170 protein-coding genes, 5 tRNA genes, 1 pseudogene and 2 riboswitches (1 of these 178 cut by a window edge) are annotated in these 230,686 nt (G+C 63.1%); of the genes and pseudogenes, 76 read left to right on the top strand and 100 right to left on the bottom strand.

Annotation, left to right across the window (positions count from 1 at the left end; translation table 11 throughout):
* On the bottom strand, positions 1-860 hold the 5' portion of the coding sequence (locus PIN31009_RS16735; protein ID WP_246185721.1) for an AraC family transcriptional regulator. 121 nt of this gene lie to the left of the window's left edge; only the first 860 of its 981 coding nucleotides appear in the window; it begins with the start codon at positions 858-860; its stop codon lies off the left edge, out of view.
* Between PIN31009_RS16735 and PIN31009_RS16730 the strand changes: the two genes are divergently transcribed.
* Positions 853-1,692, top strand: a complete 840-nt coding sequence (locus tag PIN31009_RS16730; RefSeq protein ID WP_246185720.1) for a DMT family transporter — start codon at positions 853-855, stop codon at positions 1,690-1,692. The two genes, PIN31009_RS16735 and PIN31009_RS16730, sit on opposite strands and share 8 nt — an antisense overlap.
* A gap of 46 nt (positions 1,693-1,738) precedes the next feature.
* On the opposite strand, the gene PIN31009_RS16725 is transcribed toward PIN31009_RS16730, so the two are convergent.
* A tRNA-Ile gene (locus PIN31009_RS16725) sits at positions 1,739-1,814 on the bottom strand.
* 28 nt (positions 1,815-1,842) lie between these two features.
* Positions 1,843-3,942, bottom strand: a complete 2,100-nt coding sequence (gene rpoD, locus PIN31009_RS16720) for an RNA polymerase sigma factor RpoD (RefSeq protein ID WP_150791016.1) — start codon at positions 3,940-3,942, stop codon at positions 1,843-1,845.
* 28 nt (positions 3,943-3,970) lie between these two features.
* Between rpoD and PIN31009_RS28470 the strand changes: the two genes are divergently transcribed.
* Entirely contained in the window at positions 3,971-4,534 is a 564-nt protein-coding gene (locus PIN31009_RS28470; RefSeq protein WP_150791015.1) for a hypothetical protein, read from the top strand.
* A gap of 14 nt (positions 4,535-4,548) precedes the next feature.
* Here PIN31009_RS28470 and dnaG read toward each other — a convergent pair whose 3' ends face one another.
* From dnaG to PIN31009_RS16700, 3 genes are all read right to left on the bottom strand, one after another.
* Positions 4,549-6,432 carry a DNA primase gene (dnaG, locus tag PIN31009_RS16710; protein ID WP_150791014.1) on the bottom strand — a complete coding sequence of 628 codons (1,884 nt, stop codon included), beginning with the start codon at positions 6,430-6,432 and terminating at the stop codon, positions 4,549-4,551.
* 69 nt (positions 6,433-6,501) lie between these two features.
* On the bottom strand, positions 6,502-6,948 hold the full coding sequence (locus PIN31009_RS16705; RefSeq protein ID WP_150684713.1) for a GatB/YqeY domain-containing protein: 447 nt from the start codon (positions 6,946-6,948) through the stop codon (positions 6,502-6,504).
* 322 nt (positions 6,949-7,270) lie between these two features.
* On the bottom strand, positions 7,271-8,521 hold the full coding sequence (locus tag PIN31009_RS16700; protein ID WP_150791013.1) for a BaiN/RdsA family NAD(P)/FAD-dependent oxidoreductase: 1,251 nt from the start codon (positions 8,519-8,521) through the stop codon (positions 7,271-7,273).
* 90 nt (positions 8,522-8,611) lie between these two features.
* Between PIN31009_RS16700 and tsaD the strand changes: the two genes are divergently transcribed.
* Complete coding sequence (tsaD, locus tag PIN31009_RS16695) at positions 8,612-9,643, top strand: tRNA (adenosine(37)-N6)-threonylcarbamoyltransferase complex transferase subunit TsaD (RefSeq protein WP_150791012.1); 1,032 nt, start codon at positions 8,612-8,614, stop codon at positions 9,641-9,643.
* A 90-nt stretch (positions 9,644-9,733) separates the two neighbouring features.
* On the opposite strand, the gene folE2 is transcribed toward tsaD, so the two are convergent.
* The 4 genes from folE2 to PIN31009_RS16675 all read right to left on the bottom strand — a co-directional run bounded on the left by folE2 (position 9,734) and on the right by PIN31009_RS16675 (position 14,201).
* Complete coding sequence (gene folE2, locus PIN31009_RS16690) at positions 9,734-10,543, bottom strand: GTP cyclohydrolase FolE2 (protein ID WP_150791011.1); 810 nt, start codon at positions 10,541-10,543, stop codon at positions 9,734-9,736.
* Between the two features lie 202 nt (positions 10,544-10,745).
* Complete coding sequence (dxs, locus tag PIN31009_RS16685; RefSeq protein ID WP_150791010.1) at positions 10,746-12,671, bottom strand: 1-deoxy-D-xylulose-5-phosphate synthase; 1,926 nt, start codon at positions 12,669-12,671, stop codon at positions 10,746-10,748.
* Between the two features lie 258 nt (positions 12,672-12,929).
* Positions 12,930-13,835, bottom strand: coding sequence for a polyprenyl synthetase family protein (locus PIN31009_RS16680; RefSeq protein ID WP_150791009.1), 906 nt, complete (start codon positions 13,833-13,835; stop codon positions 12,930-12,932).
* A gap of 99 nt (positions 13,836-13,934) precedes the next feature.
* Positions 13,935-14,201, bottom strand: coding sequence for an exodeoxyribonuclease VII small subunit (locus PIN31009_RS16675; RefSeq protein WP_150791008.1), 267 nt, complete (start codon positions 14,199-14,201; stop codon positions 13,935-13,937).
* Positions 14,202-14,430: 229 nt separating this feature from the next.
* Here PIN31009_RS16675 and PIN31009_RS16670 point away from each other — a divergent pair, with 229 nt between their 5' ends.
* The 3 genes from PIN31009_RS16670 (at position 14,431) to PIN31009_RS16660 (ending at position 17,678) form a co-directional block, all read left to right on the top strand.
* Positions 14,431-15,546: an aromatic ring-hydroxylating oxygenase subunit alpha gene (locus PIN31009_RS16670; protein WP_150684719.1), complete on the top strand. Its 1,116-nt coding sequence runs from the start codon at positions 14,431-14,433 to the stop codon at positions 15,544-15,546.
* A 340-nt stretch (positions 15,547-15,886) separates the two neighbouring features.
* Positions 15,887-16,741: a DMT family transporter gene (locus PIN31009_RS16665; protein WP_150791007.1), complete on the top strand. Its 855-nt coding sequence runs from the start codon at positions 15,887-15,889 to the stop codon at positions 16,739-16,741.
* A 52-nt stretch (positions 16,742-16,793) separates the two neighbouring features.
* A complete protein-coding gene (locus tag PIN31009_RS16660; RefSeq protein ID WP_150684720.1) occupies positions 16,794-17,678 on the top strand; it encodes a sulfurtransferase in 885 nt (294 codons plus the stop codon).
* Positions 17,679-17,791: 113 nt separating this feature from the next.
* Here PIN31009_RS16660 and PIN31009_RS16655 read toward each other — a convergent pair whose 3' ends face one another.
* From PIN31009_RS16655 to polA, 4 genes are all read right to left on the bottom strand, one after another.
* Positions 17,792-18,655 (bottom strand): ZIP family metal transporter, encoded by an 864-nt coding sequence (locus PIN31009_RS16655; protein ID WP_150791006.1) that lies wholly within the window; start codon positions 18,653-18,655, stop codon positions 17,792-17,794.
* Positions 18,656-18,797: 142 nt separating this feature from the next.
* Entirely contained in the window at positions 18,798-19,673 is an 876-nt protein-coding gene (locus PIN31009_RS16650) for a dienelactone hydrolase family protein (protein WP_150791005.1), read from the bottom strand.
* Positions 19,674-19,960: 287 nt separating this feature from the next.
* Complete coding sequence (locus tag PIN31009_RS16645) at positions 19,961-21,388, bottom strand: NAD(P)/FAD-dependent oxidoreductase (RefSeq protein WP_174997254.1); 1,428 nt, start codon at positions 21,386-21,388, stop codon at positions 19,961-19,963.
* Positions 21,389-21,629: 241 nt separating this feature from the next.
* On the bottom strand, positions 21,630-24,368 hold the full coding sequence (polA, locus tag PIN31009_RS16640) for a DNA polymerase I (RefSeq protein WP_150791003.1): 2,739 nt from the start codon (positions 24,366-24,368) through the stop codon (positions 21,630-21,632).
* Here polA and PIN31009_RS16635 point away from each other — a divergent pair, their 5' ends adjacent.
* Complete coding sequence (locus PIN31009_RS16635; RefSeq protein WP_150684724.1) at positions 24,369-25,103, top strand: LOG family protein; 735 nt, start codon at positions 24,369-24,371, stop codon at positions 25,101-25,103.
* 87 nt (positions 25,104-25,190) lie between these two features.
* Here the strand turns inward: PIN31009_RS16635 and PIN31009_RS16630 are convergent, their stop codons facing one another.
* Complete coding sequence (locus PIN31009_RS16630; RefSeq protein ID WP_150791002.1) at positions 25,191-26,435, bottom strand: YeeE/YedE family protein; 1,245 nt, start codon at positions 26,433-26,435, stop codon at positions 25,191-25,193.
* Positions 26,436-26,794: 359 nt separating this feature from the next.
* On the opposite strand from PIN31009_RS16630, the gene PIN31009_RS16625 reads away from it, so the two are divergent.
* The 3 genes from PIN31009_RS16625 to PIN31009_RS16615 all read left to right on the top strand — a co-directional run bounded on the left by PIN31009_RS16625 (position 26,795) and on the right by PIN31009_RS16615 (position 29,134).
* Positions 26,795-27,163, top strand: a complete 369-nt coding sequence (locus PIN31009_RS16625; RefSeq protein ID WP_058377960.1) for a hypothetical protein — start codon at positions 26,795-26,797, stop codon at positions 27,161-27,163.
* A 158-nt stretch (positions 27,164-27,321) separates the two neighbouring features.
* Positions 27,322-28,293: a homoserine kinase gene (locus tag PIN31009_RS16620; RefSeq protein WP_150791000.1), complete on the top strand. Its 972-nt coding sequence runs from the start codon at positions 27,322-27,324 to the stop codon at positions 28,291-28,293.
* Positions 28,294-28,324: 31 nt separating this feature from the next.
* On the top strand, positions 28,325-29,134 hold the full coding sequence (locus PIN31009_RS16615; RefSeq protein WP_058377958.1) for a BPSS1780 family membrane protein: 810 nt from the start codon (positions 28,325-28,327) through the stop codon (positions 29,132-29,134).
* 97 nt (positions 29,135-29,231) lie between these two features.
* Here PIN31009_RS16615 and PIN31009_RS16610 read toward each other — a convergent pair whose 3' ends face one another.
* The gene (locus PIN31009_RS16610; protein ID WP_150684727.1) at positions 29,232-31,553 is read right to left on the bottom strand and encodes a UvrD-helicase domain-containing protein; all 2,322 of its coding nucleotides are present in this window, start codon (positions 31,551-31,553) and stop codon (positions 29,232-29,234) included.
* A 110-nt stretch (positions 31,554-31,663) separates the two neighbouring features.
* Here PIN31009_RS16610 and PIN31009_RS16605 point away from each other — a divergent pair, with 110 nt between their 5' ends.
* Positions 31,664-34,525 carry a valine--tRNA ligase gene (locus PIN31009_RS16605; RefSeq protein ID WP_150790999.1) on the top strand — a complete coding sequence of 954 codons (2,862 nt, stop codon included), beginning with the start codon at positions 31,664-31,666 and terminating at the stop codon, positions 34,523-34,525.
* A gap of 29 nt (positions 34,526-34,554) precedes the next feature.
* A complete protein-coding gene (gene galU, locus PIN31009_RS16600; RefSeq protein WP_058377955.1) occupies positions 34,555-35,439 on the top strand; it encodes a UTP--glucose-1-phosphate uridylyltransferase GalU in 885 nt (294 codons plus the stop codon).
* A gap of 143 nt (positions 35,440-35,582) precedes the next feature.
* Here the strand turns inward: galU and PIN31009_RS16595 are convergent, their stop codons facing one another.
* Positions 35,583-35,810: a sulfurtransferase TusA family protein gene (locus PIN31009_RS16595; RefSeq protein WP_058380179.1), complete on the bottom strand. Its 228-nt coding sequence runs from the start codon at positions 35,808-35,810 to the stop codon at positions 35,583-35,585.
* Positions 35,811-35,912: 102 nt separating this feature from the next.
* Positions 35,913-36,443, bottom strand: coding sequence for an NUDIX domain-containing protein (locus PIN31009_RS16590; RefSeq protein ID WP_058377954.1), 531 nt, complete (start codon positions 36,441-36,443; stop codon positions 35,913-35,915).
* A 202-nt stretch (positions 36,444-36,645) separates the two neighbouring features.
* On the opposite strand from PIN31009_RS16590, the gene PIN31009_RS16585 reads away from it, so the two are divergent.
* Entirely contained in the window at positions 36,646-37,980 is a 1,335-nt protein-coding gene (locus tag PIN31009_RS16585) for a chloride channel protein (protein ID WP_246185718.1), read from the top strand.
* A gap of 101 nt (positions 37,981-38,081) precedes the next feature.
* Here PIN31009_RS16585 and PIN31009_RS16580 read toward each other — a convergent pair whose 3' ends face one another.
* From PIN31009_RS16580 to alaS, 5 genes are all read right to left on the bottom strand, one after another.
* On the bottom strand, positions 38,082-39,218 hold the full coding sequence (locus PIN31009_RS16580) for a threonine aldolase family protein (RefSeq protein WP_246185717.1): 1,137 nt from the start codon (positions 39,216-39,218) through the stop codon (positions 38,082-38,084).
* 63 nt (positions 39,219-39,281) lie between these two features.
* Positions 39,282-39,494 (bottom strand): 4-oxalocrotonate tautomerase, encoded by a 213-nt coding sequence (locus PIN31009_RS16575; protein ID WP_281355878.1) that lies wholly within the window; start codon positions 39,492-39,494, stop codon positions 39,282-39,284.
* Between the two features lie 62 nt (positions 39,495-39,556).
* The gene (locus tag PIN31009_RS16570) at positions 39,557-40,327 is read right to left on the bottom strand and encodes a class II aldolase/adducin family protein (RefSeq protein WP_150684729.1); all 771 of its coding nucleotides are present in this window, start codon (positions 40,325-40,327) and stop codon (positions 39,557-39,559) included.
* A gap of 59 nt (positions 40,328-40,386) precedes the next feature.
* Positions 40,387-41,625, bottom strand: a complete 1,239-nt coding sequence (locus tag PIN31009_RS16565; protein WP_150790998.1) for a YbfB/YjiJ family MFS transporter — start codon at positions 41,623-41,625, stop codon at positions 40,387-40,389.
* 351 nt (positions 41,626-41,976) lie between these two features.
* Positions 41,977-44,601, bottom strand: coding sequence for an alanine--tRNA ligase (gene alaS, locus PIN31009_RS16560; protein ID WP_150790997.1), 2,625 nt, complete (start codon positions 44,599-44,601; stop codon positions 41,977-41,979).
* A gap of 244 nt (positions 44,602-44,845) precedes the next feature.
* On the opposite strand from alaS, the gene PIN31009_RS16555 reads away from it, so the two are divergent.
* The 4 genes from PIN31009_RS16555 (at position 44,846) to PIN31009_RS16540 (ending at position 47,531) form a co-directional block, all read left to right on the top strand.
* A complete protein-coding gene (locus PIN31009_RS16555) occupies positions 44,846-46,069 on the top strand; it encodes a CaiB/BaiF CoA transferase family protein (RefSeq protein ID WP_150790996.1) in 1,224 nt (407 codons plus the stop codon).
* 28 nt (positions 46,070-46,097) lie between these two features.
* Complete coding sequence (locus tag PIN31009_RS16550; RefSeq protein WP_246185716.1) at positions 46,098-46,667, top strand: helix-turn-helix domain-containing protein; 570 nt, start codon at positions 46,098-46,100, stop codon at positions 46,665-46,667.
* Between the two features lie 123 nt (positions 46,668-46,790).
* Positions 46,791-47,354 (top strand): HD domain-containing protein, encoded by a 564-nt coding sequence (locus tag PIN31009_RS16545; protein ID WP_150791143.1) that lies wholly within the window; start codon positions 46,791-46,793, stop codon positions 47,352-47,354.
* 102 nt (positions 47,355-47,456) lie between these two features.
* Positions 47,457-47,531: transfer RNA gene (locus PIN31009_RS16540), tRNA-Arg, on the top strand.
* A 4-nt stretch (positions 47,532-47,535) separates the two neighbouring features.
* Here PIN31009_RS16540 and PIN31009_RS16535 read toward each other — a convergent pair.
* On the bottom strand, positions 47,536-47,910 hold the full coding sequence (locus PIN31009_RS16535) for a hypothetical protein (protein WP_150790995.1): 375 nt from the start codon (positions 47,908-47,910) through the stop codon (positions 47,536-47,538).
* A 559-nt stretch (positions 47,911-48,469) separates the two neighbouring features.
* Between PIN31009_RS16535 and PIN31009_RS16530 the strand changes: the two genes are divergently transcribed.
* Both PIN31009_RS16530 and PIN31009_RS16525 read left to right on the top strand, forming a co-directional pair.
* Positions 48,470-49,357: a CsgG/HfaB family protein gene (locus PIN31009_RS16530; RefSeq protein ID WP_150684744.1), complete on the top strand. Its 888-nt coding sequence runs from the start codon at positions 48,470-48,472 to the stop codon at positions 49,355-49,357.
* Between the two features lie 293 nt (positions 49,358-49,650).
* Entirely contained in the window at positions 49,651-50,715 is a 1,065-nt protein-coding gene (locus tag PIN31009_RS16525; protein ID WP_150790994.1) for a glycosyltransferase family 9 protein, read from the top strand.
* 72 nt (positions 50,716-50,787) lie between these two features.
* Here the strand turns inward: PIN31009_RS16525 and PIN31009_RS16520 are convergent, their stop codons facing one another.
* From PIN31009_RS16520 to PIN31009_RS16495, 6 genes are all read right to left on the bottom strand, one after another.
* On the bottom strand, positions 50,788-51,261 hold the full coding sequence (locus PIN31009_RS16520) for a WbuC family cupin fold metalloprotein (protein ID WP_150684746.1): 474 nt from the start codon (positions 51,259-51,261) through the stop codon (positions 50,788-50,790).
* A 167-nt stretch (positions 51,262-51,428) separates the two neighbouring features.
* Positions 51,429-51,641 (bottom strand): 30S ribosomal protein S21, encoded by a 213-nt coding sequence (gene rpsU / locus PIN31009_RS16515; RefSeq protein WP_010806331.1) that lies wholly within the window; start codon positions 51,639-51,641, stop codon positions 51,429-51,431.
* 550 nt (positions 51,642-52,191) lie between these two features.
* Complete coding sequence (locus tag PIN31009_RS16510; protein WP_150790993.1) at positions 52,192-53,367, bottom strand: porin; 1,176 nt, start codon at positions 53,365-53,367, stop codon at positions 52,192-52,194.
* A gap of 499 nt (positions 53,368-53,866) precedes the next feature.
* The gene (locus tag PIN31009_RS27945; protein WP_174997228.1) at positions 53,867-54,436 is read right to left on the bottom strand and encodes a hypothetical protein; all 570 of its coding nucleotides are present in this window, start codon (positions 54,434-54,436) and stop codon (positions 53,867-53,869) included.
* A 198-nt stretch (positions 54,437-54,634) separates the two neighbouring features.
* A complete protein-coding gene (locus PIN31009_RS16500) occupies positions 54,635-55,369 on the bottom strand; it encodes a siderophore-interacting protein (RefSeq protein ID WP_174997226.1) in 735 nt (244 codons plus the stop codon).
* A 2-nt stretch (positions 55,370-55,371) separates the two neighbouring features.
* Positions 55,372-56,076 carry an O-methyltransferase gene (locus tag PIN31009_RS16495; protein ID WP_150790990.1) on the bottom strand — a complete coding sequence of 235 codons (705 nt, stop codon included), beginning with the start codon at positions 56,074-56,076 and terminating at the stop codon, positions 55,372-55,374.
* A gap of 150 nt (positions 56,077-56,226) precedes the next feature.
* Here PIN31009_RS16495 and PIN31009_RS16490 point away from each other — a divergent pair, with 150 nt between their 5' ends.
* A complete protein-coding gene (locus PIN31009_RS16490) occupies positions 56,227-57,117 on the top strand; it encodes an AraC family transcriptional regulator (protein ID WP_150790989.1) in 891 nt (296 codons plus the stop codon).
* Between the two features lie 15 nt (positions 57,118-57,132).
* On the opposite strand, the gene PIN31009_RS16485 is transcribed toward PIN31009_RS16490, so the two are convergent.
* The 3 genes from PIN31009_RS16485 to PIN31009_RS16475 all read right to left on the bottom strand — a co-directional run bounded on the left by PIN31009_RS16485 (position 57,133) and on the right by PIN31009_RS16475 (position 63,183).
* Positions 57,133-58,581, bottom strand: coding sequence for a short-chain fatty acid transporter (locus tag PIN31009_RS16485; protein WP_150684752.1), 1,449 nt, complete (start codon positions 58,579-58,581; stop codon positions 57,133-57,135).
* 140 nt (positions 58,582-58,721) lie between these two features.
* Positions 58,722-59,669, bottom strand: coding sequence for a bifunctional Delta(1)-pyrroline-2-carboxylate/Delta(1)-piperideine-2-carboxylate reductase (gene lhpI / locus PIN31009_RS16480; protein ID WP_150790988.1), 948 nt, complete (start codon positions 59,667-59,669; stop codon positions 58,722-58,724).
* Between the two features lie 34 nt (positions 59,670-59,703).
* A complete protein-coding gene (locus tag PIN31009_RS16475) occupies positions 59,704-63,183 on the bottom strand; it encodes a molybdopterin-dependent oxidoreductase (protein WP_150790987.1) in 3,480 nt (1,159 codons plus the stop codon).
* A gap of 98 nt (positions 63,184-63,281) precedes the next feature.
* Here PIN31009_RS16475 and PIN31009_RS16470 point away from each other — a divergent pair, with 98 nt between their 5' ends.
* Entirely contained in the window at positions 63,282-64,208 is a 927-nt protein-coding gene (locus PIN31009_RS16470) for a LysR family transcriptional regulator (RefSeq protein WP_150790986.1), read from the top strand.
* A 72-nt stretch (positions 64,209-64,280) separates the two neighbouring features.
* On the opposite strand, the gene PIN31009_RS16465 is transcribed toward PIN31009_RS16470, so the two are convergent.
* Positions 64,281-64,357, bottom strand: a tRNA-Pro gene (locus tag PIN31009_RS16465).
* 209 nt (positions 64,358-64,566) lie between these two features.
* Between PIN31009_RS16465 and PIN31009_RS16460 the strand changes: the two genes are divergently transcribed.
* Together PIN31009_RS16460 and PIN31009_RS16455 are read left to right on the top strand one after the other, a co-directional pair.
* Positions 64,567-65,043 (top strand): SixA phosphatase family protein, encoded by a 477-nt coding sequence (locus PIN31009_RS16460; RefSeq protein ID WP_150685088.1) that lies wholly within the window; start codon positions 64,567-64,569, stop codon positions 65,041-65,043.
* A 179-nt stretch (positions 65,044-65,222) separates the two neighbouring features.
* Positions 65,223-66,056, top strand: a complete 834-nt coding sequence (locus PIN31009_RS16455) for a GNAT family N-acetyltransferase (protein ID WP_150684758.1) — start codon at positions 65,223-65,225, stop codon at positions 66,054-66,056.
* 154 nt (positions 66,057-66,210) lie between these two features.
* Here PIN31009_RS16455 and ppx read toward each other — a convergent pair whose 3' ends face one another.
* Positions 66,211-67,731 carry an exopolyphosphatase gene (gene ppx, locus PIN31009_RS16450; protein ID WP_150790985.1) on the bottom strand — a complete coding sequence of 507 codons (1,521 nt, stop codon included), beginning with the start codon at positions 67,729-67,731 and terminating at the stop codon, positions 66,211-66,213.
* Positions 67,732-67,883: 152 nt separating this feature from the next.
* On the opposite strand from ppx, the gene ppk1 reads away from it, so the two are divergent.
* Positions 67,884-69,998, top strand: coding sequence for a polyphosphate kinase 1 (ppk1, locus tag PIN31009_RS16445; RefSeq protein WP_150684759.1), 2,115 nt, complete (start codon positions 67,884-67,886; stop codon positions 69,996-69,998).
* Positions 69,999-70,098: 100 nt separating this feature from the next.
* On the opposite strand, the gene phoR is transcribed toward ppk1, so the two are convergent.
* The 11 genes from phoR to PIN31009_RS16390 form a co-directional block, all read right to left on the bottom strand.
* Positions 70,099-71,457, bottom strand: a complete 1,359-nt coding sequence (phoR, locus tag PIN31009_RS16440; protein ID WP_150684760.1) for a phosphate regulon sensor histidine kinase PhoR — start codon at positions 71,455-71,457, stop codon at positions 70,099-70,101.
* A gap of 137 nt (positions 71,458-71,594) precedes the next feature.
* Complete coding sequence (phoB, locus tag PIN31009_RS16435) at positions 71,595-72,296, bottom strand: phosphate regulon transcriptional regulator PhoB (protein WP_058377916.1); 702 nt, start codon at positions 72,294-72,296, stop codon at positions 71,595-71,597.
* A gap of 36 nt (positions 72,297-72,332) precedes the next feature.
* Entirely contained in the window at positions 72,333-73,040 is a 708-nt protein-coding gene (phoU, locus tag PIN31009_RS16430; protein ID WP_058377915.1) for a phosphate signaling complex protein PhoU, read from the bottom strand.
* Between the two features lie 21 nt (positions 73,041-73,061).
* Complete coding sequence (gene pstB / locus PIN31009_RS16425) at positions 73,062-73,844, bottom strand: phosphate ABC transporter ATP-binding protein PstB (protein WP_087686764.1); 783 nt, start codon at positions 73,842-73,844, stop codon at positions 73,062-73,064.
* A gap of 59 nt (positions 73,845-73,903) precedes the next feature.
* Entirely contained in the window at positions 73,904-74,800 is an 897-nt protein-coding gene (pstA, locus tag PIN31009_RS16420; RefSeq protein ID WP_150790984.1) for a phosphate ABC transporter permease PstA, read from the bottom strand.
* The gene (gene pstC / locus PIN31009_RS16415) at positions 74,801-75,781 is read right to left on the bottom strand and encodes a phosphate ABC transporter permease PstC (RefSeq protein WP_150684762.1); all 981 of its coding nucleotides are present in this window, start codon (positions 75,779-75,781) and stop codon (positions 74,801-74,803) included.
* A 137-nt stretch (positions 75,782-75,918) separates the two neighbouring features.
* Positions 75,919-76,953 carry a phosphate ABC transporter substrate-binding protein PstS gene (pstS, locus tag PIN31009_RS16410; protein WP_058377911.1) on the bottom strand — a complete coding sequence of 345 codons (1,035 nt, stop codon included), beginning with the start codon at positions 76,951-76,953 and terminating at the stop codon, positions 75,919-75,921.
* Between the two features lie 429 nt (positions 76,954-77,382).
* On the bottom strand, positions 77,383-78,726 hold the full coding sequence (gene glmM, locus PIN31009_RS16405; RefSeq protein ID WP_150684763.1) for a phosphoglucosamine mutase: 1,344 nt from the start codon (positions 78,724-78,726) through the stop codon (positions 77,383-77,385).
* Positions 78,727-78,926: 200 nt separating this feature from the next.
* Positions 78,927-79,805: a dihydropteroate synthase gene (gene folP / locus PIN31009_RS16400; protein WP_425495496.1), complete on the bottom strand. Its 879-nt coding sequence runs from the start codon at positions 79,803-79,805 to the stop codon at positions 78,927-78,929.
* Between the two features lie 292 nt (positions 79,806-80,097).
* Positions 80,098-81,972, bottom strand: coding sequence for an ATP-dependent zinc metalloprotease FtsH (gene ftsH, locus PIN31009_RS16395; protein ID WP_058377909.1), 1,875 nt, complete (start codon positions 81,970-81,972; stop codon positions 80,098-80,100).
* A gap of 119 nt (positions 81,973-82,091) precedes the next feature.
* Positions 82,092-82,742 (bottom strand): RlmE family RNA methyltransferase, encoded by a 651-nt coding sequence (locus tag PIN31009_RS16390; protein WP_087686760.1) that lies wholly within the window; start codon positions 82,740-82,742, stop codon positions 82,092-82,094.
* 148 nt (positions 82,743-82,890) lie between these two features.
* Here PIN31009_RS16390 and PIN31009_RS16385 point away from each other — a divergent pair, with 148 nt between their 5' ends.
* Positions 82,891-83,391, top strand: a complete 501-nt coding sequence (locus PIN31009_RS16385) for a YhbY family RNA-binding protein (protein WP_150684765.1) — start codon at positions 82,891-82,893, stop codon at positions 83,389-83,391.
* A gap of 181 nt (positions 83,392-83,572) precedes the next feature.
* On the opposite strand, the gene PIN31009_RS16380 is transcribed toward PIN31009_RS16385, so the two are convergent.
* The 8 genes from PIN31009_RS16380 to PIN31009_RS16345 form a co-directional block, all read right to left on the bottom strand.
* Positions 83,573-84,100 (bottom strand): DUF4149 domain-containing protein, encoded by a 528-nt coding sequence (locus PIN31009_RS16380; protein WP_150790983.1) that lies wholly within the window; start codon positions 84,098-84,100, stop codon positions 83,573-83,575.
* Positions 84,084-84,560 (bottom strand): transcription elongation factor GreA, encoded by a 477-nt coding sequence (gene greA / locus PIN31009_RS16375; RefSeq protein WP_058377905.1) that lies wholly within the window; start codon positions 84,558-84,560, stop codon positions 84,084-84,086. The genes PIN31009_RS16380 and greA overlap by 17 nt, the downstream gene beginning before the upstream one ends.
* Before the next feature lie 298 nt (positions 84,561-84,858).
* On the bottom strand, positions 84,859-88,107 hold the full coding sequence (carB, locus tag PIN31009_RS16370) for a carbamoyl-phosphate synthase large subunit (RefSeq protein ID WP_150684767.1): 3,249 nt from the start codon (positions 88,105-88,107) through the stop codon (positions 84,859-84,861).
* An 18-nt stretch (positions 88,108-88,125) separates the two neighbouring features.
* Complete coding sequence (gene leuE / locus PIN31009_RS16365) at positions 88,126-88,794, bottom strand: leucine efflux protein LeuE (RefSeq protein WP_150790982.1); 669 nt, start codon at positions 88,792-88,794, stop codon at positions 88,126-88,128.
* A gap of 30 nt (positions 88,795-88,824) precedes the next feature.
* Positions 88,825-89,970, bottom strand: a complete 1,146-nt coding sequence (carA, locus tag PIN31009_RS16360; protein ID WP_150684769.1) for a glutamine-hydrolyzing carbamoyl-phosphate synthase small subunit — start codon at positions 89,968-89,970, stop codon at positions 88,825-88,827.
* 194 nt (positions 89,971-90,164) lie between these two features.
* Positions 90,165-90,926, bottom strand: coding sequence for a FadR/GntR family transcriptional regulator (locus PIN31009_RS16355; RefSeq protein WP_150790981.1), 762 nt, complete (start codon positions 90,924-90,926; stop codon positions 90,165-90,167).
* Positions 90,927-91,098: 172 nt separating this feature from the next.
* Positions 91,099-92,736 (bottom strand): alpha,alpha-trehalase TreF, encoded by a 1,638-nt coding sequence (treF, locus tag PIN31009_RS16350; protein WP_246185715.1) that lies wholly within the window; start codon positions 92,734-92,736, stop codon positions 91,099-91,101.
* A gap of 2 nt (positions 92,737-92,738) precedes the next feature.
* Positions 92,739-93,506 (bottom strand): SDR family NAD(P)-dependent oxidoreductase, encoded by a 768-nt coding sequence (locus tag PIN31009_RS16345; protein WP_087686751.1) that lies wholly within the window; start codon positions 93,504-93,506, stop codon positions 92,739-92,741.
* Between the two features lie 353 nt (positions 93,507-93,859).
* Here PIN31009_RS16345 and PIN31009_RS16340 point away from each other — a divergent pair, with 353 nt between their 5' ends.
* The 3 genes from PIN31009_RS16340 to PIN31009_RS16330 all read left to right on the top strand — a co-directional run bounded on the left by PIN31009_RS16340 (position 93,860) and on the right by PIN31009_RS16330 (position 96,945).
* Positions 93,860-95,182 carry a C4-dicarboxylate transporter DctA gene (locus PIN31009_RS16340; protein WP_150790979.1) on the top strand — a complete coding sequence of 441 codons (1,323 nt, stop codon included), beginning with the start codon at positions 93,860-93,862 and terminating at the stop codon, positions 95,180-95,182.
* Positions 95,183-95,282: 100 nt separating this feature from the next.
* Positions 95,283-96,302 carry an allantoicase gene (alc, locus tag PIN31009_RS16335; protein WP_150790978.1) on the top strand — a complete coding sequence of 340 codons (1,020 nt, stop codon included), beginning with the start codon at positions 95,283-95,285 and terminating at the stop codon, positions 96,300-96,302.
* Between the two features lie 109 nt (positions 96,303-96,411).
* Complete coding sequence (locus tag PIN31009_RS16330) at positions 96,412-96,945, top strand: ureidoglycolate lyase (RefSeq protein ID WP_150790977.1); 534 nt, start codon at positions 96,412-96,414, stop codon at positions 96,943-96,945.
* A 234-nt stretch (positions 96,946-97,179) separates the two neighbouring features.
* Here the strand turns inward: PIN31009_RS16330 and PIN31009_RS16325 are convergent, their stop codons facing one another.
* From PIN31009_RS16325 to PIN31009_RS16295, 7 genes are all read right to left on the bottom strand, one after another.
* A complete protein-coding gene (locus PIN31009_RS16325; protein ID WP_150791142.1) occupies positions 97,180-97,587 on the bottom strand; it encodes a RidA family protein in 408 nt (135 codons plus the stop codon).
* Between the two features lie 2 nt (positions 97,588-97,589).
* Entirely contained in the window at positions 97,590-98,060 is a 471-nt protein-coding gene (locus PIN31009_RS16320; RefSeq protein ID WP_150790976.1) for an acyl-CoA thioesterase, read from the bottom strand.
* A 14-nt stretch (positions 98,061-98,074) separates the two neighbouring features.
* Positions 98,075-99,718, bottom strand: a complete 1,644-nt coding sequence (locus PIN31009_RS16315) for an AMP-binding protein (protein ID WP_150790975.1) — start codon at positions 99,716-99,718, stop codon at positions 98,075-98,077.
* Positions 99,719-99,800: 82 nt separating this feature from the next.
* On the bottom strand, positions 99,801-101,009 hold the full coding sequence (locus PIN31009_RS16310; protein ID WP_246185714.1) for an acyl-CoA dehydrogenase family protein: 1,209 nt from the start codon (positions 101,007-101,009) through the stop codon (positions 99,801-99,803).
* A 13-nt stretch (positions 101,010-101,022) separates the two neighbouring features.
* Complete coding sequence (locus PIN31009_RS16305; protein WP_150790974.1) at positions 101,023-101,886, bottom strand: enoyl-CoA hydratase family protein; 864 nt, start codon at positions 101,884-101,886, stop codon at positions 101,023-101,025.
* Positions 101,887-101,950: 64 nt separating this feature from the next.
* Positions 101,951-102,784, bottom strand: a complete 834-nt coding sequence (locus tag PIN31009_RS16300) for an SDR family NAD(P)-dependent oxidoreductase (protein WP_150790973.1) — start codon at positions 102,782-102,784, stop codon at positions 101,951-101,953.
* 9 nt (positions 102,785-102,793) lie between these two features.
* Positions 102,794-105,136 carry a bifunctional salicylyl-CoA 5-hydroxylase/oxidoreductase gene (locus tag PIN31009_RS16295; RefSeq protein ID WP_150790972.1) on the bottom strand — a complete coding sequence of 781 codons (2,343 nt, stop codon included), beginning with the start codon at positions 105,134-105,136 and terminating at the stop codon, positions 102,794-102,796.
* A 537-nt stretch (positions 105,137-105,673) separates the two neighbouring features.
* Here PIN31009_RS16295 and PIN31009_RS16290 point away from each other — a divergent pair.
* The 4 genes from PIN31009_RS16290 to PIN31009_RS16275 all read left to right on the top strand — a co-directional run bounded on the left by PIN31009_RS16290 (position 105,674) and on the right by PIN31009_RS16275 (position 120,250).
* Entirely contained in the window at positions 105,674-107,554 is a 1,881-nt protein-coding gene (locus tag PIN31009_RS16290; RefSeq protein ID WP_174997223.1) for a ShlB/FhaC/HecB family hemolysin secretion/activation protein, read from the top strand.
* 8 nt (positions 107,555-107,562) lie between these two features.
* Positions 107,563-118,767, top strand: a complete 11,205-nt coding sequence (locus PIN31009_RS16285) for a two-partner secretion domain-containing protein (protein WP_150790970.1) — start codon at positions 107,563-107,565, stop codon at positions 118,765-118,767.
* The gene (locus PIN31009_RS16280; protein ID WP_150790969.1) at positions 118,764-119,231 is read left to right on the top strand and encodes a hypothetical protein; all 468 of its coding nucleotides are present in this window, start codon (positions 118,764-118,766) and stop codon (positions 119,229-119,231) included. Before PIN31009_RS16285 ends, PIN31009_RS16280 begins: the two co-directional genes overlap by 4 nt.
* 707 nt (positions 119,232-119,938) lie before the next feature.
* Positions 119,939-120,250: a DUF5076 domain-containing protein gene (locus PIN31009_RS16275; protein WP_087686740.1), complete on the top strand. Its 312-nt coding sequence runs from the start codon at positions 119,939-119,941 to the stop codon at positions 120,248-120,250.
* A gap of 92 nt (positions 120,251-120,342) precedes the next feature.
* Here the strand turns inward: PIN31009_RS16275 and PIN31009_RS16270 are convergent, their stop codons facing one another.
* Both PIN31009_RS16270 and PIN31009_RS16265 read right to left on the bottom strand, forming a co-directional pair.
* On the bottom strand, positions 120,343-121,722 hold the full coding sequence (locus PIN31009_RS16270) for an MFS transporter (RefSeq protein ID WP_150790968.1): 1,380 nt from the start codon (positions 121,720-121,722) through the stop codon (positions 120,343-120,345).
* Positions 121,719-123,116, bottom strand: coding sequence for a M20 family metallopeptidase (locus tag PIN31009_RS16265; RefSeq protein ID WP_150790967.1), 1,398 nt, complete (start codon positions 123,114-123,116; stop codon positions 121,719-121,721). Before PIN31009_RS16265 ends, PIN31009_RS16270 begins: the two co-directional genes overlap by 4 nt.
* A 242-nt stretch (positions 123,117-123,358) precedes the next feature.
* Between PIN31009_RS16265 and PIN31009_RS16260 the strand changes: the two genes are divergently transcribed.
* On the top strand, positions 123,359-124,285 hold the full coding sequence (locus PIN31009_RS16260) for a LysR family transcriptional regulator (protein WP_058377885.1): 927 nt from the start codon (positions 123,359-123,361) through the stop codon (positions 124,283-124,285).
* A 61-nt stretch (positions 124,286-124,346) separates the two neighbouring features.
* On the opposite strand, the gene mdtD is transcribed toward PIN31009_RS16260, so the two are convergent.
* The 9 genes from mdtD to gloB all read right to left on the bottom strand — a co-directional run bounded on the left by mdtD (position 124,347) and on the right by gloB (position 136,595).
* A complete protein-coding gene (gene mdtD / locus PIN31009_RS16255) occupies positions 124,347-125,807 on the bottom strand; it encodes a multidrug transporter subunit MdtD (protein ID WP_150790966.1) in 1,461 nt (486 codons plus the stop codon).
* A 180-nt stretch (positions 125,808-125,987) separates the two neighbouring features.
* Positions 125,988-126,560 carry a hypothetical protein gene (locus tag PIN31009_RS16250; protein ID WP_150790965.1) on the bottom strand — a complete coding sequence of 191 codons (573 nt, stop codon included), beginning with the start codon at positions 126,558-126,560 and terminating at the stop codon, positions 125,988-125,990.
* 117 nt (positions 126,561-126,677) lie between these two features.
* Positions 126,678-128,579: a propionate--CoA ligase gene (locus tag PIN31009_RS16245; protein ID WP_150790964.1), complete on the bottom strand. Its 1,902-nt coding sequence runs from the start codon at positions 128,577-128,579 to the stop codon at positions 126,678-126,680.
* 343 nt (positions 128,580-128,922) lie between these two features.
* Entirely contained in the window at positions 128,923-130,746 is a 1,824-nt protein-coding gene (locus PIN31009_RS16240) for an ABC transporter ATP-binding protein (RefSeq protein WP_150790963.1), read from the bottom strand.
* Entirely contained in the window at positions 130,743-132,500 is a 1,758-nt protein-coding gene (locus tag PIN31009_RS16235) for an asparagine synthase-related protein (RefSeq protein WP_150790962.1), read from the bottom strand. The genes PIN31009_RS16240 and PIN31009_RS16235 overlap by 4 nt, the downstream gene beginning before the upstream one ends.
* An 80-nt stretch (positions 132,501-132,580) precedes the next feature.
* Complete coding sequence (locus tag PIN31009_RS16230; protein WP_150790961.1) at positions 132,581-133,342, bottom strand: lasso peptide biosynthesis B2 protein; 762 nt, start codon at positions 133,340-133,342, stop codon at positions 132,581-132,583.
* Positions 133,335-133,517, bottom strand: coding sequence for a hypothetical protein (locus PIN31009_RS16225; protein ID WP_150684790.1), 183 nt, complete (start codon positions 133,515-133,517; stop codon positions 133,335-133,337). Before PIN31009_RS16225 ends, PIN31009_RS16230 begins: the two co-directional genes overlap by 8 nt.
* Before the next feature lie 195 nt (positions 133,518-133,712).
* Positions 133,713-135,416: a transglycosylase SLT domain-containing protein gene (locus tag PIN31009_RS16220; RefSeq protein WP_150790960.1), complete on the bottom strand. Its 1,704-nt coding sequence runs from the start codon at positions 135,414-135,416 to the stop codon at positions 133,713-133,715.
* Positions 135,417-135,767: 351 nt separating this feature from the next.
* Positions 135,768-136,595: a hydroxyacylglutathione hydrolase gene (gene gloB, locus PIN31009_RS16215; protein WP_150790959.1), complete on the bottom strand. Its 828-nt coding sequence runs from the start codon at positions 136,593-136,595 to the stop codon at positions 135,768-135,770.
* 14 nt (positions 136,596-136,609) lie between these two features.
* Here gloB and PIN31009_RS16210 point away from each other — a divergent pair, with 14 nt between their 5' ends.
* From PIN31009_RS16210 to PIN31009_RS16190, 5 genes are all read left to right on the top strand, one after another.
* Positions 136,610-137,467 carry a methyltransferase domain-containing protein gene (locus PIN31009_RS16210; protein WP_150790958.1) on the top strand — a complete coding sequence of 286 codons (858 nt, stop codon included), beginning with the start codon at positions 136,610-136,612 and terminating at the stop codon, positions 137,465-137,467.
* 11 nt (positions 137,468-137,478) lie between these two features.
* On the top strand, positions 137,479-137,925 hold the full coding sequence (gene rnhA / locus PIN31009_RS16205; RefSeq protein ID WP_058377873.1) for a ribonuclease HI: 447 nt from the start codon (positions 137,479-137,481) through the stop codon (positions 137,923-137,925).
* A gap of 66 nt (positions 137,926-137,991) precedes the next feature.
* Positions 137,992-138,729 (top strand): DNA polymerase III subunit epsilon, encoded by a 738-nt coding sequence (dnaQ, locus tag PIN31009_RS16200; RefSeq protein ID WP_150790957.1) that lies wholly within the window; start codon positions 137,992-137,994, stop codon positions 138,727-138,729.
* Between the two features lie 255 nt (positions 138,730-138,984).
* Positions 138,985-139,059: transfer RNA gene (locus PIN31009_RS16195), tRNA-Val, on the top strand.
* 478 nt (positions 139,060-139,537) lie between these two features.
* Positions 139,538-141,778 (top strand): NADP-dependent isocitrate dehydrogenase, encoded by a 2,241-nt coding sequence (locus tag PIN31009_RS16190; protein ID WP_150790956.1) that lies wholly within the window; start codon positions 139,538-139,540, stop codon positions 141,776-141,778.
* Between the two features lie 192 nt (positions 141,779-141,970).
* On the opposite strand, the gene PIN31009_RS16185 is transcribed toward PIN31009_RS16190, so the two are convergent.
* Positions 141,971-143,281 (bottom strand): MFS transporter, encoded by a 1,311-nt coding sequence (locus tag PIN31009_RS16185; protein ID WP_150790955.1) that lies wholly within the window; start codon positions 143,279-143,281, stop codon positions 141,971-141,973.
* Positions 143,282-143,824: 543 nt separating this feature from the next.
* Here PIN31009_RS16185 and PIN31009_RS16180 point away from each other — a divergent pair.
* The gene (locus PIN31009_RS16180) at positions 143,825-144,730 is read left to right on the top strand and encodes a PhzF family phenazine biosynthesis protein (protein WP_150684797.1); all 906 of its coding nucleotides are present in this window, start codon (positions 143,825-143,827) and stop codon (positions 144,728-144,730) included.
* Here PIN31009_RS16180 and PIN31009_RS16175 read toward each other — a convergent pair.
* The 4 genes from PIN31009_RS16175 to PIN31009_RS16160 form a co-directional block, all read right to left on the bottom strand.
* A complete protein-coding gene (locus tag PIN31009_RS16175) occupies positions 144,705-145,910 on the bottom strand; it encodes an arabinose transporter (RefSeq protein ID WP_150790954.1) in 1,206 nt (401 codons plus the stop codon). The two genes, PIN31009_RS16180 and PIN31009_RS16175, sit on opposite strands and share 26 nt — an antisense overlap.
* Positions 145,911-146,321: 411 nt before the next feature.
* Positions 146,322-146,564 (bottom strand): hypothetical protein, encoded by a 243-nt coding sequence (locus PIN31009_RS16170; RefSeq protein ID WP_150790953.1) that lies wholly within the window; start codon positions 146,562-146,564, stop codon positions 146,322-146,324.
* 193 nt (positions 146,565-146,757) lie between these two features.
* Positions 146,758-148,365 (bottom strand): Na/Pi cotransporter family protein, encoded by a 1,608-nt coding sequence (locus tag PIN31009_RS16165; protein ID WP_150790952.1) that lies wholly within the window; start codon positions 148,363-148,365, stop codon positions 146,758-146,760.
* A gap of 92 nt (positions 148,366-148,457) precedes the next feature.
* A complete protein-coding gene (locus PIN31009_RS16160; RefSeq protein ID WP_058377865.1) occupies positions 148,458-149,108 on the bottom strand; it encodes a TetR/AcrR family transcriptional regulator in 651 nt (216 codons plus the stop codon).
* Positions 149,109-149,267: 159 nt separating this feature from the next.
* On the opposite strand from PIN31009_RS16160, the gene PIN31009_RS16155 reads away from it, so the two are divergent.
* From PIN31009_RS16155 to PIN31009_RS16145, 3 genes are all read left to right on the top strand, one after another.
* Positions 149,268-150,107, top strand: a complete 840-nt coding sequence (locus tag PIN31009_RS16155; RefSeq protein ID WP_150790951.1) for a metal-dependent hydrolase — start codon at positions 149,268-149,270, stop codon at positions 150,105-150,107.
* A gap of 1,098 nt (positions 150,108-151,205) precedes the next feature.
* The gene (locus PIN31009_RS16150; RefSeq protein WP_087686718.1) at positions 151,206-152,249 is read left to right on the top strand and encodes a porin; all 1,044 of its coding nucleotides are present in this window, start codon (positions 151,206-151,208) and stop codon (positions 152,247-152,249) included.
* A gap of 90 nt (positions 152,250-152,339) precedes the next feature.
* Positions 152,340-153,632 carry an NCS2 family permease gene (locus PIN31009_RS16145; protein WP_150684803.1) on the top strand — a complete coding sequence of 431 codons (1,293 nt, stop codon included), beginning with the start codon at positions 152,340-152,342 and terminating at the stop codon, positions 153,630-153,632.
* Between the two features lie 114 nt (positions 153,633-153,746).
* Here the strand turns inward: PIN31009_RS16145 and PIN31009_RS16140 are convergent, their stop codons facing one another.
* Complete coding sequence (locus PIN31009_RS16140; protein ID WP_150790950.1) at positions 153,747-154,472, bottom strand: GNAT family N-acetyltransferase; 726 nt, start codon at positions 154,470-154,472, stop codon at positions 153,747-153,749.
* A 108-nt stretch (positions 154,473-154,580) separates the two neighbouring features.
* Between PIN31009_RS16140 and pdxR the strand changes: the two genes are divergently transcribed.
* On the top strand, positions 154,581-156,239 hold the full coding sequence (gene pdxR / locus PIN31009_RS16135) for a MocR-like pyridoxine biosynthesis transcription factor PdxR (RefSeq protein WP_150790949.1): 1,659 nt from the start codon (positions 154,581-154,583) through the stop codon (positions 156,237-156,239).
* A gap of 1 nt (position 156,240) precedes the next feature.
* Here the strand turns inward: pdxR and PIN31009_RS16130 are convergent, their stop codons facing one another.
* The 3 genes from PIN31009_RS16130 to PIN31009_RS16120 form a co-directional block, all read right to left on the bottom strand.
* The gene (locus PIN31009_RS16130) at positions 156,241-156,525 is read right to left on the bottom strand and encodes a hypothetical protein (protein WP_150790948.1); all 285 of its coding nucleotides are present in this window, start codon (positions 156,523-156,525) and stop codon (positions 156,241-156,243) included.
* A 476-nt stretch (positions 156,526-157,001) separates the two neighbouring features.
* Positions 157,002-158,264 carry an MFS transporter gene (locus PIN31009_RS16125; protein ID WP_246185712.1) on the bottom strand — a complete coding sequence of 421 codons (1,263 nt, stop codon included), beginning with the start codon at positions 158,262-158,264 and terminating at the stop codon, positions 157,002-157,004.
* 277 nt (positions 158,265-158,541) lie between these two features.
* Entirely contained in the window at positions 158,542-163,644 is a 5,103-nt protein-coding gene (locus tag PIN31009_RS16120; protein WP_150790947.1) for an NAD-glutamate dehydrogenase, read from the bottom strand.
* A gap of 193 nt (positions 163,645-163,837) precedes the next feature.
* On the opposite strand from PIN31009_RS16120, the gene dbpA reads away from it, so the two are divergent.
* Both dbpA and PIN31009_RS16110 read left to right on the top strand, forming a co-directional pair.
* On the top strand, positions 163,838-165,253 hold the full coding sequence (gene dbpA, locus PIN31009_RS16115; protein WP_058377856.1) for an ATP-dependent RNA helicase DbpA: 1,416 nt from the start codon (positions 163,838-163,840) through the stop codon (positions 165,251-165,253).
* A 39-nt stretch (positions 165,254-165,292) separates the two neighbouring features.
* The gene (locus PIN31009_RS16110) at positions 165,293-165,913 is read left to right on the top strand and encodes a hypothetical protein (protein WP_150790946.1); all 621 of its coding nucleotides are present in this window, start codon (positions 165,293-165,295) and stop codon (positions 165,911-165,913) included.
* A 15-nt stretch (positions 165,914-165,928) separates the two neighbouring features.
* Here PIN31009_RS16110 and PIN31009_RS16105 read toward each other — a convergent pair whose 3' ends face one another.
* Entirely contained in the window at positions 165,929-166,888 is a 960-nt protein-coding gene (locus PIN31009_RS16105) for a LysR family transcriptional regulator (protein WP_150790945.1), read from the bottom strand.
* 214 nt (positions 166,889-167,102) lie between these two features.
* On the opposite strand from PIN31009_RS16105, the gene PIN31009_RS16100 reads away from it, so the two are divergent.
* The 7 genes from PIN31009_RS16100 to PIN31009_RS16070 all read left to right on the top strand — a co-directional run bounded on the left by PIN31009_RS16100 (position 167,103) and on the right by PIN31009_RS16070 (position 175,914).
* The gene (locus PIN31009_RS16100; protein ID WP_150790944.1) at positions 167,103-168,359 is read left to right on the top strand and encodes a D-amino acid dehydrogenase; all 1,257 of its coding nucleotides are present in this window, start codon (positions 167,103-167,105) and stop codon (positions 168,357-168,359) included.
* 169 nt (positions 168,360-168,528) lie between these two features.
* Positions 168,529-169,431 carry a transporter substrate-binding domain-containing protein gene (locus PIN31009_RS16095; RefSeq protein WP_150684810.1) on the top strand — a complete coding sequence of 301 codons (903 nt, stop codon included), beginning with the start codon at positions 168,529-168,531 and terminating at the stop codon, positions 169,429-169,431.
* A gap of 101 nt (positions 169,432-169,532) precedes the next feature.
* The gene (cuyB, locus tag PIN31009_RS16090; protein ID WP_150790943.1) at positions 169,533-170,279 is read left to right on the top strand and encodes a cysteate racemase; all 747 of its coding nucleotides are present in this window, start codon (positions 169,533-169,535) and stop codon (positions 170,277-170,279) included.
* A gap of 303 nt (positions 170,280-170,582) precedes the next feature.
* Positions 170,583-170,780, top strand: a complete 198-nt coding sequence (locus PIN31009_RS16085) for a hypothetical protein (RefSeq protein ID WP_150684812.1) — start codon at positions 170,583-170,585, stop codon at positions 170,778-170,780.
* 57 nt (positions 170,781-170,837) lie between these two features.
* Positions 170,838-172,610 carry a putative bifunctional diguanylate cyclase/phosphodiesterase gene (locus tag PIN31009_RS16080; RefSeq protein ID WP_064675187.1) on the top strand — a complete coding sequence of 591 codons (1,773 nt, stop codon included), beginning with the start codon at positions 170,838-170,840 and terminating at the stop codon, positions 172,608-172,610.
* 17 nt (positions 172,611-172,627) lie between these two features.
* Complete coding sequence (locus tag PIN31009_RS16075; protein WP_150790942.1) at positions 172,628-174,127, top strand: HDOD domain-containing protein; 1,500 nt, start codon at positions 172,628-172,630, stop codon at positions 174,125-174,127.
* 413 nt (positions 174,128-174,540) lie between these two features.
* Positions 174,541-175,914: a nucleobase:cation symporter-2 family protein gene (locus tag PIN31009_RS16070; RefSeq protein ID WP_150684814.1), complete on the top strand. Its 1,374-nt coding sequence runs from the start codon at positions 174,541-174,543 to the stop codon at positions 175,912-175,914.
* A 63-nt stretch (positions 175,915-175,977) separates the two neighbouring features.
* On the opposite strand, the gene PIN31009_RS16065 is transcribed toward PIN31009_RS16070, so the two are convergent.
* From PIN31009_RS16065 to PIN31009_RS27940, 4 genes are all read right to left on the bottom strand, one after another.
* A complete protein-coding gene (locus PIN31009_RS16065; protein ID WP_087686709.1) occupies positions 175,978-176,289 on the bottom strand; it encodes a HigA family addiction module antitoxin in 312 nt (103 codons plus the stop codon).
* 69 nt (positions 176,290-176,358) lie between these two features.
* Positions 176,359-179,685 carry an error-prone DNA polymerase gene (locus PIN31009_RS16060; protein ID WP_150790941.1) on the bottom strand — a complete coding sequence of 1,109 codons (3,327 nt, stop codon included), beginning with the start codon at positions 179,683-179,685 and terminating at the stop codon, positions 176,359-176,361.
* Between the two features lie 51 nt (positions 179,686-179,736).
* Positions 179,737-181,410: a Y-family DNA polymerase gene (locus PIN31009_RS16055; RefSeq protein WP_174997221.1), complete on the bottom strand. Its 1,674-nt coding sequence runs from the start codon at positions 181,408-181,410 to the stop codon at positions 179,737-179,739.
* The gene (locus PIN31009_RS27940; protein WP_174997219.1) at positions 181,340-182,311 is read right to left on the bottom strand and encodes a damage-inducible protein; all 972 of its coding nucleotides are present in this window, start codon (positions 182,309-182,311) and stop codon (positions 181,340-181,342) included. Before PIN31009_RS27940 ends, PIN31009_RS16055 begins: the two co-directional genes overlap by 71 nt.
* Positions 182,312-182,581: 270 nt before the next feature.
* Between PIN31009_RS27940 and PIN31009_RS16050 the strand changes: the two genes are divergently transcribed.
* Positions 182,582-183,892 (top strand): Nramp family divalent metal transporter, encoded by a 1,311-nt coding sequence (locus PIN31009_RS16050; RefSeq protein ID WP_150790939.1) that lies wholly within the window; start codon positions 182,582-182,584, stop codon positions 183,890-183,892.
* A 144-nt stretch (positions 183,893-184,036) separates the two neighbouring features.
* Here PIN31009_RS16050 and PIN31009_RS16045 read toward each other — a convergent pair whose 3' ends face one another.
* Positions 184,037-184,513: a nuclear transport factor 2 family protein gene (locus PIN31009_RS16045; RefSeq protein WP_058377842.1), complete on the bottom strand. Its 477-nt coding sequence runs from the start codon at positions 184,511-184,513 to the stop codon at positions 184,037-184,039.
* 283 nt (positions 184,514-184,796) lie between these two features.
* Between PIN31009_RS16045 and PIN31009_RS16040 the strand changes: the two genes are divergently transcribed.
* From PIN31009_RS16040 to PIN31009_RS16025, 4 genes are all read left to right on the top strand, one after another.
* Positions 184,797-185,456, top strand: a complete 660-nt coding sequence (locus tag PIN31009_RS16040) for a CsgG/HfaB family protein (RefSeq protein WP_150685092.1) — start codon at positions 184,797-184,799, stop codon at positions 185,454-185,456.
* A gap of 128 nt (positions 185,457-185,584) precedes the next feature.
* The gene (locus PIN31009_RS16035; protein ID WP_150684821.1) at positions 185,585-185,983 is read left to right on the top strand and encodes a DUF4810 domain-containing protein; all 399 of its coding nucleotides are present in this window, start codon (positions 185,585-185,587) and stop codon (positions 185,981-185,983) included.
* Complete coding sequence (locus PIN31009_RS16030; protein WP_150684822.1) at positions 185,980-186,642, top strand: DUF799 domain-containing protein; 663 nt, start codon at positions 185,980-185,982, stop codon at positions 186,640-186,642. Before PIN31009_RS16035 ends, PIN31009_RS16030 begins: the two co-directional genes overlap by 4 nt.
* 321 nt (positions 186,643-186,963) lie before the next feature.
* On the top strand, positions 186,964-187,473 hold the full coding sequence (locus tag PIN31009_RS16025; RefSeq protein WP_174997217.1) for a DUF995 domain-containing protein: 510 nt from the start codon (positions 186,964-186,966) through the stop codon (positions 187,471-187,473).
* 117 nt (positions 187,474-187,590) lie between these two features.
* On the opposite strand, the gene PIN31009_RS16020 is transcribed toward PIN31009_RS16025, so the two are convergent.
* The 5 genes and pseudogenes from PIN31009_RS16020 to PIN31009_RS16000 all read right to left on the bottom strand — a co-directional run bounded on the left by PIN31009_RS16020 (position 187,591) and on the right by PIN31009_RS16000 (position 195,066).
* Positions 187,591-189,843: a TonB-dependent receptor gene (locus PIN31009_RS16020; RefSeq protein ID WP_150790937.1), complete on the bottom strand. Its 2,253-nt coding sequence runs from the start codon at positions 189,841-189,843 to the stop codon at positions 187,591-187,593.
* A gap of 604 nt (positions 189,844-190,447) precedes the next feature.
* Entirely contained in the window at positions 190,448-190,588 is a 141-nt protein-coding gene (locus PIN31009_RS16015) for a DUF3563 family protein (protein ID WP_072617503.1), read from the bottom strand.
* A 520-nt stretch (positions 190,589-191,108) separates the two neighbouring features.
* Positions 191,109-191,489 (bottom strand): annotated as a pseudogene (gene cueR, locus PIN31009_RS16010) (Cu(I)-responsive transcriptional regulator); the annotation flags it as partial.
* Between the two features lie 7 nt (positions 191,490-191,496).
* On the bottom strand, positions 191,497-192,231 hold the full coding sequence (locus PIN31009_RS16005) for an endonuclease/exonuclease/phosphatase family protein (protein ID WP_246185711.1): 735 nt from the start codon (positions 192,229-192,231) through the stop codon (positions 191,497-191,499).
* Between the two features lie 213 nt (positions 192,232-192,444).
* Positions 192,445-195,066 carry a heavy metal translocating P-type ATPase gene (locus PIN31009_RS16000; protein ID WP_150790934.1) on the bottom strand — a complete coding sequence of 874 codons (2,622 nt, stop codon included), beginning with the start codon at positions 195,064-195,066 and terminating at the stop codon, positions 192,445-192,447.
* 386 nt (positions 195,067-195,452) lie between these two features.
* On the opposite strand from PIN31009_RS16000, the gene PIN31009_RS15995 reads away from it, so the two are divergent.
* The 3 genes from PIN31009_RS15995 to PIN31009_RS15985 all read left to right on the top strand — a co-directional run bounded on the left by PIN31009_RS15995 (position 195,453) and on the right by PIN31009_RS15985 (position 197,710).
* Positions 195,453-195,650, top strand: a complete 198-nt coding sequence (locus PIN31009_RS15995; protein WP_087686699.1) for a heavy-metal-associated domain-containing protein — start codon at positions 195,453-195,455, stop codon at positions 195,648-195,650.
* Between the two features lie 249 nt (positions 195,651-195,899).
* Positions 195,900-196,077, top strand: a riboswitch (FMN riboswitch).
* Positions 196,078-196,173: 96 nt separating this feature from the next.
* The gene (gene ribB / locus PIN31009_RS15990; RefSeq protein WP_150790933.1) at positions 196,174-196,911 is read left to right on the top strand and encodes a 3,4-dihydroxy-2-butanone-4-phosphate synthase; all 738 of its coding nucleotides are present in this window, start codon (positions 196,174-196,176) and stop codon (positions 196,909-196,911) included.
* 208 nt (positions 196,912-197,119) lie between these two features.
* Complete coding sequence (locus PIN31009_RS15985; RefSeq protein WP_150790932.1) at positions 197,120-197,710, top strand: PaaI family thioesterase; 591 nt, start codon at positions 197,120-197,122, stop codon at positions 197,708-197,710.
* Positions 197,711-197,888: 178 nt separating this feature from the next.
* Here PIN31009_RS15985 and PIN31009_RS15980 read toward each other — a convergent pair whose 3' ends face one another.
* Positions 197,889-199,685, bottom strand: coding sequence for a cation:proton antiporter (locus PIN31009_RS15980; RefSeq protein WP_087686696.1), 1,797 nt, complete (start codon positions 199,683-199,685; stop codon positions 197,889-197,891).
* A 479-nt stretch (positions 199,686-200,164) separates the two neighbouring features.
* On the opposite strand from PIN31009_RS15980, the gene PIN31009_RS15975 reads away from it, so the two are divergent.
* The 4 genes from PIN31009_RS15975 to PIN31009_RS15960 all read left to right on the top strand — a co-directional run bounded on the left by PIN31009_RS15975 (position 200,165) and on the right by PIN31009_RS15960 (position 203,765).
* Positions 200,165-200,884 carry a DUF2848 domain-containing protein gene (locus tag PIN31009_RS15975; protein ID WP_150790931.1) on the top strand — a complete coding sequence of 240 codons (720 nt, stop codon included), beginning with the start codon at positions 200,165-200,167 and terminating at the stop codon, positions 200,882-200,884.
* A 14-nt stretch (positions 200,885-200,898) separates the two neighbouring features.
* Positions 200,899-201,603 carry a GntR family transcriptional regulator gene (locus PIN31009_RS15970; RefSeq protein WP_150790930.1) on the top strand — a complete coding sequence of 235 codons (705 nt, stop codon included), beginning with the start codon at positions 200,899-200,901 and terminating at the stop codon, positions 201,601-201,603.
* 2 nt (positions 201,604-201,605) lie between these two features.
* Positions 201,606-202,991 carry an amidase gene (locus PIN31009_RS15965; RefSeq protein ID WP_150790929.1) on the top strand — a complete coding sequence of 462 codons (1,386 nt, stop codon included), beginning with the start codon at positions 201,606-201,608 and terminating at the stop codon, positions 202,989-202,991.
* A 261-nt stretch (positions 202,992-203,252) separates the two neighbouring features.
* On the top strand, positions 203,253-203,765 hold the full coding sequence (locus tag PIN31009_RS15960; RefSeq protein ID WP_058377834.1) for a disulfide bond formation protein B: 513 nt from the start codon (positions 203,253-203,255) through the stop codon (positions 203,763-203,765).
* Positions 203,766-203,866: 101 nt separating this feature from the next.
* Here PIN31009_RS15960 and PIN31009_RS15955 read toward each other — a convergent pair whose 3' ends face one another.
* Positions 203,867-204,859 carry a LysR substrate-binding domain-containing protein gene (locus PIN31009_RS15955; RefSeq protein WP_246185710.1) on the bottom strand — a complete coding sequence of 331 codons (993 nt, stop codon included), beginning with the start codon at positions 204,857-204,859 and terminating at the stop codon, positions 203,867-203,869.
* A gap of 209 nt (positions 204,860-205,068) precedes the next feature.
* On the opposite strand from PIN31009_RS15955, the gene xdhA reads away from it, so the two are divergent.
* From xdhA to PIN31009_RS15920, 7 genes are all read left to right on the top strand, one after another.
* Positions 205,069-206,541, top strand: a complete 1,473-nt coding sequence (gene xdhA, locus PIN31009_RS15950) for a xanthine dehydrogenase small subunit (protein ID WP_150790928.1) — start codon at positions 205,069-205,071, stop codon at positions 206,539-206,541.
* 12 nt (positions 206,542-206,553) lie between these two features.
* Positions 206,554-208,902 carry a xanthine dehydrogenase molybdopterin binding subunit gene (xdhB, locus tag PIN31009_RS15945; RefSeq protein WP_150790927.1) on the top strand — a complete coding sequence of 783 codons (2,349 nt, stop codon included), beginning with the start codon at positions 206,554-206,556 and terminating at the stop codon, positions 208,900-208,902.
* Positions 208,902-210,047 carry a xanthine dehydrogenase accessory protein XdhC gene (xdhC, locus tag PIN31009_RS15940; RefSeq protein WP_246185709.1) on the top strand — a complete coding sequence of 382 codons (1,146 nt, stop codon included), beginning with the start codon at positions 208,902-208,904 and terminating at the stop codon, positions 210,045-210,047. The genes xdhB and xdhC overlap by 1 nt, the downstream gene beginning before the upstream one ends.
* Positions 210,048-210,200: 153 nt before the next feature.
* Positions 210,201-211,241, top strand: a complete 1,041-nt coding sequence (locus PIN31009_RS15935; protein ID WP_150790926.1) for an adenosine deaminase — start codon at positions 210,201-210,203, stop codon at positions 211,239-211,241.
* Positions 211,242-211,585: 344 nt separating this feature from the next.
* Positions 211,586-213,010 carry an NCS2 family permease gene (locus PIN31009_RS15930; RefSeq protein ID WP_246185708.1) on the top strand — a complete coding sequence of 475 codons (1,425 nt, stop codon included), beginning with the start codon at positions 211,586-211,588 and terminating at the stop codon, positions 213,008-213,010.
* A gap of 19 nt (positions 213,011-213,029) precedes the next feature.
* Positions 213,030-214,358, top strand: coding sequence for a guanine deaminase (guaD, locus tag PIN31009_RS15925; RefSeq protein ID WP_087686690.1), 1,329 nt, complete (start codon positions 213,030-213,032; stop codon positions 214,356-214,358).
* Positions 214,359-214,620: 262 nt separating this feature from the next.
* Positions 214,621-214,821: riboswitch (yybP-ykoY riboswitch) on the top strand.
* A 16-nt stretch (positions 214,822-214,837) separates the two neighbouring features.
* A complete protein-coding gene (locus PIN31009_RS15920; protein WP_058377826.1) occupies positions 214,838-215,395 on the top strand; it encodes a TMEM165/GDT1 family protein in 558 nt (185 codons plus the stop codon).
* 128 nt (positions 215,396-215,523) lie between these two features.
* Here PIN31009_RS15920 and PIN31009_RS15915 read toward each other — a convergent pair whose 3' ends face one another.
* Positions 215,524-216,135, bottom strand: a complete 612-nt coding sequence (locus PIN31009_RS15915) for a DUF4136 domain-containing protein (protein ID WP_150684837.1) — start codon at positions 216,133-216,135, stop codon at positions 215,524-215,526.
* Positions 216,136-216,347: 212 nt separating this feature from the next.
* Here PIN31009_RS15915 and pepN point away from each other — a divergent pair, with 212 nt between their 5' ends.
* Complete coding sequence (gene pepN / locus PIN31009_RS15910) at positions 216,348-219,059, top strand: aminopeptidase N (protein WP_150790925.1); 2,712 nt, start codon at positions 216,348-216,350, stop codon at positions 219,057-219,059.
* Between the two features lie 118 nt (positions 219,060-219,177).
* Here the strand turns inward: pepN and metE are convergent, their stop codons facing one another.
* On the bottom strand, positions 219,178-221,481 hold the full coding sequence (gene metE / locus PIN31009_RS15905) for a 5-methyltetrahydropteroyltriglutamate--homocysteine S-methyltransferase (RefSeq protein ID WP_150790924.1): 2,304 nt from the start codon (positions 221,479-221,481) through the stop codon (positions 219,178-219,180).
* A gap of 128 nt (positions 221,482-221,609) precedes the next feature.
* On the opposite strand from metE, the gene PIN31009_RS15900 reads away from it, so the two are divergent.
* Positions 221,610-222,533 carry a LysR family transcriptional regulator gene (locus PIN31009_RS15900; RefSeq protein WP_150790923.1) on the top strand — a complete coding sequence of 308 codons (924 nt, stop codon included), beginning with the start codon at positions 221,610-221,612 and terminating at the stop codon, positions 222,531-222,533.
* An 11-nt stretch (positions 222,534-222,544) separates the two neighbouring features.
* Here the strand turns inward: PIN31009_RS15900 and PIN31009_RS15895 are convergent, their stop codons facing one another.
* The 4 genes from PIN31009_RS15895 to PIN31009_RS15880 all read right to left on the bottom strand — a co-directional run bounded on the left by PIN31009_RS15895 (position 222,545) and on the right by PIN31009_RS15880 (position 227,825).
* On the bottom strand, positions 222,545-223,138 hold the full coding sequence (locus tag PIN31009_RS15895) for a class I SAM-dependent methyltransferase (protein ID WP_150790922.1): 594 nt from the start codon (positions 223,136-223,138) through the stop codon (positions 222,545-222,547).
* Between the two features lie 26 nt (positions 223,139-223,164).
* A complete protein-coding gene (locus tag PIN31009_RS15890; RefSeq protein ID WP_150791140.1) occupies positions 223,165-224,589 on the bottom strand; it encodes an MFS transporter in 1,425 nt (474 codons plus the stop codon).
* 197 nt (positions 224,590-224,786) lie between these two features.
* Entirely contained in the window at positions 224,787-226,751 is a 1,965-nt protein-coding gene (locus PIN31009_RS15885) for an aconitase family protein (RefSeq protein WP_150790921.1), read from the bottom strand.
* A 147-nt stretch (positions 226,752-226,898) separates the two neighbouring features.
* The gene (locus PIN31009_RS15880; protein ID WP_150684843.1) at positions 226,899-227,825 is read right to left on the bottom strand and encodes a LysR family transcriptional regulator; all 927 of its coding nucleotides are present in this window, start codon (positions 227,823-227,825) and stop codon (positions 226,899-226,901) included.
* 136 nt (positions 227,826-227,961) lie between these two features.
* On the opposite strand from PIN31009_RS15880, the gene PIN31009_RS15875 reads away from it, so the two are divergent.
* From PIN31009_RS15875 to PIN31009_RS15865, 3 genes are all read left to right on the top strand, one after another.
* Complete coding sequence (locus PIN31009_RS15875; protein ID WP_058377817.1) at positions 227,962-229,245, top strand: aspartate carbamoyltransferase; 1,284 nt, start codon at positions 227,962-227,964, stop codon at positions 229,243-229,245.
* Between the two features lie 106 nt (positions 229,246-229,351).
* The gene (locus PIN31009_RS15870; RefSeq protein ID WP_150684844.1) at positions 229,352-230,365 is read left to right on the top strand and encodes a class 1 fructose-bisphosphatase; all 1,014 of its coding nucleotides are present in this window, start codon (positions 229,352-229,354) and stop codon (positions 230,363-230,365) included.
* 186 nt (positions 230,366-230,551) lie between these two features.
* Positions 230,552-230,627: transfer RNA gene (locus tag PIN31009_RS15865), tRNA-Thr, on the top strand.
* Positions 230,628-230,686: the final 59 nt, after the last annotated feature.

Below are 230,686 nucleotides of genomic sequence, written 5' to 3'. Positions count from 1 at the left end.
ATGCGCTGCACGGACTTGCCCTCTTCAATTTGTGTCAGCGCCGCCACCAGCTTCAGGCGTTGGCGCCACTCGTTGAACGAGATGCCGAGCCCCGTCTGAAAGCGCCTGGACACCGTTCGTTCGGTGGTGCCGAGCGATTCGGCCCAGTCGGCCAGCGAGCGCCGATCGCTCGGGTTCAACTGCAATGCATCGATGATCGGCTGCAACAGCGGATCGTCCGAGAGCGGCAGATAGCTGTCCCGCCGCGGTGCTTTCTTCAACTGATCCATCAACACGCGCACGAGCCGCAAATCGTCTTCGGTCACCGGCACCATGACTTCGCGCGCCAAAAAGTCCGAAAAAATGGCGCGAATCAGCGGGCTGAGCACCAACGTGCACGCGGTGTCTGGCATGTCTGAACACCATGCCTGATCGATGTAAATCGTGACGAATCTGACGCTGTTGCGGTTGTGACAGTGGTGATGCGCGTTGACGGGTATCCACGTGGCGTAATGCGGCGGGGACAAGAACCGCTTTCCCTCGACGCTGACCTCCATCACGCCGGTCAGCGCAAAGCCGATCTTCCCCCAAGGCTGACGCCGGGGCAGATAAGCCGCGCCGCCTTCGTAGGTCGCCGATCGGAACGTCATCGGTGCCGGTGCTAACGCTGTCAGCGCTGCCAGCGTCTCTGCATCGGCCTTGGCCTTGGCACTCGCCTGTCCGCTTCGCTTCATGATTGTCTGAAAATCGCTATATATCGATAAACGGATAGTGGCTATTCTAGCCCCATTGTGTTGATGGAGCTTCTGCATGCCCCCGAAATACCTATTCCTCAGTTTGCTCGCCGTGTGCATTTGGGCGGGCAATGCGATCGTGAACAAGCTTGCCGCCGGCGCCATTCCGCCGGGCGTCATCGCTTTTGATCGCTGGTTCGTCGCCTTTATGGTCCTGACGCCGTTTGTCGCCAGAAGCGTGGTGCAGCATCGCGCCGTGATACGCGCCAATCTTCCGAGACTCGCGGGGCTCGGGCTGCTCGGCATGGCGCTATGCCAAGGTGTCGGGTACTACGCGGCGAGCTTCACGAGCGCGACGAACATGGGCATTTTGCTGTCCTTGGTTCCGCTGCTTACTGTGCTTCTCAACACGGCGTTTTTCCGTGACGTGCCTTCGCGCCGAGCCATGTTCGGCGTTGCCTTGTCGTTCGTCGGCATTCTGCTAGTGGTCACCAAGGGCGACGCGCACGCATTGCTTTCGCAAGGCGTCGGGCGAGGCGATGCGCTGATGCTGGTGGTCGCTTTGACGTTCGCCGCTTACGGCATCTTGCTGAGGCGCTGGGCCATGCCGATGCCTGCGTTCACGTCGCTGTATGTGCAAATGGCGTGGGCCTTGGTGTTCCTGCTGCCCAGCTTTCTGCTTGAGCCACCCATGGTCTTCTCATCGTCGAACATCGCGATGGTGCTGTACGCCGCGATTCCGGGGTCGATCGTTGCGCCCTTCGTCTGGATGTTGTCGGTGCAACGCCTCGGCGCGAATCGGGTGGCCGTGTTCATGAACCTCATCCCCATCCTGACGGCCATCGTCGCAGCCGCTTTCCTTGGCGAAGCGCTGCATGCGTATCACCTGTGGGGCGGCGGGTTGACGATTTGCGGGGTTGTGCTGAGTCAGGCACGGCGACAGGAGAAAACGAGGTGGTTTGAAAAACAAAAAGCATAAAAACAAAAAGCCCCTGACGTCACCGTCAGGGGCTTTCTTACTTCTTTGGTAGGCCGTGCTGGGTTCGAACCAGCGACCAAGGGATTATGAGTCCCCTGCTCTAACCGCTGAGCTAACGGCCCTTAACTACCGGCGCTCGCTCAGCAGCAATCAATTGCCTTCGAGGAACGACTTGAGCTTGTCGGAGCGGCTCGGGTGACGCAGCTTACGCAGCGCCTTGGCTTCAATCTGACGAATACGCTCACGCGTCACGTCGAACTGCTTGCCCACTTCCTCGAGCGTGTGATCCGTGCTCATCTCGATACCGAAGCGCATGCGCAGCACCTTGGCCTCGCGCGGTGTCAACGAATCGAGCACGTCCTTCACGACGTCGCGCATACTACCATGCAATGCCGCATCCGCAGGCGCCACCGTGCCGGTATCTTCGATGAAATCGCCCAAGTGCGAATCGTCGTCGTCACCGATCGGCGTCTCCATGGAGATCGGCTCTTTCGCGATCTTCATGATCTTGCGGATCTTGTCTTCCGGCATTTCCATCTTCTCGGCCAGCGTTGCCGGATCCGGCTCAACACCGGTTTCCTGCAAGATCTGACGCGAAATCCGGTTCATCTTGTTGATCGTTTCGATCATGTGCACCGGAATACGGATGGTACGGGCCTGGTCAGCAATCGAACGCGTAATGGCCTGACGAATCCACCACGTGGCATACGTCGAGAACTTGTAACCGCGACGGTATTCGAACTTGTCCACCGCCTTCATCAGGCCGATGTTGCCTTCCTGAATCAGATCCAGGAATTGCAGACCACGGTTCGTGTACTTCTTCGCGATCGAAATCACCAGACGCAAGTTTGCCTCGGTCATTTCACGCTTGGCCTTGCGCGCACGACGCTCGCCTTCCGACATCTTGCGGTTGACGTCCTTCAACTCCGCCAACGGCAACACCACTCGCGCCTGAAGGTCGATCAGCTTTTGCTGAAGTTCCTGCACGGCCGGCACGTTACGCTCGACCACAGTGCTGTACGCCTTGTTGTCGGCCACGACCGTGTAAATCCAGTCGAGATTCGTTTCGTTGCCCGGGAAACGAGCCACGAAATCGGCGCGCGGCATGCCGCACTTGTCGACCACGATGTACAAAATCGCGCGCTCGACGTTGCGCACTTCGTCCACTTGCGAACGCAGCGTGTCGCACAGACGCTCGACCGTACGCGCCGTGAAGCGAATCGTCATCAGTTCGGCCTGGATGGCTTCGCCAGCCTTCACGTACGGCTTCGACTGATAACCTTCCTTCTCGAACGCACGGCGCATCTTGCCGAACCAATCGGCAATCGCGGCGAACTTGGCCAGCGAGTCACGCTTGAGCTGCTCGACCTGCGCTGCCGAAGCACCGCCGCCGCTGCTGCTGTCGTCTTCCTCGTCGGCTTCTTCCTCGGCTTCCTCTTCTTCTTCCGCGTCAGCGTCGAAGTCTTCGTCGTCGGAAGCCGCAGCCGCCGCCGCAACGGCGTCTGCATTCGGATCGATCAGGCCATCGACCACTTCGTCAATGCGCATTTCTTCACGCTCGACTTTTTCGGCCATCGCCAGAATTTCGGCAATCGTCGTCGGGCACGCAGAAATGGCCTGCACCATGTGCTTCAGGCCTTCTTCAATACGCTTGGCGATCTCGATTTCGCCCTCGCGCGTCAGCAGCTCGACCGTACCCATTTCGCGCATGTACATGCGAACAGGGTCCGTCGTACGGCCAAACTCGGAGTCAACGGTCGACAGGGCTGCCTCAGCCTCTTCCTCGACTTCGTCGTCCGAAGCAGCGTTCGGTGCATTGTCGTTGAGCAACAGCGTTTCGGCATCAGGCGCTTGCTCATACACAGCAATGCCCATGTCGTTGAACGTGCCGATCACGCCCTCAAGCGCCTCGCTCTCAACCAGCTCGTCCGGCAAGTGGTCGTTGATTTCGGCGAAGGTCAGGAAGCCACGCTCCTTACCCAGCTTGATCAGCGCCTTCAGTTTGCCGCGACGTTCCTCAAGTTCCTCCGCCGTACCGGGCTGGTGCGAGGAAAATGCGTCCTTGAGCAGTGCTTTCTCTTTTGCCCGGCGATCTCGCGCCTTCTGCTTTTCCACTTTGGTCTGATCTTCGTTCACGGGTTGATCGTTAGTATTCGCTGCGACGTTCTGCTCATCCGGAGCGGGAGTCTTCGCGGCTCTGCCACGCGTCTTGGGGACGCGCAACGCAACTTCTGCCGTCGTGACTTCCACAACTTCGGGTTTGCGGGAGGCACCGGTCTTGCTGGGTGCCTGCGTCGCAGGTGTACTGCGGCCCGCCGAGGTCGCTGCCTTGGCGGTGGTTGCGCTCTTCGCGCTTTTTTCAGCGGGTTGTCGGGCCTGCGGTTTCTCGCCGGCCGTCGCCTTCGGGTTCGTCGCCGCCTTCGTCGCCTTGACGGGCGGCGCTGACTTCACCGTGGGCCTGGCTGCTGGCTTAGCCAATTTCGCAGCCCCCACCCCTGCGGCGGTCGCACTCTTTCGCGTGGTGACATCGGCCACCTTCGCAGCCGTCTTGCCGGTCGTCTTTGGTTTTGCGCCGGCGGCTGCCTTATCTTGCGTAGTACGTTTCGCCGAACTTGCCTGGCTGGCTGTCTTCTTCGTGGCTTGCGATACCTTTTTGGCCTTTACTGCAACGCCAGCCTCCGCAGAGCGAGACGCCCCCTTCCCACCGGATGCCGCCGCCGCGCTTGTCGCGCGCTTTGCCTTCGTGGCAGGGATAACCGTCTTTTTTCCGCTGGTCGTTGTCATCTTTGCCATAGCGATCTCGCTTGCCAGAAAACAGCCCACTGAAAACCTTCTATTGTAGCACGCTGACTTACCTCAACTTCGCGTGCCCCCTGTGCCGACCGGAGCCAGCAGCCGCTTCAGTTCGTCGCGTTGCCGCGACACCGCCTGAGCGTGGCGGATTTCATCGGGCGTCAGGGACGTCCGCTTGAAAATCGTTTCGAGCTCGCTGCACAGACTCTCGTACTGCATGCGCCGGATCGCGCTACGCAGTTCGGCCAAGCGCAACGACACTTGCTCCTCCCGGCGCTCGACCTGCTCCTCATCGGCAGGGTCGAACAGCATCAGATCGCGGGCATTTTCCTCGAACGCGAGAATTTCCCGGATGATGTCGTCAAAACTGGCCCAATTCGGCGAAGCTCGCAGGCGATCGTGCAGATACCGGAATTCGGCCTGTGCACCCAACTCATGGCAGTGTCCGAGCACTTCCGCGAAGATCTCCGCGTGCTGGGTGACATCCGCCAATATCTTGGTCTCTTCCTCGGTCAATTCGTTTCCAAGCGCCGGAAACATCAGCAGATTCTGCAAGGCCCGGTGTTCGGTGCCGACCACGCGTCGTTTTTCGCGCTTGGCAGGCGTCTTGTCCCACGCATTCGCGCGGCGCGCAGCACTCAACTGCAATTCGCACAATTCCGCCACCTCTTCGACAGAATTACCGACGCGCTCGGCCAGCGCATGCAGAATCTGTCCGCGCAGGGCATTTGCAGGAAGTTGCTGCAACAGGGGCTTCGCCTCGAACAGCGCCCGCGCACGGCCTTCCGGCTGCTGCATGTCCTTGCCCGAAGTGACTTCACCGATCAGGAACTGCGATAACGGCATGGCGCGCGAGACTTCGCCCGCAAACGCATCTGCCCCGTATTCGCGCACATAGCTGTCCGGATCGTGTTCGGTCGGCAAGAACAAAAACTTGAAACTCCGGTTGTCGTCGGCATGCGGCAGGCACGCTTCGAGCGCACGTCGCGCCGCACGGCGGCCGGCGGCATCGCCGTCGAAGCTGAACACCACCGTCTCGGTCTGGCGCAGCAGCTTCTGCACGTGCATGGGCGTACACGCCGTTCCCAGCGTCGCCACCGCCTGCGGGAAGCCCAGTTGCGCCAGCGCTACCACGTCCATATACCCTTCGACCACGAGCACGTAGCCTGCGTCGCGAATACCCACGCGCGCCTCGAACAGGCCGTACAACTCGCTGCCCTTGCTGAAGAGCGGCGTCTCCGGTGAATTCAGATACTTCGGCTCGCCCTTGTCCAAGACGCGTCCGCCAAAAGCGATGACCTGACCTTTCGTGTTCCGGATCGGGAACATGATCCGATCGCGAAAACGGTCGTAACGGCGCTTCGTGCTGCCCGGCTCGCCCTTGTCGCTCTCAATCACCAGCCCGGCTTCGAGCAACTGATCGTCGCGGTAATCCTGAAACGCCGCCTCAAGGTTCTGCCAGCCTTCTGGGGCATACCCCAGACCGAAATGGGCGGCAATTTCACCCGTCAGACCGCGTCCCTTCAAATAGTCGATCGCGGTACGTGCGCCCCGCAATTGCTTACGGTAGTAGTCGCACGCGCGCGTCATGACATCCACCAGACCGAGGGTCTGGGCCCGCTGCTGCGCCGCAGGGGGTGCACCCGGCAGCGGCGTTTCACGGGGTACATCCAGCCCGACGTTGCGGGCCAACTCTTCGACCGCCTCGACGAAACCAAGGCCGGCATGCTCCATCAGGAAGCTGATCGCGCTGCCGTGCGCGCCGCACCCGAAGCAGTGATAGAACTGCTTGGTCGGACTGACTGTAAATGAGGGCGACTTCTCATTATGAAAGGGACAAAGTCCCATGAAGTTCGCCCCACCCTTCTTCAACTGCACGTAACGACCCACCACCTCGACAATATCGACGCGGTTGAGCAAGTCCTGCAAGAACGACTGGGGAATCACTGGATAGATGCCATCGCAACGCGGCCACCTGCCATCGCAAACGCGACAGCCTCAGACCGCATATCCGGATTACGCGGCCAGCGCGGCCTTGACCTGCGCGGACACGGCCGTCATGTCGGCGCGTCCGGCCAGTTGGCCCTTGAGCACGCCCATCACTTTGCCCATGTCCTGCGGACCCGCTGCGCCCGTCTGCGCCACGGCAGCCTTAACGGCCTGCGCGACTTCATCCGCCGAGAGTTGCTGCGGCATGTAGACCTGAAGCACCTCGACTTCGGCGGCCTCCTTGTCGGACAAATCAGTCCGTCCGGCAGCCTGGAACTGGCTGATGGAATCCTTGCGTTGCTTGATGAGTTTGTCGATCACGGTCACGATCGCCGCATCGTCGAGCGAGATTCGCTCGTCGACTTCCTTCTGTTTGATCGCGGCGAGCAGCAAGCGGATGGTCCCCAGTTTTTCGGCGGCTTTGGCACGCATGGCCGTCTTCATGTCTTCGGTAATGCGTTCTTTCAGACTCATGAGCTGGGATTCCGGAATTCGAATACGTTTCAGTGTAGTGCATGCCGCCCCAAAGAAAAGGACGGCCGGCAAGGCTTGGCACACACCGCCTGCGGCCGCAGCCGATAGGCTGGCGCTGGCCACAAACAGTGGTAGAGAACTCAAATAAAAAACACAACTAAAGAACACAAAAACCCGCTTGGAAGACAATTCACAAGCGGGCTCGATGGAGACGCAGATGCCGCACGTCGGCGGCATCGGAACGGGTTCGACGGACGATCTGGCTGTCGAAAAGCGCCGTCTCCACGAAGGAGAGAGCGTATCACGGCGACCCAGGGGCCGTCTACGACAGGGCGTCACCTCCGGGCATGGCGGCCCGCACACTCTCGGACATCGCCTGCGCACAGGCCACCGCCGACGCCCACGCCCACTGGAAGTTGTACCCACCCAGCCAGCCGGTCACGTCGACGACTTCGCCGATGAAATGCAAGCCCGGCTGCGCGCGCGCCTCAAGGGTGGCCGACGACAGCGCCCGCGTATCCACGCCGCCGCGCGTAACCTCCGCCTTGCGCCAGCCCTCTGAGCCGCACGGCTTCAGCGTCCAGCCGGAAAACGCCTGCGCGAGCGAGCGCAACGCTTTGTCCGACAACTCCTGCACCCGCGCCTGCGGCGAAAGCCCGCTATTGGCCACCCACGCGTCGGCCAGCCGCGCCGGCACCCACTGGGCGAGCAAGTTGGCGAGTTGACGCTTCGACGTGGCCTTCGCCTCGAAAAGCGCGGCCTCGATGTCCGTCGCGGGCGCCAGATTCAGGGCAATCGGTTGCCCCGGCGTCCAAAAACTGGAGATTTGCAGAATCGCTGGTCCGGACAGCCCACGGTGCGTAAAGAGCAGATCTTCCACGAAACTGCCCGCTTCTTTACCCTTTCCCGTGCTGACATCCACTTCCAGCGAAAGCCCGGACAGGCCGGCAAACGGCGCCCACGTGGCGGCGTCGAACACCAGCGGCACCAGCGCCGGGCGCGGCTCGATCACGTCCAGACCGAACTGACGGGCAATGCGATAGCCCCAATCGGTTGCCCCGATCTTGGGGATCGAGAGGCCACCCGTGGCGATCACGAGCCGTTTTGCTGCGATATGACCCGCATCTGTCGTCAAGTGATACGGATGAGCACCGCCCGCATCGGTATACGCGACGGTATGCACCGCGCAAGGCATGCGCCAGTGCACGTGCCCCGCCGCACACTCCTTGCGAAGCATTTCGATGATGTCTTCGGCACTTTCATCGCAAAACAGCTGCCCGCGATGTTTCTCGTGCCACGCGATCTTGTGGCGCTTGAGCAGATCCAGAAAATCGCGCGGCGTGTAACGTGCCAGCGCCGAACGGCAGAAACGCGGATTCTCCGACAGGTAATTGGCCGGCCCCGCGTTGATATTGGTGAAATTGCAGCGCCCGCCGCCCGAGATACGGATCTTCTCCGCCAGACGCGTCGCATGATCGATGAGGACGACGCGCAGCCCGAGTTGCCCGGCCGCAGCCGCGCACATCAGGCCGGCAGCACCGGCACCCACAATCGCTACATCGAACTTTTCCATGGCGCGCATTGTAACCGGCGGGCGTCGGGGGTGACTGGTATACTTCTCGGTTCCCCTTTTTGACAGACGCCGCGCGCCTCTCCTCCCGCCATGCTGGTTCTAGGCATTGAAAGCTCCTGCGACGAAACCGGACTCGCCCTCTACGACACCGAGGCCGGTCTGTTGTCGCACGCCCTGCATTCGCAGATCGCCATGCATCGCGAATACGGCGGCGTCGTGCCCGAACTGGCCTCGCGCGACCACATCCGGCGCGCGCTGCCGCTAGCCGAAGAAGTGCTCGCCCAAGCTGGCAAGCCGCTCAGCGCGGTCGACGCGATCGCCTATACCCAAGGCCCCGGCCTCGCGGGCGCGCTGCTAGTCGGCGCGAGCGTGGCAAATGCGCTGGCGTTTGCGCTCGATCGGCCGGTCGTCGGCGTCCACCATCTGGAAGGCCACCTGCTCTCGCCGCTGCTGGCACCCGATGCACCCGGCTTCCCGTTCGTCGCGCTGCTCGTCTCGGGCGGTCACACGCAATTGATGGAAGTGCGCGCGTTTGGCCAATACGCCATGCTCGGCGAGACGCTCGACGACGCCGCCGGCGAAGCCTTCGACAAGACGGCCAAACTGCTCGGCCTCGGCTATCCGGGCGGCCCCGCTGTTTCGCGTCTGGCCGAATTCGGTACGCCCGGGCGTTTTGACCTGCCGCGCCCGATGAAACACTCGGGCAATCTCGACTTCAGCTTCAGCGGCCTGAAAACTGCCGTGCTCACGCAAGTGCGCAACCTCGGCGGCAACGTCTGCGAGCAAGAGAAGTCGGACCTCGCACGCGGTTTCGTCGATGCCATTGTGGATGTGCTCGTCGCCAAATCGATGGCCGCCCTCAAGCAAACCGGCATGAAAACGCTGGTGGTCGCCGGCGGTGTCGGCGCGAACAAACAGTTGCGCGAGGGGCTCAACGAAGCCGCCAAGCGTCGCGGCTATCGCGTGCACTACCCCGATCTGGCGTTCTGCACCGATAACGGCGCGATGATCGCGTTTGCCGGGGCGATGCGCCTCAAGCACTGGCCAGACGAAGCCGACAGCGAATATGCCTACACCGTGCGCCCTCGCTGGGATCTGGCCGATATCGTGCGCAGCGCCTGAGTTCGCTTCAGCGCCACTCAGGCGCCCGCAAGCGCCCAAAGAAAAACCGCTCCGAAGAGCGGTTTTTTTATGGCTGTCGACCGGAGCCGCTTACGCTGTCGCGCGCTTATCGCGCTCGATCACAGCATAAGCGCTGTGATTGTGGATCGATTCGAAGTTCTCCGCCTGAAGCACATACGCCACGACGCGCGGCTCGTTGTTCAGACGCGTCGCCACGTCACGCACGAGATCTTCCACGAACTTCGGGTTTTCGTACGCGCGCTCGGTCACGAACTTCTCGTCCGGACGCTTGAGCAGGCCCCACAGTTCGCAAGAGGCTTCTTCTTCGGCCATGCGCACCAGTTCTTCCACGGCGATGTCGCCGGAGAGTTCGGCGTCGATCGTGATGTGCGAGCGCTGGTTGTGCGCGCCGTATTGCGAAATCTTCTTCGAGCACGGGCACAGGCTCGTGACCGGCACCAACACCTTGAGCCAAATACGCGACACGCCGTTGCGCACGTCGCCCGTGAGCGTCACCTCGTAGTCCATCAGACTCTGCACGCCGGACACCGGCGCCGTCTTGTTGATGAAATACGGGAACGTCACCTCGATGCGACCGGCTTCGGCTTCCAGCTTGACGAGCATGCTGTCGAGCATCGTGCGGAATGCCGCCAGATCGAGCGGCGCACGATTTTCTTCGAGCAACGCGACAAAGCGCGACATGTGCGTGCCCTTCTGATCGGCAGGCAAATGCACATCGAGATTGAACAGGCCGACGCTTGCCTGCACGTCACCGCCGGCCAGACGCACCGACAGCGGGTGACGCACACCGCGCACACCGACGCGCTGAATCGGGATCTGCCGGGTATCGACGCTGCTCTGCACGTCCGGCATTACGAAAGCGGGGTTCATCTGGTTCATCTATTCATCCTTCTGTGCCGGCAAGCCGACTTGGGGGGAGGCAATGGGCAAACGCATTCCGATGCCGGGCTCGCGAGCCGCTGGCGAGAGTCATCGGGAACGTGCCGGAGAGCCCCGGCACGGGATGTGGGAAGCGCTTCTCAAAAACAAAACGATCCGGCGCGAAAGCCGGATCGTTCAGGTATAGCTAACGACCGACCAATCAGGCGACGAGCTTTGTCGTCACTTTGTCCGATGTCTTCGATGCCTCGGCCGCGCCTTGCGACTTGAGGTCGAATCGCTCGTTGATCGACTTCGCGATACCCGCAGCGTCGAGGCCGACCGAAGCCAGCAGCAGCGCGGGGTCGCCATGATCGATGAAGCGATCGGGCAGGCCCAATTGTAGTACGGGGCGAGTAACCCCACCGGCCAGCAGGGATTCCGCGACGGCCGAGCCGGCGCCACCCATGATGCTGCCCTCTTCCACGGTCACGAGATAGTCGTGCGTTTGCGCCAGACGGGCGATCAACTCGTCGTCGATCGGCTTGACGAAGCGCATGTCAGCCACCGTCGCATCGAGTTGTTCCGCCGCAGCCAGTGCAGGGGCAACCATGCTGCCGAACGCGAGAATCGCGACGCGGCGGCCGGCTTCGGCCTGACCTTCACGACGCACCACGCCCTTGCCGATCGGCAGGGCCGTCATCGTCTGCTCGATCGCGGCACCCGTGCCTGCACCACGCGGATAGCGCACTGCCGACGGACCGTCGATCTGCACCCCCGTGTACAGCATCTGGCGGCACTCGTTCTCATCGGACGGCGCCATCACCACCATGTTCGGGATACAGCGCATGAAGGCGATGTCGTACGCACCTGCGTGCGTCGCCCCGTCAGCGCCCACCAGACCGGAGCGGTCCAGCGCGAACACCACCGGCAGGTTTTGCAGCGCGACGTCGTGAATCAGCTGATCGTAGCCGCGTTGCAAGAACGTAGAGTAGATGGCGACCACCGGCTTGAGGCCTTCGGTGGCCATGCCGCCCGCGAACGTCACCGCGTGCTGCTCAGCAATGCCGACGTCGTAATAACGCTCCGGGAAGCGCTTTTCGAACTCGACCATGCCCGAGCCTTCGCGCATGGCCGGCGTGATACCGACGACGCGCTTGTCCGCAGCAGCCATATCGCACAGCCAGTCGCCGAACACTTGCGTGTACGTCTTCTTGCTGCTCGTGCTCGGCTTGATGCCTTCGGCCGGATTGAACTTGCCCGGGCCGTGATACAGCACCGGATCGGCTTCCGCCAGCTTGTAGCCATAGCCCTTGCGCGTAACCACGTGCAGGAACTGCGGCCCCTTCAGATTCTTGATGTTTTCGAGCGTCGGGATCAGCGAATCGAGGTCGTGACCGTCGATCGGGCCGATGTAGTTGAAGCCGAACTCCTCGAACATCGTGGCCGGCACGACCATGCCCTTGGCATGCTCTTCGAACTTGCGCGCCAGCTCCAGCACCGGCGGTGCAACGCTCAGCACTTTCTCCACGCCCTTCTTCGCGGCCGCATAAAAACGGCCCGACATGAGGCGGGCGAGATAGCGGTTGAGCGCGCCGACCGGCGGCGAGATCGACATGTCGTTGTCATTCAGGATGACCAGCAGCGGCACGTCTTCGTGCACGCCGGCATTGTTCATCGCTTCGAACGCCATGCCGGCCGTCATCGCGCCGTCGCCGATCACAGCGATGCCAAAACGGTGCTCACCCTTGGTGCGTGCGCCGAGCGCCATACCGAGTGCGGCCGAAATCGACGTGCTCGAGTGCGCCGTGCCGAACGTGTCGTAAGGCGATTCGTCACGCTTCGGGAAACCGGAGATGCCGCCCAACTGGCGCAGCGTGCCCATGTCCCCACGGCGACCGGTCAGGATCTTGTGCGGGTAGCTCTGATGGCCCACGTCCCAGACGATGCGATCTTCCGGCGTGTTGAACACGTAGTGCAACGCAATCGTCAACTCGACCGTGCCGAGGTTGGACGACAGGTGCCCGCCCGTGCGCGACACGCTCTCGAGCACGAAAGCGCGCAGCTCTTCGGCCAACGGTGCCAGTTGGCGACGCTCCAGACGCCGCAGTGCGGCCGGGTCATCGATGGTATTTAGCAGTTCGTACATCGTCGTTCCATATATAGGCGTATTGTCGGGCAGCACCCCCTGAGCGCTGTCGCCGATGTCCTGCCGGTGCGTTCTGTGGGGAGACCGCGCCGACCCTCCTTGCCCTTGCTTGTCACTACCGCAGGCGGTGCCGGGTCCCGTAATCCTCAGCCGAAACCGCCTCTAAATCTGTTCACTTCTTTCTTGAGCAGCATTTCGCCGCTCCTGAGGGTTCGCGGGCGTTACCGTCCGAAGACGGAAGATCCGCCCCACTCACCATCAGTTGATACGATCGACCACGTAATCGGCCAGCGCGCGAAGGCGCTCGGCGTTACCCAGCGATTCACTGGCCTTGTGAGCATCGGCACGCAACTTCTCTGCGTAGCCACGTGCCCCGTCCAGCCCCATCAGCGACACGTAGGTCGGCTTGTCGTTGGCGGCATCCTTGCCCGCCGTCTTGCCGAGCGTCGCCGAGTCGGCCGTCGCGTCGAGAATGTCGTCCACCACCTGGAATGCCAGCCCGACCGCCGCGGCGTAAGCGTCGAGTGCGGCGCTTTCGTCGTCCGACAACGCGCGGCCGCAGATCGCGCCCATACGCAGCGAAGCCCGCAGCAATGCGCCGGTCTTCAGGCGATGCATGTTTTCGAGTTGCGATTGCGTGAGCTTGATGCCGACGCTTTCCAGATCGATCGCCTGACCGCCGGCCATGCCGAGCGCACCGGAGGCCACCGCCAACTCACGGACCAGCGCGAGCGATTGTGCCGCACTCAGGTCCGAAGTGGCTTCACCGAGCAACGCGAACGCCTGCGTTTGCAGCCCGTCGCCGGCCAGCAAGCCGGTGGCTTCGTCATATTGCACGTGTACGGTCGGCTTACCGCGACGCAGATCGTCGTCGTCCATGCACGGCAGATCGTCGTGCACGAGCGAGTAAGCGTGAATCATTTCCACCGCGCTGGCCGCCCGGTCGAGCGCCGCTTCGCTGGCCTGCGTCACTTCGCCAGCGGCGAAGCAAAGCAGCGGGCGCACGCGCTTGCCGCCACCGAGTACTGCGTAACGCATCGCGTCGTTGAGTCGTGCCGAGCCGCCATCGGCGGCCTTGGGCAACGCGGCGTCGAGCGCCTGTTCTACACGAGCCTGCACAGCCTGCATCCAGGCCTTGATATTCTGATCCGCCATCGTCTTCATCCTGCACGTACCGGTTCGGCCGTGCGTGTTTTGGGTCGCCATGCGGCGTAATTCTGACGTCTCGAACGTCTCGGACACCTCGAGCGTCGAGAACGCCTTTTATTCGTCGCGGTCTGCGTCGAGCGGCTTCAATGTTTCGCCCTCGAGCACCTTGACCTGCTGCTCCACCTTTTCGAGCAAACCTTGGCAGTATTTCACCAAGGCCGCGCCGCGCCGGTATGCCCCCAGCGATTCCTCCAGACCCAGCTCGCCCCCTTCCATCCGGCCGACGAGCTGTTCTAGCTCGGCGAGTGCGGCTTCATAGGTTTCGGGCAGGTCTTGCAGCACCTCAGGTGCCGCGTCTTGCGACTTTGCAGTCTTGGCCATAAACGCAAAATTCGGGTCGAATGTTCCATTTTACGGCAAAAGCGTCTCGGCTCGCAGAGCGCGAATCGCTTCAAAAGCGCAAGTGACGACATTTTTCGGACAATATTTAACGCAAATCATGGACTTAGCGGCCGCTTGACGCGCATACCGGGTATAATCATCGGTTCCCCTAAATCGATTTTTCGATGGTTGGGTTGTTCACTGCTTTCCAAGCTCGACGGGAGTGGGAATGTCCAATCTAAGCAGCGCATTGCAATTGAAACCGGCCTCGAGCCAACTGCCGGTCTACACGTACTTCGACGAGGCCCTGCTGGCCCGCGAGCGTGAAGTCCTTTTCCAGCATGGTCCGCGCTACGTGGGCCATGAATTGATGATCCCGGAAGCCGGCGATTATTTTGCCCTTCCGGCCGAGCAGGAAGGCCGCATGCTGGTCCGCAACGGTGCGGGCGAGCACGGCGGCATCGAACTGCTTTCCAACGTCTGCCGCCACCGCCAGGCGGTCATGCTCAATGGCCGTGGCAACGCGCGCAACATCGTGTGCCCGCTTCACCGCTGGACTTACGACACGAAGGGCGAACTGCTCGGCGCGCCGCATTTCCCGGAAAAGCCCTGCCTGAATCTCAGCAAGTTCCCGCTGCAACGCTGGAATGGCTTGCTGTTCGAGGCAGAAGGCCGCGACGTGCAGGCCGATCTCTCGCGCCTCGGCGTGAAGCACCATCTCGACTTCTCGAATTTCATGTTCGATCACGTCGAAGTGCACGAATGTAACTACAACTGGAAGACGTTCATCGAGGTTTATCTCGAGGACTATCACGTCGTGCCGTTCCACCCCGGCCTCGGCAGCTTCGTCTCGTGCGAAGACCTGAGCTGGGAGTTCGGCGACTGGTACAGCGTGCAGACGGTTGGCGTGCATGAAGGTCTCGGCAAGCCGGGCAGCCCGATTTACCGCCAGTGGCACGACGTGCTGCTGCGTTACCGCGAAGGCGTCCCGCCCGATTTCGGCGCGATCTGGATGGTGTACTACCCCCATCTGATGATCGAGTGGTATCCGCATGTGCTGGTCGTGTCGTGGCTGATTCCGCGTGGCCCGCAGAAGACGACGAACATCGTCGAATTCTATTACCCCGAGGAAATCGCCCTCTTCGAGCGCGAATTCATCGAGGCGGAACGGGCGGCGTACATGGAAACGGCACGCGAAGACGACGAGATCGCCGAGCGTATGGACGCCGGACGCCGCGCGTTGTACGAACGTGGCGTATCCGAAGTCGGCCCGTACCAAAGTCCGATGGAAGACGGCATGCAGCACTTCCATGAGTTTCTGCGACGCCAGATGGGCGATTTTTGAGCCATTGCCCACAAAATCTCATCTGGTGAGACAGCCATGTCGCGCACGAGAGACTGAATTAAATATTTGCCGAAATAAGTGAATACGGCGGGCCACGTGCCCGCCGTTTTCGTTAGAATCGTCGCCATGCTTTCGACAAATACCGGGCGACGAAAGCATCAGGAGACGCAGAGCTCTGAGGAGACAACCGCACGCCAGCACGGCCACCATTATGGCCGCATGACTTCTGCATCGCTCCCCTCGATCTCGCCTGCCTGTCTCTCCCTGCGCCATCTGGTCAGTTACGCGCAGATACGCTCCCGATAGCTTCTCATTGCCGACTCGTCGGCCACAATTCGCCATGCAATCGCTCTGGATGTTGGTCTCCGCCTTCATGTTCACGTTGATGGGGCTCTGCATCAAGCTGGCGGCAAACGAATACAACACCGGCGAAATCGTCCTTTACCGCAGCCTGATCGGCGTCATCGTGCTGCTGGTGATTGCAGGGATGCGCGGCCAGACGATCCGCACGCGCCACTTCGGCTCCCACGTCAAACGCAGTACCGCCGGCGTAATCTCGCTCGGGCTCTGGTTCTACTCGCTCACCCAGTTGCCGCTCTCGACGGCCATGACGCTCAACTACATGTCGCCGATCTGGATCTCGCTGATCGTGATGGCGACGGCGGCCATGCGCGGCAGCCTGCGCACCGATTTCCGGCTGGTGGCGGCCATCTTTGCGGGGTTTGTCGGCGTCGCGCTGTTGTTGCAGCCCACGGTCGACAGTCAGGCATGGGGCGGCGGGGGCGCCGGTGTGATCTCCGGCATGTTCTCCGCCATCGCCTATATGCAGGTGAAGGATTTAGGCGCGGCCGGCGAACCGGACTGGCGCATCGTCTTTTACTTCTCTGCCGGGGGCGTCCTGCTGGGGTTGGGCTGGGTGGCCATCGAAGGCTTGCACCCGCTGACTTGGCGCGGCACCGGCCTGATGCTGGCCATCGGCATCGCCGCACTCATTGCACAAACCGCACTCACACGGGCGTTCAGCCTCGGCAATACACTGGTCACCGCGAATCTGCAATATTCCGGCGTAATCTTCGCTACACTGATCAGCATGCTTGTCTGGGACGATTGGCCCGCGCTGGCTGGCTGGATCGGCATGCTGCTCATCGTGGCGAGTGGCATGACCGCCCTGCGCCGGCCCACGACCACTTCCTGAGTGGCCGTCGCGGCTTCGCCCGCCTTCCCCCACGCCCGCCTGCGGAGACGTCATGGTTCACACCCACTTCACCACGCTCATCAGCCCGCAAAATCTTGACGCACTGATGCAAACGGCCGCCGGTGGCGGCGCCCCCGTGATCATCTTCGATTGCCGCTTCGATCTCGCCAATCCGGCGGCCGGTGAAGCCGCTTACGTCGAGGGACATATCTTCGGTGCCTTTTACGCGCATCTCGAGCGTGACCTGTCCGGAAAGCCGACGGGCAAGAACGGCCGTCACCCCTTACCCGATCGCGACACGCTGATACGCCATCTGGCCGCGTGCGGCCTGTCGAAGGGTCAGCAGGTCGTGGCGTATGACGCACAGGGCGGCATGTACGCCGCCCGCCTGTGGTGGCTGCTGCGTTGGCTGGGGCACGAGTCGGTGGCCGTGCTCGATGGCGGTTTGCAAGCATGGGAAAGCGCTGGCTTCAAGCTCGACGCTGCCCCGCCTGAAGCCCCGCCCGAAGGCGACTTCACGCCGGGTGAGCCATTGGCCACGACCGCTGACGCGGCCGCGATCGAGCGCAACCTCAGCTCGCATGAGCGTCTGGTGATCGATGCCCGCGCACCGGATCGTTATCGCGGCGAGAACGAAACGATCGATCCGATCGGCGGACATATCCCGGGCGCGGCGAATCGATTCTTCAAAGACAACCTTGGCGCGGACGGCCGGTTCAAGTCTGCCGCGACCCTGCGTGAGGAATTCATTCAGGTCATCGGCAAGGACCGCCAGCCCGAGCGCGTGATTTCGCAGTGCGGCTCAGGTGTGACTGCCTGCCATAACTTGCTCGCGATGGAAGTCGCCGGTCTGCACGGCGCCAGCCTGTATCCGGGATCGTGGAGCGAGTGGTGCGCCGATAAGCGCCGCCCCGTATCGACAGGCGCGCAACCCTGAGCCGGGTGATGTCGATACCGGTTCGGCCTTGCTGAACGTATGAATGAAAAGAGCATCCCTCGGGATGCTCTTTTTACTTTGCGGCACACCGGCGCCGCGAAAGGATCATTCGACTACTGCCCCGCCGACTTCCCGGCATCGTGCCCGCCGACCAATGCCAGCGCACTGCCACCGCCGTCGTGATCATGCCCGTGACCATGCTCATGGTCGTGACCGTTCAGCCAGACCACCAACGCAAGCCCGACAGCGATCAGCAGGATCTGCGGCAGAGCGTCCCGTGGCGAAGTGCGGCGTTGCATCTGCGGCATCAGGTCCGATACGGCGATGTAGATGAAGCTGCTTGCCGCCAAGGCCAGCAAGTACGGAATCAGGCTCTGCAAGCGGTCGAGCATGAAGTAGCCGAGCACGCCGCCCGCCAATGCCGTCAGGCTCGACGCCAACGTGAGCACGAGCGCCTTGCGACGTTTGAACCCCGCGTTGAGCAGCACCATGAAATCGCCCAGCTTGTGTGCCACCTCATGCACCGTGATCGACACGGTGGCGGCCACGCCCAGCCGCGGATCGGTCAGAAACGCCGCCGCGATCACCACGCCATCGGCGAAATTGTGGATCGCACTGCCCACAAGGATCATCCAGCCACCTTTGCCGGCCTCATGCGCGTCGTGGCCGTGCTCGTGATGATGCCCGTCGCCCTCGTGATGATGGCTGTGACGCAGCAGCGCCAGTTTCTCCAGCAAGAAGAAGCCAAGCAGACCGCCGAGCAGCCAGCGCGTGATGACGTGCGCATCGACGTGCGACTCCAGACTCTCCGGCAGCAGATGCAGCAACGCCGTGCCGAGTAATACACCCGCCGAGAAGCTGACCATCTTGTCGATAAGCCGCGACAGCAGGCCCAGCGAGAGCGAGGCCGCACCGGCGAGACTCAGCACGCCCGAGGCAAGCGTGGCGATGAAAATGAAAACAAGCGTGGCGTCGATGGTGGTTCTCCCGCAGGCAAGCCGGCGATTTAACCAGCTTTTCCGCTGGCAGGCAAACCATCGTCGCTACGCGCCCCGATGGCTTGCCCCGCCCGATGCATGGTGCACGGTGTGGCCGGATGTCGCCCGATGCGCAGGCGGATCAGGCTACGCCATGCTTACGGAACCATTCCAGCGCCTTGGCCCAACCTGCCTTGGCATCGGCTTCCACATAGCTGGCACGGTAGTCGGCGAAGAACGCGTGGCCCGAGTTCGGGAACACCACCAGTTCCGAGGCCTTCGATGCCGCGTTGCCCTTAGCAAGGGCCGCACGCGCCTGTTCGACGCTGGCCACCGGAATGCCGGTGTCCTTGCCGCCGTACATGCCGAGCAGCGGCGCATGAAGCTGGCCGGCAATGTCGATCGGGTTGCGCGGAAAGCTGGCGCTCGGTTCGCCCACGATACGCCCGTACCACGCGACAGCGGCTTTCACGTTCGGGTTGTAGGCGTCGTACAACCAAGTAATACGGCCGCCCCAGCAGAAGCCCGTAATCCCCAGACGCTTCTCGTCGCCGCCATTGGCCATCGCCCACTTCACCGTGGCGTCGATGTCGGTCAGCACTTGCTGATCAGGCGTCTTAGAGACGATCTGCGACTGGATTTCGGCGATGGTGCCCAGCGATTGCGGATCGCCGGCGCGCGCGAACAATTCCGGGGCCAGTGCGAGGTAGCCCAGCTTGGCAAAGCGGCGGCAGATGTCGGCAATGTGCTGATGCACCCCGAAGATCTCCGAGACCACGATGATCGTCGGCAGATGCGTCTTGCCCGCCGGCTTGGCGTAGTACACCGGCATCTTGATGCCGGGCACGTCCAGCATGACCTCGCCCGCGTCGAGCCCTTGCGTGTCGGTGGTAATGGTTTCAGCCGCCACCGGCAGCACCGCCAGTGCGAATGCCGACCCGACGGCCGTCTTCAGAAAATCGCGCCGGTTACGGGGCGCCACTTCGGGCACGAGACTATCCAGATCTGCTTGCGACATGTCGCACTCCACGAGAAGAGCCGTAGGTAATGGAAACGGAGGAAAACGAGGGGAAACGAAGAAAAACGACGGAACGGACCCGAGCAGTCCTGAACCGTCGCTACGCGCCACTGATTCCGGGCGCGACAGTACGTTCGGATATTACTAGAAAGCGTGCAGAACTTGCACTCGGAGAGAACCCCGCCAGCACTCGGAAGTGTCTGAATTTTGATCCGAATCTGGCGAGGCCGCGGCGACGATACGGCCAGACAAGGCCGCATCTGCCGCATCCGCCATGTTGAACAACGTTAGTGGAGTTTCACGCGCGGCACGGTCGATCGACGCAGGCGGTTTGCCACGGTGTCGAGCATCATGCGCCACACGCCGTGCAGCGCCGCCACGTGCATGCGATAGAGCGACGTGTACATCACCCGCGCGAACAGGCCCTCGATGAACATGCTGCCGCCGATGAGCCCGCCCATCAGGTTGCCCACCGCGCTGAACTTGCCCAGCGAGACGAGCGAACCGAAGTCACGGTAGGTGAACGTCGGCAGGGTCTGCCCCTTCAAGCGCGCGTCGATCGCCTTGACCAGAAAGCTCGCCTGCTGGTGAGCAGCCTGCGCGCGCGGCGGGACGAACCCGTGATCGGGCCACGCGCAGCTGGCGCAGTCGCCAAACGCGAAGATGTCCGGATCGGTCACGCTTTGCAGCGTCGGCTGCACTTCGATCTGATTCAGGCGGTTGACTGCGAGCCCCAGCGTGCCAAGCACGGCGGGTGCCGTAATGCCCGCCGACCACACGGTGATATCGGCCGGCAACACTTTGCCCGCCGTGGTCGTCACCTCGTTCGGGCGCACTTCCGCGACCGAATCGCCACACAGAATGTCGACATCGAGCTTGCCGAGCAGGCCGGCCACTGCGCTCGACACCCGCTCCGGCAACGCCTTGAGAATGCGCGGACTCGATTCGATGATCGTGATGCGCACGTCCTTGCGCGGGTCGAGCTTCAGACCGTACGAGCGCAACACTTCAGCGGTGTTGCGCAGTTCCGCCGACAGCTCCACGCCCGTCGCACCCGCGCCAACGATCACCAGATTGACCTTGCGGCGATCCTCGGCGCTGATGGTATTGCTCGCAGTCACCGGCGTACTCAACAACGCCCCCGCAGCCGCCTCTGGCGACACCGCATCGGCAGGCGGCGTAACCACCACAGACGCGGCAGACTCGGCAGCCACCGGCGCCTGCGCCGCATTCTGAGCACGCACGCAGGCCGCCATCAAGCGACGGCGGAAGCGCTCCGCCTGTTCGACGGTATCGAGTGCGATGGTGTTTTCCTGCGCGCCCTTCACGCCAAAGAAGTTGGTCGTGCTGCCGATGGCGAGCACCAGCGTGTCGTAGGGCAGCGTCCGCTCGGGCAGCAAATCGCCCTCCCCTTCGTCGGCCGCTGCCGGGAGCGCAGCGAGCCGGATCGTTTTCGCCGCGCGATCGAGACCAATCATCTCGCCGGCAGCGAATTCGAAGTGATGCCAGTTGGCTTGCGCAACGTACGAGAGCTGATGCGTCGCCGTGTCCATCACGCCGGCTGCGACTTCATGCAGCAGGGGTTTCCAAATGTGCGACATCGAACGATCGACCAACGTAATCTGAACGTCCTTGCCACGCCCGTACTTGTCGCCCAACCGGGTAACAAGCTCCAGACCGCCGGCACCACCGCCGACCACCACAATACGATGCACACTCACGATAACTCCCCGTGCTTGGAAAACCGTCCGGCCGGTCGGCACTTGTCCGCCCGGCAATAGCGATCACCTTACCGCAGAGTGCGGTCATAGGGTATGGCTCAATCCCTATTTCCGCTATTGCGCAACCGTTGCAAACCCCTACCGGCCCATTGCTGGGCTCATGTTGAGCCCATACAAACGCCTTCAAACGCCATGTAAAACCGATTCAAAAGCCGCTTAAAACTGATTCAGAAAATCAGTGCGCCTGTTCCCAGTTCTCACCCACGCCCACCTCGGCCACCAGCGGCACACGCAGCTTCGCCACGCCGCACATCAGCTCCGGCAAGCGCTTTTTGACTTCTGCCAGTTCGTGGTCGGGCACTTCGAGCACCAGTTCATCGTGCACCTGCATGATCTGACGCGTCTGCAAACCGCTGTCGTCGAGCCAGCGCTGCACGGCAATCATCGACAGCTTGATCAGATCGGCGGCCGTGCCTTGCATCGGCGCGTTAATGGCCGCCCGCTCGGCCGCCTGACGGCGCGGCCCGTTGCCGCCGTTGATATCCGGCAGCCACAAGCGGCGGCCGAATACCGTCTCGACAAAACCGCGCGCCTTGGCGCTCTTACGCGTCTCGTCCATGTAGCGCGCCACACCCGGATAGCGCATGAAATAGCGGTCGATGTATTGCTTGGCCGCGTCGCGCTCGATACCGAGGTTGGCCGCCAGACCGAACGCGCTCATCCCATAGATCAGGCCGAAATTGATCACCTTGGCGTAGCGGCGCTGCTCCGACGACACTTCGAGCGGCGTCACCGCGAAGATTTCGGCCGCCGTAGCACGGTGGATGTCCTCGCCATTGGCGAATGCGCGCAGCAGGCTCTCGTCGCCCGAGATATGCGCCATGATGCGCAACTCGATCTGCGAATAGTCTGCCGACACCAGTTGGCTGCCCGGCGGCGCAATGAACGCCTCGCGAATACGGCGCCCCTCGGCCGTGCGCACCGGAATGTTCTGCAAATTCGGATCGTTCGACGCAAGACGTCCGGTGATGGCCACCGCCTGCGCGTAGTTCGTATGCACGCGCCCAGTGTTCGGGTTCACCATCTTCGGCAGCTTGTCGGTGTAAGTCGACTTGAGCTTGGCGAGGCCGCGGTTTTCCAGCAGCACCTTCGGCAGCGGATAGTCTTCGGCGAGCTTCTGCAAAACCTCTTCGTCGGTCGACGGCGCGCCGCTGGCGGTCTTCTTGACGACAGGCAGTTGCAGTTGCGTGAAGAAGATGTCGGCGATCTGCTTGGGCGAATTCAGATTGAACGTCTGGCCGGCCAGCGCGTAGGCCTCGGCTTCAAGCGTGACCAGTCGTCGACCGATTTCGTCGCTCTGTGCCGCGAGCCGTGCCGTATCCACCAGCACGCCGTTGCGCTCGATGCGTTGCAGCACGCGTGCGGTCGGCATTTCGATATCGGCGTAGACGAATTCAAGCGTCGATTCGCGCGCCAGATCCGGGTACAAGGCGCGGTGCAAACGCAGGGTGATGTCGGCGTCTTCGGCGGCATACTGCGTTGCCTGCTCCACGCTGACTTCGTCGAAGCCGATCTGCTTCGCGCCCTTGCCGCACACGTCTTCGTACTTGATCGTCGTCACACCCAGATGGCGCGACGCGAGGCTATCCATATCGTGGCTGCGGTGCGATTCCAGCACGTACGATTCGAGCAACGTGTCGTGCGCAATCCCATTCAGATGGATGCCGTAGTTTTCGAGCACATGGGCGTCGTACTTGAGGTTCTGCCCGACCTTCTTGTGGGCAGGATCTTCGAGCCAGCCCTTGAGGCGCGCGAGCACTTCGTCGCGCGGCAGTTGTTCGACTTCGCCCGGTGCGCGGTGAGCGACGGGAATATAGGCGGCACGGCCCGGCTCGGTCGAGAACGACAGGCCCACCAACTGCGCCTGCATGGCGTCGAGCGACGTGGTCTCCGTATCGAACGCAGTGAGTTCGGCAGCTTCGATGATCTTCATCCACGCGTCGAACTGTTCCCACGTGAGCACCGCTTCGTAGTGGCGCTCAAGGGTGTCGGCCTGAGGCGCGGGGGCGTCCTCGCCGGCCTTCACGGCGACGGCTGCCTCGGCCTCGCGCAGCAGCGTCTTGAAACCATGGCGTGCGAAGAAATCGCGCAGCGTTGCCGTGTCTTCCGGCTGGGTTTGCAAGCTGGCTTCGATGGAAGTCACTTGCGGCGTGAGATCGCAATCGAGAGCGACGGTCACGAGTTTGCGGCCCATCGGCAGCCAGTCGAGCGCGCGGCGCAGGTTCTCGCCGACAGCGCCCTTCACTTCCGCCGCGTTCGCCACCAGATTGTCGAGGTCGCCGTATTGCGTGAGCCACTTCACGGCCGTTTTCGGGCCGCACTTGTCGACACCCGGCACGTTATCGACGGTATCGCCGACCAGCGTCAGGTAGTCGACGATGCGCGCGGGCGGCACGCCGAACTTGGCTTCGACCGCCGGGGCGTCGAGCGTCTCGTTCGTCATCGTGTTCACGAGCGTGACGCGATCGTTCACCAACTGCGCGAGATCCTTGTCGCCAGTCGACACGACCACGCGCATGCCAAGCTCGGAGGCGCGTTTGGCCAGTGTGCCGATCACGTCATCGGCTTCCACGCCGTCGATCATGAGCAGCGGCCAGCCCATGGCACGCACCGCTTCGTGAATCGGTTCGATCTGCACGCGCAGGTCGTCGGGCATCGACGGACGGTTCGCCTTGTACTCGGGGTACCAGTCGTCGCGAAACGTCTTGCCCTTGGCGTCGAAAACGCAGGCGCTATACTCTGCATGTACATCTTTACGCATGCGACGCAGCATGTTGACGATGCCGTGGAGCGCGCCCGTGGGCTCGCCATTGGGGCCGCGCAAATCCGGCAGGGCGTGATAGGCTCGATAAAGATAACTCGAACCATCGACCAATAAGAGCGTCTTACCTTCCAGACTTTGCTGTTCCGACATATGACCAAGAGAAGAAAAGTGATACCGAGTCTGCGCATGCTGGCAGACCATGAGCGCGCCACAGCCAAGAAGGCGCGCGCGTCGTGGCAGATGTTCACGATTATGGCAGAGTTCATTGAGGCGACCGAGTACCTGTCCGAGATCCGGCCGGCCGTGAGCATCTACGGCAGCGCGCGCATCAAACCCAAGTCGCCGTTCTACAAACAGACGATGACCATCGCCCGGAAGTTCTCCGACAGCGGCTTTGCGGTGATCTCCGGCGGCGGCCCCGGCATCATGGAAGCGGCCAACAAGGGGGCGCACGGCGGTGCCTCGCCGACGGTGGGCCTGAATATCGAGCTGCCGCACGAACAGAAGGGCAATCAGTATCAGGACATCTCGCTGCGTTTCCGGCACTTCTTCACGCGTAAAGTGACGTTCGTGAAGAACTCGGACGCCTTCATCATCATGCCGGGCGGCTTTGGCACGCTTGACGAGTTGTCCGAAGTGCTCACGCTCATCCAGACGCAGAAATCGCGCCACGTGCCGGTGATTTTGGTCGGCACGGAGTTCTGGAAAGGGTTGCTCGACTGGGTGCGCTCGACGATGCTGCCGATGGGACTGATCGGCGAGAAGGATCTCGATCTGGTGCAGGTCATCGATGATCCCGACGAGATTCTCAAGGCCGTGTTCGACTTTTACGACGGACACATCGAGCCCGAGACCGAGACGAGCGAGAAGATGTTCTACCTGTAACGCTCCCCCGGAAGCTTCGATACTTCAAAAGAAAACGGCGCCGAAAGGCGCCGATTCTCGTTCTGCCGATCTAATCGGACCGCTGCCTCAGCAGCTAGTCTCGCGCGGCGTGGCCTCGACTTCCAGCCCGAAGAACGGACGCAGACGCGTGCCGAACACGTTGCCGAAGAACGCCGCCACCAGCCACAGCCAGCCGTGCAGACTGCCCGAGATGATGCCGCTGAAGTACGCGCCGATATTGCAACCGTACGCCAGACGCGCGCCATAGCCGAGCAGCAAACCGCCCACGACCGCCGCGAGCAGCGAGCGAACGGGAATCTTCCAGATCGGGGCGAACTTGCCGGCAATCGAGGCGGCAGCCAGCGCGCCGAGGATGATGCCGATGTCCATCACCGTGGTGACGTCCTGCGCGACCGGCGCATTCAGCACAGCCGTCTGTTTGGCCCAGTACGGCCACGACGCCACATCCACGCCCATCGCCATGAACGCCTTGGCGCCCCACAGCGCGAACGCCGACGTCACCCCCCAAGGACGACCGGCCAAGGCCAGCGTTGCAAAATTCAACAGCACGAGCGCCAGCGCACCCCACAGCAGCGGCCACGGACCGCGCAACAGCGCCGGACGGCCCTTGGCGCTTTGCGTCATCGGCACACCGACCACACGCCCATGACGGCGCTTCTCGGCCCACAACGTGAACGCGCCGATCGCCGCGAACAAGGCGAGATTGGCGATCAGTGCCGGCCACAGGCCCCACACCTTCACCAGCGACACCGGCTTGATGTGCGGCAGCGATTCCCACCACGGCAGGTGCGCCGTTGCCACCACCGAGCCGACGATGAACGCCGCGAGCGTGACGATCATGCGCGTGCTGCCACCGCCCACGGTATAGAGCGTGCCCGATGCACACCCGCCGCCGAGCTGCATGCCCACGCCGAAGATAAACGCCCCGAAGGCCACCGAGACGCCTACCGGCGAGACCAGCCCCACGACCTTGTTGCCGAACAACGTCCCGTCGGCCAGCGCCGGGAAGAAGAGCACGACGCCGACGGCGAGCATGACCATCTGCGCGCGCAACCCGGCGCCGCGACGGTCGGCGATGAATACGCGCCAAGCCGACGTGAAACCGAATGCGGCGTGATAAAGCGCAACGCCCAGCAACGCACCCACACCGGCAAGGGCAGCCTGTTTCGGGCCAACCGTGGCTTGCAGATAGGCGATGCCGATGGCAATCAGCACCAGCGCGATGGCGAGCGGACGTGCGTTATACGACGTAGGGGACGACGGCGAAGGGGGCGCCGTTTTGACGGCGGCCGAGGCGGCGGAAGACGACATGGCTTGCAAACTCCGAAAATGCAGATGGGTGGCACCGGGCCACCCATTAAGACAACTTCGCAGCATGCCAGAACCCTTCGCCCCGGAAAACGAACGAATCGTGATTCCCTTATAAGCTCAGGTAATAAGCAAATCGTCGCAAGGCACTTCGGTTTCACGGCGCGGTACGGGCACCGGTGTGATTAATTGTGAAGAAACACGCCGAAACTGCCTGAACGCAAGCAACCACGGTGCTTGGCGCCATATTTCACGATGCGGAGTAAGGCACGTTTGATAGAATGCACATATTGGAACCCATGGCGTCGGCACGCTGCACAGCCGCCTCGACGCGGATGCGTTCCCGCCCTCGGAGAATAATGATGAAAACGCTCTTGTCACGCGCCCTCCCCCTGGCCCTTGGCGCCAGTCTGCTGTTCGCTGGTCAGGTTTTCGCGCAGGACGCCAACGAGACTTCCGCGCAAGCCGCCAAACGCGAAGCCGACGCGCGCGCTGCGGCCACCAGCACGTCGACGGTCGACGTCAATCAGGAACGCAAGCCGAGCTTTTACGTCGACGACAAGGGCACCACCGTGACCGAGTACCGCGATCGCGGCAAGCCCACCGAAATCGATGTGCATTCGCGCTTCGGCACGAATTACCAGCTAACCACGCCGCAGGACAATGCGCCGAAGATCCGCGATAACACGTCGCAAACCGATCGTCTGCCGTCTGTCGGCCTGAAGTTCTGACACCTGCGCAGGGGCCTCTGCCGAGACCTCTGTTATCCTGCCCCACTCACCGCTGCCACGCGGGCGCCAACGTTTTTCGCCCGCGCCGCAGCTTTCGCCAAGCGGCCCGTTGCACGTGCGCGGGCCGTTTGTTTGAGTCTTATCCACCCGACGCACGCATGGCCGTTTTCACTTCCGTCTCGCCCGAGCAGCTCGATCAGTGGCTGCAACGCTACGATTTGGGGAAAGTTCTCGACTTTCGGGGCATCAGCTCCGGCATCGAGAACACCAATTACTTCCTGACGACCGAGCGTGGCGAGTTCGTCCTGACGCTGTTCGAGAAGCTCACCGCCACGCAATTGCCGTTCTATCTGCAATTGATGGGGCATCTGGCCCACCACAGCGTGCCGGTGCCCGACCCGATTCCGAATCGCACGGGTGAGATTCTCGGTGAACTGAACGGCAAGCCCGCCACCATCGTGACCAAGCTGGCAGGCCGTTCGGAATTGGCGCCTACGCCCGCGCACTGTGCCCACGTCGGCGCCATGCTCGCGCGCATGCATCTGGCCGGGCGCGACTACACGCTGGAGCAGGCCAATCTGCGCAGCCTGCCTTGGTGGCGCGAAGCGGCCCCGGCGGTCAAGCCGTATCTGAGCGCCGCAGAACTCGCGCTGCTGGAAAGCGAGATGGCGCATCAGGAAGCGTTTTTCGCCAGCGACAACTATCGCGGCATGCAGGCGGGCCCGTGCCATTGCGACCTGTTCCGCGACAATGTGTTGTTCGACAAAGACGAAGATGGCGCACCGCGTCTGGGCGGCTTCTTCGACTTTTACTTTGCCGGCTGCGACAAGTGGTTGTTCGATCTTGCCGTGACCGTCAACGACTGGTGCTGCGATCTGACGACGGGTGTGCTCGACGACGCCCGCGTGCACGCGATGCTGCGTGCGTATGAGACCGTGCGCCCGCTCACCGACATCGAGGCGTCGCACTGGCGCGACATGCTCAGAGCAGGTGCGCTGCGCTTCTGGCTCTCGCGCCTGTATGATTTTCATCTGCCGCGCGCGGCCGAGATGCTGAAACCGCATGATCCGGGGCATTTCGAACGAATCCTGCGCGAACGCATCGAAGCCGTTTCCATTCCCTGGCTGTGACCCGACGCCCAATCGGAGCAAATCGAACCCTATGCAATTGCTTGAAGTCCCGCCGAAGAGTGGTTATGTGTGGCTGCGCCAGGGTATCTGGCTATTCCGCAAGAACCCGCTCGCCATTCTGACGCTGCTCTTCGCCTATCTGTTCGGCGTGATGCTGCTCTCGATCCTGCCGGTCGTGGGCGCGTTTTTGCCGCTACTGTTTATTCCCGGCCTGTCGGTCGGTTTTATGGCGGCGTGTCGCGACATCATCAAAAACAAGCCCGTCCTGCCGCCCGTGCTGCTCGACGGATTCCGCGGCCACGGCAAGGACGTGGCGCGCCGGTTGCTCGCACTCGGTGGTTACTACATCGCCGCGATGATCGTGGTGTTTCTGTTCTCGGCGCTCTTCGACGACGGCGACCTGCTGGGCAAGATGCTGTTCGGCACCCGCATCGACGAAGATTCGCTCGTGGGTGGCTCGATGCCACAGGCCATGCTGGCGGCAGCCGTCGCTTATGTGCCGGTCGCGATGGCGTTCTGGTTCGCGCCGGTGCTCGTGGCATGGCATGACGTTTCGCCCGTCAAGGCGCTGTTTTTCAGCTGGACCGCGTGCGTGCGCAACATCCGCGCGTTTGTCGTCTACGGTATCTGCACGGCGCTCGTCGCCACGGTGCTGCCGGTGATCATCGCGCTGGTCATGACGGTGATCGGCGCAGGCAAGTACGCCATGATCGTGCTGATGCCTTACTCGATCCTGTTCACCGCCGTGCTGTATTGCTCGTTCTATGCGAGCTACCGCGGCTGTTTCGGCGTGCAGGAAATCGGCGCGATCGATCCGAACGTGGCACCGCCCGAGGCGTAAGCCGCCGGCGCAAGTCAGTACAAAACAAAGGGCACCCTCGGGTGCCCTTTGTTCATCTGCGGTCATCTGCGGGAATGCCGGCAAGACCGGCAAACGATCATTCGATCGGCTGAAGCTTCGCCACGGCCAACGCCAGCCACTTCTCACCGTGACGGCCGAACTTCACATGCGCACGCGCTTCATCGCCCGCGCCTTCCAGCCCGATGATCTTGCCTTCGCCGAACTTGGTATGGAACACGCCCTGCCCGACCTTGAAGCCCGTCCCGGCCGAGCGGGAACGGTCCGCCAGCGCCTGCTCCGACTTCGTGGCCGCCCATTCTTCCTGACGCGGCGCACTCGACTGCGGACGCGAGAACCAGTCACGCCCCCACGCCGGTTCGGTTTGGGCCGCACGCGCGCCCGGCTGGGCACGCGGCGTCAGAAACTTCAGCACTTCCTCGGGAATTTCTTCGAAGAAGCGCGAGCGCACGTTGTAGCGTGTCTGGCCATGCAACATGCGGCTTTGCGTGAACGACAGATACAGACGCTCCTTGGCCCGCGTGATCGCCACATACATCAGGCGACGCTCTTCTTCGAGCCCATCGAGCTCCTGCGCGCTGTTTTCGTGCGGGAACAGCCCTTCTTCAAGCCCCGTGACGAACACTGCCGTGAACTCCAGCCCCTTGGCGGCGTGCACGGTCATCAGTTGCACGGCGTCCTGCCCGGCTTCGGCCTGATTGTCACCGGCCTCGAGCGAGGCGTGCGACAGGAAGCCCGCCAGCGGCGTCATCTCCACCGGCGTATCGGCATCGACCACGCCATCGGGCGAAGCCAGCACATCGGGCGCGCCCGGCAACGCGGGGCGCATGGCGATCAGGCGGGCCGGGGCGTCCAGCCCATAACCCTCCTCCGCGATGAATGCCGTGGCGGCGTGTACCAGTTCCTGCAAGTTCTCGATGCGGTCCTGACCTTCCTTCTCCGACTGGTAGTGCGTAATCAGCCCGCTGGCATCGACCACATGCGTCACCACCTCCGGCAACGTCAGACGCCCTGTCTCATGGCGCATCTGCTCGATCAGACGCACGAACGCCGTCAGATTGGTGCCCGCCTTGCCCGTCATATAGGGCACGGCGGCGTACATCGAGCAGTTGTACAAACGCGCCGCGTCGGCCAGTTGCTCGAGCGAACGAGCGCCGATACCGCGCGTCGGGAAGTTGACCACGCGCGCGAACGCCGTGTCGTCGTTCGGATTCTCGATGAGGCGCAGATAGGCCAGCGCGTGCTTCACTTCCTGACGCTCGAAGAAGCGCAGGCCGCCATACACGCGATACGCAATGCCCGCGCCCACGAGCGCGTGCTCCATCACCCGCGACTGGGCGTTGCTGCGATAGAGAATGGCGACGTCCTGCCGCGACAGCCCTTGCGCCACGAGCGCCTTGATTTCCTCGACCAGCCAGCTCGCTTCCTGAAGATCGGTCGCGGCCTCATAAACGCGAATCGGCTCGCCATGCCCCGCATCGGTGCGCAGATTCTTGCCCAGTCGGCGGGCGTTGTTCGAAATCAGCGCGTTGGCGGCGTCGAGAATATTGCCGTGCGAGCGGTAGTTCTGCTCCAGCTTGATCATGTGCCGAACGCGGAATTCGCGCTCGAAGTCGGCCATATTGCCGACGTTAGCGCCACGAAACGCGTAGATGCTCTGGTCATCGTCGCCCACGGCGAACACCGCGCTGTTGCCGCCCGCGAGCATCTTGAGCCAAGCGTATTGCAGCTTGTTCGTATCCTGAAACTCGTCGACGAGAATGTGGCGGAAGCGCGTCTGGTAATGCACGCGCAGCGGTTCGTTGTGCTTGAGCAGCTCGAAACAGCGCAGCAGCAGTTCGGCGAAATCGACCACGCCCTCGCGCTGGCATTGCTCCTGATACGACGCGTACAGCTCGACAAACTTCTGATTGAAGGCGTCGTTGGCCTCGACCTCGTGCGGGCGCAGCCCCTGCTCTTTGGCGTTATTGATGAAATACTGGAGATTCTTGGGCGGAAACTTCTCGTCGTCGACATTGGCGGCCTTCATCATCCGCTTGATGGCGGAGAGCTGGTCGGCCTGATCGAGGATCTGGAAGCTCTGCGGCAGCCCGGCGTCGCGAAAATGCGCGCGCAGCATCCGGTTGCACAGCCCGTGGAAGGTGCCGATCCACATGGCGCGGGGGCTGATCGGGAGCATGGCGCCGAGGCGCGCCTGCATTTCCTTGGCGGCTTTGTTCGTGAAAGTCACCGCCAGAATGCCGGCGGGGCCCACGTGGCCTTGCTGGATCAACCACGCGATACGGGTGGTCAGCACGCGCGTTTTGCCGGAACCCGCACCCGCGAGAATCAGGGCAGGCTCGTCGGGCAGGGTCACGGCGGCCAGTTGTTCCGGGTTCAGATTAGCTAGCAAATCGGGCATGTCGGGAATGTTTTTCGAGTGAAGCCCGATTATAAATCCTGCTGCGGCGCGGAAACGGCACCGAATCTTTTATAATTCAAGGTTTCACGCATTACACGGTCATCCAATCCATGAGCGACAGCGACAATACGCTTGCCAAGAGCTTCGAGCCGCAGGACGTCGAAGCCCACTGGGGCCCCGAATGGGAACGCCGGGGCTATGCCCGGCCGACGTTCGACGACGCCCGCGAAGATTTCAGCATCCAGTTGCCGCCGCCGAACGTTACCGGCACGCTGCACATGGGGCACGCGTTCAACCAGACGATCATGGATGGTCTGACGCGTTATCACCGCATGAAAGGCGCCAATACCCTCTGGGTACCGGGCACCGACCATGCGGGCATTGCCACGCAGATCGTCGTCGAGCGCCAGCTCGACGCCCAGAAAGTCTCGCGCCACGACCTCGGCCGAGAGAAGTTCGTCGAACGCGTGTGGGAATGGAAAGAGAAGTCCGGCAACACGATCACCGGTCAGGTTCGCCGTCTGGGCGCCTCGATCGACTGGAGCCGCGAATACTTCACGATGGACGACAAGATGTCCCAGGCCGTGCGCGACGTCTTCGTCACGCTGCACGAGCAGGGGCTGATCTATCGCGGCAAGCGTCTCGTGAACTGGGAATCGACCCTGCTCACGGCCGTGTCCGATCTGGAAGTGGTGAGCGAAGAGGAAGAAGGCTCGCTGTGGCATATCCGCTACCCGCTGGCTGACGGCTCGGGCTCGCTCACGGTCGCGACCACGCGCCCGGAAACGATGCTGGGCGACGTCGCGCTGATGGTTCACCCGGAAGACGAGCGCTACAAGCACCTGATCGGCCAGATGGCCAAGCTGCCGCTCTCGGACCGCGAAATCCCGATCATCGCCGACGACTACGTCGATCTCGAATTCGGCACGGGCGTGGTGAAAGTCACGCCGGCGCACGACTTCAACGACTATGCAGTCGGTCAGCGTCACAACCTGCCGCAGATCAGCATTCTCACGCTCGACGCGAAGATCAACGAGAACGGCCCGGAAAAGTACCGTGGCCTCGACCGTTTCGACGCACGCAAGCAGATCGTTGCCGATCTGGACGCGCAAGGTCTGCTCGAATCCGTCAAGGCGCACAAGCTGATGGTGCCGCGCAGCGACCGCACGGGCACGGTCATCGAGCCGATGCTCACCGACCAGTGGTTCGTCGCGATGAGCAAGCCGGCACCGGAAGGCACGTTCCATCCGGGCAAGTCGATCACCGACACCGCGCTCGACGTCGTGCGCAGCGGTGAAATCAAGTTCGTGCCCGAGAACTGGACGACCACGTACAACCAGTGGCTCGAAAACATTCAGGACTGGTGCATCTCGCGTCAGCTCTGGTGGGGCCACCAGATTCCGGCGTGGTACGACGATGCGGGCAACGTCTACGTTGCGCGCTCGGAAGAAGAGGCCATCGCCAAGGCGAGCGCCGCCGGCTACACCGGCGCACTCAAGCGCGACGAAGACGTGCTCGACACGTGGTTCTCGTCGGCGCTGGTGCCGTTCTCGTCGCTGGGCTGGCCGCAGGAAACGCCGGAACTCAAGCACTTCCTGCCGTCGTCGGTGCTCGTGACCGGCTTCGACATCATCTTCTTCTGGGTGGCGCGCATGGTCATGATGACCACGCACTTCACCGGCAAGGTGCCGTTCAAGACCGTGTATGTGCACGGGCTCGTGCGCGACGCCGAAGGCCAGAAGATGTCCAAGTCGAAGGGCAACACGCTCGATCCGATCGACATCGTCGACGGCGTGACGCTCGACACCTTGCTGGCCAAGCGCACCACCGGGCTGATGAACCCGAAGCAGGCCGCGACTATCGAGAAGAAGACGCGCAAGGAATTCCCGGAAGGCATCGCGCCGTTCGGCACCGACGCGCTGCGCTTCACGTTCGCGTCGATGGCTACGCTGGGTCGCAACATCAACTTCGATCTGGCCCGCTGCGAAGGCTATCGCAACTTCTGCAACAAGCTCTGGAACGCCACGCGTTTCGTGCTGATGAACTGCGAAGGTCAGGACTGCGGCATGGCCCCGTGCGTGGGCGACTGCGGCCCGGACGGTCAGCTCGATTTCTCGCGCGCCGACCGCTGGATCGTGTCGCTCTTGCAGCGCGCGGAAGCCGACGTCGCAAAGGGCTTTGCCGACTACCGTTTCGACAACATCGCCACCACGATCTACAAGTTCGTGTGGGACGAGTATTGCGACTGGTACGTCGAACTGGCCAAGTGGCAGATTCAGAACGGCACGCCGGCGCAGCAACGCGCCACGCGCCGTACCCTGCTGCGCGTGCTCGAGACTGTGCTGCGTCTGGCGCATCCGGTGATTCCGTTCATCACCGAGGCGCTGTGGCAGAAGGTGGCACCGCTCGCCGGCCGCTACCCCGCCGACAAGGCACCGGGCGAAGCCAGCATCATGGTCCAGCCGTATCCGGTGGCCGATGCCAGCAAGATCGACGAGAGCGACGAAGCGTGGATGCAGCAGTTGAAGGCCGCAGTCGACGCGTGCCGTAACCTGCGCGGCGAGATGAATCTGTCGCCGGCGATGCGCGTGCCGCTGCTGGTCGCGGGCGACGTCGACTTCCTCAAGTCGATTGCCCCGTACCTGCAAACGCTGGCCAAGCTTTCCGAAGTGCAGGTGCTGGCCGACGAGGCCTCGCTCGACGCGCAAGCCGCTGGTGCACCGCTGGCCATCGTGGGTGCCAACAAGCTGGCGCTGAAGGTGGAAATCGATGTCGCTGCGGAACGCGAACGCCTCGGCAAGGAAGTCAAACGCCTTGAAGGCGAGATCGCGAAGTGCCACGGCAAGCTGTCCAACGAGAGCTTCGTGGCACGCGCCCCGGCGAACGTGGTGGAACTTGAGAAGCAACGATTGGTCGACTTTGAAGCGGTTCTCGGCAAATTGCAGGCCCAGCTCGCCCGCCTGCCCGCCTGAGATCTGCGCTATCCAAGAGGGAGATACCAATGAAAACAGTTGTCACCAAAGCCGTTTTCCCCGTTGCGGGCCTCGGCACCCGATTCCTCCCGGCGACCAAGGCGAGCCCGAAGGAAATGTTGCCGGTCGTCGACAAGCCACTGATTCAGTACGCGGTCGAAGAAGCGGCAGCGGCCGGCATCACCGAGATGATTTTCGTCACGGGTCGTAACAAGCGCGCGATCGAAGATCACTTCGACACCGCGTTCGAACTCGAATACGAACTCGAAACGAAGCAGAAGCTTGCGCTGCTCGACGCCGTGCGCTCGATCAAGCCTGCGAACGTCGACTGCTTCTTCGTGCGCCAGCCCAAAGCACTGGGTCTGGGACACGCGGTGCTGTGTGCAGAAAAGCTCGTGGGCGACGAGCCGTTCGCGGTCATCCTCGCCGACGACTTGCTCGACGGCGAACCGCCCGTGCTCAAGCAGATGGTCGATTTGTACAACCAGTATCACAACTCGATCATCGGCGTTGAAGAAATCCCCATCGAGCAAAGCCGCTCATACGGCATTGTCGAAGGCAAGGAATGGGGTGAGACGGACATCGTCAAGCTGACCAACATCGTCGAGAAGCCGGCACCGGAAGTGGCGCCGTCGAACCTCGGCGTGGTGGGCCGCTACGTGCTGCGTCCGCGCATCTTCGATTGCATCCGCGAAATCGATCCGGGCGCCGGCGGTGAAATTCAGCTGACCGATGCCATTCAGAAGTTGCTGCACGACGAAGTCGTACTGGCCTATCGCTACAAGGGCACGCGCTTCGATTGCGGCAGCAAGCTGGGTTACCTGAAGGCGACGGTGGAATTTGCACTGCGCCACCCGGAACTGAAGGACGCCTTCCGCGAGTACCTGCGCGATACGCACGGCGATCTCAAGTGAGGTGTGTGCAGGGTCTGAGCCGGTGAGGCGCTATCAGCAAGGTCACCGGCAGGATCAGCACCAATGAAAAAGCCGACGGCATGTCCGTCGGCTTTTTTGTGCCTGCTGCGCCTGAGATTGCTGGATGGCGCGGCGGTTGCCGCTTAACGGCGGCGCATCAGGAAGTAGAAGGTCTTTTCTTCTTCACGCGATTCGAGCAACTCGTTGCCGGTTTGTTTCGCGAAGGCAGCGAAGTCACGCGCCGAACCCGGGTCGGTCGCCACGATGCGCAGGACTTCACCGCTCTGCATGTCGGCGAGTGCCTTCTTGGCGCGCAAAATCGGCAGCGGGCAATTCAGGCCGCGTGCGTCGACTTCTTTCTGGAATTCCATGCTCATGTCCCTCTTGTCGGTCTCATTCGTATTTTCTGCCGGGCGTGGCCCGGAAACGTCGATTCTACCGTAGTCGCCGTGCGCAGACTGTGATGCGCAATCTCAGCCGGCAATCGACAAGCGTGCCGACTCCACGTATTCGACCGGCAGATTACGCCGCCGCAGCCATTCCGCCACCGCGTGCCCCGTGCCTGCGGGCCACGGCCGCACTTGCTCCGGCGCGACCAGACGGAATTCCGCGAGCTCTTCCGAGAGAAGAATGTCGCCATCGCACACCGCGTGATAGGCGATGATCAGCTCGTTCTTGCGCATGAATTCGTAGACGCCGAGCAGCGAAATCGCATCGGTTTCGAGATTGGTCTCTTCCTTGATCTCGCGGCGGATACCGTCTTCGGGCGTTTCATCGCGCTCGAGAAACCCGGTGATCAGCGCGAACATGCCCTCCGTCCACGCGGCATTGCGGGCCAGCAGAATCTGTCCGCGATACTCGACGAGACCGGCCACGACCGGCAGCGGGTTATCCCAGTGGACGAAGGCACAAGCCGTATCGGGACATGCCCGGCGAATGCGCCCGGCAACATCACGTGAGTCGAGCGGGGAGGCACAGCGGGGACAAAAAGTGAGTTCGTTCATGATCGTTCTTCAGCGAATCCGAATATCTTAAATGAACTCATGACGCGCTGCACATTCGCTAATTTCCGGGACGTAGCGGGCCGTTGTCCCGAAATCCGAAGCGTATAATCGGCCGACGTCTTTCAATATTTACCCCCGCCCCGTGTCAGACACTCCCCCCGCTTCCGAGGCGTCGTCACCGCCCCCCAGCGCGCCATCCAGCGTGCCACCTGCGGCCTCGCTGCCGGTGAGAATCGCACGCACCGGCGCCCATCGGTCGCGCCGTCTGTGGCACAACTACGGCGTGTTCTGGCTGGGCGCGGTGCTCGTCGGTCTGGTGTCGGTGGCCTATGCGAAGCTGGTCGATTTCGGCTTCGAGTTGTTTCAACGCATGTTGGCGCACGGCTTCTGGCTGCCACTCATCGTGACGCCCTTGGGCGCGGCGCTCGCCATCTGGCTGACGCAGAAGTTCTTCAAAGGCTCGGAAGGCAGCGGCATTCCGCAGGTCATCGCCACGCTTCAGGACGGCCGCCTCTCCCGGTCGCTGCTGACGCTGCGCATCATGTTCGGCAAGATCGCGATCTCGTTTCTCGGCATCCTGTGCGGCTTCACGATCGGACGCGAAGGCCCGACGGTGCAGATCGGCGCCTCGCTCATGTATGCGATGCGACGCGGCTACCGCCGCAGCAGCGCCCATATTGAACGGCAGTTGACGCTGGCAGGCGCGGCGGCCGGGCTCGCGGCAGCCTTCAACACGCCGCTCGCCGGGGTGGTCTTCGCCATCGAGGAATTGAGCCGCAGTTTTGTCGCGCGCAACAGCGGCACGTTGATCACCGCGATCATCTTCTCCGGGGTGGTGGCGCTGGGCTTGCAGGGCAACTATCTCTATTTCGGCCAAATCAAGGCGATCAGCGAATTCCATTGGACGCTGATCCCGGTGCTGATCGGTGCGAGCCTGCTGACCGGTGTTGCAGGCGGCGCGTTCTGCTGGCTGATGCTCAACGTGCCTCGCTGGATGCCTGCGTCGCTGGTCGGCATGCGCCGCGCGCATCCGGTGCGATTTGCCTTCCTGTGCGGCGTCGTGATCGCCGTGATCGGCATCGTCTCCGGCGGCACCACGTTCGGCAGCGGCTATGCCGAAGCACGCGGGCTGCTCGAATCGCACGAAGCGCTCTCGCCGCTCTACGCGCTGCTGAAATTCGGCGCGTTGTCGGTGTCGTATCTGTCGGGAATTCCGGGCGGTATCTTTGCCCCGTCGCTCGCGATCGGCGCGGGACTGGGCAACGTGATGTCGCACGTCACGGCGGTGGTGCCATTGCCCGCGATGGCTGCGCTGTGCATGGTGGGTTATCTGGCGGCAGTGACGCAATCGCCGATCACGTCGTTCGTGATCGTCATGGAGATGATCGACGGCCACCAGATGGTCATCCCGCTGATGGCCGTTGCGTTGCTCGCCACGCAAGTCTCGAAGGCGTTCTCGCCATCGTTCTATCACACGCTCGCGCACCGGTTTCTCACGCCGGAGATGCCCGCGACGCCGGCGACACCGAAGGCTTGAACAACCGGGCCGGGGCGCACACCCCGGTCCAGCCGCCTTTCCCGGTTATCCCTCAGCAGCTATCCCTCAGCAGCTATCCCGCCGCAGTTATCTCGCCGCAGTTATCTCGTCGCACTCAGCGCCCGAATATCGGCCGCCAAACGCTCGACCGTCTCCGCACGCGTATCCCATGCGCACATGAAGCGGCAACCGCCTGCACCGATGAACGTGTAGAACTTCCACCTCTTGGCGCGCAGCGCTTCGATCACGTGCAGCGGCAGCTCGGCAAACACCGCGTTGGCCTGCGTCTCGAACATGATCGAGACGCCCGGCACGTCGCGAATGCGCTCGGCGAGCAACTGCGCCATCGCGTTCGCGTGCCGCGCGTTGCGCAACCAGACATCGTTTTCGAGCATGCCCAGCCACGGCGCGGAAATAAAGCGCATCTTCGACGCCAACTGACCGGCCTGTTTCACCCGATAGGCGAAATCTTCCGCCAGCGCGCGGTTGAAGAACACCACCGCTTCGCCGACCGGCAACCCGTTCTTGGTACCGCCAAAGCACAGCACGTCGACCCCGGCGCGCCATGTCACATCGCCCGGATGGCAGCCCAGCGTTGCGACAGCATTCGCGAACCGCGCACCGTCCATATGCACGCGCAGGTTGCGCCGCTTCGCGACCGCTGCAATCGCTTTGACTTCATCGACCGAATACACCGTGCCGACTTCCGTAGCCTGCGTGAGCGTGACCACCTTGGGCTTCGGGAAGTGAATATCCGAGCGCCGGTTGATCACCGACTCGACCGCTTCCGGCGTGAGCTTGCCGTCGTTCTCGCGCCCGCGCGCCGTCAGCAGCTTGGCGCCGTTGGAGAAGAATTCCGGGCCCCCGCACTCATCCGTCTCGACGTGCGCCAGTTCATGGCAGATGACCGAGTGATACGACTGCGAGAGCGATGCCAGCGCCAGTGAATTGGCTGCTGTGCCGTTGAAGACGAAGAACACCTCGCAATCGGTATCGAACAGCGTGCGCACACCGTCGCAGACGCGTTGCGTCCACGTGTCGTCGCCGTAGGCCACTTCGTGACCGCTGGCGTTGGCTTCGGTGAGATAGTGCAGCGCCTCTGGGCAGATGCCCGCGTAGTTATCCGAGGCGAAGTGCTGCGGCACGTCCTGCGATGCGTGGGTAGCGTGCGCTGCGGCAGGCGTTGCGGCGCTGGCGGAAAGTGAGGAATTCGTGGAATTGGCGGGGTGTTGCGACATGACGACCTCTTCAATACAACGGGGATCGCCGGTCGACCCCCGACCTTGGGCGCTACGGCCGGCTTACTCGGGACGCGGGTCCGACCAGAGCGTGCCGCCCGTGGCCCAGTTCTCGCGTTTGGTGTCGGTAATGATGATGTCGACCGATTCCGGCGAGCAACCGAGGGTCTCGACCGCGGCGGCGGTCACGGCCTTCACGAATGCGCGCTTTTGATCGACCGTACGGCCTTCGAACAACTCGACGTGAAACGTAGGCATTGCTATCTCTCTCCTGATGTTGTTGTCGTGACTCGCTCAGATCCGAGGCGACTCGCTGCAACCGCAGCAATACGTTGCCATCAGTCTCGAAACGAGCTGTCCATTCTATCGAGTTTGCGCAGCAATGCGGGCCACTCCATCTCGCCTTCGATGGCACCGCCGTCTTCGAGCTGCACGGCCGTCTTGTCCTGCACCGCGGCGCTCGGCAAATAGGGCGGCGCACCACCCACGAGCGCCTGCAACTGAATCTCGCAGGCTTTGATCAGGGTGGCCATCAATACGAACGCCTCCGCGACCGTGCGCCCGACCGTGAGCGTGCCGTGATTGCGCAGCAGCATCGCCGGATACGCCCCGAGCGATGCCACCAGACGCTCGCCCTCCGACGGCGAAAACGCCAGACCCTCGTAGTCGTGATAGCCGATCCGCTCATGAAAACGCAGCGCGTGCTGCGAGATCGGCAGCAGGCCGTGCGGCTGAATCGAGACCGCGATGCCCGCCGTGTTGTGCAGATGCATGACGCAAACCGCATCCGGGCGCGCCGCATGCACCGCGCCGTGCAGCGCAAAGCCGGTGACATTTACGGGATGCTCGCTGTCGCCGACAATCTCGCCGTCCATCGTGATCTTCACGAGATTCGACGCCGTCACTTCATCGAACGCCAGTCCGAACGGATTGATCAGAAAATGCCCGGGCTCGCCGGGCACCATGGCCGAGATATGGGTGTAGATGAGATCGTCCCAGCCGTGCATCGCCACGAGCCGGTAGCATGCCGCGAGGTCGACACGCATGCGCTGCTCGGCGTCGCTCATGCCCGTGGCGGCCTTGCGGCCCGCCTGCAATGTAAAAGCCATGTGAAATGCTCCTGCACAAAGAGGGATGCGCCGCTCAAGAGGCGGACTCAAGAGCGAACTCAGGGGGCGCGTTCGAGCGAGCGCCGCCAGTCCCAGACGAAGCCGACGGCGCCGAGCGCGAGCACGGCGGTCGCGCACAACAGCGCTGCCGTGAAGCTGCCGGTCGTCTCGACCAGCGGTGCCGCCACCAGCGGCCCGACGATCTGCCCGATGCCGTAGGATGCCGTCACGAGTCCGATCAGACCATTGGCATTGTCCCCACGCAGCCGGCGGCATTCGCGCACGGTATAGACCGTGATCGCCGTGAACGGCAGGCCCACGAGCACGCTGCCCAACGCGAAGCCCACCACGTTCGGCAAGACGATCCCGATGCCCACGCCCAGCCCCTGCATGACGTAGCAGGCGGCGAGCAACAGACGGTTATCCCACGACACAGGCGCACGCGCGCCGATAATCGCCCCGGGGATCACCATCAATCCGAGCAGCGGGAAAAACAGATCGGGCCACGGCGAACCGGGCAGCGCGTGACGCGCAATCACCGGCAGGAAGGTCGCGGTAATGATGTAGCCGAACCCGGCAAAGCTGTAGAACACCGTGATCGGAATCACGTTCTCGCCACTGCCGTGATTCACGGCATGCGGCGCTGCGTGAGCGGCGGCATCGCCCTCCGGCTTGGTGGCGGCGGGCGCATCGGCGACAAACGTGCGCCAGATCACCGCCAGTAACACCAGCGCGAGCACACCGCACAGCAACCATCCACCGCGTGCGGGCCAGCCGAATGCGCTGTTCACATTCGCCAGCAAGCCGGTCACCACGATGCCCGCCCCCGGCCCCGCGAAGATCACCCCGCCCAAGCTCGGCATGCGCAACTCGCCCAGCTTGCGGAAGCCCCAGCCTGCCGAGAACACCATCGCCCACGCGCTCATCACACCCGCCAGTGTGCGCACGATCGCCCACACCACAAACGATTCCAGCAGCCCCATGGCGAGTGTGAGCACGACCGTGGCCGCAAGGGCAAAACGAATCAGGAACGTCGGCGTGAAGCGCAGCCACATGCACGAGAGTGCGCCGATGAAATAGCCGGCGTAATTGAGCGATGCGAGCCAACTGCCGTGCTGAATGTCGACGAGGTGCTCGTGCAGCATGAGCGGCAGCATCGGCGTGAAGGCAAAGCGGCCGATGCCCATCGCGATCGACAACGCGAGCATGCATGACAGCGCGATGCGCCAAGCCGCGCGTTCCGGCGACGGTTGATGCGACGAGGCAGGTCGGGCGGAATCGGCGAGTGTGGCTGACATGGCGTTGGCTAACCCGCGAACGGGCGTATCAGGGGGCTCGGAAGATGTGCAGTCCGAAAAGCGCGAATCGGTGCACGCAGGCTCAGTCAGCGCTATCCGCTCACATCGATGCCCACTATCGTGCCGAATACTTTACATGGAAAACATCACGGGAAGCGATTGTTCCCCTAAGCCATCAGGGGCAATCGATATGCACTCGATATGCAATTGCTGTGCAATCGACACCCCCATGCAAAACGCGCGCCGAAGCGCGCGTTTGCGAAAACCACCTGCCGGGCGAATGACAGCCGGGGCGTACGTGGCGGCAACTGTACTGCCAGCGCCGCCGCACGCCTCGATGTCACACCGGCATTACAGCTTGCCGGCCACCCAGCCCTGCACGCCGGCAAGCGCCTGCGGCAGTTGCGACGGGTCGGTACCGCCCGCCTGTGCCATGTCGGGACGGCCACCGCCCTTGCCGCCCACCTGCTGGGCCACAAAGTTGACCAGCTCGCCCGCCTTGACCTTGCCCGTGGCATCCGCCGTCACGCCCGCGATCAGGCTGACCTTCCCGCCTTCGACGGCAGCCAGCACGATGGCTGCGCTCTTGAGCTTGTCCTTGAGCTTGTCCATCGTCTCGCGCAGCGTCTTGGCGTCAGCGCCTTCGAGTTGCGCGGCCAGCACCTTCAGGCCATTGACGTCCACCGCCTGCTCGACCAGTTCGTCGCCTTGGCTCGAAGCAAGCTTCGACTTGAGCGCGGCGAGTTCCTTCTCGAGCGACTTCACCTGTTCCTGCACCTGCGCGATACGCGGCGTCAGTTCGGCCGGCTGCGTCTTGAGTGCCGCAGCGGCTTCATTCACCTGATCGTCGAGCTTCTGCACGAAGCGCACCGAGTTGTCGCCGGTGATCGCTTCCACGCGGCGGATACCGGCAGCAACACCGCCTTCCATCACGATCTTGAACAGGCCGATATCGCCCGTACGCGCCACGTGCGTACCACCGCACAGTTCGCGCGACGAACCGATGTCGAGCACGCGCACTTCGTCGCCGTACTTCTCGCCGAACAGGGCCATCGCCCCGCCCTTGACCGCGTCGTCGAACGACATCAGCGCAGCCTGCACCGGCGCATTGGCCAGCACTTCCGCGTTGACGATGTCTTCCACGCGACGAATGTCGTCGGCGGTCATCGCTGCGTTATGGGCGAAGTCGAAACGCGTCTTGTCGGCGTCGACCAGCGAGCCCTTCTGCTGCACGTGGCCGCCGAGCACTTCACGCAGGGCCTTGTGCATCAGGTGAGTCGCCGAGTGGTTGCGCACGGTGCGCGCGCGGCGCACGGCGTCGACTTGCGCCGTCACCGTCTCGCCCACCTTCAACTCGCCCGATTCGAGCTTGCCATAGTGACCGAACACGTCGGCCTGAATCTTCTGCGTGTCAGACACTCCGAAACGTGCACCGGCCGTGGTGATCAACCCTTGATCGCCCACCTGACCGCCCGACTCGGCGTAGAACGGCGTGGTATCGAGCACCACGATGCCCTGCTGGCCGGCCTTGAGCGACGTCACGCTCGTGCCGTCGACATACAGCGCCGTGACCTTCGCGCCTTCGAGGGCGAGGCGGTCGTAACCTTGGAAGCGCGTCTTGTCGCCGTCGTACTCCAGCGCCGTGGCCATCTTGAACTTGCCGGCCGCACGGGCCTGCTCGCGCTGGCGCGCCATGGCGGCGTCGAATGCGGCCTCGTCGACCGAGATGCTGCGCTCGCGGCAGACGTCTGCCGTCAGATCGAGCGGGAAGCCATACGTGTCGTGCAGCTTGAATGCGAGTTCGCCGTCGAGCGTCGTCACGCCGCGCTTGGCCAGATCGGCCAGCGCGCCCTCGAGAATCTCCATGCCGTTCTCGATGGTTTCGCCAAAGCGCTCTTCTTCCTGCTTGAGCACGTCGGTCACGCGCTGCTGCGCCTGCGCGAGTTCCGGATAGGCCACGCCCATCTCGGCCACCAGATCCGGCACCAGCTTGTAGAAGAACGGTTGCTTGCGGCCGAGCTTGTAGCCGTGGCGGATCGCGCGGCGGATGATACGGCGCAGCACGTAGCCGCGGCCTTCGTTGCCCGGAATCACGCCGTCGACGATCAGGAACGAGCACGCGCGAATGTGATCGGCGATCACCTTGAGCGAGTTGGCGCTCAGGTCGGTCACGCCGGTCTCGCGGCCAGCGGCCTTGATCAGGTGCTGGAACAGATCGATTTCGTAGTTGCTGTGCACGTGTTGCAGCACAGCGGCGATGCGCTCCAGCCCCATGCCGGTGTCAACGCACGGCTTGGGCAGCGGCGTCATATTGCCCTGCTCGTCGCGGTTGAACTGCATGAACACGAGATTCCAGATCTCGATGTAGCGGTCGCCGTCTTCTTCCGGCGATCCCGGCGGGCCACCCCACACATCGGCACCGTGGTCGAAGAAGATTTCCGAGCACGGACCGCACGGGCCGGTGTCGGCCATCTGCCAGAAGTTGTCCGACGCGTAGCGCGCGCCCTTGTTGTCGCCGATGCGGATGATGCGCTCGGTCGGCACGCCGACTTCCTTCGCCCAGATGTCGTAGGCTTCGTCGTCTTCCTGATAGACGGTGACCCAGAGCTTGTCCTTGGGGAGCTGGTAGACCGTGGTCAGCAATTCCCACGCGTACTGGATCGCTTCGCGCTTGAAGTAGTCGCCGAACGAGAAGTTGCCCAGCATCTCGAAGAACGTATGGTGACGGGCGGTGTAGCCCACGTTCTCCAGATCGTTGTGCTTGCCGCCGGCGCGCACGCTGCGCTGTGCCGTGGTCGCTCGCTTGTAGGGGCGCGTCTCAAGCCCGAGGAAGACGTCCTTGAACTGCACCATGCCGGAGTTCGTGAACAGCAGCGTGGGGTCATTGGACGGCACGAGGCTCGACGAGCGCACGATCGTGTGGCCCTTCGACTCGAAGAAGTTAAGAAATTTTTCCCGAATGTCTGCGACTTTCATAGCGTGCTTGAGAGCGTGGGGGCCGGGCTGGCTGCGCCTGGCGGGATATTTTGCAAACTTTTGATTATACGGGAAATCGGCACCCACACAGCGTCGGCGCGCCAACCGCAGTGCGAAACGGCGCTGGTCAGACGCCGGAACTCCGCCATAGACTCTTCGCCATAAGTTCCGCATTGCAAAACAATGTTTCGCACATGACGTGCAACGCCGTCACTGTCCGAAGCGATCGAGGAGAGAGATAACGATGGGCGCGCTGAGTCATATCCGGGTGCTGGACCTTTCACGTGTGCTGGCCGGTCCGTGGGCCACGCAGAATCTGGCCGATCTGGGCGCAGACGTGATCAAGGTCGAGCGTCCCGGCGTGGGCGACGACACGCGCAGCTGGGGGCCGCCCTACCAGCGCGATGCCGACGGCCGCGATACCGCCGAGGCCGCCTACTACCTCGCGGCAAACCGCAACAAACGCTCGCTCACGCTGGATATCTCGCGCCCCGAGGGGCAGGCCATCGTCCGCGCGCTCGCTGCGCAAAGCGATGTCGTCGTCGAGAACTACAAGGTCGGCCAACTCGCAAAGTACGGTCTGGACTACGCCTCGCTCAAAGCGGTCAAACCCGATCTCGTCTACTGCTCGGTCACGGGCTTCGGTCAGAACGGGCCGCACGCCACACGCGCCGGCTACGACTTCATCATTCAGGGGATTGGCGGCTTCATGAGCATCACAGGCGAGCGTGACGGCCTGCCCGGCGGCGGCCCGCAGAAGGCCGGCGTGGCGATTGCCGACCTGATGACCGGCATGTACGCGAGTCTGGCCATCATGGCCGCCCTCACCCATCGCGACCGCACCGGCGTGGGCCAGTACATCGACATGGCGCTGCTCGACACGCAGGTCGCCATGCTCGCCAATATGAACACCAACTACCTCGCCAGCGAAAAGGCGCCGGTACGCTGGGGCAACGCGCATCCGAACATCGTGCCGTATCAGACGTTCCAGACGGGCGACGACGGTTGGATCATCGTCGCCGTGGGCAACGACGGCCAGTTCCGCAAGTTCGTGGAAGCCGGCGGCGAAGCGGCGCTCGCCGACGACGCACGCTTTGCCACCAACCCGTCGCGCGTGCGCCATCGTGAAGTGCTCGTGCCGATGCTCGCCGAGATGGTTCGCAAGTTCGGCAAAGACGCGTGGATCGATAAGCTCGAAGCCGCAGGCGTGCCGTGCGGGCCGATCAATACGCTGCCGGAAGTGTTTGCCCACCCGCAGGTGGTCGCACGGGAAATGGCCATCGAATTGCCGCACCCGTCGGGCGGTGTGGCGCGCCTCGTGGCCAGCCCGATGAAGATGAGCGAAACCCCGCCGGTCGCACGCACCGCACCGCCCACGCTCGGGCAGCACAGCGACGACATCCTGCGTGAACGTCTGGGCTTCGACGAAGCGAAGATTGCGGCACTGCGTGAGACTGGCATCGTCTGACACGAATCTGCGTTGCAGGAGAATCCATATGGCAAATCGCATGAATCCACCCGTCATCGCAACGCCCGGCGCGACGTTGCGGCGGTGGCGCGTCCTACGCCGGATCAAGCAGGCGCATGCGGCCGAGTGGCTCGGCGTGTCGCAATCGACGATATCGCGCTGGGAGGCGGGCACGCTGCCGATCACAGGCGATGCGCTCGCACGTATCGAAGCGCTGTTTGCAGCGCGACTCGACTCGGCGGCCGATCATGCGTTACAGCGTCTGGTGACGCACGACGCGCGCGCCGTGCATCTCGTGTGCGATCACACGCATCGTCTGCTCGCGTGTTCCGCATCACGCGCGGCGGAGTTTTCGCAGCCGCTGCCGGCATTGATGGGGGTGTCATTGTGGCCCTTCGCCACCGAGGCGATCGTGACGCGCGAAGCCTCGTTGCGTGACGCGGGATGGTATGAGCAACGCACGCCGTCGATCGAGTTCGATACCGGCAGCAACGACTCGTTGGCGATACCGATTCGCGAAAGCCGTTGTCGCTGGACACGCCTGACACTCTCCGACGGCACCGTCGCGCGTCTGGTCGAGACATTGCAGACGCGGTGACCGATGTCGGGATTGACGGCCTCTGCCACGCATAATTTATGCGTAGCGGCGAAGAGGGCCCCGAACTATGCTGATGCGTTGAAATGGCATAGATAGGCACAGGAGGCGATTCACATGTCGCACATGACGCACGAACAGATCGAAGGCAGGTTGAATTTCCTGCGCACATGCGAGCGGCTGAAGGACGTGCTCAGAAGTGGTTACACGTCGTCCGGGCGCCGGGAAAGCACCGCCGAGCACAGTTGGCGGCTCAGTCTGATGGCGATGTTGTTCATGGATCAGTTGGGCGACGTCGACAGCACGAAGGTGCTGGCGTTATGCCTTGTGCACGATCTTGGCGAGGCGTTGGGCGGCGATGTGCCCGCGCCGGAACAACTGGCGGGCGGTGGCAAGGACGACATCGAGCGACGCGACCTGTTGAAGATATGCGAACCGCTAGACGCCTCGATGCGCGCGCAAATCGTCGGCTGGCGGGAGGAGTACGCACAAGCCGCGACGCCCGAAGCGCGGGCAGTGAAAGCGCTCGACAAGCTCGAAACCCTGCTGCAACACACGCAGGGCCTTAACCCGCCGGACTTCGATTACGCGTTCAATCTGTCCTACGGACGGCAATACACGGATGCGATTCCACTGCTGCGGGCCGTGCGAGAACAAATCGACGAGGCAACCCGAGCGCGCCTCGCCTAGACGGAATCCCGGGCTGTGAAATGTCGCCGCGCCCGGAAATGGCTTTTTGATATACTCTTGCGCTCGCGAGACCCACGATCACGTATCGGCAGTCCTCGCGCCCTCCCTGTAGTTCAATGGATAGAACGAGTGCCTCCTAAGCGCTAGATACAGGTTCGATTCCTGTCGGGGGGACCAAGCACTAGTTGCTCAACGTCCGGTACGCCTGCGTTTTCGGACTTCCCGCATCCACGGGCTCGGCGCATCCGGCCATTTCGGGTCGCGCACAACGCCCCGTCCCGCACGCTTCCTGATAGCTGACGCTCTTCGCACTCAGGTCCGGGCCCTCCAGCACATAAGCGCCCTTGTCTGTCCACGCACCTGCGCGCACTTTGTCGCTGCCCCACAGCAGACACGTCCCCGACTTGCCATTCTCCGTGCATGGCCACGCCGTAATGATCGCGGAACGGCCATTACAGATACCCCCCGCGGCATGGGCCGGCACCGCGCCGAAAGCCATCGTCAGAACCCCTGCCATCCCCGCCAATGCGATCGCGCCATTCATGCTTGCTGCCATTGCGTCGTTCTCCTGATTACAGTTTTACCAATAACCCCCGGAGGACCTGGGTGCGATTTGAACCGCACTCCTTTGACTTCATCGCAACCTTAATGGCCGTCTGATCGCACGTTCGCAACGACTTGGCGAACTATCGAAATTTCCAACGATGCATGCCCGGGCAACCTCACCGATATATGCATCGCCGTAATAATAACGTCACACAGACGACTCGCAAACCCCCGCCGCCATTGGCGTTGCCGGAAGATAGTTAACATACGTATGGATAACCCCTAATCCTTTCCTAATACGCAGGGATTCAGTGCCCTAATCCATTCGTAATCCCCGTGATTTTTGATAGGATTGCCACCCATTTCCGACGTGCTAGCATGCGGCGCGGGATGTTCTTACGGAGCATTTCAGCGTAGGAGTCCTAGCGTAGATCGCTTATCAATACTGATCTCTCCCGCTTTTCGGACTCCTGGCATGCGGCAGCGACACCGACTCGGCCGGCTCGACATTTCATCGAACCCGGCAACGCTGCCCATCTTCCAGAACAACATTCTAAAGAACTAGGAAAATGGCACACCAACTCGTAAAAGTCACCGCCCTGCTTCTCGCAGCAGGCATCACGGCGGGTTGCTCCACCATGAACATGGGCAGCAGCAGCGCGAAGACGGCTGCCACTGGCTCGGCTGGCGGCGCGAACTCGGAAAACGCCAATCAGCAGCTCGAAAAGTGCGACCGCCCGCTCGGCACGATCGCCGTCATCGAAGACACCACCGCCCCGTGGTACGGCGTGCTGACCGGTCAATACAAGCTGGGCTCCACGGTGCCCGTGCTCAAGCTCCTGGTGCAACAGTCGAACTGCTTCGTCGTGGTCGATCGCGGCCGCGGCATGAACACCATCATGGGCGAGCGCGCCCTTCAGGATTCGGGCGAACTGCGTAACAAGTCGAACTTCGGCAAGGGCAAGATGGTCGCCGCCGATTACGCCATCAGCCCGTCGATCACGTTCACCAACAACAACGCAGGCGGTGCCGGCGCCAGCGTCGCCGGCCTTCTGCCGGGCGGTATCGGCGCCGCCATCGGCGCGCTCGCCGGCAGCATGAACTCGAAGGAAGCCAGCACGCTGCTGACCGTCATCGACAATCGCTCCAGCGTGCAGATCGCCGCCGCAGAAGGCAGCGCCAGCAGCATGGACTTCGGCGCACTCGGCCGCATCATCGGCAGCTCGGCCGGCGGCTCGCTGGGCGGCTATTCGAACACGGCGGAAGGCAAGGTCATCGTCGCAGCGTTCACCGACTCGTACAACAACGTCGTGCGCGCCGTGAAGAACTATAAGCAACAGAACGTTGCCGGTGGTCTGGGCACGGGCGGCCAACTGACGGTTCAGGGCGACGATGCGCCCGCACCGAAGAAAGTCGTGAAAAAGAAGAAGACGACGTCGCAAGCGCAATCGCAGTAATTTCAACCGAGCGCCAACCGCCGCGTTGGCATCGGACAGCTATCGGGCTGTATCGGGTATTAAGCGCCGGATGACGTCTTCCCCGACGTCGTCCGGCGACAAATATTTTGCCCGCCGGCAAACGAATCCGGCCCGGTGGCAAAAGCCACACACCGCTGCCGGCCGCCCCCTCCCCTATCATTTCTCACGAGCCTGCCAGACCTTGCGCAGGCGCACGTTGCCGCCCTAGGCCCCTATCGGGCGCCCGGCGCGGTCTCTTCGCCGCATTGCCCATTCTCGATGCCGGGATTCGCATGACGAAGCCTTCCTCACGCACGCCCACGCCCTGCCCGCCAGCCTCGGGCGACACCTCGCTCCCTGACACCACCGAAGCCATCGCCCATGCCTGGGCGCAAGTCGGCGCGGCATTGAGTCCGCATCCCGATTGCCCGTTGCCGACGTGGACCGGCGGGGGCGACACGTTGCATCAGCACCTGATCGTGATCGGCAGCGGGCACGAGGGCGACATCGTGGGTCAACTGCGTCATCTGGAGACAGCCGCGGCGCGATTCGGCAAGGTGGGATTCGTTGGCCCTGCCAACGTGCGACGACTCGTGGAATGGTCGCTGGGAGATCGTGTGGTGGTGCTCTCGCGCATGCCGCGCGATGTCTCCGACTGGGATCTTCGCTGCGCGCTGGGCGCGCTGGCCCGGACCCTCGGCCCGCACGCGGCCGCCGCACACGCCGGCATGCCCCATCTGCGCGTCGCCGCTACGTCTGCGCGTCATTGGCGCGACCGGCTGGCCGCATCGGCGCAACACGGGCTTTGCGTCGGGATTGCGTGGCCCGGCATCACCGCTGGCGGTCAACGTCCGGGCGCGGCACCCGCGCCAGACGACACGGCGGCTCGTGGCCGCCCGCTCGCCAACGTGCCCATGGCTGATCGGTCAACGGAACTCGCCGGACTCGCGCGGCTGACCGCGCTGACACCACTGATTCCCCTGCTCGCCGTGCCCGGCGTTTCGTGGGTACCGCTTGGCACCCACGGTCACGCGACCACGGACGCAACGCCGCCGTCGCGCGTCGACTGGATCGATTGGCGCGCCGACTGCGACGATCTCGCGGACGAAGCCGCGCTCATCGACAATCTGGATCTCGTGATTTCTCTGGATGTTGCCCGCACCCACCTCGCCGGGGGGCTAGGGGTGCCGGTCTGGCACGTGGATGCTTCGGCTCAGTCCTCGGTCGCCGGGTACTCACAGATGCGGCGCTTCGGCGCACTGTCGGGGAATGTCGAGAACGACTGGCGCGATGCGGTCGAGGCGGCGGCGCAAGCCTTGCACTCGCTCGCCGCCGAATTTCAGGGCTGGACCCGCTGATCCGGCAAACCATCGGAGGTTTGCCGGCATTTCCGGCAGATTAGCCCAGTCGGGAAATCAACCGGCTGCCGCTCACGCAGCCCAGCGATCCCCAACCTGTGCCGTCTTCACCCACGCCATGAATGCAGCGGCTTCCGGCGTATCTGCCGGGGCCGACCAGCTCGCGTAATCGGCTTCGACAAACGGGCGATACGGGCCATGCTTCGCTTCGAAGATGACAGCGCCCGGGTCGAGCGAGAGCACCGTGTGATGCACGTTGACCGGTGACTCAATGACCAGCGTGTCTTCACCAAGCACCTTGCGATCCGTCACCACACCGGCCTCGTCGAACGTCAACACCACAAAACGGCCACGCAACGCGGTGAGCAACTCCCAAGTGTGACGATGCAGGTGCGGACGAATGTAGGTCGCCGGTTCCATGGCAATCGCCAGACGCTGAATCGGATCGTCCAGCGCGTCGTGCAGATTCTGGTTCATGCGCAGACGCGGCGACTGCTCGGCTTGCTGGGTCAGCGCGTCGAGCGCTTCGTGAGTCAACGTTTTCATATCGGAATCGTGGGGAAATATCGCGCTTGATGGGTATTGGGCATTGCTGGGCGCTGTGGTCGAGAGTGTAGCAAACCGCGGCCGGGGCCCGCCCATGAAAAAACCCGCCTCTCGGCGGGTTTTCTCGACTTCGCAAATCATTGCGCCATGGTGGCGCAACGGCATGCTTAGTACATCTTCTTCTTCAGGGTCTGGCTGCGCAGACGCTTACGCAGACGGGCCACGGCAGCAGCCTTCTTGCGCTTGCGCTCAGCCGTCGGCTTTTCGTAAGCCGCACGTGCCTTAACTTCCTTGATCAGGCCCGTGCCATCGATGGCGCGGCGGAAACGACGCAGTGCGACTTCAACGGGTTCACCGTCTTTGATAACGATCTTGGTCATGCAATAACTCGTATAGTGAATCGGCTCAGAAAGCCGGAATATTAACTACCGCGCAAAGATACCCTTCACCGCCCTGCCGGAGATTCCTCCTGCCAGGCGCGACGAACGGACTTGCCACGGACTGCACTACACCACATCTGGCGGGACCGCGACTCACCTCCTCGGCGATCTCCCGATTGGCTTTTAATGTCCGCTCTCGCTACCTGCGCTTTTACGCTGGCCCCGAAGCGTACATCCCGCCTTCCAGACTGGCTGAATGGGTTGACTGATGGTGAAACCGCGCTCTTCGTTCGTCACTGAGCACAATTCCCCCGCGATGCCCAAGTTTTGGACAAGGTCGGGATTATACACACAAAGCGCGTGAATTGCACACGATTTGCAGTCCCAGCGAGGCAAACGGGCTCCGCGGTCAGCTGCGGAGCCCGTTTGGACCGGGAAAAGCAGGAAAGACGCGGGAAATCAGCGCGAAATTGCACCATCGCACCGCGCCTCCCCGCCTCTCCGCTGCCCCGGGATCGGGTCGAGGCCGTCGGCCGTCGACCCGCAATACTTAGAACTTGTGACGCAGGCCAGCGATCACGGCGATTTGCGACTGTGCGCCGGTGCCCGTCGGGCCGCCCACGTTGTCGATCGCTGCCACAATCGCGTCACCCGTGGCGCGTTGATAGACGCCCGTCAGGTACGATTCCGTGCGCTTGCTGAAGGCGTACACGCCACCGGCGTTGACTTGGAACCAGCGCGGCTTCGTGCCCTTGGTGATACCCGACAGGGCCGTCGCACCGCTCACGCTGCCGTCGCTGTAGACGAATGCCAGACCGCCCAGCAGGTTCGGGGTGATCTGGTACTTGCCGTTCAGTTCGAACGTGTTCACGCGAATCGACGACTGATTGACGTAGTTGATCTTCGCGTAGCTGTACACGAAGCCGATCGTGGCGGCCTGAATCTGGTACGACACACCGGCGGCGGCGATGTCGTGCTTGTCGACGGCGCTCGTGTAGAAGATGTCGGTGGCGCTCGAGTAGTCGTTGGTCACAGCGCCGTTGGCGTTAGCTGCGCCCGGGCCGGCCAGATGCATGTAGCCGGCGGCAGCCATCAACGGGCCGTTGGCGTACGAAGCGCCAACGCTCCATGCGTTATTGTTCGAGAAGCCCGTGCCGTTACCGGTGTTCGGTTGATTGCTGAAGCCGTACAGTGCGCCGAACGAGAACCCGTTGTAGTTCACGCTCGTGTACTTGACCGAGTTGTTCACGCGGAACGAGTTGTACAAGTTGTCGATATCGCCGACGTGTGCGCCGTACTGCGTGGCCCACTGCTTGGCCGACGTGAGCGGGCTCACGAAGTCGACCACGGAGTCGTATTGACGACCGATCGTGACCGTACCGGCTTGTGCGCTTTGCAGGCCGACGTAGGCCTGACGACCGAACATGCGGCCGTTCTGCGACATCGTGCCGTTGGTCAGGGCGAAGCCGTTTTCCAACACGAACACGGCCTTCAGGCCGCTACCCAGATCTTCCGAGCCCTTCAGGCCCCAACGGTTGCCTTGGCCGATACCGCTCACGGCCTGGATGTTGTGGGCCCCCTTGGCGTTCAGGCCGGAGGCAACGTTATTCACATAGCCAATGCCAGCGTCGATCACGCCGTAGAGCGTCACATTGCTTTGAGCCATGGCCGGAGCGGCCACTGCGAAGCTGGCGAGGGCCAGTGCGGTACGTTGGATGCGCTTCATTCTTATCCTCTTTGGTAGTGATTTTTTGAATTCTTGTCCGCTGAGCGGATCTCTCCAGACGATGCCGGCTGCCACGTGCCCCGTGACACGGATTGCTGCAACCGCATATGCAATGGAGTACTCACCAAATGATCAGCGGTGCTTTCCTTATGAGGGAAAAGCACCGCCGGTCATTCGTAAGCGGGTGCATTCTGACACGAGAAATGGCCATTTCGCACAGCAGTGGTGCGATTGCAACACTCGTAATTCGCAACATATGCAGCCACGTTCGCATTGCTTCGGTGAGCGTGATATTCGCTATTCGAGTAGCAGAATGAAACGGTGTGACGTGATGCAAATTTCCCCGCGACTCACTCGATGCCGGGGGCACACAAAAAGAAAACGGCGCGTTGCCCATGAGGCACGCGCCGTATTTTTTCAGCAGTATCAGATGGCGTTGCGAACTACATTTCCTGCGCGTTGCAGGTTGTCGAACGCCCTGACGTCAACGCGGCCGTTCTCAGGCCGCGCCGCTCGCCGGGACCGTTTTCAAGGGTTTTGCCGCGGGTGTGCCGACCGGTGCCTGCTTGGCCGGCTTGACGACTTTACTCAGCTTGCCGGATTGGGGGGACGTCGGCTTGGCGGGTTTAGCCGGCTTAGTCGCTTTCGCGGGTTTAGCGGATTTGGCTGGCGTCGCCGCTTTGGCGGGCTTCGCGGGTTTTACGGACTTAGTGGCTTTGATGGCCTTGGTGGGCTTAGCAGGCTTAGCAAGCTTAGCCGCCTTGGCAGGTTTTGCCGGCTTGGCGGTATCGGCCGATACCTTCGCTTTCGCGGCGGCCGTACGTGCTGCTGCAGCCAGTTCGAGGTCGATGGTGTGCTTGAGGCCGGCGATGACGGGGTCTGCCAGATCGTCGGCGAAATGATCGAACCAGCGCTTGGCTTGCAGCAGCTTCTTGCCGCCGAGCCGCTGCTTGTGGCCTTCGTCATTCGCCAGCACTTTGGCGGAGAGTCGCGCGCGGCCTTTAGAGAGCCGCTCGAGAACGGTGATGATGGTGAACCCGCGATGCGACGTCTTCTGCTCGGCAGACATACTGGCCTCCTGATGTGTTCGCCCAATGGCGAGCCCGGATCGGATAAATGCCACGACTACGTTCACGTGGATGAAGCGATCCTATCACGACGAAAACGGAATGCTCTCGCACGCGACATCAAGCCCCCGGCCAGCAACGACGGGGAACACCGGCATCACGGCCGCCGTTCCACGCCGCTGTTCGAGAGAAACACCGACTCAGTCCATCCCCGTCTTGCCGGGCGCCCAATACGCTTTGGCCATGATTCTCGCGGCCGGCACGCCGAGTGCGCTCAGTTCCCGGCGCCAGCGCTGAATCGAGGACGCCTTGCCCGTCAGGACAAACGTCGCCCCCGCCATCGCAGGCGCCGACAACCGACTCGCCATGTCTTCGAGATGTTCATCGCTCGCCGAACGACTGAACAATTCAACGCCATCGAGCCCCAGCCGCCCCAGCACTTCGTGCGTATCCACCAAATCGCCGACTTCAAGCAAACACCTGACGGCGCTTTCGGTAAGGCGTTGGCGAAACGCATAAGTCAACGCAATCGACGTCTCGTCGCCGAGCATCACGCACGCGCCTGACACGCGCCCCACATCGAGCGACGCGCGCGGGCCAAAGACGGTGCACTCGTCGCCCGGCATCACGTTACGTACCCACGTACTGCCCGGCCCGCTACCGTGCGCATAGGACACGATGCGAGTTCGGCCCGCCACGGCATCCCATTCGATCGGGGTGTAAGTTCGCGCGACAAAGGCCGAGCCCATGGTCAGTTGAATCTTTTGGCCGGGCACCCAATCGACACCTCGGAACGCCGGGCTCTCCATCGTCAGCAGACGAACATCATCGGCGAGCGCTTCCGCGTGAACGATGCGCGCCTGCTTCATAAACATGCGAATCAGGGCGCGGCTGACGGGCCCCGGCTGGGGCAGCACAGCGTCGGGAGCTCTCATGTTCATCGCGTCACCACCGTAAATTCGTTGCCCCGGCCCTCGTTGATGGGGATCGGTTGCGAGAGATACCCATTCGCCGGGTTGCGGACGTACGCCAGATACTCGTTGTCGTGATCGAAAGCGTTTTCAGCAAGAATTGGCGTGCCGGGTTTCAGGTGCGGCTCCAGCAACTTGAGTATCGGCAGATAGAGACTGAACGCGCCGTCGAGCAACACCATGTCGATCTCTCCGCCCACATCGGCGAGCGTCTCGCGAGCGTCGCCAACACGGATGTCGACCAGATCGGCAAGCCCCGCTTCTTCGAGATGCGCGCGTGCCCGTGCTGCTTTCTCCGGCTCAAGTTCCGTCCCGATCAAATGACCGCCGCCCATGTCGCGAAGCGCCGCCGCCAGATGGATCGTCGAGATGCCCATCGACGTGCCGAATTCGACGATGCGCGTCGCTTTGCAAATGCGGGCGCACTCATAGAGAAATCGGCCGTACGCCGGCGTGACGTTGAGAAAATTCTTTGCGTAGCCCCGATACACGCCACGCAGATCGCGTCGCTCGGCCGCCATCATCTCGTCGACGGCTTCCGCGAGGGTTTGCTCCGCGTGCGCCGGTGAGTCGGCGTCGAACTGCGCCATCAGTTGGCCATCGGCCTGCGCCGCCTCAAGGAAAAGCCGCTGCAAGGTTTGCTCGACACGCCCGACACTCAATGAATCCATGATTCGCTTCCTATGCGCCATGGCGGACGGAGAATCCGCTCGCCGTGGATGCATGGTAAAAAGGCGAGGACTTGGCGACATTGGGAAATTCCGCCAATATGTTTGGAATTCTTGCCAATCGTCTGAAAACCGCGCCCGAGCGCTCATGCCATGCCTTTGCTGACCTCTTTGACCGATCCCTTCGAATGGGAGGACCCGGACCTCGTCCCGCGTCCGGTGGTGACGATCGGTGCGGCGGGTATCGATGTCGCGACCACCGGCGATGGCGAGCATCGGCATGAGAAGGACTTTCACACGCACAAGAAGGCGCAGTTCATGCTGCTGTTGCGCGGCGCGCTCACCTGCGAAATCGAGGGCAGTTTGTGGATGGTGCCGCCCCAGAGTGCGCTCTGGGTGCCCGGCAGCGTGCTGCACAAAGTGACGGCGGCGGGCACGGTCGAGGTGTATGTCGCGTTCATCGATCCAGCCGTCGCATCGCATCTGCCGTCGACGTGCTGTGCGATCTCGACGACGCCGCTGCTACGCGAACTGGTGATTCGCTCGGCCTCGTTTCCCATGCGCTATCCCGAGGGCGGTGCGGAGACGCACTTGGCGGTGCTGCTGCTCGACGAACTCGCCGCCGCGCCGATCGGCGAGCTCCATCTGCCGATGCCGTCCGATTCGCGCCTTCGTAAAATTGCCGAGGCCATCATGGAGACGCCCGCCGAGCGGGGCACGATACAAACGTGGGCGCGGCACGTGGGTGTCAGCGAGCGAACGCTCTCGCGTCTGCTGACCGAGCAAACCGGAATGAGCTTCGGTCGCTGGCGGCAGCAACTCAACCTGATGCTGGCGGTGAAATGGCTGAGTAGCGGTGCGTCCGTTCAGCAAGTGGCTGACGATCTCGGCTACGAGAGCGCCGGCAGTTTCGTAACGATGTTTCGCACCGCACTCGGCACGTCGCCCGGGCGCTACATGGCGGAGCGGCTGCCGGACAAGCGCACGTCGACCGCTGCCGATCTGAAGGACGCCGGATACACAGAGGCGGTATCCGGCGAATGACATCCTGCTACATCGTCACGGCATGACCGGCGGATGGTAAGTCAACGTTTGCGCCAGCAGCCACAACATGACGATCACCACCGGGAAGTGCACCAGTAGTTGCGTGAACGTATAACCCACCACGTCGCGCGCACGCAGACCAAGCACGCCGAGCAGCGGCAGCATCCAGAACGGATTGATCAGATTCGGCAGCGCTTCGGCCGCGTTGTAGACCGTCACCGCCCATCCCAGATGCACGTGCAGATCGTTGGCGGCCTGCATGACGTAAGGCGCTTCGATGATCCACTTGCCCCCGCCCGACGGCACGAAGAAGCCCAGCACCGCCGAATACACGCCCATGACGCCGGGGAAGGACGACTGCGACGAGATCGCCACGAAGAAGCTCGACAGATGATGCGAGAGCGTCTGCCCGTCGATGCCCGGCGCTTTGGTCAGCAGATACGCGATGCCGCCATACAGCGGGAACTGGATCAACACACCTGCCACCGACGGGACCGACTTCGCAATCGCGTCGAGAAAGCGGCGCGGACGCCAGTTGAGCAGCATGCCTAGCATCAGGAACACGAAGTTGTACGTGTTCAGGTTCGAGATCGCCAGCAAGGGGTCTTTCGTGGTGAACTCGTGCCCGATCCAGAGCACACCGAGTGCCACGATCAGCACCGTGACGATCGGGCTGTACTCGAGCCAATCGCCCGGGCGTTGCGGCTTCGCATAGGTCTTCGTCGTATCGTCGAGCGACACGCCGAGGTCGGCGGCCAACGTCGCACGCGCGTCACGCGGTGCCGAGAAATAGGCCAGCACGACAGACACCACCGTCAGCACGCCGGCGATTGCCATCGACTGCGGCAGAAAGATCGTGTCCGAGAACGGAATCACGCCCGTGATCTCGACCAGCGCCTTCGGCAGACTCGCCGGATTGGCCTGCAACTGGGCCGCGGATGAGCTCAGCCCCAGCGCCCACGTCGCGCCCATGCCCAGATACGCCGCTGCCCCACCGGCACGGTAATCCATGCGAATGTCCTCGCGCCGTGCGATCGCCCGCACCAGCAGGCCACTGAACACCAGACTGATCGCCCAGTTGAACAACGACAGCACGATGCTGACGAACGCCACGTACGCCACCGCGCTGCGACCGCTGCGCGGCAATGCCGCCATCTTGCGGATGAGCAGCGCGGCCGGCGGCGAGACCGCCACCACGTAGCCGGAGATGGCCACGATGGCCATTTGCATCGTGAACGGAATCAGGCTCCAGAAGCCGTCGCCGAACGCCACCCCCACCTTGACGGCCGGCACGCCGATCGCCAACGCCCCGCCTGCGCAGACGATGACCGCCAGCGCCGCAAACAGATAGGCGTCGGGAAACCAGCGTTCCGACCAACGTGTGACCGACGCCGCCAGACGCTCCAGAGGGCCGCCGTCTTGCGGCGCATCCATCGTGCTCGATAGTGAAGTTCCCGGTTTCATTTCCTGCGTTCCCTTATGTGTGTATTGATCGGCCATGCCGTACCGCGCACTGCCCGCCCCGTGTTTCCGTCTAGTCCCCTGCCCCTCGGTTGCGGCACGCCGTCGCCTGCCACTTCTTGCCGTCGCGTTCGACGTCAGTCTTATTGCGTTGCCTGCCAGACGAGCTTGGCCGCTGCCAGATCTTCCAGCGCCGTGCCGACCGCCTTAAACACCGTGCACACCGTTCGCTCTCCGGCTGCTTCGCGACGCAGGCGTCCCGCGCGGCACAGATCGGCAAGCGTGCCGCGCACGTCCTGCGCCGAGAACACCCCGCGCGACATCGGGCCGAGCAACTCACCCGATTTCGCCAGCGCTTCCTCGGTGTCGACAAACAACGATGCCCCCGCGAAACACGAGTCGCTGGCCTCGCGCATCTGCGGCGTGAAGCTGCCGATCAGATCCAGATGCACGCCCGGGGCAAGCCACTCGCCTTGCACCACCGGCTCGGTGGCGAGGGTCGCGCAGGTGACGATGTCGGCACCGTCGACAGCCGCTTGGGCGCTCTTGCAGACGACGGCATCGAGCCCCTGTTCCTGCAAGCGCTCGACCAGACGCCCGGCCGCCTGCGCATCGCGATCCCACACGCTGACACGCGTGATCGAACGCACGGCACGGTACGCCAGCGGCACCAGCGAACCGACGCGCCCTGCACCGAGCAGTGCAAGGTGCGAAGCGTCTTCGCGCGCCAGATACGAGGCAGCCAGCGCCGAGGCGGCCGCCGTGCGGCGCGACGTGATTTCGTTGCCGTCCATCTGCGCGAGCGGCACACCGGTACTCGCGTCGTAGAGCAGATAGGTCGAATGCAGCCCCGGCACGCCACGCTGCGCGTTGGCCGGCGCAATGTTCACCGTCTTGATGCCCATCAGGCCGCCCGGCTGCCACGCCGGCATGATCAGCACGGTCATGCCGGCCTGCATCCCCGGCTCGGGAATGACGTGCGTGTGGCGCAACGGCACTTCGCAACCCTCGATGAACATGGTGCGCAATGCGTCCAGCAACGGACCGAACGCCAGTGCATCGCGAGTGGCTTGGGCGTCGATGATTTTCATGAACAAGATTCCTCTTCGAAATGGGATGGAAAATTCAGGCGTCGATCACGACGGCTTCGCGCGGCACGGCCTGACAGGCCAGACACATGCCGGGCTCGTCGAGCGCCACGTCGCTCATGTGATCGACTTCGCCGGACAGCACGCGCACGGCACAACTCTCGCATTGCCCGACGCGGCAACCGCTCGGCAACGTCAGCCCCAACGACTCGGCAAACGACAGCAGGCTGCCGTGCGAGGGGGTCCAGACGGCTTCGCGCCCCGACCGGGCGAACGTGACCGGCCATGCGGCGTCGGCATCGACACGCGGTGCGCTCGGTGAGCGGAACGCCTCCTTGAACATGTCGAACGCAGGCACGTCACGCGCGGCCAGACCACCCATCACGGCCGCCATCATCGGCTCGGGACCGCACAGGTAGAAGCGTGCGCGGCGTGCGATCAGGTCGTCGGAGACCACGGCGGCAGACAGCCGTTCGGCGGTGGCGTAGTCGCGGCCAAGCACGTCGGCTTCGCGCGGTGCGTCGTAGTAATTGACAATGTGAATGCCGGGCAGACGCTCCGCGAGCGCGGCCAGTCTCGCCCGAAATGCGTGCGTGGCACCGTTTCGGTTCGCGTAATGCAGCCAAACCTCGGGGGGCGGCACCGTCGCTTGCTCAACTTGCTCAACTTGCTCAACTTGCTCTGCGAGCGACTCGAGATAACAGAGAAACGGCGTGATGCCGATACCGCCCGCGAAGCACACGACCGGTTGCCGGGTTTGCAGTGGCAGAACAAAGCGTCCCGACGGCGCACCCAGTTCGATGACATCGCCCACACGTGCGCCAGTGTTGAGCCAACTCGACACCACGCCCTCGAACGCCTCGCCTTCGCGCGTGCGCCCCTGCTGATGGCGCACGGCAATGCGATAGCCGCGACGCTCGCGCTCGTTGGCCGGTCCGGTGAGCGAATAGGCACGCGTCAGCGGTTGCGCGTGGCCCGGAATCGGTACGCGCACCGTCACATGCTGTCCCGCCAGATAGTCAGGCAGCCCAACATCGTCGAGCGGCTCGAACGCGATGCCGCGAACGCCGTCGGCCGCAGGGGTAAGGCTGGCAATGCGAAATCGCGCCATGCCTTGCCACGGCCGATGCGCCGGATCGCTCGCCGCATCGCGTGAAATGTCGCAGCGCAGGGACCGCAACGGCGACGATCCGCTGATGGGATCGATGTCCTGCGCCGTTGCCAACGCGTTGTAATTGCTCGACTGCTCACCGGCCATGGTGAAGCCGCGACGGCCCACGCTGTCGCATGCCTGCCACCAGCCATACTCCGCGAGCACCACATCGGCTGCGAGTCCCTCGTCGAACGCGGCGCGAAAACGTGCGACACCGACGGGAGTCGTCACCCTCACCCAGTCGCCCGCTGCAATTTGCTTCTGTGCTGCCAACGACGGGTGCAAATGCATCACCGGATCGGGGGCACGCATGCGCAAACTCGCGAGTCCGCGATGCTGGCTGTGGCAGTAGTAGCCGTTCTTGGTTGAACCGAGTACGAGCGGGAAATGTGTCGTGTCGCCTTCGGCGGTGCCACGCGCGGCCACATGCACCGGCACCGGCGGATAGCCGTGACGCAGCAGCCGCTCGGAATACAGTTCGACGCGCCGGGTTTCGGTGGCAAACCCGCGCACACTGCCGGCCTCGGTGCGGGCGTACTTGCGCTCGTACTGCGGCTGCGGACGTGAGATGCCTTCGGGATGCGCGCGCAGCGTCTGAACGTCGAGTCCGGTTGGCGCGAGCTGGTGGTTCCAGCCAGCCTCGAGACTGCCGCCGAAGAAGGCGTCGCCCATCCCCAGACGCACGGCGAGATCGAACACGATGTCGTTGTCGCTGCGCGATTCGCCGCGCGGCGACACCATGCGCTGGCGCAGTTGAATCAAGGCGTCGGCCCGGTCGTCGATTTCGAAACCCGGGCGCAGCCCTTCGCGCTCCCACGGCGTATTCACCGGCAGCAGGATGTCGGCGTAGCGCGCCGAGGGCGTCTCGAACAGATCGCAGTGGACGTGGAATTCGAGCGCTTCTAGCGCGTCGCGCGCCATCTCGTAGTCGGCCTGCGAAGCCAGCACATTGGTGCCGAAGCAGAACAGCGCTCGCACGCGGTAGGGATCGCCGTCGAGAATCGCGCGGTAGGTGTCGCGTGCCGTCACCCAGCCGCGCGCAGGCGGCCCCAGCGGACGCTCATCGATGCCCAGCGCCTTCGCCTGTTGCTCGGGACTCAGCAGATCGTGCTGGCTGACGGCATTCACCGGTTGACGCGTCATCACGCGGTTGCCGCCGCGCCGGTCGAAACTGCCTGTGAGCGCATACAGCACGGCGACGGCACGCTCGATTTGCGTCGCGTTTGCATGCTGCGCCACGCCGGACCACGCGTGATAGGCCACCCGTTCGGCGCCGGTGAAAAGGTTGGCGGCGGCTTCGAGTTGTTCAGGCGAGACGCCGCACAATTCACTCACCGCCGCCGGATCGTAATCTGCCAGCCCTTCGCAAAGATGATCGAATGCCGGCCGGCAACTGATGTGCGAGCCATCGTTGGCGCTCAGGATAAATTCGCCACGCAGGGCCGCGCGATTGGCGGCGTCGCGACTTAGTGCGTGCGTTGTGTCGTAGGCCTGCGGTGCGCCGTTGGTCTCGTCCCAGATCACGAAGGCGTCGGGCAACGCGCGGTTGTCCGGCATCTTCACATCCTGCGCTCGCAGGAAGCGGCCGTTGTCGTTGCGCACGAGCAAGGGAGCGTTGGTCCACCGGCGCACGAACGTCTCGTCATAGCGCCCGGTGTCGATCAACCGGCGTGCGAGACCGAGCGCCAAGGCGGCATCGGTGCCGGGACGCACCGGCAGCCACGCATCGGCGTCGGCGGCAAGCGGCGTCTTGCGCGGGTCGACAACGAGCAGCTTCGCGCCGCGGACACGCCCGCGCCCGATGGCGTTGGCCTGACTCAGCCATGTACTCGTTGGATTGTGACCCCAGAGCATGATCACGTCCGCCTGCGCGTAGTCGGCGGTCGGCATGCCGCAACCGAACGTGAAGGCGTGCGCGAAGTCTTTGTGCCAGTTGCAGATTTCTGTCGCGTAGACGGTGTTCGGGCTGCCGAAGACCTGGATGAAGCGCTCGATCCAGTCGATGCTGTCGGACAGCGGCGTCCCGCTCGGGGTCGTCACGCCGAAGGCCACGGCATGGGCGCCGCTTTCGCGGCGGATGTCGCCGAGCCGCGTTGCGATCTCGGTCAGGGCTTCGTCCCACGAGATGCGCTGCCAACCGGGATCGTCTGCGCCCTTCGGCGCGGTCCGGCGCAACGGTGTCGTCAGCCGGTCAGGGTGATGCACGAGCTCGGGCGCAGCCTTCCCCTTGCGGCACATGGCAGCGCCGTTCGGATGCGAGGGATCGGGTTCGACCGCAATCAGTGCATCGTTTTCCACGCGATTGAGCGTGCCGCAGCGGGATCTGCACAGCGTACAGAACCCGGGCTTGACCTCCTGAACCATGTCCCGTCCGTCTCTATAGGAATCGATGTTCCGATGCTATACAGCGGCTCTTTTTATTACTAATATAAAAAATATACTTTGCAATATTGATTTTTTAAATGAAGCCAACTCTGCGTCAGATCGAGTATTTCGTGGCTGTGGCCGAGACCGGGCAGGTCATGCGGGCGGCCGAACGGTGCAGTGCGTCGCAGTCGTCGCTGACGATTGCTTTGCAGAATCTGGAAGTGATCGTGGGTGCGCAGTTGTTCGTCCGGCATGCGAAGGGGTTGCGGCCAACCGAGGCGGGAGAACGGTTTCTACGGCATGCGTATCGCATTCTGAACGCCACCGACGACGCCCTTCACGAAGCGCGCACCTTGCCCGACGATGCCGGCGGGCGCCTGCGGCTTGCCGTCACCGAGACGATTTCGGCGTATCTGTTGCCGTCGGTGGCGAGCATGTTGTCCAAGCGGTTTCCAAATGTCGAACTCACGCTGATCGAGGGCGATCGCGAAGCGGTGGAAGCGGCGGTGCTCGCAGGCGACATCGATCTGGCGTTGCTGCTGGTGTCCAATGTGGTGGCCGATGGACTAGTCTTGCAGACCATGTTGCGCTCCACGCGCCGGCTCTGGACGAGCCCCGGGCACCCGTTGCTCGACAAGGCGAGCGTCACGCTCGATGACGTTCGAGGTCAGCGCTTTCTGTTACTGGATATGGATGAACACGTGCAGACGGTCGAGCGTTATTGGCATGCGGCGCATGTCGAACCGGTCGTGCATTTCCGCACGCGGTCTATCGAGTCGATCCGAAGTCTGGTCGCACAGGGCTACGGCGTGTCGATCCTGTCGGATCTGGTCTATCGCCCGTGGTCGATCGATGGCGGACGAATCTTGCGGCGGGATCTGAGCACGAGCGTGCCGTCGATGGATGTGGGACTGGTGTGGGCGAAGCAACGTCCACCCGAAGGCTTAACCGAGCGTATCGTCAGCGCGCTGCGCTCACTCATCCGCGAAATCAATGATCGCGGGCAAATGGGGGTGGAGTGATGGGGTGAGGGATTCGCCCGCACAAAAACAAAAGGGGTTAGCCGAAGCTAACCCCTTCACCTTCAATCCTGCTGGTCGGAGCGATAGGATTCGAACCTACGACCCTCTGATCCCAAATCAGATGCGCTACCAGGCTGCGCTACGCTCCGACGAAGAGGGCGAATTGTAGAGGGTTCTCGGCGCTGCGTCAAATAGACGCGCCAATTCTGCGTGAATTCCTGTCGATGGCTGGCACAATGGCCATGCACTCGCTTGCGATTACGTAGTTGCCGCACACCGCAAAAGTCTCGCCGACGGTCACGCCGCCGCCACGAAAACCCGCCATAGTGGGAGGTTCAACATGCTCGAACCCGTGTCGATGAACCTGATTCTCTGGCGTCACGCCGACGCCGAAAACCTGCCCGCCACCCTCGCCCTCAGCGCGCAAGCCGATCTGGCCCGCGAACTCACCGATCGCGGCCGCAAACAAGCCGAAAAAGCCGCCCTCTGGCTGCGCGCCCGCCTCCCCGAAGACACCATCATCCTCTCAAGCCCCGCCGTACGCGCCGTCCAGACCGCTCACGCGCTCACCCCCAGCCCCCGCATCGTGCGCGATCTCGCCCCCGGGGCAAACGCCATGACCCTGCTCGGCGCCATCGATTGGCCCGGCACCGCCCAGAATGTCGTCATCGTCGGCCACCAACCCGCCCTCGGCCAACTCGCCAGCCTGCTCCTGAGCGGCCAAGAATCCTACTGGACCATCAAGAAAGCCGGCATCTGGTGGCTCGCCTCGCGTCGCAGGGAAGACGAAAGTCAGGTCGTCGTGCGCGCCGTCATCAATCCCGATCTCCTTTGATTTCTACCCCGCTTGAAAGCGCCGGAAAGCCGGTGGAACGGTGCTTTCAAGACATTCGCCTTGGGACCTGCCGCGTGAGATCCCAAGTTTTGTCATAGAATTGTCGCCTCCCGTTCACGGAATCGACATTGATGCTTTTTAAAGTACGTCGCAACGCGACCGTCACAAAAAGGGCCTTTATGCGCGACCTGCCGAACCCCACCATGCCGCTCTCTTCGCTGACCCCCACGTCGCGGAGGCGTCTTCCTCGTCCTGAAACGCCTGTCAAACCGAATCTGGCTGTGGCGTGGGCACGCGACGAAAGCGAGCTTCGTGAAGCCCAACGCCTGAGATATCAGGTCTTCGCCGAAGAAATGGGCGCTTCGGTCAAAGGCCCGGCAGGCCTGGACGTCGACGAATACGACCAATACTGCGATCACCTGCTCGTTCGCGATCAGGACTCGCTCAAGGTTGTCGGCACCTACCGCGTATTACCCCCCGATCAGGCCAAACGCCTCGGCCGTCTGTACTCCGAGGGCGAATTCGACCTCTCTCGCCTCGACCATCTGCGCCCCAAGATGCTCGAGACCGGCCGCTCGTGCGTGCACCCCGACTACCGCAACGGCGCCGTCATCATGGCCCTCTGGAGCGGTCTGGCGGAGTACATGGTACGTAACGGTCTGGAGACCATGCTCGGCTGCGCCAGCGTGCCCATGGCCGACGGTGGCCACTACGCCGCCAGCCTGTATCGCAAGCTGCAAGACAGCGATAGCGCCATGGCCCCGGCCGAGTATCACGCCGTCCCGCGCATCGCGCTGCCGATCAACGAACTGCAATCGGGCCTCGACGTCGAGCCGCCCGCGCTGGTCAAGGGCTACCTGCGCCTCGGTGCCCGCATCTGCGGCGCCCCGGCCTGGGACCCCGATTTCAATACGGCCGACTTCCTGACGATGTTCCGCCTGTCCGACATGAACCCGCGTTACGCGCGTCACTTCCTCGGACCGGAACTGCTCAGCAAGCTGCAAAACGCCTGAGTCAGGCCACGCTCCCCCCAACCCAATCCGTCCATTTCATAAGGACAAAAAAAGCCCGGCAAATTGCCGGGCTTTTTATTATCTGCAACACCAAGTCGAATGATTTGAGTCTTGAGTCACTGAGCAACCGAGAAGCGCGGGGAAATTCCCCCTTTCAGGCGTACACCACCTTATAACGCTGCCCAATCTTCTCCCACTCCTGCGCCTCGCGCTGCAAGCTGTAATCGGTCAGCGGGTTCGCGTCGATCCACGCGCGCGGCACCGTTACCTCAAAGCCGTCGTCAAGACGATTCACCTCGATGCTCTCGGGCAACGCGTCGATGCGGCGGCGACAAAACAATACCGCCAGCCGCAGGCAGAACAGCAATTGCCAGTCGACCTGCTGCGCCTGCGACGCCAGCTTGCCGAGCTTGCCGACGTGCCCCAGCAGCAACTCCGCCAAGCGCGCCTGATCGGGGCGCGAGAAGCCGGGCATGTCCGCGTTGCTGCCGATGTAAGCCGAATGCTTGTGATAGGCGCTGTGCGAGATCGACAACCCCATTTCGTGCAGCGACGATGCCCAGCCGAGCAGCGCTTCGTCCTCTTCACGACCGTCGTCGGCGTCCGCTTCGTCGCCAGCCACCGGCAATTGCCGATACAGCGCAATCGCCAGACGCCCGACACGCTCAGTCTGCGCACGGTCCACGCCGTAGCGGCGCACGAACTGCTCGACGGTCACGGCACGCATGTCCTGATGCTGCGTACGGCCCAGTAAGTCGTACATCACGCCCAGACGCAGTGCGGCGTCCGTCGTTTCCATATGATCGACTTCAAGCTCGTTGAACACCGAGAGCATGATCGACAGGCCGCCCGGCAACACCGGAATACGGTCCTGCTTCAACCCGGCCAGCTTCAGACGATTGGCGTTCTCTGCCTTGATGAGCGCTCGTTTGAGCCGCTCGAGACCACCGCGCGTGAGGCCGTGCACCCCGCCGTCGTTGAAGCCGTTGGCCTCCAGCAATTCGGCCAGCGCGCGGGCCGTGCCCGATGAACCGATGGCCTGCGACCACCCGGCCTCGCGAAACGCAGAGGAAATAATCTGGATTTCACGACGCGCCGCCAACTCGGCCTGCTTCATCGCATAGTCGTCGACGTTGCCGCTGGGAAAGAACAAACGGCTGTGACTCACGCAGCCGATGTACAGACTCTCCATGATCAACGGTTCGTAATCCTGACCGATAATGAATTCCGTCGAACCGCCGCCGATATCCACGACGAGTCGATTTCCCGGACAAGTGGGCACCGAATGCGCTGCGCCGGCATAAATCAGCCGCGCTTCTTCGCGTCCGGCAATCACTTCGATGGGAAACCCGAGCGCGCGCTGCGCTTCACCGAGGAAATCCTGTGCGTTCTTCGCCACACGCAACGTGTTAGTCGCGACCGCGCGCACCTGATCGGGATGAAAACCCCGCAGCCGCTCGCCAAAGCGCTTGAGCACATCCCAGCCGCGTTGCTGCGACGGGTGATCGAGATACTTTTCCGCGTTCAGGCCAGCGGCAAGCCTGACCGGTTCGCGCAGCGCATCCACCTGATAAATCTGCGTGCCCGCGGAGGTTTCCTCCACCCGGCCGATGATCAGGCGAAAACTGTTCGAGCCGAGATCGACGGCCGCTAATAAAGGCGAAGGGGTACTCATGTGGGGGTGCGCCTGGGCGATGAGTGTCGAAATACGCTTTGTTGCACACGAAAAGCGTGACGCGCACTCGACAGATAAATGACGAATACGTTACAAAGTGAATATGACACGTCGTTGACAAATGTGAATGTCATATAACTGTAACAATACGGATGAAGAATTCACGCCAATCCCATGTCTTTCGCACGTTCAATATGAATTATCCGCTGCTCAATCGCGAGCTTGGCATCCTTGCGTTCAATGAACGCGTGCTCGCACAGGCAGCCGACCCGGCCACGCCACTGCTCGAACGCCTGCGTTTTGTCTGTATCGTCAGTAGCAATCTGGATGAATTCTTCGAAATCCGCGTCGCCGGACTCAAGGAGCAGATGCGCGAAAATCCGGGCATGCTCACGCCCGACGGCATGACTTTTCAGCAAGTTTACACGCAAGTCTGTTCCCGGGCACAAGCGCTCGTGGAAAAGCAGTACGCCATGTTCGGCAGCCTGATGCCCGCGCTCGAGGCCGAGGGCATCGCGTTTCACCCCTCCGGCCAGTGGAACGATGCCCAAGTCGAATGGGCACGCGACTACTTCATGCGCGAACTGGTGCCGGTGCTCACGCCCATCGGGCTCGACCCAGCTCACCCGTTCCCGCGCGTTCTCAACAAAAGCCTGAACTTCGCCGTCGAACTCGAAGGTAAAGACGCGTTCGGACGCGACGCGGAACTCGCCATCGTGCAAGCCCCGCGCGCCCTGCCCCGTCTGGTGCCGATGCCCGCCCCGCTCGCGCCGTTGCCCAACAGCTTCGTGCTGCTCAGCTCGCTCATGCTTCGATTTTCGAGCGAACTGTTCCCGGGCCTCACGGCCAAGGGCTGCCACCAGTTCCGTGTCACGCGTAACAGCGACCTGTTCGTCGACGAAGACGAAATCACGAACCTGCGCACCGCCCTGCAAGGCGAATTGCCGGCCCGCCACCTCGGCGATGCCGTCCGCCTCGAAGTCGATTCCGGCGCGCCCGCGCGGCTCGTGCGCCGCCTGCAAACGGAATGCGGCCTGACCGACTCCGATTGCTACCGCGTGAAAGGCCCCGTCAACCTCGTGCGCCTGATGCCGTTGCCCGAGATGGTCGACCGCCCCGATCTGAAATTCGCACCGTTCGTCCCGGCCCTGCCCAAGCGCATGATCGCCTCGCCGGCCATGTTCGATCTCATCGATCAGGGCGACGTGCTGCTGCACCACCCCTACGACAGCTTCCAGCCGGTGCTGGAGCTGCTGTTGCAGGCCGCCCGCGACCCTGACGTCGTCGCCATCAAGCAGACCATCTACCGCACCGGTAACGAGTCGTCGCTGATGGACGCGCTCATGGAAGCCGCGCGCAACGGCAAGGAAGTCACGGTGGTCGTCGAGTTGCTCGCCCGCTTCGACGAGGAAACGAACATCAACTGGGCGGCACGGCTCGAAGCGGTCGGCGCGCACGTCGTGTACGGCGTGGTCGGCCACAAGTGCCACGCGAAGATGCTGCTGGTGGTGCGCCGCACGCACGAGGGCAAGAAGACGTACCTCAAGCGCTACGTGCACCTCGGCACGGGCAATTACCACCCGCGCACGGCACGCCTGTACACCGACTTCGGCCTAATGACGGCCGACGAAAAGCTCTGCGCCGACGTGCACGTCGTCTTCCAGCAGCTCACCGGTATCGGCCGGCAGACGCAGTTGCACGGTCTCTGGCAGTCGCCGTTCACCATGCACACGCATCTGCTCGAAGCGATCCGGCGCGAAACGGAAGCGGCCGCCGCCGGCAAAAAGGCCCGCATCATCGCGAAGATGAACGCGCTGCTCGATCCGACCATCATTGCCGAGCTTTACAAGGCATCGCGTGCCGGCGTGAAGATCGACCTCATCGTGCGCGGCGTCTGCTCGCTGCGCGCAGGCGTGCCGGGGCTCTCGGAGAACATCACCGTGCGCTCGATCGTGGGGCGTTTTCTCGAACACCATCGCATTTACTACTTCTATGCGCATGGCGACGAGAAGGTGATGCTCTCAAGCGCCGACTGGATGGAACGCAACTTCTTCCGCCGCGTGGAAGTGGCCTTCCCCGTGCATGACAAGCGCCTGAAGGCCCGCGTGATTCGCGAAGGGCTGATGGTGCATCTGCGCGACAACACGTCCGCGTGGCTCATGCGCCCGGATGGCAGCTACCTGCGCCGTCGCGCGGGCAAGAAGCCCTTCAACAGCCAACTGGCGCTGATGCAGGACCTGACCCAGTACGTGCAGACGGGTAACTAACCGCGCGAACGACAAACACGCGGACACAAAAAAGGCGTCTGACCGTTAAGTCAGACGCCTTTTTTACGTTTGGGTCGCGCCAGCCCGCGTTGCGAGCCGATCAACCGTTGGCGGCCACGTTCGACGGCGCAGCGGCCGGTGCCGGCAGATCCGCCGGGGCACGGTGAACCACCCGTGACGGCGGGAAATGGATACTGAACGTACTGCCGTGCCCTTCCTCGCTCGTGACCCGCAAGTCTGCCTGATGACGCGTAAGCACGTGCTTGACGATGGCCAGTCCCAGCCCGGTCCCGCCCGTATCACGCGAACGGCTGCGATCGATGCGATAGAACCGCTCGGTCAGACGCGGGATATGTTCCGCCGGAATGCCCAGCCCCGAGTCGATGACGGTAAAGCGCGCGCCACCATCGTCGGTCGCGCTCCAGTCGATGCAGATCTTGCCACCCTGCGGCGTATAACGCACCGCGTTGCTGACCAGATTGCTGAACGCACTGTGCAATTCGCCTTCAGCGCCGCGCACGTCCAGCCCGTCGACACCGGTGACCTCGATCGCATGCTGGCCTTGCGAGAGCCCTTCAGCGTCGCTGCGCAGCGTGCGCATCTGCACGCCCATGTCGATCCGCTCGTCCGAAGGCGGCTTGCCGCTGCCTTCGAGCTTGGCGAGCGTCAGCAGGTCGTTCACGATGCTCTGCATGCGCGATGCCTGCTGGCGCATGATTTCGACGTAACGCTGAATCTCATCGGCGGACAGCGGCAGTTCGCCCACCGTTTCCAGAAAGCCGGAGAGCACCGTCAGCGGCGTCTTCAACTCGTGCGAGACGTTGGCCACGAAGTCGCGGCGCATGGCGTCCGTGCGCTCCAGATCAGTCACATCGAGCGAGATGATCAGCTTGCGGTTGTCGCCATACGGAAACACCTGCATCGAGAGCACATTGTTCCGCTTCACGCCCATGTGCTGCATGATCAGCGCCTCGTCATAACGCTCGGACGAGAGGTAGTGCACGAACGCGGGGGTGCGCAGCAAATGGGTGATCTGTTGACGCAGATCGCGCTTGGCATCGATACCGAAGTGCGTCTCGGCAATCGCATTGCACCACTCGATCTGGTTATGCTCGTCGAGCATGATCACGCCGTTGGGCGAAGCCTGAATGGCCTGAATGAAGCGCGCGTGCTGCTGCTCGACCTGCTTGACCTGGTTATGCCAGCGCTTCGCGAGTTTGTGCAGCCGGTAGTAGATTTCGCCCCACAGGCCGAGCGCGCTCGGCACTTCCCCGTAGACCGGGGCATCGAGCAGACGCCAGAGGCGTTGCGCGTGGTAGACGTTGAAGAAAAGCTGCACCACCAGCAGGAAAATCGCGGTGACGTAGCCTGCGCGCGCGCCGAGAAGCCAGCCCACGGCCACCGAAATGGCCGCTTGCAGGATCAGGAACGCCAGCGCACGGGCCCAAATGATATTCATAGACGATGCACAGGGGTTTGCCGCCGCTACCCGGGGCTGACGAGACGGCGAAAAGCCATCGTCGGTCGCAGGGGGAACGGCGGCTGACGGCGCCGACGGCGCACGTCAGGGTTCAGCCTCGGAGCGCCCAGAGCGCCTTAGACCGACTTCGTCAGGCGGTAGCCGCTGCCGCGTACGGTCTCGATCATAGCATCGTGCCCGGCAGGCTTGAGTGCAGCGCGAAGACGCTTGATGTGCACGTCCACGGTGCGCTCTTCCACGAACACGTGATCGCCCCACACCTGATCGAGCAACTGCGAGCGGCTGTGCACGCGCTCCGGATGCGTCATGAAGAAATGCAGCAGACGGAATTCCGTCGGGCCCAGATCGAGCTTGATGTCGCCGCTCGTCTGATGGCTCGTCACGCGGTGCGTTGCCGGGTCGAGCTTCAGACCGTTCACGCTGACCACATCTTCGGTCAACTGCGGCGCACGGCGGCGCAACACCGCCTTGATGCGCGCCATCAGTTCCTTCGGCGAGAACGGCTTGGTGACATAGTCGTCCGCACCGATCTCCAGCCCCATCACCTTGTCCTGCTCTTCGCTGCGCGCGGTGAGCATGATGATGGGCACGTGCTTGGTACGCTCGTTCGCCCGCAGTTCGCGCGCGAAGGTCACGCCCGACTTGCCGGGCAGCATCCAGTCGAGCAGAACGAGATCCGGCAGGACGTCGCTAATCAGCGTGAGCGCCTGCTCGGCGTTGTACGCCCGGATCGGATAGTGACCCGCATGTTGCAGATTAACGGAGATCAGCTCGGAAATCGCCGGCTCGTCTTCTACGATCAGAATGCTGCTGGGCATCGGTTGCCTCTCAAACCTTCAGTAATGTCGAGCTTGTTATTCGCCTTGCACTTTGCGCTGCAAATCTTCGCGCGAAATGTGCCGGACGTCGGTGCCCTTGACGATGTAAATGATGAATTCGGCGATGTTCTTCGCATGGTCGCCGATACGCTCGATGGCCTTGGCGATGAACAGGAAATCCAGGCCGGCCGAGATGGTGCGCGGGTCTTCCATCATGTACGTGACCAATTTTCGCACGAAGCCACGGAATTCATTGTCGATGGCCTTATCGTCGCGCACGATTTCGGCCGCCGCCACGATGTCCAGACGCGCGAACGCGTCCAGCGTGCGACGCAGCAACTGCGCTGCCATTTCGCCCGAGAGCTTGATCTCGGCGAAATTCACGCTCTGTGCCGCACCGTCTTCAAGCAGGTGACGCGTGCGCTTGGCGATCTTCTCGGCCTCGTCGCCTGCGCGCTCGAGGTTGGTGATCGTCTTCGAAATCGAGAGCAGCAGGCGCAGATCGCGCGCGGTCGGCTGGCGGCGCGCAATGATTTTGCTGCACTCTTCGTCGATCTCGACTTCCAGCGTGTTGAGACGGTGCTCGTTGGCGATCACTTCGTCGACCAATGCACGGTCGAACCCGATGAGGCCCTGCATGGCGGTGACGATCTGCGATTCGACCAGGCCGCCCATCTCGAGGACGCGCGAGCAAACCTGATTCAGGTCGGAATCGAACTGGCTGGAAAGGTGTTTATCGTTCATGTCGCAGGTTTCCTCGTGGGATCAACCAAAACGGCCGGTGATGTAGTCTTCGGTTTCTTTACGGTCCGGCTTGATGAAGATCTTCTCGGTTTCGCCGAATTCGATCAGTTCGCCCAGATACATGTAAGCCGTGTAGTCAGAACAACGTGCCGCCTGCTGCATGTTGTGCGTGACGATCACCACGGTGTAGTCGTCTTTGAGTTCGGCAATCAGCTCTTCGATGCGGCCCGTGGAAATCGGGTCCAGCGCCGAACACGGCTCGTCGAGCAGCAGCACTTCCGGGCGAATCGCGATACCGCGCGCAATGCACAGACGCTGTTGCTGACCGCCCGACAGGCCGTAGCCCGACTGTTGCAGCTTGTCCTTCACTTCGCTCCACAGCGCCGCCTTGGTCAGCGCCCACTCCACGCGGTCGTCCATCTCCGAGCGCGAGAGCTTCTCGAACAGTCGCACGCCGAACGAGATGTTGTCGTAGATCGACATCGGGAACGGCGTCGGCTTCTGGAACACCATGCCGACCTTGGCGCGCAGCAGTGCGATGTCCTGCTTCGAAGTCAGCAGGTTTTCGCCGTCCATGTTGATTTCGCCCTCGGCGCGTTGCTCCGGATACAGGGCGTACATCTTGTTGAACGTGCGCAGCAGCGTGGACTTGCCGCAACCCGACGGGCCGATGAAGGCCGTGACCTTACGGTCGGGAATGCGCAGGTTGATGTTCTTGAGCGCGTGGTATTTCTCGTAGAAGAAGTTCAGGTTCTTAACTTCGATCTTCGAGGGCAGCTTAATTTCTTGTGTCGGATTCGTCATGGTCTGTCTCGGCCGTCAGGTATGCGTTATGTCGTCGCGTCGTTTGTTGTCGCGTTCGGTTACTTCTTCGCGAACAGCGTGCGCGCCAGAATGTTCAGGAACAGCACACCAAGGGTGATGATGAACACGCCCGCCCAAGCAAGCGCCTGCCACTCCGCAAACGGGCTCATGGCAAATTTGAAGATGGTGACCGGCAGGTTGGCCATCGGCTGGTTCAGGTTCATCGACCAGAACTGGTTCGAGAGCGCCGTGAACAGCAGCGGTGCCGTCTCGCCGGCGATACGCGCCACGGCCAGCAACACGCCCGTCACGATACCGGCCATCGACGCCTTCAACGTGATCTTCACGATAATGCGCCACTTCGGCGTGCCCAGCGCGAATGCCGCTTCACGCAGGTTGTTCGGCACCAGCTTGAGCATGTTCTCGGTCGTGCGGATCACGATCGGCACTTGCAGCAGCGCCAGCGCGATGATGCCGGCCCATGCCGAGAAGTGGCCCATCTGCGCGACCACCAGTGCGTAGACGAACAAGCCGATCACGATCGACGGCGCCGACAACAGAATGTCGTTGATGAAGCGCGTGATGCTTGCCAGCCACGACTTCTGGCCGTATTCCGCCAGATACACGCCGGCGAGAATGCCCAGCGGCGTACCGATGAGCGTGGCCACACCGACCATGATCAGGCTGCCGGCGATGGCGTTGGCGAGCCCCCCGCCGGCCGTATTCGGCGGCGGCGTCATTTCGGTGAACAGCGACAGCGACAGGCCGCCGATGCCCAGCGAGAGCGTGGTGTAGAGAATCCACAGCAGCCAGAGCAGGCCGAAAGCCATCGCCGCGAGCGACATCGCGATCGCGAAGACATTCTTGCGGCGGCGGTAGGCTTGCAGCCGCACGCGGGTAAAGGCGTCGGTGGGCTTCACGTCGGGCGTTTCCAATTCGAGCGCTTGTTGGGTCATTTATTTACCTTCGCCCTTTTCGAGGCGCAGCAGCATGAGCTTGGACAGCGCCAGCACCACAAAGGTGATGAAGAACAGAATCAGGCCGAGTTCCATCAAGGCCGCGGTGTGCAGACCCGGGCCGGCTTCGGCGAATTCGTTGGCGAGTGCCGAGGTAATGCTGTTCCCCGGCGAGTACAGCGAAACGTTGTCGAGCAGGTTCGTGTTACCGATCACGAAGGTGACGGCCATGGTCTCGCCGAGCGCGCGGCCCAGACCGAGCATGACGCCGCCGATGACACCCGTCTTCGTGAAGGGCAGCACCACGCGCCACATCACTTCCCACGTGGTGCAGCCGATACCGTAGGCCGATTCCTTGAGCAGCACGGGCGTCACTTCGAACACGTCGCGCATGACCGAGGCGACGTACGGAATGATCATGATCGCGAGGATCACGCCGGCCGGCAGAATACCGATGCCCAGCGGCGGGCCCTGAAACAGCGCGCCGATCACCGGTACGTTGCCGAGCAGGCCTTGCAGCGGCTTCTGGAAGTACTGGCTGAAGATCGGGGCGAAAACCAGCAGACCCCACATCCCGTAGACGATGCTCGGAATGGCGGCCAGCAGCTCGATGGCGGTGCCCAGCGGGCGACGCAGCCATACGGGCGAGAGTTCAGTGAGAAACAGCGCAATGCCGAAGCTGACCGGCACAGCGATAAAGAGCGCGATGATCGACGTCACGATCGTGCCGTAGATCGGCACCAGTGCCCCGAACTGTTCTGCGGGAGGATCCCATTCCTTTGTCCACAGGAACGCGAAGCCGAACTTCTGAATCGACGGCAATGCGCTCACGATGAGCGACACGATGATCCCACCAAGCAGGAGCAGCGTGATGAATGCGGCGGCGCGGGCGAGCAGTGCGAAAAGAATGTCGCCAGCGGAAGACGGAGCCCGCTGCGTAGCGGCGCCCGGCGTTGCGAGGGGGCTGGTGGCTTCTGCCATGATGTCGTCTCTTTCGTGAGACGCGCCGCCAGCCGTTGCCGGATCAACCATCAGGCGGCGGCGCGGGCGGCGCGGATAAAGCAGGTCTGGAGCACCGCGCTACGCCACAGAGCGTGGCACGGTGCCGGGCAGGCGTCTTAGATGCCAGCCTTGTTGGCCGAATCGGCCACCTTCGCCTTCCAGCCGGCGCGGATTTGCTTCAGGACATCTTCCGGCAGCGGAATGTAGTCCAGTTCCGTCGCGGTCTGGTTGCCGTTCTTGAACGACCAGTCGAAGAACTTCAGCACTTCGGCGCTTTGCGCTTCCTTGCCGGCGTCAGCCTTCTGGTGCAGCAGCACGAACGTGGCAGCCACGATCGGCCACGACTTTTCGCCCGGCTCGTTCGTCAGGATCTGGTAGAACGTCTTCGACCATTCGGCGTGACCGGCAGCCGTCTTGAACGTTTCGGCGTTCGGCTCGACAACCTTGCCAGCGGCGTTGGTCAGGGCCGTGTACGTCAGCTTGTTCTGCTTGGCGTAGGCCGATTCCACGTAGCCGATAGCGCCCGGCAGACGTTGCACGAAGGCGGCGACGCCGTCGTTGCCCTTACCGCCCGTACCCGTCGGCCAGTTCACCGTCGTGCCTTCGCCAACCTTGCTCTTCCATTCGGCGTTGACCTTCGACAGGTAGTTCGTGAACACGAAGCTCGTGCCCGAACCGTCGGCGCGGCGAACCACGGCGATGTCGGTATCCGGCAGCTTGACCTTCGGGTTCAGCTTGGCGATGGCCGGGTCGTTCCACTTCTTGATCTTGCCCAGATAGATGTCGCCGAGCAGTTCACCCGACAACACCAGTTCGCCCGGCTTCACGCCCGGAACGTTGATCACCGGCACGATGCCGCCGACCACCGTCGGGAACTGGAACAGGCCCTGCTTGGCCAGTTCTTCGTCCGTCAGCGGGGCGTCCGAACCGGCGAAATCGACGGTCTTGGCCTGAATTTGCTTGATGCCGCCCGAGGAGCCGATACCTTGGTAGTTGACCTTGTTCGAGGTCGCCTTTTGGTACGAATCGGCCCACTTCGTGTAGATGGGGGCCGCAAACGTGCTACCGGCGCCGGTAATTTCGCCCGCAATCGCGCCAGCGGCGAACAGTGCGCCAGCCAGGCCGGCAATCGCAGTCTTCATCAGCTTCATGGATTTCTCCGAGTGGTGTGTACAGCGTGTGGATGGCTCGAAGAATAGAGTCCGAATGTGACAATCATGTGTCATTTCCGGATATTCACCATCTGACTGTCATATCACCGCCCCGGGAATGTCACATTTGACACACTGCGCAGCGTCGATGACGTTTTCATGAAACCCAATACCAGCAAGGGTTTCGGAGCTTTCCTACGACGGAACGACGCGCTTAACGAGGAGATCGAGGGGATGTGTCATTACCGTGACACTGTCGGAATTGGTCTTACGACGGACGGCAGGCTGTCACAAATGTGACAGTGCACATGGAGGCATCCCGGCTTGGGAAGGTTTGTGCTGCCGCCGCCGGTGCCGATGATTTGGCGCCGGCGGCGGTGACAGTAACGCTGATTTCGGAACGGCGAGTGTCGCCGTTCAACGGCGGACTTAGGTCGCCGACTTCACGATGTTGGCCAGTTGTTGAGCGAACGACGTCGCCTGCGACTCGTCGCGGGCTTCGACCATCACGCGCAACACCGGCTCGGTGCCCGACGCACGAATCAGGACACGGCCCGAATCGCCCAGCTTCGCCTCGATGGCGTCGCGCTCGGCGGCCAGACGCGTATCGGCCAGCCAGTCGTAGCCGACCGGTGTGCGGACATTGATCATGTGCTGCGGGAACAGGCGCACGCCTTCGAGCAGCTTCGCCAGCGGTTTGTTGTCGGCACGGCGAATGGCCGCGAGGACTTGCAGTGCCGAGACGATACCGTCACCGGTCGTGTGCTTGTCGAGGCAAAGAATGTGGCCCGAGCCTTCCGCACCGATTTGCCAGCCGTGCTTGTAGAGTTGCTCCAGCACGTAGCGATCGCCGACCTTGGCCCGTACGAACGGCACGCCCAGTTCCTTGAGCGCCACTTCCACGGCCATGTTGGTCATCAAGGTGCCCACAGCGCCCGGGACAGTCCCGTGTTCCAGACGATCCTTGACCAGCAGATAGAGCAACTCGTCGCCGTTATAGAGGCGGCCAGCGCCGTCAACGATCTGCACGCGGTCGGCGTCGCCGTCCAGCGCCACACCGATATCGGCATGATTGGCACGCACCGCACGCATGAGCGCGTCGGGCGAGGTAGCGCCGCAGTCTTCGTTGATGTTGAAGCCATTCGGCTGATTGCCGATGGCAATGACTTCCGCGCCCAGTTCATGGAACACGTGCGGGGCGATGTGATACGCCGCGCCGTTCGCGCAATCGACCACGATCTTCACGCCACGCAGGTCGAACTCGTTCGGGAACGTACTTTTGCAGAATTCGATGTAACGCCCGGCGGCGTCGTCCAGACGGCGGGCCTTGCCCAACTGCTCGGAGCGCACGCAGCTCATCGGGTTATCGAGCTCGGCCTCGATTTGCAGTTCGGTCTCGTCCGGCAGCTTGTTGCCGTTGGCCGAGAAGAACTTGATGCCGTTGTCGTGATATGGGTTGTGCGAGGCACTGATCACCACGCCGGCGGCCAGACGCAGCGCGCGGGTCAGGTACGCTACGGCGGGCGTGGGCATCGGGCCGGCCATCATCGTGTCGACACCGGCGGCGGCAAAACCCGCTTCGAGCGCGGCTTCGAGCATGTAGCCCGAAACACGCGTGTCCTTGCCGATCAGCACAGTGGGGCGGCCCAGTAACTGGTTACCGGCCAGCACGCGGCCCGCCGCGTACCCCAATCGAAGCACGAACTCCGGCGTAATGGGCCCTTCGCCCACCGTGCCGCGAATCCCGTCGGTGCCAAAATAGCGTCGTTTCATCGTTGCATCATTCCCTGTTGACGCGTCACGACCATCGATGGCCCTGACGCGCGCTTCTTTTCTATGGCTTTCGCTATGTCCGATTTTCGTCGGCGGGCGACGTTTGCGCTAGCTGACATTTTCGACCAGTGACGTCCCCGTCGCGTCCCCTGACGGCAGCTTCCACCAACGGCAACGGGATCGCCAGCAAGTCCGCGATATTACTCGGCGTCGCGCACGGCGTGCCACACTTTGAGCGCGTCGACCGTTTCCGCCACGTCGTGGACCCGCACGATTGCTGCGCCGCGATCGGCGGCGCACATCGCGGCGGCCACGCTCGCCACCTGACGCTCCATCGGCGTCTGCCGGCCGGTGATTTCCCCCAGCATGCGCTTGCGCGACATACCGACCAGCAAGGGCAAACCGTCGCGAGAGAGCACACGCAGGTGTTTGAGCAAGGCGAGATTATGCGCAAGATTCTTGCCAAAGCCGAATCCCGGATCGAGATAGAGACGTTCCGGCGCAACACCTGCGGACATCATGGCATCGACGCGGCCGTCGAGAAACGCCGCCACCTCGGTCACGACATCGGTGTAAATCGGCGCATCCTGCATGGTTTTCGGGTCGTGCAGCATGTGCATGATGCACAGTGCCGCCTCGCTGTCGCGTACGGCGTCGACAGCACCCGGCTGCTGGAAGCCCCAGATGTCGTTGATCATGTCGGCGCCCGCAGCCAGCACCGCGCGCATCACCCCGGGCTTATAGGTGTCGACGGAAAGCGGCACGCCGCAGTCGCGCAGCGCTTCAATAATTGGGACGACACGGTCGAGTTCGGCGGCTTCGGGCAGCGCCTCGGCGCCCGGGCGCGTGGACTCTCCACCGATATCGAGAATGTCTGCGCCGTCGGCGATCAGTTGCTCGGCATGACGCAACGCGGCATCACGGCCCGCAAATTTACCGCCGTCGGAGAACGAGTCGGGTGTGACATTGAGAATGCCCATGACATGCACACGCCGTGCATCAAGTCGAAAACGCGGCCCCAACGCCAGCGTGTCGGGCTTCGCGGGCGGCACGGCATCACCGGCAGCGGCGAGAGGCATGTCGTCGGACGGGGAAACGGGGGAAGGCAGCGGCTCGGTGGACATTCGAAACTCTTGGTTCGGTAAGAACTTATCGTGTATGGCCGTAATGTTACCGGATTCACTTTGCGTATCGATCACGGAAACACTCGGTAACACGGAATTTCAGAATTCCTGACATCCGTTCATCGGACGCCGCATCAGAGGATATTCACGGGTGTCAAAGCAAAAAGGCCGGCAATTTGCCGGCCTTTCTGCTGGGTACTTCTGAACTGCTTATCGGTCAAGGTCAACGCACCGAATGGCCACTGTCTCAGACGGTTGCCGGCGTGTTGCTCGGCTTGAGCGGCGGATTGCCACCCGACGCGCCACCGCTCGACGGACCATTCTTCGGGGGACGCGGCGGGCGCCCTTCCATGATGTCCTTGACCTGTTCGGCGTCGATCGTTTCCCAGTCCATCAGGGCTTGGGTCATCGTTTCGACCTTGTCGCGGTTGTCTTCCAGCAGCTTGCGGGCCAGTGCGTATTGTTCGTCCAGAATGCGGCGAACTTCCGCGTCGACCTTTTGCTGCGTGGCTTCCGACACCGACTTGGCCGACATCCGGCCAAACATCGAGTCCTGCTCGGTATCGACGTAGACCATCGGGCCCAGTGCGTCGGACATACCGTAACGGGTCACCATGTCGCGAGCCAGCTTGGTGGCGCGCTCGAAGTCGTTCGAAGCGCCCGTCGACATCTTGTTCAGGAACACTTCTTCCGCTGCACGGCCGCCAAACAGCATGGCGATCTGCACGAGCATCGTGTCGCGATACTCCGAGTACTTGTCGTGCTCCGGCAACTGCATCGTCACGCCCAGCGCCCAGCCGCGCGGAATGATCGTCACCTTGTGCACCGGATCGGCGCCCGGTAGCGACATCGCCACCACGGCGTGACCCGACTCGTGGTACGCGGTCGCCTTGCGCTCTTCATCACGCATGACAGCCGACTTGCGCTCCGGACCCATGAAAATCTTGTCCTTCGCGTCTTCGAAGTCGAGCATCTCGACGATGCGCTTGTTACGGCGTGCGGCAAACAGCGCGGCTTCGTTCACGAGGTTCGCCAGATCGGCGCCCGACATACCCGGCGTGCCACGTGCGATCACCGAAGCGTCGACGTCGTTCGAAATCGGCACCTTGCGCAGGTGCACCTTCAGGATCTGCTCACGGCCGCGGATATCCGGCAGACCGACGTAGACCTGACGGTCGAAACGGCCCGGACGCAGCAATGCCTTGTCCAGCACGTCCGAACGGTTCGTCGCGGCAATCACGATGACGCCCGAGTTGGCTTCGAAGCCGTCCATTTCGACGAGCATCTGGTTCAACGTCTGTTCGCGTTCGTCGTTACCGCCGCCCATACCGGCGCCACGATGACGGCCGACCGCGTCGATTTCGTCGATGAACACGATACACGGCGACTGCTTCTTGGCGTTTTCGAACATGTCGCGAACACGGGCAGCGCCCACGCCAACGAACATTTCAACGAAGTCCGAACCAGAAATGCTGAAGAACGGCACCTTCGCTTCGCCGGCAATGGCGCGCGCGAGCAACGTCTTACCGGTCCCCGGCGGGCCGACCAGCAGCACGCCGCGCGGGATACGACCGCCCAACTTCTGGAATTTCTGAGGATCTTTCAGGAAGTCGACCAGTTCGCCGACTTCATATTTGGCTTCGTCGCAACCGGCGACGTCCGCAAATGTGACCGGATTGGCATTTTCATCGATGAGACGCGCGCGGGATTTGCCGAAGGAGAAGGCACCGCCCTTACCGCCGCCCTGCATCTGTCGCATCATGAAGAACCAGAAGCCGATGATCAGCAGCGTTGGTCCGAGGTAATACAGCGCGGACATGAGCACGTTCGGCTCGTCGTCGGCTTTACCCGAGACTTGCACGCCGTATTTCATGAGATCGCCCACCATCCAGATGTCGCCCGGCGACACGATGGTGTATTTCTGGCCGTCGCTCGGCGTCACCTGAAGGCTACGCCCTTGCACTATCACGTTCTTGATCTTGCCGTTCTTGGCATCGTCCATGAACTGGGAGTACGTCACGCCCTCCTGGACGTGCGGCTTGTCGAACTGTTTAAAAACAGTAAACAAGACCAGCGCGATGACTAACCACACCGCCGCTTTGGAAAACATATTATTGTTCAAAGCGTTGCTCCTTCATGAAATCGCTTCGCGCCAGGAATTCATTCTAATCCACTCGCAGGCGCACCGCCATAGTGATTCTTTACCGCCACCATAGCGCCAAAGCGCTGGTTTGACGGGCATCAAGCCGGATTTTTCAAACCCCGACCCAGAATGAAAGTTTCGGAAGATTTGTCGCGAGACGCCTTGGGCTTGCGCGGCGCCACGGTTTTGAACTGGCGTTTGAATTTTTCGACAATCTGGCTATAGCCGCTGCCGTGGAAACATTTGACCAGTAACGCCCCTTCCGGTTTCAAGTGCCGTTGAGAGAAATCCAGCGCGAGATCGCAAAGATGCTCGATCCGCGCCGCATCTGCCACCGCGACACCTGACAAATTGGGGGCCATGTCGGAAAGTACAAGGTCCACTTTCCGGCCCCCGACGATTTCTTCGAGCTGTTCGAGCACGCTGTCCTCGCGGAAGTCGCCTTGCAGGAAGGTCACATCGGCAATCGGCTCCATCGGGAGGATGTCCAGCGCGACGATCGTGCCGTCGATACCGCCGTCGGCCCGCTTACCTGCTGCGAGCTTATTGCGGGCGTACTGGCTCCAGCTGCCAGGGGTTGCGCCAAGGTCGACAATCACGTGGCCCGGCTTGATCAGCCGGTCCTGTTCATCGATTTCCTTGAGTTTGTACGCTGCGCGGGCCCGATAGCCCTCTCGCTGCGCCATTTTGACGTAGGGATCGTTGATGTGATCGTGCAGCCAGGCGTGGCTGAAACGGTTTTTTGCCATAATTCTTCAAAAACACTGCGAATTTGCAGGATAATACGCCCTTGCGCGCCCAAAATGCTGAGTCGGACTTGCCAGTGGCAGGTGCTCCGGTGATCGCTCCCAGGCGCATTCCTCTTCGTTTGTCTCGTTTGTCTCTCGTCTGTCTTCTATGTCTGCTTTGACCCTGACCCCGGCGCAACGCGCCGACCTGCGCTCCGCCGCCCATGCGCTGAACCCTGTCGTTCTGATCGGCGCCGACGGCTTGACGCCAGCGGTGCTCAAGGAAATCGACGGCGCCCTGAAGGCCCACGAACTGATCAAGGTGCGTGTCTTCGGTGACGAACGCGACGCACGCATCGCCATTTACGAAACCATCTGCGACCAACTCGGTGCAGCGCCGGTACAACACATCGGCAAACTGCTCGTGGTGTATCGCCCGACCCCGGACGAAGATGAAACGCCGGTTCGCGCACGCTCCGGCGGTACCGGCACCACCGTCAAGGGTCGCGCACCGCGTACCGTGACGGTCGTCAAGAACAGCCCGCACTCCGGGCGCCGCCCCGCCGTCAAGAAGATGACCGTGCGCGGTAACGAGCGCATGACGGCCGGCGGTATCGTCAAGAAAGCCAAGAAGCGTCAGACGAGCGTCAAGCGTCAACGCAACGACTGATCCGGATCATTCCGGATCGAAGCGGATTTCAGCCCGCTTCGCGTCTGACCGGGACGGTGGTTCGTTTTCGCGATTCCACCTGCCCCTAAAACAACGCGCCCGCACAATGTCGGGCGCGTTTTTTATTGGGCAACGACGACGAACAATCGATGAAATCGTCCGCCCTCGCCGCCTGCGGCATTTAGCCGCGCACCGGTTGGCGCCAGATCAGCGCCACACCCAGCAAACTTTGCAACAGATAGATGGCGCTCGAAATGCCGTGCAGCATGCCAAAGCGCGCGGCATACGGCGATTGCCCGATCTCGACGCCCGTGGCTTCGGCTGCCGCCCGCAGTTGCGCCATGAACGGCTGTAACGCAAACGAGCTGATCAGCACGCAGACCATCATCGCCACGGCCAGCCAGCGCAGGCCGCGATAACGGCGCGCCGCCTGTTCGTCGGCTGTGCGGGCCACGAGTGCCGTCGCCAGCCAGACCAGCAACACGCCGCAAACGAGGCTCAGCCATGCCTGCGTGTGGAACAGTCGACCTGCTACCGTGCCGGCCACCATGCGTGACTCAAGCACCGTGAACAGTGTGGGCGCGACAATGTAGCCGATCGCCCATTGGCTGCCGCACCAGACAGTCGCCACCAACCGGAACAGCCGTTCCAGTCGCGGCGCACCGCTGGCCGACGCCACGCTGGTCGTCATATCAGACGTAGCGGACATCGATGATCTCGTACTCACGCACGCCACTCGGGGCCTGCACTTCGGCCACGTCGCCTGCATGCTTGCCAATGAGCGCACGCGCGATCGGCGAACTCACCGAAATCTTGCCGTGCTCGAGGTCAGCCTCGTCGTCGCCGACGATTTGATACAGCACCGTGCCGCCGTTATCGAGATCTTCGAGTTCGACCGTTGCGGCGAAGACCACACGGCCTTCGGCATCAAGTGCCGCCGGATCGATGATCTGCGCGGCAGACAGCTTCGATTCGAGGTCCTGAATACGGCCTTCGATGAAACCCTGCTTTTCCTTGGCGGCGTCGTATTCGGCATTTTCCGACAGATCGCCTTGCGCACGGGCTTCCGAGATCGCAATGATCACGGCCGGACGTTCGATGGTCTTCAGGCGGTGCAGCTCATCCTTGAGCAGCTCGGCGCCCCGCTTGGTCAGAGGAATGGTACTCATGCGCGTTGTTCCGAAAGACAAAAAAATTGCCGCAGCAAAGCCGCATTCGCACTTTTTGCGAACGCCGCTTGACCGCGGCTGTGACACCTATATGGCGTTAGTGTAGCAGACTTGCCGTAGCTGCCAATCCAGTCACGCGTCGAAGTTCGACAGGTGACGAATCGCGCGGCAATCCGCACCACATAATGCATTTGGCGCGTAGGCCGGGGATGGGTTCCCCGGCCTACGCGCCATTTTTGCGACTTTCCCCGGCGCAGCCTGAACCGCGCCGGAGATCCGCCCTGTTACCTTGCCCCGATCAGACCTGGGCCGGCAGCAGTGCGTGCAGGCTTTGCAGGTCGTAGACCTCCAGATTCTGCAAGTACTTCAGGCCTTCCACGGCAGCACGGGCACCCGAGATCGTCGTGTAATACGTGACCTTGTGCGCCTGTGCCGACATACGGATCGAGCGCGAATCGGCAATGGCCGTGCGGGTTTCGTCCACCGTGGTGAACACCAGCGCGATCTCGCCGTTCTTGATCATGTCGACAATGTGCGGACGGCCGTCCTTCACCTTGTTGACCACGCGCACCGGGATACCGGCGGCTTCGATCGCCGCAGCCGTACCGCGCGTTGCCACGATCGGGTAGCCGAGTGCGTGCAGCATGCGGGCCACTTCGACGGCACGCGGCTTGTCCGCATCCTTCACCGTGAGCAGCACCGTGCCCGAGGCCGGCAGGCGCGAGCCCGCTGCCAGTTGCGACTTGAAGAGCGCTTCGCCGAACGTGCGGCCCACGCCCATCACTTCACCCGTCGAGCGCATTTCCGGTCCAAGCACCGGGTCGACGCCCGGGAACTTCACGAACGGGAACACCGCTTCCTTCACGCTGAAGTACGGCGGCGAGACTTCGCTCGTCACACGTTGCTCCTTGAGCGTCTGACCGACCATCGCACGTGCGGCGATCTTGGCCAGCTGGCGGCCGGTTGCCTTCGAGACATACGGCACCGTACGCGAGGCACGCGGGTTCACTTCGAGCACGTAGATCGTGTCGACGCCGTTGCCCTGCTGAATCGCGAACTGCACGTTCATCAGGCCGACCACATTCAGCGCGCGGGCCATCGCAGCCGTCTGACGCTTGAGTTCGGCGACCGTTTCGGCCGACAGCGAGTACGGCGGCAGCGAGCAAGCCGAGTCGCCCGAGTGCACGCCGGCTTGTTCGATGTGCTCCATCACGCCGCCGATGTAGACGTCCGTGCCGTCGGAGATGCAGTCGACGTCGCATTCGATGGCGTCGTCGAGGAAGCGGTCGAGCAGCACCGGGCTGTCGTGGCTCACCTTGACGGCTTCGCGCATGTAGCGCTCGAGATCACGCGGCTCGTGGACGATTTCCATCGCGCGGCCACCCAGCACGTACGACGGGCGCACCACCAGCGGGTAGCCGATTTCGGCGGCCAGCTTGAGCGCTTCGTCTTCCGCACGTGCGGTGCGGTTCGGCGGCTGACGCAGGCCCAGATCGTGCAGCAGCTTCTGGAAGCGCTCACGGTCTTCGGCCGCGTCGATCATGTCGGGGCTGGTGCCGACGATGGGCACGCCGTTCGCTTCGAGATCGAGGGCGAGCTTGAGCGGGGTCTGACCACCGTACTGCACGATCACGCCGACCGGCTTTTCGAGGTCGACGATTTCGAGCACATCTTCGAGCGTCACCGGTTCGAAGTACAGACGATCCGACGTGTCGTAGTCCGTCGACACCGTTTCCGGGTTGCAGTTGACCATGATGGTTTCGTAACCATCGTCGCGCAACGCCAGCGCTGCGTGCACGCAGCAGTAGTCGAACTCGATACCCTGACCGATACGGTTCGGGCCGCCGCCGAGCACCATGACCTTCTTCTTGTTGGTCGGCTGGGCTTCGCACTCTTCCTCGTAGGTCGAGTACATGTAGGCGGTGTCGGTCGAGAATTCAGCCGCGCAGGTGTCCACGCGCTTGTAGACCGGACGCACGTTCTGAGCGATACGGGCCTTGCGCACAGCGGTCTGGTCGGTGCCGAGCAGCTTGGCCAGACGGCGATCCGAGAAGCCGCTTTGCTTCAGGAAGCGCAGTTCTTCGGTGGTCAGGCTCTCGAGCGTACGGCCGCCGAGTGCCTTTTCCTTCTTGATGATGGCTTCGAGTTGCGCGAGGAACCACGGGTCGATGGCGGTCTCGGCGTACACCTCTTCGAGGCTCATGCCCAGACGGAACGCGTCGCCCACGTACCAGATACGGTCCGGGCCCGGCTCGCCGATCTCGGCCACGATCTCGTCGCGGTCGGTCGACTTTTCGTCCAGACCGTCCACGCCGACTTCCAGACCGCGCATGGCTTTCTGGAACGATTCCTGGAACGTCCGGCCAATCGCCATCACTTCACCGACCGACTTCATCTGCGTCGTCAGGCGGGCATCGGCTTCGCGGAATTTCTCGAACGCGAAACGCGGCACCTTCGTCACGACGTAGTCGATCGTCGGTTCGAACGAGGCCGGCGTGGCGCCGCCCGTGATTTCGTTGCGCAGTTCATCGAGCGTGTAGCCGACCGCCAGCTTGGCGGCGATCTTGGCGATCGGGAAACCGGTGGCCTTCGAGGCGAGGGCCGACGAGCGCGACACGCGCGGGTTCATTTCGATGACGACCATGCGGCCGTCCTTCGGGTTGATCGAGAACTGGACGTTCGAGCCGCCCGTCTCCACGCCGATTTCGCGCAGCACTGCCAGCGATGCGTTACGCAGCAGCTGGTATTCCTTGTCGGTCAGCGTCTGGGCCGGTGCGACCGTGATCGAGTCACCGGTGTGCACGCCCATCGGGTCGAGGTTTTCGATCGAGCAGACGATGATGCAGTTGTCGGCGCGGTCGCGCACGACTTCCATCTCGTATTCCTTCCAGCCGAGCAGCGACTCTTCGATGAGCAGTTCGCGCGTGGGCGAGAGGTCGAGACCGCGCTTGCAGATCTCTTCGAATTCTTCGCGGTTGTAGGCGATACCGCCGCCCGAGCCGCCCAGCGTGAACGACGGGCGAATCACCATCGGGTAGCCGCTGCCACCGATTTCGGCGGTGATCTGCGCCTGCACGGCGAGCGCGTCTTCCATCGAGTGGGCGATGCCCGACTTGGCAGAACCGAGACCGATCTTGGTCATCGCGTCCTTGAACTTCAGACGGTCTTCCGCCTTGTCGATGGCTTCCGGCGAGGCGCCGATCAGCTCGACCTTGTACTTGTCGAGCACGCCATGCTTGTGCAGGTCGAGCGCGCAGTTCAGCGCGGTCTGGCCGCCCATGGTCGGCAGAATGGCATCCGGGCGCTCCTTGGCGATGATGCGCTCGACGACTTCCCAGGTGATCGGTTCGATGTAGGTCACATCGGCCGTATCCGGGTCGGTCATGATCGTCGCCGGGTTGCTGTTGATCAGGATGACCTTGTAGCCTTCCTCGCGCAGCGCCTTGCAGGCCTGTGCGCCGGAATAATCGAACTCGCATGCCTGACCGATGATGATCGGGCCGGCGCCGATGATGAGGATGCTCTTAATGTCTGTGCGCTTTGGCATAACGTTCTCAACAAAAATTTAACTCAGCGTCGCGGTCGCGAGCTTCACACCGAAGCCGACGAACAGCGCGCCCACGCCGCCGGTCGCCCCGGCGCTCAACCGGCGACGTCGCCGGAAGTGCTCGGCCAGACGGGAACCGGCCAGGATCAGCGTGCTCAGGTACAGGAAACTACACGTCTGCACGATCACGCCCAGCACGGCAAACGACAGCGCCGGCCAGGCGTAGCCCGGATCGACAAACTGGATGAAAAACGACACGCAGAACAGGATCGCCTTCGGATTGAGCAGGCTGATGACCAGTGCCCGCCGGAACGGCCGGTCGGCATCCACCTGCATCGGGGGCAACGCCGGTGCGGCGGGATTCGCGCGCGCGGCACGCACGTTCTTCACGGCGCCGCGCAGCATGTTGAACCCCATCCAGCACAGGTAGGCGGCGCCGAAGTACTTCACCACGAAGAACAGTGCCGGCTGGGCGTGCAGCAGCGACGCGACGCCGGCGGCCGCGAGGGCCATCAGGATCGTGTCGCCGAGGAACACCCCGCAGGCGCCCGCGTAGCCTTGCCGAACGCCGCGCTGGGCGGCGACCGAGAGGACATAGATCGAATTCGGCCCCGGCAGCAGAATGACCACCACCACTCCGGCCAGATAGGTCCAGAGGTTGACGATGCCGAGTGAGTTTCCGAGCATGGTGCGTGTTTCCTGATCCGTTCGTCGCGCTCAGGCGGTCTGTTTCGCGTCGGCCATCGACTGCACGAAGCGGTCGAACAGATAGCCGATGTCGTGCGGGCCCGGCGAGGCTTCCGGGTGACCCTGGAAGCAGAATGCCGGGCGGTCCGTCAGCTCGAAGCCTTGCAGCGTGCCGTCGAACAGCGACACGTGCGAGACGCGTGCGTTGTCCGGCAGGCTGTTTGCGTCGACTGCGAAACCGTGGTTCTGCGAGGTGATCACCACGCGGCCCGAGGCCAGATCCTTCACCGGATGGTTCGCGCCGTGGTGGCCGGTCTTCATCTTGAGGGTCTTCGCACCGACGGCCAGCCCCATGATCTGGTGGCCGAGGCAGATGCCGAACGTCGGGATGCGGCGCTCGAGGAACGTCTTCGTGGCGGCGATGGCGTAATCGCACGGTTCCGGATCGCCGGGGCCGTTCGAGAGGAACACGCCGTCCGGGTTCAGGGCGAACACGTCGTCAGCCGTGCTTTGGGCCGGCAGCACCGTGACCTTGCAGCCGCGCTCGGCGAGCATGCGCAGAATGTTGCGCTTGACGCCGTAGTCGAGGGCGACCACGTGGAACTGCGGGTCCTTCTGCTCGCCGTAGCCTTCGCCCAGACGCCATTCCGTCTGCGTCCAGGAGTAGCGCTCGGTCGTCGAGACGACCTTGGCGAGATCCATCCCGGCGAGACCCGGGAACGACTGGGCGAGCGCGATGGCCTTGCCTTCGTCGGCTTCTTCACCGGCGAGGATGCAGCCGTTCTGCGCGCCCTTCTCACGCAGAATGCGCGTGAGTCGGCGCGTGTCGAGGCCGGCGATGGCAACGACGCCTTCGTCTTTCAGATATTGCGACAGGGTTTTGTCGGCGCGGAAATTCGATTCGAGGATCGGAAGATCCTTGATGATCAGGCCGGCGGCATGGACTTTCGTGGCTTCGACGTCTTCACTGTTGACGCCCGTGTTGCCGATGTGCGGATACGTCAACGTGACGATCTGGCGCGCATAGCTGGGGTCGGTGAGGATTTCCTGATAGCCGGTGATGGCCGTGTTGAACACGACTTCGCCGATGGTGTGACCGGCAGCGCCAATGGCGTACCCACGAAAGACCGTGCCGTCAGCGAGCGCGAGAATAGCGGGTGGGAATGACGGCAGCACGGGAAACTCCTGAAGGGTTCACCCCGGCTGCCAGCCCCATCGTCCGCCGCGATGACATCAGCGCGGGCCCCGGAATTGCGCGGAATATGCGCACAGCGGATGCTCGGACTGCGGACGAGATGTCAGGCGGGTAGGCGCTAGGGTGAGGGTTAAATGACCAAAACCCTCAAAGTATAGCGCAAATCCCTTTCATCTCAAAGCTGAACGTGTGGAGTACCAGTACGCTCTGCGTTCTCTCTGGGGCCGGGGCCGCTGACGGACGAATACGCAGAGGGGATAGGGAAGTGAATGCCCGCCCGCTGGGCCGCCAGCACGATATGGCGCTCCATCGCAGCCCCTGCGGCGGCACCATCGCGGCGGCGCAGGGCGTCGAGGATCTCCATATGTTCATGATAGGTAGAAAGCACGAGCTCACGCTGATAGAACGGCAGACGCTGGCTTTCCATCACGATTTCGGTGCTGCCGCGCAGGATGTCGGCAATGGCGCCGTTCCCGGCGAGCCCGACGATACGCAGATGGAAAGCGAAATCGAGCTGTGCGGCGGTATCCACGTCCCCTTCGATGAGGGCGGCTTTCATTTCGTCGACGTTATCCGTCAGCCATGCCATTTCGTCGGCGCTGGCGGCGTGGGCGGCCAGCCGGGCGGCGAAGCCTTCCAGCGCGTAGCGAAGTTGATACGTATCGGCGAGCGAGATCTGGTCGGCGAAGCGCCACGCCACGCCGACGCGGGCCGAGGCGTCGCTCACGTACACGCCCTTGCCGGGGCGGATCGAGACCATGCCGAGGGCTTCGAGTGTCGAGAGGGCTTCGCGCAGCGAGGCGCGGCTGATCGACAATTCTTCGGCGAGTTGGCGTTGCGACGGCAGCATCGCGCCGGTCGGGTAGACCTGACGCTCGATGCGCTCGCGGATGATGGCGACGGCAGCGTCGGTTACGGCGTGTGCCGAATGCTTCATGAGGCCTCACAAGTCGTGCGGGTCGTGCGGGAATTCCGCGAAATACGCGCGGATCAGTATGGCGCATTGTACGACGCCAAATATCGGCTGACGCAGCGTCCTCCCAAGGGCGGCAAGCGCCGCCTGCCGGGCGACTGACGCCCCTGCCAAATCCGCCACCCCGCCACCCCAGCTACCCCCGCGGCCGGCCGCGTGCCTGCGCCTTGTGCGCGTGGTGTTCCGGATGATCGCCGAGCAGGCGCCGCACCACGCCGTTCGTCCAGCCGAAGCCATCCTGCAACGGATACTCCCCGCCCCCGCCGCCACAGGCGCACATCGCGTCGCTGGTGTGCAGCGAGTACTTTTCCACCAGCTTGCTCTCCCGCGTGTAAAGCGCCCCGACCGTTGCGAGCCAGCGATGGGCGATATCCGTCGCCAGCCGATTCTCGCCATATTTGCGCAGGCCATGAATGGCGATCCATTGCAGCGGCGCCCAGCCGTTAGGCGGGTCCCATTGCTGAAGGCTCGAGGTTTGCATTGATGCCTCTGAAGTGCGGAGCCCGCCCGCCGCGATCAGGCGATCGGCCATCGCGCGTGCGGTGCGATGGGCCTCTTCACGCGAAGCCATGCCGACAAACAATGGCGCGGCGATCGCCGCCGTCATTTGGCGTCGAATCTCCCCGAGTTGCCAGTCGTAGTCCATAAACGCACCGTCGTCCTCACTCCAGAGATAGCGTGTCATGGCCTGCCGACGCGCGTCGGCGCGCGCCGCGAATGCTTGCGCTTGCTCCGTATCACCGGCCGCTTCGCTAAGGCGTGCGATCTGGCGCTCCGTGGCAAACAGAAAGCTATTCAAGTCGACCGGCAGAATCGCCGTCGTGCGAATCGTCGAGAGATCGTTCGCGTCGCCGAGCCAGCGCGAGCTGAAATCCCAGCCCGACGCCGCCCCGGCGCGCAGATCGCGATACACCTCCCCAGCATTGCGCGCGGGCGCATGCAGTGCCGTATTCACGTCTTCCAGATAGCCCTCCTCGCGCGGCGTATCGCGTTCGTCCCAATAGCGATTGAGCAGCGCGCCGTCGGGCAGGCGCACCAGATGACGGAACGCGTCACCGGCGGCGAGCGAGTCCTCCCCTTCCATCCAGTAGGCGTACTCACGTCGCAGATGCGGCAAATAGCGGACCGCACGCGCCACGCCGTGCGACTCGAAGAGCTCGATCATCAGCCCATACATCGCGGGCTGCGAACGGCTCAGGTAGTACGTGCGGTTGCCGTTCGGCACGTGGCCATACGTATCGATGAGAAACGAGAAGTTGTCGGCCATATTCACGAGCAGGTCGTGGCGTCCGCTTTGCGCGAGGCCGAGCATCGTGAAATAGGAATCCCAGTAATAGAGTTCGTGAAAGCGTCCACCGGGCACCACGTAGGGCTGCGGCAACGGCAGCAGCGAACTGTCGGCCGGGTGCGCTTGCGGCAGCCGGGTCAGCACGTCCCAGAGACCATCGATATGGGCGACCAGTCCTTGCCAGGGGTCCGACACATAGTGACTGTCGGGAATGCGCTCCATCGTGAAATGACCGGAAACGAACGCTGAGAGATCGAAGCCCGGGCGGCCCACGTCATCGCGATAACGCCGGAGAACCTCCTCTGGCGCCAGTCTCGGCACGCAGTCCACGAACGTCTTGCTGTCGGGGAAGATGCGCTGCGTCTGCACGGCGACGAACAGCTCCTGATACCGGTCGGCCGGCGTGAGCACATCCGAGGGCGCGACATGCGCGACTTCCGGCGTCATGCCCCCTTGCGAGAGCGTGCGTTGCGCGGTGTCGGTCATGGTCATTGCTCCGAATAGTTCCAGAGCAGACCGCCATCGACGAACACCGTCGTCCCCGTCACATAACTGGCTTCCGGCGACGCGAGAAACAGCACCGCGTTAGCCACTTCACTCGGATCGGCGAGACGGCCCAGCGGAATGTTAGCGAGCAGCGCGTCGAGTTCCGATTTGTTCTTGAGCAGTTGCTGATTGATCGCCGTGCCGACCGCGCCGGGTGCGACGTTATTCACCGTAATACCGAGCGGCGCGAGTTCGATGGCGAGGTTGCGCATCATCATCTTCATGCCGCCTTTGCTGGCGCAGTAGCTGGTGAAGTGGGGAAACGGCAACTCCTCGTGCACCGAGCTGACGTTCACGATACGCCCGCCGCGCTTCGTATCGCGCAGGTGCTTAACAAACGCCTGCGTCAGAAAGAACGCGCCTTTCAGGTTGATGTCCAGCACGAGGTCGTAGTCGGCTTCCGTCACATCCAGAAAGGCTGCGCGCCGCTCCACCCCGGCGTTATTGACCAGCACGTCCAGCCGCCCCATCTGCTCGACCGCCTTCGCCACCACCGCCTGAACATCCGCTACGCGCCCGACGTCACCGGCGATCACACAACCATCGCTACCGGCCTTGCGCACCGCATCCAGCGTCTGCTCCGCCATCGCGCTGTCCTGCCGGTCTTCCACCACAATGCGCGCGCCTTCCTGCGCCAGCCGGATGGCAATCGCGCGTCCGATACCCTGCGCGCTGCCCGTGACGAGTACCACCGTGTCTTTCATTCGCATGGCGTCTCCCTGACCTGTGTTTGCGACTTGTTGGGGATACCCAGTGCGACCCCATGCCGGAAACCGAAGTTCCGGCCGTCATCCCCGAGAAACCGCGCGGGTTCAGCCTGCGAAACCTACGTGCCCCGGGCCGGACACGCCCCTAGGGTATCCCCTCAGCGCGTGCGCCTTGACCGCCACATATTGACTTTCTAATATTCGCCATAACACCACTGGTCAGACCGGTATGACTTGTAACGATAAACTGGCTGATGGTGAGGAAAGCGCCGTACCGCAGAGCCCCCGAAAGAGCAATCCGTCGAAGTAGAGATCAACAACATCCGCAAGATCTACGCAGGCAGAGGAGACACACCATGCCCAGGCTGTTCCGTTCGTTGTTTGGCCGAGTCGTCATCGCGTTGGTAGTAGGCGTGGCACTTGGCATTTGGTTTCCGCAGTTGGGCGAGTCCTTGCGTCCGTTGGGCGATGGCTTCCTCAAGCTCATCAAGATGGTCATTGGCCCCATCGTCTTTTGCGTGGTCGTCAGCGGTATGGCGAGCGCCGGCGATTTGCGCAAAGTGGGCCGCGTCGGCGTGAAGGCCGTCGTGTACTTCGAGATCATCACCACTTTTGCGCTGGTGATCGGTGCCGTGCTGGCGTGGGTGACGCGTCCGGGTGTCGGCATGAACATCGACATTCGCAGCCTCGACCCGAGCGCGATGGCGACGTACACCGAGAACGCCAAGAGTCTCAAAGACACCGCCGGTTTCCTGTTGAACATCATCCCCAACACGATTACCGACTCGTTCGCCAAGGGCGACATCCTGCAAATTCTCGTCTTCTCCGTGATGTTCGGCTGTGCGCTGGCGGCACTGGGCGAGCGGGGTAAGCCGGTCGCGCGTTTCATTGAAGACCTGAGCCACGTGTTCTTCCGCGTGATGGCGTTCATCATCCGTCTGGCGCCGTTGGGCGTGTTGGGTGCCGTGGCATTCACCACCGGCAAATACGGTGCGTCGTCGCTCAAGCAACTGGGCATGCTCGTCTTCGTGTTCTATTTGAGCTGCGCCGTATTCGTGACCGTGGTGCTGGGTGGCGTGCTGCGTCTGGCGGGTTTCAACATCTTCAAGTTCATCAAATACTTCCGCGAAGAGTTGTCCATCGTGCTGGGCACGGCGTCGTCCGATGCCGTGTTGCCGACCGTGATGCGCAAGCTCGAGTGGATGGGCATCAAGAAGTCCACCGTGGGTCTCGTCGTGCCGACCGGGTACTCCTTCAACCTCGACGGGTTCTCCATTTACCTGACGCTCGCGGTCATCTTCATTGCGCAGGCCACCAACACCCCTCTGTCGATCCACGACCTGATCCTCGTTGTGCTCGTATCGTTGCTGACCTCCAAGGGCGCGCACGGCATTCCGGGCTCTGCCATCGTGATTCTGGCTGCGACGCTGGCGGCGATTCCGGCCATTCCGGTGATTGGTCTCGTGCTGATTCTGCCGGTCGACTGGTTCGTGGGCATTGCGCGTGCGATCACCAATTTGCTGGGCAACTGCGTGGCGACGCTCGTCGTGGCCGCGTGGGAGAAAGACGTCGACTTTGCGAGAGCGCATCAGGTGCTCAACGGCAAGCTGCCGTACGAGCCCGTGACGCAAGCGGCAGAAGCCGACGCCGCAGAAGTTGCGCCGGTCATGCAGCACTGATGCCACTGACGCATTAAGAAGTCGCTCAAGCGCGACTCACACCACTTTCGCCGACGCCACCCCCACGGCGTCGGCCACTTCATCAGGAGTTCAACGCAACATGGCCCTCGCCCCGCAAGACCCGAACGCACCGGAATTTGTGCGCCGTTACGTCAATCTGGCTGACCCGCGTCTGGGTGCACAGGCACTGGTGGCCAGCGACGAATTCTTCGCGGCCAAAGAGCGCATGCTCAACCCCGACCCTGCCGTGTTCATCCCCGGCAAGTACGACGACAACGGCAAGTGGATGGACGGTTGGGAGACGCGTCGTAAGCGCGTCAACGGATACGACTGGTGCATCGTCAAGCTGGCGCGCCCGGGCGTGTTGTTCGGTGTCGATCTCGACACCAGCCACTTCACCGGCAACTTCCCGCCGGCCGCCTCGTTGGAAGGCTGCTACAGCCCAGACGGTGCCCCGGCCGACAACGCCGAGTGGTTCGAACTGCTCGCCTCGACCACGCTGCAAGGCAACTCGCACCATTACCACGACATCACCAGCCAGCGCCCGGCCACGCACGTGCGTGTGAACCTGTATCCGGACGGTGGTCTGGCGCGCCTGCGCCTGTACGGCTTGCCGCAGAGCGACTGGAACAATCGCTCGCGCGACGAGTTGATCGACCTGATCGCGATGGAAAACGGCGGCTATGTCGTCGCGGCCAACAACCAGCACTTCGGCTTGGCCTCGAACCTGTTGATGCCCGGCCGTGGCGTCAACATGGGCGATGGCTGGGAGACGCGCCGTCGCCGTGAGCCGGGTAACGACTGGGCCATCATCGCGTTGGCGCAGCCGGGTGAGATCGGCAAGATCGAAGTCGATACTGCGCACTTCAAGGGCAACTTCCCTGACCGCTGCTCCATTCAGGGCGCGTACGTCACGGGCGGCACCGAGCAGTCGCTGATCACGCAGTCCATGTTCTGGCCCGTGTTGTTGCCCGAGCAAAAGTTGGCGATGGACAAGCAGTTCTTCTTTGAAGAGCAGATTCAGAAGCTGGGTGCGATCACGCACATCCGGTTCAACATCATCCCGGACGGGGGCGTGTCGCGCCTGCGTCTGTGGGGCCGGTTGGGCGAAAAGCAGTAAGCGAGCTTAACAACGAACAAAGCGACAAACAAAGCGACGAACAAAGTGGCTCACCGTCCAGCAGCAAGCGGGCGGTGAGTCAGTGAAAAAACAAGAAGGAGAGAGTGATATGGCGGGCCCGGCATTGAAGATAGAGCGATTGACGCGAGAGTCGTTTGCGGCGTTTGGCGACGTGATCGAGTTGGCGGGGGCGAAGCATTTCGCGATCAATGGCGGGACGACTGAGCGGTATCACGATTTGGCGACGGTGGATCTGGGCCCAGAAGGTGGCCGCACCTTGGTGAACGTGTTCCGTGGTCAGCCGCGCACGTTGCCGTACGAGGTGAAGATGTTGGAGCGTCATCCGTTGGGCAGTCAGGCGTTTATTCCGTTGAAGACCTTGCCGTATTTGGTGGTGGTAGCACCGGCGGGCGAGTTGGATGTGAGCAAGATGCGGGCGTTCGTCTCGGATGGTTGGCAGGGCGTGAATTACGCACGTGGCGTCTGGCATCACCCGTTGTTGGCGTTGCATGAGGTGAGTGACTTCATCGTGGTGGACCGAGGTGGAGAGGATCACAACTGCGACGAGCAGGATTTACCGATGACGTACTGGTTGACGCAGGCCGAGTTGGACAAAGTGCAGGCCGAGCAGAAAGCTGCATAACAGGCGGCCGGACAGGGAATCAAATAAGAACGCCAGACGATGTCTGGCGTTTTTGTTTGGCGGGAGGCGGGAGCAGGAAGCGGAGGGGGCGGTGTCGCTGGAGGGACCAGCGAGGTGGGTGAGGATAGACCGGAGCCCCTTCCCGAGGCGAGTTGAACTTGTCTGAGCAGCGGGAAGGGGCTTCGGTCTGTCCAGCGGGGAGGTTCTCGGCCCCTTCCCCACTAGCGAAAAAAATCAGGCCACCGGAACGACCGCCGTCACTTCGATTTCCACCTTAGCTTCGTCCTCCACCAAATCGGCCACTTCCACCGCCGTCATTGCCGGAAAATGGCGCCCGATGACCGCGCGATAGTGCTCGCCGATCGCCGGATAGTTCGCCACATACTCCGCTTTATTCTTCACGTACCAAGTCATGCGCACGATATGTTCCGGCTTCGCGTTACCTTCCGCCAGAATCGCCACGATGTTTTCCAGCGTCTGACGCACTTGCAGTGCGAAATCGTCCGTCTCGAAGCGTTGCTGCGCATTCCAGCCGATCTGACCGCCGACAAACACGATGCGGCTGCCTACCGACATCTCGAACGCCATGCCGTTCGCGTAGCCGCGCGGTTTCGCCCACTCGGGCGGTTGCAGAACTTGCAGCATCAGGTCACTCCTTCAATTACAGAATCGGGTGCGGCAAAGCGCACAATTGCCGCGCGCTGGGCCGGGGGTACGGCGATGGGTGCGGGCTTGCCGCCCTCGCCTTTCGCGACCCAGACCAACACCAGCGTGGCTTGCAAACGCGTCTCGTCGTTTGCGCCTGCGAAGCGGATGCGCAGCGTCATCGACGAGCGTCCGAGACGCGTCACTTCCAGCGAACGCGACAGCGTATCGCCTAAAAAACTCGGTGCACTGAACCGGCATTCGACATTCGCCGTCGGTACGCCCAGTCCGTCGCGCAGGTGCATTTCGCCGAACGACAACCCCAGTCCTTCGGCGCACCAGTCTTCGACCAGATCGTTGATCATTTCGAAGTAGCGCGGGTAAAACACGATACCTGCCGGATCGCAATGCTTGAAGCGCACCAGCAGCGGCTTCACGAATGCATGCGCGGCCACGTCAGTCCCCGACATAATTCACTCCTCCCTTACTGCGCCATCTGCCGCAACTTGAAGCGCTGCAATTTACCCGTTTCCGTGCGTGGCAGCGCGTCCACGAATTCAATGGCACGCGGATATTTATAAGGCGCGATGTTAGCCTTCACATACTCCTGAAGCGCCTTCACCATGGCCTCGTCGCTCGGTTGCCCCGGCTTGAGTACCACATACGCCTTCACGATCTGACCGCGCGCGTCGTCGTTCGCCCCCACCACGCCGCACTCTGCGACCGCGGGGTGCTGCAACAGTGCCGACTCCACTTCCGGGCCTGCGATGTTATAGCCCGCCGAGACGATCATGTCGTCCGAGCGCGCCTGATAGTAGTAATTGCCCGCTTCGTCGCACATGAACGTGTCGCCCGGCAGATTCCAGCCTTGCTTCACATAGTTCTTCTGGCGAGAATCCGCGAGATAACGGCACCCTGTCGGGCCCTTCACCGCGAGCTTGCCCACCTTGCCCGGGGGCAGCGGCTGCATGTTCTCGTCAACGATCATCGCGATGTAGCCCGGCACCGGCTTGCCGATGGCGCCCGGCACCACGTCGCCGTTCGCGGCCGAAATGAAGATGTGGATCATCTCCGTGCCGCCGATCCCGTCGATCATCTCGATGCCCGACGCCTGCTTCCACAGCTGGCGCGTCGCATCCGGCAACGCTTCGCCCGCCGAGACCGTCTTCTTCAGACTCGTTAGCGTGTACTTACCCACCAAACCCGCCATCTGACGGTAAAACGTCGGCGCCGTGAAGCAGATCGTCGCGCGATAGTCCTGAATCGCTTGCAACAGCGAGTCCGGCGTGAGTTTTTCGAGCAGCACCGTCGCCGCCCCCACACGCAACGGGAACGTGAGCAAGCCGCCTGTACCGAAAGTGAACGCTAACGGGGGAGTGCCGCAGAAGATATCGTCCGGGCCCGGCTTCAGCACGTGGCGCGGGAACAGATCACACATCGCGAGCACGTCGCGATGAAAGTGCATCGTGCCCTTCGGCTGCCCCGTCGTGCCGCTCGTGAACGCAATCAGACAGACGTCATCCACCGCCGTGTCGCACGCCTCGAAGCTCGCCGGCTGACGTGCCATGCGGGCCTCCAGTGAGTGCTCACCTGCATCGTGGAAGTACACCACCTGCGTCAGCGCTGGACAGAAATAATCGTGCCCCGTCTGGCGATTGAATTCCAGCTCGTCCTTCAGACGGCCGTCGCACAGCGCGGCGCTGACTTCCGCCTTGTCGATGATTTGCTTGAGTTCCTTCGCGCGCAACAGCGGCATCGTCGGCACACCGACCAGACCCGCCTTGATCACCGCGAGCCATGCCGCCGCCATGAACAGATTGTTCGGGCCGCGCAACAACACGCGATTCCCCGGCACCAGTGCCATGTCGTTGCGCAACACATGAGCAATCCGGTCGACCATCTCGCGCAGGCCGCGATACGACGTGGTCGTCGGCTGGCCGTTCTCCACCGAGTAAATCGCCGGGGCATCGCCGCGCCCTTGCGCAATCGTGCGATCGAGCAATTCCGCTGCGCAATTGATACGCGCCGAATACGCCACGTCGGGATTGTCGAGCAGAAACTCGGGCCACTGATCTGCGGGCGGCAGATTGTCGCGCGCGAAAGTGTCGAGATGTCCAGATCGTTCCATGTGCTTCTCCTTGCCCCCGGTAATCCAGCAATGCAGCATGAGCCCGGCCCGCGGCCGGCGGTCAACGTTCGGTCTTCAGCGTTCAGCCGTCTTTGAGCAGTTCGCGCGCGATGATCAGTTTTTGCACTTCCGTAGCCCCTTCGTAAATTCGCAGCGAGCGAATTTCGCGATAGAGCCGTTCCACGATGGCGCCCGACACCACCCCGGCACCACCAAACATTTGCAGCGCCCGGTCGATCACCTGCTGTGCCGATTCCGTCGCATACATCTTCGCCATCGCGGCCTCGCGCGTGGTGCGCTGCTCCAGCACATCGCGCTGCCATGCCGCGCGGTACGTCAGCAGCGCCGCCGCGTCCACGGACGTCGCCATGTCACCCAGCGCTGCCTGCGTCAGTTGAAAGTCGGCAAGCGTCTGACCGAACATCTGACGCGACTTGGCACGAGCCAGCCCTTCGTCCAGTGCTCGGCGCGCGAAACCCAGCGCCGCCGCTGCCACCGATGCGCGGAAAATGTCGAGCGTCATCATCGCGACCTTGAAGCCCTGCCCCGCCTCTCCCAGTCGTTGCGACGCCGCCACCCGGCAGTTGTCGAACTTGAGCCGCGCGAGCGGATGCGGCGCGCTCACGTCGATGCGCTCAGCAATCGTCAGCCCCGGCGTGTCCGCGTCGACCACAAAGGCGCTGATGCCACGCGCGCCCGGCGCTTCCCCAGTACGCACGAACACGCAATAGAAATCCGCGATGCCGCCGTTCGAGATCCACGTCTTCTCGCCGTCGAGCACGTAGTGATCGCCGTCGAGTGTCGCCGTACAAGCCATAGCGGCGACGTCCGAGCCGGCCTCGGGTTCCGACAGGGCGAATGCCGCGATCGCCTCACCCGCCGCGACACGCGGCAGATAGCGCTGTTTCAGATCGTCGCTGCCAGCGAGCGTGATGGCGCCACTGCCCAGCCCTTGCATCGCGAAGGCGAAGTCGGCCAGCCCATCGTGACGGGCCAGCGTCTCGCGCAGCACGCACAGCGCGCGCGAATCCAGTTTGTCGAGCGCGCCGCCGTGGCTGGCCGGCACGCAGTACTTCAGCCAACCCGCGCGACCCAACTGGCGCACCAGCGACACGCAGGTCGCATCGGTGTCGGCGTGATGATCGACATGCAGCTCTTGCGTGCACCACGCGTCGAGTCGCGTGCCGAGCTGGCGATGCGCATCGTCAAAGAACGGCCACGCGAGGAAGTCGCCATTGCGGGCGTTCTGCGGGGTGCTGGCGTGCACGTTGTGCGTCGTGTTCTGGCTCATCGTTTCGCTCGCCTCAGTCGCCCTTGAATACCGGCTTCTGCTTCGCGACGAAAGCGTCGTAAGCGCGGCGGAAGTCCTGCGTCTGCATGCAGATGGCCTGCGCTTCGGCTTCGGCCTCGATGGCCTCGTCCACGCCCATGTTCCACTCCTGATGCAGCAGCTTCTTGGTCACGCCGTGTGCGAACGTCGGGCCGCAGGCGATCTGGTCGGCCAGCGTTTGCGCTGCCGAGAGCACCGCGCCGCCATCGTGCAACGCGTTGAAGAAGCCCCATTGCAGCCCCTCCTCCGCCGTCATCACGCGACCGGTGTACAGCAGTTCCGATGCGCGGCCCTGACCGATCATGCGCGGCAACAGCGTGCAGGCGCCCATATCGGCACCGGCCAGCCCCACACGCACAAAGAGGAATGCCGTCTTCGTCTGCGGCGTGCCAAAACGCATGTCCGAAGCCAACGCCATCATCGCGCCCGCACCGGCGCAAATGCCGTCGATTGCGCTGATGATCGGTTGCGGACACGCACGCATCGCCTTGACGAGATCGCCCGTCATGCGCGTGAAGTCGAGCAGTTCCGGCATGCGCATCTGCGTGAGCGGGCCGATGATTTCGTGCACATCGCCGCCCGAGCAGTAGTTGCCGCCCGCGCCCGTCACGACGACCGTCTTAATGTCCGTCGCGTAGACCAGACCACGGAACAGATCGCGCAGCTCGGCGTACGAGTCGAACGTGAGCGGGTTCTTCTTGTCGGGCCGGTTCAGCGTGATCGTGCCGATGCTCGGACGCCCTTGCGCGTCGTTCGACACCGACCACAGAAAATGCTTGGCCTCGAAGTTCGCGAACGGGCGCTTGTGGTGCGCCATGGTCAGTTTCACGTCACTCATTACCTTTGCCTCCTTGGCTGTCATCGGCACCGTGCCCGGGCCATCCGACGCCATTCGATTGTTATCAGCCTGTCAGGACTTCGCCACCCGCGACCGCGACCGATTGGCCGGTGAGCGCAGCCGCGCCGGGCTGACACAGCCACAGCACCGTGTCGGCGACTTCATCCGGTTGCACCAGACGTCCTTGGGGATTGTGTTTAGCCAGCTCGGCGCGCGCCTCTGCTTCGCTGCGGCCCGTTTTGGCGACGATGTTGGCAATCGTGTCGCGCAGAATGTCGGTCTCGGTGTAGCCCGGGCAGACGGCATTGACCGTCACGCCTTTCTTGGCGACTTCGAGCGCCAGTGCGCGCGTGAGGCCGATCACCCCATGCTTCGCTGCGCAATAAGCGGTGACGTACGGATAGCCGACCAGCCCGGCCGTGCTCGCCACATTGACGATGCGGCCCCAACCGCTGGCCACCATCGCGGGCAACGCCGCCTGAATGCAGTGGAACGTACCGGTCAAATTCACACCGATCATCTGCTGCCAGAGCACGCTGTCGGTCTTGCCGAACGGTGCGCTCACCGCCTGCCCTGCGTTATTCACCAACACCTGTACCGGGCCGAAGCGCTCCGCGGCGCGCGCGAAAGCGGCTTCGACAGCGGCGGCGTCGGCGATATCGGCGCTCACCCAATCCACCTCACCGTGGGAGGCCAGCGTTTTCACGCCCGCCTGAAGCGCAGCCTCGCTGCGTCCGAGCAGCGTCACGCGGGCCCCCTGCACGAGCAGCGAGCGCGCCACCGCTTCGCCAATGCCGCGCGCCCCGCCCGTTACGAGGGCGTGCACGCCTTTCAGCGAAGTGGGTACCTCGGCAGTGGCGGCATTAGCGGAATTAGCCGGCGTCGTCTGTTGCGTCATCACGCGTCCTTATTTACCGATCTGTTGTGCGTAGGCGGCAGCACGTTCCAGATTGGTTTCGTACTGACGTTTGCCGGCATAGTACTGCGCCGGCCACGCGAGATCCTTGTAGCCGATCTTCGCGGCTTCGTGCAGCGTCCAGAACGGGTCGGCCAGATGCGGGCGTGCCAGTGCGCACAGGTCGGCACGGCCCGACGCGATGATGCTGTTCACGTGATCCGCCTCGAAGATGGCGCCCACGGCAATCGTCGGAATGCCGGCGTCGTTGCGCACGCGATCGGCGAACGGCGTCTGGAACATGCGGCCATAAACCGGCTTTTCTTCCTTGCTCACCTGCCCCGACGAACAATCGATGAGGTCGGCACCTGCGGCCTTGAAGGCACGGGCGATGAGCACCGCGTCGTCCGGCGTAATGCCGCCTTCGACCCAGTCGCTGGCGGAAATACGCACCGACATCGGCTTGTTCTCCGGCCATACCGCACGCACGGCGTGGAACACTTCGAGCGGATAGCGCAGGCGGTTCTCCAGCGAGCCGCCATATTCATCGCTGCGCTGATTGGTCAGCGGCGAGATAAAGCTCGACAGCAGATAGCCGTGCGCACAGTGCAATTCCAGCCAGTCGAAACCGGCCTCGGCGGCGCGGCGCGTGGCTTGCACGAAGTCGTCTTTCACGCGGTCCATGTCGGCGCGCGTCATCTCGCGCGGCGTCTGCGAGACGCCGTCGATATAGGGCAGCGGCGAGGCGGAGATCAGCGGCCAGTTGCCGTCGTCGAGCGGCTGGTCGATGCCGTCCCAAGCGAGACGTGTCGAGCCCTTACGCCCGGCGTGGCCGATCTGCATGGCGATTTTCGCGTCGCCACCGGCGTGCACGAAGTCGACGATGCGTTTCCACGCGTCGCGTTGCGTGTCGTTCCACAGCCCCGGGCATCCCGGCGTGATACGCGCGTCCGGCGACACGCAGGTCATTTCGGCGACGATCATGCCCGCGCCGCCCAGTGCGCGGCTGCCAAGGTGCACCAGATGGAAGTCGCCCGGCACGCCGTCAACGGCTGAATACATGGCCATCGGCGACATCACGATGCGATTCTTGAGCGTGAGCCCACGCGCCTTGAACGGCGTGAACATCGGCGGAATCGCGTGCTGACCGGCAGCACGTTCCACCCCGGCGTGCGATGCAAGCCAGTCTTCGAACCCTTCGACATAAGCCGCGTCGCGCACGCGCAGATTCTCATGCGAGATGCGCTGCGAGCGGGTCAGCAGCGAGTAGGCGAATTGTTCCGGCGAGAAATTGGCGTAGCGATCGACGGTTTCGAACCATTCCGTGGAATTGCGTGCGGCGTTCTGAATCTTGAGCACTTCGATGCTGCGCGCCGCCTCGTAATCGTTGAGGACGCGCGGCAACGCATCGACGCCGTCGGTCCCCAGACCGTCGGCCAGTGCAATGGAATCTTCGAGCGCGAGCTTGGTGCCCGAGCCGATGGAGAAGTGTGCCGTGTGCGCGGCGTCGCCCATCAGCACTACCGGCACGCGCTTGCCGTCCATGTCGTTCCAGTGCACCCAGCGCTCGCAGATCACGCGCGGGAACTGAATCCAGATCGCCGAGCCGCGCAGGTGCTTGGCGTTGCTCAGCAGTTCGTTGCCGCCGAGATACTTGGCAAACAGTTGCTCGCAGAACTTCACGCCCTCTTCCTGGCTCATCTGATCGATGCCGTGGGCGCGCCAGACTTCCTCGGGGGTCTCGACGATGAACGTCGACGTATCGGCATCGAACTGGTAGGCGTGGGCCTGAAACCAGCCGTGCTCGGTTTTCTCGAAAGCGAAGGTGAAGGCGTCGAAGCGTTGATGCGTGCCGAGCCAGACGAAGCGATTCTTGCGCGTGTCGATGTCGGGGCGGAACGAGGCGGCGTAACGGGTGCGAATGCGGCTGTTCAGGCCGTCGGACGCGATCACCAGATCGGCCTGATAACGGCGGGCGATCTCCTGATCGTCGGCAACATCCGTCTCGAAGACGAGTTCCACGCCGAGCGCTTCGCAACGTGCCTGAAGGATATTGAGCAGCTTCTTGCGGCCGATGCCGATGAAGCCGTGGCCGCCCGACGTGATGGTGCGGCCTTCGAAGTGGATATCGATGTCGTCCCAGTGATTGAAGGCCTCGTTGATCTGTGCGGCGCTCACCGGATCGGCAACCTGAAGGTTATCCATGGTGGCATCAGAGAACACCACGCCCCAGCCGAAGGTGTCGTACGGGCGATTGCGCTCGACCACCACCACACGGTGCGACGGCTGGCGCAGCTTCATCAACAACCCGAAATACAGGCCGGCAGGACCGCCACCGATACAGACGATATTCATCTCCACCCTCCGGAAAACACAGACCACGCACCGTTCACGTCGATCTTTGTTAAATCGTAAATAGTTTATGCCTAAAATACTAGCGAAAAATATTCCCTGCTACAAGCTCGGATTTCAAGGCCGGGGGTGGGGAAAACGCGAAGTATCGATGTGCGATTGATGAGGCATTGGCGGGTGATTGATCAGCGATGTCCGAATGCTGAAATCATGCGCATGAATGCCAAAAATGGCTTGGGATATCACGTAACACCGTATCGGACGATTCCGATTCTCGTCATTTGAGCGATTTTTACAATTACAAGTCACCGCCAGACTGACAGAATCGATGTCTGTTTCGCCATCTGTGGTTCTCACTGCAAACCCCGGCCTAACGCGTAGGTGTAAGCCCCCCCGGCTGTAGCACGCCCGGCGTGCTCACTGTTGCGCCCTCCTCCCGCACCTGCGTGCGCACACGAAATGACACGTACCGACGACTCCGGCCGACGGGTGTCTTGTCGCGCGCTGCGTTTTTCGAACTCATCATCGGGCAATGCATTCGTGAAACTCCCTGACCGTCCTGATTCTTTCCTGTCCCGCGTTGCCGCAGCGTTTGTCCTCGCCCTCCCGCTTGCGGCGAACGCTGCCGCCTCGGCGGGCGCAGCGGTCGTGGCGCAACCCATGCAACCGGTTGCCCTCCCCGAGCTTCGAGGCCTTCGCGACGCGACTCGACAAGGTGTGCAAGACCAGCGGCTCGAACAGCAACGGCGTGAGACCGAAGAACGCGAGCGACGTAGCGACGCCCCCGATGTCCGCCTGTCGCCCGACGCACCTGTCACCCCCGACACACCCCCAGCGCCTGACGCCGCGCAACTGACCACGCTGCCGGCGGAAGCGCCCTGTGTGGTGCTGCGCGACATCGACGTCACCAGCGTAGACGGCACGCCCGTCCCGGCGTCATTCACTTTCTTACGAAGCGCCCTGACGCCGTTCATCTCGCAGTGTGCAGGGGCTGCCGGGGTCGCCCAGATCGCAACCTTCGCCACGGATGCCGTGCTGTCCCGCGGCTGGCTGACGACACGCGTGGTGGTGCCCGAACAAGATCTGACGGGTGGTCGCCTGACGCTGCGGCTAATCCCGGGAGTGATCTCGGCCGTCAGGTTCAGCGACCCGGATACCCGCACCTTATGGCGTGCCGCGCTGCCCGTGAGCGAGGGCGACGTCCTGTCGCTCGCCGCGCTCGAGCAGGGCCTCGAACAGCTCAAGCGCATGCCGAGTCAGGACGCCGACATTCGCATCGAGCCGGGTGAACTGCCGGGCACCAGCGTGCTGGTCATCGATACCCAGCGCCGTCGTGCGTGGCGTCTGCTCGCCTCCGTCGACAACAGCGGTACCCGGGACACGGGGCGACTGCAAGGGCAACTCGCGCTGGGCATCGACAACGTGTTGGGGCTGAACGATCTGCTCGACGTCGCGGTACAGCACGACCTTTCCACCGGCGACGATCGTTTCGGCGCGAAAGGCGGGAGTCTGAGCTACTCGTTCCCGTGGGGCTACAACACGGTTTCCCTCTTCGGCAGTACGCGTGCGTACTTCCAACGCATTGCCGGGGCAAATCAAACGTTTGTGTCGAGCGGGCGCAATCAGATCGCCGAGTTGAAGATCGAACGCGTGGTGCAACGCGACCGAAACGGCAAGACCGCACTCGACGTACGGTTGGGCCGCCGGTTCGGCAAGAGCTTCATCGAAGACTTCGAAATCTCGCAGCAGTACCGGAACAACACCTATTTGCAGATCGGCGTCGCGCGCCGTCAGTACCTTGGCGCGGCACAGGCCGACATCATGCTGGGCTACCGGCAAGGCATGCCATGGTTCGGCGCGCAAGACGATTTGCGTGACCCCGTCACCCAACGCCCTACGCCGCAAACCTACCGCTACCACGTCGTCTTGCTGGACGCACAGTGGTCGGTTCCGCTGCCCGCATTACCGGCATTACCGGCATTTCCTGCGCTATCCCTCGGCCCGACACCGTTGCGCTACGTCGGCGTATTCCACGCGCAGACCACCGCCAACGCCCTATGGGCCGTCGACCAGATCGCCATCGGTGGTCGATACAGCTTGCGCGGCTTCACGGGCGACTACACGTTGAGTGCGTCGCGCGGCTTCTTTCTTCGCAACGAAATCCATCTGCCGATAGGCACAAGCGCACACGCGCTCTACGTCGGCATCGACTACGGGCAGGTCTTCGGCCCGGGCACGCGCGACCTGCCCGGCACGCAGCTCGCGGGAGCCGTCATCGGCGCACGCGGTCAGTTCGGCGCCAACGCCGGCGCGTTCGTCAATGCCAGTTACGACGTCTTTCTCGCCAAGCCGCTCTATCGCCCGGCCGGTTTCCCGGTCAGTTCCGTCGTCGCCGGCTTCTCCCTCGCCCTGCGCTACTGAGACTTCTCATGAATCAACGCTGCTTCCGTCTTGTCTTCAGTCACGTCCGGCGCCAATGGATTGCCGTCGGTGAACATGTCCGCCGTGGCCGCACGCCCGGGGCGTCCCGCAGCTTGCGTCGCCGGGCCGCTTGTGGTCGAGAGGGTGCCTCCGCCATCGTCGCCACCACCGTCACTGCCGGGTATCGCCAACGCACCGTTGCGACGCTACTTGCGTTCACTGTTCTGGGATTCAGCGCGCAAGCCCACGCACAAATCGTTGCCGCCCCGGGACCCCACGCGCCCGGCGTCAGCGTCACGCCCAACGGCTTGCCGCTGGTGAACATCACCGCGCCGACGGCGGGTGGTGTCTCGCATAACCAGTACCAGCAGTTCGACGTGCCGACGCAGGGGGCCATTCTCAACAACGCCCGCACGATCGTGCAGACGCAAACAGGCGGATGGGTGCCGGGCAACCCCAATCTGACCGGCGATCCGGCGCGAATCATCCTGAATCAGGTGACGAACGCACTGCCGTCGAATCTGGCGGGGTATCTCGAGGTCGCCGGCAGCCGCGCCGAAGTCATCGTCAGTAACCCGAATGGCATCACCTGTAACGGGTGCGGCTTCATCAACACGTCGCGCGGGGTATTGACGACCGGCTTCCCCGTGTTTGGTGGCAGCGGGTCGTTGGAAGCGTTTCGTGTCACCGAGGGTGCAATTCGTGTGACCGGCAACGGTCTGAATGCGGGCAACCTCACGCATGCTGCGTTGCTTGCACGGGCCATCGAAGTTAACGCGGCGATTCACGCACCGACGTTGGACGTCGTGACCGGTCGCAACGAGATCGACGCGACGACGTTTGACGTGCGCTCGACCGAAGGCGCTGCCAGCGGCGCGCCCGCCTTTGCACTAGACGTCTCCCGTCTGGGCGGCATGTACGCCGGCAAGATCCGGCTCATCGGCACCGAAGCGGGTGTCGGCGTGAACATCGATGGCGACATCTCGGCAAACGGCAGCACGCTGACGCTGACCAGCGCTGGCGAGCTACGCATCGACGGCAAAGTCCATGCGGGCGAGGTGCTCGATGCTACTGCCGCCGACACCATCCGTATTGGTGGCGGCGTTCTCGCGAAGGGTGCGCTGAATGTACGCACGACGCGCGACCTGATCAGCACAGGACAACTTCGCGGCGGGCAGGATGGGAAGCTCCTTGTTGGCGGAACGTGGCAGCACGACGGCATCGCGTCTGCCGCACGCCACTGGCAAGTCGACGCAGGCAACGTAGTGTCGAGGGGCACGATTGCCGCCGGTGCCAGCCCGGACGGGACGCCCGGCCCAACGTCGGACATCACGCTCATCGTCGCTCGCTCATTGCGCGCCACCGGTACGCACGTGACGACGGGGAACATTCGCTTCACGGCGAACGCTATCGACCTGACCGGTGCGTCGACGACGACGCCGCAGAATCTGTTACTTCACGCACTCGGCGGCCCCCTCACCTTGGCCGGCGCCACGACCCGCGTCGGTGGCACATCGGATTTAAGCAGTTTCGGCGCCATGAATCACGACGGTGCCTCGCTGACAACGCAACACCTGTCGGTTGCCGCTGCCGGTTTAAGCAACCATCGCGGCAGCATCTCACAGTGGGGAACATCCCCCACGGAACTCGCCCTTCATGGCGCGCTGGATAACCGCAACGGCCAAATCACCACGAACGGCGAGGGCCTGTCCGTCACGTCGACGGCGCTGGACAACTCATCAGGCAAGATCGAGCACGCGGGCGCGGGCGCATTGCGTCTGACGACGGGGCGATTCGATAACGCCGACGGCACACTCGTCACCAACGGCACGATGCACGTGAGCGCAGATAGCGGGCGCAACGACCGGGGCGCCGTCTCCGCGAAGCAAGCGCTGTACTTGCTGACGCAGGGGTTGTTGAGCAATCAAGTCGGTCTGATCCAATCGGGCGGCCTCTTCTCGCTCGACGCTGGGGCGCTGCACAACGACGGCGGACGCTTACTGGCGTTGAGCGATGCGGCGATGCGAATCAACGTGTCCCGCGAATTGTTCAACACGTCGCAAAACGACACCCAAGGCGAGATCGCCGGTAAGGGCGATGTGGCCATGACGGCCGGTAATGCCGTCAATAGCGGGAGATGGGCGTCCGACGGTGCGTTCCGGTTCGAGACGGTGGGCAGCCTTCTGAACACCGGCGGTCAGATTCTCGCCCGGCAACACGTCGTGCTTGCCGTAGGCGATATTCTGGACAATTCCGGCGGCAAGTTGGATACGGCGGGCCATCTGGATACGTTGGCCAACACCATCCGCAACGTTCGCGGGCAGATGTCCTCGGCCCGGTTGACGATGAACGCGGTGCGGCTCGACAACGACACGGGCGAGATTGTGCAATCCGCCCCGCAGGGCGATGCCCCCGCACGCCTGATTATCACGGCAGCCCTGAGCAATCGCGAGGGTGCCATCAAGCTTGCCGCGCACGATGCACGGATCGACACGCTGGCGCTCGACAATACCGGCGGCACGCTGGCGCATGCGGGTGACGGCACGTTGTCGATTCTTGCCACGGCCATCGAGAGCACCAGCGGCCAGATCGGCACGAACGGCGACCTGCAACTCACGGCCGAATCGCTTTCCAACAATCACGGCCGCATAACGGCATTGCGGACGTTGTCAGCAGATGCCGAGACGTTCATCGAGAACGCATCCGGGGTCATCGCCGGTGAGTCCGTCTCGCTGACTGCGAAGACGATGCTGGGCAACACACAAGGCGCGATCGAGTCGGCAGACAACCTGAAAGTCTTCGCCCGGGAACTCGACAACGACGGCGGCGCACTGCGCAACAGCGGCCACGGTCAGACACGGATCGTCGCGACGGACGCCATCCGCAACCGAAACGGCGCACAGATCGAGGCAAACGCTGACGTTTCTCTGACCACCGGCACGCTGGACAACACCGGCGGCGCGATTCGGACAGGCAAGTCGCTCGCGCTGGAAACCGCCACGGATCTGATCAACGAGGATGGCGAGCTCCGCGCGGCCGAAGCGCTCGATGCCACGATTGGCGGCGCATTCGTCAATCGGTCGGGCCGCACAGCAGCGCAAGACAGCATGCGTCTCGCGGTGACGGAATCGGTCGATAACACCGACGGCCGCATCGAAACCGGCGGGACCACAGCACAGCTGTCGCTTTCGGCACGCGCCCTTACCAACGACAACGGCACCGTCGTCAACGCAGGAAATCAGGCGCTCGACGTTGTCGTATCCGGACACCTCCTGAACCGTGCGTCTCCCCGTATTGAAGGCACCGACGTGGGCGGCTTCATCGCGGGCAATGGCGCCGTCAACGTGTCGGCGAACCGCATCGAGAACCTCGACGGCGCCCGTCTCGAAGCCGGCCAATCGCTCGCCGTCACGAGCGGCACTGACTTCGTCAATCGGCAGGGCCATGTGCGCACGAACGGACGGTTGTCGTTGACGACCAATGACGATCTCGACAACACGGATGGCGAGATCCACGCCGGCGGTGCCATGCAGGTGAATAGCCGCAACGCCGTCAACCGGCACGGCAGTATCCGGACAAACGACACGCTGTCGCTCACGACGCGCGGCAATCTCGACAACACGAGCGGCGAGATCCACTCGCGCGGGGCCATGCAGATGAGTGGTGAGCACTTCATCAACCGGCAAGGTCGCATCCAGACGAACGACACGTTGTCGCTCGCGGCGCACGGCAATCTCGATAACGCTGACGGCGAGATTTTTTCGACTGGCGCAATGGGGGTGCGCGCCGGTGGCGACATTCAAAACGTTCGCGGGAGTATCGAAGTTACGGGCAAGCGCTCCTCCGAAGTGGCCAACGATGACGCGCCTCGTCATGAACGCAATGACACCTCCGATACTGCTAGCGAAGGCGCACTCGCCACGTCTGACGAAACCATCACCGTGGCAGCCGCCACGCTGGACAACACCGACGGACGCATCGTCAACGCCACGCGAGGTGAACTGACGCTCACCGCCGACGCCGTCCGCAACCACACCACGCTCCCCGCGTCGACGTTCCGGCCGACAGGGTTCATCGCCGGAAACGGTGACGTCTCACTGCTGGCGCTGACCTTGGCCAACGGTCCGGGCGCCAACATCAGCGCTGGCAACGACCTTCGGCTCGGCATCCGCGATCGCGCAGAAAATGCAGGCACGCTGTTCGCCGGTCAGGACCTGCACCTCGCCGGGCAGAACGGCATCAGCACGGCCACGCTCGACAATCTCGGCCAGCTTCAGGCCCGCCGTGACGCGACGCTTCTCGCAGCCGAGGTCAATCACAGTGGCGGCGAAATCGCCGTCAACCGTGACCTGACACTGACCGCAACGCACCTCATCGGCACCGGACAGCTTCGCGCGGGCAACAACCTGCACGTCACCCTGCCGGGCGATTTCACTTACAGCCCCGCGCATCTCTGGCGCGCCAACAGCGATCTCAACCTGACGATTGGCGGCCTGCTGACGATCACCGGCGAACTGGAAGCGGTGCAACGACTGACAATCCATGCGGCGCAGGTACGCAACCATGGCGGCGGACTCATCAGGGGGAAGGCCGTCTACGCCAACGCCACCGACCGGATCGACAACGAAACGCGAATCGACGGCGACGAGGTCTGGCTGCGCACGCCGACCTTCGTCAACACAGGTGCCGTCATCGGTGGGCGCGTGAGATTCGAGGGCACGCACCTGACGAACGCCGGGGCGCAAGCCGTCATGGCGGCGACGCAGCAACTCGATGTCTTCGCGCAAGGTCAGGTGTTGAACGAAAGCGGTGCGACGTTGTACAGCCTGAACGGCTTACGCATCGGCGCGGCGGAAACGCGCGACGCTGACGGATTTCTTGCCCGGCAGTCGGAAGGACTGACCAATCGGTCGGCCACGATCGAAGCCGGTGGCGACATCGATGTCGCGGTCAAGACGTTCGTGAACGAGCGCGGACAGGTCACGATCGAGCGCGGCGTCGACGCGGGTACGACCACGGCGGTTCGACACATTTGGATTGCGGGTTACCTCACGTTTCCCGGTCCATCAGACTTCGAACGATGCCAAGCGGTGAGCGGTGCCCCGTGTGAGAGATTGCCCACAACGCATTGGAGCCATAGTCTCCAGATCGACGGTGGGCCCGCCATGGTCAATGAGGTCATCTATGAATTGAATGACCACGGGCAACCGAGCTACGACATCAAGGAAGTCAATAAAGTCCCGAACCCGGCCAACATTCCGTTCACGCAATGGCAGTGGGGACGAGAGGCCAGAGCCGAGCTTTCGGCCGAAAAGTTATACGTGGCCGGCACGCCGATTACCGTCACGCTGCCCAAAGGGCATCTCACGACACTCGATACCGAGAAGAAGACCTTCTCGTTAGTGAATCCGATCATTGAGGTCTACAAGGGGTCGGGGTTCGACGTCAACTATAGCTCGCGCAATATCACCAAGCGTTCGACTCAGCACTTCGAATCCATTCAGGACGACGGAAAAGGCAACTGGATCATCGGCTTCTGGCCGGATTACGACCCAGCCGAGCACCTCCGTCCGACGTATGTCGACGAGGGGCGAAATAGCGTCATCACCGGCGCACCGGACGAGGGCGTACGGATATTCCGTTACGGCCACGGAATTGAGGATGGCCGCGACACGAACGAGTACCGACGGGACATCACCACCCGCAGTACCGTCGACCGAATCATCCATGCGTCTGCGCCGGGCACATTGACTTCGCAAGGGTCGTTCCGGCTCAACGTTGACGGTGGCAGCGCGATCAATAACGCGTCGTCGATCAGCGCAGGCGGAAATATCGGCATTCGCGGCAATGGCGGCCAGATCACGAATCGCAGCCTCGGGCTGGAGCGAATCGATCGGACCCGCCAGACGTCGTATCTCTACTGGCACGAAAAGAGCGGCAACAGCGATTTCTGGTTCCCTCAAGTCGAACTGGGAGCGACAGAGCACCGGTCCATCGTCGGCGGGCTTGACGCCTTGATTTCGTCGAACCAATCGACGCGTATCAACGCGCGAGACATCGTGATCGACACGGCATCGACCGATGGTCGTCTCATTGACGCGAGGTGGGTCGACAGCCAAATCGCACCGGAGGTCCCCGATGTCGGGCAGCCCCGCATTGCAATCGATGGCAACGATTCGCATCACGCCACGGTTTCCACCACCGCACAATCCGCCATCGACGCACCGCAACATGAGCGCACGTCAACCGGAGTTTCGGGCGCAATTCAGACGCTCGACGCTGTCTCAGGCGGCATTCCCGATCTGACGTTGCCGCGCAGCGGCCTGTTCAGCATTGTCACGTCGCCGTCGCAGCCCTATCTCGTGGTCACCGACGCGCGCTTTACCGACTACGGCACGTTTGTCTCCAGCAACTACATGCTGGCCCTGCTGAACATCGACCCGGCGGGTATCGAACGACGCATTGGCGACGGGTTCTATGAGGCGAAGCTGGTACGCGAGCAGATTCTTCGTCTCACCGGACGCGCCCGCCTGCGGGGTTACGACAGCAACGACGCCGCGAGTGCAACAGATGCGGATGCCGAGTACCGGGCATTACTGACGCAAGGTGCACGCGCGGGTCGCGACCTGACGTTACGGGTGGGCATTCGCCTCACTGAAGATCAGATGCAGGCATTGACCGACGACATCGTGTGGCTGGTGCGGCAAGACGTAAAGCTGCCCGACGGGACGACGCAAACGGTACTGGTCCCGACGTTGTATCTCGCCCACGGCAAGCGTGTGAGCCTGCAACCCGGCGGCGCACTGGTGACCGGTCGCGATGTGCTCGTGCAAGCCAGCCAGCAGGTAAGCAACCGCGGGCGGATCGTGGGCGATTCGAATACACAGATTCGCGCCGTCGATATCGAGAATTACGGCGTCATCGGGCGTCGTGACACGCAAGGCGATGGCAGCACTGCCGAAGTCGATGGCGCGACGCGCGGCAAGGTCGAAGTCGTCGCCTCGCGCGACATCCTGAACATCGGCGGCGATATCGCCGGTAAGCAGGTGCAAGTGGAGGCTGGCCGAGACGTTGTCGTGACGAGCCGGACCCGCAGCATCGATTGGGAAAATCGCGGCGGCAGCGGACGGAGTACCACTCTCGAATCGGGGGGACGCATCAGCGCGCAAGACTCGGTCAACGTCACCGCCGGACGCGACCTGAGCGTTACCGGTGCGCAGATTCAGGCGGGCGGTGATGCCGGTTTGGTCGCCGGCCGTGACATCTCGATCAATGCCATCGAACTGGAGCGGCGCTTTGGTGACGGCAGCATTAGCGGCGACAACCGTAGCCTTACGAAAATCACCGAGCATGCTGTATCGGTCATCGATGCAGGGGGCAACACCGCAGTCGCCGCTGGCCGCGATGCGGTGGCCGAAGGCGCGAAGGTAACCACGGCCGGAAATCTCATCATCGCTGCGGGGCGCGACGTTGAAATCACCGCCGTCACCGACAAGCTCGACTTCACGGGCCGGGTGCGCAATGACGACTACGCCGCGAGCGCCGACACTCATGTGGAAACCGTTCGGGGCAGCGAGATTCGTGCGGGCGGCGACATCGGGATAGGTGCGGGGCAAGTTGAAGCCATCCAACGCGTGCTCGACGAGCGCGGCGTACGGGCTTACGTCACCGACGATGAATCGCGTAAGGGCAACGCAACGATCCTTGGCTCGTACGTCAGCGCGGGGGATCGCGACGTCAGCGCCGGGCGTGGCAACCGAACCGGCACTGGAACTGACGTTGGCGTTGTAGGAGCCACTGAAGACAAGACCAGCGCGGCACAGAAGGGAGCGGTCCAAATCGTCGCCACGGGCGACGTGACCATCGGCGGCGTCACCACGGAGCAGGACGACGTGCGGTGGTCACGTGACACCAAACGCGGCCTGCTCTCTACTACGACGGAAGAACGCCTGCGGGAGTTACACGGCACGCAAACCATCGGCAGCACCGTGTCGGGGGACACGGTCACGATTGCCTCGGGACAGGACGTTGCGATCATCGGCTCAAACGTTGTCGCCGATGGCGACGTGAACATCTCAGCGAAGCACGACGTCACGATCACGTCCGCCGAAGACCGTCAGCGATCGCTGAACACCTCCGAGACCACAACGAGCGGCATATTCGGCAGCGGCACGAGCATCACTATCGGCCAACGCAGCGAGAAGGATAAGCAGCGGCGAGAGAGCACGTCGCAAACGGGGAGCGTCATTGGCGCCGTCAACGGCGATATCTCCGTGCGGGCGGGCAACGATTACCGGCAGGAAGGCAGCACGGTGATGGCGAGGGAAGGCGACATCGATATCTCTGCCAAGCGCGTGGCCATTGTCGAGAGCGTCGAGACGGATGCCAGTGTGCGCGAGACGGAAGTGCGTCAATCCGGCATCACCGTTGCGATATCCAACCCGGTGATGGCTGCGGCCGAGACCGTCGGACAGATGGGCAACGCTGTGAGCAATGTCGACGATGTCCGCATGAAAGCGCTGGGCGCTGCTGCCGGTGCACTGGCCGTCAAGAACGCCCTCGACAACATCAAGAGTCTGAGCGATGTCGCCAGCGTCAACATCTCGGTCACTGCCGGCGGCTCGAAACAGGAAAGCCGGCAAACGCAGGAAAGCACCACGTCGATCGGCTCGACGGTAAGCGCCGGCGGAAGCGTGTCGGTGCGGGCCGAGGGCGATGGTAGGGACTCGTCCCTGCTCGTCCGTGGCAGTGAGATCAACGCCAAGCAGGACGTGACGCTTAAGTCAGATGGCGATCTCGACATTCTTGCTGCCACCCATACCGCAGAGCAGCACAGCAAGAGCAGCGGCGTGTCGGGCGGTGTTGGCGTCGGAATTTCGTTAAGCCCCAAGGGCGCTTCGATGGGGGTGACGGCAAACGCCAGCGCGTCACGCGGCAAAGCTGACGGTCGTGATGTGACGCACAAGAACAGCCACGTCACGGCCGGTGGTGAGGCGAAAGTTGCCTCGGGCGGCGATACGAACGTGAAAGGCGGAGTGATTGTTGGCGAGCGTGTCGTGGCGGACGTCGGCGGCGACCTGAACATCGAAAGCCTGCAAGACACGAGCGTCTACAAGTCGAAAGACCAGTCCATCAGTGCCAGCGGCACCGTGGGTATGGGCGGCGCGTCCGGCAGCCTGAACGTCAGCCATCAGCAGATCAACAGCGATTTCGCGAGCGTGGTTGAACAGACCGGAATCAAAGCCGGTGACAAGGGCTTTGACGTAACGGTTGGCGGGAACACCGATCTCGTGGGCGCCGTCATTGCGTCGACCGACAAGGCTGCCGAAGCGGGTAGGAATCGTCTGAAAACCGGGTCTTTGACCGAGCGGGACATCGAGAACCACGCCGAGTTCGATGCGTTCGGCGTCAGTCTGGGGGGTGGCTTCGCCACGGGCGGCGGCGACAGCGCGAAAGTCGGCACCGATCAGAAAGGCAAAGCCGAGACAGGCGCCAACGCTACCCCGGGCAGCGAGTTACCGAAGACCGGGTCGATCAGCGTGGCGCCACCGGTTGTCGTCGGGGCCAGCGGTAGCGAGACGAGCGTCACGCGCAGCGGGATCAGTGCGGGCGTGATCGAGATTACCGATGACGCGGCGCAGCGCGAAAAAACGGGTAAGACAGCGGAAGAAACCATCGCCTCCGTGAACCGGGATGTGTCCTCCGACAAGGACGGCGCCAACGCCCTCACCAACAAATTCGACAAGGAACAGATCGAGACCGGCTTCGAGATCATGCACGCAGTGCAGCGGGAGTTGGGGACGTTTGTCAACAATCGCGCCAAGAAAGCTGACGAGATTGAAGCGCAACTCAAGAACACCAGCGACCCCGAGCAGCGCGCGGCACTCGGCGAGCAACTTGCCGAGGCGAAGAAATGGGGGCCGGGAGGCGATTACCGATTGATCGTAAGCGCTGTCACCGCAGGCATTGGCGGCAATATCGCCGGCGCCGCTGGCGAGATGGCAACTCGTGTGACGGTCACCTACCTGCAAGGACTTGCGGCGAAAGAGATCAAGACGCTTGGCGAAAACCTTGACCCGGCATCGAAGGCCGCACTACACGCCATCGCAGGCTGTGCTGGCGGCGCAGCTTCGGGTGGAGGTTGCGATGCTGGGGCGATGGGCTCAGCGGCAGGTTCACTGCTTGGCAGCCTACTGGCATCCACAGACAAACCGGGGCAGTCACTCACACAGTCAGAGCGGGAGGCGCGCGTCAACCTGATCACCTCGATTGTGGCGGGTGTAACAGCCGGTACTGGTGGGGATGTAGTTACGGCATCGACGGGTGCAAAGACCGAGGCTGAGAACAACACGCTTGGCATCGCCATACCGATGCCTCCTCCAATTCATCCAACCGGACGGTCGGTGCCGACAAGCGGCAATCGAGGTGCGAACGCCGTAGACGCATTGGATCCGAACGGCAAAGGCCGCAACGAAACGGAATCCGCCGTCGGAAAACTCGCCGAAACTTTACGCGAAGCCTTGATGGATGCCGCGTGCAAGGTTTCAGCCTTGGCTTGTGCAAGTCATCACTCCGTAGAACAGGCTATCGGGCGGGTGGGCTCAGACGTATCCGATAACCCGACTATCACGTCCACGCCAAACAACGGCCCATCGGGCGCGACGATCACCTCCACACCAGACTCGGGAGAGAAAGGCCCGACGCTGACCGGCACCCCAGACCAAGGCGAGCGCGGCGCTACAATCACCACAACCCCGGATCAAGGCCCGAAAGGCCCGACCATTACCGCCACACCCAATGACGGGCCGGTGGTGTTTGATCCGATGTTGATTTCGAGACGAGATGAGGCGTCTTCCGAGTCGGGGAAAGCGCCAAAGCACGCCCCCGATACGGCAACGTTGGCAAAAAACGGACAATCACTCAATGCCAACGGTGATAACTATTCAATGCTTGGCGCGGACGGAGCACAGTTCGCCAGCAAAACTATTTGGAAGGGTGACGGTAAAGAGCGCATCGATGTGGAAAATCCGAATCCGGGAAAACGCCCCGGACAGATCCACTATCAGGACAATCAAGGAAACAAATACCTGTACGATCCACGTACAGGTACGTTCCCGGATGCGCCGAACTCTGTCAACAGACTCTTGAACGATCCCGGTTTCAACTCGGCGATTCAAAAGGGACTCAGCAAATACTTGGGAGTAACACCATGAAATTTAATTTGACCATGAGGACTATTTTGGATGGACTTCAAATTAGTCGCACGCTTACTCCCTCTCTAAAGTCGATCGCAGACAGTGGATTTCTTCAGCATGATGGATGCAACATACTTCGAGGCTTGATGGTTAGCACTAACACGTCAACATCGACGTTCGGAGACTGTACGGATTACGAATGCTTCGTCAACTCATTGCACATTGAAGATTATGATGAAAAACAACCAATTTTACAGGCCATCCTTTTCATAGAGCGTGTCTTCGAAATCTGGAATTCCGCAAAACAAACCATTATTATTACCGCAATATTAAGCGCCGATGATTTTAGCGTGGTTGTTAAATTTCATACAAATCGACTAGGAGAGCAATGGCTAAGCGACAACATAAATGGATATGAAGACGCTGTCCTATCAATCAATTCGAACGAAGACATCATTTCACTAGTTCATACGACCGACTGAGAGCAATACATCGAACAAGGTGCCGAGGAAAAATATCGATAACAAAAGGTGCGCCATTGGCGGAGACATCTGAAAATAGATCTCTCGTTGAATGGCTCACCAACAAAACCCCCTCCCACCGCTCGAGAAAATTTCCCACATATCCAAGTACCAATGGCCATTGCCAACGTTAGGCTTTCACAAACAGATGCGGATGAGGAACACGTTCACATCTATTCAAATACTTGGACATAAAACCCTTACCACTTCCCGTGGTCACGTATCAGTCCAACTCCCGCCTAGGTACACCGCGACGCCCTAGTTATGCGTTGCCCCGCTACCAGCAGCCTCACTGACGAGGACATCCTTAACCACTCAGGCCGCAACCAAAATCGTCTTCACACCAACTCCCCTCCGCAACTTCCGTCCCCCCCACCGCCACACCCTGTGAATAGTCTGCAAAAAATCTCGCCAAGAGTGATCCAAATTGCAGTCAACTGTTGTCAACACCCCCCCCCGCAGCCCTCGCGATACGGGCGCTTGAGGTTCTTTTCGAAGCTTCGTATTCATCCAAACCGTATCTGGCGTACCACGACATTTCGCAAATCGGCGCGGTACGGTTGCCCCAGCCGATCAACGGCGACAGACGGAGGAATCGCAAACGACCGCGTTCCCGCGGCACTTACGACTCCTCCACTCCGTACCTACATCGAGAAGCGAGGTGAATCATGAATGAATGCCCGATACCGGAAGCCGCACTGCTGGACGACAGCGCCGTCGAAATGCTTCGCGTATGGATCACCGAGGGGGATTTGCACTGCTCCATGAAAGTCGGGCGATACGCCGAGGTCATGGACATCACGGAAGAGTCCGTCTGGGGAACGATTCTCGCCGACGTCGCCCGCACGCTGTCGAAAGCCCTGCAAGTCGGATACGCCTGCGATCCGGCCGACACGCTCGCGAAAATCGGCGACGCCTTCTTTGAGGGATTGTTCGCGCCACTCACCGAGGGCAGCGGCGGCTTTGTCCAACATCACTGACCGAGGCCCGGCAGGCGATTGAACCTCAACCGCCCGCCAGTCAGCCCCAACCCTGTAGCAAGGGCGCAAATTTCCACTGCACCCGCACTACCCTACCGCGCGCCCATCTTCACTCGCGCAATCAGCAACGTCGTCAGACTGATGACGGCGCCGACCATCAGATACAGCCCCGGTGCAAGCTTGTTGCCCGTTGAGGCAATCAGCCACGCGACGGCAAGCGGTGTAAAACCGCCGAAGATCGTCGTACCGAGGTTGTAACCCACCGCCATCCCAGTCGCCCGCGTCCGCGTCGGAAACAACGACGACATCAACGCCGGAATCGGGGCGAAGTACACCGCCTTCAACGTACCCACCCACAACATCACCAACATCATCGTCGCCAGTGACGCGTGTGCATTCATAAACGCAAACGCCGGATACACCGTGCACAAGAACAACACCCCGGCCACCGCCATGATGCGAATACGCCCGACACGATCCGACCAATGTCCGACGAATGGCGTCAACGTCATGATCACGAAACCCGTCACCAGCGTCGCGATAAAGCCCTGCTGCGGCGGTAGCCCCAACTGCTTGGTCGCATACGTCGGCATGTACAAGATCATGTAGTTCGCCGTCGTCGTCAGAATCAACGCGCCAATGCACACCAACAACCGCGCCTTTTGCGTCGCCAGCACTTCCCGAATCGGTGACGGTCCTGCGTCCTTGTCGTCAGCCGCCTTCCGGCTCGCTTCGCGCGCGGCCAACGCTTCCTTCTGAAACGCCGGTGTCTCGTCCACATACTTGCGGATATACAAGCCGATCGGCCCGACAAGCATCCCGAAGATGAACGGAATACGCCATCCCCACGACTCGAGTTGTGGCTGCGTGAGTGCCCCCGTCAGCACCGCGCCGAAGGCCGACGCCAACAACGTGCTCGCGCCCTGACTCGCAAACTGCCAGCTCGACATAAAGCCCGGACGGTTCGGCACGTGCTCGACGAGAAACGCCGTCGAACTGCCAAACTCGCCGCCCGCCGAGAAGCCCTGCATCAAGCGCGACAGGAAAATGCCGATGGGCGCCCACACGCCAATCACGGCATACGTCGGCATGAACGCAATGATCCCCGTGCCGACGGTCATCATTGCGATCGACAGCATCAGCGACGCCCTTCGGCCGTGACGATCGGCATACGCGCCCAACACAAACGCGCCCAACGGCCGCGCCAGATACGACAGCGCAAACGTGCCCAACGCCATCAGCAACGACACGGTCTCGTCGTGCGCCGGGAAGAACAACTTCGAAATCGTCACGGCGAAGTAGCCATAGACGATCAGGTCATACCATTCGAGCGCATTGCCGATCGACGTCGCAACGATCAACTTGTAGACGGGCACGTGGGCGGTCGTCCGCGCGTCGGCAGAAGCTTCCGCGCCGACATCCGGAAGACTCCCCGTGTGCCCCGCCCCGGAGGCGGTTGCAGATGTGTTCATCGCGGTTTTCCCTCTTTCAGGTCGACGTCGCCCAGATCCCAGAACAATCCCGCCATGATTTGCAGTGCTTCACGCGCCACCGAGCCGAGCAAGTGCTCGTCGGGTGCATGCTGCGAGCAGGCCGGGTACGAGTGCGGCACCCACAGCGTTGGCAGACCCAACACGTCGGCAAAAACGTCGTTCGGCAGCGTGCCGCCGAGGTTGGGCAGCAGCACCGGCGGCTTGCCGGTGGTCTCACGCATCGACGCCAGCGCCCACAACACCCACGGGTCCTCCGGATCGAGACGCGTAGCCATCACGCCACGCTCGACTTCCACATCGACCATCGTGAAGCCATGCGCGTCGAGATGCTGGCGCACGATCTCGCCCAACCGCTCCCAGTCGGTGCCGACCACGAAGCGGATCTGCATGTGGGCATAGGCGTACGGGGGAATCGCGTTGACCGGCTTTTCGGGGTTGCCCGTCTTGAACGCCAGCACTTCGATGTTGTTCCAGCCGATCACGCGTTCGGTCGGCGTCAGGCCCGGCTCGCCGTAGTCGGCATCGACTTCAGGATCGTTCGGACCGCCGCCGACTTCGAGACCGGCAAGCGCGCGGCGTACCGACGCAGGCAGTTCCGGCGGACGGAGCCCTTCGACCAAAATCTTGCCGTTGCCATCGACCATCGACGCAATCGCGTTGGCCAGCACCACACCCGGGTTACGCAACAGGCCGCCCCAGTTGCCCGAGTGGTGCCCGCCTTCGCGCAGATTCAGACTCAGCTTGAAATTGACGAGACCGCGCGAGCCCAGAAAGACCGTGGGGTGCGTGGCGGCCAAGCGCGGGCCGTCGGAAGCAATCAGGACATCCGCACGCAACTCCTCGCGGAGTTGTTCGCAGACGGCGTGCAGGCCGGGCGAACCCATTTCCTCGCCCATCTCCACGATCATCTTCACGTTGTAGCCAAGCTTGCCGCCGCGTGCGGCGAGCACTTCGGCGAGCGCCGCGAGGTTGATCGTGTGCTGCCCCTTGTTGTCTGCGGTGCCGCGTCCGTACCAACGGTCACCCTCGACGACGATCTCCCACGGCTTCAGACCGCTGCGCCATTGCGCGTCGTAGCCACGTACCACGTCGCCGTGCCCGTAAGTGAGTACCGTAGGCAGGTCGTCACCTTCGCGGCGCTCGGCAATCAGGAACGGACCGCCGCCCGGCGCAGGGTTCGGCACGATACGCGAGGTGAAGCCCAGCGCGGCGAGCGCGGGGGTCATTTCGTCTGAAAGATACGCGTGGAGGATGTCGCCGCTATCGGCTTCCTGACTCTCCGTCTTGAACGCCACACGGCGGTTGAGGGTATCGAGAAATGCGCCCGAATCGTATTGGGCGGTGGCTTGAGCAATTGCGGCATTACGGGTCACTGCATGTCTCCAGATGGCTTATGGGGACGGCGGCCGGGGCTCGCACAAGCGCTGCGACGCGTGTCGGTAGCACGCTCTGGCACAACCGTTCAGGCCATTCTAGAAGTCGGTTTTTTTGACAACAATGATAATATTTCGAACGTTTCTTTGCCGTTTCGGCAAAGCAGAAAGTCGGCATTCCGCGCGCGTCGGCGCCTTTGCCCATCGTCGTTTCCGCCCTTGATCATGGCCTCGTCTCGCCCATGCAAACTCATGCCCTGCGTTACTTTCTCGAAGTGGCCCGGACCGGGTCGCTCAGCCGCGCGTCGGAGCGTCTGCACGTCGCGGTATCGGCCCTAAGCCGGCAGATTGCCAAGCTGGAAGAGGATCTGGGTACGCCGCTGTTCGAGCGACGCCCGCGGGGCATGGTGCTTAGCGAAGCGGGAGAAATGCTGGCCGATCATGCCCGGCGCGTTTTGCTCGATGCGGAGCGGGTGACGTCGGAAATTCGCGGGTTGACGGAAGTCGGGCGCGCGACGATTCGCGTAGCAAGCGCCGAAGGCGTTGCGCGAGATTTCCTGCCGCAGGTTTTCGCGCGCTTTCGAGAGGCTTACCCCGGCGCGCATTTCCTGCTCGATGTCGTCTCGCCATTTGTGGCGACTGAGCGGGTGCGCGATGGTGAGGCAGACATTGCGGTTTGTTTCAGCGTGGCGCCGGAAAAAGGTGTGCAGGTCGTTCACACGCAGCCTGCGCCGATCTACGCGTTGATGGCGCGCGCGCATCCGCTGGCGAAGCGTCGCGACGTGGCGCTGGCTGACCTGCTGCCCTACCCGCTCGCGTTGTCGAATGCCGGCGTGACCATCCGGCAGATGTTCGATCTGTGTTGCACGCTCGAAGGGCTGTTGTTCGAACCCGTGTTTGTCAGCAACTACCACGCGGCGCTGCACAGCTTTGTGCGCTCAGGCAACGCCGTCACCCTCACCGGCTTGCTGACCGTACGCAGTCGCCTCGCGCCGGAAGGTCTGGTCGCTATTCCGATCCGCAACCCGGCATTGCATCAACGTTCGCTTCAAGTGCAGACGATGGCCGGGCGCACACTTCCCGCGCCCGTTGAGGCATTTCTCGGGTTGTTGATCGATGCCATCCGTGCGCCCGAGATTCTTGACCGGCCACTCGCCGCACGCGACTGACGCGTTTGCGGCGGCGGATGTCGCCAGCGCCGTCGTACCGCTTGGTGACGGTGAACGTCGCCTAGTTGGCGGGCGGTGGCGGCGTGGTCGCAGCAGCGGCCGCCTGCGCGGGCGTTATGTGTTCGTCGTTTGCGAGTTGTTCCCGATCGGTCAATTGCGCGAAGATCCACGCCGAGCAACAGGTGATGAACCCGACGCAAGCAAACGTCGCGCGGAACGCCGGTAACGCACCGACACCCGCGCTCTCGCCAAACGCCCCGGTGAACGTCACGAGCAACGCCCCGCCGACCGTCAGGCCGAAGCTCATCGCCAGCATCTGCACCAGCGAGAACAGACTATTGCCGCCACTGGCATCGTCCGGATTCAAGTCCTTGAGCGTCAGCGTATTCATCGCAGTGAACTGGATCGAATTCACACCGCCGAGAATGCCCAACTGCACGATGAGCAATGGCACCGGGTAATGGGGCGTCACCAGCGCGAAACTCGCCATCACCACGCCCGCAAGGATCGTGTTCCAGACCAACACCGAGCGATAGCCGTAACGCGTCACCAGATGCGTCGCGAGACTCTTGGCAAAGATGCCGGTGATCGTGATCGGCAACATCAGCAACCCCGCCTCGAATGCGGAATAACCAAGACTGACCTGAAGCAGCAGCGGAACGAGATAAGGCACCGCCGCAATGCCGATCCGCGCGAACAAGTTGCCCAGCAAGCCAACGCTGAACGTGTGCACGCGGAACATTGCCAGCGAGAACAGCGGCTGCGGCGTGCGATTGGCGTACAGCCCGTAGGCAACGAAACCAGCAAACCCGACGACCAGCAACACGAGCATGAGCGCATGCGCCCCGGCCATGTCCGCGTGGCGATCGAGCGCCAGCGACGTGGCAATCATCCCAACGGAAAGCAGCAGATAGCCTTTGATGTCGAACCGGGTTTGATGTGGCGCTCGTGCATTGACCAGAAAGAAGTGCGCGGCCACACAGCCGAGCACACCCACCGGGACATTGATGAGAAAGACCCAATGCCACGAGGCGACCTTGACCAGCCAGCCGCCAAGGGTCGGGCCGATCAACGGCCCGATCATGCCCGGCACGGCAACGAAGGCGAGCGCTTGCAGGTACTGTTCGCGCGGAAATGCGCGAAGCACCGCCAATCGCCCCACGGGCAATAACATCGCGCCGCCAAACCCCTGCACCACGCGCCAGAGGACGAGCGCATCGAGCGTAGTCGAATAGGCGCACATCGCCGAGCCGATGGAAAAGATCGTCAGTGCGCTCGTGAAGACGATGCGTGTGCCGAGCCGATCGGCCAACCACCCCGAGAGCGGAATCGTCACGGCCATCGTCAACGCGTAAGCAATGACGACTGCCTGCATGTGCAGCGGCGACTGACCAAGATCGCGCGCCATGGCAGGCAAGGCCGTGTTGACGATCGTCGAGTCCAGCGTCTGCATGAAGAAGCCGACAGACACGACAAGCAGCGTCGCCTTTTGTCGCCAGACAGTGAGGGTGGGTTCGGTCATAGCGCTACGTCATCGACGGAAATCACGGATCCGCGTATGTTCGCATACCCTCCATGAATGCAACCGCAATCTCGTCGATATCATCGAATGCGTAGTCCCTATGCAGTTCCTCAGACCAACATCGACCGTGAGCCAGCCAATGTCGATAGCGCATGGCATAAATCAAGTGCTGCCTTGCCCTCAACGATCATCATCGTCAAGGCGTATCCCCGCGGTGACGCCCATCAGGGCCTCTTGGAAAAATTCCGCATCAACGTGGATGAAAGTGGTATCCCGCTGTGGCATGGCAAGCTTCCAGATCCAAGTTTCGGGTGCCGAATTCTCGTCACCGGGCTCGCCATACCAAAGGGGATTGTCCGCACGGGTCCACCGACGCGAGACTTCCGGGGGAACCACGACAAAGCGAGCGCTGCCGTGCGGGCCTTTCATGTTGATTTGCCCGCGCGAGCTTCGCAGGAGGGTCCCGACTGGGGTCAGTGTCACCTCGTCCCTGCCGATGTGGAGCTGCGCGCAACGCGCCCGATAGACGCCGATCAACGCCTCCCTGATCTGCACCTCGCCGTAACGCACGAGAACGCGTCCATCCTCCACATAAGGTGAAAGGCTCGACTCGACGAACTTATAGAAAATATCGAGATTGCGATGCCACAACGCCAGTTCGGCATCAAAGTCGAGCGTTGTGCGAGGCAGGACTGCCTCAGCCAGTTGGGTACCGATGAACTGGTCAAATCGTTCAGACGACGTGAGCTGCATGGAGAACTTCCGGTGTGCGAGGGGCCAGCAGCCATCATCCCACCATCGCTTTTCCAAAGCACTGCGGCACAGTCCGAAAAATCGACTGTGCCGCAGCGCGCTACAACCACCCGTCTGTCACTTCCCGCGCACGGCCTCGCGCACCTGTTCCAGCGCCGCCGGGTCTTCCAACGTGATGAGATCGCCGGTCTCGCGGCCCTCGCAGATCGCTTGAATCGCGCGGCGCAGCAGCTTGCCCGAACGTGTCTTGGGCAGCATCGACACGAAGAACACGCGGGCCGGACGCGCTACCGCACCCAGTTGCTTGTCCACCGTCTTCATCACATCGCCCTCCAGCGCCATCCGCTGCTCGACCGTCTCGACCAACTCCGGCTGCCGCAGCACGGCGAACGCGATGGCTACCTGCCCCTTGAGGGCATCCTGCGCGCCGATCACGGCCACTTCTGCCACCGCCGGATGGCTCGCAATACTCTCCTCGATCTCGCGCGACCCCAGCCGGTGCCCCGCCACGTTGATCACATCGTCCGTGCGCCCCAAGATGAAGTAATAGCCATCGTCGTCGCGCACGCCCCAGTCGAAGCTCGAATACAACTGGCGTCCGGGCACCGTCTGCCAGTAAGTCTTGACGAAGCGAGCGTCGTCGCCCCACAGCGTGCTCATGCACCCCGGCGGCAGCGGCCCCTCGATGGCCAGCACGCCCTTCTGGTTCGGTCCGCAATCTTCGCCGGTCACCTCGTCGACCAGCTTCACGTCGTAGCCATACACCGCCTTGCCCGGCGAGCCCAGCTTGCTCGGCAGTTCCTCAATTCCTCGTGCCATCCCAAGAATCGGCCAGCCCGTCTCCGTCTGCCAATAGTTGTCGACCACGGGTTTGCCAACACCGTCCGTCAACCATCGCGCCGTCGGCTCGTCCAGCGGCTCGCCCGCGAGGAAGATCAGCCGCAGCGAAGACAAGTCGTATTGCGTGAGATACGCAGGGTCCTGCTTCTTGAGCACGCGAATTGCCGTGGGCGCCGTGAACAGCTGCGTCACCCGATATTTCTCGATGATGCGCCACCAGATGCCACCGTCCGGACGAATCGGCGTGCCCTCGTACATCACCGTGGCAATACCCGCGAGCAGCGGCGCATACACGATGTAGCTGTGTCCGACCACCCATCCGATGTCGGAAGCGCAGAACATCGTGTCGCCCGGCTTCGCGCAGAAGATGTGCTGCATCGACGACGCCAATGCCACCGCGTAGCCCCCGGTGTCGCGCTGCACGCCCTTCGGCTTGCCCGTCGTCCCCGACGTGTAGAGCACGTACGACGGCTCGCTCGATTCGAGCCACTCGCACGGCACCAACGCATCGAGGTGTTGCTCGCGCAGGGCCGCATAGTCGACGTCACGCCCTTCCACGCGGTCCATCGGTGCGAGACCACGGTCGATGAGCAGCACGCTGTCCGGCTTGCTTTGTGCCAGCGCGATCCCTTCGTCGAGCAGCGGCTTATAGGGCACGACCTTGCCGTTACGCGAGCCCGCATCCGCAGACACGATGACTTTCGGACGCGCATCGTCGATACGCGCAGCAAGATTCACCGACGCAAAGCCACCGAACACCACCGAGTGAATCGCGCCAAGGCGGGTGCAGGCCAGCATCGCGAACAGCGCCTCGGGCACCATCGGCATGTAGATCAGCACGCGCTCCCCGCGCGTCACGCCCAGCGATTGCAGCGACGCCGCCATGCGATTGACCTCAGCGGCCAGCGCATCGTAGGTGTAGACACGCTCCTGTTCGGTTTCCGTCGATACCCAGATCAGCGCGTTTTGCGAGCCGCGCGACGGCAGATGACGATCGACCGCGTTGTGACAAAGATTCGTCCGGCCACCGACAAACCAGCGGGCAAACGGGGGCTTGTCGTAATCGAGCACCTTGGTGAAAGGCGTCTCCCAGTCGATCAGACGCGCTTGTTCCTCCCAGAACGCCTCGCGCGATTCGGGCGTCACCGAGCGGGCGTGAAACGACGCATACGAAGTCATGTTGTCTCCTTGCATGTTTTGGTGGGCTCGCGCGCGTCGCAACCTAGCTGAATACGGCACAGGACTGGACGCCGCGCGGCGCCGGATCGAGCCGGCAATGTCGGTACACCAAGCGGGTATCGACGGCAAAGCGGGTATGGCATGGAATTCGTCGGACACCCTAGGATGCCTCACGTTCAGTGTGCGCGTTGACGCTTACGGAAGGCTTACCCCGGGGGCGGCTAACCGCCCCGTCGGACCTAGGGATTACGCGGAGAATATTGCCAAATCAGATGAGGAGAATGCGGGGGAATGGGGCGCCCGTTCCGGGGTGCGGACAAGCCAGTGAACCGAGCCGAGTGCGTCAGTCCAGTGCGGCTTCCGTCTCAAGATCCGCCTGCTGCGCCTGCCACATGCGCGCGTACAGGCCGCCGCGCGCGAGCAGTGCCGCGTGCGCGCCGACGTCGACGATATGCCCCTGATCCATCACGACGATCCGGTCGGCGCGACAAATGGCGGCGAGCCGATGGGCCACGACCACGCATGTCGCGCCTGCACGTTCGTGCGCCAGACGGTTGAGGATGCGGGCTTCGGTGAGGGCGTCGAGCGCGGCGGTGGGTTCGTCGAACAGCAACAATCGGGGGCGTCCCCACAAGGCGCGAGCGATGTTCACTCGTTGACGCTCCCCGCCGGACAGCCCCATGACCGAGATCGCGTCCGGCACTTCGGCAAGGGCCGTCACACGCATGAATTCGTCGCGAATCACGTCATCGTCAGGCAGCGACTCACCGTACCAGCCAGCCCGATAGGCGACATTCTCGAACACAGTGCGGTCGAACAGCCGGCAGTCTTGCGTGACGAATCCGGTCACGCGACGCAGTGCCGTCGCAGCGGCGCCGTTCAGCGCACGGCCATCGATGCGTACCTGCCCCTGCGCCGGCAACGTAAGCCCTGCCATCAGGCGTAACAACGTGGATTTGCCAGCCCCTGACGGCCCGACGATCGCCACATATTCTCCGGCACGAACCCTCAGGCTGACGCGCGCCACGATGGGCGTGCCGTCATGCAACGTCACACTGGCCTGATCGAGATCGATGCACGGGGCACGAGACGGTGAAATCGCCGCCGTGGCCACCGGCTCGCTTGCACGCGCCTCGCCGCCGGATTCCGCCATCGCCATCATCCCCATCCCACTCGTCACGTTCGTCGCATCATGCAGATGCTCATCGACACTCACCAGCGCGCGTGCCACTTGCGACACCAGTGCGCCTAACATCGCCGCAGGTAAGGCGAATTGCAGCAGATAGGCGTTGATCTGCACCAGCGTGCCGACCGGTTCCGCCCCGCGCATGACGTCGCGCACAGCGAGCAACGTCATAGCCGACACCCCGAGCGCCATGATCGCCATCTGACACGCGCTGGTGACCTGTGCCGTCTTCGCCGTCGCCAGCGCCGCTACATAGCGCGTGCGCAGACGCTGCGACAGCCGTCCGATCTCCGCAGGCTCCTGCGCAAACGTCTTCACGCATTCGAGTTGCGTCAGCGTGTCGGCGAGCGCCCCTGTCGTCGCGCGAGAAATATCGTTCGCCTGCGCTTCGCGGCGCGTTACGCGGGCGAGTGATGGGCGCAACGTCAGTCCATAGGCCACCACCGTGGCGCCCAGCAACACCCCGTAAATCACACCGAAGTTGACCATCAGAATGATGCCTGTCGCCATCACCTGCATGGCCAGCGGCAGCAAACCGAACACCAGACCGGTCACGATGACGGGCAATGCCACCTCGACGCGAAACAGGCAATCCAGCGTCTGCCCCGCGTTCACCTCGCGTGCGCGATGGGCCGGCAGACCGACAAGCCGCGAAAGATAACCGAGGGCCGTGCGGCGCCGCAGATCTTCCATCGCGCGCTGAATTAACAGGTCTTTGCCACGCTCGCCAATGGCCGCCGCCGACCACAGCACCACATAAGCCGTCGCCAATGGCATCGCGAAACCCACTGCCCGTTCGCCCGTCAGCGCATCGACGGCAAGCCCGAGTACCCACGGCGCCACAAGCCGCAGCGCAAGCATGAATGCAGCCGCCAGCGCCGCCAGCGCCACCCAGACACGATGTTGCGATGTCTGCGTCTCGCGCTCCCAGAGCTTTCGCAGCACAAAACATAACGCCCGCCAGCCGCCCTGCCGCGTCATACCGCGCCCGCGCGCCAGCCGCGTACAAACATTTCGATGGCATAGAGCCGGCGGATCGTCGTCATCGATTCGAGATGATGGTGCGCCATGCGGCCAATCGCCCGGCGGCAGGCATCGCGATCGATCCAGCCCGACGCCGCGCAATAGCCATCGAGACAGACCTCCTCGATGTGGGCCAGATTCGCCGCCGCGCCCGCCCCCACCATGCCCGTCAACACGCCCTTGTCGCGTCGCCACAGATTCGGCAAACCACTCGCCAGATACGCTGCCCGGCGCAACGGCAAGCGGTTATGCATCGCATTGAACAGACGGTAGGTCGGCATCTTCAGCCCCGCCTCGACCACCGGCTGCGTGAGGAACGGGAACGCCGTGCCGGCCGCGGCGAGCGAGGGCTGCACCTCCACGTCGCGCAGATTGCCGAGAATGCCGAGGATCTGCGCCCGCTTGCCCGGACGCACGCGCAACGTCCAGCGCGACAGCCACGCCGAGGCCAGCGGTTCCGTGCGCGGCGTATCGGCAATGCGGGCCGCCGGCGTGAGCAGCCCCGTCGAGAGCGCGGCATCCGGGTTCGCGTGACGCTGCCCGAGCTGCGCGAACGCGCCCTGCGCGACCCACCACAGCGGCAAGCGCTGCATCACGGCCAGATCGCGCCACGCGCTGAACGCCCGGCGCCATTGACCGTCGGCAACAGCATCGAGAAACGCCCCATTGGGCGGCGGCGCAAGAAAGATGGCATCGCCACCGTGCCCGTTCACCAGCCGATGGCCGCTGTAGGCACTCAGCCGCTCACGCACGGCGTCGAGCTGCGCCAGCATGCACAGATGCAGCGCCGGGCGGGCGAGACGCGGAATTGCCGACGACGGCGATGGCGAGAACGCTGCGTAATCGATATCCAGCCGCTCGAAGGCCATGCGCACATGACGCGCGACGCTGCCGGCATGATGCGACTCGTCGCTCGACGGCGACGACGGATCGCGATGATTGATTGCCGTGCAGGTATCCGCCCGCCCCGACTCGGCCAGCGCCAGCGCGAGCGACGTCGATTCCACACCGCCCGAGAGTTCGAGCACCGCGGGCCGGTCGCCGACACTACGCTCCACCGAACGTCGCAGTAGCCGGAGCAACCCCTCGCCCGAGGCCGCGGTCTGCGCATCCTGATCGGTCATGCGCCAGTCCGGCCACCACACCACCCGCGTCTGCGGCGCCCCTCGCTCGGGAATCCATAACGCATGGCCCAGCGGCAGCCGCTCCACGTCGTAAAGCGCACACTGCACGCCGCCCAGATCGCCATGCACGAGAAACGACTTCAGCGCGAGGCTATCGAAGCTGGGATGATCGTCGACCAGTGCCGCCGGGTCGGCCGCCACATGCACGGCGCCATCGTGACAAAAGCGGTAGTACGTCGGGCAATGGCCGCACGGGTCGCACAGCACAAGCGTCGTGCCGCGCCATCGGTCATGCACGATCACACGGTAGTGTCCCCAGTAGCGCTCGACAAAGCGCTCGGGCGATTCCAGCGCCAGCCGCGCCACATCCATGCCGGGGGCGACCTCACGGCCATCTTCCTTGAGAAACAACGTGCCGCTGATGTACCAGGCCAGCAGTTCGCTCTGCCCGCTCGAATGCAGCCGCGTGCTGTCGGCATCGGGACGAATGCGCGCCACCGGCACGCCATCCAGACCGCGCATCACCACGGCGTCGGGAATGGGCTCGTGTCGCTCGGCAGGTCCCGGTCTCAGGCGGGCAAGTTTCATCAGTGGCTCCGTGCGTGAATGCGGGAAGGCTTCAGGGATCCGATAATCGGCGCGACATCGATTCTCGATTCGCACGCGCGTCAGACCGGTGTCTCGTAGATCACGGCGAGTTGCTCGCGCCGGCGCAGGTCGTCACCGATCACCCGTGCGTCGGTCTCCGTCCACGCGTGCGCATAGAAGGGCTGCCGCTGTACACCGATCACCAGACGCAGTCGCAGGCTGTCACGTGCGCACCAAGCGGTAAGGGCGGCATACCAAGGCAGGCACGGGGAACATTGCGGATACACGAGCGCAGCGCTGTGCATGGCGGCCACGTAGGGCAGGTAGTCCTGCGGCGCGCCGTACTGTGTGCGAACGCCCGATTGCGAGCGCGCCACCATGTCGACCACCCCGCGCATGCGCGCGCGCCGCGTCACGCGCTGGGCCTGCCAGAGCCAGTAACCCGCGCGCATTACATCGCGCACCCGCGACTCGCGAGTCACGTCGGCCGGCATCGCCAGCCACGCGTCGAAGCCGAGGCGCGGCGGCATATCGCGTTTCGCAATACGGGGATCTGGCGCGGTGTGAGCGCCGGGTGCCAGAATGCCTTGCGCGTCGAACATCGCTTGCATGACGAGCAGCATGTCAGCGGAGATGTCCCCGTCGTTGCGCCAGCCGATCAAGCGGCGCAACCCCTGCGAGTGCTTGTGGGAAAGATTGAAGTAGCGGTCGTGCGAGAGCTTGAGCACCACGACATGGCCGTCGATACCCGCGATGTGAACATCGGGTGCCAGATGACGGAAAACCGGCGCGTCCGCACACGCGCCGGTTTCGATGTGTGTCGGGTCGGACACTTCAGGCATGGCCCCCGGTCAGCGGCGGCAGCGTGGGAATGCAGATCGGCTTGAAGCACAGCGGCAGGAGCGTGATGCCTTCCGCGTCGTTGCCAAGCACGCCCCGCGTGGCATGCGTGGCATCCACAGAGGCCAGCACTTCGAGTTCGGTCACTTCTTGCGCAGTTGCCATTGCCTTATTCATTTAGCACTCCTTATCTCGTGAGTACGAACGGAATCGTCCGCGTCTCCATCATAGGAAACGAGAGCCAATGCATTTATGGGAATTTTCCGAAGGGATGTGCCCGGAAGCGGCAGCGGATTACCGAGGGGAAAAACAAAACGCCCGTGAGAGTGATCTCACGGGCGTCGGGTACAACGTTGTGCGGCGTCTGTCGGCTTAGCGCTGTGCGGTCTTCGTGACCTTGGCCGGGGCCTTGGCGGCCGGCTTTGCCGCCGTTTTAGCGACCGTCTTGGCAGCGGCTTTCACCGGTGCTTTGCTCACCGACTTGGCTGGCGCAGCCTTGGTGTTCGATGCCACAGCCTTGGCCGGCTTGGTGGCCGGACGGTGGTCGACCACGCGAATCATCTTGCCGTTCTTGCCCTTGACCAGGCGCGTACGCGGTGCGTCGTCGTCATCCTTGCTGGCCGAGGCGACAGCAGCGGCAGGCGCTGCCGAAGCCGCCAACACACGGGACGCGTCCTTCACCGGCACGTGCAGCACCAGCAGTTGCCCGCTGGTCAGCGCGTCGCGGCGCAGATGGTTCCAGCCCTTGATCTGGGCCACGGACACACCGCTGCGCGATGCCACGGCGGCGAGCGTGTCGTGCTTGCGGGCGCGCACCATCACCTTGCGGGTGTCGGGCAGATCCGGCTCCAGCGCCAGCACGGCGTTGGTGGCCACCGATGCGCTGATGTCTTCGTCGATGTCATCCGAGCGCGGCACCAGCAACGTGGAACCCGCCTTCAGACGCATGCGCGGCGCAATGTTATTCACCGAGCGAATCACGGCCGCGTCGACGCCGAGCTTGCGAGCCACGTCTTCCGGGCGCTCGCGCGATGCCGACGTGTACGTCGTCCAGCTCGACAGCGGCTTGTCGTAACCCTTCAGGCGCTTCTGGAAAACTTCGGCGCTATCGAACGGCAGCAGAATCTGCGGCTGGGCAGCACCAAGAATCACCGGCTTGCGGAACGACGGGTTGAGCGCGCGGAATTCATCGAGCGGCAGATCGGCCAGCTTGGCAGCCAGCGCCACGTCGATGTCACGCTTGGTGGTGACGCTCACGAAATACGGGTGATTCGGAATCTCCGGCAGCTTCACGCTGTAGAGCTCCGGGTGCGCAATGATGTTCTTGATCGCCTGCAACTTCGGCACGTAGTAACGCGTCTCGGTCGGCATGCGCAGGCTCAGGTAATCGGTCGGCAGCCCTTGCGCCTGATTGCGGTCGATGGCGCGCTGCACATTGCCTTCGCCCCAGTTGTAGGCGGCCAGTGCCAGATGCCAGTCGCCGAACATCGCATACAGCTTCGACAGGTAGTCCAGCGCGGCGGTGGTCGAGGCGAGCACGTCGCGGCGCTCGTCCTGGAACATGTTCTGCTTCAGGTTGTACGTCTTGCCGGTGCTCGGGATGAACTGCCACATGCCGGCGGCCTTGGCCGTCGACAGCGCTTGCGGGTTGTAAGCGCTTTCCACGAACGGCAGCAGCGCGAGTTCCGTCGGCATATGACGGCGCTCGAGTTCTTCAACGATATGGAACAGATACTTGTTCGAACGCTCGATCATGCGCTCCACGTACTCGGGGCGCTGCGCGTACCACTGCGTGCGGTCCTGCGCGAGGTCGGTGTCGAGATCGGGGATGGAGAAGCCGTGACGGATGCGGGCCCACAGATCGGCATCGTCGCTGCCGTAGGCCAGATCGTTGATCGAGTCGGTATCAAGGTCGATCGTCTGATCGCTCGACACGCGTTGCTTTCCCTTGGCATTCGATGCGAGCGGCGACTTGCTCTGCGCTTCGGGCGTGGAATTCGATGCACCTGTAGGTGGCGCTGTACTGGCACAAGCCGCCAGAAGCAGCGTCAGAAGCAAGCTAACGATAAGTCGCATTGATCGGGCTCGAATAGGGTGACATCTTCATGAAATTGGCAAGGATGTTAAGGAAACCCTTCGGATGCGTCAACCTTTATGCCTAAATTTTTTGCAAAAATTCGCCCAAAACGCCCGAAAAATCAGGGTTATTCCTTAGATCGAAGACCTGAATTGTCAACGCTTCGCCACACGCACTTCACGCATTTTGCCCATATACGATGCCATCGATATGACACCGAAACATCACATCTGGGGCGATGCGGCAAGGCGGAGCAGGCACCTGTGCAGGTGTCAACGCTCGGATTGGGACAGAGGTTATGGCACGTCAGGCTGTTGACAGCCTGACGTTCTCGCGACTAGCGCTCACGCTTAGCGGAACGTGTCTTTCCAACCGCGCACGGTCGCGAAGACCGCTTCACGCGAGAGCGATGTGCGCCCGGCATGATCTTCGGCAGACGCCACCACTGCGGGGGCGTCGCTGCGCAGGAACGGGTTGGTGGCAAGCTCCTGAGCGAGCGTCGTCGGCAGCGTGGGCTGACCGGCAGCACGCAGCGCTGTCGCTTTGTCGTGCCAGTTCACCAGTGCCTGATTGTCGGGATCGACCGCCAGCGCGAAGCGAATATTCGATAGCGTATATTCGTGCGCGCAATGCACGAGCGACGTCGGCGGCAACGCCGAGAGCTTGTCGAGCGACGCCAGCATCTGGGCTGGTGTGCCTTCGAAGAGTCGGCCGCAACCGCACGAGAACAGCGTATCGCCACAGAACAACCGGGGGGCGCCTGCCGCCCCTTCGCCGAGGAAGTAAGCGATGTGTCCCAACGTATGACCGGGGACATCGATGACGTTCAGCGTCATGGCCGGGGCGTCGATCGTGAACGTCTCACCGCCTTCATGCGGATGATCCACACAGGCGATCGGCTCGTGCGCGGGGCCGTGCACCGGCACATCGAAGCGTGCAAGCAACGCGTCGACGCCACCGATGTGGTCGGCATGTTTGTGCGTGATGAGAATGGCGCGCAGCGTCAATTGGCGCGCATCGAGATAGGCGAGCACCGGCGCGGCGTCGCCCGGGTCGACGGCCACGGCATCTTTGCCGTTATCGATGACCCATAGATAATTGTCCTGGAACGCAGGGACGGGAAAGACGGTCAGTGTACCGGTCGACTGCCCGGTCACCGCATCTGCGTGCGCATCCATATATACTCGCCACCATGTCAGAACGTCCGATTATAGACTGGCCCGTTTGGCTCGTCTCACCGCCAGGCCGCTACGCGCTTGCATGGGAACAGGCCCTCTTCGACCAATGGGTCGGGGATCTGTTCGGCTATCATGCGCTGCAACTTGGCCGCCCCGAGCTCGATACGCTGCGCGAAAACCGCATGCCTTACCGGGGCCTCGTCCTCACCGCGCCGCGCGGCGCGGAAGCCCCTCCCCTGATGACCAAGGCCGCCAGTGATACCACCGGCAACCTGTCATGCGACACGGCGTCGCCCGAGATGGTCCCGCGCGACATCCTCGTCAGCCGCTTCGACGAACTGCCGATCGCCACGGCCAGCACCGACCTCGTCGTGCTGCCACACGTGCTCGAATTCGCCGAGAACCCGCACGACATCCTGCGCGAAGTCGAACGCATTCTGGTCCCCGAGGGGCAGGTGATCATCACCGGCTTCAACAATCTGAGTCTGTGGGGTGCCCGCGAAGAACTCGGCAAACTGGCCGGCGCGCCGTTCCTGCCGCCGGGGGCCGACTTGATCGCGTTCACGCGGCTCAAGGACTGGCTCAAGCTGCTCTCGTTCGATATCGACCGTGGCCGGTTCGGCTGCTATCGCCCGCCGCTGCGAGGCGAACACTGGCTGCAACGGTTCGACTTCATGGAACCGGCCGGCGACCGGTGGTGGCCGATTTTCGGCGCGCTTTACGCGGTGCGTGCGGTCAAGCGTGTGCGCGGCATGCGCTTGGTCGGCAAAGTGCGCAAGCGTATACTCGGCCTCCAGCCGGCTGCGGCGCCGGTGGCCACGCCCAACACGACGCATCGCAAGATCGCGGAAATGGCCGACCTGCCCGATTGATTGTTTGAGAGATAACCTTGCCGCAAGTTGATATCTATACCGACGGTGCCTGCAAAGGCAATCCCGGCCCCGGCGGCTGGGGCGCCCTGCTCGTCGCAGGCAAGCACCGCAAGGAACTGTTCGGCGGCGAAGCCAACACGACCAATAACCGCATGGAGCTGCTCGCGGTGATCCGCGCGCTCGAGGCGCTGAACAAACCCTGTCAGGTGGTGCTTCACACCGACTCGCAATACGTGCAGAAAGGCATCAGCGAGTGGATTCATGGCTGGAAGGCGCGCGGTTGGAAAACGGCCGCCAAGGAACCCGTGAAGAATGCCGACCTCTGGCAAGAACTCGATGCCGTCTCGCAAAAGCACGACATCGAATGGCGCTGGGTGAAGGGCCACGCCGGGCATGAAGGCAACGAAGCCGCCGACCAACTGGCCAATCGCGGCGTCGAGAGTCTGCGCCGGGCGTAGCCACCGCCCCCCGCACCTGCGCCTAGCCCGATGCCTGCAAGCCAATTCTGAAAGACACCGAACACCATGCGACAACTGATTCTCGACACCGAAACCACCGGCCTGAACCCTAGAACAGGTGACCGCCTGCTGGAAATCGGTTGTGTGGAACTGGTCAATCGCCGCCTGACCGGCAACAACCTGCACTTCTATATCAACCCCGAGCGCGACAGCGATCCGGGCGCACTGGCGGTGCACGGCCTGACCACCGAGTTTCTCTCCGACAAACCGAAGTTCGCCGACGTAGCCGAAGAGCTGCGTGAGTATTGCCGTGGCGCCGAGATCATCATCCACAACGCGGCCTTCGATTTGGGCTTCCTCGACATGGAGTTCGGCCGCATGGGCTGGCCGCCGTTCATGGAGAACTGCGCGGGCCTGATCGACACGTTGCTGCGCGCGCGCGAGATGTTCCCGGGCAAGCGCAACTCGCTCGATGCGCTTTGCGAACGGCTGGGTGTGAACAACGCGCACCGCACGTTGCACGGCGCATTGCTCGATGCGGAATTGCTGGCTGACGTCTATCTGGCGATGACCCGCGGCCAGAAGAGTCTCGTGATCGATGCGGGCGATGGCGACAACGAGGACGGCACTCAGCGCGAGAAGATCTCGCTGAGCCAGTTCGACTTGCCGGTCATTCTCGCCGCTGTGGAAGAAGTGACGATGCACGACGGCGTGCTGAGCGAGATCGACAAGGGCATCAAGGGCACCTGCGTGTGGCGCACGGAACCGGCACCGCCCGAAGGCGAAGCGGCACCCGCAGCGTGAGTTGGCAATTTCTGCGAAATTTTCGCAGCAACCCCTTCACAAGCGCAGAAAACGTCCCTATAATCGCTTTCTTTGCTGCTTGCGAGTCATCGCAAGAAACGACGTGAAGTGATCGAGAGATATCATCACGACGGCAGCAAAATAAGATTAAAAGAAAGGTTGCAGACTTCTACGAAAACAGTTAAAGTTCTGCTCCTGATTGCGAAACGAAAGCTTCAGCAATCAACACTAAGTCATTGATTTAGTTAATGATTTGGGTGGTTAGCTCAGCGGTAGAGCACTGCCTTCACACGGCAGGGGTCACAGGTTCAATCCCTGTACCACCCACCAGTATTTCAGGCTTTTCCGACTCAGCGGTGAGTCAGTCCCCGAGACGGAAAAGCCCACCTCCGAAATACTGATTCTTGCACTAATTCTTGCGCAACTCCCTCCCCGCGCAATTTCATTCCCAGCAGCACCGAAGTTAATCGCCTCATCCGCAGCGGCGTCGTTTTTCATTGCTTTTTCGCGATGATCCGTTCGCATTTTTCGCCGCTTATGCGCCAGCGAACGACAGCTTGCGCCTTGACACCCCCGCTTCGTCGCTACCGCAAGGGCCGAGTGCCGCATGCTGCGGGCGTTTGAACCGTCCGACGGGGCCTATAGGGCAAGTCTTATATAAGACCTAAGCCTTCACATTACGAAAAGGCATTTCAGTTTTGCCCCCGACCCGTGTCACAATCAGGGAAATTCGCACATGGCTACCGGGCTGTTTCCAGTCGGCGGCGTTCCCCCACCTTTTCCTGATTCTTGGATTCGAGACTTCGCGATGAGTAAGCAGCAACCCAGCATCATCTACACCCTGACCGACGAAGCGCCGCTTCTGGCCACGAGCTCCTTTCTCCCGATCATTCGTACGTTCGCTGCGCCGGCCGGCGTGGCTGTCGAGACGAGCGACATTTCGGTCTCGGGCCGTATCCTCGGTGAGTTCCCCGAATTCCTGACGGAAGAACAGCGCGTGCCGGACAATCTGGCCGAACTGGGCCGTCTGACGCAAGACCCGGACACGAACATCATCAAGCTGCCGAACATCAGCGCATCGGTGTTCCAGCTCCAGAGCGCCATTAAGGAATTGCAATCGAAGGGCTACAAGATCCCCGACTACCCGGAAGATCCGAAGACCGACGAAGAAAAGGCCATTCAAAAGCGCTATTCGAAGTGCCTCGGCTCGGCCGTGAACCCGGTGCTGCGTGAAGGCAACTCGGATCGCCGCGCCCCGCTCGCCGTCAAGAACTACGCCAAGAAGCACCCGCACAGCATGGGCAAGTGGAGCATGGCTTCGCGTACCCACGTTGCGCACATGACGCACGGCGACTTCTATCACGGTGAAAAGTCGATGACGATCGATCGCGCCCGTGACGTCAAGATGGAACTCGTCACGACGAGCGGCAAGACGATCGTGCTCAAGCCGAAGGTCTCGCTGCTCGACGGCGAAATCATCGACAGCATGTTCATGAGCAAGAAGGCCCTGTGCGAGTTCTACGAAGCACAGATGGAAGATGCGCGCGAGACCGGTGTCATGTTCTCGCTGCACGTGAAAGCCACCATGATGAAGGTCTCGCACCCGATCGTGTTCGGCCACGCCGTGAAGATCTTCTACAAGGACGCCTTCGCGAAGCACGGCAAGCTGTTCGACCAACTGGGCGTGAACGTCAACAACGGTCTCGTCAATCTGTACGAAAAGCTCGAAACGCTGCCGAGCACGCAGCGCGAAGAGGTCATCCGCGATCTGCACGCGTGCCATGAGCACCGTCCGGAACTCGCGATGGTCGATTCGGCCAAGGGCATCTCGAACCTGCACGCCCCGAACGACGTGATCGTCGACGCCTCGATGCCGGCCATGATCCGCATCGGCGGCAAGATGTGGGGTGCCGACGGTCGTCCGAAGGACACCAAGGCCGTGATTCCGGAAAGCACGTTCGCGCGCATCTATCAGGAAATCATCAACTTCTGTAAGACCAACGGCAACTTCGACCCGACCACGATGGGTACGGTGCCGAACGTGGGCCTGATGGCGCAGAAGGCGGAAGAGTACGGTTCGCACGACAAGACGTTCGAGATCGCCGAAGACGGCGTGGCGAACATCGTCGACATCGCGACCGGCGAAGTCCTGCTGTCGCAAAACGTCGAAGCCGGCGACATCTGGCGTATGTGCCAGGTCAAGGACGCACCGATCCGCGACTGGGTGAAGCTCGCCGTGAACCGCGTGCGCAACTCGGGCATGCCTGCCGTGTTCTGGCTCGACCCGTATCGTCCGCACGAAGCCGAACTGATCAAGAAGGTCGAAACGTACCTGAAGGATTACGACACCAACGGTCTCGATATCCAGATCATGTCGCAAGTGCGCGCCATGCGTTACACCCTCGAGCGCGTGATTCGTGGTCTGGACACCATCTCGGTGACCGGCAACATTCTGCGCGACTACCTGACCGACCTGTTCCCGATCATGGAACTGGGCACCAGCGCCAAGATGCTGTCGATCGTGCCGCTGATGGCCGGTGGCGGTATGTACGAAACGGGTGCAGGTGGTTCGGCACCGAAGCATGTCAAGCAACTGGTGGAAGAAAACCATCTGCGTTGGGACTCGCTCGGCGAATTCCTCGCACTGGCCGTGTCGCTGGAAGACCTGGGCATCAAGACGGGTAACGAACGCGCCAAGATTCTCGCCAAGACGCTCGACGCAGCAACGGGCAAGCTGCTCGACAACAACAAGGGTCCGTCGCCGAAGACCGGCGAGCTGGACAACCGCGGCAGCCAGTTCTATCTGTCGATGTACTGGGCGCAGGAACTCGCCGCGCAGAAGGACGACGCCGAGCTGGCCAAGCAATTCGCCCCGCTGGCCAAGCAACTGACCGAGAACGAGAAGACCATCGTTGGCGAACTCGCCGACGTGCAAGGCAAGCCGACCGACATCGGCGGCTACTACAAGCCGGACTTCGCGAAGCTCGATCTGGTCATGCGTCCGAGCAAGACGTTCAACGCCGCGCTGGAAAGCGTCGCGAAGGCGTAAGTCGTACCGCAGCGATGCTTGCGTGACGTTGCAGCACGGGTGGCCCTTCTGGGCCGCTCTGCTGCCACCGATCTTCAACGCATCGCACGCAGCAAATAAAAAAGCCGGCAATCCAATTACCGGCTTTTTTATTTGTCTCGCCACCCGGCGCAAACCGGGTGACTGATGACATGAGCGCTTACATCAATCGCATCAGCGATTGACCTGTGCCTTCGACTGCGTGAGTGCCAGCACGGCACCGAGCGCGAGCGCGGCCGACACGCAGTACATGCCCGCGTTGGTGCTTTGCGTCGCGTCCTTGAGCCAGCCGATGATGAACGGGCTCACGAAGCCGGCCAGATTGCCGATCGAGTTGATCATGCCGATGGCCGCCGCCGCCGAGCCGCCCACGAGCAGTGCGCTCGGGTACGTCCAGAACACCGGCATCGTGGCCAGCATGCCTGCCGTGCCGATCGACAACGCGACCATGGCCAGCGGCACGTTATTGCCCCACACCGTGCTCAGATACAAGCCGATGGCACCGGCGAACGAGACCACCGCGAAGTGCCAGCGGCGCTCGCCCGTACGGTCCGAGCTGCGGGCCACGGTGATCATGCTCACGACAGCGCAAGCGTAGGGAATCGCGGTCAGCAGACCGACGTCGAGCGCGCTCTTCACACCGCTGGCCTTGATCAGCGTCGGCAGATAGAAGCCGATGCCGTAGAGGCCCATCATGCAGCAGAAGTAGATCAACGCCATCAGCCACACGCGGCCGTTGGTGAACACCGACGCGATCGAATGCTGCGCCTTGCCGGCACCGTCTTGCGCGATGTTGTTCTCGAGAATCGTCTTCTCTTCATCCGACAGCCACGAGGCCGAGCGAATGCCGTTCGGGAGATACATCAGCGTGACCACGCCGAGGATCACCGACGGAATGGCTTCGATAAAGAACAGCCATTGCCATGCGGCCCAGCCGCCCACGCCGTTGAACGCGGAGAGAATCCAGCCCGACAGCGGGCCGCCGAACACGCCGGCGATAGGAATCCCGATCATGAACAGCGCGTTCATGCGGCCGCGGCGTTGTGCCGGGAACCAGTACGTGAGGTACAGCACGATGCCCGGGAAGAACCCGGCTTCTGCCACACCGAGGAAGAAGCGCACCAGATAGAACTGCGTCGGCGTCTTGACGAGCAGCGTGGCGGCTGAGAGCACGGCCCACGTGATCATGATGCGGGCAATCCAGCGACGCGCGCCGACCTTGTGCATGATGATGTTGCTCGGCACTTCAAAGAAGAAGTAGCCGATGAAGAAGATGCCGGCCCCAAGACCGTACACCGTCTCGCTGAACTGAAGATCGTTCAGCATTTGCAGCTTGGCGAAGCCGACGTTCACGCGGTCAAGGTAGGCCGCGACGTAACACAGGAACAGGAACGGCAACAAACGCCAGGTGGCTTTCGCGTAGGCTTGCGCCTCGATTTCGCGCGTGCGTGCGCCGGTATTGGTACCGCTAGCGATAGTACTCATGGTCTCCACTTCGATCTTTTGGCTGCCCTCGCAGCCAGAACTGCCACTGCAACACTGCCTACGGACCACTCGCACCGATCACGCTGCCTTACCCACTCGACTGCTCTCACAGACCGCACGATTCTCGCGTGACGGGAATACGCCACACGGGGTCCGAAGCCTTGTCTCCGGACGTTGCGCCCCAGCCGGATAGGCCGGCGCGCCACGGTTCTCACCCTGCCATCCCCTTTCGTTTTCGGGAGGCCGGCGCGATTGTAAACCAACAAACGCCGCCCGACTTCGAGCATTGATTCAGTCAATGGTTATTTTCTGAAAGTGCATTGGGTTTCGCTTGCCGTAACAATGTGACGTGCCACGCGAATTGACACGACATGCCGCTATTCATCATGTCAGCCGCGCATCGCCATGCCACACGGGGCACGCGAGCATTGACACCCACGCGACGAATCGTGCGCGTCCGGAAATACCTTTTCGAAGAGGCTGACGGACACCCCGCGCAAAGCGTAATCTTTCAAGACTGATGGCTTCGAATTCCCTACGCCCATGACGTTGCACACCCCACTTCCGTTTTCACTTCCCGCACCGGCCGCTGTCTCACTGGTCAGTGTCTTTCCGGCCGCCGAAAACGGCGGCAACCCGGCCCCCATCGTGCTCGATGCCGATGCGATGAGCGCCGACGACATGCGTCGTGTCGCGGCCCATTACGGCCACGAAAGCGCGTTTGTCATGGCCCCTGAAAACAGCGGCAACGACTGGCGTTTCCGGTTCTTCGTGCCGAATCACGAGATGGAAATGTGCGGGCACGCGACGCTGGGGTCGTTATGGGTTTTGCGACGCGAGGGGCGCTGGGACGGCAAGCCGGTGCGGATCGAAACGCTGAGCGGCATCGTCGAAGGCCGCTTGGCAGCAGACGGCGAACATATCGAAGTCAGCCAACCGGCAGGCCGCACAGAACCGATCATCGACGCGAGTGCCATCGCCGCCATTTGTGCAGCGCTGCGCATCTCGCCCGACGACATCGCGCTCGAAGGCATCTGCAATGCCGCTACCAGCCGCGTGAAGACCCTCGTACCGCTGCGCAGCGTGGCACAACTGCAAGCGCTCCAACCCGACTTCGCCACGATGCTCGCGACCTGCGACGCCATCGGCTCTACCGGGTTATATCCGTGCGCGCGCGAGGATGTCGGCGACGGCAAATCGCTGCCGGTCTTGCAGGCCCGGCAGTTTCCGCGTTCGTCGGGATATCCGGAAGATGCGGCGACCGGCATTGCGGCCGCCGCCCTGCTCTACGGCGCACGGCGCTTCGGTTGGCTGCGGCCGGGCGAGCGCGGCGTCGTGGTGCGTCAGGGCGTGGCGATGGGGCATCCGTCAGCTATCACCGTGACGCTACGCGACACGCTCGAAGCCGCCGCCGGGTGCTGGATCAGCGGCGACGTGCACGCAATGTGACGACCACGACCGCACCGAACACGGCCGCGACAGCACCGCAAAGAAAGACCGCGCGATAGCCGAACGGGTTGGCGACGGCACCGGCCAGCGGCCCAGTCAGCAGAATGGCGATGTCCTGAAACGCGGCATACGTTCCCAGACTGGTGCCACGGCTGGCCGCCGGTGCACGCTTGACGACTTCGATACCGAGCGACGGAAAGATCAGCGACGCACCGGCGCCAGCGAGTGCCGTACCCACGAGGGCTACGCCGGCGCCCGGCGCTTGCCACACGAGCAACAGGCCCAGCGCTTCCACGATCATCGACATCTGCGCAACGCGCAGATTGCCGAATCGCTCGGGCCAGCGCCCACCGATCAGGCGCATCAACACGAAGGCCAGTCCAAATGCCGACAGCGCCAGCGCGGCGCCGGACCAGCGCGCCGAGTCGAAGAACAACACTACGAACGCGCCGACCACGGCGAAGCCGACCCCTTGCAAGGCGAGGGCGAGCCCCGGCAGAAAGACGATACGCAGCACCTGCGAATACGGCAGCGCACCGCCCGCGTGATGAGCGGGCGCGACGGCGGGAATGCGGGCGATCACACACCATCCGATGAACGGCAGCAAGCAGGTGGCGACGGCCACGCCGACCAGCGATGTGCTGCCGTAGAGCGTGAGCCCGACCGGCGCACCGACGGCGAGCGCCCCGAAGATGGCGGCCCCCGTCCACGACATCACGCGGCCCGATTGCGGGGCACCGAGACTGCCGATGGCATAGGTGAGCGTGCCCGTAATGACGAGGCTTTCACCGACCCCCAGCAGCAGACGCGCGACGGTGAGCACACCGAGACGCGGCCCGGCGGGCAGTACGAGCTGGCTGGTTGCGAGCAATGCGATGCCCGACAGCGCGACGAACAGCAGGCCGCGCTTGAGCGCGACACGTGCGCCGCGCTGATCGGCGGTGCGCCCGGCGAATTTACGCGTGAGCACCGTGGCTAGCGACTGAATGCCGACGGCAAAGCCGACGACGATGTTTTGATACCCGAGCGTGTCGTGCACGAACAGCGGCACGACCGAGAGCGACATGCCGATGGTCAGGCAGGCGAGAAACACGTTGAGAGAAAAGCGCACCAGCAACGCGGTGGCGTTGGCGGGTGCTGCGGCAGCCGCTTGAGCGGGCGATGCAGCGGAAGACGACATGCGAGAAGACTCCACGTAAGACCGGTGCACACGACAAAGCAATGGCGATGCAGGCCGGCGGTCGAATGACCGCGACGCGGGAGGTCGTCAGGAAAATCGAATCGGGAAAATCAGGGGAAGGGAGACGCGCAGCGCGGAAGAGGACCGGCGCAATGGATAGCATTGTCCGGCGGTCGACATACGAACGCACACCCCTCGACCGATAAGCCGGACTGACCGACCGCTGTCGCGGAGAATGCGTTGGTTGACGTGAACGCTTACGTGGCACCGGCACATCATCATGTGAGTCACATGAATCGTCACCGTCTGCCATCAATCATTCGCAAATTCTAGCGGGGCGTTTCGTGTAACGCAAGATGGGGTGACGCAGCGCAACAACACGGCACTCGCACGCCCCGGCACGTGACATCGTCAGCGGCGGCCGCAGTGCACGGATGGCGGCAGACAGAAAATAAACCGTCCGGCTTTGACGAGTGGCCGATGCACCAACCCCCGGACCGGCACGCGCGGCTCGCGTTCAGGCGGCGATTCCGGCTTGTCGGATGCGGTGAAAAAACTCAGGCCGACAAGGCCGAAGAACGTCACGTTGAGCACGACGAACGCGCCCTTGTGCCGCTTGATGAGCGCGATCGCGTCCCGGAGGAAATTCAGCACAACAGTCCTTGGTGGTGGATGGGGGGAGTTGCCACGACGCAAAGGATTCGACGAGCGATTCCGCTAACGCAGCGCGCGTTAACTATAAATCATCAACAAACCAATTTGGTATTTTTTCTACCATATTGGTAGATATCGTTTTCGGTGCGATGTGCTGGCGGCCCGCCCCCCTCGCGCGCACTCGCCCCGACGGTCAGTCGATCGGGTCCGTGCCTCTCGCGAGACGCGTGCTCGCCTTGACCGTTTGTTGCAGCGCGCGCCGCAGGGCGCTGTACCGGCGCAGCGCTTCTTCCATGACGGCGATACGCACGGTGCCCGCTGCGCCGTCGGCGAGCAATTTCGCCTTGAGTCCACCATAGGAGGCTTCCATCGCCGCGGCGTGCGTCGTCAGCGACTGGCCGCCATCGGCGGGCATGGCATCGCCTTCCACGTGATCGAGCAGCGCCGTCGCTTCACGCTGAAAGGCGTTGAACACATCGGAGAGTCCCGTCGCCGTGGTCGTCTGATCACGCAGTGCAGCTGCGGCGACGGCCTGCTCCGCCGCGCTCTCGTAGTAGCGCAGTGTGCGCAGCGTGTCGGCCAGTGCCTGCGCGGCGGCGGCCCCCATTGCTACGCGACTCATGCGTTCCGCAAACGTCTGGCATGCGCCGCCCAGCCGCGTGACCGAAGCGTGCTCTTGCGCGAGTGCGCCGGCGCTGGTCCCGAGGAGGGCACCGCGCACCATATGGCGGCACATGTCGCCGAGTCGATCCACTTCGTGCTTGAGCGCTTCCACGGCCAGTTGCGGCACTTGAAGCACGTTGTCGTCGAGAAACTGCGGCGCGCCCTCGTCTTCTTCCCGTGTCCGAAAACGTCGCTGGAGCCAATGCAACAGCGGCGTGGCCAGCGGAATCATCAGCAGCACGCCGAGCACATTGAATGTCGTGTGGAAGATGGCGAGTTTGATGGCGGGGTCGTCCGCGTAGCCCAGCCATTTCATGGCGGCTGTGATCGCGCCGATCATCCACGGCAGAAGGAGCAAAGCCACAACCGCAGCCACCACGTTGAACGCCACGTGCGCCATGGCAGCCCGGCGCGCGTTGGGGGTGGCCCCGATGCCCGCGATGACGGCCGTCAGCGTCGTGCCGACATTCGCGCCGATCACCACGGCGGCAGCGCCTTGCGCACCGAGCATGCCGTTTTGCGCGGCGGTCAGCGTAATGGCCATGGCGGCGGCCGACGACTGCACGATGCAGGTCAGCACGAAGCCCACGACCACTTGTAGCAGGACGTCGAGCGGCCCGTTGCCGTCGGGCATGCGAATCGCGCCGGCCATATCGATAAAGGCCGATTGCAGCAGGGAGATACCGAAGAAGAGCAGACCGAAGCCGGCGAGCGCATTACCGATGGCCCCGCGTCGCGAGCCCGAGCCGGTGAGACGCAAAGCAACGCCTACTGCGATCATCGGCAGGGCGAACGCATCGATATTGAATTTCAGGCCGATGACGGCGACGATCCAGCCCATCATCGTCGAGCCGAGGTTCGAGCCGAACATCAGCCAGAGTGCGCCGCCGAGTTTGAGCAGGCCGGCGTTGACGAAGCCGATGGTGGCAATCGTCACGACCGACGACGACTGCGTGATGGCGGTGACCAGCACACCGGAGGCGAAGGCTTGCCAGCGCGTGCGTGTGGCCCCGGCGAGGATGCGTTCGAGGGCGGGCCCGGCGGCGAGTTTTAGGCCGTCGGACATCATCGACATGCCGATAAGAAAGATGCCGACGCCGCCGGCCAGAATGCTTACCGCCTTGACGATTTCGCCCATGGAACGCGTTTCCTCAGTGCGACGGGAGAGAAGCCACTCAAGCCATACCTAAACGACCGTCAGAATACTTTCAAACGACACTAAACCGACAATCAAACGTCTGCGCGCAACACGCCCCAGCATAACCGGTAAAGCTCGTCCTCGAATTCCGGAGTGCCAAGCAATGGCGAGTCTTCGAGCGCTGCCGAGCGCAGCGTGCCCATGACGGCGCGGGTGAGCACGAACACCGTCGCGGCGGTAGGCGGGCGCATACCCGGGGCATCGCGGCGGGCCATCGCGATGGCGATGTGTTCCGAGGCTTCGCGCAGGGCCTGCATGATGTTTTCGTGATGATCGAGTTGCCACGCCATCTTGATGAGTGAGCGTTTCACGCGGCCGCCCGAGCCGAACGCTTCGATCAGCACGCGCAGCCGCTCACGAATCACACGCTCCGGGTCGGCGCCCTCTTCTGCTGCACGCGCGAGCCGCTCGTTGAGTTCATCCATCACCCGACGGCGTTCGCGGGCAATCATCGCGAGCAGGATCGCCTCCTTGGTCGGGAAGTACTGATACAGCGTGCCGATCGAAAAACCGGCCTTCTTAGCAATGCGATTGGTCGTCAGCGCCCCCTCGCCTTCTTCATCAAGAACCTGAGCAGTGGCCTCGAAAATGGTCTCCACCGTGTGTTGCGCGCGCGCCTGCATCGGCCGCTTTCGCATGGTGGACGGGGCATTGAGCGGGGCGGGCGATTTGGGTGTGGACATGTCGAAAAACCTGAGCGGGAAGCGAGTTGCGGCAAAGTGCGCAAGAAATGAATAATGCTCACATTCGTTGAGGAATTCAAGTGACGGCACGCAGGTGTCACAAAGCGCCGGTCACTGCGAGTCCGCCCGACCCATTGAGATATTTGAGAGGCAAGCGCCATGACCACAGACACTTCAGCCCTTACCGTTCGCAAGCTTACGGTCGATCTGGCGAGTGGATTCGAGCGCCACTGGCACAGTGGGGACGCCTACCGCACGATGTATTACAACGCGTTGTCGATGAGTTTCCCGGTTGGGGAGCAGTCGTTCATCGATTCCGTTCGCGACACGATGGATCGACTGCCCGAGGATGCGCGCTATGACAAGCTGCGCGCCGACATTGCGCAGTTCATCGGACAGGAAGCGACGCACCGTCACATCCACGGGCAGTACAACGCACAGTTGACCAAGCAGGGATTGGTGAATCACTGGGAAAACTGGGCGACGCGGCGGATTCAATTTGCACGTCGCCGCAAGCTTTCGCCGATGTACATGCTCGCGGTGACGGCGGCGTATGAGCATTGCACGGCGGTGTTCGGCGATGGCGCATTGCGTTACGACCGCTGGCTGGCGAAGGCCGAGCCGAAGATGCGACTGATGTGGCGCTGGCATGCGGCGGAAGAGACCGAGCACAAGGCGGTCGCGTTCGATCTGTATCGCGCCTTGGGTGGCAGCGAGCGCATGCGCGTTCTCACGTACGTGTACGTGTTGATCATGTTCGCGCTGGAAAGCCATGCGCAGACGATCAGCAATTTGTGGCGTGACGGTACGTTATTCAAACCGAGTACGTGGTGGGGTTTCACGACGATGTTCTTCGGCCGCGATGGTGTAGTGTGGCGTTGCACGGGGCCGATGTTGAAGTACATGTCGACGGGCTTTCATCCGAACAATCACGGCGATCCGCAATTGGCCGAGAACTGGCTGGCAGCGCATAACGCGGATTGGCGGGCGGTGCGTTGAGCGAGGGCGTTTGGCTTGCGGCTTACGGCGTTCGTGGCTGACGACGATCTTTACGTTGCACCGAGGCCCGGCGGCTCTCACGCCCGTGGTCGGCCGCCGGCCCGGTCCCCGTTTTCGTCGCTCCCCGTTACTCGCTTTGGAAAACGGGGACCGCACCGACGGCCATCTCCCTACCTTCGCATCGTCGCACCCGATCGCCCTACCCGCGTCTCTATGCTCCCCTGCTCCCCCATCCCGATAACACCGCCGCTTCCAACGCAGAGGGCCTCGTCGCCCATCCCCACGTGCTTTGCATCTGCTGGGGATGGTCGCCGAGACCCTCGACATCCCCGCGGTACTTCCCGACTCCCGGTCGGGTCAGGTGATCGCTTCGGGAAACCCGCTTCGCGTTGAGTCCCACGGGTGTTCACTACGGAGACCTTGGTGGACCGGGCATGGAGAACGACATCGGGAGGAACGAGGGTCTCGACGGTCGTCACCAGCAGATGCGAAGCACGTGGGGACGACTGGCGAGACCCTTTGCGTTGGAGAAGGCGGTTTTATCGGGATGGGAGAGTGGGAGAAGCGCGGCGAAGTGGGTAGCGCGATCGGTTGCGACGATGCGAAGGTAGGGAGATGGCCGTCGGTGCGGTCCCCGTTTTCCAAAGCGAGTAACGGGGAGCGACGAAAACGGGGACCGTACCGGCGGCAGACCGCAAACGTTATGCGTAGGTGAGGCCCAAGCCAACCAAAGAATTACAACTTTCACAAAATAGCTAGCAGCAAAAGCAAACCCAAGATTTCCTGCTCGTCTTTCGAATCGAAACCACGATTCAAAAGACTTAAGGCCGTCCATCGCGACGGCCATTTTTTTGAAAGTTTTTTAAGAAAACTTCGGTGTTAACCCGCGCCGTATGCCGTTCACAACGTAATACCGAGTATCAAACCCCGATGATATTTCGACATTACCGTCTTGATAATAATGATCACGCCTTAAAGCAGCACCGATACCGCGCAACGTGAAGTCAGTGTCAATGACTCGGGCGTGCCCCTGAAATCCATCGGTGAAACAACTGTACAAGGCGCACGCATAAATCAAAACGAGACGGAGACACATTCATGAGCAAGGCAGCGGGATGGCTGCGGGGCGCGTTCGCCCTCGCGGTTTGTGGTGCGGCGGCAGGGGCGGCACAAGCACAATCCAACGTATCGCTTTACGGGCAGGTCGACGCTTGGGTCGGCGCGGCTAAAACACCCGGCGGTGAGCGGGCATGGACGCAGGGCGGCGGCGGCATGTCCACGTCGTACTGGGGCATGAAAGGTAGCGAAGATCTGGGCGACGGTCTGAAGGCCATCTTCGTATTGGAAGACTTCTTCCTGCCGCAAAACGGTAACTACGGCCGCTACACGGGCGACAGCTTCTTCTCGCGCAACGCCTACGTCGGTCTCCAGTCGAACACGCTCGGCACCGTCACGATGGGCCGGTTGACCACGTCGTACTTCGTGTCGACGATTCTGTTCAACCCGTTTGTCGACTCCTATACCTTCAGCCCGATGGTCTATCACACGTTCCTTGGCCAGTCGGGGCAAGGCATCGTGGGTGACTCCGGCTGGAGCAACGGCGTGATGTACGCCACGCCCGACTACAAGGGGCTGGGCGCCAGCTTCTCGTACGCGTTCGGCAACAAGGCCGGTGAGGCTGGCCAGAACAAGTGGAGCGCCGCCGCCATGTACTTCCATGGCCCGCTCGCTGCCACCGTCGCGTTCCAGCAAGTGAAATTCGACTCGACGCCCGACGATCAGGCCGGCATTACCGGCTTCCGCAATCAACAAGCCTTGCAGGCCGGTCTCACGTACGACTTCCAGATCGTCAAACTCTACGGTCAGTATCAGTACATCAAGAACAACATCACCGGCGGCAACCTCACGTCCAACGGCGGTCAGTTCGGCGTGTCGGTGCCGCTCGGCGGCGGCAGTGTCATGGCGTCCTACGCTTATACCAAGAACACCGGCGCCAATAACGTGAGCCGCAACACGTGGGCCGTCGGTTACGACTACAACCTCTCCAAGCGCACCGATCTGTATGCCGCCTACCTCAACGACAAGGTGTCGGGGCTGGAAGCCGGCAATACTTTCGGGGTGGGCATGCGCACCAAGTTCTGACAAACTCGGCAGCACGGCGCGCGCGCAGTACAATGCGCGCGCCCCCGCTGCACACGGACGACGGCATAACAAAGTGAATAGGAGCGCACGTTGCTGACCAAATTCTTCAAACTCGAGGAGCATGGCTCCAATGTCAGGACAGAAATGGTGGCAGGTCTCACCACCTTCCTGACGATGTCTTACATCATCTTCGTCAACCCCAACATTCTCGGCACCACCGGCATGGACAAGAGTGCCGTGTTCGTGGCGACATGTCTGGCGGCGGCGATTGGCTCGGTGATCATGGCCTTCGTGGCCAACTACCCGATCGGCATGGCGCCCGGTATGGGCCTGAACGCCTTCTTCGCGTTCACCGTGGTGGGGGCCATGGGCTACACCTGGCAGCAGGCGCTGGGCGCAGTCTTCATCTCAGGGTGTATTTTCATCATCCTGACCGTGACTGGGGTGCGATCGTGGCTCATTGCCGGGGTACCCAAATCGCTACGCTGCGCCATCGCGGCCGGTATCGGTCTGTTCCTCGCGATCATCGCACTGGGTAACGCCGGCATCGTCGTGGCCAACCCGGCCACCAAGATCGGCCTCGGCGATCTGCACTCGCCGCAAGCGCTGCTCGCGATCTTCGGTTTCTTCCTGATCGCCGTGCTCGATGCCCTGCGCATTCGGGGTGCCATCCTGATCGGCATTCTCGCCGTGACGGTGCTCTCGATGGTGTTCGGCCTGAACCAGTTTCAAGGCGTGTTCGCCATGCCGCCGAGCCTCGCGCCGACGTTCCTCCAGCTCGATATTCCCGGTGCACTGCACGCTGGCTTCGTTCACGTGATTCTGGCCTTCGTGCTGGTTGAAGTGTTCGACGCGACCGGCACGCTGATGGGTGTGGCCAAGCGCGCCGGTCTCCTCGAAGGCACGCAATACAAGGGGCTGGGACGCGCACTGTTCGCCGACTCGATCGCCATCTTCTTCGGCTCGCTGTTGGGTACGAGCAGCACCACCGCCTACGTGGAAAGCGCCTCGGGCGTGCAAGCGGGTGGCCGTACGGGCCTCACCGCTCTGACCATCGCCGGGTTGTTCATTCTGGCGCTGTTCGTCGCACCGCTCGCCGGTTCGGTCCCGGCCTACGCCGCGGCCCCGGCCCTGCTCTACGTGGCTGGCCTGATGCTGCGCGAACTGCTCGACGTGGAATGGGACGACATCACGGAAGCCACCCCGGCGGCCCTGACCGCGCTGGCCATGCCGTTCACGTACTCGATCGCGACGGGTCTGGCCTTCGGCTTCATTTCGTACGCCGTGCTCAAGCTGTTCACGGGCCGTGCGAAGGACGTGCACCCGGCCGCATGGGTCATCGCCGTGCTGTTCGTGTTGAAGTACGCGTTCTTCCCGGGGTAATACGCCGCGAACCCGGCGAGACTGGCAAGCAGTACCGCAACACGCAACGCCAGTCTCTAAACGACAAAACGCCCCGCTGGAATCGGTTCCAGCGGGGCGTTTTTTATTGGAAGGTTATCCCTTCGCGACCGAAATCAGTTCGGCCAGACTCGCCCGATGCTCACCCTCGGCATCGAAGTTCTCCGGCGACAACCACTGCGAAAAACCACGGCTGATGGCGGGCCACTCGCCGTCCGTGATCGAGAACCACGCCGTGTCGCGGCTGCGGCCACGGTAGATGATCGCCTGACGGAAAACACCCTCGAACGTGAAGCCGTAACGCGTAGCTGCCCGGCGCGACGGCGCATTCAACGCGTCGCACTTCCATTCGTAGCGGCGATATCCCAACTCGTCGAAGGCGCGCTTGAGCAGCAGATACTGCGCTTCCGTGCCCGCGCGGGTACGCTTGAGCAGCGGCGAGTACGCGACGTGGCCCACTTCGATCACGCCATTCGCCGTGTCGATGCGCATGAGCGCGAGCGTGCCCACGGCCTTGCCCGTCTCCAGATCGATCACCGCATGGTGCATCGGGTCGGTGGACGCGGCCTGCTTGGTGGCATGCGTGTAATAGTTATCGAAATCGGCGAACGGACCGACGCCCAGATAAGTCCAGTCACGCCCGTCGGGGGCGCTCGCGTAGGCGTCGAACAAATCCTTCGCGTGACGCTCCACATCGAGCGGTTCGACGCGGCAGTAACGGCCGGTGATGGCGGTGCGGGGCGGCTGTGCGCGCGGCGTCCAATCCGGCACGGGCGGCCCGATAGGTTGATCGTATTCGTTGAACAGCGTTGCTTCGGTCATGAATGTCCTCTCCAGGAACGTGATGGACGCAAGTGTCACGACACCAAAGTAACGCATTGATGGTACGATAAAAAGCACCATAACGAAGCAATCTAATGGTGCCACGCCATGTCCGTATCCGTATCCGAATCCGTATCCGCCAAGCACGCCAGTGAGACTCACACCGATCCCGGGCCCGAGAACGTCGCCGCGCTGTTCGACAGCCCGCTGAACACCGGCACGGGGCGTGGCCTCTCGCTCCAGAAACAACTGCTCGCCCGGCTCAAGCACGCCATTCTCGAAGGGCGGCTGCCCGCCGGGGCGCGTCTGCCCGCCTCGCGTACGCTCGCTGAAGATCTGGCCGTCTCGCGCAATACGGTGTCGATCGTCTACGACCAACTGGCCGCCGAAGGCTTCATCGTGCCGCACCGGCTCGGCACCCGTGTCGCCCAGCTCTCGCTCGACCCGCGTGTCGCCGAAGAAGCCGCCAGACAGTCGGCCCGCCTTAGATCGGCTGCGGACTCGGCTGCGGACTCGGCCCTCACCAAAACCACGAACACCGACGTCGCGCGCCCGGCCCCCGAGGCCAACGCCAGCGACTCACCTGCCGCCGCGCCCAGCGCGTCACGCCGGGTGCAGCGCTTGCCCGCCACAAGTCACGCAGCGCGGGCGAACGAATCGCCCCTGCCTTTCGTGCCCGGCGTGCCCTCCCTTACACGCTTTCCGGCCAGCACATGGCGCCGCACCCTTGAGCGTGTGATGCGCGAAGCGCAACCGCGCCACTATCACTACGGCGATCCGCTGGGCGAACCGGCGCTGCGCGAAGCCATCGCCGAACACCTGCGCATCTCTCGCGGCGTGCGTTGCGACGCCTCACAAGTCGTCATCACGGAAGGTGCCCACGAAGCGCTAATTCTCTGCGTGCGTCTGCTCACCGACCCCGGCGACACGGTGTGGATGGAAGACCCGGGCTATCGCGGTGCCAAAGCCGCCTTTCACGCGAGCGATGTGCGTGTGCAAGCCATGCGCGTGGACGATGAAGGCATCGTGATTCCGCCGGGCGCGTGGGCCGCGTCGACGCCGCGTCTGGTGTACGTCACGCCCTCGCACCAATACCCACTGGGCAGCGTGCTGTCGGCGTCGCGCCGGCTCGATCTCATCGCGCAGGCACGCCACTACGGCACGTGGATTCTGGAAGACGATTACGACAGCGAGTTTCGCCATCAAGGGGAACCGATCGCTGCTATGCAGGGCATGGTGCCCGACGCGCCGGTGGTCTACGTCGGCACGTTCAGCAAGACGATGTTTCCGGCGCTGCGGCTCGGTTTTCTGATCTTGCCGACGCAACTGGCCGCGCAAACGCGAGACGCCCTCGACGAACTGCTTCGCGGCGGGCATCGTTTCGAACAACTGGCATTGGCAGACTTCATCCGCAGCGGACAATTCGCGCGACATCTGGGGCGCATGCGACGCCTGTATCGCGAGCGCCAGACGGCCCTGCGTGAAGCGCTTGCGGAACACTTCGACCCGGCATACGCGGTCATCGGCGAGCGTTGCGGCCTGCACCTGACGGTACGCCTCGATCCCACATTCCACGACAAAACGATTGTGGCGTCCGCCTTGCGCGAAGGCATGGGACCACGAGCGCTCTCCAGCTTCGCGCTCGATCCGCAACCGGCCGATAACGGGCTCGTCATCGGCTACGGCGATACGGACGCGGCGCGCATTCCGTCGCTCATCAAACGGCTGGCTGCGATCGTGGCCGCTCAAGGGAAAGTGGGCCGGTGATTCACGCGCCGCCCGGTCCGCCCTTGCACCATCCCTGTCCGGAGCCCGCCCCCGTATTGCAGAGCGACATCAGCGTGCCGAAAGGTCCCTTCGGAACACTTAAACGCCTCGCATCCAAGGGCAACGAGGTATCCGCCTTGGTCCCTGCCGGCCAATAGAACGCGTCTACGCCCGCATCAGAAGCCAGCGCATAGGTGCAGTTGACGAGCATGGGCGGCGCATCGTCACGCCCGCCACCGGGGGTCGCCATCAGGGGCAACCAGTCGTCACCCTGATGACTGAGCATCGCATATTCCCTCGCCCCCATCAGTCGAACAACCTCCTGAGAAACATGACATCGCTGAGGGACAGACTCGGATTGTGATGCCGATGGGCGCATTGAGCGCGCGGCCATCACAAGCGCCAATGTCACCAATACTGCTGCTATTGCCCGTCCGCTTGCCATCACTGCCTCGCAAAAAGATCCGGAGCCCTGACGCAATGAACATGCCGGCAACCCGGAAGATGTCGGCTTACGTCACTTGGTCACCGAAGCGCCGGTAAACCAGCACTTCTTCCAATCGCTCTCTGACCATATATCACTTCGGATACCGAAATATTTTCATCAGACCTCGGGACATCCGAGGGCGTGTTCGCAATGTACGGGGATTCTTTCGAGAGATCGCTGGAGTGCACGCGTTATGGGTAGATACCCATCGATGCGTCAGCGGCGCATGCTCTCCGCAGCGGCGGCCTTTCGCCGCCGTGCAGGAGTCGTGGAGATTACGCGGCTTGGGGGGCTTTCTTGGCGTTGCCGGCTGCCTTGCCTGCCTCGCCGGCTTCCTGCGCTTCACTGGCCGCACGCGCCCGGGCAGCACGCGACATCCAGACCGTGAGCAGCACCGCAGCAATGGCGGCCACGGCAGCACACAGGTACACCTCGGCATAACCATAGGCGCCCACGATCAGGCCGGCGACCGGCCCGGTCACGCCGAGTGCAACGTCGAGAAACACCGAGTAGGCACCCAGCGCCGCGCCGCGATTCTGTGCGGGCACCAAGTTCACCGCAGCCACTCCCAGCGACGGGAACACCAGCGAGAAGCCCGCGCCCGCAAGCGCCGCGCCCAACAACGCCGTAAAGCCGGTCGGGGCCACGCCGAGCACGATCAAGCCGAAGGCTTCCAGTGCGAACGACACCATCGCCACGCGATAACCGCCGAAGCGCGCGATGCTGCTGCCCAGCGCCAGCCGCACGCCCATGAAACACACGCCGAACGCGGTCAGTGCGAGCGCGGCGTTGTCCCAATGATGGCTGGCGTAGTACAGCGTAATGAACGTGGAGATCGCCCCGAACCCGATCGAGCCCAACGCCAGCCCCATGCCGAACGGCATCACGCGGCCCAGCACGGCACGAAACGCGAGACGCTCGCCATGAATCACCGGCGTCGCGCGCTTGATGCGGGCCAGCAGCAAACCAACGACACCCGACAGCGCAATCGCGCCACCCAATGCCTCGATACCGTACGCGTTATCGAGCGCCACACCGAGCGGAGCGCCCAGCGCCAGCGCGCCGTAAGTCGCCACACCGTTCCACGAAATCACCCGCGCCGTGTTCGCCGGACCCACCTGCCCAATGCCCCACATGATCGCGCCGGTCGAGACCCAGCTTTCACCAAAGCCCAGTACCAGACGACCGAGGATCAGAGCCACCAACGAGAGCCACGGCAGGCCGGAGAACACACCAGCGAGCGCCACGAGCAAGCCCGATGCGCCGCAGGCGACCAGACCGCACAACACCGTTCGTTTCGGTCCCCACGCATCCGCCGTGCGACCGGCGTACGGGCGCGAAAGCAACGTCGCCAAGTACTGCACGCTGATCGCCAGACCGGCAATGACGGAGCTGTAAGCCAAGTCCACATGCACGAACGACGGCAGCACCGCGAGCGGCAAGCCAATCGTCAGATAGCAGAGGAAAGTGAAGAACACGGTCGAGACGATTTGGAGCGTCGTCGCAAACTGCGTAGGGGTGCGGGCGTCGTTTGACATTGCGAAGGGAAAAGAGAATCGACGAAACCCCAGGACGTAACAACCCGCGCAATGGGCAAGCATTCGCGCGGGCTAATTCAATCCTAGGGTTTTCCCGAATGATACGCCGTTTTGCGTCTTTTGTGTAAACGCTTAATAGTTGACGGAAATGATGAGGTGCGATGACTCAATCACACACATTTTGGAATGGAAGATGTGCCGGGGCGGGGGAGAATCCCCGCCCCTTATGGAACCCGTCAACACGCCGCCAAGGAGGCGGCAAGGTGGTACGACAACGTCACCGCCCCACTTCCGCGAGCGATTTCAAACTGACCGAGAGCATCGCCAGATCCGCATTGCCCGCCGCCACCTGATCGGCCAGCACACGGTGATAGCGCGCCAGCGAGTCGGCATGGGCCTGCTGCCAGTCGGCCACCCGGGTGTCGGCTTGAGTGCTGCTGGACGGCGCCGTGGCGGTCTTGTCTGATGCCGCATCCGTTGTCTCGGTCGGTGCGCCGTCGAGCACGCTCGCCGTCAAGCGCCGCCGCAGGATCGACAGTTCCTCCAACAACGTGGCGCGCGCCAGACGCTGCCAATGCGATTGCACCGGCAGTCCGAGCACACCCGCATGCAGCCAGCCATAGCCCAGCGGCTGATCGAGCGCGAAATACACCTGCGCCGCCAGCGCCGGTTCACACCGGCTGGTGCTCGCCACTTCGGCAATATCGAGTAACGCCACGCGTGCGCCGATGCCGGCCGCTGTCTGCGCCAGTGCCGGTGGCACCCCCGCATCGACGAAGGTCTGCCGCTTCGCCCGCGCTTCGTCGGCCGCTTCGCCACTCACCAGCGAGTCGAGCGTCGGCAGCAACGGATCGAGCACGCCGCGCATGCGCTCCACCGTTTGCGGCACGTCCGTCAGGCGACGACGCAGGAACCACAGCGTCGCCTGCTCGTGCCACTGCGCCAGCGCGGTGAACAGCGCCGCCTGCGTTTCATGCGACACGCGGGCATCGAGCGCGTCAACCTCTTCCCACAAGGCGTCGAGCCCGTAGACACCGCGCGCGGCAAGACTCGCGCGCACGACATCGACCGGGTCGGCCCCCGTCTCCTCGCTCAAATGGTGCACGAACGTCACGCCCGCCCGGTTGACGAGCGCATTGGCGTGCATCGTCGCCAGAATTTCGCGCTTGAGCGGGTGGCGTGTCATGGCCGCACCGCATCGGCTCGCCAAGGGCGTCGGGAAATACGTCGGCAGCTCTTCCGCCACAAATTCCGCATCGGGCAGCGTGCTGGCGAGCAGCATGTCGTACAGCCACATCTTGCTGTAAGCCATGAGCACGGCACGTTCGGGCGACGTGAGCCCCGTCCCCGCAGCGCGGCGTGCGTCGAGCGCCTCGTCGTCGGGCAGGAATTCAATGGCGCGGGCAAGCCGCTGGGCCCGTTCGAGATACCGCATGAACCGGGCGTCGCCATCGAGCGCCGCTGCCGCACGCAAACGCCCGAGCGACAACGCCTGCGTTTGCAGATAGTTGTCGCGAAGCACCAGCGTGCCGACTTCTTCGGTCATCTCGGCGAGCAACGTGTTGCGCTGCTTGAGCGTCATCTCGCCATCGGCCACCACAATGCCCAGCAGAATCTTGATGTTCACCTCGTGATCGGAACAATCGACACCCGCCGAGTTGTCGATCGCGTCGGTGTTGATCCGTCCGCCGTGCTGCGCGTATTCGATACGGCCCAACTGCGTCAGTCCGAGATTGCCGCCTTCCGCCACGACCTTGCATCGCAGATCGAGCCCGTTCACGCGCAGGCCGTCGTTGGCGCGGTCGCCGACTTGCGCGTGCGATTCTGTACTCGCCTTCACGTAGGTGCCGATGCCGCCGTTGTAGAGCAGGTCGACAGGCGCCTTCAGCAAGGCGCGCAACAGGTCGGTCGGGGCCATTTCGGTGGCGTCCGTCTCGATCAGTTCCCGCACCTCGGGTGAGAGCGCTATCGTCTTGGCACTGCGGGGAAAGATGCCGCCACCGGCAGAAATCAGTTTGACGTCGTAGTCGCCCCAACTGGAGCGCGGCAGTTGGAACAGCCGTTCGCGCTCGGCGAACGAGACGGCCGCATCGGGCGACGGATCGAGAAAGATATGCCGGTGATCGAACGCCGCCACCAGCCGGATGTGCTTCGAGAGCAGCATGCCGTTGCCGAACACGTCGCCCGACATATCGCCGATACCCACCACGCTGAAGTCCTGCGTCTGCGTATCGATGCCCATCTCGCTGAAATGCCGCTTGACCGACTCCCACGCGCCACGTGCGGTGATTGCCATCTTCTTGTGGTCGTAGCCGACCGAACCGCCCGACGCAAACGCGTCGCCCAGCCAGAAGCCGTACTCCGCCGAAATGGCATTCGCATAGTCGGAGAAGGTGGCCGTGCCCTTGTCGGCCGCCACCACGAGATACGGATCGTCCGCGTCGTATCGCACAGTGTCGGCCGGTGCCACGAGCTGGCCATCGACGTAGTTGTCGGTCAGATCGAGCAAACCGCGCAGGAAGGTCTGATAGCAGGCCACACCTTCGGCCAGAAAAGCGTCGCGATCGCCCGGTGCCGGTGGCTGCTTGACGACGAAACCACCCTTCGAGCCCACCGGCACGATCACGGTGTTTTTCACCATCTGAGCTTTAACGAGGCCCAGCACTTCGGTGCGGAAGTCTTCCCGGCGGTCGGACCAGCGCAGACCACCACGCGCGACTCGCCCGCCGCGCAGGTGCACGCCTTCGACCCGTGGCGAATACACCCAGATCTCGAACATCGGCTTAGGTTCGGGCAAGCCCGGCACCTTCGACGGATCGAATTTGAACGACAGATAAGGCTTCTGCGTGGTGCCGTCCTTCCCGCGCTGGAAGTAGTTGGTGCGCAGCGTCGCCTCCAGCACCCCGAGGAACTGGCGCAGGATCCGGTCTTCGTCGAGATTGGGTACGTCTTCGAGCGCCGCGTGAATCTGTGCGCGCAACCGCTCCGACTGGTGAGTACGGGTCTCGGCCGGGAGTGCCGGGTCGAAGCGCGCAAGGAACAGCCGCACGAGCAGCCCTGCAATCGACGGATTGCCCGTCAGCGCGCTCTCTATATAGGCATTGCTGAACGTCGAGCCGACTTGGCGGATGTACTTGGCGTACGCACGCAGAATGCGCACTTCGCGCCATGTGAGCCCGGCCTGCAAGACCAGCCGGTTCAGATCGTCGTTCTCGACGTCGCCCGCCCAGATACGCGCGAAGGCGTCTTCGAAACGCGCCCGCGCCTGTTCGAGATCGACGTCGGCGCCATCGAGGCTCGTCATGCCGAAGTCATGCATCCAGATCGCGCCCGAGTCGGCCGTTTCGATACGATACGGCCGCTCGTCGTTCACGCGCACGCCCAGATGCTCCAGCATCGGCAGGCTGCGCGAGAGGGCGATCGGTTCGCCCGCCTGATAAATCTTGAAACGCAAAGCGCCGGGGGAGGCTTCGAGTGGACGATAAAGCTGCATCGACAATTGCGAGCAACCGGTGGCCGACTGGCGCGCGCCCAGCAGCGGCTCGATCAACTCCACGTCACGCACTGCCACACGCGCGGCATAGTCTTCGCGATACCCGGCGGGGAACGCCTGCGCGTAGCGACGCAGTGCCCGCATGCCCCGCTCTTCGCCCAATTGCTCGCGCAGGGCTTCCGACAGGTCGTCCTGCCAGCGGCGCGACGTCTCGACGATGCGCGCTTCGAGTTCGTTCACATCGACGTCGGGCACATGGCCGGGCTCGGTGCGCACGGTAATGTGAATCCGCGCGAGCATCGACTCGGAGAGTTGCGGCGTAAATTCCACGCCGGTGCCGTGATAGGCCGCCAGCAACAGGTTCTGCACGCGCACGCGCAGGTCGGTATTAAATTTCTCGCGCGGTACGAACACCATGCACGACACAAAGCGGTCGAACCGGTCGCGCCGCACAAAGAGCCGCGTGCGCTGGCGCTCCTGCAAGCGCAGAATGCCGAGCGCAATTTCGGCCAGCGCGTCGACATCGATCTGAAAGAGTTCGTCGCGCGGGTACTGTTCGAGAATGGTGACCAGCGTCTTGGCCAGATGGCCGTTGGGCAGGAAGCCCGTGCGCCCGATCACTTCGGCGACTTTGCGGCGCACCAGCGGGATATCTTCCACCGGCACCATATAGACGGTTGACGTGTACAAGCCCAGAAAGCGGCGCTCGCCGCAGACGCGGCCCTGCGCGTCGAAGCGCTTCACGCCCACATAGTCCAGATAGCCCGGCCGGTGCACGGTGGCGCGCGAGTTCGCCTTGGTGAGGAATATCGGCGTGCTGGCTTCCACGATGCCGATGGCGCCCGGCGACAGACGGGTGACGTCGGGCGAGGCGGCGTCGCGGCGCGATTCGCGCAACACGCCCAGCCCGGTCCCTGCCACACCTTGCAGATAGTGCGCGCCGTCGCGCTCCACGAGCTCGTAATCGCGATAACCAAGGAAGGTGAAGTGGCGCCCGAGCATCCAGTCGAGGAAGGCCTGCGCCTCGTCCACCTCCGCCCGCTCCTGCTCGCTCACGCCCTTCTGCGCCGCCCGCTGGGTGAGTGCCTCGATGGCGGCGTGGGCGGCCGCCTGCATCGCCCGCCAGTCCTCCACGGCCGCGCGCACGTCGCCGAGCACGCGTTGCAGGCCGTCGGCAAGCGCCTGTATGCGCTCCGGTTCAGAGAAACGGTCGACTTCGACGTGGATATACGATTCGAAGCGACCGCCATCCTGACTGCCGCCACCGCCACCGCCACCGCCCTCGCCCGCTGACGCGGCCGCGCCGTTCGCAGGGGTGGCGCCAAGCAGCGCGCCGACTTGCGCCGCGCCCGCAGCACCGCCGTTCCCCGTGCCGCCCCGCCCCGCTTTGCCACTCGCACTGCCTGCGCTGGCCCCGTCGCCGATGGCCGGCATGGTGCTGCGCCGGATACCGCCGCCGGGGGCGACGGCAACGCGTTTGCCGGTGCTGTCACGGGTGACGCGATAGACCGGGTGGAACGCCGAATGGAGCGCCAGCCCCTGCCGGTTGATTTCCATCGTCACCGAATCGACGAGAAACGGCATGTCGTCGTTGACGATCTCGACCACCGTGTGGCTGCAATGCCAGCCGTGCTGGTCGAGAGTGGGGTTGTAGATACGGATGCGGGGCTGGCCGGACACGAATTTCTGCCCCAGTTGCCAATGCGCCATCGCCGCGCCATAAAGATCGGCGACACTGCGCGAGACGACTTCCTCGGCATCGGCCAGACCGTAGTAATGCAATACGAAGGGTTCGAACTGGGCAGCGACGTCGGGCGCGCGCTCGCGCGCCATGGTCACGACTTCCGCCATGTGCTGGCGGACCTTCTCTTCCGGATGCGCAGGCATGAAAAACCTCGGCAGGAATGGGACGAGTCATCGACAGGCAAGGCCATGCTACGCCGGGTGGCCCCGGGCAGCAATGGTGCATCGGGGAGAGCGGCTGCAGCCCGCGGCAGCAGCCCGCTGCGGCGGCACGGCGCCCAGTATGGCGGCACCGGCACCCCGCCGGTTGGACGGAGATAAGCCGGTATAATTGCGCATGACTTCAAAAGCCCCCGATTCACGCGCCGACGGCGCCCCCTTCTCGAGCCTGCCGCTCTCGCCTGCCATGCAGGAGAACCTCGCACGGCTCGGTTACGTCTCGATGACGCCCATTCAGGGCGCCGCCCTGCCCGACATGCTCGCCGGGCACGATCTCATTGCACAAGCCAAGACCGGCAGCGGCAAGACCGCCGCCTTCGCGCTCGGACTGCTCCAGCGCGTGGATGTGCGCGACTTCAACGTGCAGGCCGCCGTGCTGTGCCCGACCCGCGAACTCGCCGAGCAGGTGGCGCAGGAAGTGCGCCGCATCGCCCGCGCCGAAGACAACGTCAAGGTGCTCACGCTGTGCGGTGGCGCCCCGCTGCGCCCGCAGGCCGAAAGCCTCGCACACGGCGCCCACATCGTAGTAGGCACGCCGGGCCGCATCATGGATCACCTCGAGCGCGAAACGCTCTCGCTGGCCAACGTGAAGACGCTGGTGCTCGACGAAGCCGATCGCATGCTCGACATGGGGTTCTTCGACGACATCGCCACCGTGGCCCGCCAGACGCCGGCTTCGCGCCAGACGCTGCTCTTCTCGGCGACCTATCCGGAAGGCATCGGCAAGCTCGCCCAGCGCCTGTTGCGCTCACCGCGCGAGATTCGCCTTGAAGAAAAGCACGACGCCAGCAAGATTCGCCAGCGCTTTTACGAAGTGCGCGAAGAGGAGCGTCTGCACGCCGTCGGGCTGTTGCTCGACCACTTCCGTCCGGTCAGCACGATTGCGTTCTGCAACACGCGTGCCCAGTGCCGCGACCTGACCGACGTGCTGCTTGCCGAAGGCTTCCACGCCCTGACGCTGCATGGCGATCTGGAACAGCGCGAGCGCGATCAGGTGCTGATTCAGTTTGCGAACCGTAGCTGCTCCGTGCTTGTCGCGACCGACGTGGCCGCGCGCGGGCTCGACATCACCCAGCTCGAAGCCGTGATCAACGTGGACGTGACGCCCGACCCCGAGGTGTATGTGCACCGTGTTGGCCGTACCGGCCGCGCGGACGAAGACGGCTGGGCGTTCAGTCTGGTGAGCATGAACGAGATGGGCCGGGTGGGTGCGATCGAAGCGTCGCAAGGCCGCGAAGTGCCGTGGCACAAGCTCGACGAGCTGACGCCGTCGGGCGCCGGGCATTTGCTGCCGCCGATGGTCACCCTTCAGATGTATGGCGGCAAGAAAGACAAGATCCGTCCGGGCGATGTGCTCGGCGCGCTGACCGGCGAGGCAGGTTTTGCCGCCAGCCAGATCGGCAAGATCAACGTGCTCGAGAACTTCACGTATATTGCTGTGGAGCGCGATATCGCCCCCGTGGCGCTGCGCAAGCTCAACGACGGTCGCGTCAAGAACCGTAAGGTCAAAGTGCGGTACATGCAGCAAGACTAAGAGCTACCTACCCACGCCGCGCGCGGCAAGGAGGCTGCAATGAGGTCGTCGCAAACGTTACGCGCCCTGTTGTCCCCCTTTGCTGCGCAGTGCGCGGCGCTTGCCACTGCGGCACTTCTCACTGCGGCGCTCCTCGCCGCGTGCAGTTCCAAGGGCGTCCCGCCCAATCCCCAGCTGACCGAAGACACCCTCGACGAATACGCCATCGTGATCGTCGGCCTCGACACGCCTTTGCAAAGCACTTGGGGGCCGTGGAACTACTCGGACTTCTCGCAGACCATCAACGGCATCGTCGGCGGCAAGGTCACGCGCACCCTCAACACCAACCCGCCGACGCGCGGGTTTGTCGCCATGCGGGTCTCGCCGCTCATGCGTAACGAGCGCTTCGGTCCGATGGAGTTCGTTCCCGCCGACAACAGCTACCGCTTCCGCTACTGCAAGGGCCGCAAGGTGCCGACGGTACAAGTGCATCGGGGCGACGTCATATACGCGGGCACGCTCGTGCTCGACAGCCATGACGGGCAGATATGGTTACGCACCGAGTTCGATATGGCCGGTGCACGCCGCTTTGTCGCGGCGAACTATCCGTCGCTGGCGGGCAAGCTGCAAGGGCAGCCGTTCACTTACTTCGAAGTGAGGAGCGAGCCGGGTTGCCGGTGACGCGCTAGCGGCACGTCAGCCCTCGTCCGCTTCCTCGCCGGGCGCGAGGACGATTTCACGCCCTTCGCAGAGCGCTTCGGCGCGGGCACTGAGCTCCTCTGCAACATCCGCCAGATGACGGCGTAACGTATCGGCGAGCACCGATTCCGGCTCGTGCGCCGGGCGCAGCATTTCCACGGGAAATTCGATGGCCGGTGCCACGCGGTACAGGCATTGCGTCTGCACATGCGCGCTGGCAGCGGTGAACTGGTCCAGCAACGCGTAGCCCAGCCCATGCTCCACCAGCGCCGCCGCGAGCGAGTACGTCTGAACCATCACTTCGGCATCCTGCAAAAGCGCCGTCTGCTCAAGCCGCTCGTTGATCAGCGCGCCCAGCGGCGTGTCATCGTGCAGCTTGATCAGATCGCGGCCGATCAGCGCTTCGGCACTGGCTTGCCCGCGACGGGCCAGCTTCGGCCACGCGGCCGGCACGGCCAGCACGATGTGCCCCTGCGCAATCGGACGGCTCACGATACCGGCGGCCATCGGCGGCGCCGAGACGATGCCCACGTCCACCGACGACGTCAGAATCGCCGTGATCATCTCCGTCGTGTGGTGCGTGATGAGTTCGAAGGCAACGTCGGGATGCGCCCGCCGCATGCGCTCGATGGCTGCGGGCAGCAGGCTTTGCGCGAGGCTGGGGGTGGCGGCGATGCGCAGATGGCCGACGCCGTGCTGGCGCAGGTTGCGCGAGGTGGTGCGCAAGCGCTCCAGATCGCTGAAGATGCGCTCCACGTCGGGATAGAGCCTGCGCGCTTCCGCCGTGGGCACGAGGCGGCCCTTCACGCGATCGAACAGCTTGAAACCGAGTTGTTGTTCGGCGTGTTGCAGCACGCGCGAGACCACCGGTTGCGAGACGTTGAGCAGTTGCGCCGCGCCGCTGGCCGAGCCTGTCAGAACCACTGCGCGAAACGTCTCGATATGCCGCAATTTCATGCCTGCTGCCGCCTCTGTGGTGAGCCGCGCGTCGCGCCGACCCTATAGCTAAAAGACATATGCTGCCTCAAAACCGCATAGGTTGGCGATTTTTATCGATCTACACTGCGTAACAAAGGCCGTGGAGAAAGCGCCTGCGGCGGGGTCCCCGTCCTGCTGCCGCGAATATTTTCCGCCTTGCTATTCACTGTGTTTTTGGTTGTTATTGATCGTCATGCATATTGGAGTCATCGGGGCGGGCATCGTCGGCCTCGCCAGCGCGTATCAGTTGCTGCGCGCCGGCCACGAGGTCACGGTCATCGACAGCGGGCGCGGACCGGGTCTGGGCACGAGCTTCGCTAACGGCGGCCAGTTGAGCTACGGCTACGTGTCGCCGCTGGCGGCGCCGGGCGTGCTCTCGCAACTGCCGTCGCTGCTGTTCTCGCGCACCGGCCCGTTGCGAATCAAGCCTTCGTTCGATCCGGACTTCTGGCGCTGGTCGCTCGAGTTCGTGAAGCACTGCAACACGCAGGCCAATGCCAGCTCGACATTGCGTCTGCTCTCACTCGGGCTGCATAGCCGCGAAGTGATGCTGGAATTTCTCTCGCAGGAGTCGGTGTCGTTCGACTATCGGCTGAGCGGCAAACTCGTGGTGTATCGCGACGCTGCCAAGCTCGCCGCCGCGGAGCGTTCGCTCGAACTGGCGAACGGCCTCGGCTACGCACAACGCCGCGTCGACGCCGCCACCTGCGCCACGCTGGAACCCGCCTTGGGCAAGATTGCCGGCGAACTGGCCGGCGGGATTCACACTCCCGGCGAAGGCACCGGCGATTGTCAGTTGCTGTGCAAGGAACTGGCGCGGCTCGTCGGCGCCCATGCACGCGGCTCGTTGCGCTTCGAGCATGAGGTTACCGGCTTTGACGTGCGTGGCGACACTGTGCGCGCCGTGCGCACCCGCTCGGGCGACATCGACGTCGACGCCGTGGTGGTCGCCAACGGTCTGGCCGCTATGCCGCTGTTGCGCACCGTGGGCGAATCGGTTTCGCTGTATCCGCTCAAGGGTTACAGCCTGACGTATCGCGACGCACCGGTCGATGCGCGCCCGCAGGTGTCGGTGACGGATGCCGACAACAAAGTCGTGTATGCAAGTCTGGGCGAGCATCTGCGCGTAGCGGGCATCGCCGATCTGGTCGGCTACGACTTTCGGATTGCCGAACATCGCATCGACGCCTTACGTTCGCTGTCGGGCGACTTGTTCCCGGCGCTGCGCGGTGCGCATGCGCCGCTCGAGTGGACGGGCATGCGTCCGGCCACGCCGCATGGGCGTCCGATTCTGGGCCGTGCGGGACGGCTGGGGAATCTGTGGCTGAACGTGGGCCACGGCGGTTTGGGTTTTACGTTGTCGATGGGCGCGGCACGCGTCATCGCCAACGCGATCGATGGCGAGCGCCCGGCCGTCGATCTGGCAGGGTTTGCCCGTCTGGCCGCGTGATGCGCGGTGGCCGAACATGACGAGCCTTCCGGGCCGATCGTCGGCCGGCAAGAATTTGATCACTCCCACGGGGACCGTTGGGAAGGCGTGTCTGGTTGTATCAGTAATTTTGGTTTGATATTCCAACGGTGCGGACCACCGCACCATTTGTTCCTATAGGACTGAGACCATGAAGAAGCTGTTTGCCCCTCTGCTGCTCGTCAGCGCTGCCGCCAGCCTGTTCGCGCACACTGCCAGCGCGCAGGAACTGACCGGAACGCTCAAGAAGATCAAGGACACCGGCGTGATCGCACTCGGGGTGCGCGAATCGTCGATTCCGTTCTCGTACACGGACAACGCGGGCAAGACGATCGGTTACTCGCAGGAAATCGCGTTGAAGATTGTCGACGCGGTCAAGAAAGACCTGAACCTGCCGAACGTGAAGATCACCGAAACGCCGATCACCTCGCAGAACCGTATCGCGCTGATGCAAAACGGCACGATCGATCTCGAGTGCGGCTCGACCACGCACACCTTCGAGCGTGCGAAGCAAGTCGGCTTCTCGCACAACATCTTCTTGTACTCGATCAAGATGATTGCGAAGACGGGTTCGGGCATCACCGACCTGAACAGCCTGAAGGGCAAGACCATTTCGACGACGGCCGGCACCACGGCTGACCGCATTCTGTCGGGCAAGAAGGGCGAGATCGGCTTCAACCTGATTCAGACCAAGGAGCACTCGGACGGCTTCCTGACGGTCAAGCAAGGCCGTGCTGTGGCCTTCGTGATGGACGAGCCGCTGCTGTACGGTCAGCGCGCCGCCCTGCCGGCGGAAGAAGCCAAGGGTTACGAGATCGTCGGCCCGAACCTCCAGTTCGAAAACTATGCGTGCATGCTGCGCAAGGATGATCCGGCCTTCACCAAGATCGTGAACACGGTCATCGCCGATATGGAAAAGTCGGGCGAAATGGAGAAGCTGTACAACAAGTGGTTCACGCAGCCGGTGCCGCCGAAGAACCAGAACATGAACTACCCGATGACGGTAGAAATGCGCGCCATGTTCAAGGATCCGGTCACGAAGGCGTACGACTGATCGGGTAACGCCGTCAGTCGGCTGTCCGGGGGAGGGAGAATAGCCGCCGCCTCCGGACAGCCGAAGCATCACTTCTATTAGTCAGTTGCATTGCCACCATCATGAACACGCACGCTACGCTTGGCATTCTGGGCGGCATGGGGCCCGCTGCGGGGATCGACCTGTGCCGCAAGATCGTCGATCAGCACCCGGCGGACCGGGATCAGGATCACATCCCGTTCATTCTGTATTCCGTGCCGCAGATTCCAGACCGTACCGAGGCGTTGCTGCGCGATGGCGCGTCGCCGTTGGACGGCATGATGGATGGGGTTCACGCACTGGAACAATCGGGCGCAGGCTGCATTGCGATTGCCTGCAACACGGCGCATGCGTGGCTGGAAGCGTTGCGCACCCGTACGCACCTGCCGGTGCTGGATGTGGTGGATGCCGTGGCGGGCGAACTGTCGCGTTGCGTCGCCCCGGGGTCCCCCATCGCGTTGATGGCGACCGAAGGCACGCATCACGCCAACGTTTATCGTCCGCGGCTTGAAGCGCTGGGTTACCACTTTGTCTCGGCGGCCGAACCGCTTGCCCAGCAGGCGCTGGTCAACGAGGGGATCCGCCTGACCAAGGCGGGCGAGATCCGCCGTGGCGGCGAGGCGCTGGCCATGGCGATGGAGCCTTTGCTGGCGGCCGGTGCACAGCGCGTCATTCTCGGCTGCACGGAGATTCCGGTGGCATTGGCCATGTGCGAAACGCCGCTGGCGCGGTTTGGTCTGGATGCCTCTGCCGCGTTGGCGCGGGCCTGCATCGCGTGGTCGCTGGCTCACGAGGGCCACGAGAGCCACGCAAGCCCGACGCATCAATAATTTCTCAGGACTTCGGCCACGCTGCCGCCGGAGTCCCGCTTCATCTCCCGCCGCCGCCCCGCCTTCCCTCCTTTATTCCCACGCCGTGAGTAGGCCCATAGGCATTCATGAGAATGGATGCGCACCGATGGGTATTCCTACGAATCGATTCCTCCCGGCGCGATTTGCGATGTTGCATCGCAATGACAAAATCCATGATTCGAACGCACGCAAATGCCTCGCGCTTGGGTAGACTGGCGCTCGCGCGATAACGCTTGGCAGTACCGGCCGGCATCGTGCAAAGACGCCGTTCGCGAGGCAGTTATGGGCCAGACGGCAGGTGTGGCGCAGGAAAAATATCCCGTCCTCTTGTCAGAAAAAAACCCACAAGGGAAAACCTGTGGAAAGCGGCATGAAACGGGGGTTGCAGCCACCAAAATCGCTGGCGTCTTTGGCTATAATGGCCCACAATCCATCGGACACCTGCCGGACCAAGGTCCGGCCATGAGCGCGTTTGCCTGAACGGGGAAGCAGATGAGCGGCGTCGCGCTCGACGTGAAGCATGCACAGACAACAACAATGAGTTCAGATCGACTCCCAGCCGGTGTGCCTTTGGTCGAACCGTCGACCCTGGCACCGGCACTCGCCGAGGTTAGCGCCCCGGCACCGGCCCCGGCTTTGTCCCGGGCGCTGGTCGAGCTGACCGGCGGACTCTCGGCACATGTCGCGGCCGACGGCCGCTTCCTTTTCATTGCCGATGCCTCCCTTCGCCTGCTCGAGTACTCGCGTGAGTACATCGATCACGCGACGCTCATGGAGCTGACCGGCATTGAAGATGTGCCGTTGTTGCAAGATGCCTTTTCCGCCGCCCAGACCCTCGGTCCCCAGCAGTGCACCGTACGACTGCTGCGCGGTCTGACCGATCGCATCTGGATGCGGCTTCGCATCGCCCAGTACACCCCTCGTATCGCCGGCGCGCCTGCCACCTTCCTGATTCAAGGGGAAGACGTCACCGCGTTCAAGGAAAACGAAGCCCGCCTGTCCGACTTGGCCGTGCGCGATGCGGTGACCGGGCTCGGCAATCGCCAATATATTCAGCAGTGCATCACCGAGGCGATTCAGCACGCCCGTGAAGGCGGCCCGAACTTTGCCGTCGCCCTGCTCGATCTCGATGGTTTCAAGAAGGTCAACGATTCGCTCGGCCACGATGTGGGCGACCAGTTGCTGCGCGACGCGGGCCAACGCCTGATCGCCCAGATTCGCGAAACCGACATGGCCGCCCGCATGGGGGGCGACGAGTTCGTGCTGGTGTTGCCCGGTTGCGACAACGAACAAGCGCTCGGCGGCATCATGAAGCGCCTGCTCTCTGCGGTACAGCAGCCGTTTCAGGTCGGCGACCAACTGCTGCACCTGACCACGAGCATCGGCGTGTCGTTCTTCCCGCAACACGGCGATTCGGCCGGCCTGCTGATCAAGCACGCCGACGCCGCCATGTATTGCGCCAAGGATCGCGGCCGCAACGGTCTGTTCGTCTACACGGACGATCTGGGCGACCTGCACCGGAAGGCGTTCTCGTTGGAATCGGCCATGTTCGAGGCCATTCACAACGGCGAATTCAGTTTGCACTATCAGCCGATCTGCGACCCGATCACGCTCAACGTGAAGGGTGTGGAAGCGCTGATGCGCTGGCATCCGGCGCTCGGCCCGGTCTCGCCCGCAGAGTTCATTCCGCTGGCCGAAGCCAACGGCCTGATCAACCTGCTCGGCGGCTGGGCACTGCGCGCCGCCTGCATGCAGCTCGCCCGCTGGGGCAGCACCCGGCTCGACGGGCTGTACATGTCGGTCAACGTCTCGGCGCAGCAGTTCCACCATCCGTCGTTCCCGAGTCTGGTGTGGCAAGCGATTGCCGATTCCGGCGTGGAAGGCCATCGGCTGGTACTTGAAATTACCGAAAGCGTGCTGATGCGCGACCCGGAGCAGGCCAACCTCGTCTTGCGCGAATTGCAGACGCTGGGCGTGCGCTTTGCCGTGGACGACTTCGGCGCCGGCTATTCGAGTCTGGGCTATCTGAAGCGATTCCCGCTCTCGGCGCTCAAGATCGACCGCAGCTTTGTGAAAGACATGCCCACGTCACCGAACGACCGTACGATTGTGACGGCCGTTCTGGGGTTGGCACGCGAATTGGGTCTGTCGGCGGTCGCTGAAGGGGTGGAGACCGAAGAACAACGGCAGATGCTGATCGATCGCGGCTGCCATTCCATCCAGGGCTGGCTGGTGTCGAAAGCCCTGCCTGCGGGAGAACTCGAGGTGGCCTTCGCGAGCGGACGCCTCAACGTGGATGCCGGACACTGACCGGACACCCCGCCAACATGAGCCTGACGAAAGAAAAAACGCTCGAATTGCTGTGGCAGCGCATGGCTGAGCGCGGCGACTTCCCGTCGCTGCAACGCTCGGTCACGGGCATCGTGTCTGCCATGCAAAGCGAAAACACCAGCACTGCCGACCTCGCGTCGTCGGTGCTGTCGGACTTTGCCCTCACCCAGAAGGTGATCCGGCTGGCCAACTCGGCCATGTACGCCCCGTTCGGCTGCAACGTGACGACCGTCTCGCGCGCCATCATGATTCTGGGCGTCGACACCATTGGTCACCTGGCGCTGAGCCTGAAGCTGTTGGAGGGCTTCGGCGAAGTCGCCTCGCGCCGTGACGATATGGCACGCGAGCTCGCTCGCGCTACCCTCGCCGGGGCTTTCGCACGCGACATCACCGCCAAGAACGGCATTCGCGACGGTGAAGAAGCCGTGGTCTGCACGCTGCTGCATCACGTGGCGCGCCTGCTCGTGACCTACTGCTTCCCCAACGAATGGGTGGAGATTCAACGAATTTCCGTCGAAGAAGGCATCAGCGACAGCGATGCCTGTGAGCGCGTACTCGGCATCACGTTCCCCGAGCTGGCCGAAGCGGCTGCACGCAAGTGGGGCCTGCCCGAGTCGATTGCGACCAGCATGCGCCCCATCGATCTCGAAGGCGACGCCCCGCTCTCGCACGCCGATTGGCTGTGCGCCGTGGCGAACATGTCGAACGAGATGGTGACCGAGCTCACGCGCGGTGCCGATCCGGCGCGTCTGGCGGAGCTGGCCGAGCGTTACGCCGACCGGTTGGCGCTCGACATCAGCGAAGTGGTCTCCGTGGGTGAAGAGATGGCCCGCGACACGAGCCATCAGGAATTCATCGCAATCAGCACTCGCGCGACGAACAAGAATCCGCCGCCGGCCGGCAAGCCGCTCGACTCGGCGCGTCGTCTGGCCGACGGGCTTTCCGAAGTGCGCGCCGCGACGGGCGAGACCGATGCCGTCGGCCTGCTCAACCTGACGCTGGAAGCGATTCTGCAATCGCTGGGCTTCGTCAATTGCGCCGCATTCGTGCGCGTGCCGACCAGCAAGGTCTTCGAGATGCGTTTCGGCATCGGGCGCGACGTGCAGCCGCTGCTGGGCCTTACCTTCCCCGAGGCGTTCGAGCCCGACGTGTTCCATCTGGCGCTCACCAACGGCCGCGCCATCCTGATCGACAATGCCCGCGAGCCGCGCATCGTGCCGCGTATTCCGATCTGGCACCGTCAGCATTTCGCGCATGTGAAGTCGTTCTTCCTGCTGCCGGTGCGTCAGCGCAACCAGACCGTGGCACTGCTCTACGGCGACTGGGGCGGTGCCCTGTGCGCGGGCGGTATCGGCGCGAAGGAAATGGAGTTTCTTCACCATATGGGCGAAGAGATTTCAAGCAAACTCGAGAGCGCAGCACAGCACGGGGGTGCCGCGCCCGTCACCGCCAGCGACTCGCTGCGCAAGCCGACCGGTACCACAGGTACGCGTTGATCTCACCGGTACGCGTTGATCTCACCGGCCTGCGGTCATACGCCGGAAGCAATCTTTAGTATTCGGGATTCGATATGTGCCGGAGCCACGCCGTGGCTTCGGCATTCGTCCACTGGACGATTCGCGCAAGTCTGTGTTGCGGCCCGGGCCGTCCCCACCCTCTCCGGCATTCACGCCAAACCTATACGCGACAAGGCTTTTCAGGCCATCTGGTGCGGCGCCCCGCAACGGCATACCATGTCGCCAATACCGCAGTTTTTCTCCATCGTAAAACGCATTGCACGGCGCGCCTGACACGCGTTGCCGCACCGGCTTGTTTTTGACTGCACTCGCTGTGCGTCAATAAAAAATTTACGCTCGGTTCGCCATGTAACACAACGATGTCCCACCGTAACGTCGGATCAGGAGAAGACATGACGCAAACTGCCGCAGCTGCACCGGTGCATCCGGTCGACGAGCGCCTGCCGCTCCCTAAGCTGTTCACGCTGGGCTTGCAACACGTGCTGGTGATGTACGCGGGGGCGGTGGCGGTACCGCTGATCATCGGCGGTGCGCTCAAGATGTCGGTCGACCAGATTGCCTTTCTGATCAATGCCGACCTGTTCGCCTGCGGTATCGCCACGCTGATCCAGACGCTTGGTCTGTGGATCTTCGGCCTGCGCCTGCCGATCATGATGGGTGTGACCTTCACGGCCGTGACCCCGATGATCGCCATTGGCACCAACCCCGATCTCGGTTTGCTCGATATTTACGGCGCGACGATTGCCGCAGGCATCATCGGCATTCTCATTGCGCCGTTCATCGGGAAGTTACTGAGACTCTTTCCGCCCGTGGTGACCGGCACGGTCATTACCGTGATCGGCATCTCGCTCATGGGCGTGGGGATCAACTGGGCGGCGGGCGGCTTCGGCAACCCCGACTACGGCAATCCGCTCTATCTGGGCGTGTCGTTCGCCGTGTTGCTGTGCATTCTGTTCATCACCAAATACGTACGGGGTTTCTTCTCGAACATTGCCGTGCTGCTCGGCATTCTGTTCGGCACGCTGATTGCGGTGGCGCTGGGTAAAGTGTCGTTCACGGGCGTGAGCGAAGCGGCGTGGTTCGGCTTCGTCATGCCGTTCCACTTTGGCGTGCCGCGCTTCGACCCGATTGCCATTGCCACCATGACGCTGGTGATGCTCGTGACGTTCATCGAATCGACCGGCATGTTTCTCGCGGTGGGCGACATCGTGGGGCGGCCGGTCGATCAAAAGACGCTGGTGCGCGGCCTGCGGGTCGATGGGCTGGGGACGCTGATCGGCGGCGTCTTTAACACGTTTCCGTACACCTCGTTCTCGCAGAACGTGGGGTTGGTTGGCGTGACGGGTGTGAAGAGCCGTTGGGTGTGTGCGATGGGCGGGGTGATCCTGATCGTGCTCGGACTGTTCCCGAAGGTGGCGCACGTAGTCGCGTCGGTGCCGCAGTTTGTGCTGGGTGGCGCGGGGATCGTGATGTTCGGCATGGTGACGGCCACGGGCGTAAAGATTCTTTCGACCGTCGATCTCTCGAAGAACCGTTACAACCTGTACATCATCGCGATCAGCATCGGGGTGGGGATGATTCCGGTGGCCTCGGACAAGTTCTTCATGAAGCTGCCGCATGCGTTGGCGCCGTTCTTCCACAGCGGCATTCTGCTGGCGTCGATCAGCGCGGTGCTGCTCAACTTCCATTTCAACGGGCTGCGTAGCGAAGAAGAAGCCAGCGCACTCGCTCAGGAAGCCGGCCGGCAGGCGGACGCGGCGCATTGATGGCTGTGGCGGAAGCTGCGGAATGAATAAGGGGGCATGCGTGCCCCCTTGTTGATTTCTGGCTCAGGCGGCCGCCAGAAGATGCTTGGCGTTGCGCTTGATCTCGCGTAGCTCGTCGGCGATTTCCGCTCTGGCAATTTCAGCGTCGTAGTGATTTTGCAGATTCAGCCAGCTCTGCGCATCGACGCCGAAGAACGCGCCGAGTCGCAGTGCAGTATCGACAGAAATCGACCGCTTGCCGAGCACAATCTCATTGATACGGCGAGGGGGCACGCTGATCGCCTTCGCGAGCGCGTACTGCGAGAGGCCCATCGGGCCGAGCCAATCCTGCATGAGGATCTCGCCCGGTGTCGCCAAAGGTATTTGTCGGGTCATGCTGGGTCTCCGGGAAACATTGCGGAATCGATCGCGATACCGCGAAAGCTCCATCCTATCGAAAACCCCTCAATGAAAATTCCGACTTGAGATGGTCAGCTCGCCCAGCATCGACGAGAGATCGATCAGGCGGTGGGCGACCAGATGCATCACGCGCTCCTCGCGTTGCCACACCCCTTCCACGCCCAGTAACGACGACGCCAGCAATTCCTTGCGTTGCGTCTCGACCAGATCGGGCCACACGATCACGTTGATGATGCCCGTCTCGTCTTCCAGCGATACGAAGACCGTGCCGTTGGCCGTGCCCGGCCGCTGCCGTCCCGTCACGATCCCCGCCGTTCTTACCCGCCGCCCATGCACCGCGTCCGCCTGTAATTCCTTCGCGGTACGCACGCGCATCTTCTCGAGCTTCTCGCGCAACAACATCAACGGATGCCGGCGCAACGTCAGCCCCGTGCTCGCGTAGTCCGCCACAATGTCCTGCCCTTCCGGCATCGGCGGCAACACCACCCGCTCGCCGGCGCTTCCCGGCACGGCGTCGCGCAAGGTCGTCGCCCCCAGCAATGGCGTCGGGGGCTGCCACGCCGCTACCGCCCAACGCGCCTGACGCCGGCTGCCCAGCAGCCCCGACAACGCATCGGCCGCCGCCAGCGCATCGAGATCGTGCCGCGATAACGCCGCGCGCGCGGTCAGGTCGTCGATGTCGGTAAACGGCCGCTGCCGGCGCGCCCGCTCAATCGCCGCCGCCCCCTCGCCAGACAACCCCTTCACCAGCGACAACCCCAGCCGCACCGCCGGACGCCGCGCATTGCCATAGCGCCCGATGCGCGCCTCGGGCAGCGAGTCGACATCGCTCACGCACACATCGACCGGACGCACTTCCACCCGATGCCGCCGCGCATCCTGCACCAGTTGCGACGCCGAATAAAACCCCATCGGCAAACTGTTGAGCAAGCCGCACAAAAACATCTCCGGTGCATGGCATTTCAGCCACGCACTCGCATACGCCAGCAACGCAAAACTCGCCGCATGACTCTCCGGGAAACCATACTCGCCGAAGCCCTCGATCTGCCGGCAGATGGCTTCGGCAAAATCGCGCGGATAGCCGTTCTTCAACATGCCGTCGATGATCCGCGTCTGGAATTTCTCAAGCCCGCCCTTGCGCCGCCACGCCGCCATCGAGCGTCGCAACTGATCGGCATCGCCGGCCGTGAAGTCGGCCGCAATCATCGCGACCTGCATCACCTGCTCCTGAAAAATCGGCACGCCCAAGGTGCGCTCGAGCGCCGCCTTGATCTCCTCGCGCGGATACTCGACCTTCTCCTTACCCTGCTTTCGCCGCAGATACGGATGCACCATGCCGCCCTGAATCGGCCCCGGCCGCACGATCGCGACTTCGATCACGAGGTCGTAATACTTATCCGGCTTCAGACGCGGCAGCATGCTCATCTGCGCACGCGATTCGATCTGGAACACACCGATGGTGTCGGCGCGGCGAATCATGCCGTACGTCGCCGGATCTTCTTTCGGAATATCGGCCAGTGTCATCGGCACGCCGCGCCACGCGCCCAGCAGATCGAGCGTGCGGCGCAACGCACTGAGCATGCCGAGCGCCAGCACATCGACCTTGAGCAGCTTGAGCGTGTCGATGTCGTCTTTGTCCCATTGAATGACGTAGCGATTCTCCATCGCCGCCGGGGCAATCGGCACCAGCCGCGAGAGCTTGTCGCGCGAGATCACAAAGCCGCCCACGTGCTGCGACAAGTGACGCGGAAATCCGATCAGCCGCGCCACCAGATCCGCCCATAACCGTGTGGTCGGCGCATCGGGCGAGAGCCCCTGCGCCGCCATCCGCGCGAGCAGATTCTCGCGGCCATCCCACCACTGCTGGCTCTGCGCGACCTGCTCGACGATCGACAGATCGATGCCCAGTGCTCTGCCCGTATCGCGCACCGCACTGCGCATGCGATAGCTGATCACGGTAGCCGCCAGTGCGGCGCGGTCTACCCCATATTTGTTGTAGATGTACTGGATGACCTCTTCGCGGCGCTGATGCTCGAAATCCACGTCGATATCGGGCGGCTCGTTGCGCTCTTTCGACAGAAACCGCCCGAACAGCAACTTCACCTGATCGGGATCGACCTCGGTGATGCCAAGGCAATAACACACCGCCGAGTTGGCCGCCGAGCCCCGCCCCTGACACAGGATGTGCACGCTGCGCGCGAAGCTCACGATGTCGTAGACCGTTAGGAAATAAGGCTCGTATTCGAGTTCGCCGATGAGCGTGAGCTCGTCTTCGATGAGCTTGCGGACCTTCTGCGGAACGCCTGCTGGGTAGCGGCGCTTCAACCCGGCTTCGACCTCCTGACGCAGATAGGTCGACGGCGTGTGACCCGCCGGCACCAGTTCTTCCGGATATTCATAGCGCAGACTGCGCAGATCGAAATGGCAACGCGAAGCAATGACAATCGTCTCGGCCAGTGCTTCGGCCGGATACAGCCACGCCAGCCGCAAGCGCGCCCGCAGATGCTGTTCGGCGTTGGCCGTGAGCGCCAGCCCGCATGTCTGCACCGGTTGCCCCAGCCCGATGGCGGTCAGCGTGTCCTGCAACGGTTTGCGCGATCGCACATGCATGAGCACGTGGCCGGTGGCGACGAGTGGTACACCGCACTCGGACGAGATAGCGCGCAGTTTCGCCAGATGGGCTTCGTCGTCGGCACGATGACGCCGCTCAAGCGCAAGCCACACGCGCCCCTCGCCGAAGGCCGCCGCCGCCCAGCGGGTTTGCGCAAGTATCTGCGCGGCGCTCGCGTCGGCATCGGGCACGAGAATCAGCAGACAACCGGGCAAACCGCGCAGATGCGCCTGCGCTTTGTCCGGCGCACTGAAGTCGCGCGCATGCAGCCGATAGCCGCGCTTCGGGCCGCGCATGCGCCCGAGCGTAATCATCTCGGAGAGATTGCCGTAACCCTCGCGATGCTGGGCAAGTGCCACCAGATGCACGGTGCCCAGCGCGCTAAGGTCTGACGAGGGGGCGTCCGATGCCTCTGGCGTCAGCCGGAATTCGCTGCCGACGATGAGCGATACCGACGGATGCTGCACGACCTCGGCCAATGCCCGCACCACGCCCGCGAGCGAGCATTCGTCGGTGATCGCCAGTGCGGTGTAACCCAGATGCGCCGCGCGTGCGACCAGTTCCTCCGGATGCGATGCCCCGCGCTGAAACGAGAAGTTCGACAGGCAGTGCAGTTCGGCATACGCGGGCAGGCTGCCGTCGTCAGCCGCGCGCGGGTCGGCCGGCGCCGTGGGTTTGGCAACCGCGTCGTCGGCACTGTCGTCGTTGGCGGCGAGGCCCTCGGTCGGGCCCTGCCAAGGCAAGAAATCGTCGATATCCATGGAAACACCATCCCGGCTTATTCAGGCTTGTTCGGGCTTGTTCAGTCCGCTTCAGCCGAACAGACCGTGCAAATACCACGCAGCATCCGCCCCGTGGACGGGGCGCTCGCGAAACAGCCACAGCAACGCCCCAGTGGTATCGGCCGCAATGAAGTAATCGCGCGTGACCGTGCCCGGCTCCCACCACCCCGCCTCGATACGCTCGGGACCACTGACCAACTGCAACGGCCCCTGCCGCCACGGGCGTTCGTCGCGCACCATGAGCCGCTGTGGCGCATCGAGCAACCACGCCGGACGAGGTGGCAATGGCGCACGCGCCGCGCGTGCCGCCGCTTCTCCATGGGCAATGCCTAACGGGATCTCGCCGCGCGAACCTGCCGGCGCCACGTTTTCGGTCAACGCGCTGTCTGCGCGAGCATTGGCGGTGCCCGGAGGCTTTGCGGTCTTTGAAGGCTTTGCCGTTTTGGCTGCCCCGCTGCCCCCACCTGCCCCTGCCACGGCCCCGCCCGCGCCATACGCCACACTCGCAGACGCCGCTTCGGGCCGGTGGTCGCCACGCACTTGCAGCCGCCGCACATGCTCGTCGCCCAGACGCGTCGCCATACGCTCGATCAGTTGCACGAAATCCTGCCGGGCGCGGCCCGGCTCGGGCAGCAAGCTGCCGCTGAGCGGCACGTGTGCCGCCGTTTGTGTGACATCCAGCCGCAACGTGAGCACCGGCGCGACCAGCGGCGAACGCGCCAGTCGCTCCTTGCACAGCGAAAGCAGGTGTGCAGGCGCCGCACTCGCCTCGGCCAGCCGAATGTCGAAACGTGTCGGTGCCACCGTGTGGCGCCCGAGCGGCTCATGCTCAAGCACGAGCGTGAGCGCACGCGTCGCCAGTTGCCCGGCCGTCAGCCAGCCGGTGAGTTGTGCAAGCAAACGGCGCAAGCCAAACAGCAAGACTTCCACGTCGTACGTGAGCGACGGCAGCGGCAGCACCGCCTCGAAGTGCGGTGGCGCGCGATACCAGTCAGGTGCCTCGGGGGTTTCGCCATAAGCCCGCGCGAGCGACGCCGGCAACGCCGCGCCGCAACGCCGTCGCATGCCGCTGGCCGGCAGGGCACGCAATTCGCCCAGCGTTGCGCAACCGATCTGCGCTAGCCAGTCGAGCCACGGCTGCGCCTCGGGCAGCAACGCCACGGACAACGGATCGAGTTGCTGCGGCAGCGCCGCCAGTGGTGGCGGCAGGCACGGAGGGAGCGTCCCGGTAAGCATCGGGGCATCTTCCCTGTCACCGATACGGGCCAGCAATGCCGCCGCGCTGGCCGTGGCCGCGACACCCAATGACGCGCGATGCCCGAGCGCATCCGCACTGTCGAGCACCTGTGCGGCCAGCGACGCCAGACCGCCGAACAAGCGCAGGCTCGGCGCGACGTCGATCAGCACGCTCTGGTGCGACGCGATCGCGACATCGGGGCCGAAACGCAACAACGCCAGTGCCAAGGCTTCGAGCGCGACGATCTCGGCGGCTTCGTCACGCTCGTGAAATCTGGCTTGCGGCAACAACGCGAGCACGCCGCCACGACGCATGCCGGGTTGCACGCCCGCTGCCTGCGCCGCTTCGCTCGCCTGCCAGACGCGCGACTGCGCGAGCACGACGGTCGTGTCGACGTCAGTCCGCGTTGGCGGGGAGGCGATCTCGAGCGCGAGAAATGGCAGGTGCAGGGCAATCCAGCAGGCCATGCGAAACTCCGGAAGCAGAGGCAGAAGGCACCGCAGAGGGTGCAGATGAAGGCGCAGGCCGTGGGGCCAACGGGACGGCGGCATCGTCCCCGGCCACCGGTTGTGTCGGGTGTTCCGCACGCACATAGGGGGCCGGCAGTGTCAGCCAGAGCGGCTCGGTACGCGGTGGCCCCCGGCGTTTGTGAAATTGCACGCCGAGGCGGCTGTCTTCGCCCACGCTCAACCCAAGCCGTAGCGGCGCGGCAGACGCCGTGGCCGCCGCTGTCGGCGGGCGCATGACCCATGCGAGCGCGTCCCCTCCGCCCGCGGCCACCTGAAGCCGCCGGATTTGCTCGGGCGTCGCGGCGGGCAACCATGCCAGCACGGCCCCGCAGCACGCGCTCTTGAGGGCCTGCTCGGCACACCAGAGCATGTCGCGGTCTTCTGCGCGAATACCGTGCGCGCGTGCCATCGTTCGTGCCGTTCGCGCCGTTTGAATTGCCGTTCGTGTGGTCGTTCGTGTGGCCGTTTGTGCCGCCGCTCGCGTTGCCGGTGCCGAACCGGGTGCATTACTGGGTGCATTACGGGGCACATTACGCTCCGGCCGCGTCACCACGCTCAGCCAGCGCAGATCGATGCCCCACCCCGCCAGCGCCGGGGCATACGGCAGCATCGGCGGCGCGATGACCATCACAGGCTGGCCCGCTTGCGTGAGATCGCGCAAGGCAGGTGCCAGCAGCCGCCACTCACCGATACCCGGGCGTTCGCTCAGCAATTCGGTCACCGCACCATGCGGCCAGCCAGCCCCGGGCAGCTCCGCGTCGAGCGCGGCAAAGCCCGTGGGCTGGCCGGCACGGTGGTATTGCGCCAGTTCACTGGCACGCCACAGCCCGGCGGGCAAAGAGGAGAGCGGCAGGGTCATGACACACCAGAATACTGTATGAATATACAGTATAGCAGGTAGAACGCGATTGACGTGTCAGTGAGCGCTTAGGTCATGGGCGCCAATCGTGGCTTCCATCGTGAGCCCCGGTCATGAGCATCAGTCATTAGCTTCAATCGTGAGCTTCATTCATGGACACCAGCCATGAGCGCCAGTCACTCGCGCGATGAGCGCCCTCTCATCTCATGGGTTGAGCATCGATGGCGTGTGCCGTTATGCTCGTCATCAATTGCGCTCGCCCTCTCCCTCATGCCATTGCCGACCACTGCCACTGCGCCGTTTTGTCCCGCCGAAGTCAAAGGCAGCATCGTGATCGACGCCAGCGAATCGCGCTGGCGCAAACTCAAACGGTTTGCCGGCCCGGGCCTGCTCGTCGCCATCGGCTACATGGACCCCGGCAACTGGGCCACCGATATTCAGGCAGGCTCGCAATTCGGTTATTCGTTGCTCTGGGTCGTCGCGATGTCGAGCATCGCCGCCATCTTTCTTCAGATGCTCGCGGCCCGGCTCGGCCTCGTCGCCGGCCGCGATCTCGCTCAGGCCAGTTACGAACGCTACGGCCGCACCGGACGCGCCGTGCAATGGATCACGGCGGAAATCTCGATCATCGCCTGCGATATCGCCGAAGTCCTCGGCTGCGCCCTCGCCTTCAAACTGCTGCTCGGCGTGCCCATTGCATGGGGCATCGTGCTGACCGCGTTCGACACGATGATCGTGCTCGGCCTGCAAGGTAAAGGCTTCCGGCAGATCGAAGCCATCGTGCTCGGGCTCATCGCGACCATGGCGTTCTGTTTCGTCGCGCAAGTGGCCATGGTGCCGCCCGACTGGCACGCCGTGGCCGCCGGGTTGGTGCCCGGTGCCCCCAGCCACGACCGGCGCGATGCCATCGTGCTGGCCCTCGGCATCATGGGCGCCACGATCATGCCGCACAACCTCTACCTGCACTCATCCATCGTGCAGACACGGCGTGTGGTCGGTGGCAAACGCGGCGACTTCCGCGACACGCTCGCGCTCGTGCGCATCGACACATGGGTGTCGCTCGTGATCGCCATGTTCGTGAACGCCGCCATCCTCATCCTCGCGGGCTCGGTCTTCCACGCGAGCGGCCAGACGAGCGTCACCGATATCGAACAGGCTTATCGGCTCATCACGCCCATTGCGGGCAGCGCGGCGGCCTTCCTCTTCGGCATTGCCCTGCTCGCCTCGGGCCAAAGCTCCACGCTCACCGGGACGATCGCCGGCCAAGTCATCATGGACGGCTTTCTGCACATGAAGATTCCCTGCTATCAGCGGCGTCTGATCACGCGCGGACTCGCCCTCATTCCCGCGTTGATCGGTGTGCTGTGGCTGGGCGATGGGTCTGTCGGCAAATTGCTCGTATGGAGTCAGGTGCTGCTCAGTCTGCAATTGCCGTTTGCGATGTGGCCGCTCATCCGCTCGGTCAGCGACCCGCGCGTGATGCGAGGCAATACGATCGGGCGACCCACGCAAGTCGTTGCGTGGGCGCTGTTCGTCGTGATTACCGCGACGAATCTGTTGCTGATCGTCGGGTTGGATTGAGCGGACGACGTGGCTTAGGTACGCAAACACATAGTTGCGTACCTTCGCCTTTCAACGCGTCGCTATATCTGGGTGGATGCCTAAACCGTGCTGCATCTGAACAGGCAGAACGGGCCTGATATCTAGAAGCCACCTAGAAGCCCCCTATAAGCCCAGATCGCTCAATCCCGGGTGATCGTCGGGCCGGCGGCCGAGCGGCCAGCGATACAACCGCTCGTGCTCGGCGATGCGTGTGTCGTTGATGCTCGCGTGGCGCTCGGCCATCAGCCCCTGCGCATCGAACGCCCAGTTCTCGTTGCCGTAGGAGCGAAACCAATTACCGGAATCGTCTCGCCACTCATAGGCGAAGCGCACCGCAATCCGGTTCTCGGTAAACGCCCACAACTCCTTGATGAGCCGGTAGTCCAGCTCGCGCTGCCACTTGCGCGTCAGGAACTCGACGATCTGGTCGCGGCCTCGCGGAAACTCGGCGCGATTGCGCCAGCGGCTGTCGGCGGTATACGCCAACGCGACGCGCGCCGGGTCGCGCGAATTCCAGCCGTCTTCGGCCATCCGCACCTTCTGAATAGCCGTCTCGCGGGTGAACGGCGGAAACGGCGGGCGGGCTTCACTGTCTGCCATGGCAACGCTCCTTTCGAAAATAGGAACACGGGTCGTGCGAGTGTATCGCCAAGCGATCGGCGATGCTCGTCACCCCCCAACGCCCCAAACCTGCGTGCTAACATCAGCACCCCTTACCAATGCAGTTTTATAAAAAGCAGAAGTCGGTAAGGAAGCCAGCGAACTAAGAAATCAGCGCCCGCCACGACTGTGCCACTGCGCACCGCCAGCCGGGCGCCAAGACATCTACAGGGGTATCACCGTGCAAAACAAGAAGTTCAGCATCGCGCTGCCGGGCGTGGGCATGGCAGGCGTGGCCGCCATGCTCGCCATCGCCGTACTCGGCGGTTGCGCCACCGAAAGCTCGCGCTCCGTTGAAGTTGCCAAGGTCGAAAGCGCCAGCCGTCCGTTTGTCGGCGTGCGTACGCCGATCGCCGTGGGCAAGTTCGACAACCGTTCCGCCTACATGCGTGGTGTCTTTTCCGATAACGTCGACCGCCTCGGCAGTCAGGCCAAGACGATTCTGATCACGCATCTGCAACAGACCAACCGCTTCAACGTGCTCGACCGCGACAACATGGCCGAGATTCGTCAGGAAGCCGATATCAAGAAGACGCAGCAGAAACTCAAGGGCGCCGACTACGTGATTACCGGCGACGTCGTGGAGTTCGGCCGCAAGGAAGTGGGCGACAAACAGCTCTTCGGCATTCTCGGCCGTGGCCGCGAGCAGATTGCGTACGCCAAGGTGAACCTGAACGTGGTGGATATCGCGACTTCGGAAGTCGTCTACTCGAGCGGCGGTGCGGGCGAATACGCGCTGTCCAATCGTGAAGTGATCGGCTTCGGCGGTACCGCAGGCTACGACTCGACGCTCAACGGCAAGGTCCTCGACCTCGCCATGCGCGAAGCCGTGAACAACCTGGTGACCGGCATCGAAAGCGGCGCCTGGAAGCCCGGCAAGTAAGCCAGCCCCAATTCCATTTGCAGCATGTCACCGGCGTTGTCACTGACGACGCCGGCTTCGCACGCCATGTGCAAGCCGGCGCGTCTTGTGACACCGCTCGCAGACACGTTCATCAGGACTCCATCACCATGCAACGCAAGTTCTCATTCGGGCGCGCCGCCATGGCCGCCGCCCTCGGTGGCGCCGTGCTCACCGGCTGCGCCACCGCGCCGAAGCCCCTGTACGACTGGGAAGGCTACCAGCCGCAGGTCTACGAATACTTCAAGGGCGAATCGAAGGAAGCACAAATCATCGCGCTGGAGCGCGACCTCGAGAAGATCAAGGCCGCCAACAACGCCGCGCCGCCGGGCTATCACGCGCACCTTGGCCTGCTCTACGCCTCGGTCGGCAAGCCCGACAAGATGGTCGAGGAATTCCAGACCGAGAAGCAGTTGTTCCCTGAGTCGGCCGGCTACATCGACTTCCTGCTCAAGGACAAGACGCCCAAAACTTCCCAAACGCCCAAGACCCCGGAGGTGAAGCAATGATCGCCCGTGTTCTCAAATGGATGACGGTCGCCGCACTGGCTGCGCTCATGACCGGTTGCGCCGTGAATCAGGCCAAGTACGACTACACCGCGTTCAAGCAGAGCAAGCCGAAGTCGATCGTGGTGCTGCCGCCGCTCAACGAATCGCCCGACATCGACGCCACCTACAGCGTGCTCTCGCAAGTGACGCTGCCGCTGGCCGAAGCCGGTTACTACGTGCTGCCGGTGACGCTCGTCGACGAATCGTTTCGCCAGAACGGCCTGACGGTTGCCGGCGACATTCATCAGGTGAGCCCTGCCAAGCTGCATGAAATCTTCGGCGCTGACGCCGCGCTTTACATCAAGATTTCGCAGTACGGCACCAAGTACATGGTGCTCGACAGCGCGACGGTGGTCACGGCATCGGCGGAGCTCGTCGATCTGCGCACGGGGGCCAAGTTGTGGAGCGGCACCGCGTCGGCGTCCAACAACGAAGGCGGCAACAGTGGCGGCGGCGGACTGATCGGCATGCTGGTCTCGGCAGCGCTCAAGCAAATCATCAATAGCGTGACGAATGCCGGCTATCAGGTCGCCGGTACGGCCAACGCACGTCTGCTCTCGGCAGGTCGTCCGAATGGCATCCTCTACGGCCCGCGTTCGCCGAAATACGGCACGGACTAAGCCCGTCTCGCGCCCGTTTGTTCTGCCCCGGGGTGGTGCGCGCTGCGCCGTCCCCGGGTTGCGCCGGATTGGGCCCACGCCTGCCGGCGCCTATAGTGATAACGCATTACACGCAAAACACGCATTACAAGCATTACCCGGACCGATAGCCACACCGCGCGCCCAAGCGCGGGAATACATCGCAAGACGCCCTACGCGTTATGCCCTACGCGTTACGCCATATGGCGTATGTCATATTCCGCCGTCGATACGCGCTCACGCGTGTGTTTGTCTACGGTCGCGTGCGCAGGCGTCGTGCTCAGGATTCGTCCGGGAGTCACCATGTTCAGCTTCGCCATTCGCGTCATCCGCACCTTCCGCTTCAGTCACGTCCCCCGCACTACCCTGACGTTCAGCTCACTCGCTGCACTCTGCTTTTGCGCCCTGTCGCCCGTCGCCCATGCCGACCCGATGCACTTGTCCGACATCAAGCAAGCCAACGGGCAGCAACTCTCGGTCGACGACTTGCGTTCGCTGATGCCGGGCGCGCACATCACCAACCTGCTCAACAACGGCAGCACACGCAAGTGGGTCAACGAGAAAGACGGCTCGCTCAACGCCACCACGGATAACAAAGGCGGCATCGGCTCCACCACCCGCACCGTGCAGACCGCTCACGCCACCGGTACGTGGTCGGTCAACGACAACGGCTCGTACTGCGTGAATCTGGAGTGGCGGGCCCTGACGGAGAACTGGTGCCGGTTCATGTTCAAGGTCGGCGACAAGTACTACGGCGTACCGTCGCTCGCCAACGGTGCAGCCATGGCCACGGAATTCAACATCGAGAAGTGATCAAACGCGACCGCCAGACGATAAAACGCCCCGGGGCTGCGAACAGCGCCGGGGCGCGACTGCGTCGACTGCGTTTTCCGTCGTCAGTGTGGCAGAGGGGGCAACACGACGGTCACATCAGAAGTCCGTCGTCATCGACATCAGGAAGGTGCGCGGCGCACCCAGCGTCAGGTAGTTGCTCGACGACACGCTCGACCAGTAGGCCTTGTTCGTCACGTTGAGCACGCTCACGCGGAACGTCGTCGGCTTGCCGTAGATCTGCATGGCGTAACGAGCCCCCAGATCGAAGCGGTCCCACGCCGGAATCGACGCGCTGTTCGCGATGTTGGCATACTCGCGCCCCGTGTGAATCCAGCGGGCATTGAGCGTGAGCCCCGGCACCCAAGGCACGTCGTACTCGGCACCGAGGTTGTACTGGAACGTGGGCACCCCCACCGGACGATTGCCGTTGGTGGCCGCACTCGACTGGTTGAGCAACTCGCCGTCGATGTACGAAACACCGGCAATCACGCGCACGTCCTTGACCGGGCTGCCATACACCGAGGCCTCGACGCCGCGATGGCGCTCCGACCCATCGGCCACGTAGAAATTAGCCGCGTTGGTGTATGCCGACGGCTTTTCGATCTGATAGAACGCGACCGACGCGCCGAAACGCGCGGTGTCGTACTTCGCACCGAATTCGTACTGCTTCGAGCGGTACGGCGGCAGCGACTGGCCGTAGTTGTTGGTGCCTTGCGGCGCCGTCGAACCCGCCGCCAACCCTTCGCTGCGGTTGGCAAAGAAGGCCACGTTCTGCCACGGCTTGAACACCAGACCGAACACCGGCGTGGTGATCGAGTCGTTATAGGCCAGCGTTTGCACGCCGGTGTAGCCGTAGTTGTTCACGCCGATGGACTGATGACGCACGCCCACCGTCGCCAATACGCGGTCGTTGAAGAAGCCCACCGTATCGGACACCGCCACGCTACGCAGCAATGTGAGTGCCGTGGTCTGCGGATCGTCGAGGTTGCCGCCCTTCAGCGTAGTGGCCGGATACGGCACCTGCGGCGGGTTGACGAAGCTCGTCGAGAATGCTCCCGCATACGTATAGGCAGACTGCGAATCGAGACGCGTGCCCGACACGCCGGCCGTCACGAAATGCGACACCGGCCCGGTGCTGAAACGCCCACGCACGCCGACCTCACCCGAGAGCGCGTCTTCCTGATGCGGTGCGTTCAGACGCGTGGCGGTAATCGTGCTCGGCGAGCCCTTCCACGTCGGGTTCGAGTACTCGCCGTTCTCGTTGGTGTGACGCACGCCACCGGTGATGTACGCGGTCCAGTTCGGCAGGAAATCGTATTCGGCACGCACGATACCGACGTTGTCTTCCAGCGTGGTGTAGCTCCACGACTGGGCGTAGTTGGACGTGGCCGCCGGGGGCGCGGGCAGCACATTGCCCGTGAAGTTGTACAGCGCGCGGCCCGAGCCGATGTGTTCCTTCTGATACAGGAAGTCGGCCGACACGCGCACCTTGTCGCCGCGCCAGTCGAGCGCCACGGCGGTGGTGTTGGAGTTGGAATGCTCGCGATCGACCGAGGTCTCGCCATCGCGCACAGCCTGATTCACGCGAATACCGAACTGCCCCTCGCTGCCGAATCGGCGGCCGACGTCCACGTGGGCCCCCAGCTCACCCGATCCGCTGGTGTCGACCGTGACACGCGTGAGCGGTGTGTCTTCCGCGCGCTTCAACTGAAGATTCACACCGCCGCCGATGGACGAGCCGCCCGGCGACGCACCGTTCAGAAACGCGTTCGCGCCCTTGAACAACTCCACACGCTCAAGCGCTTCGGTCGAGACCAACTGGCGCGGCGTGATGCCGTAGAGGCCATTGAGCGAAATGTCATCGCCCGCGAGCGTAAAGCCGCGAATCACGAAGGTCTGCGCAAAGTTGCCGAAGCCCCGCGACATGCGCACCGACGGGTCGTTATCCAGCACGTCGGCCAGCGTACGGGCCTGCTGATCCTCGATCATCTTCGACGTGTACGCGCTCATGCTGAACGGCACGTCGAGATTGTTCTGATTTCCCAGCACGCCAAAGCTCATGCCGCGTGCCACCTGCCCGCCGACATACGCGGGTGGCGGATCGTTCGGCGAGGCTTCGCGGGCGCCCTGCACGGTGACGGCGGGCAGTGCCACGTCGTTATGTGCGGTGGCGTCAGGCGTCGCAGATTGCGCAGCGGCACCTGCCGAGAACACCAGCGAACCGAAGGCGAGCGCCACAGCGGCGACCGTTGGGCGCAGCACCGGATAGCGTGCACCGGCGGCAGCAGACACAAAAGCGCGACCGCGTGCGGCACGCGTCGGCAGAGACAAACGGGAGGAGTGAGACATGAGGGTACGGCTTGATGAGTACGTCCCGGCAAGCGAGGCCATCCGGGACTGGAAGCGTTTCGTCGGCGGCGTGCTTCGTACTCAGCATGCGCTGCCGCCGACAACACCGACGTCTTGGAGCCGGCCCTCACGACAGTATCTTTCGCGCGACAGCTCAGCTCGCCTGAAGTTTAATGAGAATCATTAGTGTTATCAATTACTCAAATACAACTCAGTGAGCCTGTTATTTATGGGAGGTCAGGCAATACGTGTGTTTCGGTGGGTGACGATGAAAATTCTCACCGGACCGTTGAGCCGTATGCGTTGGCGGCACGAGACAGCGTTGGCAGGAGGCGCGCGGGGGGCGCCGGAGACGTACCGGAGACATAACGGACACGTAAACGACAAAGCCCGCCAATTGGCGGGCTATTGCGCGAGCCAGTCCCTGAACGACGGGGACATGGCATCCGGACTCACGGCTGGGGCGCTGTCGCACGTCATCACAACGATGACGGGAATCGCCCAATGTGACGATCGACCAGCCTGATTGCGCCAGCGACGACCGTTCGTCCGGAAGGACTTCTTTGACTGCTTAGTAGCAGCTTATTAGCTGCTTATCGGCTGCTTAGTAACCGGCGGTTTCAAGCGCGCGGATACGTTGTTCCAGCTCAATGATGTCCTTCGACTCAGCCAGGAACGCTTCGCGACGACGGCGTTCAGCAGTTTCAAACCAAGTGTTCACGACTTCAAACAGGGCGGCAAACATGACGTTTCTCCAATTCATTTAGTGTGCTGCATCGCAGCAGTGCTTCGCATTATATAGGGTTTTCCCGTAAAGGGTTAGCCCCGATATGTGAAAACCACACAAAATCTGCTAGAGCGTCACTTCGAATACAGTCAATTCCAAATTAAATCCATATAAATCATATAGATAGTAATTTTTCTCGCACCCTAAAATCGCCTGCGACAGTCCGTCACGGGGTGCAGATCAAAAAACAACAGATCAAAAAAAGCGCCGCTGTTGCGGCGCATCATGAGTCATTTGAGGCGATGCGCGAGCGCTTGGCAGCGCCGCGCCGGCCGGCTTAGCCCTGTGGCACGTGGCACGCCTGAGCGTCCCCGTCTTTGCCTGAGGTCCCTGACGGCGCCCCAGTGGTGTTCTCTGCCGCCGCAGCTTGCTGCACCGGCACATTCGCTGCGCCTGCGGCGGATGCCACGGCGCTTGCGCTCCCGGCCGATGCTGGCGATGCTGCCGATGCCGAGGAAGGTGTCGGCAAGGCGGCCGCCGCAATGCCCTCGAGAATCGGGCAGTCGGGGCGATCGTCGCCGTGGCAATGCACGGCCAGATGCGAGAGCGTGTCGCGCATGGCGACCAGTTCGCCGATACGTTGATTCAGCTCGTCGACATGGGACTGCGCGAGTGCTTTGACCTGCGCGCTGGAGCGCCCACGGTCCTGCCAGAGCGCGAGCAACTGGCGTATCTGATCGATGCCGAAACCCAGCCGCCGCGACTGACGAATGAAGCGCAGCAGATGCAGGTCCTGCTCGCCATAGCGCCGATAACCGGCGTCGGAGCGCGGGCTCGGGGGCATCAGGCCGATACTCTCGTAATACCGGATCATTTTGGCCGTCACACCGCTGGCCTGCGCCGCTTGTCCGATGTTCATAGCTGCCTCACAGGGGGGATTGAGGGTTGAACGGCGGGGTGGAAGCACCATTCATTGGCGCCTTCTCATCGTCCGACGGCATGAGCCGGGCGCTGATGGGCGAATGATCGGAGATTCTCGACCAAGGGCGGCCGTGCAATACCTCCGCCCCTTCGATATCAAAGCCGCGTGCGTAAATGCGGTCAAGTCGTAAAAGCGGCAAACCGCTCGGAAAACTACGGGCGGGACGCCCCACCCGGTTCTGAAACACTTCGGTCAATGCCAATTTATCGGCGAGCAACCGGTCCGCCTGATTGCTCCAGTCGTTGAAGTCGCCGGCAATGATCAGCGGTGCATCCGCCGGAATGGCGTCGGCCACCCGCTCGGCCAGCATGTCGAACTGCCGGCGGCGTCCGGGCCCGGCCAGCGACAAATGCACACAAAGACAATGCAACGGCTGGCGCAAGCCGGGCACCGCGATTTCACAGTGCAACATGCCCCGCTTTTCAAAACTATAGGTGGTGATGTCGTGATTGTCCGATCTGACGATCGGATAGCGGCTCAGAATGGCATTGCCGTGATGGCCGTGCTCGTACACCACGTTGCGTCCATAAGCATGGTCGCGCCAGATACCGCCCGCCAGAAACTCGTGCTGTGGCTGTATCGGCCAGTTACTGTGGCGCGTGGCATGCCGCTGATGCATGCCCTGCACTTCCTGCAAGAACACGAGATCCGGCGCCAGCCCTTCCAGCCCGGCGCGCAACTCGTGGACCCGCAAACGGTTGAATGCGGAGAAGCCCTTGTGGATGTTGTAACTCGCGATATGCAGACTATTCATATTCGGCAGCATAGACTTGACGCCGGAAGACAGACGATATCAAGCAGATGAGGTCGCTTTCGGCGAATTTCAAGTCACGTTGAGATCTGAGCGCTGCATTGGGCGTGATCCCCCAGTGCGTCGCCCCTGATCGATTCATTATGCGCCGTTCGGCGTGTGCCCGGGCAAATCGCCCGGTACCGCCCGGGCAGCCTGCCCCGGCGCGCGGTTCTCTCCCATGCCAGCAACCGCGCCACCCGTGCTATTTGCCGGGCGCCAGCGGCGCAACAACAGCGCGTTGCTCACGACGCTCACGCTACTGAGTGCCATCGCCGCCCCCGCGATCACCGGGCTCAACAGCCCAAACGCGGCCAGCGGAATGCCGATCACGTTGTACGCGAAGGCCCAGAACAGGTTTTGCCGGATCTTCGACCACGTACGGCGTGACACATCGATGGCGTCGGCCACCCGCAGCGGGTCGCCGCGCATGAGCGTAATGCCGGCGGTCTGCATCGCGACGTCCGTCCCCGAGCCCATGGCGATGCCGACATCGGCCGCTGCGAGTGCCGGGGCATCGTTGATACCGTCGCCGACCATCGCTACGACCGCACCGTCGCGCTTGAGTTGCGTGATCACTTGCGCCTTATGTTCGGGCAAGACGTCGGCGTGCACCTCATCGAGCCCCAGCGCCGCCGCTACCGCATTGGCGCTGCCGGCGTTGTCGCCCGTCACCATCACCGTACGCACACCCAGTGCGTGCAGCCGTTCAACCGCCTCCCGCGCCGAGGCCTTGACGGTGTCGCCGAAGGCCAGCAAACCCAGCAACCGGGGAGATTCGATGCCGTTCGCGTCGGCACTTGCCTGAGCGTCGCCATTGCCGCTATTGCCGCTATCGCCGCTATCGCCGATACCGCCCACGTTGCCACTGACATCGCGCCCCATATCCACAAGCCACGACACCGTGCGCCCTTCGCTGGCCAGTCTTGCAGCCTCCTGCGCCAATTCGCCTTGCGACACATGCAGTTCGTCGAGCAACCGTGCATTGCCCAGTTGCAGCGCATGCACGACACCGGCCTCGGTGATGCGAGCGCGCATGCCGCGTCCCGGCAGGGCCGCAATATCGCTTGCCACCGGCACATTGGCCGCGAGACCGGCCTCGTCAGCGGCCGAAATCACTGCCTTCGCCAACGGATGCGAACTCCCCGACTGCACCGCCGCGGTCCAGCGCAGCAGCGTTTGGGCTTCCACGCCCGATGCGGGCAAATAGGCCACCAGACGTGGCTTGCCTTCCGTCAGCGTGCCCGTCTTGTCGAAGGCAACGACGCTCACGCGATGCGCCAGTTCAAGCGCTTCGGCGTCCTTGATCAGAATGCCCTGCCGCGCCGCAGCTCCCGTGCCCACCATGATCGCCGCAGGCGTCGCCAACCCCAGCGCACACGGGCAGGCGATCACCAGCACCGCGACCGCATTGAGCATCGCTGCTTCGAAGCCGATGCCCAAGGCCCAGCCGGCCACCAGCGTAATCAATGCGATAACGACCACCACCGGCACAAACACCGCCGCTACCCGGTCGACGGCGCGCTGAATCGGCGCCTTGCCTGCCTGCGCATCTTCGACCATGCGAATGATGCGGGCGAGCGCGCTATCGGCACCCACGGCCGTCGTTTCGATGCGCAGTGTCCCCGCGCCGTTGATCGAGCCGCCGACAACGGTGTCGCCCGCGGCCTTGTCGATCGGCAACGGCTCGCCGGTGAGCAACGACTCATCGAGTTGGCTCGCGCCATCGCGAATCACGCCGTCGACGGGCAACCGTTCACCGGCGCGCACAACGACCCAATCGCCGACAACCACCTGACCGAGCGGCACGCTCACTTCATTGGCCGCCCCCTGTGGATCGCGCAGCACACGCGCGGTCTCCGGACGCAACGCCGCCAGCGCGCGAATCGCCTCGACCGTGCGGCGCTTGGCTCGCGCCTCAAGCCACTTACCGAGCAGCACCAACGTGATGACGACCGCCGCCGCTTCGAAATACAGGTGCGGCATGCTGCCCTCGGGCGCACGCCACCATTCGTAGAGACTCAGGCCATAGGCGGCCGATGTCCCCAGCGCGACGAGCAAATCCATGTTGCCGCTGCCGGCCCGCACGGCCTTGTAACCCGCGCGATAAAACCGGGCGCCGAGCCAGAACTGCACCGGCGTGGCGAGCAGAAATTGCACCCACGATGGTGGCATCAGATGCACACCGAACGGTTCGAGCAGCATCGGCAACAACAACGGCAACGACAGTAGCGCGGCAACGGCAACCGGCCACCACGCCGGGCCCTCGTGCGAGGCCGCCTCGGCCGCCGGGTCAGTGACCGGCGTCGCTTCGTAGCCCGCCTTCTGCACCGCAGCCGTGAGTACGGCCGCATCCACCGCGCCGCGAACGCCACGCACCGTGGCTTTTTCCGTCGCCAGATTGACGCTCGCCTCCACCACGCCGGGCACCGCGCGCAACGCTTTCTCGACGCGTCCGACACACGACGCGCAGGTCATGCCGCCAATCGCCAACTCGAACGATTGCTCGGCCACCTGATAGCCGGCGTCGCTCACCGCATGCTCCACGGCGCCTAGTAATGCCGACGGCGTCACGTCCGGCGACGCCTCCACCGCCGCCGTCTCCGTAGCGAGATTCACGGTAGCGTTGGCAACGCCGGGGACGCGCCGCAATGCCTTCTCGACACGCGTCACGCACGATGCGCAGGTCATGCCTTCGATGCCGACCGACCAGTTCTGAGTCATTTGAGTGCCTCCATGAGCACTGTCATCATGTCTCGAAGCATAGACCTTGCCATGACAGGAAGGTCAAGCGTATTGCGGCAACTCGCCGCGACATATTGCCTCGGTGGCCGCTTGTGATCCTGTGGCGGGCAATTACCGAGCGTCGGCGGGGTCTGGCCGCAAGAACGCGAACACGATGCAAGACAAGCCAACACCATACCGCCACCGGAACCGCCCGGGTTTGGGCCGCGTCTGACCCGTCACACGATTCGGCTGAAAAATCGCTTGAGCTTCCCGTTATAGGAAGGTCTATGATCGGTTCACGTCGGAAGGGATACCGAAGCAACGGCAGCCCGCCGGACTCCCCAAACCTCGAACCTGTTGGTCAGTTACTCAAGGAGTACATCATGCAAGTACAAGTCGAAGGAATGAGCTGCGGTCATTGCGTCAAGGCCGTCACGCGTGCCATCACCGAGCGCGACGCCGCCGCGAAGGTCAATGTGGATCTGGGCGCAGGCCGTGTCGATGTCGACAGCCGCCTCTCCCCGGCCGAAGTGACGGCGGCCATCGCCGACGCCGGCTATACGGTGAAGGGCACCAACTAAGCAAGGCTGGCCGGATAACCGTGAGGCGGACTCCGCCTCACGGACGCCCCGCTCCCCGCACAGCACTGCACCTCAATGCGCCCCGCAGCTACGCGCAGCCACGCGTTTAGCACCCCCGCATTCCCCTGCCGCCAACGCTGCCTCCCCAGCAGACTTCGCACACCTTGTGCTACGCTTTGTCTCGCTGAAGATGCAGTCGCCGCCCTTTGGGGCACTCATGGCAGACATGACACGCTGCGTCCTCGGCATACACGTCTTCAGGGCGGGGTGAAAGTCCCCACCGGCGGTATGTGAGAGGTGCAGTTCGCGCTGCACGCTCATGAGCCCGCGAGCGCTTGCCACCGTTGCTTTCGCAACACCGGCAGGGTCAGCAGATCTGGTGCGAAGCCAGAGCCGACGGTCATAGTCCGGATGAGAGAAGATGCGTCGATACCCGCGCTCCATGGGATGCCGTCCCATGGCGACGTCCGTTCGCATGCCCTGAAACGTTTTTCGCCCGATCCATTTACGCGAGGAGCGTTTCATGTCCGTCAATACCAGCACCACCCGCAACACCCAAGCCGTACCGCAAGCCTCAACCGCCACCGCCGCCAACGCGGACGACAACCTGTTGGCCTACCCCGCGTTCGCCAATCTGCCGCCGGTCGAAGTGCGTCTTGCCGCATCGCTCGAAGCGATGCGCGAGGGCCGTCCCGTCATTCTCATGGACGATCTCGACCGCGAGAACGAAGCCGATCTGATCATCGCCGCCGAGAAGATCACGCCCGCCACCATGGCCATGCTGATTCGCGAGTGCAGCGGCATCGTCTGCCTCTGCCTGCCCGACGAAACCCTGCGCCGTCTCGATCTGCCGCCCATGGTCGACCAGAACCAGAGCCGTTACGGCACCGCGTTCACGGTAACGATCGAAGCGCGTCAGGGCGTGACGACCGGTGTGTCTGCCGTGGACCGCGTGACCACCATTCGCACCGCCATTGCCGACGACGCCAAGCCGTCGGATCTGTCGCGCCCCGGCCATGTCTTCCCGCTGCGTGCACAACCGGGCGGCGTGCTGACGCGCCGCGGCCACACGGAAGGGTCGGTCGATCTGGCGATGCTCGCCGGTCTGAAACCGGCCGCCGTGTTGTGCGAACTCATGAACCCGGACGGCACCATGACGCGCGGCGCCGACATCGAGCGCTTTGCCGAGCTGCACAACCTGCCGATCCTCACGATCGACGAACTGGCGACCTATCGCCGCAATCAGGCGCAGGCAGCGTAAGCACGCTGAAATGGGCCTGAGACAGGACTGAAACACGGCTGAAACAGGGCTGAACTGGGCATCGCGCGCTTTCCCGGCGCGATGCCCAAGCCGTTCCCTCCCCCCCCCCGTCGACATTTCCCTCTAACGCGGTGATACACGGTCATGCGAAACCGCTTCTATAATCGCCTGACATGCCTATCATCATAAAAGTTACGAGGAAGACGTCATGACGCAGAGTGCCCCCACCCTGAAATCCGTCAAACCCGATGCCGCTGCGGTGCTTGCCCAGTGGGAAGCCGACGAAGCCGCCGTGCGTAAGCGGGTCGAGCGCGATGGCGCGGCGCGTTATGGCGTGGCGAACCCATCGGACGTCATCGGCCTGTCGGGCAATGAGATTTTTCAGGCGATGTTCGACGGCAAGCTGCCGATGCCGCCGATCAGCGAAACCCTCGGGTTCATCGCCATCGACATCGCCGATGGTCATGCGATCTTTCAGGGCAAACCGGCACTTCCCTATTACAACCCGCTCGGCTCGATCCACGGCGGCTGGTTCGCCACGCTGCTCGATTCGGCCGTCGGGTGCGCCATCCATTCGACCCTGCCCGCCGGGCGCAGCTACACCACGCTCGAACTCAAGACGAACATGGTGCGCGCACTCACGCGTGACGTGCCGCTGGTGCGCGCCGAAGGCAAAGTGATTCATGTGGGACGTCAGGTCGGCATTGCCGAAGCCCGCATCGTCGGACCCGACGGCACGCTGTACGCGCATGCGACCACGACATGTCTGGTCTTCGACTTCCCGCCGCGCAAGGGGTAAGGTTGCGACCTCCCAACCTCCCGAACTCGCGAGATCGAAGGGGCGCGAGGCGTAATACGCCGACTACGTCAGCCCACTGAACAAAAAAGCCCGCCGGAGACCATACTCCGGCGGGCTTTTTATTAGGCGACTACGGCGCAACGTCCTTCGCGCCGTCAGTCACCTCGATCAGTACAACTCAGTGCGAACCGCCACCACCTTGCGGGCCACCGCCGTGATCGCTTTCCGGCTGGTGCTCCATGGTTTCCTTGAGCGCGATTTGCAGCTTCGCGTGCATGCGCACGAACCAGCTACGCATGACCACTGCCAGCACTACCGTCCCCGCAACGATCAGCACGATCATCTCGGTCGACGGCAGAATGCTCGCCGAGAGCGCCGCCACCAGCAGAATCACGCCGACCATCGCCGCAATCGGCAGAATCTCAGCGACCACGCGACGCACTTGCAGCGTATAGCGCCCCGTCAGGCTCGGCGGCACCGACAACTCCACGAGCAGCAGCGAGAGCGACTTGAGCTTGCGATACACCGCAATCAGGAACGGCAGCGACACCACCAGCGCACCACCCCACACCACCGCGCTTTGCAGACTCGGGTCGCGCACCCACGGCGACATCAGTTCCGCCAGACGGCGGTAGAAGAACGCACCGCCGAGGAAAATCGTCACCACCAGCGCCAGATTGATCGCCACGCTGACCACAATGCGTCGCACGATGCCCACAATGGCCGCGCTGTCGCCCGTCAGTTGAATGCTTTGCAGCCACTGCGTGTATTGCCCGAGCACGTACGACAGACGCCCCGGCATCACACGGCCGAGCCAGCCCGTGAACGGATCGGCGCCGCGAATCAGGTACGGCGTGAGCAGCGTCGTGATAACCGACACGGCCACGGCAATCGGGTACAAAAAGTCGCTCGTCACCTTCAGCGACAGCCCCAGCGACGCGATGATGAACGAGAACTCACCGATCTGCGACAGGCCCATGCCCACGCGCATCGAGGTTCTGCCATCCTGCCCCGACATGAACGCCCCGAGCCCGCACGACACGATCTTGCCCACTACCACCGCCACCGTGATCACCAGAATCGGCACGATGTACGTGCTGAGCACGTGCGGGTCGAGCAGCAGCCCGATCGTCACGAAGAAGATCGCACTGAACATGTCGCGCAGTGGCGCCACCAGCCGCTCGATCGTATGCAACTCCCGCGCTTCGGCCATGATCGCGCCGATGAGAAACGCGCCGAGTGCCACGCTGTAGCCCATCTGGATGACCAGCAGACAGAAGCCGAAGCACAGGCCGAGTACCACCACGAGCAACATTTCGTCGCTCTTGAACTTGGCCACGTAGCCGAGAATGCGCGGCACGAGCAAGATGCCCACCACGAGCGACACGACCATGAACAGCAGCAGCTTGCCCAGCGTGAACGTGGCTTCGCCCGCATCGACCGAGCCGCTGATGGCAATACCCGAGAGCAGCGCGATCATGCCGATGGCGAGCACGTCTTCCACGATCAGCACGCCGAAGATGAGCTGCGCGAAGCGCTCTTTCTTCATGCCGAGTTCGTCGAGTGCCTTGACGATGATGGTGGTCGACGAAATCGCCAGCATGGCCCCGAGGAAGATCGAGTCCATCGCCTTCCAGCCGAAGAAGCGGCCGATCTCGTAGCCGATCCAGAGCATCAGCACGATCTCGGTGAGCGCCGCCACGAAGGCGGTCACGCCCACGCGCGCGAGCTTGCGCAAGCTGAATTCCAGCCCCAGCGAGAACATCAGGAACACGACCCCGAGCTCGGCCAGAATGCCGATCGTCTTCTCGTCGTGTATGAGGGCAAACGGCGGTGTGTACGGGCCGATGATCACGCCCGCCACGATGTAGCCGAGCACGACCGGTTGCCGGAACCGGTTGAAGATGACCGTCACGATGCCGGCAAGCAGCATGATGACGGCCAGGTCCTGAATGAAGTCGATGGCGTGATGCATCCGATACGTTCTCCCCGCGGCGTGTTACGCCGGTATTGCTGTTCTTGATGTCACGCCAAACGCCGCGCCGCAACCCGAAGGCCGCCGCGGCAACACAAGGCGTGATGCTTGATAAAGGTGGGAAGCCGGCTGAGACCCTGCCGGCTTGATAGACGTTGCGCGTGTCGCCCCTGGCGCGGGCGTGCCGCCGGGCGATCGGTCTTGCCTGTGCCTCGTTCGGATACCCGGCGCTGGAGGTCCAACGCAGGGGAAATGTCCGCAAGGCACGGTGCGACCGCGATACCACCCGCGCGCGCCGAATCAATATACGCGATGGGCGGAGACGCGCGCAACCCATGATTGACGGGGCTCTTCACAAAAAATTCCCCAGAATTCCCACGAATCGCCCCTTCCGATGAAATTTTTTTACTTGCCTTTTGTCGCGTCGCACTGTGAAATATCACAACAATATCAATTGAATTTCACAGGAGTGCGTTTTCATGAGTTCCCGTTTGTCGTTTGCGGTGCTTGCGGTGTCACAGGGCGACGCCTCCGTGGCCGCATCAGCGCCTCTCACTGCGCCCGTCACCGCGAGTGTCGATACGCTGATCATTGCCGGCTGGGCCGGGCGTGACCGCGACGCGGTCGAGCATCACATTGCCGAATTGGCGGCGCTGGGTGTGCGCCGTCCGTCGACCACGCCCTGCTTCTACCGGCTGGCGCCGGCCTTGCTCTCGCAGGACGACGCCATCGACGTGGTCGGCCAGACCAGCAGCGGCGAAGCCGAGTGCGTGCTGGTGCAAAGCGACGCCGGTTTGCTGGTGAGCGTGGGCTCCGACCACACTGACCGCGAAGTCGAGGCGTACGGCGTGACCGTGTCGAAACAGGTCTGCGGCAAGCCGGTCGCGCGCGAGGCGTGGCGCTTCGCCGACGTGGCAGGTCACTGGGATCAACTGGAACTGCGCTCGTGGGTCACGCGCGACGGTGCGCGCCATCTGTATCAGGAAGGCACGGTGGCCGGCCTGCTCTCACCGCAGGAATTGATGGCAAAACTGGGCCCGGACGGCTTGCCTGCGGGTGCCGCAATGTTCTGTGGCACACTCGCTGCCATCGGCGGCGTCGCCGGGGGCGACGTGTTCGAAATCGAACTGCGCGACCCGGTGCTCGGCCGCGCTATCCGGCATCGCTACGCCACACAGGCGCTGGCCATCGCCGACTGATCTCCCCCGATTCGATGCTCAACGACACGCCCGACGCTTCCGCCCCCGCCGCCCCTGCGGCCTCCCCTCGCGCCGCTGCGCCCGCCGATGGCCGCAGTCTCACCGAGCGCGCCTACGAGGCGATCAAGCACGACATCATCACCTTGCGGCTGCGTCCGGGCGAAACGCTCAACGAAGCCCAACTGATGCAGTCGACGGGGCTCGGGCGCACGCCGGTGCATCAGGCGATGCACCGTCTGGCGCTCGAAGGCTTGCTCGTGATCCTGCCGCGCAAAGGCGCCATGGTCGCGCCGGTCTCGCTCAACGATGCGCTCGAGATCATCGACGTGCGCATGATCAACGAGACCTACTGCGTCGAACTGGCCGCCCGCGCGGCGACACCCGACGACCTCGCGGCCATCAAAGCCGTGCTGGCGCGCTCGCGCGACGCCATTGCGGCACGCGACGTGGCCGTGATGATGGCCATCGACCGGGACTTCCATCTGGCGATCTCGCGCGCCTCGCGTAACCAGACGCTGGCCGAGTTGCTGCGCGGCCTGCACGAGCGCTCGCTGCGCTTCTGGTTTCTGGCGCTGTCCACGCCGAGCCATCTGGAAGGCGTGTTCGACGAGCATCTCGAACTGTATGAAGCCTTGGCGGCACACGACGCCGAGCGCGCCCGCCGGGCGATTGCCCGGCATATCGAAGAATTCCGCACCCATATTCTGAAAGCGATCTGAACATGAGCCACGACGCCATCGATCTGAAACGCCCCCTGTCCGATCTCGCTGCCGCACTCGACAGCGGCCGCACCACCAGCCGCGCCCTGACCGAGCAAGCGCTCTCGCGCATCGCCGATCCGGCGGGCCAAGGCCACGTCGTCTTCACGCAGGTGGACGCCGACGCCGCCCGCGCCGCCGCCGACGGTCTGGACGCCCTGCGTCGCGCCGGTGTGCGCCTGTCGCCGCTGATGGGCGTGCCGGTGTCCGTCAAAGACCTGTTCGACGTAGCTGGGCAAGTCACGCGCGCCGGGTCGACCGTGCTCGCCGACGCCGCACCGGCAACGCGCGACGCCCCCGCCGTGGCGCGCCTGCGTCAGGCTGGCGCGGTGATCGTCGGCCGCACCAACATGACCGAATTCGCGTTTTCCGGGCTGGGCCTCAACCCGCATTACGGCCACCCGCGCTCGCCGTGGCAGCGCGAGACGGGCCATGTGGCCGGGGGCTCGTCCTCGGGCGCCGCCGCCTCGGTCGCGGACGGCATGGCCGCCGTGGGTCTGGGCACCGACACGGGCGGCTCGATCCGTATTCCGTCGGCGTTTTGCGGCCTGACCGGCTTCAAGCCGACCGCCTCGCGCACGCCGCGCGACGGCGCCGTGCCGCTCTCGACCACGCTGGACTCGGTGGGCCCGATCGGCCGCTCGGTCGACTGCTGCGCATGGGTCGATGCCATTCTGTCCGGTCAACCGGTCATCGAAACACCCGCGGCCCTGCGCCCGCTCAAGGGCATGCGCTTTGGCGTGCTGACAAACTACGTGCTCGATGGCGCAGAACCCGCCGCCCTCGCCATTTATGAACGCGCACTCGCCGCACTGGCCAAGGCCGGCGCGACGCTCGTCGAATTCAAATTCGCCCCCTTCGAAAACCTGCCCGCGATCAACCGCTTCGGCTTCTCGCCGATTGAAGCGTTCGCATGGCATCGCAAGCTGCTGGCCGAACGCGCCGACGGGTATGACCCGCGCGTGCTCGTTCGCATCCGCAAGGGCGAGCCTGCGGGAGCAGCCGACTATATCGACCTGATCGAAGCGCGAGCCGCGCTCATCGGGGCAGCAAATCCTGTTTGGCAGAGTTTCGACGCGGTGCTGTGCCCGACCGTGCCGCTCACGCCGCCGGCAATCGCCCCGCTGGAAGCCAGCGACGAGACGTTCACGGCCACCAATGCGCTGGTGCTGCGCAACCCCACGGCGATCAACATGATCGACGGCTGCGCGTTCTCGCTGCCGTGTCAGGCAGAAGGCGAAGCGCCCATCGGCCTGATGGTGAGCGGCGCAGCGGGCGACGATGCGCGCCTGTTCCCAGTTGGCCGGGCCATCGAGCACACGTTGCGCGAGGCGGGCTTGGGCGGCTGAATCCGCTGCGGGCGGTGATGTCCCGGCCCGATCACCGGCACCGGTTCTGGTTCTGGCTCCGGCACCCCTGTGAGTTTTGATAGCCCACAGGGGACCGCAAACGTCCGATTTCTGGGCGGAAAGTTCCGTATTTTTTCGTCTCACGCGCGAATCGACGCGGGGTTACAATGCCAGCCCATGTGCCCGGCGCCCGCATCATACGGGGGTTTACGGGCATCAGCGTGCCGTCTGTTATCCGATAGTCCATCCGCCCGAAGTGACATGAACGCTCAAATCGACCCGGCCCTGCGCCGCGAACGCTCGTTGTATTTCCTGCTGACCCTCGTGTGTCTCGCCCTGCTGGGCGGCGCGCTGTACTTCCAGTACGTGCTGCACGAAGACCCTTGTCCGCTGTGCATTCTGGCGCGCTACTCGCTGGTGCTGATCGCGATTTTCGGGCTGGTCGGTGCGGTCTCGCGCGGCTGGGCGGGCATTCAGTTCGCGCGCGTACTGGCGGCGCTGTCGGCGATTGGCGGCATGGCCGCATCGGCCTATCTGATCTACGTGCAGGCCAACCCGATGGTGAGCTGCGGCTACGACGTCGTCGAAGCCTTCGTCGATGCCCTGCCGACCTCGCGCATGCTGCCGCAGGTCTTCCAAGTGCAGGGGATGTGCCAGACGATGTATCCGCCGATTCTCGGCCTGACGCTGCCGATGTGGTCGCTGGCCGCGTTTGTCGTAATTTTTCTGGCGCTGGCGTTGCATCGTCCGCGTCGCGCGATTTCGCTGCGCTAAGGCGTCATTCTCTGATTCGATACCGGCGCGTGCCCGCTGCGGCACCGCCCGATATCGATGGCTGTCTCGCTGGCCGTCCTCCCGGGCGGCCAGTCTTGTCTTTAAGGCCGTCCGGCCACCGTGCCGTCGGTGGCAAGCCCCGCGCCATTCCCCGCACCCGCCCCACTCCCGGCCGCATCCAGTTCCGTTGCCACTTCCGCCACTCGCCGGCGCAGCCACGTCACCTCGGGGGCCGCGTGAGTCCGTTCGTGCCATAACTGATAGAACCGCATCGGCGGGAATGCGAACGGTGACGGCAGCACGCGAATCGGCAAGTAACGCGCGTAGTGCTGCGCAAACTGCCGCCCAGTGGTGAACACCAGATCCGTGCGCATCAGCACGTACGGCACGAGCCCGAAGTACGGCATCGTCATCTGAATGTTGCGCCGCAGCCCCTGTTCCGCCAGACAGCCGTCGATAAAGCTCTGCCGCTCCGCGACGTAGGGTGTGGGCGCGAGATGCGGCAATTCCAGATAGTGCTTGAGCGAAATGCCCTTATTTGCCAGCGGATGCTGCGCGCCGAGCATGCACACCACTTCGTCGTCGAACAGGCGCGACATGTGCAGTTGGGGCGGCGGTTCCAGCCAGTTGCCGATCACCACGTCGAGCGAGCCGTTTTCCAGCGCCCCGGCGTAGTCGAAGCCGGCATTGATCGGCTGAACGTGCAGCCGCGCCGACGGCGCATCGCGGCGCAGCACTTCGGCGATATTGGGCAGGAAAACCGCGTCGAGATAGTCCGGCGCGCCCAGCCGGAACGCCCGCGTGGTGGTCTGCGGGGCGAATTCGGTGGCCGGATGGGTGATACGGTCGATGGCGGCGAGCGCATCCGTCGCAAAACCCAGCAGCTCGCGGCCGCGTTCGGTGGCGACCATGCCGCTCTTGCCGCGCACCAGAATGGCGTCGCCGGTGATCTCGCGCAGCCGGCGCAGCGAGTTGCTGACCGCCGGTTGCGACTGGCCGAGCTTGAGCGCGGCGCGCGAAACGCTTTGTTCGGTGAGCAGCGTATGGAGCACCCGCAGCAGGTAGGCGTCGATCTGTTCGCGGGGTCTTTGCATGGGGACGGGGGCTCGGTGGACGTGTTGAACGTCTGATAACGGGGGGATGAACGATAGTTTATGACAATGCCGCGTCATCGGGGCGACCGAATAGCCATCATCATGGGCACGAAATATTTACCTCCCGCGCCGGTGCTATCTTCGGCTCATCCCCACGCCGGAGCAGTCCCGGCACATCGACAACAATTCACTGCACTACACTGAGAATCATGGAGACACAACCCATCCGCTTCTATTACCGCGGCAAGGTGCACGAAGTCACGGGCGAAGATACGACCCGAACCGTGCTCCAGTACACGCGCGAAGACCTGCATTGCACCGGCACCAAGGAGGGTTGTGCCGAAGGCGACTGCGGCGCCTGCACCGTAGTGATCGGCGAGCTGGCCGGCGATGGCGATGTCTCCCTGCGCGCGGTCAACGCGTGTATCCAGTTTCTCCCCACGCTCGACGGCAAGGCCCTGTTCACCGTAGAAGACCTGCGCGCGCCGACCGGCGAGCTGCATCCGGTGCAACAGGCGCTGGTCGACTGCCATGCCTCGCAGTGCGGTTTCTGCACCCCCGGCTTCGTCATGTCGCTGTGGGCCATGTATCTGAACCGCCCCGAATCGGCCGGTTGCCCGAGCCGTCGCGAGATCGACGACGTGCTGTCCGGCAACCTGTGCCGCTGCACCGGCTACCGCCCGATCGTCGATGCCGCGCAGAAGATGTACGACCTGCCGCGCCACGAATTCGACCGTGCGGCGCTCGCCAGGCAGCTTCAGGCGCTGCAACGCGGCGAGATGCTGACGTACGAACACGACAACCACCTGTTCCACGCCCCGCGCTCGCTGGCCGAGCTGGGCACGCTGCGCGCGGCGCACCCGGACGCACGCATTCTCGCGGGCAGCACCGACGTGGGCCTGTGGGTCACCAAGCAATTCCGCGATCTCAAACACCTGATTTATATCGGTCAGGTCGCGGAACTGCGCGAGATTTCGGAAGGTCCGAACGGCATCTATGTCGGCGCAGGCGCCCTGCTCAACGATGCTTTCGACGCACTGGTCAAGCACTACCCCGAACTGGCGGAACTGCGTCAGCGCTTCGCGTCGTTCCCGATTCGCAACGCGGGCACGCTCGGCGGCAACGTCGCCAACGGCTCGCCCATCGGCGACTCCATGCCGGGCCTGATCTCGCTGGGCACGTCCATCGTGCTGCGCCGTGAAGACCGCGTGCGCGAAATGCCGCTGGAGGACTTCTACATCGCCTATCAGAAGAGCGCCATCGAGCCGGGCGAGTTCGTGCAGGGCATCCGCGTGCCGTATCCGCGCACGCCCCAGCGCTTCCGCACCTACAAGTTGGCCAAGCGCTTCGATCAGGACATTTCCGCCGTATGCGCAGCCTTCGCCATCGACCTCGACGGCGACGTGGTGCGCTCGGCCCGTATCGCCTTCGGCGGCATGGCTGCAACGCCCAAGCGCGGTGCTGCGATCGAAGCAGCACTGAACGGGCAGCCGTGGACCGAAGCGACGGTGCGCGCCGCGATGGCCGCATTGCCGACGGACTACCAGCCGCTCTCGGATATGCGGGCGACGAGTGCTTACCGGCTCGCGGGCGCGCAGAATCTGTTGTATCGTTTTTTCCTGGAAACGCGTACCGACGCGCCGCTGGCGGCGCACGAGGTCAATGCGTTTGCCAACGTCTGACCGGAGCCGCCCATGAACACGCAAGTTGAAGGCTTCATGACGCAAACCGGCACCACTACGGCATCGAGCGCCCAAGTGGGCCGCTCGCGTCCGCACGAATCGGCAGTCCTCCACGTGGCTGGCGAAGCCACTTACACCGACGACATTCCCGAACTGCAAGGCACGCTGCACTGCGCACTGGGCCCGTCGCCCAAGGCGCACGCGCGCATTCTGTCGCTCGATCTCGATGCCGTGCGCAAAGCGCCGGGCGTGGTCGCCGTGCTGACCGCCGCCGACATTCCCGGTGTGAACGATTGCGGCCCGGTCATTCACGACGATCCGATTCTTGCCGACGGCGTCGTGCAATACATCGGTCAGCCAATGTTTGCCGTCGTGGCCGAATCGCACGACGCGGCGCGCCGTGCCGCGCGTCTCGCCAAGGGCGAATACGAAGATCTGCCGTCGATTCTCACGCCGCAGGCGGCCAAAGCCGCGGGTGCGGGCGTGTTGCCGCCGTATCACCTGCGCCGTGGTGATGCCGATGCGGCCTTGCAAGCCTCGCCGAACCGCCTGACGGGCACGTTCGAATGCAACGGGCAGGAGCAGTTCTATCTCGAAGGGCAGATTTCGTACGCCATTCCGAAAGAAAACGATGGCGTGCACGTCTACTGCTCGACCCAGCACCCGACCGAAATGCAGATGCTGGTCTCGCACGCGCTGCACTGGCACAGCCATCAGGTGCAGGTCGAGTGCCGTCGTATGGGCGGCGGCTTTGGCGGCAAGGAATCGCAATCGGGTCTGTTTGCGTGCGTCGCGGCCCTGTGCGCCACGCGCCTCAAGCGCCCGGTGAAGCTGCGTCTCGATCGCGACGACGACTTCATGATGACCGGCAAGCGTCACGGCTTCTACTTCGAGTACGACGTAGGTTTCGACGACACCGGCCGCATCACTGGCGCAAAAGTCGACATGACGCTGCGTGCCGGCTTCTCCGCCGACCTGTCGGGCCCGGTCGCCACGCGCGCGATCTGCCACTTCGACAATGCCTACTACGTGCCCGATGCCGACCTGCGCGCGCTGTGCGGCAAGACCAACACGCAGTCGAACACGGCTTTCCGTGGTTTCGGCGGCCCGCAAGGCGCGCTGATCATGGAAGTGCTGCAAGACGCCATTGCACGCCGTCTGGGTAAAGACGCCCTCGACGTGCGCCGCGTCAACTTCTACGGCACCACCGATCGCAACACCACGCCGTACGGGCAGACCGTGAAGGACAACATCATTCACGAGCTGGTCAGCGAACTGGAAACGACCAGCGACTATCGCGCGCGCCGCGACGCAGTGAACGCGTTCAATCGCACGAGCCCGGTGCTGCGCAAGGGGCTGGCACTTACGCCGCTCAAGTTCGGTATCTCGTTCAACGTGCAGGCCTTCAATCAGGCCGGTGCGCTGGTGCACGTCTACCGTGACGGCTCGATGCTGGTCAATCACGGCGGCACCGAGATGGGCCAAGGGCTGAACACCAAGGTCGCGCAAGTCGTGGCGCACGAGCTGGGCGTCGATCTCTCGCACGTTCGCGTGACGGCAACAGACACCAGCAAGGTCGCCAACACCTCCGCGACGGCAGCGTCGACCGGTGCCGACCTGAACGGCAAGGCTGCGCAAAACGCCGCGTGGCAGATTCGCCAGCGACTGGCCGCCTTTGCTGCGCAAAAATACGGCGGCTCGGCCGACGACGTGCAGTTCGCCAACGATGTGGTGACCGCCAACGGCAACGAAGTCGCGTTCCCCGATCTCGTGGAAGCGGCCTACTGGGCGCGCGTGCAGCTGTGGTCCGACGGCTTCTACGCCACGCCGGGTCTGTCGTGGGATGCCGCGAAGATGAACGGCAATCCGTTCTACTACTTCGCCTACGGCGCGGCCGTGTCCGAAGTCGTGCTCGACACGTTGACCGGCGAATGGCGCCTGCTGCGTGCCGACGTGCTGCACGACGCCGGCAAGTCGATCAACCCGGCGCTCGACATCGGGCAAGTGGAAGGCGCGTTTATTCAAGGCATGGGCTGGCTGACCACCGAAGAGTTGTGGTGGAACAAGGACGGCAAGTTGATGACGCACGCGCCGTCGACGTACAAGATCCCCGGGATCAGCGACTGCCCGACCGACTTCCGCGTGGCGCTCTTCGAGAACACCAACGTGATGGATTCGATCCATCGTTCGAAGGCCGTGGGCGAACCGCCGCTGTTGCTGCCGTTCTCTGTGTTCAATGCGTTGCGCGACGCCGTCGCCAGCGTGAACGACCATCGCGACGAACCGGTGCTCAATGCACCGGCCACGTCCGAGGCGCTGCTCATGGCCATTACCGAGTTGCGCACGCGGAGCGCCGGCTGATGCATCGCTGGGTCGACGCCGCCCACAAACTGCTCGCGCGCGGTGAAGCCGCCGTATTGGTCACGATCGCGCGCGTCGAAGGCTCGGCCCCGCGTGAGGCGGGCACGCATTTGCTCGTGACCCGCGAGCACGTATGGGAAACCATCGGCGGCGGCCATCTGGAATGGCGTGCGATGGAAGTCGCGCGTCAATTGCTCAAACAGTACGGGCAACAGGGCGGGCGGCACGTCGAGCGTTTTGCGCTGGGTCCGAGTCTGGGCCAGTGCTGTGGCGGCGCCGTCACGCTGGCTTTTGAAGTGCTGACCCTCACCGATCTGGCGTGGGTCAGCGCGTTGCATAAACGGCTGAGCGCAGGCGAATCGAGCCTGCGCAGCGTGGCTTTCGGCGCCCCCGGCGCCAACGCCGTGGCCAGCCAGCAGCAAGGCGGTCCGGTGTTGCTGACCGAACTCGATGCCAGCGAACCGCTGGCGCACCCGCACACGCTCACACGCGACGCCGATGATGCTGCCTGCGCATTCTGGCAAGGCAGCGACGGCTGGTTGTGGCTGAGCGAGCGTCTCGCGCCCAGCGACTTCCATATCGTGCTGTTCGGGGCGGGTCACGTTGGCCAAGCCATCGTGCAGGTGCTCGCGACGCTGCCCTGCCGTGTGACGTGGGCCGATGAGCGCCACGAGACCTTTCCCGACACCGTACCGCCCAACACCACGGTCGAATCCACCGACACGCCCGAGTCTGTCGTGGCCGAAGCGCCGCCGGGCGCGTTTTTCCTCGTCATGACGCACAACCATGCGCTTGACCAGCGGCTGTGCGAAGAAATCTTCAAGCGTGACGATTTTGCCTACTTCGGGCTGATCGGCTCCATGACCAAGCGCCGCCAGTTCGAGCACCGGCTGCGCGACCGGGGCGTGCCGCCCGAGCGGTTCGAGCAGATGATCTGCCCGATCGGCGTGGCCGGCATCACCGGCAAGGCCCCGGCAACGATTGCCATCGCTGTCGCCGCCCAGTTGCTGCGGGTGCGCGAGCAACAAATGCATTTGAGCGCGCCCGCGGGCACCACAACTGGTACCGCCGGTACCGCCGGCAGCCTCGGCAGCCACGATGGCACCGCTGCCACCGCGCCTGAACGCGCTGGTACGCCGATCTGACGGCCAGCCTTGCCCACCTCTCACCCGGTGCGTGCAAAACCGCTCGTCGCATCGCATACGCCCCATACGCCCCGCCCTGCGCGGCGCACGTGACCAGCACAGGCCTGCGACGGTAGAATCCCGCCCAATCCCCCAACGACAACACCCAATTCCATGCCACTCACGCCAGAACAAGCCAAGACGATCTGTGCCATGCCCAAGGCCGAGCTGCATGTGCATATCGAAGGCACGCTGGAGCCCGAGCTGATTTTCCGACTGGCCGAGCGCAACGGCGTCAAATTGCCGTACGCCAATGTGGAGGCCTTGCGCGACGCGTACGCCTTCACCGATCTGCAATCGTTCCTCGACATCTATTACGCGGGCGCAAGCGTCCTGCTGACCGAGGACGATTTCTGCGACATGACGCGCGCCTACCTCGCACGCGCCGCGCAAGACAACATCCGTCACACCGAAATCTTCTTCGACCCGCAGACGCATACGGCGCGCGGCGTGTCGATCGAGACGGTGATCAACGGCATCGAACGCGCGCTGGCCGAAGCCGAGACGCAGCACGGCATCACGAGCCGCCTGATTCTGTGTTTCCTGCGCCATTTGTCGGAAGAAGATGCATTGCAGACGCTGGAAACCGCGCTGCCGTACTTCAACAGCCACGGCCATCGTCTGATCGGCGTCGGGCTCGATTCCTCGGAACAGGGGCACCCGCCGACCAAATTCACACGCGTGTTCGAGCGCTGCCGGGCGCTGGGCCTGCGCATCGTCGCGCATGCGGGCGAAGAAGGCCCGCCCGCCTACATTTACGAAGCGCTGGACACCCTGCAAGTCGAGCGCGTCGATCACGGCGTGCGCGCCATCGAAGACGAAGCGTTGCTCGAACGCCTCGCACGCGAAAAGATCGCGTTGACCGTGTGCCCGTTGTCGAATGTGCGTTTGAAAGTGTTCGAAGATATGGGCCAGCACACCTTGCATCAGTTGCTGAAGCGAGGCTTGGCCGTGACGATCAATTCCGATGATCCGGCGTATTTCGGCGGTTATCTGAATGAAAACTTCCTCGCGACCTTCCATGCGCTCGACATGACGATGGACGATGCGTACACACTGGCACAAAACAGCTTCGAGGCGTCGTTCATCAATGACAGCGAAAAACAGGCGTTAATCAGCGAATTGGCGCAATTCCGAGCGGCCAACGCAACGTAAGCGTGAATTGAGCGCGAATCAATCGCGTCGCGATCACAAAAAACGCCCGAAACATTTCGGGCGTTTTTTTATGGCGGTTTTGCGCTCGGCAATCTCCGGCAATCCCCTTCGGCCAATGCCAGCGGTGGGAATGTGAGACACCGTATTGAGAACCACCGCGATTCTCCGGGAATGTCCGCACGATGTATTAGCCCCGGATGATGTCCGACATTCCGCATAAGGAATATTTTCACCAGACGTGAATGCTATTTTTCGAGCGTGCCCAAATGCGCGCAGCCCGGTGCCCCCACACCGGCGACGTCAAAGAGGCACACGACATCTAAGAACATCGGAGACAACACCCCATGGACTCATCGCTCAGCCCCCCGGCAGGCAGCGCCGCGCCCGAAGCGGCACAAGACACCACGCGCGTGGCGGGCGCGCAGCCTGCATCGGTACTCGATCGTTATTTCGGTATCACCGCACTCGGATCGACGTTCCGTACGGAAGTGATAGCGGGTATCACCACGTTCCTCGCAGCGATGTACATCATCGTCGTGAACCCGGCCATTCTGTCGAAGACCGGCATGGCGTTCCCGGCTGCGCTGACGGCTACCGTGCTCATCAGCTTCTTCGGCAGCTGCGCCATGGGCCTGTACGCCCGTAACCCGGTGCTCGTCGCCCCCGGCATGGGCCTCAATGCCCTGTTCGCCTTCACCATGGTGCATGGCGTCGGCATGCCGTGGCAGACCGCGCTGGGCTGCGTGTTCTGGTCGGGCATTCTGTTCGCGCTGCTCGCGGCGCTGAACGTGCGGCGCTTTGTCGTCGATGCCATTCCGGCCAATCTGCGCTATGCCATCTCGTGCGGCATCGGCCTGTTCATCACGGTGATCGGGCTGGTCAACGCCAAGCTCGTGGTGAGCGACCCGGTCACGGTCGTGCGCCTCGCGCATCTCTCGCCGCCGACCGTCACGTTCCTGATCGGGCTGGCACTGACCACCGTGCTGGTCGCCCGCCGGGTTAACGGCGCGCTGATGATCGGTATCGTCGTCACCACCCTGATGGCCATTCCCATCGGCCGTTTCTGGGGCGACGGCACCGCGTATTTCCCCAAGGAAATCGCTACCGCCACGCTCGTGAACTTCCACGGCTTCTTCGCGGCCCCCGATTTCTCCGGCATCGGCCAGCTCGACCTGCTGGGCGCGCTGAAAGTCGCGTATCTGCCGTTCATCTTCGTGATGCTGTTCACCGCGTTCTTTGATACCCTCTCGACCTTCATGAGCATTGCCGAAGCCGGTAACATGAAGGATCGCGACGGCAATCCGCGCAACATGCGTCAGGCCATGATCGTCGATTCGTTCTCGGTGCTGATTTCCGGCCCGCTCGGTACGAGCCCGGCCAACGCCTACATCGAGTCGGCGGCGGGCATCGCCCAAGGCGGACGCACGGGTCTCACGGCGGTCGTTTGCGCGTTGATGTTCCTGCCGTTCCTGTTCCTCTCGCCGATGCTCTCGCTGGTGCCCGCCATCGCGACCGCCCCGGCGCTGATTCTGGTCGGCGTGTTCATGATGGAGTCCGTCGCCCGCATCGAATGGCACCGCATGGACGAGGCCATCCCGAGCTTCATCGCGCTCGTGATGATCCCGATTTCGTACTCGATTACCGACGGCATCGCTTACAGCTTCCTCGCCTTTGTCGTGCTCAAGCTGTTCACCGGGCGCGCCAAGGAAATCAAGCCGGCGATGTGGATTGTCGCCGCGCTGGCAGTGCTGCTGCTCACGCAAATGTAACGACATAAGGACCCTGCAAATGTCCACCACGACCCAAGCCTTGCGCGCCGTACGCGCGCAACTGGTCTACTTCACGCACGACCCGGCACGCGCCTATCTCGACGGCACGCCCGGCACGGTGCATCACACCGACGGCATCGTCGCGTATGAAAACGGCCGCATCACCGCCGTGGGCGACTACGCCAAGGTGGCGCCCACACTGCCGCCGGGCACGCCCATCGACGACCTGCGCGACAAGATCGTCACGCCGGGCTTTATCGATACGCACATTCACTATCCGCAGACCGACATGATCGCGTCGCCGGCGCCCGGCCTGCTGCCGTGGCTCGAGAAGTACACGTTCCCGACCGAACGCCGCTTCGAGAACCCGGAATACGCGGCAGACGTCGCCCAGTTCTTCCTCGATGAACTGCTGCGCGGCGGCACGACCACCGCGCTCGTGTACTGCACGGTGCACCCGGGCTCGGCAGATGCGTTCTTCAAGGCGAGCGATGCGCGCAACCTGCGCATGATTGCCGGCAAGGTGATGATGGATCGCAACTGTCCGGAATTCCTGCGCGATACCGCCGAGAGCGGTGGCCGCGACAGCGAGACGTTGATCCAGCGCTGGCACAACCACGGCCGTCAGATGTACGCGCTGACGCCGCGTTTCGCGCCGACCTCGACCGAAGCCCAGCTCGGCGTGTGCGGCGAACTCGCGCAGCGCTATCAGGACGTGTTCATCCAAAGCCACGTTGCCGAGAACACCGACGAGGTGGAATGGGTGCGCTCGCTGTTCCCGGGCCATCGCAGCTATCTCGACGTGTACGACCACTACAAGCTGCTGCGTCGACGCGCCGTGTACGGCCATTGCATCTGGCTCGACGACCATGACCGCCGCCGTATGTTCGAGACCGGCACCGTCGCGGCCCATTGCCCGACGTCGAACCAGTTCCTCGGCAGCGGCTTGTTCGACTTTGCGTCGGCCGAAGCCACGCGCATGCCGGTGACGCTCGCCACCGACGTGGGCGGCGGCTCCACGTTCTCGATGCTGCAAACCATGAACGAAGCGCACAAGGTCGCGCGCTTGTCGGGCTATCACCTCACGGCCGAGCGCATGTTCTATCTGGCCACCGAAGGCGCCGCACACGCGCTCGATCTGCACGGCACCATCGGCACGCTGGCAGTCGGCGCAGAAGCCGACTTCGTAGTGCTCGATCCGAAAGCCACACCGTTGCTCGCCCGCCGTTCGGCACTGGCCGAGTCGCTCGAAGAGTTGCTGTTCGCGTTCGCGATGCTCGGCGACGACCGCGCCATCGCCACGACGTACGCCGCCGGCAAGCCGGTGCATCGACGCGCGGCGCACTGACATCGAAGCGCTGCTGTTGGCGCATTGATGCCGTGCATGACTTTGTTGCATTGCTTTCGCGAGGAAACGTACGCCGCTGCCTTGGCGCGGCGCACGTTCCCCCGCGGTCGCCGACCGTGCGCAAGGGGCATGCGGTCGGGGATCTCCTTGGGCGGCTTCGGCCGCCCTTTTTTGCATTCCGGTCGCGGCCTCCCCGCGCGGCAAATCGCCCCATCGCGCGCGGGCCATCACTTGCGCGTCACGAATCCGATGCTATAATCCGCTCCGATTCATTGGGGAGTAGCCGCCCTGTCGTGCACATCGCGTATTGCGAGTATTGCGTGTACCGGCAGGGGCGTACGTCAACAGACTTGGCCGATTTCGGCTATGGCGTGCGCAGCCGAAGGGCCTGGCGAGACCGATGACGATGCTTCCGCCAACCGGGCCGGGACGCATTGTCATTGGCTCGCATCAACGTGGCCCGGCGGAGAAAAAATAAGGTGTCCCCATTCCTCATCTCGACCGGCGTCGTCGGTCTCGCCGAAATCGGCGACAAAACCCAACTGCTGGCTCTCGTTCTCGCTGCGCGCTTTAAAAAGCCCGTGCCGATCATTCTTGGCATTCTCGTCGCCACGCTCGTCAATCACGGCTTTGCCGGTGCGCTGGGCGAATGGCTGTCGACCGCCATCAGTCCGTCGATCATGAAATGGGCCGTCGTCACGTCGTTCATCGGCATGGCGATCTGGATTCTGATTCCCGATAAGGTCGACGACGAAGACGCCAACACCAAGCGCAAGCTCGGCGTGTTCGCCTCCACCGTGCTCACGTTCTTCATCGCCGAAATGGGCGACAAGACGCAGATCGCCACGGTGATGCTCGCCGCGCGCTATCAGGACTTCTTCGGCGTGGTCGCCGGCACCACGCTCGGCATGATGCTCGCCAACGTGCCCGCCGTGCTGGTCGGTCACAAGTTCTCCGGGCGCCTGCCCACGCGCGCCGTCCACGCGGTGGCCGCCGTCATCTTCCTGGTGCTCGGCATCATCACGCTGATGCAGTAACGCAGAAAAACAAAACGCCGGGCAAGGTGTCGCGCCGCGCTTTCAGCGGCACGACGCCCTGCCCGGCGTCTGCGTGACCTGTCACATGACAGCGCAGCACATGATCTGCCGTGCTGCGAAGTCACCCATCACTGTCCGACTTTCTGCTCCACGTTGACCGTGCGCCCGCTCGGGAACGGCAACTGCTTGAGCGCCGCATCGATCAGGTACGGCATGGTGGATGCGAGCGACGTGCCGCCATCGCTCGTCTCGGCCGACACGCGATACACCTCCTTGCCGCTCGCCCGGTCGGTAAAGCGCAGTTGCAGCCCCTTGAGCGCATACGGATAGTCACGCTCGATATAGGCCGGCATCGCGCCGCCGTACGGGTAACCGTACCAGCCCCACGGACGGCCCCACGGCCCCCACGCCCCTCGCGCGAACATCGGGTCGTAAGCCGGCTCGGCCACGCGCATCATCTGCTGACTGATGCCGTAGCTCATCCCCACCAGAAAGTGTGCCGACGACGGGCTTTGCTCAGCGAAACCGTCACCGGCCAGCCGGTTGCGCAGCCACTGCTCGTAGGTCGCGTGCTCCTGATTGTTCTGCTGCTCCGGGGTACGGGTGAGCGCGTAAGTGCGCGGCCCATCGAAGCCCGGCGAGTCGCCAAACGCGGTCACCTGGCTCGTGACCGTGCTGGCACAGCCAGCCAGCATTGCGCTGGCGGCGACCAGCGTCGCCATTCCCCATCTTTTCCACATGATTCACTGCTCCAGAGAAATGCCAAGTACGGCAAAGCGCGCCCCTCGCGCCGATTTAAGCATAGGACGGTGCCTCGTGCACCTCCCGAATCTTTGACGTGCGGGCACGGGCAAAATTCTCCAAATTTTTCGGCATCGCACCAAGTGACGAGCCAAAACGCGGCAATCCGTTACAATTTGTGAATCCTTGGCCGTCCGCAAAATCACCGTCCATGCTCAGAACCGATATCGCTGGCCTTATTCAGCGCTCCGACTATACGCCGCCGGCGTACCTGATCGACACCGTCCAACTCGACTTCGACCTCGCTCCCGACGTCACCACCGTGACTAGCCGCCTGCGCGTGCATCGCAACCCGGCAGGCGCGGGCGGCGATCTCGAGCTGGTCGGTCAGGGCCTGCAACTGGTGAGCCTCGAAGTCGACGGCAAACCGTGGAGCGCCTACCGCACCGGCGAGGAGACGCTCACCGTCGAGGCACCGCCCGAAGCGTTCGAACTCACGCTCGTCACGCGTTGTTGCCCGCAGGAGAACACGTCGCTGATGGGCTTGTACGTGTCGGGCGGAAATTTCTTCACCCAATGCGAAGCCGAAGGTTTTCGCAAGATCACCTACTTCCTCGACCGTCCGGATGTGATGGCGACCTACACCGTCACGCTGCGCGCCGATCGCGAAGCGTATCCGGTGCTGCTCGCCAACGGCAACCTGATCGACAAGGGCGATTTGCCCGATGGCCGCCACTTCGCGATCTGGGACGACCCGTTCAAGAAGCCGAGCTACCTGTTCGCGCTGGTCGCCGGCCGTCTCGTGTGCCGTGAAGCCCGCATCGTGGCCGGCGATGGCCGCGAGAAGCTGTTGCAGGTCTGGGTCCAGCCGCAAGACCTCGACAAGACCGAACACGCGATGGACTCGCTCATCAATTCCATCCGCTGGGACGAAACGCGCTTTGGCCGCGTGCTCGATCTCGACCGCTTCATGATCGTCGCCGTGAGCGACTTCAACATGGGCGCGATGGAGAACAAGGGCCTGAACATCTTCAACACGAAGTACGTGCTGGCCGATGCCGCCACCGCGACGGACGACGACTTCGGCAATATCGAAGCCGTGGTCGGCCACGAGTATTTCCATAACTGGACCGGCAACCGCGTGACCTGCCGCGACTGGTTCCAGTTGAGTCTCAAGGAAGGCCTGACGGTGTTCCGCGATCAGGAATTCTCGGCTGACATGATGGGCTCGGACTCGGGCCGCGCGGTCAAGCGCATCGACGACGTGCGCGTGCTGCGTCAAGCGCAGTTCCCCGAGGACGCTGGCCCGATGGCCCACCCGGTGCGCCCCGAGAGCTACGTCGAGATCAACAACTTCTACACCGTCACGGTCTATGAGAAGGGCGCCGAAGTCGTGCGCATGTATCAGACGCTGCTCGGCCGCGACGGCTTCCGCAAGGGCATGGACCTGTACTTCGAGCGTCACGACGGTCAAGCCGTGACGTGCGACGACTTCCGCGCCGCGATGGCCGACGCCAATCAGCGCGACCTGACGCAATTTGGCCGCTGGTACAGTCAGGCCGGTACGCCGCGCGTGACGGTCGACGCCACTTACGACGAAGCCGCTCGCACTTACACGCTCACGCTTACGCAGCGCTGCCCGAAGGTCGGCGTGGAGCTGCACGACAGCACGCTCGTCAAGCAGCCGTTCCATATTCCGTTTGCCGTCGGCCTGCTCGATCGCGACGGCCGCGACATGGCGTTGCGTCTGGCGGGTGAGCCGGCGGACGCCCCGGCAGCCACCACGCGCGTGCTCGACTTCACGCAAGAACGTCAGAGCTTCACGTTCGTGGACGTGGATCACACACCGATGCCCTCGTTGCTGCGCGGTTTCTCCGCGCCGGTCATCGTGGAACACGAATACACCATCGACGAACTCGCGTTCCTGATGGCGCACGACAGCGATCCGTTCAACCGCTGGGAGGCGGGTCAGCGTCTCGCCACGCGTCAGTTGCTGGCGCTGGTCGAATCGATTCAGATGGGCCAGTTGCCGAGCGTGGACAGCTACGTGCTCGAAGCTTTCCGTCAGGTGCTGCGTGACGAAACGCTCGACCCGGCCTTCCGTGCGCAAGCGCTCACGTTGCCGGCCGAATCGTATCTCGGCGAACAGATGAGCGAGATCGACCCGGCGGCGATTCATGCGGCGCGTCAGTATCTGCGTCAGCGTCTGGCCGCCTCGCTGCATACCGAGTGGCTGGCCGCGTATCACAACCACCGCGTGCCGGGCGCCTATCGCCCGGATGCCGCATCGGCCGGCGAACGCGCGCTCAAGAACCTTGCGCTGTCGTATTTGATGGAACTGTCGGACGCCGGCGTGGCGCAAACCGCCCGCACGCAATACGACACGGCCGACAACATGACGGACCGTTTCGCCGCCCTCACGGCGCTCGTACAACGTGGCGGTGCCGCGCGTGACGGCGATGCGGCGCATGGTCAGAATCACGCCGCCGAGGCGCTCGACGACTTCTATCAACGCTTTGAACACGAAGCGCTGGCCATCGACAAGTGGTTTGCCTTGCAGGCCATGCAACGCGGTGACGGTAGTCATTGTGTGATCGATGCGGTGCGCGCGCTGATGCGTCATCCGGCGTTCACGATCAAGAACCCGAACCGCGCACGCTCGTTGATTTTCAGCTTCTGTAGCGGCAACCCGGCGCAGTTCCACGCGGCCGACGGCTCGGGCTATCAGTACTGGGCGGAGCAAGTGCTGTCGCTCGACGCCCTGAACCCGCAAGTCGCTGCACGCCTCGCACGCGTGCTCGACCGCTGGCGCAAGTACACGCCGACGCTGCGCGACCGTATGCGCGACGCGTTGCAGCAAGTGGCCGACCACAAGGCGCTGTCGAAAGACGTGCGCGAAATCGTGGAGAAGGCGCTCGCCTGAACGGCCGTGCCGTCACGCTAACGTGGTGACGCAATAAAGAAAAAGGCGATGCGAGAAATACGCATCGCCTTTTTTCATGGCCGGGTCGATGCGCTGTCGAGCTCGACTGATTTCGCGCTCACGCCGCCTGTGCCGTCGCCGCTTGCCCCAACCGCACCCGCACCGCTTTGGCCGCTGCCACGAGATTCGTCAGTGCGCCGTCGACTTGCACCCAGTCACGCGTCTTCAGACCGCAGTCCGGATTGACCCACAGCCGCTCGGCCGGAATGCGCGCGAGGGCCGCTTCGATCAGACGCTCCATCTCCGCCTGCGACGGCACGCGCGGCGAGTGATTGTCGTACACGCCCGGGCCGATCTCGTTCGGGTACTCGAACGCCTCGAAGGCCCCCAGCAACTCCATCGCCGAGCGCGTGGTTTCGATGGAGATCACATCGGCATCGAGCGCGGCAATCGACGGCAGAATGTCGTGGAATTCCGAATAGCACATGTGCGTATGAATCTGCGTGTCGTCCGCCACGCCCGACGAGCACACACGGAACGCCCGCACCGCCCATGCCAGATACGCCGGCCAGTCGTTCGCGCGCAGCGGCAGCCCTTCGCGCAACGCCGGCTCGTCGATCTGGATCACGCGCACACCGGCCTTTTCCAGCGCCGCCACCTCTTCGCGCAACGCCAGCGCAATCTGCAATGCCGTGAGTTCGCGCGGCTGGTCATCGCGAACGAACGACCATTGCAGCATCGACACGGGCCCGGTCAGCATGCCCTTGACGGGCTTGTCGGTCAGCTTCTGCGCATAGGCGCTCCATGTCACCGTCATCGGCTCGGGCAGATACACATCGCCGTAGATCACTGGCGGCTTCACGCAACGCGAGCCGTAGCTCTGCACCCAGCCGTGCTCCGTAATGACGAAGCCCCAGAGCAGATCGCCGAAGTACTCGACCATGTCGTTGCGCTCGGCTTCGCCATGCGTCAGCACATCGAGGCCGTAGGCTTCCTGCTTTTCGATCGCCAGACGAATCTGCGCGCGCATCGTTTCGAGATAGTCGAGATGCGACATCGCGCGGCGCTTGAAATCGGCGCGGGCACTGCGAATCGCCGGCGTCTGCGGAAACGACCCGATGGTGGTCGTCGGCAACACCGGCAGCTTGAGCCATGCCCGTTGCGCCTCGGCACGCACCGGATAGGCCGAGGCACGGTGCGTGTCGGCGTCGGTCAGCGCCGCCAGCCGCTTTTGCACCACGCTGTTGTGAATTCGCGGCGAAGTGCGGCGCTCGGCTTGGGCGGTGCCATCGGCGACGAACGCGGCGCGCACATCGGCCGCCGCAAACTCGCCCGGGTCGAGCGAACGGCGCAGTAACGCAACTTCGCCCAGCTTCTGCACGGCGAAGGCCAGCCACTTACGGACTTCCTTTTCCAGACCCACTTCGCTCGCCAGATCGACCGGGCAGTGCATGAGCGAGCAGCTTGATGCCACCCACAGACGCTCGCCCAGTTGCTCGGCGAGCGGCATCAGCATCGCCCGTGCGCGTGCCAGATCGCAGCGCCACACATTGCGGCCATCGACGACGCCTGCCGAGAGCACTTTGTCCGCCGGCCAGCACGCGGCAAATGCGGCCAGTTGTTGCGGCGCGCGCACACCATCGAGATGCACGCCAGCCACGGGCAGCGACGCGAGCAGTGCCGCATGCTCGCTGACGTCGCCAAAGTAAGTGGTGAGCAGCAGCGACGGCGCCACGTCGGCGAGTTCGGCATAAGCCGGGGCGAACGCCTCGCGCCAGCGTTCCGGCAAGTCGAGCGCAAAAATCGGCTCGTCGATCTGCACCCACGTCACCCCCTGCGCCTTCAGACGCGAGAGCACGCGCACGTACTGTGTGATCAAGTCGGGCAGCAGCGCGAGTCGATCCTCGAGCCCGCCCTTCTCTTTGCCGAGAAACAGCAGCGAAAGCGGCCCGAGCAGCACCGGTTTGACGTTGGCGCTCTCGATCAACGCCTCGGCCACTTCTTCGAACAGCCAGTCGACGCCCTTGCCGAAGCGCGTCTGCGGCGAATACTCCGGCACGAGGTAGTGGTAGTTGGTATCGAACCACTTCGTCATTTCCATCGCGCTGTGTTGCGAATTACCGCGCGCGGCGGTGAAGTAGTCGTTCAGCGTGAGCGCCTGGGGCTTGGCGCCGAATCGCCCCGGCAGGCCGCCGACGAGTGCCAGCGTGGAGAGCACCTGATCGTACCAATGGAAGTCGCCGACGGTAATCCAGTCGAGCCCCGCGGCACGCTGCGCAGCGCGGTTGGCGGCACGAACGCTGCGCCCGGTGGCCTGCAACGCCATGAGGTCCACGTCACCGCGCCAAAACGCCTCCTGCGCGAATTTGAGTTCACGTTGCGCGCCAATGCGCGGCAGTCCGAGTACGTGGGCGTGGGCCATAAGCGGGGTCTTCCAGAAGGCGGATGTTGTTCAAAACCGGCGGGTAATTTCCGCCCAGAGTGGCAGTATCCCGGTCGCCCATGTATTATTCAAACGAAAGTTTTTGCCATTTAACATTAAATTCATTCATGCAGCGATCCCCCATCGAACTTCGGCACCTCCAGACGCTGTTGGCGTTGCGCGATACCGGCAGTGTGTCGCGCGCGGCGCTATGGCTGCATCTGACGCAATCGGCGCTCTCGCACCAGATCAAGGCGCTGGAAGATTTTTACGGGCTGCCGTTATTCGTGCGCAAGTCGTCGCCGCTGGTCTTCACACCGGCGGGCAAGCGTTTGCTGGCGTTGGCAGAACAGGTGGTGCCTGCCGTCGACGAGGCCGGGCGCGATCTCACACGGCTCGCGCAGGGCACGCAGGGCACGCTGCGCATCGCGGTGGAGTGCCACACCTGCTTCGACTGGCTGATGCCCGCCATGGACGCGTTTCGCGCGCGCTGGCCGGAAGTCGAACTGGATATCGTGTCGGGCTTTCATGCCGACCCGATCGGTCTGCTGCATCAGGACCGCGCCGATCTGGCGATTATCTCGGAGCATGAGGAAGGCGAAGCGGTGGACTTTCACCCGCTGTTCCGCTTCCAGATGATGGCGTTGATGGCCAACGATCACCCGCTGGCCGCGAAGACGCACCTCGACGCCGAAGACTTCCGCGACGAGACGCTGATCACTTATCCGGTGCCGGACGACATGCTCGACATCGTGCGTCAGGTGCTGCGCCCGGCGGGCATCGAGCCCACGCGCCGCACCACCGAGCTGACGGTCGCGATTCTGCAATTGGTGGCGAGCCGGCGCGGGCTGGCGGCCCTGCCGTTGTGGGCCGTCACCGGCTATCTGGAGCGGCGCTATGTCAGCGCACGCCCGATCACGCCGAATGGGCTGACGTCGGAGTTGTGGGCGGCGACGCTGCCGGCGATTACGGCGCGTCCGTACATTGGGGAATTCGTCTCGCTGATGCGCGAGACGAGCCTGCTCTCATTGCCGGAAATCGAACTGCTCTAAAGCGAGCGGCGTCAGGCGGGCCGGCGCACGATCAGACGGCAGACGCGCTTGCCCGAGCTGGCGCTCGTGACGTCTTCTTCGTGCAGCACGACGCCCTCGTGCAACGCGGCACGCACGACATCCGGCGCAAAAGCACTGTAAAGGCGGCCGTCTTCATGGCGCTGGTCGGCCCCCTCGGTCACACGCCACGACACGTAGAGCACGCCGCCGGGGCGCACCAGCGTCCAGAGCCGGTCGGCCGCGGCGGGCACGTCGGCCGCGTTCAGATGCATGAGCACCGTCTCGCACACCACGTTGTCGAAGGTGTCGGTCACGTTCTCGAGTTGCGGCAGCTTGCCCACATGGAACGATACCCACGGGAACGTCTTGCGCGCGAGTTCGACCAGCGCGGGCGAGTTGTCGTAACCCGTCACATCGAATCCCGCCTGCGCTAACCACGCCGCATCGCGGCCGTTACCGCAGCCCACATCGACAGTGCGGCCGCCCGGCACGAAGTGCCGCACCAGCAGCGCATACATATCGTCCGGCGGCGGCTGGTTGAGCCAGTCGTCGCTGTAACGCACGGCATTGGCCTCGTAGGCCGCTTCGGTTTGCAGATCCGCCATGGTCCCGTCCTCCAGTCTCTGCCTTTTTACTGCGAAATCTTCTCCAGCGCCACGTCACGCGTACGCGGGCCCATCAGGCCGATCGACAGCATGACCACGAGCATCGCCAGCGAGATGAACACGAACACGCCGGTCACGCCGAAATTGCGCAACACCGACGCGATCAGGAACGCCGTGAAGATGGCCGAGAAACGGCTCCACGAGTACACGAAACCGACCGCGCGGGCGCGAATGCCCGTGGGGAACAGTTCCGTCTGATAAGCGTGATAGCTGTACGACATGATGTTGTTCGCGAGCGTGAGACCGATGCCCATCGCGATCAGCAGGAACGACGACGTCACCTGCGAGAACACCAGCCCGCACACGATGCCGATGCCGGCAGTCCACACGATGGCGTGCTTGCGCTCGACCTTGTCCGCCATCCACAGGCCGATCAGCGGTCCGATGGGCGCGGCCAGCGCGATCACGCTCGAATAGCCGAGGCTCGTGGTCACGGTGACGCCTTGCTTGATGAGCAGCGTCGGCACCCAGTTGGCGAAGCCGTAGAAGCCCACCGTCTGGAAGATGTTGAACAGAATCATCATGATGGCGCGCTTGCGGTACGGCGGCACCCACATGTCGCGGAACGCGCCCTTGGGCACGACCGGCTCCGGCACACCCGGCGGGGGCAGCGGCTTGCCGTACTCGGCGGCCACCTTCGCTTCGAGCGCGCTCAGCACCCGATCCGCTTCTTCCAGACGCCCTTTCTGCGCCAGCCAGCGCGGGCTCTCGGGCAATGCACGGCGAATCCACCAGACGAACACAGCCCCGTGTGCCCCGATGAGCACCACCCAGCGCCAGCCTTCCAGACCGAGGAATTCGCGCGGCACGAGCCAGTAAGCGAGAAACGCCACGACCGGCACGGCGGTAAAGCCTACCGCCTGTTCGCACGCAAACGCGCGGCCGCGAATCTGCTTGGGCACCAACTCAGCGATGTACGTGCCGATGGTTACCAGCTCGACGCCAATACCGAGCCCGACGATAAAGCGCCAGAAGTTCACGCCCGTGGCCGTCTCCTGAAACGCCATGATGACGTTGGCGACCGTGTACCAGAGCAGCGAGCCAGTGAAGACCGCGCGCCGTCCGAAACGGTCTGCGAGGAAGCCGCAGGCGATGGTGCCGATGAACAGGCCCGAGAACAACGCGGCGATGAAGCTCGCGACGCCCGTGGTGCCGAACAAGCCCGGCGTGGTCGGCGTCAGGATGCCGCTCTTGACCAGCCCCGGCGCGATATAGCCGGTGTAGAGCAGATCGTAGAGTTCGAAGAAGAACCCGAGACTCAGCAGCACCACCAGTTTCCACACGGTGCGCGTGGGTGGCAGTCGGTCGAGGCGGGCAGAAATCTCACCGGCAGTGAGCGTTGAGGCCGCGCGCGCATGGGCGGCGGTAGAGGTGGCAGGCGAGGAAGGCATCGAAACTTGGGGGGATGGCATGAAAGTCGTCTCCGGGCCTGTTCGGTCATGGCCGAACAGCTTTTTGTCGACGCGTCACCCAGTGACATCCCATGCAAATCACATGTGACGACGTGGGCGTTGCGTCGCGAAACACCATGAATCAACAGGCGCGAGGCCGAAATTCTGCCACGAATGATGCCGCGCCGGTCACCGATTTATGTGGCGCATTGCAGCTCGTCGAAACTGGCGATACGCCCTGCCAGTGCACTCGCCGCCACCGTATAAGGGCTGGCAAGCCACACGCTGCCCGGCCCCGAACGGCCGGGAAAATTACGATTGATTGCGCTGATGGTGACCTGCTCGCGCGTGGTCGACTGCCCCGGCCCGCAGTTCGCGCAAGCGCCGCAGCCGGGCATGATGAGCGTGGCGCCCACGGCTTCGAACGTCTTCAGATAGCCGCGCGATTCGCAGTACGCGCGCACGTCCATCGTGCCGAATTGCAGAAACAGCGAGCGGCCCGGTGCCACGCGCATGCCGTGCGCCAGCCCCCACGCGAGCACGTCGTGATACGCATCGAAGTCGTCGCGCTTGCCCGCCGTGCACGAGCCGCCGTACGCGATATCGATCGACACGGGCGCTTCCAGTGCGCTCAACGCCACGCCATTGCCCGGGTCGCCGGGGCGCGCGAGCATCGGCGTGAGCGACGTCGCATCGATGCGGATCACGTCGCGATACACCGCATCGGCGTCGCTCGTCATCCACGGCTCGACGGTGAAGTCGACACCGCGGCGCGTCTTGAGAAAGGCGACCGTCTTCTCGTCGGGTGCGACGATGCCGGTGAATCCACCCAGCTCCGCCACCATGTTGGTCAGCGTGGCGCGCTCGTCGATCGACATCGCGCGCACCGCGCTGCCGCCGTACTCGAACACCAGTCCGATCGCGCCGCCGCTGCGAATCGCGTCAAGTCGCAGCAGATGCAGCACCACATCCTTGGCGGTCACGCCCGGCGCCAACGCGCCGTCGATCTCGATGCGCAGCGTCTCGGGCACCTTGCAGCGCACGTAGCCCGTCGTCCAGCTGTTCGCGATGTCCGTCGCCCCTGCCCCGAAAGCGAGGCAACCCAGCGCACCGGCGTGGGGCGTGTGCGAATCGGTGCCAATTACGATCTGCCCCGGCAGCGCGTAACGCTCCGCCATGAGCGCGTGACAAATGCCGTCGGCGCCGGCTTCTCCTGAAGCGCCCTCGACATCGGTCAGTTCGCCATGCGCGAGCACGGGATACCGCGCCACAAATTCGCGGTGACCGCTCGTCAGATTCGCCACACCCGGGAGCAAACCCTGCGTGACGTGCGGATGACTCTGCGCGGCCAGCACGAGGTGATCCTGAAACGCGATGATGCGCGCCGGGTCGTGCAACGGCGCGGGCTCGCCAAACGCGCGATGCATCAGGTGCGCGCACATGCCGGTGAAGTAATCGTGCGAGAACCGCCAGTCGACCGCGACGAACACGCCGTCGCCGCGCGCGGCGCCCGGTGTAGCCGGATGCAGGCGGCGCGCAATGATCTTCTCGACGAGCGTGCGCGGCGGAGCGTCGGCTGTCGTTGCACCGACGTCATCGGCCACCGGCACGGGCCATTCGGCAAACTTGCTGTAGGCGAGCAGGCCCCCGCTGCGGATGATCTGCTGCGTGAGGGCGTCGCGGCCCTTGAGGAATTCGGTGATCGGGATGGCTTCGCCCGCGAGAATGCGATCGAGCACGCCGAAGTCGGTCGTCGTCAGAATGCCGATGTTGTCGCAGTTCTGCTGATAGATGCGCTCGAAGCTCTCGGCCACGATGAGCCGGATGCCGGCAGACAACTCCGCGAGCGGGCTCGATTCGCGCGAAGAGCCCTTGCCGTAGCGCTTGCCGGCAACAGTCACCTGAAAGCCGCCGCGACGAATGTCGTGCTCGCCGATGGGGAGTTCGTTCCCCGCTTTGAAACCGACGTAAGGGTAGCGGCCCAAGCGCTCGTCGTACGTGAGCATGACCGTGACGGGCGTGATTTCGTCTGTCGAGACGTTCTCACGCAAGGTGCCGGCCTCGGCGCGGGTGACGGTCTCGCCCGCGATCTGCCGGCGCACGATGGCCGGGTCGTCGGACAAGAACAGAATGCGGCCGTCGAAACGAATGATGTCTTCCATGCAGCGATTACCTCCGAAAGACAGCATAGCGGCGGCCTTATAGGCCTGCCGTGCCGTCTTGGCAATCCCGGCATGACGGTTTGCGAAGGCCTGCCCCCTCACACATCATCCATCACCCTTCGCCCTTCCCCCTTCACCCTTCGCCCTTCACGCGGGCTCGCCCTGCTGCCCTTGCCCCTGCGCGAGGAAGTTCACCACCGCGGACGCGGTCGCGCTGAGTTGTTCGCGCGACGGAAACACCATCCACAGCTGGCGATGGGCCCACTCGTCGGTGAGCGGACGCACCACCACGTCGAGCTTGCCCACATACAACTGGCCGACCTGCTCCGGCGCGATGGCAATGCCCAGCCCGGCGTGCGCCATGCGGCACAGCGCGTCCAGACTCGACACGCGAATCTTGATGCGCAGCGACGCGCCCGCCGCACTCGCCTGCTGACGCAGCAACTGCGTGAGGGCGCTGTTGCCTTGCAGGCCGACGAGCGTTTCGTTCACGCAGGCGGAAAACGGAATCTCGCCCGTGCGGGCCGCGAGTGGATGGCCGACCGGCAGAATCACGGCCAGCCGGTCGCGGCGGTACGGAACCATCGTGAAGGCTTCGATCCCGGCCACGGCGTTGCAGATGCCCACGTCCACGGCGCGTTCGCCGACGCGTTGCAGCACTTCATTACTGTGTTGTTCGTCGAGTTCGACGTCGACCGCCGAGAACACGCGGCCGAACGCCGCGAGGTCTTCGGGCAGAAACTGCACGATGGCCGATAGGTTGGCGGCAATGCGCACGCTGCCACGCGCGCCTTCATGGAACTGGGACAGCTCCGCACCGAGGGATTCGATGGTGCCGAGAATGCGCTCGGCGTAGCGGCGCACGGTTTCACCCACCGGGGTGACGGTAATGCCGCGCTGGTGACGCTGAATCAGGGGCAGGCCGACGATGGCCTCGATATCGGCAATACGCCGGCTGATGGCCGACGGCGCGATGAATTCGCGCTCGGCCGCGCGCGCCATGCTCCGCTCCTGGCACACGGCCACGAAAAGGCGTAAAGAAGTGAGGTCGAGCTTGCGGAGAAGGTTTTCCATACCTGTTGCGGCAATACGCCGGAAATGCCGGAAACGCCCGGCTGGCGCGGCCCCACAAGGGGCACGTCTTTTGCTGGACAAACAACGAATCGACGCCTATTATACGCATCGCGTACACAGCCCTGCCGACCCGACCATGAGTGCACAGCAGACTTTCCTGCGCGACGCGATGCGTCGCCTGAACATGACCCGCGACACCTTCGCCGAGCGTATCGGCGTTCGCCGGCGCGCCCTCGACACCTGGCTGCTCCCCGAAGATTCCAGCGAATATCGCACGATGCCGAGCATCGTCGAGAAATTCGTCGGCGAAATCCTCGGCCGTGAAGCGCCGTCTGCGGAATCTACGCAAAGCGCACACAAGCCGCTGCGTGAACGCATGGGTCTCGACGGCAAGCCGCATCTGATCTCCGTCGACCAGTTCTCGCGCGACTCGCTCGAAGAGCTGTTCCACGTCGCCGACATCATGCAGCCGATTGCCCGCCGCCAGAAGATCTCGCGCGTGCTCGAAGGTGCAGTGCTCGGCAACCTGTTCTTCGAAGCCAGTACCCGCACCCGCGTGAGCTTCGGCTCGGCGTTCTGCCGACTCGGCGGCTCGGTGTGCGACACCACCGGCTTCACGTTCTCGTCGATGGCCAAGGGCGAATCGATTTACGACACGAGCCGCGTGATGAGCGGCTATGTCGACGCGCTGGTCGTGCGTCACCCGGAAAAGGGTTCGGTCGCGGAGTTTGCGCGCGCCACCAACATCCCGGTGATCAACGGCGGCGACGGTCCCGGCGAACACCCGAGTCAGGCCATTCTCGATCTGTATACCATCGGCCGCGAATTCTCGCGTCTGGGCAAGTTGGTCGACGGCGCCCACGTGGCGATGGTCGGCGACCTGCGCTACGGCCGCACGGTGCACTCGCTGATCAAGCTGCTCGCGCTGTATCGCGGCCTGAAGTTCACGCTGATTTCGCCGCCGTCGCTCGAAATGCCGACGTACATTCTCGATCAGATTTCGCAGAACGGCCACGTCATCGTGCAGAGCAACTCGCTCGCCGATCTGGCCGGTGCGGATGTGGTCTACGCGACGCGCATTCAGAAAGAGCGCTTTGCCGACGAAGCCATCGAAGGCTACACGCCGGACTTCCAGATCAACGAAGCGCTCATCAACACGTACTGCGACAGCCGCACGATCATCATGCACCCGCTGCCGCGCGACAGCCGTCCGGGCGCTAACGATCTGTCGACCGACCTGAATCACGACCCGCGTCTGGCGATCTTCCGTCAGACCGACAACGGCATTCCGGTGCGCATGGCGATCTTCGCGATTCTGCTCGGCGTGGACAAGCAAGTTCAGCACAGCATGCGCGACGCCACGTGGCGCTCGCCGTCGCATGTCGGCCCAGACGACGCCCTGTTCGACGGACTCGACTGATCCTTCAGTGCCCCGCCCCGCGTTTTTTCGCCGGGGCGGCGGGTCTTTGCGGGTAAAATTGCGTCCGTCGCGAAATACGAACGCTTTTTTGCTTTTGGAGGCCCCTATGCGCCGCAAGACCCTCACCCAATATCTCATCGAACAGCAGCGGGAATACAGCAACATTCCCGCCGAGCTGCGTCTGTTGATCGAAGTCGTTGCGCGCGCGTGCAAGTCGATCAGCCACGCCGTGTCCAAGGGCGCCCTCGGTGGCGTGCTGGGCAGCGCCGGCAGCGAAAACGTGCAAGGCGAAGTCCAGAAGAAGCTCGACGTGATCTCCAACGAGATCATGCTCGAAGCCAACGAATGGGGCGGCCATCTCGCGGCCATGGCGTCGGAAGAGATGGAAGACGTCTTCCACATCCCCAACCGTTACCCGCAAGGCGAATACCTGCTGATGTTCGATCCGCTCGACGGCTCGTCGAACATCGACGTGAACGTGTCGATTGGCACGATCTTCTCGGTGCTGCGTTGCCCGGAAGGCGTGACGGACCCGACCGAACAGGACTTCCTGCAACCGGGCACGCAACAGGTCGCGGCCGGTTACGCCGTGTATGGCCCGCAGACCGTGCTGGTGCTCACCACGGGTCATGGCGTGAACTGCTTCACGCTCGATCGCGAAATGGGCTCGTGGGTGCTCACGCAAGAAGGCATGCGCATTCCGGAAGACACCAAGGAATTCGCCATCAACATGTCGAACGAACGCCACTGGTACCCGCCGGTGCAGCGTTACATCGGCGAGTTGCTGCAAGGTAAGGAAGGCGCGCGCGGCAAGGACTTCAACATGCGCTGGATCGCTTCGATGGTGGCCGACGTGCATCGCATCCTGACGCGCGGCGGCGTGTTCATGTATCCGGCCGACAAGCGCGATCCGGACAAGCCGGGCAAGCTGCGCATCATGTACGAAGCCAACCCGATGAGCTTCCTCGTCGAACAGGCGGGCGGTGCGGCGACCAACGGCGTGCAGCGCATTCTCGATATTCAGCCGCAGAAACTGCACGAGCGCGTGGCCGTGTTCCTCGGTTCGAAGAACGAAGTCGAGCGCGTGACCGGCTATCACCTTGAAGCCGACAAGAAGTGAGTGAGGCCGACGGCCTTCGTCATCGCGAGGTTGGCGCACTGCGCGAAAAAAATTTTCGCGATGACGAAGCGTAGGAATTCTGTAATTTCAAGGATTTACGCGGCGTGCACGCGCTGACGACAAAAAATCTCTGAAAAAAGTCGTGACAATCGCGGAAAACCTGCTAATATCTCACTTCTTCGCAGCGCCGGAGTAGCTCAGTCGGTAGAGCAGCTCATTCGTAATGAGAAGGTCGGGGGTTCGATTCCTCTCTCCGGCACCAGACCCTTGTTTCTGGGAATGCGATGAAGTACGAAAGCCGCCATAGCATATAGCTAGGCG

The sequence above is a fragment of the Pandoraea iniqua genome (genome assembly GCF_902459685.1).
Classification (GTDB): Bacteria; Pseudomonadota; Gammaproteobacteria; order Burkholderiales; family Burkholderiaceae; genus Pandoraea; species Pandoraea iniqua.
This window is presented reverse-complemented; position numbering and strand designations above follow the sequence as displayed.

Coding starts and splice junctions, on each gene's coding strand:
- pepN (WP_150790925.1), top strand. CDS start 216,348: ATGCTCAGAACCGATATCGCTGGCCTTATTCAGCGCTCCGACTATACG.
- PIN31009_RS16150 (WP_087686718.1), top strand. CDS start 151,206: ATGAGCAAGGCAGCGGGATGGCTGCGGGGCGCGTTCGCCCTCGCGGTT.
- PIN31009_RS16045 (WP_058377842.1), bottom strand. CDS start 184,513: ATGGCAGACAGTGAAGCCCGCCCGCCGTTTCCGCCGTTCACCCGCGAG.
- gloB (WP_150790959.1), bottom strand. CDS start 136,595: ATGGATGCGCACGCAGATGCGGTGACCGGGCAGTCGACCGGTACACTG.
- mdtD (WP_150790966.1), bottom strand. CDS start 125,807: ATGACCGAACCCACCCTCACTGTCTGGCGACAAAAGGCGACGCTGCTT.
- greA (WP_058377905.1), bottom strand. CDS start 84,560: ATGAGTACCATTCCTCTGACCAAGCGGGGCGCCGAGCTGCTCAAGGAT.
- PIN31009_RS15900 (WP_150790923.1), top strand. CDS start 221,610: ATGCAGCGATCCCCCATCGAACTTCGGCACCTCCAGACGCTGTTGGCG.
- PIN31009_RS16100 (WP_150790944.1), top strand. CDS start 167,103: ATGCATATTGGAGTCATCGGGGCGGGCATCGTCGGCCTCGCCAGCGCG.
- PIN31009_RS16130 (WP_150790948.1), bottom strand. CDS start 156,525: ATGCTCAGTCATCAGGGTGACGACTGGTTGCCCCTGATGGCGACCCCC.
- PIN31009_RS16270 (WP_150790968.1), bottom strand. CDS start 121,722: ATGAACACATCTGCAACCGCCTCCGGGGCGGGGCACACGGGGAGTCTT.
- PIN31009_RS16020 (WP_150790937.1), bottom strand. CDS start 189,843: ATGTCTCACTCCTCCCGTTTGTCTCTGCCGACGCGTGCCGCACGCGGT.
- PIN31009_RS16260 (WP_058377885.1), top strand. CDS start 123,359: ATGCAAACTCATGCCCTGCGTTACTTTCTCGAAGTGGCCCGGACCGGG.
- galU (WP_058377955.1), top strand. CDS start 34,555: ATGAAAACAGTTGTCACCAAAGCCGTTTTCCCCGTTGCGGGCCTCGGC.
- PIN31009_RS15880 (WP_150684843.1), bottom strand. CDS start 227,825: ATGGAAAACCTTCTCCGCAAGCTCGACCTCACTTCTTTACGCCTTTTC.
- PIN31009_RS16490 (WP_150790989.1), top strand. CDS start 56,227: ATGCCTTTGCTGACCTCTTTGACCGATCCCTTCGAATGGGAGGACCCG.
- PIN31009_RS16220 (WP_150790960.1), bottom strand. CDS start 135,416: ATGCGACTTATCGTTAGCTTGCTTCTGACGCTGCTTCTGGCGGCTTGT.
- pstS (WP_058377911.1), bottom strand. CDS start 76,953: ATGAAGCTGATGAAGACTGCGATTGCCGGCCTGGCTGGCGCACTGTTC.
- PIN31009_RS16680 (WP_150791009.1), bottom strand. CDS start 13,835: ATGAAGACGATGGCGGATCAGAATATCAAGGCCTGGATGCAGGCTGTG.
- xdhC (WP_246185709.1), top strand. CDS start 208,902: ATGCATCGCTGGGTCGACGCCGCCCACAAACTGCTCGCGCGCGGTGAA.
- PIN31009_RS16380 (WP_150790983.1), bottom strand. CDS start 84,100: ATGTCCGCTACGTCTGATATGACGACCAGCGTGGCGTCGGCCAGCGGT.
- PIN31009_RS15965 (WP_150790929.1), top strand. CDS start 201,606: ATGAGCCACGACGCCATCGATCTGAAACGCCCCCTGTCCGATCTCGCT.
- PIN31009_RS16295 (WP_150790972.1), bottom strand. CDS start 105,136: ATGAATATCGTCTGTATCGGTGGCGGTCCTGCCGGCCTGTATTTCGGG.
- PIN31009_RS16055 (WP_174997221.1), bottom strand. CDS start 181,410: ATGGCCTGCTGGATTGCCCTGCACCTGCCATTTCTCGCGCTCGAGATC.
- PIN31009_RS16060 (WP_150790941.1), bottom strand. CDS start 179,685: ATGGATATCGACGATTTCTTGCCTTGGCAGGGCCCGACCGAGGGCCTC.
- PIN31009_RS16185 (WP_150790955.1), bottom strand. CDS start 143,281: ATGAGTACTATCGCTAGCGGTACCAATACCGGCGCACGCACGCGCGAA.
- PIN31009_RS16165 (WP_150790952.1), bottom strand. CDS start 148,365: ATGGGCGAAATCGTCAAGGCGGTAAGCATTCTGGCCGGCGGCGTCGGC.
- PIN31009_RS16610 (WP_150684727.1), bottom strand. CDS start 31,553: ATGCCCGATTTGCTAGCTAATCTGAACCCGGAACAACTGGCCGCCGTG.
- PIN31009_RS16615 (WP_058377958.1), top strand. CDS start 28,325: ATGCAATTGCTTGAAGTCCCGCCGAAGAGTGGTTATGTGTGGCTGCGC.
- alc (WP_150790978.1), top strand. CDS start 95,283: ATGGCCCTCGCCCCGCAAGACCCGAACGCACCGGAATTTGTGCGCCGT.
- phoU (WP_058377915.1), bottom strand. CDS start 73,040: ATGAACGATAAACACCTTTCCAGCCAGTTCGATTCCGACCTGAATCAG.
- PIN31009_RS16500 (WP_174997226.1), bottom strand. CDS start 55,369: ATGAGAGCTCCCGACGCTGTGCTGCCCCAGCCGGGGCCCGTCAGCCGC.
- PIN31009_RS16280 (WP_150790969.1), top strand. CDS start 118,764: ATGAAATTTAATTTGACCATGAGGACTATTTTGGATGGACTTCAAATT.
- PIN31009_RS15890 (WP_150791140.1), bottom strand. CDS start 224,589: ATGCCTTCCTCGCCTGCCACCTCTACCGCCGCCCATGCGCGCGCGGCC.
- PIN31009_RS16620 (WP_150791000.1), top strand. CDS start 27,322: ATGGCCGTTTTCACTTCCGTCTCGCCCGAGCAGCTCGATCAGTGGCTG.
- PIN31009_RS16665 (WP_150791007.1), top strand. CDS start 15,887: ATGCAATCGCTCTGGATGTTGGTCTCCGCCTTCATGTTCACGTTGATG.
- PIN31009_RS16140 (WP_150790950.1), bottom strand. CDS start 154,472: ATGACCGAAGCAACGCTGTTCAACGAATACGATCAACCTATCGGGCCG.
- dxs (WP_150791010.1), bottom strand. CDS start 12,671: ATGTACGAACTGCTAAATACCATCGATGACCCGGCCGCACTGCGGCGT.
- ribB (WP_150790933.1), top strand. CDS start 196,174: ATGTCCGTCAATACCAGCACCACCCGCAACACCCAAGCCGTACCGCAA.
- PIN31009_RS15885 (WP_150790921.1), bottom strand. CDS start 226,751: ATGGAAGACATCATTCGTTTCGACGGCCGCATTCTGTTCTTGTCCGAC.
- PIN31009_RS16535 (WP_150790995.1), bottom strand. CDS start 47,910: ATGGCAGCAAGCATGAATGGCGCGATCGCATTGGCGGGGATGGCAGGG.
- alaS (WP_150790997.1), bottom strand. CDS start 44,601: ATGAAAGTCGCAGACATTCGGGAAAAATTTCTTAACTTCTTCGAGTCG.
- PIN31009_RS16065 (WP_087686709.1), bottom strand. CDS start 176,289: ATGACCCGACAAATACCTTTGGCGACACCGGGCGAGATCCTCATGCAG.
- PIN31009_RS16470 (WP_150790986.1), top strand. CDS start 63,282: ATGAAGCCAACTCTGCGTCAGATCGAGTATTTCGTGGCTGTGGCCGAG.
- metE (WP_150790924.1), bottom strand. CDS start 221,481: ATGGCCCACGCCCACGTACTCGGACTGCCGCGCATTGGCGCGCAACGT.
- xdhA (WP_150790928.1), top strand. CDS start 205,069: ATGGAGACACAACCCATCCGCTTCTATTACCGCGGCAAGGTGCACGAA.
- PIN31009_RS16160 (WP_058377865.1), bottom strand. CDS start 149,108: ATGTCCACACCCAAATCGCCCGCCCCGCTCAATGCCCCGTCCACCATG.
- pstA (WP_150790984.1), bottom strand. CDS start 74,800: ATGACCCAACAAGCGCTCGAATTGGAAACGCCCGACGTGAAGCCCACC.
- PIN31009_RS16700 (WP_150791013.1), bottom strand. CDS start 8,521: ATGGAAAAGTTCGATGTAGCGATTGTGGGTGCCGGTGCTGCCGGCCTG.
- PIN31009_RS16340 (WP_150790979.1), top strand. CDS start 93,860: ATGCCCAGGCTGTTCCGTTCGTTGTTTGGCCGAGTCGTCATCGCGTTG.
- PIN31009_RS16455 (WP_150684758.1), top strand. CDS start 65,223: ATGCGCGACCTGCCGAACCCCACCATGCCGCTCTCTTCGCTGACCCCC.
- PIN31009_RS16670 (WP_150684719.1), top strand. CDS start 14,431: ATGTCCAATCTAAGCAGCGCATTGCAATTGAAACCGGCCTCGAGCCAA.
- cuyB (WP_150790943.1), top strand. CDS start 169,533: ATGAACACGCACGCTACGCTTGGCATTCTGGGCGGCATGGGGCCCGCT.
- PIN31009_RS15935 (WP_150790926.1), top strand. CDS start 210,201: ATGCCACTCACGCCAGAACAAGCCAAGACGATCTGTGCCATGCCCAAG.
- phoB (WP_058377916.1), bottom strand. CDS start 72,296: ATGCCCAGCAGCATTCTGATCGTAGAAGACGAGCCGGCGATTTCCGAG.
- PIN31009_RS16190 (WP_150790956.1), top strand. CDS start 139,538: ATGAGTAAGCAGCAACCCAGCATCATCTACACCCTGACCGACGAAGCG.
- PIN31009_RS16120 (WP_150790947.1), bottom strand. CDS start 163,644: ATGCCTGCGCATCCGGAAGAGAAGGTCCGCCAGCACATGGCGGAAGTC.
- PIN31009_RS15930 (WP_246185708.1), top strand. CDS start 211,586: ATGGACTCATCGCTCAGCCCCCCGGCAGGCAGCGCCGCGCCCGAAGCG.
- PIN31009_RS16245 (WP_150790964.1), bottom strand. CDS start 128,579: ATGACTTCGTATGCGTCGTTTCACGCCCGCTCGGTGACGCCCGAATCG.
- PIN31009_RS16635 (WP_150684724.1), top strand. CDS start 24,369: ATGACCAAGAGAAGAAAAGTGATACCGAGTCTGCGCATGCTGGCAGAC.
- PIN31009_RS16510 (WP_150790993.1), bottom strand. CDS start 53,367: ATGAAGCGCATCCAACGTACCGCACTGGCCCTCGCCAGCTTCGCAGTG.
- PIN31009_RS16550 (WP_246185716.1), top strand. CDS start 46,098: ATGGCAAATCGCATGAATCCACCCGTCATCGCAACGCCCGGCGCGACG.
- PIN31009_RS27945 (WP_174997228.1), bottom strand. CDS start 54,436: ATGTCTGCCGAGCAGAAGACGTCGCATCGCGGGTTCACCATCATCACC.
- dnaQ (WP_150790957.1), top strand. CDS start 137,992: ATGCGACAACTGATTCTCGACACCGAAACCACCGGCCTGAACCCTAGA.
- PIN31009_RS16530 (WP_150684744.1), top strand. CDS start 48,470: ATGGCACACCAACTCGTAAAAGTCACCGCCCTGCTTCTCGCAGCAGGC.
- rpsU (WP_010806331.1), bottom strand. CDS start 51,641: ATGACCAAGATCGTTATCAAAGACGGTGAACCCGTTGAAGTCGCACTG.
- carB (WP_150684767.1), bottom strand. CDS start 88,107: ATGCCAAAGCGCACAGACATTAAGAGCATCCTCATCATCGGCGCCGGC.
- PIN31009_RS15955 (WP_246185710.1), bottom strand. CDS start 204,859: ATGCAAAGACCCCGCGAACAGATCGACGCCTACCTGCTGCGGGTGCTC.
- PIN31009_RS16580 (WP_246185717.1), bottom strand. CDS start 39,218: ATGTCGCAACACCCCGCCAATTCCACGAATTCCTCACTTTCCGCCAGC.
- PIN31009_RS27940 (WP_174997219.1), bottom strand. CDS start 182,311: ATGACCCTGCCGCTCTCCTCTTTGCCCGCCGGGCTGTGGCGTGCCAGT.
- PIN31009_RS16275 (WP_087686740.1), top strand. CDS start 119,939: ATGAATGAATGCCCGATACCGGAAGCCGCACTGCTGGACGACAGCGCC.
- leuE (WP_150790982.1), bottom strand. CDS start 88,794: ATGCTCGGAAACTCACTCGGCATCGTCAACCTCTGGACCTATCTGGCC.
- PIN31009_RS15985 (WP_150790932.1), top strand. CDS start 197,120: ATGACGCAGAGTGCCCCCACCCTGAAATCCGTCAAACCCGATGCCGCT.
- PIN31009_RS16555 (WP_150790996.1), top strand. CDS start 44,846: ATGGGCGCGCTGAGTCATATCCGGGTGCTGGACCTTTCACGTGTGCTG.
- PIN31009_RS16230 (WP_150790961.1), bottom strand. CDS start 133,342: ATGCCTGAAGTGTCCGACCCGACACACATCGAAACCGGCGCGTGTGCG.
- PIN31009_RS16590 (WP_058377954.1), bottom strand. CDS start 36,443: ATGAACGAACTCACTTTTTGTCCCCGCTGTGCCTCCCCGCTCGACTCA.
- PIN31009_RS16320 (WP_150790976.1), bottom strand. CDS start 98,060: ATGTCGGGGACTGACGTGGCCGCGCATGCATTCGTGAAGCCGCTGCTG.
- ppx (WP_150790985.1), bottom strand. CDS start 67,731: ATGAGTACCCCTTCGCCTTTATTAGCGGCCGTCGATCTCGGCTCGAAC.
- PIN31009_RS16525 (WP_150790994.1), top strand. CDS start 49,651: ATGACGAAGCCTTCCTCACGCACGCCCACGCCCTGCCCGCCAGCCTCG.
- PIN31009_RS16565 (WP_150790998.1), bottom strand. CDS start 41,625: ATGTCAGCCACACTCGCCGATTCCGCCCGACCTGCCTCGTCGCATCAA.
- PIN31009_RS15960 (WP_058377834.1), top strand. CDS start 203,253: ATGAACGCTCAAATCGACCCGGCCCTGCGCCGCGAACGCTCGTTGTAT.
- PIN31009_RS16625 (WP_058377960.1), top strand. CDS start 26,795: ATGAAAACGCTCTTGTCACGCGCCCTCCCCCTGGCCCTTGGCGCCAGT.
- PIN31009_RS15995 (WP_087686699.1), top strand. CDS start 195,453: ATGCAAGTACAAGTCGAAGGAATGAGCTGCGGTCATTGCGTCAAGGCC.
- folP (WP_425495496.1), bottom strand. CDS start 79,805: ATGCCTCTCGCCGCTGCCGGTGATGCCGTGCCGCCCGCGAAGCCCGAC.
- xdhB (WP_150790927.1), top strand. CDS start 206,554: ATGAACACGCAAGTTGAAGGCTTCATGACGCAAACCGGCACCACTACG.
- PIN31009_RS15915 (WP_150684837.1), bottom strand. CDS start 216,135: ATGTGGAAAAGATGGGGAATGGCGACGCTGGTCGCCGCCAGCGCAATG.
- PIN31009_RS16095 (WP_150684810.1), top strand. CDS start 168,529: ATGAAGAAGCTGTTTGCCCCTCTGCTGCTCGTCAGCGCTGCCGCCAGC.
- PIN31009_RS15970 (WP_150790930.1), top strand. CDS start 200,899: ATGCTCAACGACACGCCCGACGCTTCCGCCCCCGCCGCCCCTGCGGCC.
- PIN31009_RS16025 (WP_174997217.1), top strand. CDS start 186,964: ATGTTCAGCTTCGCCATTCGCGTCATCCGCACCTTCCGCTTCAGTCAC.
- PIN31009_RS16385 (WP_150684765.1), top strand. CDS start 82,891: ATGTCTGCTTTGACCCTGACCCCGGCGCAACGCGCCGACCTGCGCTCC.
- ppk1 (WP_150684759.1), top strand. CDS start 67,884: ATGAAGAATTCACGCCAATCCCATGTCTTTCGCACGTTCAATATGAAT.
- PIN31009_RS15980 (WP_087686696.1), bottom strand. CDS start 199,685: ATGCATCACGCCATCGACTTCATTCAGGACCTGGCCGTCATCATGCTG.
- PIN31009_RS16630 (WP_150791002.1), bottom strand. CDS start 26,435: ATGTCGTCTTCCGCCGCCTCGGCCGCCGTCAAAACGGCGCCCCCTTCG.
- folE2 (WP_150791011.1), bottom strand. CDS start 10,543: ATGAACCAGATGAACCCCGCTTTCGTAATGCCGGACGTGCAGAGCAGC.
- PIN31009_RS16330 (WP_150790977.1), top strand. CDS start 96,412: ATGGCGGGCCCGGCATTGAAGATAGAGCGATTGACGCGAGAGTCGTTT.
- PIN31009_RS16285 (WP_150790970.1), top strand. CDS start 107,563: ATGAATCAACGCTGCTTCCGTCTTGTCTTCAGTCACGTCCGGCGCCAA.
- PIN31009_RS16070 (WP_150684814.1), top strand. CDS start 174,541: ATGACGCAAACTGCCGCAGCTGCACCGGTGCATCCGGTCGACGAGCGC.
- PIN31009_RS16180 (WP_150684797.1), top strand. CDS start 143,825: ATGACGTTGCACACCCCACTTCCGTTTTCACTTCCCGCACCGGCCGCT.
- PIN31009_RS16475 (WP_150790987.1), bottom strand. CDS start 63,183: ATGGTTCAGGAGGTCAAGCCCGGGTTCTGTACGCTGTGCAGATCCCGC.
- polA (WP_150791003.1), bottom strand. CDS start 24,368: ATGTCGGAACAGCAAAGTCTGGAAGGTAAGACGCTCTTATTGGTCGAT.
- PIN31009_RS16015 (WP_072617503.1), bottom strand. CDS start 190,588: ATGTTTGCCGCCCTGTTTGAAGTCGTGAACACTTGGTTTGAAACTGCT.
- PIN31009_RS16000 (WP_150790934.1), bottom strand. CDS start 195,066: ATGACTCAGAACTGGTCGGTCGGCATCGAAGGCATGACCTGCGCATCG.
- lhpI (WP_150790988.1), bottom strand. CDS start 59,669: ATGAAAATCATCGACGCCCAAGCCACTCGCGATGCACTGGCGTTCGGT.
- PIN31009_RS15875 (WP_058377817.1), top strand. CDS start 227,962: ATGAGTGCACAGCAGACTTTCCTGCGCGACGCGATGCGTCGCCTGAAC.
- PIN31009_RS16705 (WP_150684713.1), bottom strand. CDS start 6,948: ATGAGTCTGAAAGAACGCATTACCGAAGACATGAAGACGGCCATGCGT.
- guaD (WP_087686690.1), top strand. CDS start 213,030: ATGTCCACCACGACCCAAGCCTTGCGCGCCGTACGCGCGCAACTGGTC.
- PIN31009_RS16035 (WP_150684821.1), top strand. CDS start 185,585: ATGCAACGCAAGTTCTCATTCGGGCGCGCCGCCATGGCCGCCGCCCTC.
- pstB (WP_087686764.1), bottom strand. CDS start 73,844: ATGACGAATCCGACACAAGAAATTAAGCTGCCCTCGAAGATCGAAGTT.
- PIN31009_RS16520 (WP_150684746.1), bottom strand. CDS start 51,261: ATGAAAACGTTGACTCACGAAGCGCTCGACGCGCTGACCCAGCAAGCC.
- PIN31009_RS16315 (WP_150790975.1), bottom strand. CDS start 99,718: ATGGAACGATCTGGACATCTCGACACTTTCGCGCGCGACAATCTGCCG.
- PIN31009_RS16050 (WP_150790939.1), top strand. CDS start 182,582: ATGCCATTGCCGACCACTGCCACTGCGCCGTTTTGTCCCGCCGAAGTC.
- glmM (WP_150684763.1), bottom strand. CDS start 78,726: ATGAAACGACGCTATTTTGGCACCGACGGGATTCGCGGCACGGTGGGC.
- PIN31009_RS16085 (WP_150684812.1), top strand. CDS start 170,583: ATGGGCCAGACGGCAGGTGTGGCGCAGGAAAAATATCCCGTCCTCTTG.
- treF (WP_246185715.1), bottom strand. CDS start 92,736: ATGACCGACACCGCGCAACGCACGCTCTCGCAAGGGGGCATGACGCCG.
- PIN31009_RS16225 (WP_150684790.1), bottom strand. CDS start 133,517: ATGAATAAGGCAATGGCAACTGCGCAAGAAGTGACCGAACTCGAAGTG.
- PIN31009_RS16175 (WP_150790954.1), bottom strand. CDS start 145,910: ATGTCGTCTTCCGCTGCATCGCCCGCTCAAGCGGCTGCCGCAGCACCC.
- PIN31009_RS16345 (WP_087686751.1), bottom strand. CDS start 93,506: ATGCGAATGAAAGACACGGTGGTACTCGTCACGGGCAGCGCGCAGGGT.
- PIN31009_RS15870 (WP_150684844.1), top strand. CDS start 229,352: ATGCGCCGCAAGACCCTCACCCAATATCTCATCGAACAGCAGCGGGAA.
- PIN31009_RS16080 (WP_064675187.1), top strand. CDS start 170,838: ATGAGTTCAGATCGACTCCCAGCCGGTGTGCCTTTGGTCGAACCGTCG.
- PIN31009_RS16105 (WP_150790945.1), bottom strand. CDS start 166,888: ATGAAATTGCGGCATATCGAGACGTTTCGCGCAGTGGTTCTGACAGGC.
- dbpA (WP_058377856.1), top strand. CDS start 163,838: ATGACTTCAAAAGCCCCCGATTCACGCGCCGACGGCGCCCCCTTCTCG.
- phoR (WP_150684760.1), bottom strand. CDS start 71,457: ATGAATATCATTTGGGCCCGTGCGCTGGCGTTCCTGATCCTGCAAGCG.
- PIN31009_RS16300 (WP_150790973.1), bottom strand. CDS start 102,784: ATGACGCAACAGACGACGCCGGCTAATTCCGCTAATGCCGCCACTGCC.
- PIN31009_RS16040 (WP_150685092.1), top strand. CDS start 184,797: ATGGCAGGCGTGGCCGCCATGCTCGCCATCGCCGTACTCGGCGGTTGC.
- PIN31009_RS16155 (WP_150790951.1), top strand. CDS start 149,268: ATGACCACAGACACTTCAGCCCTTACCGTTCGCAAGCTTACGGTCGAT.
- PIN31009_RS16650 (WP_150791005.1), bottom strand. CDS start 19,673: ATGTCGCAAGCAGATCTGGATAGTCTCGTGCCCGAAGTGGCGCCCCGT.
- PIN31009_RS16310 (WP_246185714.1), bottom strand. CDS start 101,009: ATGAGCCAGAACACGACGCACAACGTGCACGCCAGCACCCCGCAGAAC.
- PIN31009_RS16495 (WP_150790990.1), bottom strand. CDS start 56,076: ATGGATTCATTGAGTGTCGGGCGTGTCGAGCAAACCTTGCAGCGGCTT.
- PIN31009_RS16460 (WP_150685088.1), top strand. CDS start 64,567: ATGAACCTGATTCTCTGGCGTCACGCCGACGCCGAAAACCTGCCCGCC.
- PIN31009_RS16235 (WP_150790962.1), bottom strand. CDS start 132,500: ATGAAACTTGCCCGCCTGAGACCGGGACCTGCCGAGCGACACGAGCCC.
- PIN31009_RS16570 (WP_150684729.1), bottom strand. CDS start 40,327: ATGGCTTTTACATTGCAGGCGGGCCGCAAGGCCGCCACGGGCATGAGC.
- PIN31009_RS16390 (WP_087686760.1), bottom strand. CDS start 82,742: ATGGCAAAAAACCGTTTCAGCCACGCCTGGCTGCACGATCACATCAAC.
- PIN31009_RS16545 (WP_150791143.1), top strand. CDS start 46,791: ATGACGCACGAACAGATCGAAGGCAGGTTGAATTTCCTGCGCACATGC.
- PIN31009_RS16075 (WP_150790942.1), top strand. CDS start 172,628: ATGAGCCTGACGAAAGAAAAAACGCTCGAATTGCTGTGGCAGCGCATG.
- PIN31009_RS16595 (WP_058380179.1), bottom strand. CDS start 35,810: ATGGAATTCCAGAAAGAAGTCGACGCACGCGGCCTGAATTGCCCGCTG.
- PIN31009_RS16110 (WP_150790946.1), top strand. CDS start 165,293: ATGAGGTCGTCGCAAACGTTACGCGCCCTGTTGTCCCCCTTTGCTGCG.
- PIN31009_RS16675 (WP_150791008.1), bottom strand. CDS start 14,201: ATGGCCAAGACTGCAAAGTCGCAAGACGCGGCACCTGAGGTGCTGCAA.
- tsaD (WP_150791012.1), top strand. CDS start 8,612: ATGCTGGTTCTAGGCATTGAAAGCTCCTGCGACGAAACCGGACTCGCC.
- PIN31009_RS16660 (WP_150684720.1), top strand. CDS start 16,794: ATGGTTCACACCCACTTCACCACGCTCATCAGCCCGCAAAATCTTGAC.
- PIN31009_RS16250 (WP_150790965.1), bottom strand. CDS start 126,560: ATGCAGCTCACGTCGTCTGAACGATTTGACCAGTTCATCGGTACCCAA.
- PIN31009_RS15975 (WP_150790931.1), top strand. CDS start 200,165: ATGAGTTCCCGTTTGTCGTTTGCGGTGCTTGCGGTGTCACAGGGCGAC.
- PIN31009_RS16305 (WP_150790974.1), bottom strand. CDS start 101,886: ATGAGTGACGTGAAACTGACCATGGCGCACCACAAGCGCCCGTTCGCG.
- PIN31009_RS16355 (WP_150790981.1), bottom strand. CDS start 90,926: ATGAAGCATTCGGCACACGCCGTAACCGACGCTGCCGTCGCCATCATC.
- PIN31009_RS15895 (WP_150790922.1), bottom strand. CDS start 223,138: ATGGCGGATCTGCAAACCGAAGCGGCCTACGAGGCCAATGCCGTGCGT.
- PIN31009_RS16030 (WP_150684822.1), top strand. CDS start 185,980: ATGATCGCCCGTGTTCTCAAATGGATGACGGTCGCCGCACTGGCTGCG.
- PIN31009_RS16240 (WP_150790963.1), bottom strand. CDS start 130,746: ATGACGCGGCAGGGCGGCTGGCGGGCGTTATGTTTTGTGCTGCGAAAG.
- PIN31009_RS16125 (WP_246185712.1), bottom strand. CDS start 158,264: ATGTCAAACGACGCCCGCACCCCTACGCAGTTTGCGACGACGCTCCAA.
- pdxR (WP_150790949.1), top strand. CDS start 154,581: ATGTCCGTATCCGTATCCGAATCCGTATCCGCCAAGCACGCCAGTGAG.
- PIN31009_RS16485 (WP_150684752.1), bottom strand. CDS start 58,581: ATGAAACCGGGAACTTCACTATCGAGCACGATGGATGCGCCGCAAGAC.
- PIN31009_RS16605 (WP_150790999.1), top strand. CDS start 31,664: ATGAGCGACAGCGACAATACGCTTGCCAAGAGCTTCGAGCCGCAGGAC.
- pstC (WP_150684762.1), bottom strand. CDS start 75,781: ATGGCAGAAGCCACCAGCCCCCTCGCAACGCCGGGCGCCGCTACGCAG.
- PIN31009_RS16210 (WP_150790958.1), top strand. CDS start 136,610: ATGTCAGAACGTCCGATTATAGACTGGCCCGTTTGGCTCGTCTCACCG.